Annotated in this window: 213 protein-coding genes and 1 pseudogene (2 of these 214 cut by a window edge); 108 read left to right on the forward strand and 106 right to left on the reverse strand. The window is 57.7% G+C overall.

Features of this window, described 5'->3' with window-relative positions; all coding sequences use genetic code 11:
* A protein-coding gene (locus tag ABIB18_RS04305) for a YcjX family GTP-binding protein (RefSeq protein WP_069728375.1) crosses the window boundary here: on the forward strand, positions 1-461 show its final stretch. It extends 937 nt beyond the left edge of the window; the window shows 461 of its 1,398 coding nt (coding positions 938-1,398); its start codon lies off the left edge, out of view; it ends in the stop codon at positions 459-461.
* Entirely contained in the window at positions 458-1,519 is a 1,062-nt protein-coding gene (locus ABIB18_RS04310) for a YcjF family protein (protein WP_089561490.1), read from the forward strand. The genes ABIB18_RS04305 and ABIB18_RS04310 overlap by 4 nt, the downstream gene beginning before the upstream one ends.
* Positions 1,520-1,575: 56 nt before the next feature.
* Here ABIB18_RS04310 and ABIB18_RS04315 read toward each other — a convergent pair whose 3' ends face one another.
* The 3 genes from ABIB18_RS04315 to ABIB18_RS04325 are packed head-to-tail and all read right to left on the reverse strand — an operon-like array spanning position 1,576 to position 4,348.
* Positions 1,576-2,994 (reverse strand): glucosyltransferase domain-containing protein, encoded by a 1,419-nt coding sequence (locus ABIB18_RS04315; RefSeq protein ID WP_354473710.1) that lies wholly within the window; start codon positions 2,992-2,994, stop codon positions 1,576-1,578.
* Positions 2,995-3,047: 53 nt separating this feature from the next.
* On the reverse strand, positions 3,048-3,992 hold the full coding sequence (locus ABIB18_RS04320; RefSeq protein ID WP_354473711.1) for a glycosyltransferase family 2 protein: 945 nt from the start codon (positions 3,990-3,992) through the stop codon (positions 3,048-3,050).
* On the reverse strand, positions 3,989-4,348 hold the full coding sequence (locus ABIB18_RS04325) for a GtrA family protein (protein ID WP_031376977.1): 360 nt from the start codon (positions 4,346-4,348) through the stop codon (positions 3,989-3,991). The genes ABIB18_RS04320 and ABIB18_RS04325 overlap by 4 nt, the downstream gene beginning before the upstream one ends.
* 229 nt (positions 4,349-4,577) lie before the next feature.
* Between ABIB18_RS04325 and tyrR the strand changes: the two genes are divergently transcribed.
* Positions 4,578-6,143 carry a transcriptional regulator TyrR gene (gene tyrR, locus ABIB18_RS04330; protein WP_031376976.1) on the forward strand — a complete coding sequence of 522 codons (1,566 nt, stop codon included), beginning with the start codon at positions 4,578-4,580 and terminating at the stop codon, positions 6,141-6,143.
* A 52-nt stretch (positions 6,144-6,195) separates the two neighbouring features.
* Here tyrR and tpx read toward each other — a convergent pair whose 3' ends face one another.
* The gene (tpx, locus tag ABIB18_RS04335) at positions 6,196-6,699 is read right to left on the reverse strand and encodes a thiol peroxidase (protein ID WP_031376975.1); all 504 of its coding nucleotides are present in this window, start codon (positions 6,697-6,699) and stop codon (positions 6,196-6,198) included.
* 155 nt (positions 6,700-6,854) lie between these two features.
* Here tpx and ycjG point away from each other — a divergent pair, with 155 nt between their 5' ends.
* Entirely contained in the window at positions 6,855-7,838 is a 984-nt protein-coding gene (gene ycjG, locus ABIB18_RS04340; protein WP_159222940.1) for an L-Ala-D/L-Glu epimerase, read from the forward strand.
* On the opposite strand, the gene mpaA is transcribed toward ycjG, so the two are convergent.
* On the reverse strand, positions 7,813-8,520 hold the full coding sequence (gene mpaA, locus ABIB18_RS04345) for a murein tripeptide amidase MpaA (RefSeq protein ID WP_069728370.1): 708 nt from the start codon (positions 8,518-8,520) through the stop codon (positions 7,813-7,815). The two genes, ycjG and mpaA, sit on opposite strands and share 26 nt — an antisense overlap.
* Positions 8,521-8,675: 155 nt before the next feature.
* Between mpaA and ABIB18_RS04350 the strand changes: the two genes are divergently transcribed.
* The 3 genes from ABIB18_RS04350 (at position 8,676) to ynaL (ending at position 11,858) form a co-directional block, all read left to right on the forward strand.
* Entirely contained in the window at positions 8,676-10,295 is a 1,620-nt protein-coding gene (locus ABIB18_RS04350; RefSeq protein WP_069728369.1) for a peptide ABC transporter substrate-binding protein, read from the forward strand.
* A gap of 117 nt (positions 10,296-10,412) precedes the next feature.
* A complete protein-coding gene (gene zntB, locus ABIB18_RS04355; protein WP_031376786.1) occupies positions 10,413-11,396 on the forward strand; it encodes a zinc transporter ZntB in 984 nt (327 codons plus the stop codon).
* Positions 11,397-11,711: 315 nt separating this feature from the next.
* Positions 11,712-11,858 carry a proline-rich small protein YnaL gene (ynaL, locus tag ABIB18_RS04360; RefSeq protein WP_162836816.1) on the forward strand — a complete coding sequence of 49 codons (147 nt, stop codon included), beginning with the start codon at positions 11,712-11,714 and terminating at the stop codon, positions 11,856-11,858.
* 47 nt (positions 11,859-11,905) lie between these two features.
* On the opposite strand, the gene ttcA is transcribed toward ynaL, so the two are convergent.
* Positions 11,906-12,826 carry a tRNA 2-thiocytidine(32) synthetase TtcA gene (gene ttcA / locus ABIB18_RS04365; protein WP_031376785.1) on the reverse strand — a complete coding sequence of 307 codons (921 nt, stop codon included), beginning with the start codon at positions 12,824-12,826 and terminating at the stop codon, positions 11,906-11,908.
* Positions 12,827-12,975: 149 nt separating this feature from the next.
* A complete protein-coding gene (locus tag ABIB18_RS04370; RefSeq protein ID WP_031376784.1) occupies positions 12,976-13,632 on the reverse strand; it encodes an MgtC/SapB family protein in 657 nt (218 codons plus the stop codon).
* Positions 13,633-13,816: 184 nt separating this feature from the next.
* Here ABIB18_RS04370 and ABIB18_RS04375 point away from each other — a divergent pair, with 184 nt between their 5' ends.
* On the forward strand, positions 13,817-14,092 hold the full coding sequence (locus ABIB18_RS04375) for a putative hemolysin (RefSeq protein ID WP_069728368.1): 276 nt from the start codon (positions 13,817-13,819) through the stop codon (positions 14,090-14,092).
* A 31-nt stretch (positions 14,093-14,123) separates the two neighbouring features.
* Here ABIB18_RS04375 and ABIB18_RS04380 read toward each other — a convergent pair whose 3' ends face one another.
* On the reverse strand, positions 14,124-15,116 hold the full coding sequence (locus ABIB18_RS04380; protein ID WP_069728367.1) for a 2-hydroxyacid dehydrogenase: 993 nt from the start codon (positions 15,114-15,116) through the stop codon (positions 14,124-14,126).
* A gap of 147 nt (positions 15,117-15,263) precedes the next feature.
* Between ABIB18_RS04380 and ABIB18_RS04385 the strand changes: the two genes are divergently transcribed.
* From ABIB18_RS04385 to ABIB18_RS04395, 3 genes are read left to right on the forward strand one after another with little or no spacing between them, the layout of a single operon-like run.
* Positions 15,264-17,894, forward strand: a complete 2,631-nt coding sequence (locus tag ABIB18_RS04385) for a YdbH family protein (protein WP_354473712.1) — start codon at positions 15,264-15,266, stop codon at positions 17,892-17,894.
* The gene (locus ABIB18_RS04390) at positions 17,891-18,079 is read left to right on the forward strand and encodes a YnbE family lipoprotein (RefSeq protein ID WP_031376780.1); all 189 of its coding nucleotides are present in this window, start codon (positions 17,891-17,893) and stop codon (positions 18,077-18,079) included. The genes ABIB18_RS04385 and ABIB18_RS04390 overlap by 4 nt, the downstream gene beginning before the upstream one ends.
* Before the next feature lie 11 nt (positions 18,080-18,090).
* Positions 18,091-18,414, forward strand: coding sequence for a YdbL family probable chaperone protein (locus tag ABIB18_RS04395; protein ID WP_069728365.1), 324 nt, complete (start codon positions 18,091-18,093; stop codon positions 18,412-18,414).
* Between the two features lie 56 nt (positions 18,415-18,470).
* Here the strand turns inward: ABIB18_RS04395 and azoR are convergent, their stop codons facing one another.
* Complete coding sequence (azoR, locus tag ABIB18_RS04400) at positions 18,471-19,070, reverse strand: FMN-dependent NADH-azoreductase (RefSeq protein ID WP_031376778.1); 600 nt, start codon at positions 19,068-19,070, stop codon at positions 18,471-18,473.
* Positions 19,071-19,326: 256 nt separating this feature from the next.
* On the opposite strand from azoR, the gene hrpA reads away from it, so the two are divergent.
* A complete protein-coding gene (hrpA, locus tag ABIB18_RS04405) occupies positions 19,327-23,229 on the forward strand; it encodes an ATP-dependent RNA helicase HrpA (RefSeq protein WP_069728364.1) in 3,903 nt (1,300 codons plus the stop codon).
* 61 nt (positions 23,230-23,290) lie between these two features.
* On the opposite strand, the gene ABIB18_RS04410 is transcribed toward hrpA, so the two are convergent.
* The 6 genes from ABIB18_RS04410 to rstA form a co-directional block, all read right to left on the reverse strand.
* A complete protein-coding gene (locus ABIB18_RS04410) occupies positions 23,291-24,100 on the reverse strand; it encodes a trypsin-like serine peptidase (protein WP_354473713.1) in 810 nt (269 codons plus the stop codon).
* A gap of 114 nt (positions 24,101-24,214) precedes the next feature.
* On the reverse strand, positions 24,215-24,295 hold the full coding sequence (gene ydgU, locus ABIB18_RS23770) for a small membrane protein YdgU (protein WP_456152378.1): 81 nt from the start codon (positions 24,293-24,295) through the stop codon (positions 24,215-24,217).
* Positions 24,296-24,377: 82 nt separating this feature from the next.
* Positions 24,378-24,857: an acid resistance repetitive basic protein Asr gene (gene asr / locus ABIB18_RS04415; protein WP_031376776.1), complete on the reverse strand. Its 480-nt coding sequence runs from the start codon at positions 24,855-24,857 to the stop codon at positions 24,378-24,380.
* A gap of 157 nt (positions 24,858-25,014) precedes the next feature.
* Entirely contained in the window at positions 25,015-26,502 is a 1,488-nt protein-coding gene (locus tag ABIB18_RS04420) for a carboxypeptidase M32 (RefSeq protein WP_354473714.1), read from the reverse strand.
* A 19-nt stretch (positions 26,503-26,521) separates the two neighbouring features.
* Complete coding sequence (gene rstB / locus ABIB18_RS04425) at positions 26,522-27,823, reverse strand: two-component system sensor histidine kinase RstB (protein WP_031376774.1); 1,302 nt, start codon at positions 27,821-27,823, stop codon at positions 26,522-26,524.
* On the reverse strand, positions 27,820-28,545 hold the full coding sequence (rstA, locus tag ABIB18_RS04430) for a two-component system response regulator RstA (RefSeq protein ID WP_031376773.1): 726 nt from the start codon (positions 28,543-28,545) through the stop codon (positions 27,820-27,822). The genes rstB and rstA overlap by 4 nt, the downstream gene beginning before the upstream one ends.
* A 177-nt stretch (positions 28,546-28,722) precedes the next feature.
* On the opposite strand from rstA, the gene ABIB18_RS04435 reads away from it, so the two are divergent.
* Positions 28,723-29,136, forward strand: a complete 414-nt coding sequence (locus ABIB18_RS04435; protein WP_031376772.1) for a hypothetical protein — start codon at positions 28,723-28,725, stop codon at positions 29,134-29,136.
* Here ABIB18_RS04435 and ABIB18_RS04440 read toward each other — a convergent pair.
* Both ABIB18_RS04440 and ydgH read right to left on the reverse strand, forming a co-directional pair.
* Positions 29,133-30,524, reverse strand: a complete 1,392-nt coding sequence (locus tag ABIB18_RS04440; protein WP_031376771.1) for a basic amino acid/polyamine antiporter — start codon at positions 30,522-30,524, stop codon at positions 29,133-29,135. The genes ABIB18_RS04435 and ABIB18_RS04440 overlap by 4 nt on opposite strands.
* A gap of 205 nt (positions 30,525-30,729) precedes the next feature.
* A complete protein-coding gene (ydgH, locus tag ABIB18_RS04445; RefSeq protein ID WP_031376770.1) occupies positions 30,730-31,683 on the reverse strand; it encodes a DUF1471 family protein YdgH in 954 nt (317 codons plus the stop codon).
* 542 nt (positions 31,684-32,225) lie between these two features.
* On the opposite strand from ydgH, the gene pntA reads away from it, so the two are divergent.
* Together pntA and pntB are read left to right on the forward strand one after the other, a co-directional pair.
* Positions 32,226-33,758 carry a Re/Si-specific NAD(P)(+) transhydrogenase subunit alpha gene (gene pntA, locus ABIB18_RS04450; RefSeq protein WP_069728360.1) on the forward strand — a complete coding sequence of 511 codons (1,533 nt, stop codon included), beginning with the start codon at positions 32,226-32,228 and terminating at the stop codon, positions 33,756-33,758.
* Positions 33,759-33,761: 3 nt separating this feature from the next.
* On the forward strand, positions 33,762-35,150 hold the full coding sequence (gene pntB / locus ABIB18_RS04455) for a Re/Si-specific NAD(P)(+) transhydrogenase subunit beta (RefSeq protein ID WP_354473715.1): 1,389 nt from the start codon (positions 33,762-33,764) through the stop codon (positions 35,148-35,150).
* A 42-nt stretch (positions 35,151-35,192) separates the two neighbouring features.
* On the opposite strand, the gene uspE is transcribed toward pntB, so the two are convergent.
* Together uspE and fnr are read right to left on the reverse strand one after the other, a co-directional pair.
* A complete protein-coding gene (uspE, locus tag ABIB18_RS04460) occupies positions 35,193-36,149 on the reverse strand; it encodes a universal stress protein UspE (RefSeq protein WP_031376767.1) in 957 nt (318 codons plus the stop codon).
* 117 nt (positions 36,150-36,266) lie between these two features.
* Entirely contained in the window at positions 36,267-37,019 is a 753-nt protein-coding gene (gene fnr / locus ABIB18_RS04465; RefSeq protein ID WP_009090088.1) for a fumarate/nitrate reduction transcriptional regulator Fnr, read from the reverse strand.
* Positions 37,020-37,332: 313 nt separating this feature from the next.
* Between fnr and smrA the strand changes: the two genes are divergently transcribed.
* On the forward strand, positions 37,333-37,899 hold the full coding sequence (gene smrA, locus ABIB18_RS04470; protein ID WP_031376766.1) for a DNA endonuclease SmrA: 567 nt from the start codon (positions 37,333-37,335) through the stop codon (positions 37,897-37,899).
* Here smrA and ABIB18_RS04475 read toward each other — a convergent pair.
* A complete protein-coding gene (locus ABIB18_RS04475) occupies positions 37,896-38,816 on the reverse strand; it encodes a LysR substrate-binding domain-containing protein (protein WP_031376765.1) in 921 nt (306 codons plus the stop codon). The two genes, smrA and ABIB18_RS04475, sit on opposite strands and share 4 nt — an antisense overlap.
* A 323-nt stretch (positions 38,817-39,139) precedes the next feature.
* Here ABIB18_RS04475 and ABIB18_RS04480 point away from each other — a divergent pair, with 323 nt between their 5' ends.
* The 4 genes from ABIB18_RS04480 to ABIB18_RS04495 all read left to right on the forward strand — a co-directional run bounded on the left by ABIB18_RS04480 (position 39,140) and on the right by ABIB18_RS04495 (position 45,784).
* Positions 39,140-40,474, forward strand: a complete 1,335-nt coding sequence (locus ABIB18_RS04480) for an MFS transporter (protein ID WP_354473716.1) — start codon at positions 39,140-39,142, stop codon at positions 40,472-40,474.
* A gap of 67 nt (positions 40,475-40,541) precedes the next feature.
* Complete coding sequence (gene hglS / locus ABIB18_RS04485; RefSeq protein WP_354473717.1) at positions 40,542-41,885, forward strand: 2-oxoadipate dioxygenase/decarboxylase HglS; 1,344 nt, start codon at positions 40,542-40,544, stop codon at positions 41,883-41,885.
* A gap of 507 nt (positions 41,886-42,392) precedes the next feature.
* Positions 42,393-43,913 (forward strand): carboxylesterase/lipase family protein, encoded by a 1,521-nt coding sequence (locus ABIB18_RS04490; protein ID WP_354473718.1) that lies wholly within the window; start codon positions 42,393-42,395, stop codon positions 43,911-43,913.
* Positions 43,914-44,116: 203 nt separating this feature from the next.
* Complete coding sequence (locus ABIB18_RS04495) at positions 44,117-45,784, forward strand: methyl-accepting chemotaxis protein (RefSeq protein ID WP_354473719.1); 1,668 nt, start codon at positions 44,117-44,119, stop codon at positions 45,782-45,784.
* Here ABIB18_RS04495 and ABIB18_RS04500 read toward each other — a convergent pair.
* Positions 45,742-46,623, reverse strand: coding sequence for a LysR substrate-binding domain-containing protein (locus tag ABIB18_RS04500; RefSeq protein ID WP_354473720.1), 882 nt, complete (start codon positions 46,621-46,623; stop codon positions 45,742-45,744). The genes ABIB18_RS04495 and ABIB18_RS04500 overlap by 43 nt on opposite strands.
* A gap of 125 nt (positions 46,624-46,748) precedes the next feature.
* Here ABIB18_RS04500 and ABIB18_RS04505 point away from each other — a divergent pair, with 125 nt between their 5' ends.
* On the forward strand, positions 46,749-47,915 hold the full coding sequence (locus tag ABIB18_RS04505) for a methionine aminotransferase (protein WP_159222949.1): 1,167 nt from the start codon (positions 46,749-46,751) through the stop codon (positions 47,913-47,915).
* An 85-nt stretch (positions 47,916-48,000) separates the two neighbouring features.
* Positions 48,001-48,777 (forward strand): transporter substrate-binding domain-containing protein, encoded by a 777-nt coding sequence (locus ABIB18_RS04510; protein ID WP_031376758.1) that lies wholly within the window; start codon positions 48,001-48,003, stop codon positions 48,775-48,777.
* 36 nt (positions 48,778-48,813) lie between these two features.
* On the opposite strand, the gene pepT is transcribed toward ABIB18_RS04510, so the two are convergent.
* Positions 48,814-50,040, reverse strand: coding sequence for a peptidase T (pepT, locus tag ABIB18_RS04515; RefSeq protein ID WP_031376757.1), 1,227 nt, complete (start codon positions 50,038-50,040; stop codon positions 48,814-48,816).
* A gap of 127 nt (positions 50,041-50,167) precedes the next feature.
* Between pepT and ABIB18_RS04520 the strand changes: the two genes are divergently transcribed.
* Entirely contained in the window at positions 50,168-51,763 is a 1,596-nt protein-coding gene (locus tag ABIB18_RS04520; RefSeq protein WP_089561583.1) for an ABC transporter substrate-binding protein, read from the forward strand.
* 54 nt (positions 51,764-51,817) lie between these two features.
* On the opposite strand, the gene ABIB18_RS04525 is transcribed toward ABIB18_RS04520, so the two are convergent.
* A complete protein-coding gene (locus ABIB18_RS04525) occupies positions 51,818-52,738 on the reverse strand; it encodes a LysR family transcriptional regulator (protein WP_046288305.1) in 921 nt (306 codons plus the stop codon).
* A 164-nt stretch (positions 52,739-52,902) separates the two neighbouring features.
* On the opposite strand from ABIB18_RS04525, the gene ABIB18_RS04530 reads away from it, so the two are divergent.
* The gene (locus tag ABIB18_RS04530; protein ID WP_354473721.1) at positions 52,903-54,324 is read left to right on the forward strand and encodes a M20 family metallopeptidase; all 1,422 of its coding nucleotides are present in this window, start codon (positions 52,903-52,905) and stop codon (positions 54,322-54,324) included.
* Positions 54,321-55,589, forward strand: a complete 1,269-nt coding sequence (locus ABIB18_RS04535) for an MFS transporter (protein ID WP_069728350.1) — start codon at positions 54,321-54,323, stop codon at positions 55,587-55,589. The genes ABIB18_RS04530 and ABIB18_RS04535 overlap by 4 nt, the downstream gene beginning before the upstream one ends.
* A gap of 35 nt (positions 55,590-55,624) precedes the next feature.
* On the opposite strand, the gene aldA is transcribed toward ABIB18_RS04535, so the two are convergent.
* The gene (gene aldA, locus ABIB18_RS04540; RefSeq protein WP_279809833.1) at positions 55,625-57,061 is read right to left on the reverse strand and encodes an aldehyde dehydrogenase; all 1,437 of its coding nucleotides are present in this window, start codon (positions 57,059-57,061) and stop codon (positions 55,625-55,627) included.
* A gap of 196 nt (positions 57,062-57,257) precedes the next feature.
* On the opposite strand from aldA, the gene ABIB18_RS04545 reads away from it, so the two are divergent.
* On the forward strand, positions 57,258-57,524 hold the full coding sequence (locus ABIB18_RS04545) for a DksA/TraR family C4-type zinc finger protein (protein WP_354473722.1): 267 nt from the start codon (positions 57,258-57,260) through the stop codon (positions 57,522-57,524).
* A 3-nt stretch (positions 57,525-57,527) separates the two neighbouring features.
* Here the strand turns inward: ABIB18_RS04545 and ABIB18_RS04550 are convergent, their stop codons facing one another.
* Entirely contained in the window at positions 57,528-57,626 is a 99-nt protein-coding gene (locus ABIB18_RS04550; protein WP_008925225.1) for a YoaK family small membrane protein, read from the reverse strand.
* 46 nt (positions 57,627-57,672) lie between these two features.
* A complete protein-coding gene (locus ABIB18_RS04555) occupies positions 57,673-57,996 on the reverse strand; it encodes a hypothetical protein (protein ID WP_031376753.1) in 324 nt (107 codons plus the stop codon).
* A 360-nt stretch (positions 57,997-58,356) separates the two neighbouring features.
* On the opposite strand from ABIB18_RS04555, the gene rhaT reads away from it, so the two are divergent.
* The gene (rhaT, locus tag ABIB18_RS04560; RefSeq protein ID WP_046288307.1) at positions 58,357-59,391 is read left to right on the forward strand and encodes an L-rhamnose/proton symporter RhaT; all 1,035 of its coding nucleotides are present in this window, start codon (positions 58,357-58,359) and stop codon (positions 59,389-59,391) included.
* A 49-nt stretch (positions 59,392-59,440) separates the two neighbouring features.
* On the opposite strand, the gene rhaR is transcribed toward rhaT, so the two are convergent.
* Together rhaR and rhaS are read right to left on the reverse strand one after the other, a co-directional pair.
* Positions 59,441-60,313, reverse strand: coding sequence for an HTH-type transcriptional activator RhaR (gene rhaR, locus ABIB18_RS04565; RefSeq protein WP_031376751.1), 873 nt, complete (start codon positions 60,311-60,313; stop codon positions 59,441-59,443).
* 11 nt (positions 60,314-60,324) lie between these two features.
* The gene (rhaS, locus tag ABIB18_RS04570) at positions 60,325-61,146 is read right to left on the reverse strand and encodes an HTH-type transcriptional activator RhaS (RefSeq protein ID WP_069728346.1); all 822 of its coding nucleotides are present in this window, start codon (positions 61,144-61,146) and stop codon (positions 60,325-60,327) included.
* 295 nt (positions 61,147-61,441) lie between these two features.
* Between rhaS and rhaB the strand changes: the two genes are divergently transcribed.
* The 4 genes from rhaB to rhaM are packed head-to-tail and all read left to right on the forward strand — an operon-like array spanning position 61,442 to position 65,320.
* The gene (gene rhaB / locus ABIB18_RS04575; protein ID WP_354473723.1) at positions 61,442-62,914 is read left to right on the forward strand and encodes a rhamnulokinase; all 1,473 of its coding nucleotides are present in this window, start codon (positions 61,442-61,444) and stop codon (positions 62,912-62,914) included.
* Entirely contained in the window at positions 62,907-64,163 is a 1,257-nt protein-coding gene (locus ABIB18_RS04580; protein WP_354473724.1) for an L-rhamnose isomerase, read from the forward strand. Before rhaB ends, ABIB18_RS04580 begins: the two co-directional genes overlap by 8 nt.
* Positions 64,164-64,173: 10 nt before the next feature.
* Complete coding sequence (rhaD, locus tag ABIB18_RS04585) at positions 64,174-65,016, forward strand: rhamnulose-1-phosphate aldolase (RefSeq protein WP_031376747.1); 843 nt, start codon at positions 64,174-64,176, stop codon at positions 65,014-65,016.
* Positions 65,006-65,320: an L-rhamnose mutarotase gene (rhaM, locus tag ABIB18_RS04590; RefSeq protein WP_354473725.1), complete on the forward strand. Its 315-nt coding sequence runs from the start codon at positions 65,006-65,008 to the stop codon at positions 65,318-65,320. The genes rhaD and rhaM overlap by 11 nt, the downstream gene beginning before the upstream one ends.
* Positions 65,321-65,368: 48 nt before the next feature.
* On the opposite strand, the gene ABIB18_RS04595 is transcribed toward rhaM, so the two are convergent.
* Complete coding sequence (locus tag ABIB18_RS04595; protein ID WP_069728344.1) at positions 65,369-66,019, reverse strand: TetR/AcrR family transcriptional regulator; 651 nt, start codon at positions 66,017-66,019, stop codon at positions 65,369-65,371.
* A gap of 298 nt (positions 66,020-66,317) precedes the next feature.
* Between ABIB18_RS04595 and bhsA (ABIB18_RS04600) the strand changes: the two genes are divergently transcribed.
* Together bhsA (ABIB18_RS04600) and bhsA (ABIB18_RS04605) are read left to right on the forward strand one after the other, a co-directional pair.
* Positions 66,318-66,575, forward strand: a complete 258-nt coding sequence (gene bhsA, locus ABIB18_RS04600; protein WP_031376744.1) for a multiple stress resistance protein BhsA — start codon at positions 66,318-66,320, stop codon at positions 66,573-66,575.
* A gap of 24 nt (positions 66,576-66,599) precedes the next feature.
* Positions 66,600-66,857 carry a multiple stress resistance protein BhsA gene (gene bhsA, locus ABIB18_RS04605; RefSeq protein WP_031376743.1) on the forward strand — a complete coding sequence of 86 codons (258 nt, stop codon included), beginning with the start codon at positions 66,600-66,602 and terminating at the stop codon, positions 66,855-66,857.
* A gap of 106 nt (positions 66,858-66,963) precedes the next feature.
* Here bhsA (ABIB18_RS04605) and ABIB18_RS04610 read toward each other — a convergent pair whose 3' ends face one another.
* The 4 genes from ABIB18_RS04610 to ynfM form a co-directional block, all read right to left on the reverse strand.
* A complete protein-coding gene (locus tag ABIB18_RS04610) occupies positions 66,964-68,148 on the reverse strand; it encodes a sugar transporter (protein ID WP_031376742.1) in 1,185 nt (394 codons plus the stop codon).
* Positions 68,149-68,323: 175 nt separating this feature from the next.
* The gene (cybB, locus tag ABIB18_RS04615; protein ID WP_354473726.1) at positions 68,324-68,866 is read right to left on the reverse strand and encodes a cytochrome b561; all 543 of its coding nucleotides are present in this window, start codon (positions 68,864-68,866) and stop codon (positions 68,324-68,326) included.
* Positions 68,867-68,968: 102 nt separating this feature from the next.
* Positions 68,969-69,229, reverse strand: coding sequence for a hypothetical protein (locus tag ABIB18_RS04620; protein ID WP_089561575.1), 261 nt, complete (start codon positions 69,227-69,229; stop codon positions 68,969-68,971).
* Positions 69,230-69,400: 171 nt separating this feature from the next.
* Positions 69,401-70,654, reverse strand: a complete 1,254-nt coding sequence (ynfM, locus tag ABIB18_RS04625) for a multidrug efflux MFS transporter YnfM/SxtP(Kp) (protein ID WP_031376739.1) — start codon at positions 70,652-70,654, stop codon at positions 69,401-69,403.
* 95 nt (positions 70,655-70,749) lie between these two features.
* Between ynfM and ABIB18_RS04630 the strand changes: the two genes are divergently transcribed.
* The 4 genes from ABIB18_RS04630 to ABIB18_RS04645 all read left to right on the forward strand — a co-directional run bounded on the left by ABIB18_RS04630 (position 70,750) and on the right by ABIB18_RS04645 (position 75,374).
* On the forward strand, positions 70,750-71,643 hold the full coding sequence (locus tag ABIB18_RS04630; protein ID WP_031376738.1) for a LysR family transcriptional regulator: 894 nt from the start codon (positions 70,750-70,752) through the stop codon (positions 71,641-71,643).
* A gap of 130 nt (positions 71,644-71,773) precedes the next feature.
* Positions 71,774-72,991: a sugar metabolism global transcriptional regulator Mlc gene (gene mlc / locus ABIB18_RS04635; protein ID WP_354473728.1), complete on the forward strand. Its 1,218-nt coding sequence runs from the start codon at positions 71,774-71,776 to the stop codon at positions 72,989-72,991.
* A gap of 114 nt (positions 72,992-73,105) precedes the next feature.
* Positions 73,106-73,804, forward strand: a complete 699-nt coding sequence (gene bioD / locus ABIB18_RS04640; protein WP_089561573.1) for a dethiobiotin synthase — start codon at positions 73,106-73,108, stop codon at positions 73,802-73,804.
* Positions 73,805-73,985: 181 nt separating this feature from the next.
* Complete coding sequence (locus ABIB18_RS04645) at positions 73,986-75,374, forward strand: nucleobase:cation symporter-2 family protein (RefSeq protein ID WP_354473729.1); 1,389 nt, start codon at positions 73,986-73,988, stop codon at positions 75,372-75,374.
* A gap of 44 nt (positions 75,375-75,418) precedes the next feature.
* On the opposite strand, the gene osmV is transcribed toward ABIB18_RS04645, so the two are convergent.
* From osmV to ABIB18_RS04665, 4 genes are read right to left on the reverse strand one after another with little or no spacing between them, the layout of a single operon-like run.
* Positions 75,419-76,555: an osmoprotectant ABC transporter ATP-binding protein OsmV gene (osmV, locus tag ABIB18_RS04650; RefSeq protein WP_031376735.1), complete on the reverse strand. Its 1,137-nt coding sequence runs from the start codon at positions 76,553-76,555 to the stop codon at positions 75,419-75,421.
* A complete protein-coding gene (osmW, locus tag ABIB18_RS04655; protein ID WP_069728335.1) occupies positions 76,555-77,202 on the reverse strand; it encodes an osmoprotectant ABC transporter permease OsmW in 648 nt (215 codons plus the stop codon). Before osmW ends, osmV begins: the two co-directional genes overlap by 1 nt.
* A 9-nt stretch (positions 77,203-77,211) precedes the next feature.
* The gene (locus ABIB18_RS04660; RefSeq protein ID WP_502922708.1) at positions 77,212-78,123 is read right to left on the reverse strand and encodes a glycine betaine ABC transporter substrate-binding protein; all 912 of its coding nucleotides are present in this window, start codon (positions 78,121-78,123) and stop codon (positions 77,212-77,214) included.
* 17 nt (positions 78,124-78,140) lie between these two features.
* Positions 78,141-78,857, reverse strand: coding sequence for an ABC transporter permease (locus ABIB18_RS04665; protein ID WP_031376732.1), 717 nt, complete (start codon positions 78,855-78,857; stop codon positions 78,141-78,143).
* 391 nt (positions 78,858-79,248) lie between these two features.
* Between ABIB18_RS04665 and ABIB18_RS04670 the strand changes: the two genes are divergently transcribed.
* On the forward strand, positions 79,249-80,715 hold the full coding sequence (locus ABIB18_RS04670) for an MDR family MFS transporter (RefSeq protein WP_069728333.1): 1,467 nt from the start codon (positions 79,249-79,251) through the stop codon (positions 80,713-80,715).
* 34 nt (positions 80,716-80,749) lie between these two features.
* Here the strand turns inward: ABIB18_RS04670 and ABIB18_RS04675 are convergent, their stop codons facing one another.
* Both ABIB18_RS04675 and ABIB18_RS04680 read right to left on the reverse strand, forming a co-directional pair.
* Positions 80,750-81,046 carry a DUF1161 domain-containing protein gene (locus tag ABIB18_RS04675; RefSeq protein WP_031376731.1) on the reverse strand — a complete coding sequence of 99 codons (297 nt, stop codon included), beginning with the start codon at positions 81,044-81,046 and terminating at the stop codon, positions 80,750-80,752.
* Positions 81,047-81,091: 45 nt separating this feature from the next.
* A complete protein-coding gene (locus ABIB18_RS04680; RefSeq protein WP_031376730.1) occupies positions 81,092-81,415 on the reverse strand; it encodes a DUF1283 family protein in 324 nt (107 codons plus the stop codon).
* Between the two features lie 133 nt (positions 81,416-81,548).
* Between ABIB18_RS04680 and ABIB18_RS04685 the strand changes: the two genes are divergently transcribed.
* Positions 81,549-81,875: a YnfA family protein gene (locus ABIB18_RS04685; protein ID WP_354473838.1), complete on the forward strand. Its 327-nt coding sequence runs from the start codon at positions 81,549-81,551 to the stop codon at positions 81,873-81,875.
* Positions 81,876-81,903: 28 nt separating this feature from the next.
* Here ABIB18_RS04685 and ydfG read toward each other — a convergent pair whose 3' ends face one another.
* Positions 81,904-82,650 (reverse strand): bifunctional NADP-dependent 3-hydroxy acid dehydrogenase/3-hydroxypropionate dehydrogenase YdfG, encoded by a 747-nt coding sequence (gene ydfG / locus ABIB18_RS04690; RefSeq protein ID WP_031376728.1) that lies wholly within the window; start codon positions 82,648-82,650, stop codon positions 81,904-81,906.
* Between the two features lie 410 nt (positions 82,651-83,060).
* On the opposite strand from ydfG, the gene guaD reads away from it, so the two are divergent.
* The 5 genes from guaD (at position 83,061) to dcp (ending at position 91,051) form a co-directional block, all read left to right on the forward strand.
* On the forward strand, positions 83,061-84,389 hold the full coding sequence (gene guaD, locus ABIB18_RS04695; RefSeq protein WP_031376727.1) for a guanine deaminase: 1,329 nt from the start codon (positions 83,061-83,063) through the stop codon (positions 84,387-84,389).
* Complete coding sequence (gene xdhA / locus ABIB18_RS04700) at positions 84,386-85,828, forward strand: xanthine dehydrogenase small subunit (protein WP_354473730.1); 1,443 nt, start codon at positions 84,386-84,388, stop codon at positions 85,826-85,828. Before guaD ends, xdhA begins: the two co-directional genes overlap by 4 nt.
* On the forward strand, positions 85,818-88,184 hold the full coding sequence (gene xdhB / locus ABIB18_RS04705) for a xanthine dehydrogenase molybdopterin binding subunit (RefSeq protein WP_354473731.1): 2,367 nt from the start codon (positions 85,818-85,820) through the stop codon (positions 88,182-88,184). Before xdhA ends, xdhB begins: the two co-directional genes overlap by 11 nt.
* On the forward strand, positions 88,171-88,947 hold the full coding sequence (xdhC, locus tag ABIB18_RS04710; RefSeq protein WP_069728330.1) for a xanthine dehydrogenase accessory protein XdhC: 777 nt from the start codon (positions 88,171-88,173) through the stop codon (positions 88,945-88,947). The genes xdhB and xdhC overlap by 14 nt, the downstream gene beginning before the upstream one ends.
* Before the next feature lie 61 nt (positions 88,948-89,008).
* Positions 89,009-91,051 carry a peptidyl-dipeptidase Dcp gene (gene dcp / locus ABIB18_RS04715; protein ID WP_354473732.1) on the forward strand — a complete coding sequence of 681 codons (2,043 nt, stop codon included), beginning with the start codon at positions 89,009-89,011 and terminating at the stop codon, positions 91,049-91,051.
* Between the two features lie 52 nt (positions 91,052-91,103).
* On the opposite strand, the gene hpxO is transcribed toward dcp, so the two are convergent.
* Together hpxO and ABIB18_RS04725 are read right to left on the reverse strand one after the other, a co-directional pair.
* The gene (gene hpxO, locus ABIB18_RS04720) at positions 91,104-92,261 is read right to left on the reverse strand and encodes an FAD-dependent urate hydroxylase HpxO (RefSeq protein WP_354473733.1); all 1,158 of its coding nucleotides are present in this window, start codon (positions 92,259-92,261) and stop codon (positions 91,104-91,106) included.
* A 413-nt stretch (positions 92,262-92,674) separates the two neighbouring features.
* A complete protein-coding gene (locus tag ABIB18_RS04725; RefSeq protein ID WP_279809845.1) occupies positions 92,675-92,863 on the reverse strand; it encodes a hypothetical protein in 189 nt (62 codons plus the stop codon).
* Between the two features lie 41 nt (positions 92,864-92,904).
* Between ABIB18_RS04725 and ABIB18_RS04730 the strand changes: the two genes are divergently transcribed.
* From ABIB18_RS04730 to ABIB18_RS04750, 5 genes are all read left to right on the forward strand, one after another.
* The gene (locus tag ABIB18_RS04730; protein ID WP_069728327.1) at positions 92,905-94,092 is read left to right on the forward strand and encodes a glycosyltransferase family 4 protein; all 1,188 of its coding nucleotides are present in this window, start codon (positions 92,905-92,907) and stop codon (positions 94,090-94,092) included.
* A gap of 67 nt (positions 94,093-94,159) precedes the next feature.
* Positions 94,160-94,405 carry a hypothetical protein gene (locus tag ABIB18_RS04735; RefSeq protein WP_031376720.1) on the forward strand — a complete coding sequence of 82 codons (246 nt, stop codon included), beginning with the start codon at positions 94,160-94,162 and terminating at the stop codon, positions 94,403-94,405.
* 31 nt (positions 94,406-94,436) lie between these two features.
* Positions 94,437-95,576 (forward strand): class C beta-lactamase, encoded by a 1,140-nt coding sequence (gene ampC, locus ABIB18_RS04740; protein WP_354473734.1) that lies wholly within the window; start codon positions 94,437-94,439, stop codon positions 95,574-95,576.
* A gap of 207 nt (positions 95,577-95,783) precedes the next feature.
* Positions 95,784-96,236: an Xre family toxin-antitoxin system antitoxin gene (locus tag ABIB18_RS04745; protein WP_031376718.1), complete on the forward strand. Its 453-nt coding sequence runs from the start codon at positions 95,784-95,786 to the stop codon at positions 96,234-96,236.
* A complete protein-coding gene (locus ABIB18_RS04750; RefSeq protein WP_031376717.1) occupies positions 96,236-96,709 on the forward strand; it encodes an RES family NAD+ phosphorylase in 474 nt (157 codons plus the stop codon). The genes ABIB18_RS04745 and ABIB18_RS04750 overlap by 1 nt, the downstream gene beginning before the upstream one ends.
* A 24-nt stretch (positions 96,710-96,733) precedes the next feature.
* Here the strand turns inward: ABIB18_RS04750 and ABIB18_RS04755 are convergent, their stop codons facing one another.
* From ABIB18_RS04755 to ABIB18_RS04765, 3 genes are all read right to left on the reverse strand, one after another.
* Entirely contained in the window at positions 96,734-98,557 is a 1,824-nt protein-coding gene (locus tag ABIB18_RS04755) for a glycoside hydrolase family 15 protein (protein WP_069728325.1), read from the reverse strand.
* 92 nt (positions 98,558-98,649) lie between these two features.
* A complete protein-coding gene (locus ABIB18_RS04760; protein ID WP_031376715.1) occupies positions 98,650-99,543 on the reverse strand; it encodes an SDR family oxidoreductase in 894 nt (297 codons plus the stop codon).
* A gap of 265 nt (positions 99,544-99,808) precedes the next feature.
* Positions 99,809-100,843 (reverse strand): LacI family DNA-binding transcriptional regulator, encoded by a 1,035-nt coding sequence (locus ABIB18_RS04765; protein WP_046288311.1) that lies wholly within the window; start codon positions 100,841-100,843, stop codon positions 99,809-99,811.
* Between the two features lie 213 nt (positions 100,844-101,056).
* Here ABIB18_RS04765 and ABIB18_RS04770 point away from each other — a divergent pair, with 213 nt between their 5' ends.
* The 4 genes from ABIB18_RS04770 (at position 101,057) to ABIB18_RS04785 (ending at position 106,270) form a co-directional block, all read left to right on the forward strand.
* Complete coding sequence (locus tag ABIB18_RS04770; protein ID WP_069728324.1) at positions 101,057-102,085, forward strand: ABC transporter substrate-binding protein; 1,029 nt, start codon at positions 101,057-101,059, stop codon at positions 102,083-102,085.
* 88 nt (positions 102,086-102,173) lie between these two features.
* Positions 102,174-104,393, forward strand: coding sequence for an ABC transporter permease (locus tag ABIB18_RS04775; RefSeq protein ID WP_069728323.1), 2,220 nt, complete (start codon positions 102,174-102,176; stop codon positions 104,391-104,393).
* Positions 104,390-105,451: an ABC transporter ATP-binding protein gene (locus ABIB18_RS04780; protein ID WP_354473735.1), complete on the forward strand. Its 1,062-nt coding sequence runs from the start codon at positions 104,390-104,392 to the stop codon at positions 105,449-105,451. The genes ABIB18_RS04775 and ABIB18_RS04780 overlap by 4 nt, the downstream gene beginning before the upstream one ends.
* 24 nt (positions 105,452-105,475) lie before the next feature.
* Positions 105,476-106,270, forward strand: coding sequence for an inositol monophosphatase family protein (locus ABIB18_RS04785; protein WP_031376880.1), 795 nt, complete (start codon positions 105,476-105,478; stop codon positions 106,268-106,270).
* A gap of 48 nt (positions 106,271-106,318) precedes the next feature.
* Here ABIB18_RS04785 and ABIB18_RS04790 read toward each other — a convergent pair whose 3' ends face one another.
* Positions 106,319-106,753 carry a GNAT family N-acetyltransferase gene (locus ABIB18_RS04790; RefSeq protein WP_046288313.1) on the reverse strand — a complete coding sequence of 145 codons (435 nt, stop codon included), beginning with the start codon at positions 106,751-106,753 and terminating at the stop codon, positions 106,319-106,321.
* Positions 106,754-106,941: 188 nt separating this feature from the next.
* Between ABIB18_RS04790 and hipB the strand changes: the two genes are divergently transcribed.
* From hipB to ABIB18_RS04820, 6 genes are all read left to right on the forward strand, one after another.
* On the forward strand, positions 106,942-107,190 hold the full coding sequence (gene hipB / locus ABIB18_RS04795) for a type II toxin-antitoxin system antitoxin HipB (protein WP_031376882.1): 249 nt from the start codon (positions 106,942-106,944) through the stop codon (positions 107,188-107,190).
* Positions 107,190-108,503, forward strand: a complete 1,314-nt coding sequence (locus tag ABIB18_RS04800) for a type II toxin-antitoxin system HipA family toxin (protein WP_089561565.1) — start codon at positions 107,190-107,192, stop codon at positions 108,501-108,503. Before hipB ends, ABIB18_RS04800 begins: the two co-directional genes overlap by 1 nt.
* Before the next feature lie 67 nt (positions 108,504-108,570).
* Positions 108,571-109,971 (forward strand): M24 family metallopeptidase, encoded by a 1,401-nt coding sequence (locus ABIB18_RS04805; RefSeq protein WP_354473736.1) that lies wholly within the window; start codon positions 108,571-108,573, stop codon positions 109,969-109,971.
* Positions 109,972-110,033: 62 nt separating this feature from the next.
* Positions 110,034-110,675 (forward strand): LysE family translocator, encoded by a 642-nt coding sequence (locus ABIB18_RS04810; RefSeq protein ID WP_069728317.1) that lies wholly within the window; start codon positions 110,034-110,036, stop codon positions 110,673-110,675.
* 146 nt (positions 110,676-110,821) lie between these two features.
* On the forward strand, positions 110,822-112,867 hold the full coding sequence (locus ABIB18_RS04815) for an FUSC family protein (protein ID WP_354473737.1): 2,046 nt from the start codon (positions 110,822-110,824) through the stop codon (positions 112,865-112,867).
* Positions 112,868-112,912: 45 nt separating this feature from the next.
* Positions 112,913-113,362: a MarR family winged helix-turn-helix transcriptional regulator gene (locus ABIB18_RS04820; protein ID WP_094106345.1), complete on the forward strand. Its 450-nt coding sequence runs from the start codon at positions 112,913-112,915 to the stop codon at positions 113,360-113,362.
* 8 nt (positions 113,363-113,370) lie between these two features.
* Here the strand turns inward: ABIB18_RS04820 and ABIB18_RS04825 are convergent, their stop codons facing one another.
* From ABIB18_RS04825 to ABIB18_RS04835, 3 genes are all read right to left on the reverse strand, one after another.
* Positions 113,371-113,781: an ester cyclase gene (locus ABIB18_RS04825; RefSeq protein WP_312054648.1), complete on the reverse strand. Its 411-nt coding sequence runs from the start codon at positions 113,779-113,781 to the stop codon at positions 113,371-113,373.
* A gap of 62 nt (positions 113,782-113,843) precedes the next feature.
* Complete coding sequence (locus ABIB18_RS04830) at positions 113,844-115,223, reverse strand: MFS transporter (RefSeq protein WP_354473738.1); 1,380 nt, start codon at positions 115,221-115,223, stop codon at positions 113,844-113,846.
* A 240-nt stretch (positions 115,224-115,463) separates the two neighbouring features.
* Positions 115,464-116,690 (reverse strand): LysR family transcriptional regulator, encoded by a 1,227-nt coding sequence (locus ABIB18_RS04835; RefSeq protein ID WP_031376888.1) that lies wholly within the window; start codon positions 116,688-116,690, stop codon positions 115,464-115,466.
* A 129-nt stretch (positions 116,691-116,819) separates the two neighbouring features.
* Between ABIB18_RS04835 and ABIB18_RS04840 the strand changes: the two genes are divergently transcribed.
* The 5 genes from ABIB18_RS04840 (at position 116,820) to ABIB18_RS04860 (ending at position 121,383) form a co-directional block, all read left to right on the forward strand.
* Positions 116,820-117,557, forward strand: coding sequence for a PIG-L deacetylase family protein (locus ABIB18_RS04840; RefSeq protein WP_046288314.1), 738 nt, complete (start codon positions 116,820-116,822; stop codon positions 117,555-117,557).
* Positions 117,554-118,276: a 4-carboxy-4-hydroxy-2-oxoadipate aldolase/oxaloacetate decarboxylase gene (locus tag ABIB18_RS04845; protein ID WP_069728314.1), complete on the forward strand. Its 723-nt coding sequence runs from the start codon at positions 117,554-117,556 to the stop codon at positions 118,274-118,276. Before ABIB18_RS04840 ends, ABIB18_RS04845 begins: the two co-directional genes overlap by 4 nt.
* Entirely contained in the window at positions 118,273-119,361 is a 1,089-nt protein-coding gene (locus ABIB18_RS04850; RefSeq protein ID WP_159222970.1) for a 4-oxalomesaconate tautomerase, read from the forward strand. Before ABIB18_RS04845 ends, ABIB18_RS04850 begins: the two co-directional genes overlap by 4 nt.
* Before the next feature lie 7 nt (positions 119,362-119,368).
* Positions 119,369-120,238, forward strand: coding sequence for an NAD(P)-dependent oxidoreductase (locus ABIB18_RS04855; protein WP_046288315.1), 870 nt, complete (start codon positions 119,369-119,371; stop codon positions 120,236-120,238).
* Between the two features lie 176 nt (positions 120,239-120,414).
* Complete coding sequence (locus tag ABIB18_RS04860) at positions 120,415-121,383, forward strand: VOC family protein (protein ID WP_354473740.1); 969 nt, start codon at positions 120,415-120,417, stop codon at positions 121,381-121,383.
* Between the two features lie 341 nt (positions 121,384-121,724).
* Here ABIB18_RS04860 and ABIB18_RS04865 read toward each other — a convergent pair whose 3' ends face one another.
* From ABIB18_RS04865 to ABIB18_RS04880, 4 genes are all read right to left on the reverse strand, one after another.
* Positions 121,725-122,060, reverse strand: coding sequence for a gamma-glutamylcyclotransferase family protein (locus ABIB18_RS04865; RefSeq protein ID WP_031376892.1), 336 nt, complete (start codon positions 122,058-122,060; stop codon positions 121,725-121,727).
* 911 nt (positions 122,061-122,971) lie between these two features.
* Complete coding sequence (locus ABIB18_RS04870) at positions 122,972-123,985, reverse strand: hypothetical protein (protein ID WP_354473742.1); 1,014 nt, start codon at positions 123,983-123,985, stop codon at positions 122,972-122,974.
* A 24-nt stretch (positions 123,986-124,009) separates the two neighbouring features.
* Positions 124,010-124,180, reverse strand: coding sequence for a hypothetical protein (locus tag ABIB18_RS04875; RefSeq protein WP_158087049.1), 171 nt, complete (start codon positions 124,178-124,180; stop codon positions 124,010-124,012).
* A gap of 407 nt (positions 124,181-124,587) precedes the next feature.
* On the reverse strand, positions 124,588-125,607 hold the full coding sequence (locus ABIB18_RS04880; protein ID WP_354473743.1) for an alpha/beta hydrolase: 1,020 nt from the start codon (positions 125,605-125,607) through the stop codon (positions 124,588-124,590).
* Between the two features lie 445 nt (positions 125,608-126,052).
* Between ABIB18_RS04880 and uraH the strand changes: the two genes are divergently transcribed.
* Positions 126,053-126,481 carry a hydroxyisourate hydrolase gene (uraH, locus tag ABIB18_RS04885; protein WP_031376896.1) on the forward strand — a complete coding sequence of 143 codons (429 nt, stop codon included), beginning with the start codon at positions 126,053-126,055 and terminating at the stop codon, positions 126,479-126,481.
* 37 nt (positions 126,482-126,518) lie between these two features.
* Here uraH and ABIB18_RS04890 read toward each other — a convergent pair whose 3' ends face one another.
* Positions 126,519-127,430 (reverse strand): LysR family transcriptional regulator, encoded by a 912-nt coding sequence (locus ABIB18_RS04890; protein WP_354473744.1) that lies wholly within the window; start codon positions 127,428-127,430, stop codon positions 126,519-126,521.
* Between the two features lie 153 nt (positions 127,431-127,583).
* Here ABIB18_RS04890 and ABIB18_RS04895 point away from each other — a divergent pair, with 153 nt between their 5' ends.
* Both ABIB18_RS04895 and ABIB18_RS04900 read left to right on the forward strand, forming a co-directional pair.
* Complete coding sequence (locus tag ABIB18_RS04895; protein ID WP_089561556.1) at positions 127,584-128,333, forward strand: glucose 1-dehydrogenase; 750 nt, start codon at positions 127,584-127,586, stop codon at positions 128,331-128,333.
* A gap of 255 nt (positions 128,334-128,588) precedes the next feature.
* Positions 128,589-129,692 carry an NADH:flavin oxidoreductase/NADH oxidase gene (locus ABIB18_RS04900; RefSeq protein WP_046288317.1) on the forward strand — a complete coding sequence of 368 codons (1,104 nt, stop codon included), beginning with the start codon at positions 128,589-128,591 and terminating at the stop codon, positions 129,690-129,692.
* A 43-nt stretch (positions 129,693-129,735) separates the two neighbouring features.
* Here the strand turns inward: ABIB18_RS04900 and ABIB18_RS04905 are convergent, their stop codons facing one another.
* Positions 129,736-130,320 carry an NUDIX domain-containing protein gene (locus ABIB18_RS04905; RefSeq protein ID WP_031376899.1) on the reverse strand — a complete coding sequence of 195 codons (585 nt, stop codon included), beginning with the start codon at positions 130,318-130,320 and terminating at the stop codon, positions 129,736-129,738.
* 82 nt (positions 130,321-130,402) lie between these two features.
* Here ABIB18_RS04905 and ABIB18_RS04910 point away from each other — a divergent pair, with 82 nt between their 5' ends.
* Entirely contained in the window at positions 130,403-131,152 is a 750-nt protein-coding gene (locus ABIB18_RS04910) for a DeoR/GlpR family DNA-binding transcription regulator (protein WP_354473745.1), read from the forward strand.
* Here ABIB18_RS04910 and ABIB18_RS04915 read toward each other — a convergent pair.
* Both ABIB18_RS04915 and ABIB18_RS04920 read right to left on the reverse strand, forming a co-directional pair.
* Positions 131,145-131,774 (reverse strand): glutamate racemase, encoded by a 630-nt coding sequence (locus tag ABIB18_RS04915; protein WP_371316225.1) that lies wholly within the window; start codon positions 131,772-131,774, stop codon positions 131,145-131,147. The two genes, ABIB18_RS04910 and ABIB18_RS04915, sit on opposite strands and share 8 nt — an antisense overlap.
* Before the next feature lie 57 nt (positions 131,775-131,831).
* The gene (locus tag ABIB18_RS04920; protein WP_354473746.1) at positions 131,832-132,740 is read right to left on the reverse strand and encodes a LysR family transcriptional regulator; all 909 of its coding nucleotides are present in this window, start codon (positions 132,738-132,740) and stop codon (positions 131,832-131,834) included.
* Positions 132,741-132,850: 110 nt separating this feature from the next.
* Here ABIB18_RS04920 and ABIB18_RS04925 point away from each other — a divergent pair, with 110 nt between their 5' ends.
* Both ABIB18_RS04925 and ABIB18_RS04930 read left to right on the forward strand, forming a co-directional pair.
* Entirely contained in the window at positions 132,851-134,227 is a 1,377-nt protein-coding gene (locus ABIB18_RS04925) for an MFS transporter (RefSeq protein WP_354473747.1), read from the forward strand.
* A complete protein-coding gene (locus ABIB18_RS04930) occupies positions 134,224-134,598 on the forward strand; it encodes a DUF4440 domain-containing protein (RefSeq protein WP_031376904.1) in 375 nt (124 codons plus the stop codon). The genes ABIB18_RS04925 and ABIB18_RS04930 overlap by 4 nt, the downstream gene beginning before the upstream one ends.
* On the opposite strand, the gene ABIB18_RS04935 is transcribed toward ABIB18_RS04930, so the two are convergent.
* Complete coding sequence (locus ABIB18_RS04935; RefSeq protein WP_069728305.1) at positions 134,599-134,991, reverse strand: prolyl endopeptidase; 393 nt, start codon at positions 134,989-134,991, stop codon at positions 134,599-134,601.
* A 95-nt stretch (positions 134,992-135,086) separates the two neighbouring features.
* On the opposite strand from ABIB18_RS04935, the gene ABIB18_RS04940 reads away from it, so the two are divergent.
* Positions 135,087-135,620, forward strand: a complete 534-nt coding sequence (locus ABIB18_RS04940) for a GNAT family N-acetyltransferase (protein WP_069728304.1) — start codon at positions 135,087-135,089, stop codon at positions 135,618-135,620.
* Between the two features lie 138 nt (positions 135,621-135,758).
* Positions 135,759-136,397, forward strand: coding sequence for a LysE family translocator (locus tag ABIB18_RS04945; protein ID WP_031376907.1), 639 nt, complete (start codon positions 135,759-135,761; stop codon positions 136,395-136,397).
* Here ABIB18_RS04945 and ABIB18_RS04950 read toward each other — a convergent pair.
* Entirely contained in the window at positions 136,373-137,185 is an 813-nt protein-coding gene (locus ABIB18_RS04950) for an AraC family transcriptional regulator (protein WP_031376908.1), read from the reverse strand. The genes ABIB18_RS04945 and ABIB18_RS04950 overlap by 25 nt on opposite strands.
* 249 nt (positions 137,186-137,434) lie before the next feature.
* Here ABIB18_RS04950 and curA point away from each other — a divergent pair, with 249 nt between their 5' ends.
* Positions 137,435-138,466, forward strand: coding sequence for an NADPH-dependent curcumin/dihydrocurcumin reductase (curA, locus tag ABIB18_RS04955; RefSeq protein ID WP_089561552.1), 1,032 nt, complete (start codon positions 137,435-137,437; stop codon positions 138,464-138,466).
* A gap of 40 nt (positions 138,467-138,506) precedes the next feature.
* Here the strand turns inward: curA and ABIB18_RS04960 are convergent.
* From ABIB18_RS04960 to ABIB18_RS04990, 7 genes and pseudogenes are all read right to left on the reverse strand, one after another.
* A pseudogene (locus tag ABIB18_RS04960) lies at positions 138,507-139,366 on the reverse strand (PfkB family carbohydrate kinase).
* Between the two features lie 2 nt (positions 139,367-139,368).
* On the reverse strand, positions 139,369-140,226 hold the full coding sequence (locus ABIB18_RS04965) for a MurR/RpiR family transcriptional regulator (protein ID WP_031376910.1): 858 nt from the start codon (positions 140,224-140,226) through the stop codon (positions 139,369-139,371).
* Positions 140,226-141,197: an ABC transporter permease gene (locus tag ABIB18_RS04970; RefSeq protein ID WP_046288319.1), complete on the reverse strand. Its 972-nt coding sequence runs from the start codon at positions 141,195-141,197 to the stop codon at positions 140,226-140,228. Before ABIB18_RS04970 ends, ABIB18_RS04965 begins: the two co-directional genes overlap by 1 nt.
* Before the next feature lie 44 nt (positions 141,198-141,241).
* Positions 141,242-142,732, reverse strand: a complete 1,491-nt coding sequence (locus ABIB18_RS04975; protein ID WP_031377398.1) for a sugar ABC transporter ATP-binding protein — start codon at positions 142,730-142,732, stop codon at positions 141,242-141,244.
* 16 nt (positions 142,733-142,748) lie between these two features.
* Positions 142,749-143,789, reverse strand: coding sequence for a sugar ABC transporter substrate-binding protein (locus ABIB18_RS04980; protein ID WP_069728299.1), 1,041 nt, complete (start codon positions 143,787-143,789; stop codon positions 142,749-142,751).
* 62 nt (positions 143,790-143,851) lie between these two features.
* A complete protein-coding gene (locus tag ABIB18_RS04985) occupies positions 143,852-144,832 on the reverse strand; it encodes a TIM barrel protein (RefSeq protein ID WP_046288320.1) in 981 nt (326 codons plus the stop codon).
* A 313-nt stretch (positions 144,833-145,145) separates the two neighbouring features.
* Entirely contained in the window at positions 145,146-147,503 is a 2,358-nt protein-coding gene (locus tag ABIB18_RS04990) for a membrane-bound PQQ-dependent dehydrogenase, glucose/quinate/shikimate family (RefSeq protein WP_354473748.1), read from the reverse strand.
* Positions 147,504-148,192: 689 nt separating this feature from the next.
* Between ABIB18_RS04990 and ABIB18_RS04995 the strand changes: the two genes are divergently transcribed.
* The gene (locus ABIB18_RS04995) at positions 148,193-149,173 is read left to right on the forward strand and encodes a GT-D fold domain-containing glycosyltransferase (RefSeq protein WP_354473749.1); all 981 of its coding nucleotides are present in this window, start codon (positions 148,193-148,195) and stop codon (positions 149,171-149,173) included.
* 207 nt (positions 149,174-149,380) lie between these two features.
* Complete coding sequence (locus ABIB18_RS05000; protein WP_031377395.1) at positions 149,381-150,706, forward strand: MFS transporter; 1,326 nt, start codon at positions 149,381-149,383, stop codon at positions 150,704-150,706.
* 33 nt (positions 150,707-150,739) lie between these two features.
* On the opposite strand, the gene ABIB18_RS05005 is transcribed toward ABIB18_RS05000, so the two are convergent.
* The 4 genes from ABIB18_RS05005 to ABIB18_RS05020 all read right to left on the reverse strand — a co-directional run bounded on the left by ABIB18_RS05005 (position 150,740) and on the right by ABIB18_RS05020 (position 154,996).
* Positions 150,740-151,381 (reverse strand): DapH/DapD/GlmU-related protein, encoded by a 642-nt coding sequence (locus tag ABIB18_RS05005; protein WP_354473750.1) that lies wholly within the window; start codon positions 151,379-151,381, stop codon positions 150,740-150,742.
* Positions 151,382-151,993: 612 nt separating this feature from the next.
* Positions 151,994-153,295: a PQQ-dependent sugar dehydrogenase gene (locus tag ABIB18_RS05010; RefSeq protein ID WP_031377393.1), complete on the reverse strand. Its 1,302-nt coding sequence runs from the start codon at positions 153,293-153,295 to the stop codon at positions 151,994-151,996.
* Between the two features lie 12 nt (positions 153,296-153,307).
* Positions 153,308-153,715 carry a DUF2231 domain-containing protein gene (locus ABIB18_RS05015; RefSeq protein ID WP_031377392.1) on the reverse strand — a complete coding sequence of 136 codons (408 nt, stop codon included), beginning with the start codon at positions 153,713-153,715 and terminating at the stop codon, positions 153,308-153,310.
* A gap of 165 nt (positions 153,716-153,880) precedes the next feature.
* Entirely contained in the window at positions 153,881-154,996 is a 1,116-nt protein-coding gene (locus tag ABIB18_RS05020) for an ABC transporter substrate-binding protein (RefSeq protein ID WP_031377391.1), read from the reverse strand.
* 518 nt (positions 154,997-155,514) lie between these two features.
* Between ABIB18_RS05020 and ABIB18_RS05025 the strand changes: the two genes are divergently transcribed.
* The 6 genes from ABIB18_RS05025 (at position 155,515) to ABIB18_RS05050 (ending at position 161,979) form a co-directional block, all read left to right on the forward strand.
* Positions 155,515-156,669 (forward strand): mandelate racemase family protein, encoded by a 1,155-nt coding sequence (locus ABIB18_RS05025; RefSeq protein ID WP_031377389.1) that lies wholly within the window; start codon positions 155,515-155,517, stop codon positions 156,667-156,669.
* Between the two features lie 136 nt (positions 156,670-156,805).
* Positions 156,806-158,437 carry an ABC transporter substrate-binding protein gene (locus tag ABIB18_RS05030; RefSeq protein ID WP_046288323.1) on the forward strand — a complete coding sequence of 544 codons (1,632 nt, stop codon included), beginning with the start codon at positions 156,806-156,808 and terminating at the stop codon, positions 158,435-158,437.
* Entirely contained in the window at positions 158,434-159,465 is a 1,032-nt protein-coding gene (locus tag ABIB18_RS05035; protein ID WP_031377993.1) for an ABC transporter permease, read from the forward strand. The genes ABIB18_RS05030 and ABIB18_RS05035 overlap by 4 nt, the downstream gene beginning before the upstream one ends.
* Positions 159,462-160,367 (forward strand): ABC transporter permease, encoded by a 906-nt coding sequence (locus ABIB18_RS05040; protein ID WP_046288324.1) that lies wholly within the window; start codon positions 159,462-159,464, stop codon positions 160,365-160,367. The genes ABIB18_RS05035 and ABIB18_RS05040 overlap by 4 nt, the downstream gene beginning before the upstream one ends.
* On the forward strand, positions 160,339-161,205 hold the full coding sequence (locus ABIB18_RS05045; RefSeq protein WP_354473839.1) for an ABC transporter ATP-binding protein: 867 nt from the start codon (positions 160,339-160,341) through the stop codon (positions 161,203-161,205). The genes ABIB18_RS05040 and ABIB18_RS05045 overlap by 29 nt, the downstream gene beginning before the upstream one ends.
* Before the next feature lie 9 nt (positions 161,206-161,214).
* Entirely contained in the window at positions 161,215-161,979 is a 765-nt protein-coding gene (locus ABIB18_RS05050; protein WP_354473751.1) for an ABC transporter ATP-binding protein, read from the forward strand.
* Between the two features lie 246 nt (positions 161,980-162,225).
* On the opposite strand, the gene ABIB18_RS05055 is transcribed toward ABIB18_RS05050, so the two are convergent.
* Both ABIB18_RS05055 and ABIB18_RS05060 read right to left on the reverse strand, forming a co-directional pair.
* Entirely contained in the window at positions 162,226-164,166 is a 1,941-nt protein-coding gene (locus tag ABIB18_RS05055; RefSeq protein ID WP_354473752.1) for a methyl-accepting chemotaxis protein, read from the reverse strand.
* Between the two features lie 450 nt (positions 164,167-164,616).
* Positions 164,617-165,255 carry an RpiB/LacA/LacB family sugar-phosphate isomerase gene (locus ABIB18_RS05060; protein WP_031377996.1) on the reverse strand — a complete coding sequence of 213 codons (639 nt, stop codon included), beginning with the start codon at positions 165,253-165,255 and terminating at the stop codon, positions 164,617-164,619.
* A 139-nt stretch (positions 165,256-165,394) separates the two neighbouring features.
* On the opposite strand from ABIB18_RS05060, the gene ABIB18_RS05065 reads away from it, so the two are divergent.
* From ABIB18_RS05065 to ABIB18_RS05075, 3 genes are all read left to right on the forward strand, one after another.
* Positions 165,395-165,724, forward strand: coding sequence for a cupin domain-containing protein (locus ABIB18_RS05065; protein ID WP_031377997.1), 330 nt, complete (start codon positions 165,395-165,397; stop codon positions 165,722-165,724).
* Between the two features lie 390 nt (positions 165,725-166,114).
* A complete protein-coding gene (locus ABIB18_RS05070; RefSeq protein ID WP_031377998.1) occupies positions 166,115-166,348 on the forward strand; it encodes a hypothetical protein in 234 nt (77 codons plus the stop codon).
* A gap of 314 nt (positions 166,349-166,662) precedes the next feature.
* Positions 166,663-167,160 (forward strand): P-loop nucleotide/nucleoside kinase family protein, encoded by a 498-nt coding sequence (locus tag ABIB18_RS05075; RefSeq protein WP_031377999.1) that lies wholly within the window; start codon positions 166,663-166,665, stop codon positions 167,158-167,160.
* 122 nt (positions 167,161-167,282) lie between these two features.
* Here the strand turns inward: ABIB18_RS05075 and ABIB18_RS05080 are convergent, their stop codons facing one another.
* Positions 167,283-168,176, reverse strand: a complete 894-nt coding sequence (locus ABIB18_RS05080) for a dihydrodipicolinate synthase family protein (protein WP_159222985.1) — start codon at positions 168,174-168,176, stop codon at positions 167,283-167,285.
* Between the two features lie 127 nt (positions 168,177-168,303).
* Between ABIB18_RS05080 and ABIB18_RS05085 the strand changes: the two genes are divergently transcribed.
* The 5 genes from ABIB18_RS05085 (at position 168,304) to ABIB18_RS05105 (ending at position 172,130) form a co-directional block, all read left to right on the forward strand.
* The gene (locus tag ABIB18_RS05085; RefSeq protein WP_031378238.1) at positions 168,304-168,618 is read left to right on the forward strand and encodes an antibiotic biosynthesis monooxygenase family protein; all 315 of its coding nucleotides are present in this window, start codon (positions 168,304-168,306) and stop codon (positions 168,616-168,618) included.
* A gap of 1 nt (position 168,619) precedes the next feature.
* Entirely contained in the window at positions 168,620-169,030 is a 411-nt protein-coding gene (locus ABIB18_RS05090) for an amino acid-binding protein (RefSeq protein ID WP_089561545.1), read from the forward strand.
* A complete protein-coding gene (locus ABIB18_RS05095; RefSeq protein ID WP_354473754.1) occupies positions 169,008-169,718 on the forward strand; it encodes an ArsR/SmtB family transcription factor in 711 nt (236 codons plus the stop codon). The genes ABIB18_RS05090 and ABIB18_RS05095 overlap by 23 nt, the downstream gene beginning before the upstream one ends.
* Before the next feature lie 269 nt (positions 169,719-169,987).
* Positions 169,988-171,298, forward strand: coding sequence for an MFS transporter (locus ABIB18_RS05100; RefSeq protein ID WP_354473756.1), 1,311 nt, complete (start codon positions 169,988-169,990; stop codon positions 171,296-171,298).
* 10 nt (positions 171,299-171,308) lie between these two features.
* Complete coding sequence (locus tag ABIB18_RS05105) at positions 171,309-172,130, forward strand: molybdate ABC transporter substrate-binding protein (protein ID WP_354473758.1); 822 nt, start codon at positions 171,309-171,311, stop codon at positions 172,128-172,130.
* Here the strand turns inward: ABIB18_RS05105 and psrA are convergent.
* Positions 172,105-173,004 carry an L-proline-binding transcription factor PsrA gene (gene psrA, locus ABIB18_RS05110; protein ID WP_031377545.1) on the reverse strand — a complete coding sequence of 300 codons (900 nt, stop codon included), beginning with the start codon at positions 173,002-173,004 and terminating at the stop codon, positions 172,105-172,107. The genes ABIB18_RS05105 and psrA overlap by 26 nt on opposite strands.
* A gap of 24 nt (positions 173,005-173,028) precedes the next feature.
* Positions 173,029-173,514 (reverse strand): MarR family winged helix-turn-helix transcriptional regulator, encoded by a 486-nt coding sequence (locus tag ABIB18_RS05115; protein WP_046288327.1) that lies wholly within the window; start codon positions 173,512-173,514, stop codon positions 173,029-173,031.
* A 72-nt stretch (positions 173,515-173,586) separates the two neighbouring features.
* Between ABIB18_RS05115 and ABIB18_RS05120 the strand changes: the two genes are divergently transcribed.
* Positions 173,587-174,522, forward strand: coding sequence for a quinone oxidoreductase family protein (locus ABIB18_RS05120; protein WP_031377543.1), 936 nt, complete (start codon positions 173,587-173,589; stop codon positions 174,520-174,522).
* A 14-nt stretch (positions 174,523-174,536) separates the two neighbouring features.
* Here the strand turns inward: ABIB18_RS05120 and ABIB18_RS05125 are convergent, their stop codons facing one another.
* The 8 genes from ABIB18_RS05125 to ABIB18_RS05160 all read right to left on the reverse strand — a co-directional run bounded on the left by ABIB18_RS05125 (position 174,537) and on the right by ABIB18_RS05160 (position 179,893).
* A complete protein-coding gene (locus ABIB18_RS05125; RefSeq protein WP_089561540.1) occupies positions 174,537-174,977 on the reverse strand; it encodes a thiol-disulfide oxidoreductase DCC family protein in 441 nt (146 codons plus the stop codon).
* Positions 174,946-175,569, reverse strand: a complete 624-nt coding sequence (locus tag ABIB18_RS05130) for a P-loop nucleotide/nucleoside kinase family protein (protein ID WP_046288328.1) — start codon at positions 175,567-175,569, stop codon at positions 174,946-174,948. The genes ABIB18_RS05125 and ABIB18_RS05130 overlap by 32 nt, the downstream gene beginning before the upstream one ends.
* Positions 175,566-176,003 carry a PTS sugar transporter subunit IIA gene (locus ABIB18_RS05135; RefSeq protein WP_031377541.1) on the reverse strand — a complete coding sequence of 146 codons (438 nt, stop codon included), beginning with the start codon at positions 176,001-176,003 and terminating at the stop codon, positions 175,566-175,568. The genes ABIB18_RS05130 and ABIB18_RS05135 overlap by 4 nt, the downstream gene beginning before the upstream one ends.
* A 9-nt stretch (positions 176,004-176,012) precedes the next feature.
* Positions 176,013-176,282, reverse strand: coding sequence for a hypothetical protein (locus ABIB18_RS05140; protein ID WP_031377540.1), 270 nt, complete (start codon positions 176,280-176,282; stop codon positions 176,013-176,015).
* Between the two features lie 116 nt (positions 176,283-176,398).
* Entirely contained in the window at positions 176,399-177,241 is an 843-nt protein-coding gene (locus ABIB18_RS05145; RefSeq protein ID WP_354473759.1) for a class II fructose-bisphosphate aldolase, read from the reverse strand.
* Positions 177,228-178,595, reverse strand: a complete 1,368-nt coding sequence (locus tag ABIB18_RS05150; RefSeq protein ID WP_354473760.1) for a PTS sugar transporter subunit IIC — start codon at positions 178,593-178,595, stop codon at positions 177,228-177,230. Before ABIB18_RS05150 ends, ABIB18_RS05145 begins: the two co-directional genes overlap by 14 nt.
* Entirely contained in the window at positions 178,588-178,902 is a 315-nt protein-coding gene (locus ABIB18_RS05155) for a PTS sugar transporter subunit IIB (protein WP_031377537.1), read from the reverse strand. The genes ABIB18_RS05150 and ABIB18_RS05155 overlap by 8 nt, the downstream gene beginning before the upstream one ends.
* A 10-nt stretch (positions 178,903-178,912) precedes the next feature.
* The gene (locus ABIB18_RS05160) at positions 178,913-179,893 is read right to left on the reverse strand and encodes a 6-phosphofructokinase (protein ID WP_354473761.1); all 981 of its coding nucleotides are present in this window, start codon (positions 179,891-179,893) and stop codon (positions 178,913-178,915) included.
* Between the two features lie 458 nt (positions 179,894-180,351).
* On the opposite strand from ABIB18_RS05160, the gene dld reads away from it, so the two are divergent.
* On the forward strand, positions 180,352-182,049 hold the full coding sequence (dld, locus tag ABIB18_RS05165) for a D-lactate dehydrogenase (RefSeq protein WP_046288329.1): 1,698 nt from the start codon (positions 180,352-180,354) through the stop codon (positions 182,047-182,049).
* A gap of 44 nt (positions 182,050-182,093) precedes the next feature.
* Here the strand turns inward: dld and ABIB18_RS05170 are convergent, their stop codons facing one another.
* The 8 genes from ABIB18_RS05170 to ABIB18_RS05205 all read right to left on the reverse strand — a co-directional run bounded on the left by ABIB18_RS05170 (position 182,094) and on the right by ABIB18_RS05205 (position 189,540).
* The gene (locus tag ABIB18_RS05170) at positions 182,094-182,678 is read right to left on the reverse strand and encodes a YceI family protein (RefSeq protein WP_069728278.1); all 585 of its coding nucleotides are present in this window, start codon (positions 182,676-182,678) and stop codon (positions 182,094-182,096) included.
* Between the two features lie 119 nt (positions 182,679-182,797).
* Complete coding sequence (gene pqqF / locus ABIB18_RS05175) at positions 182,798-185,161, reverse strand: pyrroloquinoline quinone biosynthesis protein PqqF (RefSeq protein ID WP_354473762.1); 2,364 nt, start codon at positions 185,159-185,161, stop codon at positions 182,798-182,800.
* Positions 185,162-185,163: 2 nt separating this feature from the next.
* Positions 185,164-186,306 (reverse strand): pyrroloquinoline quinone biosynthesis protein PqqE, encoded by a 1,143-nt coding sequence (gene pqqE / locus ABIB18_RS05180; RefSeq protein WP_031377895.1) that lies wholly within the window; start codon positions 186,304-186,306, stop codon positions 185,164-185,166.
* Positions 186,293-186,571 (reverse strand): pyrroloquinoline quinone biosynthesis peptide chaperone PqqD, encoded by a 279-nt coding sequence (gene pqqD, locus ABIB18_RS05185; protein WP_031377894.1) that lies wholly within the window; start codon positions 186,569-186,571, stop codon positions 186,293-186,295. The genes pqqE and pqqD overlap by 14 nt, the downstream gene beginning before the upstream one ends.
* A gap of 3 nt (positions 186,572-186,574) precedes the next feature.
* Positions 186,575-187,330: a pyrroloquinoline-quinone synthase PqqC gene (pqqC, locus tag ABIB18_RS05190; RefSeq protein WP_031377893.1), complete on the reverse strand. Its 756-nt coding sequence runs from the start codon at positions 187,328-187,330 to the stop codon at positions 186,575-186,577.
* Positions 187,331-187,333: 3 nt separating this feature from the next.
* Positions 187,334-188,251, reverse strand: coding sequence for a pyrroloquinoline quinone biosynthesis protein PqqB (gene pqqB / locus ABIB18_RS05195; RefSeq protein ID WP_046288331.1), 918 nt, complete (start codon positions 188,249-188,251; stop codon positions 187,334-187,336).
* A gap of 54 nt (positions 188,252-188,305) precedes the next feature.
* Positions 188,306-188,377, reverse strand: coding sequence for a pyrroloquinoline quinone precursor peptide PqqA (pqqA, locus tag ABIB18_RS05200; protein WP_009090272.1), 72 nt, complete (start codon positions 188,375-188,377; stop codon positions 188,306-188,308).
* A gap of 146 nt (positions 188,378-188,523) precedes the next feature.
* Positions 188,524-189,540 carry a dipeptidase gene (locus tag ABIB18_RS05205; RefSeq protein WP_354473765.1) on the reverse strand — a complete coding sequence of 339 codons (1,017 nt, stop codon included), beginning with the start codon at positions 189,538-189,540 and terminating at the stop codon, positions 188,524-188,526.
* Between the two features lie 361 nt (positions 189,541-189,901).
* On the opposite strand from ABIB18_RS05205, the gene ABIB18_RS05210 reads away from it, so the two are divergent.
* From ABIB18_RS05210 to leuA, 3 genes are all read left to right on the forward strand, one after another.
* Complete coding sequence (locus ABIB18_RS05210; RefSeq protein ID WP_354473766.1) at positions 189,902-190,912, forward strand: hypothetical protein; 1,011 nt, start codon at positions 189,902-189,904, stop codon at positions 190,910-190,912.
* On the forward strand, positions 190,905-191,300 hold the full coding sequence (locus ABIB18_RS05215) for a hypothetical protein (RefSeq protein ID WP_089561535.1): 396 nt from the start codon (positions 190,905-190,907) through the stop codon (positions 191,298-191,300). The genes ABIB18_RS05210 and ABIB18_RS05215 overlap by 8 nt, the downstream gene beginning before the upstream one ends.
* Positions 191,301-191,569: 269 nt before the next feature.
* Complete coding sequence (gene leuA, locus ABIB18_RS05220; protein ID WP_354473841.1) at positions 191,570-193,285, forward strand: 2-isopropylmalate synthase; 1,716 nt, start codon at positions 191,570-191,572, stop codon at positions 193,283-193,285.
* Here the strand turns inward: leuA and ABIB18_RS05225 are convergent.
* Complete coding sequence (locus ABIB18_RS05225; RefSeq protein ID WP_354473767.1) at positions 193,206-193,988, reverse strand: AraC family transcriptional regulator; 783 nt, start codon at positions 193,986-193,988, stop codon at positions 193,206-193,208. The genes leuA and ABIB18_RS05225 overlap by 80 nt on opposite strands.
* On the reverse strand, positions 193,985-194,848 hold the full coding sequence (locus tag ABIB18_RS05230) for an NAD(P)-dependent oxidoreductase (RefSeq protein ID WP_031377889.1): 864 nt from the start codon (positions 194,846-194,848) through the stop codon (positions 193,985-193,987). The genes ABIB18_RS05225 and ABIB18_RS05230 overlap by 4 nt, the downstream gene beginning before the upstream one ends.
* A gap of 327 nt (positions 194,849-195,175) precedes the next feature.
* Between ABIB18_RS05230 and ABIB18_RS05235 the strand changes: the two genes are divergently transcribed.
* A complete protein-coding gene (locus ABIB18_RS05235; protein ID WP_069728274.1) occupies positions 195,176-195,754 on the forward strand; it encodes a diguanylate cyclase in 579 nt (192 codons plus the stop codon).
* A gap of 228 nt (positions 195,755-195,982) precedes the next feature.
* On the forward strand, positions 195,983-198,109 hold the full coding sequence (gene pqqU / locus ABIB18_RS05240; RefSeq protein WP_201306400.1) for a TonB-dependent receptor PqqU: 2,127 nt from the start codon (positions 195,983-195,985) through the stop codon (positions 198,107-198,109).
* A 51-nt stretch (positions 198,110-198,160) separates the two neighbouring features.
* Here pqqU and ABIB18_RS05245 read toward each other — a convergent pair whose 3' ends face one another.
* The 3 genes from ABIB18_RS05245 to ABIB18_RS05255 all read right to left on the reverse strand — a co-directional run bounded on the left by ABIB18_RS05245 (position 198,161) and on the right by ABIB18_RS05255 (position 199,786).
* Positions 198,161-198,721, reverse strand: a complete 561-nt coding sequence (locus ABIB18_RS05245; RefSeq protein WP_279810289.1) for an isochorismatase family protein — start codon at positions 198,719-198,721, stop codon at positions 198,161-198,163.
* Positions 198,722-198,732: 11 nt separating this feature from the next.
* Positions 198,733-199,164: a MarR family winged helix-turn-helix transcriptional regulator gene (locus ABIB18_RS05250; RefSeq protein WP_089561530.1), complete on the reverse strand. Its 432-nt coding sequence runs from the start codon at positions 199,162-199,164 to the stop codon at positions 198,733-198,735.
* 67 nt (positions 199,165-199,231) lie between these two features.
* Positions 199,232-199,786, reverse strand: a complete 555-nt coding sequence (locus ABIB18_RS05255; protein ID WP_031377885.1) for a helix-turn-helix domain-containing protein — start codon at positions 199,784-199,786, stop codon at positions 199,232-199,234.
* A 119-nt stretch (positions 199,787-199,905) separates the two neighbouring features.
* Here ABIB18_RS05255 and ABIB18_RS05260 point away from each other — a divergent pair, with 119 nt between their 5' ends.
* The 4 genes from ABIB18_RS05260 (at position 199,906) to ABIB18_RS05275 (ending at position 207,878) form a co-directional block, all read left to right on the forward strand.
* Positions 199,906-201,084 carry a benzoate/H(+) symporter BenE family transporter gene (locus ABIB18_RS05260; protein ID WP_354473768.1) on the forward strand — a complete coding sequence of 393 codons (1,179 nt, stop codon included), beginning with the start codon at positions 199,906-199,908 and terminating at the stop codon, positions 201,082-201,084.
* 157 nt (positions 201,085-201,241) lie between these two features.
* A complete protein-coding gene (locus tag ABIB18_RS05265) occupies positions 201,242-202,549 on the forward strand; it encodes an SrfA family protein (RefSeq protein WP_354473770.1) in 1,308 nt (435 codons plus the stop codon).
* Between the two features lie 2 nt (positions 202,550-202,551).
* On the forward strand, positions 202,552-205,515 hold the full coding sequence (locus ABIB18_RS05270) for a virulence factor SrfB (protein WP_089561528.1): 2,964 nt from the start codon (positions 202,552-202,554) through the stop codon (positions 205,513-205,515).
* The gene (locus ABIB18_RS05275) at positions 205,512-207,878 is read left to right on the forward strand and encodes a virulence factor SrfC family protein (RefSeq protein WP_354473772.1); all 2,367 of its coding nucleotides are present in this window, start codon (positions 205,512-205,514) and stop codon (positions 207,876-207,878) included. Before ABIB18_RS05270 ends, ABIB18_RS05275 begins: the two co-directional genes overlap by 4 nt.
* Here ABIB18_RS05275 and ABIB18_RS05280 read toward each other — a convergent pair.
* The 3 genes from ABIB18_RS05280 to ABIB18_RS05290 form a co-directional block, all read right to left on the reverse strand.
* Positions 207,875-208,141, reverse strand: coding sequence for a barstar family protein (locus ABIB18_RS05280; protein ID WP_031377981.1), 267 nt, complete (start codon positions 208,139-208,141; stop codon positions 207,875-207,877). The genes ABIB18_RS05275 and ABIB18_RS05280 overlap by 4 nt on opposite strands.
* 2 nt (positions 208,142-208,143) lie before the next feature.
* Positions 208,144-208,578, reverse strand: a complete 435-nt coding sequence (locus ABIB18_RS05285; protein ID WP_031377980.1) for a ribonuclease domain-containing protein — start codon at positions 208,576-208,578, stop codon at positions 208,144-208,146.
* A gap of 86 nt (positions 208,579-208,664) precedes the next feature.
* A complete protein-coding gene (locus ABIB18_RS05290; RefSeq protein WP_009090299.1) occupies positions 208,665-209,006 on the reverse strand; it encodes a helix-turn-helix domain-containing protein in 342 nt (113 codons plus the stop codon).
* Positions 209,007-209,305: 299 nt separating this feature from the next.
* Between ABIB18_RS05290 and ABIB18_RS05295 the strand changes: the two genes are divergently transcribed.
* Together ABIB18_RS05295 and oqxB are read left to right on the forward strand one after the other, a co-directional pair.
* Complete coding sequence (locus tag ABIB18_RS05295; protein ID WP_069728267.1) at positions 209,306-210,460, forward strand: efflux RND transporter periplasmic adaptor subunit; 1,155 nt, start codon at positions 209,306-209,308, stop codon at positions 210,458-210,460.
* 12 nt (positions 210,461-210,472) lie between these two features.
* Positions 210,473-213,625: a multidrug efflux RND transporter permease subunit OqxB gene (oqxB, locus tag ABIB18_RS05300; protein WP_031377624.1), complete on the forward strand. Its 3,153-nt coding sequence runs from the start codon at positions 210,473-210,475 to the stop codon at positions 213,623-213,625.
* 206 nt (positions 213,626-213,831) lie between these two features.
* Here oqxB and ABIB18_RS05305 read toward each other — a convergent pair whose 3' ends face one another.
* The 4 genes from ABIB18_RS05305 to ABIB18_RS05320 form a co-directional block, all read right to left on the reverse strand.
* Entirely contained in the window at positions 213,832-214,257 is a 426-nt protein-coding gene (locus tag ABIB18_RS05305; protein ID WP_354473773.1) for a type II toxin-antitoxin system HicB family antitoxin, read from the reverse strand.
* 41 nt (positions 214,258-214,298) lie between these two features.
* Positions 214,299-214,463 (reverse strand): mRNA interferase, encoded by a 165-nt coding sequence (locus tag ABIB18_RS05310; RefSeq protein ID WP_089561525.1) that lies wholly within the window; start codon positions 214,461-214,463, stop codon positions 214,299-214,301.
* A gap of 137 nt (positions 214,464-214,600) precedes the next feature.
* Entirely contained in the window at positions 214,601-215,095 is a 495-nt protein-coding gene (locus ABIB18_RS05315; protein WP_031377621.1) for an RrF2 family transcriptional regulator, read from the reverse strand.
* 207 nt (positions 215,096-215,302) lie between these two features.
* A complete protein-coding gene (locus ABIB18_RS05320; protein ID WP_354473774.1) occupies positions 215,303-216,487 on the reverse strand; it encodes an MFS transporter in 1,185 nt (394 codons plus the stop codon).
* 204 nt (positions 216,488-216,691) lie between these two features.
* Here ABIB18_RS05320 and tus point away from each other — a divergent pair, with 204 nt between their 5' ends.
* Positions 216,692-217,621: a DNA replication terminus site-binding protein gene (gene tus, locus ABIB18_RS05325; protein WP_069728263.1), complete on the forward strand. Its 930-nt coding sequence runs from the start codon at positions 216,692-216,694 to the stop codon at positions 217,619-217,621.
* 46 nt (positions 217,622-217,667) lie between these two features.
* Here the strand turns inward: tus and fumC are convergent, their stop codons facing one another.
* The gene (gene fumC, locus ABIB18_RS05330; RefSeq protein WP_046288337.1) at positions 217,668-219,065 is read right to left on the reverse strand and encodes a class II fumarate hydratase; all 1,398 of its coding nucleotides are present in this window, start codon (positions 219,063-219,065) and stop codon (positions 217,668-217,670) included.
* A gap of 200 nt (positions 219,066-219,265) precedes the next feature.
* Between fumC and manA the strand changes: the two genes are divergently transcribed.
* Positions 219,266-220,441, forward strand: coding sequence for a mannose-6-phosphate isomerase (gene manA / locus ABIB18_RS05335; protein ID WP_069728262.1), 1,176 nt, complete (start codon positions 219,266-219,268; stop codon positions 220,439-220,441).
* A gap of 134 nt (positions 220,442-220,575) precedes the next feature.
* Positions 220,576-222,075 (forward strand): YdgA family protein, encoded by a 1,500-nt coding sequence (locus ABIB18_RS05340; protein ID WP_031377618.1) that lies wholly within the window; start codon positions 220,576-220,578, stop codon positions 222,073-222,075.
* Between the two features lie 55 nt (positions 222,076-222,130).
* On the opposite strand, the gene malI is transcribed toward ABIB18_RS05340, so the two are convergent.
* Positions 222,131-223,156, reverse strand: a complete 1,026-nt coding sequence (malI, locus tag ABIB18_RS05345; RefSeq protein WP_031377617.1) for a Mal regulon transcriptional regulator MalI — start codon at positions 223,154-223,156, stop codon at positions 222,131-222,133.
* A 175-nt stretch (positions 223,157-223,331) separates the two neighbouring features.
* On the opposite strand from malI, the gene malX reads away from it, so the two are divergent.
* The 3 genes from malX to add all read left to right on the forward strand — a co-directional run bounded on the left by malX (position 223,332) and on the right by add (position 227,249).
* Positions 223,332-224,921, forward strand: coding sequence for a maltose/glucose-specific PTS transporter subunit IIBC (malX, locus tag ABIB18_RS05350; RefSeq protein WP_031377616.1), 1,590 nt, complete (start codon positions 223,332-223,334; stop codon positions 224,919-224,921).
* 16 nt (positions 224,922-224,937) lie between these two features.
* Positions 224,938-226,110, forward strand: coding sequence for a MalY/PatB family protein (locus ABIB18_RS05355; protein WP_354473775.1), 1,173 nt, complete (start codon positions 224,938-224,940; stop codon positions 226,108-226,110).
* A gap of 143 nt (positions 226,111-226,253) precedes the next feature.
* The gene (gene add, locus ABIB18_RS05360) at positions 226,254-227,249 is read left to right on the forward strand and encodes an adenosine deaminase (protein ID WP_031377615.1); all 996 of its coding nucleotides are present in this window, start codon (positions 226,254-226,256) and stop codon (positions 227,247-227,249) included.
* 374 nt (positions 227,250-227,623) lie between these two features.
* On the opposite strand, the gene ABIB18_RS05365 is transcribed toward add, so the two are convergent.
* Positions 227,624-228,177 carry the 3' portion of an oxidoreductase gene (locus ABIB18_RS05365; protein ID WP_031377614.1) on the reverse strand. The gene runs 493 nt beyond the window's last position, so 554 of the gene's 1,047 nt are visible here — the last part of the coding sequence; its start codon lies beyond the right edge, outside the window — the gene reads right to left on this strand; it ends in the stop codon at positions 227,624-227,626.

Below are 228,177 nucleotides of genomic sequence, written 5' to 3' on the forward strand. Positions count from 1 at the left end.
TTCATTATGGTCAACGGACGCTGTTCCGCCGGCTGTTTTCACCGGTTATCGATAAATTACTGTTTGCCGCTACCAAAGCGGACCATATCACCAGCGATCAGCACGGCAATATGGTGTCACTGTTGCAGCAGCTGGTGCAGGATGCCTGGCAGAACGCCGCATTTGAGGGGATCAGCATGGACTGCATCGGCCTGGCCTCGGTGCAGGCGACGCAGAGCGGGCTGGTGGATCACCGGGGTGAGAAGATCCCGGCGCTGCGCGGCAATCGGCTGAGTGATGGCGAACCGCTGACCGTCTATCCCGGTGAAGTGCCGCCGCGGCTGCCGGGCAATGCTTTCTGGCAGCAGCAGGGTTTCCAGTTTGAACAATTCCGCCCACAGCAGCTGGACGTTGATCGGCCGTTGCCGCATATCCGCATGGATGCTGCGCTGGAATTTTTGTTAGGAGATAAATTGCGATGAGTGATCCGCTGAAGCCCCGTATCGATTTTTCTCGTCCGCTGGATGAGGCGACAGAGGTGCCGTTACGACCCGCGCAGACTTTTGACGCCCAGGCGCAGGCGGCGTTTCTGGCGGTGCAGGATGACGAAGCCGTCGTCGAGGAGGAGGGCGCAGGTGAGCGCGCGGTGGAAGCGGCGCTGAAACCGAAGCGCAGCCTGTGGCGCAAACTGGTGATGGCTGGCGTGGCACTGTTCGGCATCAGCGTCGTCGCGCAGGGCGTGCAGTGGACCCATGATGCCTGGCTGGCCCGCGACTGGTTTTCGCTCGGCAGTGGCGTGGCGGGCGGCCTGATCGTGCTGGCTGGCGTCGGCGCGCTGGCCGGTGAATGGCGCCGCCTCTATCAGCTTCGTCAGCGTGCCGAAGAGCGCGACATCGGCCGCGAACTGCTGCACAGCCATGGCATAGGTAAAGGCCGGGCATTTTGCGAAAAGCTGGCCCAGCAGGCCGAGCTGGATCAGGCGCATCCGGCGTTACAGCGCTGGCATGCCGCGCTTCATGAAACTCATAACGACAGCGAAATAGTACGTTTATATGCCCAGCTGGTGCAGCCGGTGCTGGATCGCCAGGCGCGACGTGAAATCAGCCGTCACGCGGCAGAAGCCACGTTGATGATCGCCGTCAGTCCGCTGGCGCTGGTAGATATGGCTTTTATCGCCTGGCGTAACCTGCGGCTGGTCAATCGCATCGCCGCAATTTACGGTATCGAACTGGGTTACTTCAGTCGTATACGCCTGTTCCGGCTGGTGCTGCTCAACATGGCGTTTGCCGGTGCGTCGGAACTGGTGCGCGAAGTGGGGATGGACTGGATGTCGCAGGATATCGCCGCCCGACTCTCTACCCGCGCCGCGCAGGGTATTGGCGCCGGTTTGCTGACCGCGCGGCTGGGCATCAAAGCGATGGAACTGTGTCGCCCACTGCCGTGGCTGGAGCAGGATAAGCCACGACTGGGTGATTTCCGTCGCGAGCTGTTAGGACAGATGAAAGAGGCGTTGCAGAAGGGCGGCAATAAGTCTGCCTAGCCAGTGCTGTGACGCAATCAACAAGAGCGGCCTGGCTGGCCGCCTTTTCTTTGCGCTTAATGAGGCTGACGCAGCACCGCGCGCGAATCGATAACCAGACAGTCACCCGGACAACCGGCTTCGTCGGTAATAACCGGATTCGCCGGCAGCGTAAACGCCATGCCGTTTTGTTGCCGGATAAAGTGCGCCATGCCGGCAAAGGTCCATGACATGCTTAATCCCAGCCCGCCAAAATCATCATATTTACGCAATGTCGCCACTTTCGGCAGATATTCTCCGGTCAGACGGTAATAGAGCGCGCCATGGAAATCTTTTGGCACCTGAGAGGTGATGGCCTGATTAAGCAGCGCAAACTCTTTACGCGCCGGAACCGAATAGCCGTTGTTGAGATGACTGATTGCCAGTGAAGCCGCTGCCAGCACCAGCGCGGCATATAAGCACTTTTTCCATTTAAATTTTTGGCTGATCTCAAACAGACCGACAATAAAAATGCTGGTTGAAATCAGGGCGCCGGCAATCAGGGTACGATAGGCTGCCATGCTTTCACTGACAATCAGATTGGGCAGCGCGGCGATCAGCAATAAAAAAAAGATCAGGCAGAACTTATCAGTGCCAGCGGCTTTAATTTTCTTTAGCCCAAAGCCAATGACGATTAAAGAGAGAATCACCGAAACGGTTTTTGCCCCGAGATCAAAATGACAGATGATGTTTTTAAGGTACTCTGAAAAGAACCATTTCACCTTATTCAGCAGATCGTAGCTAAATGCCGAACGCGGCAGCGCATGGCCATAAAGCTGGACTGGCAACACCTTCGACGCAATCAAGGCGGCAAACATGCCCGCGCCCAATACCACCAGCGAAATCACGGCACGTTTTTTATCGATCCTGCGTGCTGAGAGGCACAAATCCAGCATGGCAAAAAAGGTAAAGCTCATCGCAGCTGGCTGATAAATACAGAAGGCGATGGTCAGCAGAAAGATCGCCAATAGTGGCCCAGCTACGCCTGGCTTCACGGACCATCGATAACTCGCGCCAGCCAGCAGAATCGCGGCGATATAGGGAAAGCAGGATGCCCAGGCGATATAAACCTGGAAAGAAGGCAGCAGGCAGAGCAACAGTGAAAAGGTTATGCGCTGCGCCTGGCTTTCCATCAGCGCGTATTTCTGAGTCAGGGTATAAAGATAATAGCCGGTAAAAATAAGCAGAATAATTGCCACTGCACGCAGCAGCGCCAGTTTTTCTACGCTATCAACAATAAAAGAGGCGGCATACTGGATGATTCCGTACACCGGCCGGCCTGATAACGTATCCCAGTTTAAAATACTCCGCTGATCGAAGATGGCCCAGTAGAGGTTGGTCCAGTCATCGGTATAGGCATAATGGGTTAAATAAGCCGGATAGTATGCAAAAAGAAACACCACTATAAAGAGCGCAAACACGTTGCCACGGCTCAGGCCCTGTTTACCGATCATCATCTTTCATCCTTTGTTATTGGCACGCTGCTGTTGCCACGCGGTGGCATAATTCATCATCTTTCAGTACTGTTTTTTTTTAACTTATCGCTGTTTCGTAAAATATAACGTGGCCGGTTTTTGGTCTCCATATAGATGCGACCGATATATTCGCCGAGCACGCCAATGCCGATAAGCTGAACGCCGCCCAGAAACAGCACTGAAACCAGGATCGAGGGATAGCCCGGCACCGGATTGCCAAACAGCAGTTTGTCGACAATCAGCCACAGGCCATAAAGAAAGGCTAATGAGGCGACCAGAAAACCAATGTACGACCAGATACGAAGCGGGAAGGTCGAGAATGAGGTCAGTCCCTCCAGCGCCAGATTCCAGAGCTTCCAGCCGCTGAATTTACTGTTGCCCGCTATCCGTTCTGTACGGATATATTCGACAATCTCTGTCTGCCCGCCAACCCAGCTAAGAATACCTTTCATGAATAAATTTTTTTCAGGCAGCAGCTTAATATTTTCCACCACTTCCCGTGACATCAGCCGGAAATCACCCACGTTCTCTTCTATCTGAGGATGGCTGATGCAATTATGCAGCTTATAAAACCAGTGCGCGGTTTTACGTTTCAGATGGCCATCGGCGCTTCTGTCAATTCGCTTGGCTAAGACGATATCAGCACCCGCCTGCCACTTGCTGACCATTTGTGGGATCAGCGAAATCGGGTCCTGCAAATCAACGTCAATCGGAATGATGGCATCACCCGTAGCAGCTTCCAGGCCGGCGAACAGCGCCGCCTCTTTGCCAAAATTGCGGATAAAGGAGAGGGTACTCACCAGCGGATCGCGCTGGCTAAGCTGGGCAATCAGTGCCCGGGTGGCGTCCGTACTGCCATCGTCAATAAAAACGATCTCGACCTGCCACTCGGCAAATGCGGCATATTTCCTGACGGCATCGTAAAAAAGAGGAATCACCTCTTCCTCATTGAAAACCGGCACCACCAGAGAAATCTTCATTTATTTCCTTTAAACACGATAAAGTGGGAAAAGATAAAGCCACAGGCCAGGCTCAGGGCCGAAGACGTTATCAGCGTAACGAGCGGGTAAAGGCCGATCCGGTCCGCCAGATAGCCAACACCAAAGGCCATCGCGCCCATAAATATCACGTACAAAATATAGCGAAAGGGTGTGGCTTGCTGATTAAAGGTCCAGCGTGCATTAACAAAGAATGAGAAGGTTACCGCCAGACCAAAGGCAATAACATTCGCAGTGGACTGCAGTAAACCCTGACTGATGCAGATAAAAAATGTGACCCAATGGATCAGAGTATTCACTACGCCAACGGTCAGATATTTAGCAAAGAAAGTAAGCATTTTATAATCATTATTAATGGGTTGAGTGAAATATACAGTAAGTCCGCACCGATCAACAGTTTCGTACTGACAAAGACTGACAATCAAGCCCGCCAGCCCCATCAGAAGCAGACAGTACAAAAGGCAGCCAAACGCCGCGTGGCTGTCAACTTTTCCTGACAGAGCCCTTTCTGCTGGCGCATCTCTTAGCGTATCATCGCCCCATCTGAACCTGATTAAGGCCATCGCAATGCGTCTGGAAGTGTTCTGTCAGGACCGAATCGGTCTGACGCGCGAACTGCTCGACCTGTTGGTTGCGCGCAATATCGATCTGCGCGGTATCGAAATCGCGGCGTTAGGCCGCATCTACCTCAACTTTTCCGCGCTGGAATTTGATGCTTTCAGCAGCCTGATGGCAGAAATCCGGCGTACACCGGGCGTAACAGATGTGCGTACCGTGGCGTACATGCCTTCGGAACGTGAGCATCGTGCGTTGAGTGCGCTGCTGGTGGCGATGCCGGAACCGGTCTTCTCCATCGATCTGAAAAGTAAAGTGGAACTGGCGAACCCGGCGGCGCAGAATCTGTTCAATCTCGACGAACAGAAGATGCGAAATTTCAGTGCCGGTAACCTGATTAACGGTTTTAATTTCATGCGCTGGCTGGAAAGCGAGCGGGTGGAAGCGCAGGCCCAGCATGTGGTGATTGAAGGACGGGATTTCCTGATGGAAGCGCGACCGATCTATCTTTCCGGTGAAGAGGGCCAGAACGATCAGCCGGTTGGTGCCATGGTGATGCTGAAATCCACCGCGCGCATGGGCCAGCAGTTACAGAACCTGGTGGTAACCGACGAATCGGAGTTTGACCATATTGTCGCGGTGACGCCAAAAATGCGTCAGGTTGTGGATCAGGCGCGCAAGCTGGCGATGCACGATGCGCCGTTGCTGATCATTGGTGACACTGGCACCGGTAAAGATATGCTGGCGCGCGCCTGTCATCTGCGCAGCGCGCGCGGTAAAAAGCCGTTCCTGGCGCTTAACTGCGCCTCGCTGCCGGATGATGTTGCCGAGAGCGAACTGTTTGGTCATGCCGCCGGGGCTTACCCGAATGCGCTGGAGGGTAAGAAAGGCTTCTTTGAACAGGCTAATGGCGGCTCTGTCTTGCTGGATGAGATCGGCGAGATGTCGCCAAGAATGCAGACCAAGCTGCTGCGTTTCCTCAATGATGGGACTTTCCGCCGGGTCGGCGAAGAGCATGAAGTGCATGTCAATGTGCGCGTCATCTGCGCCACCCAGAAGAACCTGATTGAGCTGGTGCAGCGCGGCGAATTCCGTGAGGATCTGTTTTACCGGCTGAACGTCCTGACCCTGCATCTGCCACCGCTACGCGACCGTCCGCAGGATATCCTGCCGCTGACCGAGATGTTTGTCGCCCGCTTCGCCGACGAACAGGGGATGCCTCGTCCGCGCCTGTCGCCGCAGCTTAATGCCTTTTTAACCCGCTATGCCTGGCCAGGTAACGTGCGTCAGTTGAAAAATGCGCTTTACCGCGCGCTGACCCAACTCGAAGGCTATGAACTGCGTCCTCAGGATATCGTGTTACCGGAGCAGGCGCTGGATGTGTCGTTGGGGGATGAGGCACTGGAAGGCACGCTCGATCAGATTACCAGCCGTTTTGAGCGTTCGATTCTGACCCGGCTCTATCTCTCCTATCCCAGCACCCGCAAGCTGGCTAAACGGCTCGGCGTATCGCACACCGCGATTGCCAATAAGCTGCGTGAATATGGATTGGGGCAGAAGCGAACTGAAAGTGAGTAGGTGACCTGCGAGGGTGATAAAAAAGCGGATAACCGGGTTATCCGCTTTTTTTTTACTTCAGCGCTGCCAGCGCCGCGTCATAGTCCGGCTCAGTGGTAATTTCATCCACCAGCTGGCTATAAATCACCTTGTCGTCTTCATCCAGCACAATGACCGCGCGTGCCGTCAGGCCTTCCAGCGCACCATCGGCAATTTCCACACCGTAGTCATACTTAAACTCTGAACCGCGCAGGGTCGACAGCGTTACTACGTTGCTGAGGTTCTCTGCGCCACAAAAGCGCGACTGGGCAAACGGCAAATCAGCAGAGATGCACAGCACAACCGTGTTATTCAGTTCACCCGCCGCCTGATTAAACTTGCGTACTGAAGAGGCACAGACGCCGGTATCAATGCTGGGGAAAATGTTCAGAATTTTACGTTTTCCTGCATACTCAGAGAGCGCAACGTTGACCAGGTTTTTTGCCACCAGCGTGAATGCTTTGGCTTTATCGCCAGCCTGAGGAAACTGACCCGCAACCGGTACTGCGTTACCCTGAAAATGAACAGTCTGAGACATACTGATTCCTTTTTGATGGTGAAGAGATCTGACTTATAAACGGCTAAAAACGCGCTATAGTCGTTGTTTATGACATAAAATTTAAGGGTTTACGAGTTCAATTATTGAGTTTAGCGCAGGCAGCCTGCCATTGCGTTGCAGATTCTGGAGAGTAAATGAGAACGGTAAAAAGTTATCCCGAAGCCTGGCCGCTACATACGCCGTTTGTCATTGCCCGTGGAACACGCACTGAAGTAAAAGTGGTGGTGGTTGAAATTGAAGAGGCGGGCATGAAAGGGGTCGGTGAAGCGACGCCTTATGCACGCTACGGTGAAACCGAAGCCTCGGTACTGGCACAAATCGCCTCGCTGCTGCCTGCCTTACAGCAGGGAATGACGCGCGAAGCGCTGCAACAGGCACTGCCCGCCGGCGCGGCGCGCAACGCTATCGATAGCGCGTTATGGGATCTGGCGGCCCGCCAGCAACAGAGCAGCCTGTGGCAGCTCAGCGGCGTGGCGGCACCCGAGGGTGTGGTCACTGCCCAGACCGTCAGCATTGATACGCCGGAAGCGATGGCCAGCAGCGCCCAGGCGCTGTGGCAGCACGGGGCGACACTGCTGAAAATTAAGCTGGATAACAATTTTATTACCGAACGACTGATGGCGATCCGCGCCGCAGTGCCACAGGCGACGTTAATCGTCGACGCTAACGAATCGTGGCATGCGGAGGGACTGGCGGCGCGCTGTCAGCTGCTGGCCGATATCGGGGTGGCGATGCTGGAGCAGCCGTTGCCAGCGGGAGAAGATGCGGCGCTGGAGAACTTTATTCATCCGTTGCCGATCTGCGCCGATGAAAGCTGCCACACCCGTGACAGCCTGGCCGCGCTGCGCGGTCGTTATGAGATGGTCAACATCAAGCTGGATAAAGCCGGTGGACTGACCGAGGCGCTGGCGCTGGCGGCGACGGCACAGCAGCAAGGCTTTGCGCTGATGCTTGGCTGCATGCTCTGTACCTCACGCGCCATTCGCGCCGCATTGCCGCTGGTGCCGCAAACCCGCTTTGCCGACTTAGACGGGCCGACCTGGCTGGCGGTCGACGCAGAACCAGCCATTAAAGTGCAGAACGGTCAGTTGATTATTGCTGCCAGCGCAGCAGATTAACCATCATCTCCAGATAGGTTTCTGTGGCTTCATCCACTGAAATCACCGGCATTTCTGCCGTGACGCACGTCAGACTGAGATCCTTACACCAGCTACCAAACGAGCCTGGCGTGTCATAACCCACGCTACTGACGCGCGGCAGGCCGGTCTGTTGCGCCAGCCAGCCGCCGATCTCCGCCTGATGCGGATCGTCTATGCAGCCGAGTGGCTCGTGCCAGGAGACAATCCAGCGCGGCTTGAGCTGATGAATCAGGGCACACAGCGCCTGAGTTTCCGGTTCAGATGCCGGATGGCTGCCGGTGGATAAGGCGACGTCACGCGCATCCGCCACGCTGTTCCAGCGATAGACCGTGTCGCCTGATTGCCAGTTCGCCGCCGGGAAATTGCGGTTAAGATCGACGCCGTTAGCATTAGCGCGCAATCCCAGTTGACAGCCATCCGGGTTGACCGCCAGCACCACGTGGTGACGGCGCAGCGCGTCCGGCAGCGTGCGAAGCGCAGCAGAGAGCGTGGCGATCGCCGCATTTTCGTCGCCGTGGGTGCCCGCCAGGATCAGTCCGCTGTCGGCATCGCCCAGCGGAGCCGGGAACCACAGCAGCGGCGCGCCCAGCACTGAACGGCCATATTGCTGGTACGGAACGTCCAGTTTGCCGCGCAGCGGTCGTGGGTGTAATGACGACATGGTGATTTCCTCTGAAAGGGTTTTCCTAAAAGTAGCGGAAAAGCGGCGCGCGGAAAATAGCTATTTATCAATCAGCAATTTGCGATAAAGTGCCGCAAGACAAGCTGCGTCGGCATCGGACCGGGGCAGCGCTTCTTTGGGGTAAAGGAGTGATGATGGTTAAGACCTTTTGCATGACGCTGGCGGCGCTCAGCCTGAGCAGCGTACTCACACCCGCCATGGCGGCGACGCTACCCGCCGGCGCACAACTCGCTGACCAGCAACAGATTGTCCGTCATATCAAAGATGAGCCCGCTTCGCTCGATCCGCTCAAAGCGGTGGGGCTGCCGGAAATTCAGGTTATCCGCGATCTGTTTGAAGGGCTGACCAATCAGGATGCGCACGGCAAAATCGTTCCTGGCGTGGCACAAAGCTGGAGCAGCAGCGATAACAAAACCTGGATCTTTACCCTGCGCAATAACGCCCGCTGGTCCAACGGCGAGCCGGTCACCGCTCAGGATTTCGTCTACAGCTGGCAACGTCTGGTCGATCCTAAAAACAGTTCGGCCTTTGCCTGGTTTGCCGGCTTAAGCGGTATTGAGAATGCAGCAGCGATCACCAAAGGCGAAATGACGCCCGACAAGCTGGGCGTGGTGGCTCAGGACAACAACCGGCTGAAAGTTACGCTCGACCGTCCGGTGCCGTGGTTCCCGGCGCTGGTCGCCAACGTGGCGCTGTTTCCGGTTCCGCAGCAGGTGATTGCCCGGCAGGGCGACAGCTGGACTGCGCCAGGCAAGCTGGTGGGTAACGGCGCCTATCAGCTGAGCGAGCGGGTGGTGAATGAGAAAATTGTGCTGACGCGTAACCCGCACTACTGGGATGATGCCCATTCGGTGCTGACCAAAGTGACCTTCGTACCGATCAACGAAGAGTCGAGCGCCACCAAACGCTACCGCTCAGACGATATCGACATTACCGAATCCTTTCCTAAAAACATGTATGCACTGCTGAAGAAAACGCTGCCGGGGCAGGTGTATACGCCGGACCAGCTCGGTACCTATTATTACGCGTTTAATACCCAAAAAGGCCCGACCGCGGATGTCCGGGTGCGTAAGGCGCTGTCATGGTCGATTGATCGCCAGGTTATTGCCGACAAGGTGCTGGGAACCGGCGAAAAGCCCGCGTGGCACTTTACGCCGGACGTCACCGCCGGCTTTAAGCCGTTGCCGTCATTCCAGCAGCAGCACGATCAAAACAGTCTCAATGCCCAGGCCAAAGCCCTGCTGGCCTCAGCCGGTTATGGACCGGACAAGCCGCTGCGCCTCAAGCTGCTGTACAACACCTCTGAAAGCCATCAGAAAATCGCGATTGCGGTGGCCTCGATGTGGAAAAAGAACCTTGGCGTTGATGTCACGCTGGAGAATCAGGAGTGGAAAACCTACATCGACAGCCGCAACAGCGGTAATTTCGACGTTATCCGCGCCTCATGGGTTGGCGATTACAATGAGCCCTCCACCTTCCTCAATCTGCTGACCTCGGGCAACAGCAGTAATATCGCGCGCTTCAGCAATGCGGAATACGACGCGGTACTCGCCAGGGCCAGCAAAGAGACCAGCGACCAGGCACGCAACAGTGATTACAACCGTGCCGAGCAGATTCTGGCTGCTCAGGCGCCGATCGCGCCGATCTACCAGTACACCAACGGCCGCCTGATTAAACCCTGGGTCAAAGGCTACCCGATCACCAACCCGGAAGATGTGGCCTACAGCCGCGAACTGTGGATTGAAAAGCACTAGCCGTTTGCGGCCTGTAGTCAGGCCGCAGACTGACATCTTTCTACACAGCCCGGTGATTGCAACTCAACGCCGCCACGCTAGACTGTATCGTATTGATTTTAGTAGTGAGGCAAGGTTGTGGATGTAATTGACGGAAAAGCATTGCAGGTTTCAGACGCCATTATTTCCTGCCAGCTGGATGGAAAGGGCGGGCTGATCCCGATTGCAGAAGATGAAGTGATCCACTGCGAGCGGCCCTGCTGGCTGCATCTGAATTATACCCATCGTCAGAGCGCGGAATGGCTGCAATCGACGCCGCAAATCCCCGATGCGGTGCGTGACGCGTTAGCCGGCGATAGCATGCGGCCGCGCGTCAGCCGGCTGGGCGACGGGTTTATGATAGTGCTGCGAAGCGTCAACCATAACAGCGATGCGCGTCCCGACCAGCTGGTGGCGATGCGGGTGTTTATCAACGATAAACTGATTGTTTCGACCCGGCGGCGCAAAGTGTTCGCGGTGGATGAGGTGCTGACCGATCTGCAAAACGGTAACGGGCCCATCGACTGTGGCAGCTGGCTGGTGGACGTTTGCGATGCGCTGACCGATCACACCAGCGAATTTATCGAAGAGCTGCACGACAAAATCATCGAAATGGAAGATGCGCTGCTGGACCAGCGGATGCCGGCGCGCGGCGAACTGGGCTTACTGCGCAAGCAGCTGATTGTGATGCGGCGTTATATGGCACCGCAGCGCGACGTGTATGCCCGGCTGGCCAGCGAGAAGCTGGCGTGGATGGACGACAGTGAACGGCGGCGGATGCAGGAGATTGCCGATCGCCTCGGACGCGGACTGGATGACCTCGACGCTGGCGTGGCGCGGACCGCTATTCTGGCCGATGAAGTCGCCTCGCAGATGGCGGAGTCGATGAATCGCCGCACCTACACTATGTCGCTGATGGCGATGATTTTCCTGCCCGCCACCTTTCTCACCGGTTTGTTCGGCGTCAATCTGGGTGGCATTCCGGGTGGGGAGTGGCGTTACGGCTTTTCGATCTTCTGCCTGCTGCTGGTGGTGCTGGCGCTCAGCGTGGCCGGCTACCTGCGCAAGCGGCGCTGGCTGTAGCGGTATCACCGGCGGATTGCGCTGACCGGCCTGAAAAACGCCACTCAACCAACGCTGGCAGCGCTAAGCGAAAAAAAGCTGATCGATATCAATAACCCTTAAGGGCGACTGACGCAAACTCTCTCCCGCAGGTGAATGCAACGTCAAGCGATGGGCGTTGCGCTCCATATTGTCTTACTTCCTGATTTAGAATTAATGCATAGCACATTTAATTCGAAACACGCCGGCCACTGTGCCGGCTTTTTTTTTGCCGCCTGGCTGTGATGCGTTTCCTTTCCTATGCTTAAACTTCATTCGCAAGAAAAGGAGCACGGCATGAACGCGATTCTTAACAGCGAGCCGATCCCCACGGATCCGACCCCGATTCCTGACCCGATTCCCCAGCCACAACCGCAACCCGATCCGCCACCGGACCCGGAGTTTCCGCCGGTAATGGATCCGCCACCGCACCGAAACATATAAAAAAGGGCGTGCTGTTAACAGCACGCCCTTAATCGTGGCGGAGTGGCTTATTTAATCTGCACCACGTCCAGACGCGCGCTGACATCCGGCGCATCCTCTTCTTCCGCCCGCCAGCCTGCGGGTTGCAGTGGCAGGGTCTCACGGTCAAACGCCAGATCGCCGCCATCCACTACGGCATCGCCGTGCTTAATCCCTTTAAAATCGAACAGGTTGATGTCCGCCATGTGCGAAGGAACTACATTCTGCATTGCGCTGAACATGGTTTCGATACGGCCCGGATAACGCTTGTCCCAGTCACGCAGCATATCGGCCACCACCTGACGCTGCAGGTTCGGCTGAGAGCCACACAGGTTGCACGGGATAATCGGGAACTGACGAGCTTCAGAGAAGCGGATGATATCTTTCTCGCGGCAGTAGGCCAGCGGGCGAATCACAATGTGTTTGCCATCATCGCTCATCAGCTTGGGTGGCATGCCTTTCATCTTGCCGCCGTAGAACATGTTCAGGAACAGGGTTTGCAGGATGTCATCACGATGGTGGCCCAGCGCAATTTTGGTGCAACCCAGATCGCTGGCGGCACGATAAAGAATACCGCGGCGCAGACGAGAGCAGAGCGAGCAGGTGGTTTTGCCTTCCGGGATCTTATCTTTAACGATCGAATAGGTATCTTCTTCGATTATCCGGTATTCGACACCCTGCGAAGCCAGATATTCCGGCAGGATGTGCTCCGGGAAACCCGGCTGCTTCTGATCGAGGTTAACCGCAATCAGGCTGAAATTGACCGGCGCACTCTTTTGCAGGCTGCGCAGAATTTCCAGCATGGTGTAGCTGTCTTTACCGCCTGACAGGCAGACCATGATGCGGTCGCCTTCTTCGATCATATTAAAATCAGCAATTGCTTCGCCGACATGGCGACGCAGGCGTTTCTGTAATTTGTTAAAATTATACTGTTCTTTTGAACTGGTCACGTGATTCCTGGCCTGTAAACAGAGACGTCAGCGTCATGGCTGACGATAGAAATAACTTTTGCTGCGTATGGTACTTAATGTGCGCTGAAATACCAGTGCCAATTGGCGGCGGGCAGGGGCAAAAACCGGCGTGCCCGCAGTAAAGCTGATTACATCATCTCCAGCGACTGCACACCTTTGATTTCCATCACCTTATCGTACAGATGCGCATCGTTTGATTTGCGTGACAACGTCACCTGAACGCTGAGTTCGCACAGGCCACTCTCTTCATCGCGATTGATCACCGTCACGTTGCCGTAGCGTATGCCTTCCCGCTGCATCACCAGCAGCACCAGCGGGACGCTTTTGGGTTTAAGAAATACCAGCAGCGTATGGTGTTTGCCAATCAGAAAATGGCTGAGGCGGCGAAACACTTCCAGCACCACCAGCGCCAGTACCGTGCCGTAAATGCCAATCTCGTACATCCCGCTGCCGATCACCAGGCCAATCGCTGCGGTGACCCACAGACCCGCGGCGGTAGTTAACCCTTTCACCACCTGTTTCTGAATCATGATAGTGCCCGCGCCGAGGAAGCCCATGCCGCTGACCACCTGGGCCGCCACGCGGCTCGGGTCCAGCGCGACGTGCTCATTACTCAGCATATCGGCAAAGCCATATTTCGACACCAGCATAAACATCGCACTGCCAATCCCCACCAGAATGTGGGTGCGCAGTCCCGCCTCTTTGGCCCGCATCTGACGTTCCATTCCGATCAGACCGCCCAGCACCCCCGCCAGCGCGATGCGAATTAACATGTCAATTAACATGGCATTACTCCGATTTAATAAACGCCGGGAAAGTCTGACGATTCCCTGATAGCAGGTAAACAAGATAATTCTGCTTGCAAATGTCGCTGGAGAATTTTGTAAAAAGCTGTTTCACCCCTCGACCCCTTGCGCTGCCTGACATATGCTGGCTCAGCCTTTAACCCCAACCCCCGGAGTCTGACTGATGAAAGCAGCCACCTTTTTGCTGGCCGGTGCCGCGCTGATCCTCTCTGCCTGTAGCAGCAACAGTGATGACAACGAGCCACCGCAACAGGCGACAGCCGCCCATATCCAGCCCAGGGTGATGATGTCCTCGCTGGCTGAAAGTACCTGTTCCAATGCAGGCGGCACGCTGGCTTTTTCCCATCAGCTGGACGGTTCCCGGGTCGGCATGTGTCAGTTAGTGAATGGTCGTCGCTGTGATGAACAGGCATTGATTGGCGGACGCTGCGCCCGTTAAGTGACAGGCCGGAGAGTTCCGGCCCGCATGTTCAGGCAGAGATACGATTCGGGCAATTTTCGCCGCGATCGAGCTGGCTGAGATTATTCAGGGTAGTTTCAGAGATGGCGGTCAGCGCTTCGGCGGTTAAGAACGCCTGATGACCGGTAAACAGCACGTTGTGGCAGGCAGAAAGCCGGCGGAACACATCGTCCTGAATCACATCATTCGACTTATCTTCAAAGAACAGATCGCGTTCATTCTCATACACGTCCATGCCAAGCGACCCAATCTTCTGCTGTTTCAGCGCATCAATCGCTGCCTGTGAATCAATCAGACTACCGCGGCTGGTGTTGATGATCATCACGCCATCACGCATCTGGCTGAACGCGTCGGCGTTAAGCAGATGATAGTTTTCCGGCGTCAGCGGGCAGTGCAGCGTAATCACGTGCGATTCTGCGAACAGCGTTTTCAGATCGACATATTCGGCCCCCAACGCCAGCGCCTCATCGCTGGGATAGGGATCAAACGCCAGCAGGCGCATGCCTAATCCCTTGAGGATCCGCATTGTCGCGATGCCAATTTTACCGGTGCCAATGACGCCCGCGGTTTTACCGTGCATATTAAATCCGGTCAGGCCGTCGAGTGAGAAGTTGGCGTCACGGGTACGTTGATAGGCGCGATGAATGCGGCGGTTCAGGGTAAGCATCAGACCGACCGTATGTTCCGCCACCGCTTCCGGCGAATAGGCCGGTACCCTGACGACCGGCAGACCCAGTTCCGCCGCCGCGTCCAGATCGACATTGTTGAAACCGGCACAGCGCAGAGCGATGTACTTGACGCCCAGCGACGCCAGCTCCTCCAGTACCGGGCGGCTGCCATCATCATTGACAAAGATACAGACGGCATCACAACCGACGGCGTTTTTCGCCGTGCTCTCGGTCAGCAAAAAGTCAAAAAAAACCAGCTCAAAACCGAATTGCTGATTAACCTGTTCGAAGTACTTCTGATCGTAATGTTTGGTGCTGTAAACCGCGATCTTCATCGTTGTGCTCCTGCATACGGGTGTGGATCAAGGATAACGTTTTCTGACTGACTTTGCTCTAACCGCTGATTTGCGCGCTGGCCAGACCTTCACCTTCGGGGCGTTACATGCCATCATCGTTGTCAGGATACTGTAAGGAAAAGGATTATGGCTGTGATGCCACGGATTTTCCGGCGACGGCTGGCGGCCATTCTGGCGCTGATTCTGCTGTTGCTGGGCTTACTGCTGACGATCACTCAATGGCTGCCACGGTTAGTCGGCATCTGGCTGCCGGCAGAGACCCGCATTGCGCTCTCCGGATCGCCGCGCTGGCGGGATGGCGGCCTGTGGTTTCCCGGCATTCGCTATCTGGCCCAGGATTGCCTGCTGGCGGAGATCCAGTCGGCCTCGCTCGACTGGCACGATTCACGCTGGAAGCTCAATGCCGCACAGCTGACGCTGAACAGCGAATGCCTGCAAAAATTACCCGCCAGTGACGGCCCGTCGCCAGCGCCCAAAACGCTGGCCGAGTGGCAGGCGATGCTGCCGGGGGCCGACATTCATCTGGCGAAGCTGGTCGTCACGCCGTGGCAGACCTACGCCGGCGCGCTGGATCTGACGCTGGAAAAACAGCGTCAGCAACTCCGTTATCAGGGTGAGAACCTGCAGCTGGCGGCGACGCTGACCGGCCAGCAGCTCGCCATCAGTCGCCTGACGCTTAATCATGCCGCTTTACCTGAGCCGATCACCCTGAGCGGCCACCTCGAACTTCCGACTTTCGCCAGCGGGCTGCCGGTCAACGGTGAAGTGGCCGGACAGCTGGCGCTGACCGCGCTGCCGCATCCGCTGCAACTGACCCTTAACTGGCAGCAGCAGCAGGGCGTACTGAGCGTGGCGATGCCGGATACCCTGCAGCCGCTGCTGCAACTGCCGTGGCAGGCGAGCCACGATCAGATTCGCATCCAGCAGGGTCAGTATTTCTGGCCGCTGGCGGGTCAGCCGCTGTCAGGTTTCATTAATCTGACGCTGGACAACTGGCAGGCGGGCCTCGACGCCAGCCAGATTAGCGGCCGGATTAACCTGTTGACGCAGGGACGCGGCGGCAAAGGCAACGTGGTGCTGGGTATCGGTCCGGGTCATCTGAGCCTGACCGACAGCCACCTGCCGTTTCAGCTGACGGGCGAAAGCAAGCTCTCTGACCTGCAGCTTTACGGCTCGATTCCGGGTCTGCTCAGCGGCTCACTGCTCGATCCACAACTTTTGCTGCAACCTAAATCGCTGCTGCGACTGCGCGGTCGTCTGCTCTCGACGCTGGAGGTGGATGAGGCGCGCTGGCCGCTGGCGGGCGTCCGGCTCTCCACGCAGGGGATTGATGGGCGGCTGCAGGCGATCCTCAATGCGCACGACGCCAGTTTTGGCCGTTTCCGGCTGCACCTGGACGGTCGCGCCAATGATTTCTGGCCGGATAAAGGCGAATGGAACTGGCGCTACTGGGGCGGGGGCGAGATGCGGCCGCTGCAGGCGCGCTGGGATGTTAAAGGCACCGGCGGCTGGCGGGATACGCTGATTCATCTCGATACGCTCTCCACCGGCTTCAATCACCTCGCTTATGGCAGCGTCCAGGTTGAAAAGCCCCGTCTGACGTTGACCGCGCCGGTCTACTGGCAGCGCGCTGAGGCGCATCCGGCGTTTAACGGCGGCTTCAGGCTGCAGGCGGGGCCAACCCGTTTCAGTTATGGCGGCAGGCTGGCGGACGCGACGCTCGACTTTGAGGCCACGGGCCGCGACCCGGGGAATTTCATCTGGCGTGGTGCGCTCAACGCCGGTGAGGTGGGGCCGCTGCGGGTCCACGGTCGCTGGGATGGTGAACGGCTGCGTGGCGAAGCCTGGTGGCCAAAGCAATCGTTAACCGTATTCCAGCCGTTACTCAGTCCGGATCTGAAAATGCAGATCCGCAGCGGCGAACTGCAGGCGCAGGTGGCATTTTCTGCGGCGCGCGATCAGGGATTTCAGGCCGGTGGGCACTGGACGGTCAAAGCGGGCAGTCTCTGGACTCCGGACAGCCAGATTAACGGCGTCGATTTCTCGCTGCCGTTCCGGCTGAAAGATCAGCAGTGGCAGTTTGGTCAGCACGGTCCGGTTTCGCTGCGCATCGCCGAGGTAAAAAATCAGTTTGCGATGCAGAACATTCGTGCCGATCTGCAGGGAGCCTGGCCGTGGAGCGAACAGGCACCGCTGACCCTGCAGGATGTCAGTCTCGATCTGCTGGGCGGGCAGATCAGCTTACCGGCGCTTCAGATGCCGCAGCATCAGCCGGCGCGGGTATCACTGCGCAATATCAGCCTGAGCGAGCTGGTGACGGCGATCAAACCAAAACAGTTTGCCATGTCCGGACGGGTAAACGGCGAGCTGCCGCTGTGGCTGAATAATCCGCGCTGGCTGATCGAGAAAGGGTGGATCGCCAACAGTGGTCCGCTGACCTTCCGGCTCGATAAAAATATGGCGGATGCGATCACCCGCAATAACGTGGCGACCGGCGCGGCGCTGGACTGGCTGCGCTACATGGAGATTTCCCGCTCGTGGGCCACCATCAACCTGAATAATCTCGGCGATCTCACCATGGAAGCGCAGGTGCAGGGCGTCAGCCGCTTCAGCAACCGTCGGCAGACCGTCAACCTCAACTATCATCATCAGGAAAATTTGTTTCAGCTGTGGCGCAGTCTGCGCTTTGGCGATAATTTGCAATCCTGGGTGGAGCAACATGCCACTCTGCCATCGAACAAGGACACCTCACCATGAGCCTCAGGGCATTACTGGTTCTGGCAGCCGGGCTGCCGCTGATCGGCTGTGTGCCACGCATTGAAGTGACGGCACCCAAAGATCCGATCACCATCAATATGAACGTGAAAATCGAGCATGAGATTCACATCAAAGTAGATAAAGACGTGGAAGCGTTATTGAAAAACCAGAGCGATCTGTTCTGAGGAGAGCGAGTATGAAACGCATCAGCGTAGCCCTGTTGCTCGCCCTGGTGATGGCCCAGCCTGCCTGGGCGCTGACGCTGGACGAGGCCCGCCAGTCGGGACGGGTGGGCGAAACCCTGTCGGGCTATCTGGCCGCCCGGGCGCAGGACAGCGAAACCCTGGCGCTGACAGAACGCATTAACGCGGGACGACAGCAGCAGTATCAGCGGGTGGCAGAGCAGAACAATTTAACCACCGCCGAGGTTGCCAGCATCGCCGGCCAGAAACTGGTCAGCCGCGCCGCGGCGGGCGAATATGTTCGCGGCATCAACGGTCAGTGGCTGAAGAAAGAGTAACGCCAGGCGAAAAAAAGCCGGGCACAGGGCCCGGCAAGTACAACGGCATCAAAAGATTATGCAGTGACGATCTGCTGGATAGTATCTTTAGCTTCAGCGGTCGCTTTGTTAGCCACTTCCGGACCGTAAGCGATACCTTCAGCGAATACGAACTCAACGTCGGTAATACCGATGAAGCCCAGGAACAGCTTCACGTATGGCGTCAGCAGATCGGACGCGGTGTCTTTGTGAATGCCGCCACGGCTGGAAATCACCACCGCACGCTTGCCTTTCACCAGACCTTCCGGGCCTGCTTCGGTGTAGCGGAAAGTCACGCCAGCACGAGCGATCAGGTCGAAGTAGTTCTTCAGCTGAGTCGGGATGTTGAAGTTGTACATTGGTGCAGCGATCACGATTTCATCATGCGCCTGCAGTTCTGCAATCAGCTCATCAGACAGCGCCAGCGCCTCCTGCTGACGTGGTGACAGTGGCGCATCAGACGGACGCAGCGCACCAACCAGCTCACCATCCAGTACCGGAATCGGGTTTGCTGCCAGATCGCGTACGGTCACTTCTTTGCCCTGAGACTTTGCCTGTTCAACGTAGAAGTCAGCCAGTTGGCTGGATTGTGAGTAGCCTGCGAGGATGCTTGATTTCAGAACTAAAACTTTGCTCATGGTGATTTCCTGTCTGTAACGCGGAAGGCTTTCCGCTCAATGGTTTACACTCTACGGTTATCAATGGCGCGGTGAAAGCGCAATATTTCGAGGTCAATGTTCGAATTTATTGAATAAGCGTAACGTGCGCCGCCCTCCGGCACAGGTCGAAATGTGCTATGATGCGCGCAATTATTTTATTGAATCAGCCGGTTATCCCGGCTTGCAGCGCGCTGCTATCGGCAGCGACAGCGTCTGAGTAAGGTACGTCATTATTATGTCATCTCCCGATACCTCCCCACTGGCTTCACTCTGGTCACGGCTTGACGGGTTAATGCTGCGCGACCGCCAGCGCCTGCAGCGTCGCTTACAGGGTGCCAGGAAAGTTAAAAATCCGGCGGCTCAACAGGGCATCGCCAGCGAGCTGGAGCAGGATTTTAGCGCCGCCGAGCAGAAGGTGGCCCAGCGTCGCGCGGCCACCCCGGCCATCACCTTCCCGGAAAATCTGCCGGTCAGCCAGAAGCAGCAGGATATTGCCGCGGCGATACGCGATCATCAGGTGGTGATTGTGGCTGGCGAAACCGGCTCCGGTAAAACCACCCAGCTGCCGAAGATCTGTCTGGCGCTGGGGCGTGGCGTGACCGGGCTGATTGGCCATACCCAGCCGCGTCGCCTGGCGGCGCGCACCGTGGCGAATCGCATCGCCGACGAGCTGGATACCTCGCTCGGCGGCTGCGTCGGTTACAAAGTGCGATTCAACGATCAGGTCAGCGATCTGACCCAGATCAAATTGATGACCGACGGGATTTTGCTGGCGGAAATTCAGCAGGACCGTCTGCTGATGCAGTACGACACCATCATCATCGATGAAGCGCATGAGCGCAGCCTGAACATCGACTTCCTGCTGGGTTACCTGCGTGAACTGCTGCCGCGTCGGCCCGATCTGAAAGTGATCATCACCTCAGCGACCATCGATCCGCAGCGTTTTTCGCGGCATTTCAATAATGCGCCGGTGATTGAAGTCTCTGGCCGCACCTATCCGGTGGAAGTGCGCTACCGGCCGGTAGTGGAAGAGGCGGATGACGGCGATCGCGATCAGCTGCAGGCGATCTTTGATGCGGTAGATGAACTGAGCCATGAGAGCCGCGGCGATATCCTGATATTCATGAGTGGTGAACGTGAGATCCGTGATACCGCAGACGCGCTGATTAAACGTGATTTGCCGCATACCGAGATTCTGCCTCTCTACGCCCGGCTGTCGAATGCCGAGCAGAATCGGGTATTCCAGTCACACAGCGGCCGGCGGATTGTGCTGGCCACCAACGTGGCGGAAACCTCGCTAACGGTGCCCGGCATCAAATATGTTATCGATCCCGGAACCGCGCGCATCAGCCGCTACAGCTTCCGCACCAAAGTGCAGCGACTGCCGATAGAGCCGATTTCACAGGCGTCGGCCAATCAGCGTAAAGGGCGCTGTGGTCGTGTGTCAGAAGGGATCTGTATCCGGCTCTATTCCGAAGATGACTTTCTCAGCCGCCCGGCGTTTACCGATCCTGAAATCCTGCGCACCAATCTGGCGTCGGTTATTCTGCAGATGACCGCGCTGGGACTGGGCGATATCGCCGCCTTCCCGTTTGTTGAAGCGCCGGATAAGCGCAATATTCAGGATGGGGTACGCCTGCTGGAAGAGCTGGGCGCGCTGACCCTGAACGAAGAGGACGGCCATTACCAGTTGACCGGTTCCGGCCGTCAGCTGGCGCAGTTGCCGGTCGATCCAAGACTGGCGCGGATGGTGCTGGAAGCGCAGAAATTTGGCTGTGTACGTGAAGTGATGATCATCACCGCCGGCTTATCGATTCAGGACCCACGCGAGCGTCCCGCCGAGAAAAAGCAGGCGTCTGACGAAAAACATCGGCGATTTGCTGATAAAGATTCCGACTTCCTCGCCTTCGTTAACCTGTGGAATTACCTGGCTGAGCAGCAAAAGGCGCTGTCGGGTAACCTGTTCCGCCGCCAGTGCAAAAGCGATTTCCTCAACTATTTGCGGGTGCGTGAATGGCAGGATATCTACACCCAGCTGCGGCAGGTGGTGCGCGAACTGGGCATTCCGGTCAATAGCGAGCCGGCAGGCATGCGCGAAGTTCACTGCGCACTGTTAAGCGGCCTGCTGTCGCATATCGGCCAGAAAGATGCCGATAAGCAGGAGTTCACCGGCGCGCGTAATACCCGCTTCGCCATCTTCCCCGGCTCCGGGCTGTTTAAGAAGCCGCCGAAATGGACCATGGTAGCGGAACTGGTGGAGACCAGCCGGCTGTGGGGCCGCACCGCCGGGCGCATCGAGCCGGAGTGGATTGAGCCGCTGGCCCAGCACCTGATCAAGCGCAGCTACAGCGAACCGCACTGGGAGAAATCGCAGGGTGCTGTGATGGCCACCGAGAAAGTGACGCTGTATGGCCTGCCGATAGTGGCGGCGCGCAAAGTCAATTATGGCCGCATTGATCCGACCCTGAGCCGTGAGCTGTTTATCCGTCATGCGCTGGTAGAGGGCGACTGGCAGACGCGTCACGCCTTCTTCCGCAACAATCAGAAGCTGCGCAGCGAAGTCGAAGATCTGGAGCATAAATCGCGTCGTCGCGACATTCTGGTCGATGACGAAACCCTGTTCGCCTTTTACGATCAGCGTATCGGTAAAGAGGTGGTGTCGGCGAAGCACTTTGATAGCTGGTGGAAACAGGCCAGCCGCGACAACCCGGAATTGCTTAACTTTGATAAGCAGATGCTGATCAAGGAGGGTGCGGACAAGGTCAGCCAGCTCGACTATCCCAACTTCTGGCATCAGGGCAACCTCAAGCTGAAGCTCAGCTACCAGTTTGAACCGGGTGCTGATGCCGACGGTGTGACGGTGCATATCCCGCTGCCACTGCTTAACCAGGTGGAAGAGAGTGGCTTTGAGTGGCAGATTCCGGGCGTGCGGCGCGAACTGATTATTGCGCTGATTAAGTCGCTGCCTAAGCCGCTGCGGCGCAATCTGGTGCCGGCACCGAACTACGCCGAAGCGTTTCTGGGTCGGGTCACGGCAATGGAGATGCCGCTGCTGGATGCGCTGTCACGGGAGTTTCGCCGCATGACCGGCGTCACGCTGGAGCGGGAAAACTGGCAGTGGGATCAGGTGCCCGATCATCTGAAAATGACCTTCCGGGTGGTGGATGAACACAACCGCAAACTGCTGGAAGGCAAAGATCTGACCGCCCTCAAGGCGCAGCTGAAAGGCAAAGTGCAGGAAACCCTGTCAAAAGTGGCGGACGACGGGCTGGAACAGAGTGGCTTGCATATCTGGAGCTTCGGCGACCTGCCGCGCAGCTACGAGCAGAAGCGCGGCAGCTATCAGGTGAAAGCCTGGCCGGCACTGGTTGATGAGAAAGAGAGCGTCGCTATCCGGCTGTTCGACAGCGAGCAGGAGCAGCAGAAGATGATGTGGCGCGGACAGCGCCGTCTGCTGCTGCTCAACGTGCCGTCGCCAGTGAAGTACCTGCACGAAAAACTGCCGAACAAAGCCAAACTCGGGCTCTACTTCAACCCGTATGGCAAAGTGCTGGAGTTGATCGATGACTGTATCGCCTGTGGTATTGATAAGCTGATTGCCGAAGCGGGCGGACCGGCCTGGGATCAGGCCGGGTTTGAGGCGCTGCGGGACAAGGTGCGCGCTGAACTGAACGAGACCGTGGTGACCATTGCTAAGCAGGTCGAGCAGATCCTGACGGCAGTGTTCAACATCAATAAGCGCCTGAAAGGACGGGTCGACATGACGATGGCGCTGGCGTTATCCGATATCAAAGCGCAGCTCAGTGGCCTGGTCTATCGCGGTTTTGTCACCGGCAACGGCTGGCAGCGGCTCGGCGACAGTCTGCGCTATCTGCATGGCATCGAACGGCGGCTGGAAAAACTGCCAGCCGATCCGCACAGCGATCGGGCGCGGATGCTGAAAGTGCAGGCGGTGGAGCAGGCGTATCAGGCGTGGCGCAATAAATTGCCGCCGCAGCGTCAGGATGATGAAGAAGTGCAGGCGATCCGCTGGATGATTGAAGAGCTGCGGATTAGCTACTTTGCCCAGCAGCTCGGCACGCCTTATCCCATCTCTGATAAGCGCATTCTGCAGACCATGGAGCAGATTGCAGGCTGATAAAAAACCGGGGCGCGTCAGTGATGACGCGCCCCGGCTTCTCTTTGCGGCACATAGCCGATTACTGCGCTAACGCTTCCAGCTCGTCTCTGAACGAGGTAACGGCAATCGCACGGTTGTCGGCCAGATAACGATCTTTCGCGGCGGGCGCTGAGCTTTGCACCGCAATCAACTGCCAGCCTTTATCACTGTTCAGCAGCAGCGGTGAACCACTGTCGCCGGGCAGCGTATCACACTGATGCGACAGCACGGCGCGTTGCGCCCAGCCGGTAACCAAACAGTCACTGTGAGAATAAAGCGTATCGAGATGATCGGCCGGATAACCCGCCTGGGTCACTTTGCGACCGGTCTGCTTCAGCGCCGCAGTTAACTCACTGCGTGAGCCATCAAACAGTGGAATCGGCGTAATGGCGGAAGGGGGATTGCGCAAAATCACGATGCCGTAGTCAAACGGCGCGGCGTTGCTCGGCACGATCCAGCCTTCACCGTCCGCTTTCAGCTTTGAGGCCAGCGACGGTTCGACGCGGGCATCAATGTCGTGGATTTCATATCGCCAGCCTTTATCGCTCGCCATAAAGCGCAGCGCAACCGGCTTATCGAAATTGCCCGGTGGCGCGAGTAAACAGTGTCCGGCCGTCAGGGCCAGATGCGGTGAGATCAGCGTGGCGGTGCAGAGGTTACCGCTTTCGGTTTCCAGCTGTCCAATAGCATCCCAGGGGGCCGCGGTAATATCGGTGATGGCTTTGCGATGATCTTTGCCGAAAAACAGCATTTTGATTTCGTCAGGCGTTGGCGTGTCGTCATCATCATCGGCATGAGCAAAGGAGGTAAAACTGAAAAGTCCAACCATTAACAAGATAGCCAGGCGCATAGAACTCTCAATGGCGAGAAAAAGTGACGTTATTGTTATCAAGCAACTGCGATAACTATAGTCTGTGAGCGCTAAAAAAGGGAGTTTTATTGGTTAATCAGTACGCTACAACTGTTAAATAAAAAAACTGGCTGCCACAATGCCACACAGGATCATAATCAGCAGAATAATTTCGAAGCGATAGCGACGCACCATTTCATCCACTCCAGTAAAGAAACACCCGGCATAACCGGGTGTTTTTAATCATTAACGCGTGGTCGGGCGCGCTACGGCGACCTTAGTTCTTAGCCGCTGGTTTAACGACTTTTTTGTGGTGAACTTTTTTAGCGGCCTGCGCTTTCTGCGCGGGTTTTACTGCTTTTTTGTGATGAACTTTTTTAGCTGCCTGGGCTTTCTGTGCCGCTGGCTTGGTTGCTTTTTTGTGGTGAACTTTTTTAGCTGCCTGGGCTTTCTGTGCCGCTGGCTTGGTTGCTTTCTTGTGGTGCACTTTCTTAGCAGCCTGCGCTTTCTGCGCAGCCGGTTTTACTGCTTTCTTGTGGTGAACTTTCTTAGCCGCTTGCGCTTTCTGTGCTGCGTCTTTCTTCACTGCTTTTTTGTGTTTCTTGTGTTCAGTTTTGTGTGCAGTTTTCGCTGGTGCTGCTGCGGTAGTTGAAGTCGCAGCCGGCGCAGCGGCAGGAGCAGCTGTGGTATCAGCAGCGAAGGCAACAGAAGACATACCCATAGCAGCGGCGACAACCAGTGCAAATAATTTTTTCATTGCAAATTCCTCGGACATTTTTTTCATGTGTAGCCCACTGCGGGGCCGGTGAAGAGACTATAGGGAAATCGCTGCAGGGTGTCCGTGGGTGTTTGGTATCGGCGTGTAACCGATTGTACAACGCGGGAAAAGGGCGGTCAGATGACCGCCGCGCAGTTTAGTTATTCAGATAGCGTTGTTCAAGATGCTGACGGAAAAAGGCCGGATTCAGCGATTCGCCGGTGGCATTGATCAGCAACTGGTCGGTAGAGAAACGGCTGCCATGCTGCCAGATATTCTGTTGCAGCCAGTCAAACACCGGTTGCAGTTCGCCATGCTGGATCAGATCGCTGAGCTGCGGAATCGCCTTCTTCACCGCCTGGAACAGCTGAGCCGCGTACATGGCACCGAGGGTGTAGGTCGGGAAGTAGCCGAAGGCACCGTCGGTCCAGTGAATATCCTGCATACAGCCGTCACGGTAGTTGCCACGCGTATCGAGACCCAGCGACTGCTGCATCTTCTCATCCCACAGCGCCGGAATATCGTCTACCTCAATCTCGCCTTCGATCAGCGCCTGTTCAATCTCATAACGCAGGATCACATGCGCCGGGTAGCTCAGTTCATCTGCATCGACCCGAATCAGTCCTGGTGTAACCTGCTGCGCCAGCCGGACAAAGTTGTCCGCCTGCAGCGCGGGCTGGTCGCCAAAGCGGGCGATGATTTGCGGCAGAATACGCTGCAGGAATTCGCGGCTGCGTCCCAGCTGCATCTCCATAAACAGGCTCTGCGACTCGTGAATCGCCGTTGAACGGGCCAGCGCCACCGGCTGTCCCCGCCACTGTTGCGGCAGATTTTGCTCATAGCGCGCATGGCCGGTTTCGTGGATCACACCCATCATGGCGCTGAGAAACTCCTGCTCATTGTAGCGCGTGGTGATCCGCACATCTTCCGGCACGCCGCCGCAGAACGGATGCGCACTGACATCCAGCCGGCCGTGGTTAAAATCGAAACCCAGCGTTTCCATAATGCTGAGGCCAAGCTGGCGCTGTGCGGGCAGGGCAAAGGGTCCCTGCGGCAGCGCAACCGGCTGCTGCGCCTGCTTTTCGACCACCTGCTGCAACAGCTGTGGCAGCCAGCTTTTCAGGTCGCCAAAGGTTTTATCCAGTCGGGCGCGGGTCATGCCTGGCTCATACAGGTCCAGCAACGCATCGTAGCGGGAGCTGCCGGTTGCCTCAGCGCGCAGTTGCGCTTCTTCACGACTCAGGCGCACTACCTCTTTCAGATTGGTGGCAAAGCCCCGCCAGTCATTGGCCGGACGCTGGCTGCGCCAGGCATGTTCACACACCGAACCGGCCAGCGATTTTGCCTCAACGAAGGCGTCAGGCAGCAGGCTGGCCTGTTGATAAGCGCGCTTCATTTCATTGAGGTTGGCGCGCTCGACATCGTTCAGGTCCTGCTGTTCTGCCTGTTGCAGCAGTTCGCCGATCTGCGGTGCGGTCAGAATCTGGTGCTGCAATACGCTCATCTCAGCCAGCGCCTCACCGCGTGCGCGGCTGCCGCCTGGCGGCATGGTGGTTTGCATATCGCAGCCGGCGATGGCGGTGACGTGATTAAAACGCGACAAGCGCTGGAAAGTCGCGCTAAGTTGTTGATACGCTGAGGTCACGCAAGACTCCTTGTAATAGTTAACGTAGCGGAATTTCCCGCAAGGGTAGATCAACCGGCCAGCAAAAGCGAACGCTGGCCCCGCCGAGCGGGCTGGACTCAATCGTCACCTGACCGCTGAGCGCCTGGGCAATAGAGTGGACAATGGCCAGCCCCAGTCCGCATCCGCCGGTTGCCCGATCGCGGCTGGGATCGAGCCGGACAAACGGTTCAAATACCCGCTGCCGCTCTTCCGCCGGAATACCCGGACCGTCATCTTCAACCTGCAGGCAGCCGATTGGGCCATCAAACCACAGGCTGATACGCAGCCGCTGATTCGCGTAGCGCAGCGCGTTATTCACCAGATTATCCAGCACCCGCTCCATCAGCCGGGTATCCGAAACGCCGGTATTTTCCCGCTGCGGCAGGTCAAGATCGAGCTGAACCTGCGGGTTGATGGCGCGAAAGTCGTCGAGCCGCTCACGCAGCCAGTTCGCCAGGTCGAGCGAGCGCAGATTAAGGTCAACGCGCGGCCGATCGAGCCGGGCATAGGTCAGCAGCTCTTCAATCAGGCTCTCCAGTTGGCCAATATCGCGGTTGAGCGCCACCCGTTCGCCATCGGTCAGGTTATCGCTCATCTCCAGCCGGTAACGCAGGCGAACCAGCGGCGTACGTAACTCATGGGCGATGCCATCAATTAACTGCTTCTTGCTGGCAACCAGCGTGTTGATATTCTCTGCCATCTGGTTAAAGGCGATGCCGAGCCGGAACAGGCTGGAGGTGCTGTCAAAGTGGGTACGCACGTCGAGTTCGCCACGGCCAAAGCGCTGCGCCGCTTTTTCCAGCCGCTGCATCTCTTTCCAGTGCGGGCGCATCCAGATAAACACCGGCAGCGCCAGCGACATGCCAATAAATACCAGCAGCGCAATATCCAGCAGCCGCATCTGATGCAGGTAGAACAGGTAGGGGATCGGTCCGACCGACAGCACATAATGACTGCGCGGAATATGCTGCAAAAAGGTGTATTGATCGTCGAGCGCCACGATTTCACCGGCGCGTAACCGGCGCATATTGCCGTCATCGAGCTGATACTTGCTCATTGGCTCAATGTGCAGATCAAACGACAGCCCGAGATCGAGGCTCTTGATGGTTTTATTCCAGTCGCGCGGCGGGATTTCGCGCAGTTCACTGCGAATCAGATAGAGCGAACTGGCCATCAGGTCGTTCATCGACTGGCGACCGGCCCGTTCAGCGGTGAACTTGTAGACCAGACCGACCAGCAGCGTCATCACCAGAAAGCAGACAAACAGCAGCAGGTAGAACTGTATAAAAAGCTTTCTCATAACACGCGGGTGTCCCAGGCCTGTGGCGCAAACAGATAGCCTTTGTTACGAATCGTTTTGATACGGAACGGCTCGGTGGCGCTGTCGTGCAGTTTTTTGCGCAGGCGGGAAATCGCCACGTCAATGCTGCGGTCGAGGCCGTCATAGCTGACGCCGCGCAGCGTTTTGAGCAGCGCATCGCGGTTAAGGATCTGTCCGGCGTGGCTGGCCAGCACCCACAGCAGATCGAAATCGGCGGTGGAGAGGGCGATCTGCTCGTCAAACAGCGTGACCTGACGGTTGAGCGCATCGATGGTCAGCGAGCCGAAACGCAGCATCCGGTTGGCCGCCGCTGCGGGCGCAGCATCTTCCGGCTGTCCCTGCTGCGACTGGCGCAGATGCAGGCGCAGACGCGCCAGCAGCACCGCCGGCGGCGTGGTTTTCAGGATGTAATCCTGCGCGCCCATCTCCAGCGCCAGAATATGGTTCATGTCGCTGTCGAGTGAGGTCAGCAACACAATCGGACCCTGCCAGTTGGCCCGCAGGTCACGGCAAATCGTCATGCCATCTTTGCCCGGCAACATGATATCCAGCATTACCAGGTCCGGCTGTTGTTCAGCAATTACCGCTTCGGCACGGTCACCGCGCGTCTCGACAATCACTTCAATATCGTGACGTCCCAGATAGGCGGCAATCAGCTCGCCCACTTCCGGTTCGTCTTCCACATAAACGATTTTGTTCATAGTTCACTGCGCAGAATAAGGATGAACGAAAGCATATCTTTTCCTGGTCCTGAGCTCTACGCTATCGCACGAAATATCCTTATCTCACTGGTATATAACCGGCAAAATGTGCCATCATAACCGCGGCCTTTTTGCGCCAGGTTCGGAACCGTAATGATTACTATGAGGAGCGTGAGTGTGTCTGATAAAGAGCTGGCATCAGCCATATACAGTGACCGCATCTGCTTCAATTACAGTGCTTTTCTTTCCGCTTCCTGTAAAAAACGCTGGAGCTTCGTCGATGCAATTTATGGTGTGATGCCGATTTTTGGCATGGTGACACGCAAATCTGCGCACAGCTTACAGGCCAGTGGCGACCCGCTTAAAGAATTAGCATTACAAATCATTTCTACCCAGGTCAGCGACGAAATTAACATCGCCCGTCTGATTACGCTTGCTGAACAGCAGCAGATCAGTCGCTTTGATATCCAGCTGCCTTATCCGCTTTCGCCGGAGCAGCTGGACGCCATTCATCAGGAATACCGCAAGCCGCTGAATCTGACACAGCAGGATGACCTGCTGTGCGTCTCCATCCCGCTGCAGTCACATTAAGTCGTCAGCTGCCATACCGCAGGCAGCGTCGCCGCAATCAGCATTCCCATCGCAATCCGCTCCAGTGAGGTCAGCGCTATATCCGCGCGGCCGCCGCGTCGGGCAAACATAAACAGCAGCAGCCCCGGCGCGTACAGCACCACCGAGGTCATCAGGTGTAACGGACCTGACGCGTAAAGCAGCCAGATACCGTACAGGCTGGCACCAATGCCTACCGCCATCGCCAGCGGTTTGCGCTGTCCGCGAACCACTTTGATCAGATAGAGGCCGACCAGCAGATAGGGCACCAGAATCATCTCTGAGGCGATAGTCAGCAGGTTGTTGTAGTTGGCTCCGGTAAGCGCAATCAGGATCAGACAGAGCTGAATGCTGCCGTTGGTCAGCCACAGTGAGGCGGCTGGCGCGTTGTGCACGTTCTGCCGGGCAATACTGCGCGGGAAGGCACCCAGCTGCGCGGCGATCAGCGGCACTTCAGCCGCCATAATGGTCCAGCTGAGATAGGCCCCACAGACCGAAATGATCAGGCCAACGGCGATCACCGCATCGCCCCAGTGACCCATCAGACGGGTCATTAAGCCGGCCATTGACGGATTGCGCATCTCTGCCAGTTCAGCACGCGGTACCACACCCAGCGACAGCAGCGTCACCAGCAGATAGACCAGCAGCGCCGCCAGCACCGCCAGCAGCGTGGCGCGACCGACATCCTTTTTCTGCCGGGCGCGCGCTGACACCACCACTGCGCCTTCGACCCCGATAAACACCCACAGGGTGATCAGCATGGTCTGCTTAATCTGCTCCCACAGCGGCTGTCCCAGCGTGACGCCGGAGAAATCGAAGCGGAACCGATCGTAATTAAACGCCAGCACTGCCAGCACCACAAACAGCAAAAGCGGCACCAGTTTGCCCAGCGTCGCCATCAGGTTAATGCTGGCGGCGGTTTGCACGCCTCGCAGCACCAGCCAGTGCACCAGCCACAGCAGTACCGATGCGCCAAGCATCGCCTGCCAGGTGTTGCCGTCGCCAAAAACGACGTGGCCCGGGCTGTCAGTGAAAAAACTGAGTGCGGAGAAGACGATCACCAGATAGGAGACATTAGCGATCACCGCGCACAGCCAGTAGCCCCACGCGGAACAGAAGCCCATCAGCTCGCCGAAGCCAGCGCGCGCGTAGGTAAAGATGCCGCCGTCCAGATCGGGTTTGAGACGGGTCAGCAGTAGCATTGCCAGCGACAGAAAGATAATCCCTACGCCGGTAATCAGCCAGCCAATCAGCAATGCGGCCGGTCCGGCCACGGCGGCCATATTTTGCGGCAAGCTGAAGACACCTGCGCCGAGCATTGAGCTCAACACCAGCGCTGTCAGGGCACCGAGACCTAATTTTTTCTCCAAAACAACCTTCCCGCTAGCATATATGGCTGGGTAAACCGGATTTCATCACAGGTATATGGTAGCCATCAGGCAAATAACGGTGAGAATGTCCGGTGAAACAGGCGCCAGATTTTACGGAGTGCGGCGGGGGATGGCAATGCGTGAATATGCAAAACAGCACAGGAATTATGCAAACAGCAGGGCGGCGGGCGCCGCCCTGAGAAGATTACTTAAAGATGTCTGCGGTTACGGTCAGGTTACCGCCGCTCTGGTTCTGCCACTGACGGGTCACGTGGTAGTACTTAGCCCCTTTATCCGCGGCACGCTTAGCCACTTCTTCAGAGATTTCGGTCGGAGTACCGAAGTGTCCGGTGAAGGTCACGGTGTCGAACGGCTGCATCTGTGCGGCAGTTATCGCGTTAACTTCCTGCACTGATTTGCCGTTTGGCAGATTGACCGTATAACGTTTGCCGGTTGAGCTTTGCGTTTCATAGAAACGGCCTACGCTTTTACTTGGGGTCTCAGAAGAGGCCACGCCCGGAATTTCAACGTTGGCTGCGGCTGCACCGCCTGCGGCGAGGGCCGCTTTACCCGCTTCTGAATCAGCCGGAATGGCGTTTGGCGTCTGCACCTTACGCTCTTTTGCGTCAGCCTTATAGACGTAAGCCGTCACGTACTGATTGCCGCCGTTGTTGGCATCAATCTGGCGAACAATAAAGAAGGAGGCTGCGCCTTTCTCTTTTGCCGCTTTAGAGATCGCATCGTTAACGTCTGGCTGGCTGGCGAAGAAGCCGCTCACTGATACCGTATCGAAAGGTTCGAGTTTATAGGCTTCAGCTTTAGGTAACTCGTTGATGCCGTTGAAGCGACGGTAGCTGGTGGAAGAGGCCGCTTCAGGCGCATCGGCTTTATAAAGGTCCGCGGTGACGCGCCAGTTGCCGCTGTTGCCGTTGGTGTCGTTAATGCCCTGGATGTAGTAAGAAGCGGCGCCCATTTCATCAGCACGCTTAGACACCGCATCGGCGGCATCGCCAATTGCGTTGAAACGGCCGGTGATATTAATACGTTCGAATGGCTTCAACGCGGCCGCTTTTTCTGGCGTCAACTCCTGCGCAGCGAATGCGTTAGCTGCCAGCAGGGATAACAAGGTGGACGCCAGAATAGTGTTCTTCAGCTTCATAAAAATAATCCTTCGCCTTACGCAAAAATGAGTACGAAAACGTGCTGGACTCTTGATGTATAACAGATTAGCCGCTGATTATTGCATGTTATAAACAGACTGTCGCAGCGATTTTTTGCGTCAACTCGCGTTATTCAACCGGACATTCTTCATCTGATTGTCATGAATCGCGTTTATAGCCCCTTTTTGGTGCGGGTTACCGTTAAAGCCGGTAAGCCTTAGTGCTATAACAGTTAATGCATTGTTAAATAAAGGTTTTTATTAACCGGATCTGCGCCCTGACACGATTAGGCATAGCAGATTATCTGCTGATGACTGGTTTTAGTAGTGCGATAATACGGGTTTTTATCTTTAACACTGAATAATTGGGTGAATGTCTCTACTCCGCCAGGCCGAACTGGATCGCCCGTCACATTTTCAGTAGGTTATAAACACTTTGAAATAAGTGCATTTCGTTCATAAGCAGCTGAAACACTGTTTCAGTTGCGCTGTTGTCGTGCAGACTTCTTGCCATCATCCTTTAACCGATGAAAGGAAACACTATGTTAATTGGAATACCCAAAGAACGATTGCCGGGCGAGTCACGTGTGGCCGCCACGCCGCAGACCGTTGGGCAACTGATCAAGCTGGGGTTTAGCGTCACGCTGGAACATGACGCGGGCCTCAGCGCCAGTTTCGATGACGACAGCTACCTTGCGGCAGGCGCCACTCTCAGTGACACCCAGCAGGTCTGGCAGTCCGATATCGTGCTGAAAGTGAATGCACCGCTCGATGATGAGATTGCGCTGACCCGGGCGGGCAGCACCCTGGTGAGTTTCATCTGGCCGGCACAGAATCCTGCGCTGCTGGAGAAACTGGCGGCGCGTCAGGTGACGGTGATGGCGATGGATTCCGTGCCGCGTATCTCGCGGGCGCAGTCGCTGGATGCCCTGAGTTCGATGGCTAACATTGCCGGTTATCGCGCGATTGTGGAAGCGGCCCACCAGTTTGGCCGTTTCTTTACCGGTCAGATTACCGCAGCCGGTAAAGTGCCACCGGCCAAAGTGATGGTTATTGGTGCCGGCGTAGCCGGGCTGGCAGCGATCGGCGCGGCGGGCAGCCTCGGCGCGATTGTCCGGGCATTTGATACCCGGCCGGAAGTGAAAGAGCAGGTGCAGAGTATGGGCGCCGAATTCCTCGAACTCGATTTTGAAGAGGAAGCGGGCAGCGGCGATGGCTACGCCAAAGTGATGTCTGAAGCCTTCATCAAAGCCGAAATGGCGCTGTTCGCCAGCCAGGCGCAGGAAGTGGACATTATCGTCACCACCGCGCTGATCCCCGGCAAACCGGCTCCGACGCTGATTACCGAAGAGATGGTTGCCAGCATGAAGCCGGGCAGCGTCATCGTCGATCTGGCGGCGCAAAACGGCGGCAACTGCGCTCTGACGGTCGCCGATCAGGTTACCGTTACCCCGAATGGCGTGAAGATTATCGGTTATACCGATTTGCCCAGCCGCTTACCGACCCAGTCATCGCAGCTCTACGGTACCAACCTGGTCAACCTGATGAAGCTGTTATGCAAAGAGAAAAACGGCGAAATCACCCTTGATTTCGACGATGTGGTGGTGCGCGGCGTTACGGTGATCCGTGAAGGCGAAGTGACCTGGCCAGCACCGCCGATTCAGGTCTCCGCTGCTCCGCAGGCCGCACCGGCTGCGGCAAAAGCGGTATCGACGGTCGAGAAAAAACCGGTTGCTGCCTGGCGTAAATATCTGCTGATCGCGCTGGCGATAGTGCTGTTTGCCTGCCTGGCCAACGTCGCGCCGAGTGATTTCCTGTCACACTTTACCGTCTTCGCGCTCTCCTGCGTGGTGGGCTACTACGTGGTGTGGAACGTCAGCCATGCGCTGCATACGCCGCTGATGTCGGTCACCAATGCCATCTCCGGCATTATCGTCATCGGCGCGGTGTTGCAGATGGGGCACGGTGGCTGGGTGACGTTTATCTCCTTTATTGCCGTGCTGATTGCCAGCATCAATATCTTTGGTGGCTTTACCGTCACCCAGCGCATGCTGAAAATGTTTCGTAAGGGGTAATTCATGTCTGGCGGATTAGTAACTGCAGCCTATATCGTCGCTGCCATTCTGTTTATTTGTAGCCTCGCCGGTCTCTCGCGACATGAGACCTCTAAGCAGGGCAATATTTTTGGTATCAGCGGCATGGCGATCGCACTGGTGGCCACCATTTTTGGGCCCGACAGCGGCAACGTGGTGTGGATCCTGGTGGCGATGGTGATCGGCGGGGCAATTGGCGTGCGTCTGGCGAAGAAGGTCGAAATGACCGAAATGCCGGAGCTGGTGGCAATTCTGCACAGCTTTGTCGGCCTGGCGGCGGTGCTGGTGGGCATCAACAGCTATATCGATCATGCGCCTGGCCTGCCGGCGGTGATGGAGAATATCCATCTGAGCGAAGTGTTTATCGGTATCTTTATTGGCGCGGTGACCTTTACCGGTTCGCTGGTGGCGTTTGGCAAGCTGTGCGGCAAGATCTCCTCGCGGCCGCTGGCGTTGCCGCATCGTCATAAGCTCAATCTGCTGGCGCTGGTGGTCTCGTTCTTGCTGCTGCTGTGGTTCGTTAACACCAGCAGTAGCGCGGCGCAGGTATTTGCACTGCTGTTGATGACCTTGATTGCGCTGGCGTTTGGCTGGCATCTGGTGGCGTCCATCGGCGGGGCAGATATGCCGGTGGTGGTGTCAATGCTCAACTCTTACTCCGGCTGGGCAGCTGCTGCAGCCGGCTTTATGCTGAGCAATGATCTGCTGATTGTCACCGGTGCGCTGGTCGGCTCCTCCGGTGCGATCCTCTCTTACATTATGTGTAAGGCGATGAACCGTTCGTTTATCAGCGTGATTGCCGGCGGTTTTGGCAGTGAGACCAGCAGCGGTGATGACAGCGACGCCGCGGGTGAACACCGTGAAATCAGCGCGGAAGAGACCGCAGAGATGCTGAAAGCCTCTTCTTCGGTCATTATCACCCCTGGCTACGGTATGGCGGTGGCCCAGGCACAATACCCGGTGGCGGAAATCACCGCCAGGCTGCGTGCACTCGGTATCAAAGTACGTTTTGGCATTCATCCGGTGGCCGGTCGCTTGCCCGGCCACATGAACGTACTGCTGGCCGAAGCTAAAGTGCCGTATGACGTGGTGCTGGAGATGGATGAAATCAACGATGACTTCAGCGAAACCGATACGGTGCTGGTGATTGGCGCTAACGATACCGTCAACCCGGCGGCGCAGGAAGATCCGCGCAGTCCGATTGCCGGAATGCCGGTACTGGAAGTGTGGAAAGCGCACAACGTCATCGTGTTTAAACGCTCAATGAATACCGGCTATGCCGGGGTGCAGAACCCGCTGTTCTTTAAGGAGAATACCCAGATGCTGTTTGGCGATGCCAAAGCCAGCGTGGAAGCGATTCTGAAAGCGCTATAAAAAAAAGGGCGGCTGATTAGCCGCCCTTATTACTGAGCAGGATTACTCCTCCTCATCCTCTTCATCATCCAGATCGATCGGCGATTTAAAATCATCAGGTTTAATTGCCAGCAGATCGCAACGCAGATGATCAATCACCTGTTCTGCCGTATTGCCGAGAAACGCGGCCGACAAACCGGTACGTCCGATCGTTCCCAGCACTACCACACCCGCGCCGAGGTGCACCGCCAGGTCAGGAATCACCTCTTCAGGCAAACCCTTAGCAACATGGGTGAACTCTTCACCAATGGAAAATTTCTGTCGCAGTGCTTTCATCGCCACCAGATGCTGGCCGCGAATGGCGTCGTTGTAGACGCTCGGATCAAAATCGGGCAGCTCGATAGCAATATTGATTGGGGTGATAGGGTAGGCGCCAACCAGATGGACTTCAGTATGATTCACGGTTTCGGCCAGCTTGACCGTTTCACGGATCAGCTTCTGATTCAGGCCATCATGATGCGGCTCTTCACTGGCGAGGTTCACCGCCACAATCGCTTTACCGCCTTCCGGCCACGGCTGATCTTTCACCATCCACACCGGGCACGGGCATTTACGCAGCAGATGCCAGTCTGTCGGGGTAAAAATCACCGACTCCAGCCGATCGTGCTGGTGCGCCATTTTCAGCACTAAATCATGCTGGTGGGCTAACACTTCCTGAATGATGGCTTCATAGGGACGGTTGTGCCAGATGACCTTGATTTCGATCTCGACACCGGCATCCAGGTAAGCGTGTGCCTGTTCGCGAATCCACTCGGTGCGCTGGCTGATTACGCCCTGACGCATTGAGGCGCGTTCATCAGGCGACAGCAGGGTGGTCATCTCATAGGAGAAATCATAGATAGGCAGAAAAGCTTTGATTTTGCCGCCGATGAATTGATTGAGATAGACCGCACGCCGCAGCGCAGGCTGGTCGTCTTGCTGGGCATCGATCGCGACCAGAATATTTTGGTACTGGGACATGAGGAACTCTCCTTAAACCAAAGCGACTGGATTAAAGATAGCCTATGTTGCACAGCGGAAGAAGTGAAAAAGTTGCTGCCGGATCAATAAAATAACAATTATTAATCCGGCCGGCGATCAGGCAGCCTGATGGCTCTGACCCGCTAACTCTTCCAGTAAGGCGTGGTTCTCAATAGTAATATATTTACCCTTCACCGCCAGCATGCCCGATTTCTGGAACCGGCCCAGCAGACGGCTGATGGTTTCGACCGTTAAGCCGAGATAATTACCGATATCGCCACGAGTCATGGTGAGACGGAATTCGCGCTGAGAGAATCCACGCTGACCAAAGCGGCGTGACAGATTCCAGATAAAGGCGGCCAGACGCTCTTCGGCATTTTTCTTCGACAGCAGTAAAATCATGTCCTGATCGCCTTTGATCTCACCACTCATCAGACGCATCATCTGCTGACGCAGGGCCGGCATTTTTCCTGACAGATCGTCCAGCGTTTCGAACGGAATTTCACAGACCATTGCGGTTTCCAGCGCCTGAGCAAAGCTTGGATGGCTGGCACCCATGATCGCATCAAAGCCGACCAGGTCGCCGGCCAGATGGAAACCGGTAATCTGCTCATCGCCCTGTTCGGTGATGGTATAGCTTTTAATGGTACCGGAACGGATGGCATAAAGTGACTTAAGCTCGTCACCCGCTTTGAAAAGGGTTTGCCCTTTCTGAATAGGTTTTTTACGCTCAATGATATTGTCGAGCTGGTCCAGCTCATGTTCATTTAGCGTAAACGGGATGCAGAGCTGACTGATGCTGCAATCCTGGCAGTGAATGGCACAACCGCCCGACTGAATACGACGAATGCTGCGTTTTTCAGGGATCATAATGGTTTGCTCGACGATAATTGACTGGTGTCAATTTTAACATTTTTTGTGCTGAAGGGAACTCATCCGAGCAGTTTTAGGCGCACAAAAAGTATGGACGTCAGACCGGGCACCAAACATAGCTGTGACGGGCTTCTCAGAATGCCAAAATGGCTACTGTCACGAAAAGTTGCCGCTTTTTGATCTAAAACCTGAATTGTCTGATACAAAAAATCACCAAAAACAGGGTTAGCGCAGTGCCGTTAGCTTTTGCTACGCTTTCACCCTAAGCCTGTTTTGCCCTCCATCAATTTTAATCAGGTGTGAGAAAACCATGAACCTTGATGATAACGATCTTTTTCGAGACGCCATGGGAGATGTCACTCCGTTAAAAGACACTACCAGCACCTTATGGCTCAAATCGCCCTCAACCAAAGCGCCGCGCCATCCACCGCGCGATCCTGAACAGGAGAATTTCCTGACCCGTGGCTATCTGGATATCGTGCCGCTGAACACGCCGCTGGAATACAAGGCTGATGGCATACAGCAGGGCGTGCTGGATAAACTGCGCAAAGGGGAGTACCGGCTGGATGCCAGCCTGAATCTGCTGCGGCAGCCGGTGGAAACCTGCCGCCAGGCGCTGTTCAATTTTATGGTGCAGGCGCACAAGCAGGGATTGCGCAATCTGCTGATCATTCATGGCAAAGGCCGCGACGATGAGTCGCATGCCAATATTGTGCGCAGTTATCTGGCGCGCTGGCTGACCCAGTTTGACGATGTACAGACCTTCTGCGCCGCCCAGGCGCAACATGGCGGCGCGGGGGCGCTGTATGTTGGCCTGCGTAAAACCGATAAAGCGCGGCTGGATAACCGTGAGCGGCATGCTAAACGCAGCCGCTAGCTGTGGAATTTGCGCATGGTTGACATCAGCACTTCGGCGCTCAGGCTGAGCTGACTGCCGGTGCGGGTAATAATCCCTACCGGCTCGCCCGGACCGGATGAGTTAATCGGCAGAGCGCAGACCGCATTGTGGCTAAGGTCTTCTTTAATTGCGCCGGAAGGCACAAACCAGATGTAGTCGTAACGCAACGCCAGTTGCCGCGCCAGCGAGGTCGAAGAGGTCTCAATACAGTGGGGCGGCAGCGAACAACCCTGTTCGTCGAGCATCTGCTGCGCTATACGGCGCGGTGCGGTGCCTTCAGGCGAAATCACCACCGGCCACTGCATGGCACGCGACAGGGTGACGTTGTCACTTAAGAGCGGGTGTTCCGGACGCACCACCAGCTTGAGCGATTCAAGAAACAGCAGTTCATAGGTCAGCCCGGTCATCATTTCACTGTCGGCCATCCGGCCAACGCCAATATCGAACTCACCGGCCCGTAATCCCGCCAGCAGCACATTATTATGTAAGGTCGCCACCTGAATGGTGGTATTGGGTTGCAGTTGATGAAACCGGTCCAGGATCTGCGGCAACATGCCCATTGCGGCGGTGGTCAGCGCGCCGAGCCGGATAATGGCCGGCTGATCGGCAGGCTGCTCATTAAAGCTTTGTCCGGCGTGGTTGAGCGCGTCAAGTACCCGCACCGCATGCGTCAGGAACTGTTCACCCATTGTGGTGAGTTGCGCGCCGAGCCGGCCACGCTCAAACAGCCTGACGCCGGTCAGCTCTTCCAGTTCATTAAGGGTTTTTGACAGGGCAGGCTGGCTCAGGCTAAGCGTTTCGGCCGCCCGGCCCAGCGTGCCTTGCTGCGCGACCGCAACAAAGGTATGTAAATGGCGCAAGCGAATGCGCTGATTGAAAAGGATATTTTTTTCCATCCCTTAAACTTAATGAGGATCACCGGTAACAGGCAACCATTTAAAATGGATTTTGTTAACTTAGCTGCAAAATTATATTAACAAATATCGCGGTGCAACCATCTCGCCAGGTAAGCCGCTGAAAAGAAACGTGTCATATGGGAATGCGGCCAGCAGGCCAGCCAGCAGGGCAACCGCAGATCAACGGGTTAGCGATTAAAAGTTGAATAATTCTCAATATCATATAAAAATCTGACGTCTTAACGTTAACGATCGGCTATCATTGGCGCCGTTTTTTTTACTAAATCTGATGTCCGATGGCGGGTGCCCGAGAGGAGTTTTCATTGACCAGCGTAGAGGCGGTAGATGTACGCCAGCTCATTAACCAGCAGGCGCTGAGTCGCTGGCAAAAGCGGTTAATCGCGCTCTGCTTTATTGTGGTGGCGCTTGATGGCATGGACATCGCTATTATGGGCTTTATTGCGCCGACCCTCAAAACCGCGTGGGGCGTCAGCAACCATCAGCTGGGGATGGTGATCAGTGCCGCACTGATTGGCCTGGCGCTCGGCGCGATGGTAGCCGGCCCGCTAGCCGACCGCTACGGCCGGCGGATGATGATTATTCTTAGCGTCTTCTTTTTTGGCCTCTGGACGCTGGCAACCGCGCTGTCGCAAAACATCGAACAGATGATGCTGTTCCGCTTCCTCACCGGGCTGGGGCTGGGCGCAGCGATGCCAAACGTCGGCACGCTGGTGGCTGAATACGCGCCAGAACGACGTCGGGCGTTCATTATCACCGTGGTATTTTGCGGCTTTACTTTTGGCGCGGCCAGCGGGGGATTTGCTGCCTCGTGGCTGTTACCGCGTTACAACTGGCACTCAGTGCTGCTGCTCGGCGGGATCCTGCCGCTGCTGGTCCTGCCGTGTTTGATCCGCGGGCTGCCGGAATCGGTGCGCTTCCTGATTAGCCGCGGCGCGCCTGCGGCACGAATTCACGCTATCGTTGACCGGATGATGCCGGGCGTCACGCAGCCGGATAGCGCGTTTCATGCGCCTGAAGCCAGCGTTGCCACGCGCGGGGCGATAGCGACCGTGCTGTCGCGTAGCTACCTGTTTGGCAGCACTATGCTGTGGGGCGGCTACTTCACGGGGCTGTTTCTGGTCTACCTGATTGGCAGCTGGCTGCCGTCGCTGGTCAATACGCTGGGGATGTCGGTTACTGAAGCCGCGATTATCACCGCGATGTATCAGGCTGGCGGGACGCTGGGTTCGCTGTTTGCCGGCTGGCTGATGGATCGCTTTAATGCCAACCTGGCACTGGCGGCGATCTACTTTTGTGGCGGGCTGTTTATCGTCGCGCTGGGGTACTCTCCGGCGGAAGTGGGCATCATGAGCGGCATCGCCTTCTGTAGCGGCTTCTGTTTCAACGGTGCCAATACCGGGATGAATGCGCTGTCGGCCAGCTATTATCCGACGCATGCCCGCGCCACCGGCTCTAGCTGGATGCATGGCGTCGGCCGCGTCGGCGCAATTCTTAGCGCATTTGTCGGAGCAGAAATGCTGTCACTCGGCTGGTCGTTCAGCTTTATTTTTCTGCTGCTGGCCATTCCGGCGGTGATCACTACCCTGATGCTGCTGCTAAAAAACCGCTACGGCTTTAAGCCGATCACAAATTCGTGATTTTTTCCGCTGGCGCCAATCCGTTGCATTACATTAGCAGCAACGCTCACGGTGTCAGGTGGAACAGATGGACAACTTTCTCACTGCGGATGCAATCCGCACCCGCTTCTCTCAGGCGATGTCCGCCATGTATCAGCAGGAAGTGCCGCAATACGGCACGCTGATGCAGTTGGTGATGGCGGTTAACGACCGCACGCTGGAATCAGAACCCGCACTGAAAGATCGTCTGGCAGCGGCAGATGAACTCAGCCGGCTCAATATTGAACGTCACGGTGCCATCCGGGTCGGCAGCGCCAGCGAACTCGCCACGCTGCGGCAGATGTTTGCGGTGATGGGGATGTATCCGGTCGGCTATTACGATCTCTCCCAGGCCGGCGTGCCGGTGCATTCCACCGCGTTCCGGCCGGTCGACGAAGCTGCCCTGCGGCGTAATCCTTTCCGCGTCTTTACCTCACTGTTACGACTGGAGCTGATAGAAGAGCCTGAGCTGCGTGAAAGGGCGGCGGCGATTCTTGCGGCGCGCGATATCTTCACGCCGCGCTGTCGGCAACTGCTGCAGCTACATCCGCAGCAGGGTGGATTCACCGCCCCGCAGGCGGCGGAGTTTGTCACCGAAGCACTGGAAACTTTCCGCTGGCACGCCCACAGCAGCGTCGATAGCCAGACCTATCAGGCATTGAATCAGCAGCACCGGCTGATTGCTGACGTGGTCTGTTTCTCCGGCTGTCACATTAACCATCTCACTCCCCGCACGCTGGATATCGATCGGGTGCAGCAACTGATGTCGTCGCGCGGAATCGAACCGAAAACCCTGATTGAAGGACCACCGCGTCGTCAGGTGCCAATTCTGTTACGCCAGACCAGTTTCAAGGCGCTGGAGGAAGCGATCACCTTTCGGGATGGTCATAAGGGCACCCACACCGCGCGCTTTGGTGAAATCGAGCAGCGCGGTGCAGCGCTGACGCCGAAGGGCCGGGCGCTGTATGACCGTTTGCTGCATCAGGCGGGCAGCGGTCAGGATAACCAGCAGCATCAGCAGCATCTGAGCGATGTGTTCCGGGATTTTCCAGACGATGAGCAGACGCTGCGTCAGCAGGAGCTGGCGTGGTTCCATTACCGGCTCAGCGAAAAGGGGATGGCGAGCCCGCCAGCCCGTGGTGAGACGCTCGACAGCCTGATTGCTGAGGGACGAATCATTGCAGAACCGATTATCTATGAGGATTTTTTGCCGGTCAGCGCCGCGGGCATCTTTCAGTCAAACCTTGGCGATCACGCACAGGTCCGGTCGGCAGGCCAGGCCAGCCGGGAAGCGTTTGAAACGGCGCTGGGCAGTGCGGTGGTGGACGAGATGGCACTGTATGCGGAGCGTCAGCAACGCTCGCTGGCACGCTGTGGCGTGGTGACTTTATAGCCCATGCCGTCGCAACAGGACAATTATCCCGCCAGGGTAGCAGCCTCCTTCAGCGGCGATTATATTATCGCCGCTGAAGGGTGTTAGTACGAAACGGGATAGAATTACGTGCGCGCCGGGCTTAATAAGCTGAGCCGGACTGGCGCGCAGTAATCGGAGAGGTGTTCCCTGATGCTGGTGCGAAACTAATAAAATAATATTAACGATACGGTCGATGAACAGCAGAAGAGGATCTGCGCTACGCCGTTATGATTTGTTGTAATTATCTGTGTGCAGTCTTCTTTTTTGCTGTCTTCCCGCAGGATAACCGAGCCGGCAGGTGCCGGTGCAGGCTGGAAAGCGTAAGCAAATATAATCAAAAATCCTTCTGTTGCCTATTCAAACCTTTTGATGAAGTTGTTCAGTCCTTTGCTACAACCTTCGGCATAATCTGCAAATCCGCCTCAGACATAGACATTGTCTCAAGGCCTGCAAATAATGGAGTGTCGTTAGAACAGGGATACAGGAATGAAAAACGAAACAGGTCTGCGGATTATGACAGCAGAGGGTGAGTTACGTGGATGCATGGATGATGACCTTTTCGTATTCAAAGGCATACCTTATGCCGCCGCCCCGGAAGGGGCACTACGCTGGCGTCCGCCGCAGCCGGTCACGCCGTGGAACGATCTGCGTGATGCCACACAATTTTCAGCATCAGCCTGGCAAAACCGCGATTATTGCCGGGCAGTTGGCGGTGGCGATCCCGGCGAATTTAGTGAAGATTGCCTTTACCTTAATGTCTGGACCCCGGATGTCGAACCGACAAAACCGCTGCCGGTGATGGTCTGGTTACACGGCGGCGGCTACACCATCGGCGCGGGCGGTCTGGCGCCCTACAGCGGTAAACCGCTGGCCTCGCGTGGCGCGGTGGTGGTCACCATCAACTACCGACTCGGCCATCTCGGTTTCTTCTCCCATCCGGCTTTAGATGCGCAATATCCTGTTGCCAGCACCATAAATAATTTTGGTCTGCTCGATCAAATTGCGGCCCTGCAGTGGGTACAGCGCAACATCCCGGCCTTTGGCGGAGACCGCCGCAATGTCACGCTGTTTGGCGAATCATCCGGCGCGCGCAGCGTGCTGTCGCTCTGCTGTTCGCCGCTGGCCGAAGGGCTGTTTCACAAGGGGATTGTGCAGAGCGCCTACAGCTTACCGGATACGCCGCTGAAAAAAGCGCGTCAGCAGGGCATGGCGGTTGCACAGCATCTGGGGCTGCCGCCCGACGCCAGTGCCGATGCGTTGCGTGCTTTACCCGCCGACGCCTTCTGGTCGCTGGATGGCCCGCTGGCGATCCAACCGGTGCCGATTTCCGGCGATGCGGTGCTGCCGGAACCGATGCTGAAAACCTTCCTCGCGGCCCGACAGCACCGTCTGCCACTAATGGCGGGCAGCAACAGTGATGAAGCCAGCGTGCTGGACTATTTTGGCGTTGATGCCACCGCGGTGCTGCATCAGTTGCGCGACAAAAATCGGGTGATCTATCGGATGCTAAAATGGATGTATGACATCCATGACGATCAGCGCCTCGGTCGTGCGGTGGCGCGCGACATTGCGTTCAGCGTGGTGCCGTGGCTGGTGATGCGCGCCCAGCATAATGTTGGCATGCCGGGCTGGCGCTACTGGTTTGATTATGTCTCTGAGAATGCGCGCGATCTCTATCCTGACGGGACCTGGCATGGCAATGAAGTGCCATATGTCCTTAACACCCTGAGCCAGATGCCGGATCCGAATGAAAACCGGCCTTTCAGCGACGCCGATCGGGCATTTGCCTCGCGCGTCAGCGACTACTGGTTCAGATTCGCCTGCGATGCCAGCGAATACAAGCAGCAGCTGGAAGGCGAAGTGGTATGGCCCGCGTGGCATCCAGGCGACGATGTGACAATGTCACTCGGTGATCATCGCCAGAGTGGTTTAGTCCTGAAACGGAACTTTATGCGCGCCCGAATGCGCCTGTTCCGCCTGCTGATGAGTAAAATGGTGCGTCTTTAATTAGTCCGCTAATCATCAAATTGCGCGAATGGAATTACTGGAGCCATTCGCGCATACTCCATTGAATATACAACTAATTCCCACCGGCTCCCACTAATGACGCTGTAAAACTATAGCTAACAAAAGTGTTACATCTTCACTATTCGCTGCCGATAGATCTCCTATGCCCGATACTTACGGGTCAACGTGTATAGGATTTTTGTATGGGAATGCTCAAAAATTTCACCATTCGCGCTGTGATGCTCACTATTCTGGGCCTGTTCTGCTTACTCTGGAGCGGAGTCGGGCTATTCAGCATTCATTCTCTTGGCGCGCTGAGCGAAGGGAATGATGTTGACCGCCATCTGGTAGAGCAAATGACGGTGCTGAGTAAAGGCAACGACCAATATTTCCGGGTTATTACCCGGCTGTCGCGTGTGATGGACAGCAAAGCCGGTGGCAAAACGCTAACCGACGACGCTTATGCGCCGGTTCAGCAGGCGCTGGATAACATGACCCAGCAGCTGGCGGCTTTTAAACAGCTGGCTCCGGGTCCGATGAATCCGGACATGGTCGACAGCGTGATTCAGAGCTGGCAGAAATTGCTGGATGAAGGTGTGACGCCGCAGCTGCGGCTGGCCCGACAGGATTCAGCGGACGCCTATCGTCAGCAGGCCAACAATGTGACGCCGCAGCTCAGTCGGGCATTTGGTGCCAGCGCCGAAAAATTCAATCAGGGGGCCGCGCTGATCCTCGATCATACCCGGGTTGAAGTTGACCGCTTAACCGCACTGACCAGGATGATTATCACCGTGACGGTAATTATCGGCCTGCTTATTCTGCTGTTTACCGATCGCTACCTGGTGGCGATGCTGGTGCGGCCGCTGGAAACCATCCGCAACCATTTCGCCACTATCGCTACCGGCGATCTGAGTCAGCCGGTGGCGGACTTTGGCCGCAACTGCGTCGGTAAACTGGTACCGTTGCTGAGCGCGATGCAGGAGAGTTTGCGTGAAGCGGTGAGCGCGATCCGCAGCGGTACCGAGAATATCTCGCGCGGTGCCGCAGAGATTTCGGCCGGTAACAACGATCTCTCTTCGCGTACTGAAGAGCAGGCGGCCGCGCTGGAGCAGACCGCTGCCAGTATGGAGCAGCTGACCGCCACGGTGAAATTTAACGCCGACAATGCGCGTCAGGCCAGCCTGCTGGCTGAAACCGCCACCACCACCGCGCAACAGGGCGGCCAGCTGGTGAGTGAAGTGGTCAGCACCATGAACGGGATTTCCGGAAGTTCGAAGAAAATTGCTGAGATCACTAATGTGATTAATGGTATCGCCTTCCAGACCAACATCCTGGCGCTGAACGCGGCGGTTGAAGCCGCTCGCGCCGGTGAACAGGGACGCGGTTTTGCTGTGGTGGCCTCTGAAGTGCGTAATCTGGCCCAGCGCAGCGCCAACGCCGCCAAAGAGATTGCCACCCTGATTGAAGATTCCGTTCAGCGGGTCGGAAAAGGAGCGGAGCTGGTGGGCACCACCGGCGGCACTATGAATAATATTCTGAAATCGGTGCAGGATGTCGACGCGATCATGAAGCAGATTGCTGCCGCATCGGAAGAGCAGAGTAAAGGCATCTCCCAGGTCGGCGCAGCGGTGACCGAAATGGATAGCGTGACCCAGCAAAACGCCTCACTGGTCGAAGAAGTCTCTGCCGCCGCCAACGCGCTGGCGTTGCAGACCGAAGCGTTACAGGCCTCAGTGGCGAAGTTCCGCCTCTCCGGCAAGGGGACAGCAATCTCGCCGGCTGCACCTGTCAAGCCGAACGCGCCAAAAGCACCAGGCCAGGCGGGTGGTCAGGCTACGCCAGCTGACAACGGTGACTGGGTAACGTTCTGATCCTGACTCAGCCACGCCACCAGCGCCGCCAGCAACGGTGGCGCATCGGGGGGCGATCGCTGCAGTAAGCTGTAGGTCGCCCCGGTTTTTACCTCGCCAGCGAACGGTTTAATCAGCCTGCCGCTGGCAATATCACTCTCCACCAGATTGCTGTCAGCAATCGCCACGCCAAAACCCTGAATCGCTGCGCTAATCGCCAGGTCCATGGTGGCAAAGTGCTGGTTGCGTTGCATCGTAACCGCCACGCCTTGCCCTTTCAGCCAGCATTGCCAGTCGCGCATATCGTCGGTGGGATGCAGAAAAGTCATGCCCGCCAGCTTTTGCGGCGACGCGGGGATCGGCTGCCCGGTAGCCATTACCGGCGTCAGCGACTCTTCAAACAGCGTCAGTGCGTCAGTACGCGGTTTGCCATAGACGATGGCAGCATCAAAATTGTCGAGCTGTGTGGCGTGATCCAGCGTGGTAGTGAGCGCCACGTGCAGTTCTGGCCGCAGCTGCTCCAGTGTCACCAGGCGCGGCACCAGCCAGCGCATCGCACAGGTCGGCGCTTTCAGGCGGATACTGGCCTGAGTGCGACGCGCTTTTTCGCTGGCCTGCGCCATCAGTTCATAGCCCTGACGCAGTTCTGGCAGCAGCGCCGCGCCCTGCGGTGTCAGACGCAAACCACGGGCGTGTCGATCAAACAGCGTCAGGCCGAGCCAGTGCTCCAGCGCAGCAATTTTGCGGCTGACTGCGCCCTGGGTAATGCACAGTTCCCGGGCCGCATGGGTCAGATTAAGGTGACGGGCCGTCACCAGAAAAGCGTGAATCGCATTGAGCGGCAGGGTTGTACGTGACACAGAGCACCTCAGCTATGCATTTTAATCATGGCTATTATGACGACATTTCGCTTGCCGACTCAAGTCACAGCCCGTTGAATAGCCCTTAATTGCATTCAGCACGCTATGTCACTGACGGAGAGAACATGTCCCTGAAAACGCCTGTCGCAGTCACCTCGAAGTTGCCCGATGTCGGCACCACCATTTTCAGCGTTATCGGACAGCTTTCGGCGCAGCATCAGGCGATCAATCTGTCGCAGGGCGCACCGAATTTCCCCTGCGATCCGTTGCTGGTTGAAAGTGTCAGCCAGGCGATGCGCGACGGCCATAACCAGTACGCGTCGATGACCGGCTTGCCGGCACTACGGGAAGTTTTAGCCAGTAAGGTCGAATCGCTCTACGGCCAGAAATACGATCCGGCCAGTGAAGTGCTGATCACCGGCAGCGCCAGTCAGGGCATTTACATGGCAATTTCCGCGCTGGTGCATCCGGGGGATGAGGTCATTTTCTTTGAACCGGCATTCGACAGCTACGCACCGGTGGTCCGGTTACAGGGCGGCAAGCCGATTGGCCTGAAGCTGCAGGTGCCGGCTTTCGCCATCGACTGGCAGCAGTTGCGCGCCGCCATTACGCCGCGTACCCGGATGATCATCATCAATACGCCGCATAACCCCAGTGCCCAGGTGCTGACGCCGGACGATCTCAATCAGCTGGCGGCCCTGACCCGCAACACTGACATCGTGGTGTTATCCGACGAGGTGTATGAACATATTCTGTTTGATGGCCGTCCGCACTGCGGCATGGCGACCCATCCGGAGCTGGCGGCGCGCAGCGTCATCGTCTCTTCGTTTGGCAAAACCTTCCACGTCACCGGCTGGCGGGTGGGTTACTGCCTGGCACCGGCGGAACTGATGACCGAGCTGGTGAAAGTGCATCAGTTTATGATGTACGCCGCAGATACGCCGATGCAGGTGGGATTCGCCCATTATCTGCAGACGCCGCAACACTATCTGTCACTGTCATCTTTCTACCAGCAAAAGCGCGATCGGCTGATTGCGCTGATGCAGGATTCACCGTTTAAGCTGCTGCCGTGCGCCGGCTCGTTCTTTATGCTGGCCAGCTACGGACATTTCAGTGACGAACCGGACAGCGAGATGGTAAAACGTCTTATCGTCGATCACGGGGTGGCGACCATCCCGCTGTCGGCGTTTTATATGGATGGCACCGACAACAAACTGATCCGTCTTTCCTTTGCCAAAGACGAGGCAACATTAGAGGCTGGCGCCGCTGCGCTGTCGGCGTTCCGGCAGTAAGCGGCTGGCGGACGCAAGGTTGCCCGACTGACGCACGGTAAAGCAGGGCAGCGATCGGTTAAAAACAATAATTTCGGGGTAAATGATGAAAAAACGCAACGCACTGTTTCTGGCACTCGGCATGATGACGTCGGTATCGGCGCTGGCGCAGGATTTACGTTATGGCCTGGAGTCACAGTATCCGCCGTTTGAAAGCCGCAACGCTCAGGGGGAACTGGAAGGTTTTGATATCGAACTGGGTAACGCGATCTGCCAGGCCGGTAAGTTTAACTGCCACTGGGTGGAGAGCAGCTTCGACGCGCTGATCCCGGCGCTGCAGGCGAAGAAGTTCGATGCGATCAACTCGGCGATGAACATCACCGAAGCGCGGGCGAAAAGCATCGGCTTCACCCAGCCGATCTACCGTATTCCGACCATGCTGGTGGCGAAAACCGGCCAGAAACTGGCACCCACGGCCGACGCGCTGAAGGGCAAAAATATCGGGGTATTGCAGGGATCGATTCAGGAAACCTACGCCAAAAAACACTGGGAGTCGCAGGGCGTTACCGTGACCTCGTATCAGGATCAGAACCAGGTCTATAACGACATGGTCGCCGGGCGTCTGGACGGTACATTGGTGATGTCAGCCGCCGGTCAGTCGGGCTTCCTCGACAAACCACAGGGTAAAGGCTTCGGCTTTATCGGTAAGCCGGTCGAGGATGATGCGATTCTCGGGTCGGGTATCGGCTTTGGCCTGCGTAAAGATGATACGCAGCTCAAACAGTCGCTGGATACGGCGATCGCCAAAGTGCAGACCGATGGCACCGTGAAGAAGCTGGCTGAGAAATATTTCCCGGGCATTGATGTCAGCGTGAAGCCATAACTGACAATCGGGCGCGTGCTGCGCCCGATTTAATCGTTATTCCGCTGCCAGGTAGCAGAGTTTTTCCGCCACCTGATAGGATTTCACAAACGACGGCAGCGGTAAGAACTCAAAGCGAGAATGGAAGTTATGCGCACCGGTGAAAAAGTTCGGCGTCAGTAAGCCCTTAGCCGACAGCGCTGCACCGTCAGTGCCGCCCCGCATCGGAATCACCTTTGGTTCGATATCCAGCGCGCGGAACGCTTTGAAAATCAGGTCGATCGCCCGACGATCCTCGCCCAGCGCATTGCTGATATTGCTGTAGATATCGGTAATGGTGATCTCAACCTTGCCGGTCGGGTAGCGGGAAGCAATTGCCTGCGCCTGCTGCTGTAGTTGCTGCTTACGCTCGGCAAAACTGGCCAGATCAAAATCACGGATAGAAGCTTTCAGGATCGCCTGGCTGGCGTTGGCCTGGATCTCATTGAACCAGATATAGCCTTCACGGCCCTCGGTCTGTTCCGGGGTCTGCTGACGATCAAACTGGCTGATGTAGTCATGCGCCATCAGCAGCGGGTTAACCAGCACCCCTTTACCCGACATCGGATGCGCCGGTACGCCGGTAAAGCGGATTTCGGCGGCGGCACCATTGAAGTTCTCATACACCACTTCGCCCAGTTCGCAGCAGTCGATGGTCCAGGCGAAGTCCACATTAAATCGCGTTTCCAGATCGAGCGCTTTGGCTCCGCGCAGGCCAATCTCTTCATCGGGCACAAACGCCACCACGATATCGCCGTGGTCGCCGTTAAGGTTCTCCATCAGCGTCATTACCACCGTCACTGCCGCTTTGTTATCAGCGCCCAGTACGCTGGTACCGTCGCTGAAAATCACCTGCTGACCGATATAGGGAGCGATCTCCGGATGCTGATCGCGGCGTAGCCAGATATCCTGGTCGGCATTCAGGCAGAGATCCTGATCCTCCCAGCGCAGAATCTGCGGTTTGATATCGGGTGACAGACCGACGTCAACGGTATCGATATGGGTGATAAAGCCGATACGCGGCGCAGCGGGACGATTACCCGGTTTCACCGCCGTTACCGTCGCATGCTGGTCAATCACCACCTGTTCCAGCCCCAGCGCACGCAGCTCGGCCGCCAGCAGTTCCGCCATCGCGTGCTGGCTCGGGGTACTGGGCAGAGTGGTCGATTTCGCATCACTCTGACTGCTGACGGCGAGGTAACGGAAAAAGCGCTCGGTAAGTTGCGTCTCAAGTTTGTCGGTCATCACTATTCCTTATTAGTCAGCCACGGGCAGGGTTCGCTATGGTGCCGAATCGTGCTATCAATGAAGCATCTGAATGATTCATTTAGGTATTCTGATCACCGGAAGTCAATACAAAGCGAGGATGATAATGAAAATGAAGATAGCCACCTTAGCGCTTGTTACGGCTGGGATGACGCTGGCGGCCAGCGTGAACGCCAAAACGCTGGTCTACTGCTCAGAGGGATCGCCAGAGAATTTCAACCCGCAACTCTATACCTCGGGCACCAGCGTAGACGCCAGCGCGGTGCCGGTATTTAACCGCCTGGTGGACTTTAAGGCCGGTACTACTGAACTGGTCCCCAGCCTGGCGGAAAGCTGGGAGATCAGCCCCGACGGCACGGTTTATACCTTCCATCTGCGTAAAAACGTCAAATTCCAGAGCAACAAACAGTTTAAACCGACGCGCGACTTCAACGCAGACGATGTCATCTTCTCTTTTATGCGCCAGATGGACCCGAAAAATCCCTACCACAACGTCTCGGGCGGCACCTATTCCAACTTCGAAAGCCTGGAGCTGTCGACACTGATTAAACAGATTGAACGGGTGGATGACCATACGGTGCGCTTCACGCTGTCGCACCCGGAAGCGCCGTTTCTGGCCGATCTTGGCTGGTACTTTGCCTCGATTCATTCGGCTGAATATGCCGATAGCATGCTGAAAGCCGGTACGCCGGAGAAGGTCGACATGAACCCTATCGGCACCGGGCCGTTTGAGCTGGTGCAGTACCAGAAGGACTCACGCATTCTCTACAAGGCCTTTCCACAATACTGGCAGGGCAAGGCAAAGCTGGATCGGCTGGTGTTCAGCATCACTCCGGATGCCTCGGTGCGTTATGCCAAGCTGGAGAAGAACGAATGCCAGGTGATGCCGTTCCCCAATCCGGCCGATCTGGAAAAAATGCGCGCCAACCCGGATATCACCCTGGAACAGAAAGCCGGGCTGAATACCGGTTTCCTGGCGTTTAATACCACCAAAGCGCCAACCGACAAGGTGGAAGTCCGTCAGGCACTGGCGATGGCGATCAACAAACCGGCGATCATCGAGGCGATTTTTAAAGGTACCGGCACGGTAGCAAAAAACATTCTGCCGCCGGGCGTCTGGAGCGCCGACAAAGATCTGAAAGATTACGACTATGATCCGGAAAAAGCCAAAGCGTTACTGCAACAGGCCGGGGTCAAACCGGGTACCGAGATTGCGCTGTGGGCGATGCCGGTGCAGCGGCCCTACAATCCCAATGCCCGCCGCATGGCCGAGATGATCCAGTCAGACTGGGCGAAAGTCGGTATTAAAGCCAATATTGTCAGCTATGAGTGGGGCGAATACCTGAAACGGGTCCGCAGCGGTGAGCATCAGGCGGCATTAATGGGCTGGACCACCGCCACCGGCGACCCGGACAACTTCTTTGGCCCGCTCTACAGCTGCACCTCGGCGCAGGGCGGATCGAACTCGTCAAAATGGTGCTATCAGCCGTTTGAGAAGTTAATCACCGCCGCCCGCGCCGAACCGGATCAGGGCAAGCGCACCGCGATGTATCTGCAGGCGCAGCAGATAATGCACGATCAAATGCCGGCAGTGATGATTGCCCACTCGACCATTTTTGAGCCGGTGCGCAAATCGGTCAGCGGCTATCAGGTTGATCCGTTTGGCAAACACATTTTCTACCAGGTCGATATCAAACAGTAAGAAGCTACGGCCCGGCTCTGCAACGTAACGCCCGCCAGTGGGGGCGTTACGGCCTCAGCCGCCGATCCCACGCAGTTGCTGATCGATTTCAGTTAACCGCTGCTGTAAAAACTCCACAAACAGCGTCAGCGCAGCGGTGCGCTGACGACCCGACACCGTCTGCAGTTGCAGCGTCCGCTGGCTGAGCTGATCGACGCCCATCGACCGCAGCACCAGGTTCTGTGCCTGGTGTTCAAACAGCAGGGTAAAGGCGCTACAAATCGTCACCGCCTGCGGCGTGCGCAGCAAAAAATGATACAGCGTGGCGAAGTAATCGCAGGTCAGCACCGGCTCGACCACGCAACCGCTCATCTGACAGGAGAGATCAAACAGTTGCCGCACCGTGGTGTGCTGGCCCGGCAGTGCCAGCGGCCAGCGTGGCAGATCGGCCAGCGTAACCTGGCGTGACGCCAGCGGGTGACTCTGATGCATCGCCAGCAGCACCGGCGCGGGCCATGAGCCGAGCACTTCAACACTGCGCTCCGGATGCAGGCTGAACTGCAACGCAACGTCGCATTCACCAGCCCGCACCGCTTCGGCCACGCCCTGCGAGTGGGTCACATTCAGGGCAAACAGCACGCCAGGATTCGCCTGCCGAAAATCGGACAGCAGGCCCGGCAGCAGGCTGAACGCCATGCCATCGGTACAGGCGATACGGATCCGGGTGCGGCGCACCGCTTTCAGTCCCTTAATCTCCGCCAGCGCATATTCCATATCCAGCTGACTCTTGCGCACATGATGCGCAAAAATTTCACCAGCTTCATTCAGCACCATTCCGCGCGCATGCCGCTCAAACAGCGGCACGCCCACCTGCGCCTCCAGCCGCTGAATCTGACGGCTGATGGCCGATACCGCGACAAACAGCTGTTCACTGGCGGCGCTGAGCGATCCGCAATTCACCACCGCCAGAAAATAGCGGATTTCACTGCTCAACATGGAGACTCCTCCGCCACAGGGACGCATTAAAAAGGGGCATGCCTCAGGATCGGGCAGACCTTTGTTGCTTTAAAAGCAAAGCTAACTCGATAAATTGATAATTGTGGCAAAGGCCGAAGTTTGTCAAAGATAACTGACGATTAAAAAAAACAAACAGGGCAAACATGACAGAGCAACAGGTGGTAGACCAGGCGATGAACTATTTCGACAGCGGGGCGTTTCAGCAACTGCTGGCCCGACGCATCGCCTGTGTAACGGAGAGTCAGCATCCGCAGCGTCAGGCCGGGCTGCAACACTATCTGCAGGCTGAGATTGGACCGCAGCTTGAGGCGCTGGGTTTTACGCTGCATCCTTTCGATAATCCCCAGCCGGGCAGTCCGCCGTTTCTGATTGCGGTGCGTATCGAGGACCCGACGCAGCCGACGCTGCTCTGTTACGGGCATGGCGATGTGGTGTATGGCGATGAGGAGAACTGGCGTCCCGGACTGTCACCGTGGCAGCTGACTGCGGAAGGCGATCGCTGGTATGGCCGTGGCAGCGCAGACAACAAAGGCCAGCACTGTATCAACCTGGCGGCGCTGGAACAGGTGATGGCGGCGCGGGGCGGCAGGCTGGGCTTTAACTGCAAAATTCTGTTTGAGATGGGTGAAGAGATCAGCTCGCCGGGGCTGGCGCAGATTTGTCAGCAGCAGCAGGCGCTGCTGGCGGCCGATCTGTTTATCGCTTCAGACGGCCCGCGGCTCAACGCCGTGCGGCCGACACTGTTCCTCGGTTCACGCGGCGCGGCCAACTTTCGCCTGACCATTACCGCGCGCGATAACGCCTACCACTCAGGTAACTGGGGCGGGCTGTTAAGCAACCCCGGCACCCAGCTGGCGAATGCGCTGGCATGTCTGGTAAATGCGCAGGGCGTGTTGCAGGTGGCGGCGCTGAAACCCGACTCCCTGACCCCGGCAGTGCGCGACATCCTCAGCGATATCGACGTCGGCGGCATGCCTGGCGATCCGGCGCTGGCTGAAAACTGGGGTGAACCCGGTTTAACCGCGGCTGAACGGTTGTATGGCTGGAACACGCTGGAAGTCCTGGCGTTTGAAACCGGGAACCCAGCGCAGCCGATGAATGCGATTCCCGGTCGCGCCACGGCAGTCTGTCAGCTGCGCTTTGTGGTCGGCACCGACTGGCAGAACCTGGTGCAGCACGTTGACCAGCATCTGCGCCAGCACGGTTTCGACAATGTCAGCGTAGAGTTTCTGCGTGGCTCGCCGGCCACCCGGCTCAATCCGCAGGATCCGCTGGTGGAGTGGGCGCTCAACAGTCTGGCCCACAGCAGTGGCAAAAAACCGGCGCTGCTGCCTAACCTCGGCGGATCGCTGCCCAATGAGGTGTTTGCCGATATCCTTGGTCTGCCAACCCTGTGGGTGCCGCACTCCTATCCGGCCTGTGGCCAGCACGGCGTCAATGAACACATGCTGACCTCGATTGCCCGCGAAGGACTGGCGATCATGACCCGGCTGTTCTGGCAGCTGGGTGAAGAGGGCCAGCAACTGCTCGCCCGCCACCGCAACTGGCAGGAGAGTGGTCAATGAGCAGCATCGCGCAAAGCCGTCCACAGCTCAGGCCGAGCCTGCATAAAACGCTGTTTGCCACCTGTATCGGTAACGCGCTGGAGTGGTTTGATATCGCCGTCTATGGCTTTTTCGCCAGTTACATCGCCCACGCATTCTTTCCGGTCAGCGATCCGTCGGTTTCACTGCTGCTGACCTTTGGCAGCTTCGGCATCGCCTTTCTCATCCGTCCGCTGGGAGCGCTGGTGTTAGGAAACTACGCCGATCGTCATGGTCGTAAAAAGGCGCTGCTGCTGTCGATCAATCTGATGATGCTGGGTGGGGCGATCATTACCTTTATGCCGGGTTACGCCACGATCGGACTGGCCGCGCCGCTACTGATCATCCTGGCGCGGCTGATTCAGGGTTTCTCCGCCGGCGGCGAATTTGGCAGTTCCACCGCTTTTCTGGTGGAGCATTTCCCGGAGCGTAAGGCGTTTATTGCCAGCTGGCAGTTCGCCACGCAGGGAGCCAGCACGCTGATGGCGTCGGCGTTTGGCCTCGGCCTGACGCAGTGGCTCAGCGAAAGTGAAATTCAGGCGTGGGGCTGGCGCATCCCGTTCGCCTTTGGCTTGTTGATTGGTCCGCTGGGGGTCTATATTCGCCGCCACGTGCACGAGCCCGCCAGTTTCGTCGCACAGGAGAAACATGCCGCGCCGCTGAAGACTCTGTTTGGCCGCCAGAAGGCGCTGATCACCCTGGCGATTGGGCTGATGGTCATTTCGACCGCCATCAACTACATGCTGAACTACATCCCGACCTATGCCACCAAAACGCTGCATTTATCGGGCTCGGTGGCGTTTACCGCAACCCTGGTGGCCGGGATTATCCTGACGGTCGTCACCCCGATAATGGGATTGTGGGCCGAGCGTGTAGGGCGATTGCCCCTGATGTGGGGATCGCTGTTACTGCTGATGGTCACCATCTATCCGGCGTTTAAAGCGATGATCGATCACACCACACCGACCACGCTGATTTTGCTGGTGGCGTGGATGGCGCTGCTGAAGTCGGTTTACTTCTCGACGGTGCCGTCGGTGATGGCCGATCTGTTTCCTGCCACCACCCGGGCCAGCGGCATGGCGATCAGTTATAACGTGGCGGTGACGGTATTCGGCGGCTTTGCACCGTTGATTTGTAGCCTGCTGATCCAGGTCACTGGCAGCAGCCTGGCACCGGGCTATTACCTGATGGCCGTCGCGGTGCTGAGTGGAATTGCGCTGTTACGCAGCAGTAAGCGGCTGGGATAACAAAACGGGCCGTCACTGCGGCCCGTTTTACCGGCTTAGCTGAACTGCAGATAGGCAACGTGGGTCTGCAGGAACTCTTCCAGCCCATGTTTGCCGTCGGCCCCGCCAACGCCTGATTTACGCCAGCCAGCATGAAAGCCCTGCATCGCCTCGAAGTTTTCGCGGTTAACGTAGGTTTCGCCAAACTTCAGCTGACGCAGCGCCTTCATGGTGGTGTTGATATCCCGGGTATAGAGCGAAGAGGTCAGGCCATACTGGCAGTCGTTAGCCAGCGCGATCGCCTCGTCCAGCGTTTTGAAGCGCATCACCGGCAACACCGGACCAAAAATCTCCTCCTGCATGATCTCCATCTCCTGACGTACCCCGGTGATCAGCGTCGGCTCAAAAAAGAAGCCCTGATCGCCGACCCGTTTGCCGCCCAGTACCACCGTTGCGCCAGCCGCAACCGCATTGGCCACTTTCTGTTCGACACGCTGCAGGGCCGCGGCGTTAATCAGCGGTCCCATATCAATATCGCTGTGCTGAGCCGGATCGCCCAGTTTCACCTGCCGGAAGGCGGCGGTCAGCGCGGCGATAAAGCGATCGTAAATGCCGTCCTGCACATAGACGCGCTCCGCACAGTTACACACCTGGCCGCTGTTGATCATCCTTGAGCTGACGATTGCCCGCACCGCCAGGTCGATATCAGCATCATCCATCACAATCGCCGGGGCTTTCCCTCCCAGCTCCAGCGACACTTTGGTCACATTTTTCGCTGCAGCCTGCATGGTGGCAACGCCAGCACCGACGCTGCCGGTCAGGCTGACCAGGCCGACCTTAGGATTCGCCGCCAGCTCCTGTCCGACTTCCGGACCGTAGCCATAAACGAAATTGATCACCCCGGCTGGCAGGCCCAGGGTGTGTAAAATATCGGCGAATATCGCGGCGTTATTTGGCGTCAGTTCGCTGGGTTTGATCACAATAGTATTGCCGGTAATCAGTGCCGGTGCCGCTTTGCGTGCAATCAGGAAGAACGGGAAGTTCCACGGTAAAATGCCGGTGGTGACGCCGATGGCCTTTTTAAACAGGAAGATATTTTCGTTTGGCCGATCGCTGTTGATGATTTCACCCTCATAGCGTCGCGCCCACTCAGCCATATAGTCGAGGTAATCCGCGGTAAACAGCACTTCGGTCTGCGCCAGCCCCTGGGTTTTGCCACCTTCAGCCACAATGGTGGCCGTCAGTTGCGGTTCACGTGCGCGGATCGCCGTGGCGATTTTGTGCAGCCAGACGCCACGTTCAACCGCAGGCAACGCTTCCCACTGCGGCTGCGCCGCTTCGGCGGCGAGGATCGCGCGTTGTGCATCTGCGGCGCTGCCCTGCGGAATACGCGACAGCAGCGCTTCGGTGGCCGGATTAATCACCTCAATCCACTTATCGTTGTGATCGGCGACAAACTCGCCATTAATGTAATGTTGATGATGTGTTGTCATTCGCAGGTCTCTCCGCTATCGGTGCGTTGCAATAATGTAATTAAAGAGTGAGGCAGATCCGGCGGAGCGACCTTTAGCTGATTGCCAGCAGCGTAAGGCGGCTGGCAACCAATCACAGATATCGGCGCGTTTTACGGCAAAAACGGCAAATTGTTGTAGATTTAACAGAGCGAAGAGGTAAAAAGAGGGGGACATCATGGCAAACGGATGGGCGTCTGAAGGCGCCGTGCAGGAGCAGATCGACAGCACCGTTAACGACGGCATCGAACGTGTCCGGCAATCAATCGGCCACGGCGAAAGCGCCACCGAATGTGAACTCTGTGGCGAACCGATTCCCGAGGCGCGCCGTAAGGCGCTGAAAGGCGTGCGCTACTGCGTTTCCTGTCAGGAGAAAATCGACAAACAGCAGCAGAGCAGCAGTTTATATAACCGTCGTGGCAGTAAAGATAGCCAGTTACGTTAGATGTCAGGACCCTGGCATCGCCAGACCGCTGCCAATAAACCACGCCAGAAAGCCGACGCCCGCCACGATGATGGCGATAGGAAAGAGGATTCCAATTCTCATGATTTTCCTGCTGCAAACAGAGGGGAGTGTAAGGCGGGCGATCTTATCACGACAGGTGCAAGACTGCGCGGTGGGTTTTCAGCAGGGTAAAGAGCTGGAACTGGGTCGCGTCATTCACCTCACGCAGCAGTTCACCCTTGTTGAACACGATGTGGTGAATGTGACCCAGCTGACGCCACACCACAATCGCTGAGGCGATCAACGCGCAGTGCTGTTCCGCCTGAATACATTCAAGGGTCGCGTACTGCGCATCCTCCAGCCCATTCACAAATACCTTTATCGCCTCGGCCGGCAGAATCGCCCGCAGGTCATCCAGCATCACCTGACTGACTGAACGTGAAAGAAACAGTGTTAACCACTTAGTCGTCATCCCAATCCCTGAATTCGATCAATTTTCCCCAGTTTATACGACCCTGGCCGCCGTAAGGAAAGGCTTCTTTGTTGTTTTGCCAAAATGATCGTGCGCATGGCAGCCAGATCGATAATGTGCTGCGCCACACAGCAAAAACACAAAAAACATAGAATAATAAACCACTTAAGCGGAAAGCCATCCGGCACTCTGACAAAGGTGAATTTGTGATCCTTAACGGGAATAACGCGGAGATTTTGCCAACAGGCGGCGGCATCCGGCATTCATTCAAAGGCTGAGGAATTCCTGCAAACCGTAGACTGCCTGCTAAGCGGAAATCGTTGGGTTTCCGTCAGGCCTCAACCTAACCAGGAAAAAACAATGAACAGTGCCATTATTGCCGGCATCTTCTGGCATTTTGTCGGAGCTGCCAGTGCCGCGTGTTTCTACGCGCCGTTTAAACAGGTGAAAAGATGGTCATGGGAAACCATGTGGTCGGTCGGTGGCCTGATGTCGTGGCTGATCCTGCCGTGGGTGGTGAGTGCGATTTTGCTGCCCGACTTCCGCGCTTATTACAGCAGCTTTAGTCTGGCGCAGCTGCTGCCGGTGTTTCTGTTCGGCGCCATGTGGGGCGTGGGCAACATCAACTACGGCCTGACCATGCGCTATCTCGGCATGTCGATGGGGATTGGCATCGCCATTGGCATCACGCTGGTGGTCGGCACCCTGATGACGCCGCTGCTGCAGGGCCGCTTTGGTGAGCTGTTTGCCTCTGCCGGTGGACGTTTAACTCTGCTGGGCGTGCTGGTGGCGCTGGTTGGCGTGGCGATCGTCTCGCGTGCTGGCCTGCTGAAAGAGCGGGCGCTGGGGATTAACGCGCAGGAATTTAATCTGAAGAAAGGGCTGGTGCTGGCGGTGATGTGCGGTATTTTCTCTGCCGGGATGTCATTCGCTATGGATGCGGCGAAACCGATGCACCAGGCGGCGGCGCAGCTGGGTATCGATCCGCTGTATGTCGCGCTACCGAGCTACGTGGTGATTATGGGCGGCGGGGCGCTGGTCAACCTGGCCTTCTGTTTCTACCGGCTGGCAACCCGGCCAGAGCTGTCAGTGCGCAAGGATCTCTCGGTGGCGAAACCGCTGCTGCTGGCGAACGTCGCCTTTGCCGTGCTCGGCGGCACCATGTGGTATCTGCAATTCTTCTTCTACGCCTGGGGCCATGCGCGTATTCCGGCGCAGTATGATTACGTCAGCTGGATGCTGCACATGAGTCTTTACGTGCTGTGCGGCGGGCTGGTCGGCTTACTGATGAAAGAGTGGAAGTCAGTGGGACGTCGGCCGGTCGGGGTGTTATCGATTGGTTGTGTGGTGATCATTATCGCAGCCAACATCGTTGGGCTCGGCATGGCCGCCTGATCGGATCAGCGGAAAACTGCGCAATGCGAGCCTGCATCCCAGGCTCGCATTATTGCGATTCGGTGTCGGTGTTTTTCAGCGTCTGCCCGGATGAGATAAAACGCTGACGCCAGGCGCTGGGGGTCAGGCCGGTATCGCGGGTAAACACCACCGAAAAATAGTTACTGTCATCAAAGCCGCAGCGGGCGGCCACTTCACCAATCAGACAATCCTGGGTGCGCAGCAAATACTTCGCCTGACAGAGCTGGAGCTGACGCAGATAATGTCCGATCGTCATGCCGGTCTGCTGACGAAATAGCTGCCTGAGCGCCCGCTCGTTCAGCTGGTTATGCTGGCAAAATTCGGCCAGATCAAACGGACGGGCAATCGCGCCCTGTAATGCCGACATCAGCAAATCTAACTGTTCACCTTCCGGCAACGCCCACGGGCGATCGGCGGCATAGCCATGACGGCGCAGGATCAGCGCCAGCTGCAAAAACAGTGCTTCTGATAGCTGCACCGACAGCGGATCGCTTTTGCGGCTTTCACGCTCCAGCTGACCAATCACCCCGCGCGCCAGCGCCATGCCGCGCGTGGTCAGACGCCAGCAGCCGGGTGCATCAGCGCCTTGCGGCGGCAACAGCTGATTCCAGTCGAGCCCGAGGCTAAAGCGGTCACGGCAGTAGAGGATATTATCCAGCACCAGATCGTTGACGCTGTCATAGCTGTGGCAGTCACTGTCGCGGATATAAAAAACGTCGCCACAGGTAATCAGCCACGGGCGATCGTTGAGGACGTGCAGGCCGTTGCCGCGCCAGACAATCACGATTTCGCTGAATTCGTGTCGGTGCGGCGGGAAAGAAGGTTGGGGCATCCGTTCGGCTACCGCCACCGGTAAGCTGGTGGCAGGAAAATAATCATCCCGGCTGAGTATCAACGCCATACTGTGCTCCTTTACCCCATCTGCTGGCGCTCCGCTCGCGGCGCGCAACCAAATTCGCGCCTGAACAGGGTGGAGAAGTGGTTGCTGTCACCAAATCCACACTGAAAGGCGATATCCGTAATGCGTATATCACTGTGACGCAGTAAATGCCGCGCCTGCAACAACCGCAACCGATTCAGATAACGCTGCGGTGTGCTGCCGGTTTGTTGCTTCATCTGCCGATGCAGCGTGCGCAGCGACAGGGAAAAACGGTCGGCCAGCTGATCCCAGACGATCTCATCACTGTAATGATCGTTCAGCCAGTCAAGCAAGCGATGCAGTCGCGCTTCCTGATCCTGGCTCTGCTCGTCACGACACGCTTCACGTAACAGCACCAGCAGTTGTAAAAACAGCTGCTCCTGGCGTGCCTGCTTCTCCAGCGACCAGGCATCATCCTGGCGCATCTGGCTTGCCACGCTCAGTGCCTGACTCATCACTTTATGATTGATGCGCCAGTGCGACGCATACTGTCCATCCTTGTCACAGGGCAGCAGCGCCTGTAGTCCGGAAAGAAAACGGAAAGCGCCGGGGCTGCGGTACAGCACGTTAGTCAGGCAGAGATTCTCGGTCTGCTCATACAGATGACGGTCGTGGTCGCGGACAAAACAGACGCAGCCGGCGCACAGTGTTTGCGGCTGACCGTTAAACACATGAATGCCCGACCCGTGCTCAACCAGCACAATTTCATGAAAATCATGATGATGCTCCGGGAAGGCCTGCTGCGGGACGCGCGGCTCAATGGCTATCGCGTAATCGCCTTCAGGGAAAAAATCCGCACTGTGCAAAATGGTCATCGTCGCCTCTCGCTACTGTTAACAAAGCTGTAACGGAGTCTAAACAGGACGTGGCTACCTTACCTTGAATTTTCCGCTCATCTCAGCAGGAATCCTGCTGATTATTCAAGAAATCCTCAGCAGTTAATAAATTTGCGGCAGGGGTCACATCGCCCCGGCTGCCGTCTCTGTGATCTCTCTCACGAAGTTCTTTGCAAGTCTGCCAGCGGAGGGGGGCTGCTGGCACTGTCGGGAAGGTGGCAGTCCGCCAGGATTTCTACTCTGTGACCATCAAATCACAGGAAAAAATGCTGCCATGACCACGCGAAATACTGTTGCTATCGATCTCGGCGCATCCAGCGGACGGGTAATGCTCGCACACTGGGATGCCGCACAGCGCCACCTCAGTCTGCGGCAGGTCCGGCGTTTCGCAAATACCCGTCAGCGCCGTGCCGGCTATGACTGCTGGGATGTGGCGCTGCTGGAGCAGGAAATCCGTGCCGGTCTGGCGCAGCTGGATGCAGAAGGCGTGGTGCCGGACAGCATCGGGATTGATACCTGGGGCGTGGATATGGTGCTGCTGGATGCCTGTGGCGAGCAGGTCGGCGAAGCCGTCAGCTACCGTGATGCCCGTACCCACGGCCTGATGGAGCAGGCGCAGCGCGATCTGAGCCACAGCGCGATCTATGCCCGCACCGGCATTCAGTTCCTGCCGTTTAATACGCTGTATCAGATGCGCGCACTGCATCAGCAGCAGCCCGACTGGCAGGCCCGCGTCGCACACGCACTGATGATCCCGGACTATCTGCACTATCGCCTGACCGGTAATCTCAACTGGGAATATACCAACGCCACTACCACGCAGATGCTGAATATCGACAGCGGCGAATGGGATCGCGAGCTGCTGGGCTGGGCCGGTGTTGATGCGGCCTGGTTCGGCCAGCCACGGGCACCCGGCAACACGGTCGGCCACTGGCATAACGCCCACGGCGCGGCGATTCCGGTGATTGCCGTCGCCACCCACGACACCGCCAGCGCGGTGGTGGCGACGCCGCTGATGCAGGAAGATGCCGCCTATCTCAGTTCCGGCACCTGGTCGTTAATGGGCTTTGAAAGCCTGCAACCTTACGCGTCGGAGGCGGCGTTACGGGCCAACATTACCAATGAAGGCGGCGCTGAAGGCTACCGCGTGCTGAAGAACATCATGGGATTATGGTTGCTGCAGCGCGTCTGTGATGAGCTACATATCGACGATCTCAGCCAGCTGATCGACCAAACCGAACGGCAACCGGCCTGCGTGTCGCTGATCAGCCCGAACGATGCGCGCTTCATCAATCCGGACAGCATGGTCAATGAAATCCAGAACGCCTGTGCAGAGCAGGGCATGCCGGTGCCGCAATCCGCCGCCGCGCTGGCACGCTGCATTTTTGACAGCCTGGCGCTGCTCTACCGTGAAGTGATCGCCGAACTGGCGCAGCTGCGCGGTAAACCTTTCCGGCAACTGCATGTGGTCGGCGGCGGCAGCCAGAACCACTTTCTCAATCAACTGTGCGCCGATGCCTGTCAGATTCCGGTGCTGGCCGGACCGATTGAAGCCTCAACCCTCGGCAACGTGGGATGTCAGCTGATCGCGCTCGGCGAACTGACCGATGTGGCCGATTTCCGCTGCTGCGTGGTCAACAATTTTCCGCTCACAACCTTTGAACCGCAAACAAATAGCGCCTTTGGTGCCAGTCAGGCACGTTTCACGGCGCTGAGCCAACCCGCTAAGGAACTCGCTTATGACTAAGCAGATTGAACAGGCTTTTGAACTGGCTAAACAACGCTACGCCGACATTGGGGTGGATGTTGAACAGGCCATCCGTCAGCTGGATGCGATTCCGGTCTCAATGCACTGCTGGCAGGGGGATGATGTGCGGGGCTTCGAAAACCCGCAGGGCGCATTAACCGGCGGTATTCAGGCGACCGGCAACTATCCGGGACGCGCCCGTAATGCCGGTGAACTGCGTAACGATATCGACAAAGCGATGTCGCTGATCCCCGGCGCGAAACGACTCAATCTGCACGCCATCTATCTGGAAAGTGACAAACCGGTGGCGCGTGATGAGATTGAGCCGGAACACTTTGCCAACTGGGTCAGCTGGGCCAAAGAGCATAAGCTGGGACTCGACTTCAATCCCAGCTGCTTTTCACATCCGCTGAGTGCCGACGGTTTCACCCTGTCACATGCTGATAAAACCATTCGTCAGTTCTGGATCGATCACTGTAAAGCCAGCCGCCGGGTTTCCGCCTCGTTTGGTGAGCAGCTGGGCACCCCGTCGGTGATGAATATCTGGGTGCCCGACGGCATGAAAGATATCACCATCGATCGGCTGGCACCGCGCCAGCGACTGATGAGCGCGCTGGATGAAATCATCGCCGAAAAACTGAATCCGCAAAATCACATCGATGCGGTGGAGAGCAAGCTGTTTGGTATCGGCGCTGAAAGCTACACCGTGGGCTCCAACGAGTTTTTCCTCGGTTACGCGGCCAGCCGTCAGACCGCGCTGACGCTGGATGCCGGCCACTTCCATCCGACTGAAGTGATCTCCGATAAAATCTCCGCCGCCATGCTCTACGTGCCGCGTCTGTTGCTGCACGTCAGCCGGCCGGTGCGCTGGGACAGCGATCACGTGGTGCTGCTCGATGATGAGACCCAGGCGATCGCCAGTGAGATTGTTCGCCATCAGCTGTTTGACAAAGTGCACATCGAGCTCGACTTCTTTGATGCCTCGATCAACCGCATTGCAGCCTGGGTCATCGGCACCCGCAACGCCAAAAAAGCGCTGCTGCGCGCCCTGCTGGAACCGACCGATCGCCTGCGCCAGGTCGAAGCGGCAGGCGATTACACCGCCCGACTGGCGCTGCTGGAAGAGCAGAAATCACTGCCGTGGCAGGCGATCTGGGAAGCGTGGTGCCTGCGCCACGACGTGCCAGCCGATGCCAGCTGGCTGAGCGATGTCCGTCACTACGAACAACACATCTTGAGCCAACGTTAAGGATTTCACTATGCAAAGCATTCTTTCTTCCTGGTTTGTTAAGGGAATGGTCAAAGCCACCAGTGATATGTGGCTGAAGGGCTGGGATGAGCGTAACGGTGGGAACGTCAGTCTGCGTCTGCTGGAGGAGGAGGTGAAACCTTTTGCGGCCGATTTCTATCCGGAGCCGCGCTGCATTGAACTGACACAGCCGGCGCCTGCGCTGGCAAACTGCTGGTTCCTGGTGACCGGATCGGGCAAGTTCTTCCGCAACGTGCAACTCGATCCCGCCGATTGCCTGGCGCTGCTGCAGGTCGATGACAAAGGACTCTCATTCAAAATTCACTGGGGGCTGTCGAATGGCGGCCTGCCAACCTCTGAACTCGCCTCACACTTCCAGTCGCACGGCGTGCGTAAAGCGGTCAGCAACGGCGCTGATCGGGTGATCATGCATTGCCACGCCACCCATTTTATGGCGTTAAGTTATGTGGTTGAACTGGATTCGGCGCGCTTTACCCGCTTGCTGTGGGAAGGCAGCACGGAATGTCTGGTGGTATTCCCGGATGGCGTCGGCATTCTGCCGTGGATGGTGCCCGGCACTGACGGTATCGGGGCCGCCACGGCGGAGCAGATGCAGTCGCATAGCCTGGTAATGTGGCCGTTCCACGGCATCTTTGGCAGCGGGCCGACCCTGGATGAAACCTTTGGCCTGATCGATACCGCCGAAAAATCCTCTGAAGTGATCGTCAAGGTGCTGTCGATGGGTGGCATCCGCCAGAGTATCACTACCGAACAACTGGTGGCGCTGGGTGAACGCTTCGGGGTCAATCCGTGGCAGGCTGCGCTGGATGTGGGGCCTGCCAATGCTTCGTAGAGCCTTTGTGATGCAGGTGAATGCGGATTGCCACGCCGAATATCAGCGACGCCACTCGCCGATCTGGCCGGAGCTGGCAGAAACGCTGAAGGCACACGGGGCGCACAACTATGCTATCTGGCTGGATGCGGAGCGTAATCTGCTGTTTGCCAGCGTTGAGATTGAGTCGGAAGCAAGCTGGGAGGCGGTTGCCCGCACCGAAGTGTGTCAGCGCTGGTGGGCATCAATGAAAGACCTGATGCCGTCAAATCAGGACAACAGTCCGATAAGTCAGCCGTTAAAGCCGGTTTTCTTCCTCGAATGAGGACGGCCTGAAAAGCAACAAGGGCGGCAATCGCCGCCCTGATTTTATTTACGCTTTATGCTGACAGAGTCCGGTCAGCGTCGGCCACATCGCCATCAGCGTATCAATGATGCTGTCGAGATCGTCCCGCTGCACCCCTTCACGCGCCCGCACCGACATGCCTTGCAGCATACAGCCCAGATAGCGCGCGAGCGCCGCGATATTCACTGATTCGCTCAGTTCACCACGCTGCTGGCGGGTCAGCAGAAAGTCGCTAAGCGTACTCTCCTGCGACTGATGCTGCTGCTGCAACATGCTGGCGATCTCGGCAGAAGCCGCTGACAGGGTGGTGGAGGTGCAGATAAAGAAACAGCCGCCGGGCGAATCGCGATCGGTAAAGCAGGCGGCGGTTGCACGGAAATAACCCTCGATCGCCTGATCGACCGGCAACGCATCATTGCCGAGCGCCGCGTCACGCCAGGCACTGAATTTCTCCACGTAGCGCTCCATCGCGGCCCGGAACAACCCCTCTTTATTGACAAACTCGGCGTAGAGCGTGGGCGCTTTCGCCCCGGTTGCCGCTACCAGATCGGCCAGCGAGGTCCCCTCATAACCGTGGGTCCAGAACAGGGTAAGCGCTTTATCGAGCGCAGCTTCACGGTCGAAAACTTTTGGCCGACCGCGGCACTTCTTCACATCGCAATCCTGAACCTGGCTCATATATCCTCACGGGTTGTGAAACACCCCATTAAATTACCGATCATTAATAAATTGTGCAAGGGCTGGCGCATTCTGCGCTGAAGGCGGTTGCCATTTTGTGCGACGGCGCGCGGATATCGCCCCTAAGGTTAAGTGAAAAAGGGGGCTGAAGCCCATAATCACGCCACTTCGCGAATAAAATAACGCTCATTAAATAAATATTGACGGCTGACCATAATCGGGCCTATCATTTAGTTAATGATCGTTAATTAAATAACGACACACATTTTTCCACTACCGAATATTGAGAGAGCAACCTATGAAAAGCATCAAACTGAGTCTGGCCGCACTGGCACTTTCTACCCTGACATTTGGCGCATTCGCCGCTGATCAGGTCAGCAGCGACCCAATCAACCAGCAGCCGGTTGGCACCATTTCTGTCCAGGGCGGCAGCAACCTCAATTCCCTTGAAGCGCAGCTAAATGCCAAAGCGGATGAAGCGGGTGCCAAATCATTCCGTATCACCTCAACCAGTGGTCAGAACAAATTGCACGGCACCGCCGTGATTTATCAGTAATTAACTGTTGAGAAGGGGTTCGTTATGAAAAGTATCAGTATGATGGTGGTGGCTGCGCTACTCGGCAGCCTCTCCTTTGCCAGCGTGGCGGCTCAGCAGGTCACTCAATCGCCGCTCGATCAGCAAAAAATTGGCGTGATCAGCGCGACAGGTAGCACCAACCTGACCTCGCTGGAACAGCAACTGTCAGACCGGGCCAGCGATGTCGGTGCAAAGTCTTTCCGCATCACTTCGACCTCTGGCAACAACAACCTGCATGGCACCGCAGTCATTTATAAGTAAACCGCAGTCATTTATAAGTAAACCGCAGTCATTTATAAATAAACCGCAGTCATTTATAAATAAGATGAAACAGGCTTCAGATAACCACTTATCTGAAGCCTTTTTTCTAGCCGTTACTGCGTAATTGCGGGTAGCGGCGGAAGATATAGACACACCACAACAGCGCGACCAGACCGATCATCCCACCGACATTGCCCACATCCGCCATCTGCAGATGCAGACTGACCTGATTACCCAACAGCGCACCTGCGCCAATGCCGATATTATAAATACCCGACATCAGCGACATCGCAACGTCTGTGGCATCAGGCGCCAGTGATAGCACCCGTACCTGCATGCCCAGGCCAATCATCATCATCGCCATTCCCCAGATCACACACAGGGTGGAGATTGCAGCAGGACGGACCGCAGCAAAAATCAGCAGTCCCATGCAAAGTGTAATCAGCGCGATGGCGGCGATCAGCAGACCAGAGGGGAATTTATTACCCAGCGAACTGAACAGTACGCTGCCGATAATGCCGGCCGATCCGAACAGCAGCAGCAATAGGGTGGTGAAGTTCTCACCCGAGTGGGCCACCGCCTGCATAAAGGGTTCGATATAGCTATAAGCGGTGTAGTGCGCGGTCACCACCAGCGTCACCAGCAGATACATACTGACTAACGCCGGACGACGGAACAGCATCGGCACGCTGCTCAGTGAACCGGTATGTTCACTCGGCAGACGCGGCAGGATCCGCACCAGCATAATCATCAGCACCAGCGCCGAGAGGCCAATGGCACCAAAGGTGGTACGCCAGCCGAGATACTGACCCACCACGCGGCCAATCGGCACGCCCAGCACCATCGCAAGCGCCGTACCGGTTGCCAGCATGCTCAGCGCCTGGGTTTTCTTGCCCGCCGGGGCGACGCGGATCGCCAGCGATGCGGTGATCGACCAGAACACCGCGTGCGACAGCGCGATACCGATACGCGAGACGATCAGCGAACGGAAGTCCCACGCCACGGTTGACAGCACATGGCTGATGATAAAAATCAGGAACAGCACGCCGAGCAGCATTCGTCGCTCAATATTGCGGGTCAGCAGCATCAGCGGCAGCGAGAGCAGCGCCACCACCCAGGCATAGATGGTGAGCATAATGCCGACATCAGCGGTCTGCATCGAGAAATCAGCTGCGATATCCGATAGCAGGCCAACCGGCACAAATTCGGTGGTGTTGAAAACAAAAGCGGCAATAGCCAGCAACACCACGCGAAGCCAGGCAGTTTTACGTGAAACAGTCGTTGATTGCATGAGGAGTCAAATCAGTCAGAACAGCGAATTCGGATGTGGCAGAAACATCCAGCGAAAGTGACCTGCGTCACAAATTACTGACTATTGTAGTGAATAAACCGGGAAGAGGAACCTTATAAACCGTTTTTAATCCTGAATATTTTTTATCGCCCTGTGGCAGGGCGATAGCCTGAGGTTATTGACCGCGTCGCCGTGCCGGCATCATGCGCATCAGGGTGTTGTCTTTCAGCAGATAATGATGAAACAGCGCCGCCGCCGCGTGCAGTCCGATTAACCAGTATCCAAGCGGAGCCAGCGTCTCATGCCAGTCAATCAGCATATCCGCCAGATCAAAATTGGGTTCCGCCGCCACCGGCATGCTGATGCCAAACAGCCACCATTCACGGCCTTTCAGATAGCGTGATGTCAGACCGAGTATCGGCAGGGTAATAAACAGCGCATAGATAAGGGTGTGAGTCAGATGTGCCAGCCCGGTCTGCCAGCGTCGGGCGGCAGGAACAATCGGCGGAGAACGATGCCAGGTACGCAGCACCAGACGAGCAATCATCAACACCAGCACCGACGCGCCCGCGCTGAAATGGGTGATGATCATCGCATAACCCTGCCATGAACCGCGCTGAGCAAAACCGCGCAGTTCAATGGTGGCGTAGGCCGTCGCCACCAGTAAAAAGGTCAGCCAGTGGAGGGCGATCTGAGAGCCCGCAAACTTTTCCCGCATGGTAAAACCCGTTAAAGAGAATCAGGAGTTCTAACATAACGGAAAATGGCGGAAAATCTTAACAAATTAGCGCAGCGCGAGCCTTGCTCAATCGCGGTCAGGCTAACGTGAGGTCAGGGTATGTTTCAGGGCCACGCCAGGCTGTGGATCAGCATCGGAATGGCGAGGGGATGGACAGCAGGTTTCACAGCCCATCGCGCCAGAATAATACTTTTTGGCCTGCAGGATAGCCGCATTGACGTGGTAAAAACTGCCGAGAAACAGCCGGTCAGCCGGCGCGGCCAGGAAGGGGCAGCCCGCAGCATGCACCACATGGTTATGGTTGTAACCTGATTGTTTGTTCACGTAATAGTAGAGAGCCACAGGCGGTCCTTTTTGCTGTGTTAAGCGACAGAAGTAAGCAAATGTCACAATCAGACCGATTATAGCGGGAAAAGCGCATTATGTTCCGGCTGGACCTGAAAGTTGTCTCAACAGCGCAGATAAAATCGCCCGGCGCAGTGGCCGGGCCAGCAATTCAGAGGGAACAGGGGATCAAAGCTTTTTACACTGCAACCGCCAGGCCACCAGCAGAGCCAGCAGCAGCAGGGCGCTGATAAACAGCGTGATACCCATCCAGCCATAGTTATGCCAGAACACCCCGCCCAGCGTCCCGGCCACGCTGGACCCGACGTAATAGCTGAACAGATAGAGTGAAGAAGCCTGACCGCGCGCACGGCGGGCTCGTGGGCCAATCCAGCTGCTGGCAACCGCATGGGCGGCAAAAAAACCGGCGGTGAACAGCATCATGCCGGGCAAAATCAGCCACAGCGAATTAAAGGCAGTGAACAACAGGCCAGCCAGCATAATCGCGGTAGCGCCGAGCATCACCGGCCCCCGTCCCAGCCGGCTGGTTAACGCACCCGCTTTCGGCGAACTCCATGAGCCGGTGAGGTAGACCACCGACAGCAGACCCACCACTGCCTGACTGAGATGCCAGGGCGCATCTAGTAAACGGTAGCCGATGTAGTTAAACAACGTGACAAAGGCTCCCATCAGCAGAAAGCCTTCTGCAAACAGCCACGGCAGCCCTTCATCGCGCCAGTGCAGACGAAAATTAATCAGCAGGTTACGGGGGCGCAGAGAGGTGGCGCGGAAATGGCGCGACGCCGGCAGGATTTTCCAGAACATCACCGCTGAAGCCAGGGAAAAGCAGCCGATAACCGCAATCGCCACCCGCCATGAGAAAAAGTCGGTCAGCACCCCGCTCAGCAGGCGGCCACTCATGCCGCCGATGGAATTACCGCTGATGTACAGCCCCATTGAGAACGCCACCACGCGCGGGTCCATCTCTTCACTCAGATAGGTCATGCCGACTGCGGCGACCCCGCTCAGCGCCAGGCCCATCAATGCGCGCATGATCAGAATGCCGTGCCAGCTGGTCATGGTGGCGGAGATCAGGGTACAGAGGGCGGCCAGCATCAGCGCGGTGACCATTACAGACTTGCGTCCGACCGCATCAGACAGCGGGCCGGTCACCAGCAGGCCCAGCGCCATCAGTCCGGTGGAGATGGAGAGCGACAGGCTGCTGGTCGCGGGCGACACGCCAAACTGCTGCGACAGCACCGGCAATATTGGCTGGACACAGTAGAGCAGGGCAAAGGTGGCGAGACCGGCTGAAAACAGGGCCAGCGTGACGCGCATAAACTGCGGCGTTCCGCGGGTAATCCAGCCCGATGCAGCCAGCGATTCTGGCGATCTGCATCCTGCGTCATCCGCAACGGTTCCTGCCTGAGTAGTGCGACCCACAATCTTTCCTTAGTGATAAAAAACCTGTCGTCAGCTTAGAAAAGGCTGATTATGATGTCTAATATATTAATAATCTCAAATAAGACGTTAAAGATATGAATATCGAGCTGCGCCATCTGCGCTATTTCATTGCGGTCGCCGAAGAATTGCATTTTGGCCGGGCGGCGCTGCGGCTGAATATTTCTCAGCCGCCGCTCAGTCAACAGATTATTCAGCTTGAGACTGAAACCGGTGCCCGGCTGTTTAATCGTACCAACCGCAGCGTGCAGCTCACGGCCGCCGGTCAGCAGTTACTGCAGGATGCGCGCGCCATTCTGTTGCAGGTGGAACAGGCGGCTGACCGGGCGGCGCGGCTGCATCGTGGCGAAGAGGGAGAGCTGCGTATCGGCTTTACCTCCTCAGCGCCGTTTACCGTGGTGGTGTCCGATGCGCTGTACCAGTTTCGCCAGCGCTGGCCGCAGGTGCATATTCAGATGCAGGAGATCAACACCCGCCAGCAGCTGGCCCCGCTGCATGACGGGCGGCTCGATCTCGGCGTGATGCGCAACACGCCGCTGCCGGCAGATTTGCGCCACCAGCTGCTGTTGAGTGAACCGCTGTATGCGGTGGTGCACTGGGCGCATCCGCTGGCCACGGCAGACAGGATTTCGGTCAGTGCGCTGGCGGCTGAGCCGTTTGTGTTTTTCGATCCGCAGGTCGGGACCGCACTCTACAGCGACATCCTGGCGCTGCTTCACCGCTACCAGATTAAGCCCTACATCACCCAGGAAGTGGGTGAGGCGATGACCATTCTCGGTCTGGTAGCGACCGGGCTGGGCGTGTCAATTTTGCCCGCCTCATTTCGCCGGGCGCAGCTGGCTGATGTCATCTGGCTGCCGCTGGCAGAAAGTGATGCTATTTCTGAACTGTGGTTAGTCTGGTCCGCAGAGCGCGAAATAAATGAGCAGATGCGCCATATGATGACGTTACTGCAGCAAAAAAAGGCGTAACTCTGGCCGGTCCCGACGACAATGTGTGCGATAAATCACATTTCTAATCAAATATTTGACGCTGCCGCCTGATCTGCCTCACCATGACGCATGTTTATTTAGAAGCGCGAAAATAACCGGGAGCAGGGTTGTGAATCTGGACAGTCAACCTGGCCATATTGACCAAATTAAGCAAACCAATGCAGGCGTCGTTTATCGATTAATTGATCAATTCGGTCCTATTTCGCGTATCGAACTTTCCCGACGCGCCCAGCTCGCGCCAGCCAGCATCACTAAAATCGTGCGTGAAATGCTGGATGCCCATCTGGTGCAGGAGACGGAGTTTCAGGAGCCAGGCAGCCGCGGCCGTCCGGCGATTGGGCTGATCCTCGACACTGACGCCTGGCACTATCTGGCGATTCGCCTGCACCGTGGCGCCATGACCTTTACCCTGCGCGACCTTAGCAGCCGGGAACTGGTGGAGGATAGCCTGCCGCTGCCGGATGAATCGGCTCAGCCGCTGCTGACCGCGCTAATCGACCAGGTTGACGCCTTCTTTATTCGTCACCAGCAGCAGCTGGAACGCCTGACCGCCATCGCCGTGACCCTGCCAGGATTGATTAATGCCGCTTCTGGCGTGGTGCACCGTTTGCCCGGATATCAGGTACGCGACATGCCGCTCGGCGATGCGCTGTCGGCCCGCACCGGGGTACCGGTATTTGTTCAGCATGATATTTCCGCCTGGACGCTGGCAGAATCGCTGTTTGGTGCCTCACGCGGCGCAGAAGATGTGATTCAGATTGTGATTGATGAAACGGTCGGGGCTGGCGTGATCAGCGGCGGGCAACTGCTGCATAAACGCGGCCGGGCGCTGGTGGAAATCGGCCATACCCAAATCGATCCCTACGGCCAGCAGTGCTATTGCGGCAACCACGGCTGCCTCGAGACGGTGGCCAGCATCGGCAGTCTGCTGGCGCTGGCCGCTCAGCGTCTGCCGACCCAGCCTGACAGCCTGCTGCACAATCAGCCGCTGACGCTGGCATCACTCTGTGCGGCGGCGCAGTCCGGCGATCGACTGGCGCGCGACACCATTGCCAGCGTTGGTCATCATGTGGGCCGCATCCTGGCGATGATGGTGAATATCTTTAATCCGCAACATATTCTTATCGGTTCACCGCTCAATGCCGCGGCAGACGTGCTGTTTCCGGCGGTCAGCAACACCATTCTGCAACAGTCGCTGCCCGCTTACAGTGCCAGTATTCAGCTGGCACCCACTGCGTTTAGCGAGCCGGGAACGCTGGGCGGCGCGGCGCTGATCAAAGATGCACTCTATAGCGGTTACCTGTTAGTGAAGCTATTGCAAGGTTAAGCCTGACTAATCTTGCGCTAACGCAATCTGTTCTCATCTTCCATTCCTTAAAATGCGGATTATTAGTAGGGTTAATCGCCGATTAGCCGTAACCGGTTTGAGAGGAGAAGTAGAGTGAAGAGACTATTTGTTACCGGCACCGACACCGCAGTCGGTAAAACCGTGGTATCGCGTGCGCTGCTACAAAGTTTTATCAAAGCAAACCTTAGCGCAGTCGGATACAAACCCGTGGCGCGCTGCGCAGTAAAAACCGCTGACGGCCTGCGCAATAAAGATGCGCAGGTGCTGCAAAGTGCCTCTTCTGTTGCGCTGCCGTATCAGGCCATCAATCCACTGCTGTTTGAGGAACAGGAGATCGCTACCCATAGCGGTCAGGCGATCCACTACGAATTACTGACGCAGGGGCTGAATAGCCTGACGGAGCAGGCAGATCGGGTGGTAGTGGAGGGCACCGGCGGCTGGCGCAGCCTGATGAATGATGCGCGTCCACTCTCTGGCTGGGTGATTGAGCAGCAGTTACCGGTAGTGCTGGTGGTGGGGATTCAGTCTGGCTGTATCAGCCATGCGTTGCTCACGGCTGAAGCTATCCGACAGGATGGATTACCGCTGGTTGGATGGGTTGCCAACCGCATCAATCCGGGTCTGGCGCAATACAGCGATATCATCGAAGTGCTGCGTGAAAAAATCCCGGCACCGCTGCTGGGTGAACTGCCGTACCTGCCGCGTGCCGAACAACGCGATCTGACCGCCTACATCGATATCTCACTGCTGGATCGGCCCAGCCTGCATCATGTGAGTGCAAAGATCGCCTGATCATGAAACAAAACAAGTCATCTTCCCCGGTGGTGAACGTAAAGTTGCAGGTTCGCCACCGGCCACATCAGGAAATTTTATCCCGATTTTTCAGTCACCTGGCCTGAGAGGCGAGATGACGCTGAGGTAATGGCGCAAAAAATGCATTAATCCGGCTAATCACTGTTGCCGGAGCACCGTCATGTCGCAATCACACGAGCAAGGTATGTTATATGGGCTGGATGCCCGTATTGGTCCCGTCCCGGCGTTTTTCGCCGCCCTGCAGCATCTGCTGGCCAGCGTGGTTGGCATCATCACTCCGCCGCTGATTATCGGTTCGGTATTGGGGCTACAGGCCTATATTCCCTACCTGATCAGCATGTCACTGTTGGTCTCGGGCCTTGGCACGTTTTTACAGGCCCGGCGCTTTTTCGGCGTCGGAGCCGGGATGATCTGCCTGCAGGGAACCAGCTTCGCCTTTCTGGGGGTGCTGCTGTCAGGCGGCCTGATGGTGAAGGCGCGCGGCGGATCGCCAGAAGAGATCATGGCGATGCTGTTCGGCTGCAATCTGGTGGCAGCGCTGATCCCAATTCTGATTAGCCGCTGCGTCGGTCCGTTACGCAAAGTGCTGACCCCGGTAGTGACCGGCACGGTCATTACCCTGATTGGTATCAGCCTGATCAAAGTCAGCATCACCGACTGGGCTGGCGGTCACAACGCCCGTGATTTTGGTGCTCCCGGCAATCTGGCGCTGGGCGCGCTGACGCTGCTGGTAATCGTGGCGCTCAATCGTGCGCGTAACCGCTGGACCAGACTGGTGGCGGTCGTGGCCGGAATTGTAGTGGGCTGCATCGCGGCAGCGTTAACCGGCCATCTGCAACTGAAAGCGCCGGACCACAGCGCGGCGCTGGTGCTGCCTGCGCTGTTTAAGTTCGGCTTTGCCTTTGACTGGACCATTTTCTTGCCAATTGCGCTGGTGTCGGTGATCGCGGTGATTGAAGCGGTGGGCGATCTCACCGCCAATTGCCTGATATCACAACAGTCGATCGGCGGCACAGCGTTCCAGCAGCGTCTGCAGGGCGGCATTATGGCTGACGGCGTCAGCTGTCTGCTGGCAGCCATTTTCTCGGCATTCCCGAACACCACCTTTGCGCAAAACAATGGGGTGATCCAGATGACCGGCGTGGCCAGCCGCTATGTCGGGATGGTGCTGGGGTTGATGCTGGTGCTGCTTGGTCTGTTCCCGGCGGTCGGCTCTCTGTTACAGCAAATTCCGCCGCCGGTGCTGGGCGGGGCCACCATCGTGATGTTCGGCAGCGTAGTTGCCGCCGGCATCCGGGTGATGACGCAAACGCCTTTAGGACGCCGTGAGATGCTGATCGTCGCGGTTTCTTTCGGCGTCGGCCTGGGCGTTGAAGCGGTGCCGGAAGTGCTGAAACAGTTACCACCGCTGATCAACACCCTGTTTGGTCATGCGGTCACTACCGGCGGTTTGCTGGCCATTCTGCTGAATATGGTATTGCCTGAGGAAGCGCGCGCCGTCTCTGTCGTACCGGCCAAAGCGCTGAGCGGCAGCGAAGAGCAGGCATAAAAAAAGGGCCATTACGGCCCTTTTTCACTTAGCGGTGAGAGCGATTACGGGTTCAGGCGGCGGCGGGTGCGGCCTGAGCTGAGGTAATCGGCGATGTAATCCTGTGAGATCTCACCGCTGTAGCGACCCTCTTCATCGACAATCGGCATCCAGACGGTGTTGTGCTCATACAGTTTTGACAGCACGACGCGCAGGTTCTCTTCCGCTTTGCCGGTCACCTTAAAGGTGTGCAGGCGCTCTTCACAGCGGCCGCTGGCGTTACGCGCCTCACGCCGTTTCACAAAGCCGAGCGGCTTGCCATCTTCATCCACCACGGTAATTGAGCGCATATCATAGTCATCCATGGTGCCGAAGGCTTCTTCCAGTGAGGTTGATCGCTGTACGGTGATGGTGGGCTGCTGATCGGTGACGTCACCCGCCTGCACCAGCAGCAGGCGTTTCAGCGTCCGGTCCTGACCGACAAACGATCCGACAAAGTCGTTGGCTGGCGTTGCCAGCAGCTCGTCCGGGCTGGCGCACTGCACAATTTTACCCTGACCAAACACCGCGATTCGGTCACCGAGCTTCAGTGCTTCATCGATGTCATGACTCACCAGCATCACGGTTTTCTTCAGCTGACGCTGCATATCAAGAAATTCGTTCTGGATGACTTCACGGTTGATCGGGTCGACCGCACCAAAAGGCTCATCCATCAGCAGCACCGGAGGATCAGCCGCCAGCGCGCGGATCACCCCAATACGCTGCTGCTGGCCACCCGACATTTCACGCGGGTAGCGATGCAGGAACTTGCTCGGGTCGAGCGCCACCATACTCATCAACTCGGTGGCGCGCTCCCGGCAGCGTTTCTTATCCCAGCCCAGCATGCGCGGCACCACGGTAATGTTCTCTTCGATGGTCATGTTGGGAAACAGGCCAATCTGCTGGATCACATAGCCGATGTTACGGCGCAGCGTGGTGGTGTCCTGAGTGCTGGTATCTTCGCCATTGATCAGGATGCGGCCGCTGGTGGCGGGGATCAGGCGGTTAATCATCTTCAGGGTCGTGGTTTTGCCGCAGCCCGATGGCCCCAGCAGCACGCACATCTCACCGGCTGGCACTTCCAGGCTAACGTTATCCACCGCTTTCATGGTGGTGCCGTTTTTCTGGGTAAAGGTTTTCGTCAGGTTTTCCAGTGTAATCATTATCGAATTCCCTTAGGAGTCAGCGCCTGCTGCAAACGGTGCAGCAGCCAGTCAAGAACAATCGCCAGCAGGCAAATCATTAACGCCCCGGCTATCAACATACGAATATCACTGCCGCTGATGCCGTCGAGCAACAGCTGACCCAGGCCACCGGCACCAATCACCGCGGCAATCGCCATGACGCCGACGTTCATCACTACCGCGGTGCGGATACCGCCGAAAATCACCGGCAGGGCCATCGGAATTTCCACCCAGCGTAATCGCTGCCAGAAGGTCATGCCGATGCCGCGACCGGCTTCGCGCAGGCCGTCGGGCAGGTTCTCCAGCGCGGTATGGGTATTACGCACAATCGGCAGCAGCGAGTAGAGAAACACCGCGGTAATCGCCGGCAGGGCGCCAATGCCCTGACCGATGATTGAAAACAGCGGGATCATCAGGCCAAACAGCGCGATGGTCGGAATGGTCAGCACCACGGTGGCGATACCGAGGATCGGCGTCGCCAGCCAGCGGACCCGGACAATCAGAATGCCAAGCGGCACGCCAATCACAATCGCCAGCCCAACCGCGACCAGCACCAGCCAGGTGTGCTGCCAGCTAAGCGTCAGCAGGCTGTTCCAGTTATCCATGATGTAGTGAAGGGTATCCACAGTGCCTCCTTACAGCATGTTTTTGGATTTAAGGAAATCACGCGCCACCTGTTCCGGTGACTGGTGATCGATATCGACCCGCTTATTCATTTCGGTGATCGACTCATCGGTAATCAGCGGTGAAAGCTCATTCAGCGCCGCTTCCAGTCCCGGATGGCTCTCCAGCACATCTTTGCGCACCACCGGCGTGACGTTATAGCTCGGGAAGAAGTGCTTATCATCCTCCAGCACTTTCAGGTCGAACCCTTTCACCCGGCCGTCGGTGGTATAGATCAGACCGGCATCGACGAAGCCATCACGAATAGCGTTATAGACCAGTCCGGGGTCCATCTGACGGATCTGCGGTCGATCCAGCGCCATGTTGTAGGTCTTCTGCAACGGCTTCATGCCGTCTGAGCGGCCGGAGAATTCCAGATCCAGCCCCAGTCGCCAGTTGTGTTCCGGGTCCTTTTTACGCACCTGCTCCAGCTTCGTCACCAGCTGCGACAGGGTGGTGATCCCCTCTTTTTCCGCCCGCTGCCGGGTCATGGCAAAGGCGTAGGTATTGTTCATCGGAGCCGGGTTCAGCCATACCAGCCCCAGCTTCGCATCAAGTTTCTTCACCGTTTCATACGCCTGCTCAGAAGACATCGGCTGGCTGATATGGTTAAAGATGATCAACGACGTACCGGTATATTCCCAGGTCATGTCGATCTGCTTGTTCAGCAGCGCATTACGGCCGATGGTGGTGGCGATATTGCGCTTCGGGATCACCTCAAAGCCCTTTTTCTCTAACCACATCACCGTCATTGCCGACAGGATATGCTGCTCGGTAAAGCTCTTGGTCGCCATCACCAGCGGGGCGGCGGCCTGTACAGTCTGGCTCAGGGCCAGCGTCGCCATCAGGGCAAGTGCACTCTGTTTAATCCAGCGCGTTAGCATCGCAAAGTTCCTTATCGTTATGCCGCAGCGTGCGGACTGAGAAAGCGGCCCAGTGCGGCCAGCAGCATATCCAGCACCAGTGCCACCAGTGCCGTTGCCACCGCGCCGAGAATCAGCGTCGGGAAGTCATTGAGGTAGATACCGGGAAAGATCAGCTCGCCGAAGCTGCTGGCACCAATCAGAAACGCCAGCGGCGCGGTGCCGACATTGATGGCAGTGGCGATGCGCACGCCGGTCAGGATAACCGGCAGTGCATTCGGGATTTCGACCTGGCGCAGACGCTGCATTTTGGTCATGCCGATGCCGTTGGCGGCTTCGATCAGCGAGGCGGGCACTGCGCTCAGACCGGAGAAGGTGTTACGCACGATAGGCAGCAGAGAAGCGAGAAACAGCGCGATCAGCGCCGGACGGTCGCCGATGCCGATAATCACCATCGCTAATGCCAGCACCGCCAGCGGTGGCAGGGTATTGCCGACGTTAAAAATCTGCATCACATATTCAGCCCAGCGACGGGCAAAAGGGCGGCTGAGGATGATGCCGCTGGGAATACCGACCAGCAGGGCGAACAGCATCGACCAGAAGACTAAAAACAGATGTTGTTGTCCGAGATAGAGCAGATCGACCTTTCTGGCGACCAGCTGGTCCCAGCCGAGGCCCCAGATTAGCGCGCCGATCACCGCAGCCACCGCCAGCAGTGCCAGACCGGCACGGCGGACCAGTGAAGCATTTTGCATAAGGGAGTCTCCCTGATAACGATCTCAATTGTTATAACAACCAATAACAGCCCGACAGAAGCAGCAAAAACGGCCACGGCTCCCAATACCGAAACTGCGATAAAATGTAGATAAAATGACTGTTTATCTACGCTTTTTCAGTGAATACTGAGAAAGAAGCCTTATTGCTATAGCAGCCTGAAGCGAAGCGCGCTAGCTTTTTAGCCTTAAATCAGGGGATTAAAAACTGGTTAAAATAGTGTTAAAGCCGCGTGGTGATTGGGCTGATGCATCAATGAAAAATTTTCATCGACTTTGGGTGACAACGTCACAGAAGCGACCAATGATGCGCACTGACGGGAAACTGCACTGGCGGATTTTCAGCTACGCTTGCAGCTAAAAAAGGAACCCTATGACTGAAAGCGCACAACTCCAGACCGGACACCGACACTGGATTTTAATTGCCTGTATGCTGGCGATGTTTATGGCGGCAATTGAAGTCACCATCGTTGCCACCGCTATGCCCACCATCATTGCCGAACTGGGCGGTTTTTCGCAGTTTGGCTGGGTATTTTCCATCTATCTGCTGACCCAGGCGGTCAGCGTGCCGCTCTATGGACGTCTGGCGGATCTGTACGGCCGTAAGATGATGTTTTTTATCGGCACCGCGATTTTTCTTATTGGCTCAGTGCTGTGCGGTTTCGCCCACAGCATGACCTGGCTGATCCTGTTCCGCGCCTTTCAGGGATTGGGGGCCGGTGCCATCATGCCGCTCAGCTCGACTATCGTGGCGGACATTTACTCACCGCGCGAGCGCGCCAGCGTACAGGGCTGGCTCTCCAGCGTCTGGGGCGTTGCGGCCATCGTCGGTCCGCTGACCGGTGCCTGGCTGGTGCAGCACTTTAGCTGGTCGGTAATTTTCTGGGTCAATCTGCCAATAGGGCTGATCAGCATGCTGATGCTGGCGCGCTGGTTGCCGGCTCATCAGCAGGAACAGCAGCGACAGTCGCTGAACCTGGCCGGCAGTGGCTGGCTGATGCTGTGCGTCAGCGCATTGCTGGTTGCGCTGCTGCAGGCAGAACAGCTCGGCTTATGGCTAATCCCGTTCCTGCTGTTTTCGCTGTTTGCCGGCTGGATGCTGAAACGTCATGAGCAGCGGGCCGACGCGCCGTTGTTTCCGCTGATTATCTGGCGCAGCCGACTGATTATTGCCGGTAACGCCGGCAACCTGATTATCGGGGCCGCCATGATGGGGATCAGCGCTTTCCTGCCGACCTGGATTCAGGGCATTGGTGGCGGCTCGCCGCTGCAGGCGGGCAGCGCCCTGGCAATGATGTCGATTGGCTGGCCGCTGGCCAGTACCCTGAGCGGAAGGCTGATGCTGCGCACCTCTTATCGCTTTACCGCCCAGTCAGGGGCGCTGTTGCTGATTAGCGGCAGCGCCTTATTGCTGCTGTTGCGGCCCGACAGTTCGCTGTATCAGGCTGGTTTTACCGCCTTTGTCATCGGGACCGGAATGGGAATGACCAGCACCACGTTTCTGGTTTCGGTGCAGAATCAGGCGGATTACGAAATTCGCGGCATCTGTACCGCCTCGATCATGTTCAGCCGGATGATCGGCTCAGCGATTGGCACCGCCATCATGGGCGCCGTGCTGAACCTTAATTTACACTGGCGGTTGCCGCAGGCGCAGGACCCGGTGCAGCAGATTATGGCCGATGAGAGTCGCCGTCAGCTGACGCCGGAGACGCTACAGCAGATGGTGCAGGCGATTGCTGCTTCACTGCATTGGGTATTTGTGGTGGCACTGGTGATTGCGCTGTTTGCGCTGGGAGTGGCATGGATGATGCCGCGTCAACGGCCGGAGCATGCGGAGTAGCGAGCAGGGCGACAGGACGTCGCCCTGCTGTTATTTACTGTGCGGGCGCGTCCTGTGAACTGCCGGCACTGTCTGGCACGCTGGCGTCATCGTCACGCCCCGTGCGCTTGTAAACAATCTTTTGTGTGTCGTTCTCACAATGTCCCACCACCTGACCGCCGGCCTGATCAACCTGATCGTTAGCGACGATGTCGAGACTAAAACCCGATTCGGGCACACCGTTCTGAATAATTTTCTGGCTGATCTCGGTTTTGACCGATTCACAGGATGCCTGTGCCAGCACGGGCAGCGCGAACAACGTCGCCGTTAACAAAACCCTCTGTAGCTTCATCACGTATTCCTTATGTTAGTCGTCCGTCATTACTATAGCTGAAAATCAGGGCGTAACAGGCCGGCCGGAGCGGCGATCCAGACAACGCAGGGTATTCGGCTCCCAGTAAGCATTAAGGTTCAGGCTCTGCTCACACTTGTCGCGAGTATCAAACGCGCGGTCGGTCTTATCAAACTCTTTCTCAACGCGGCTGTTCACCTTATTACGCAGCATCCGCGTGTCATTCCACTGCTCTTTATCCTGACGCGCTGCTTCGTTACTGGCGGCGCTGCTGCCATCTTCAATAATCAGGCGATTAGTGGTAGCACTGGCATTAAAGGCTGCCGCTGACAGCAGGCTGACCAGCAGGACCGGGATCAATTTTTTCATTGCGCTTTCCTTCAGTTAACGCAGACATCGCCAATGGTAACGGCTGTTGCCGCGGGTAGGCTTAGTATATCATCGCCGTTTCTTTGCTCACCAGTGGTGAGTCGTTTGTTTACGTTTGTGAGAGAAAAGGATGCTGATTAAAACCGCCTTGCTGTTTTTTATCACCGCGCTGGCGGAAATTATCGGCTGCTTTTTGCCGTGGCTGTGGCTGAAAAAAGGCGGCTCCGTCTGGCTACTGTTGCCGGCAGCTGCCAGCCTGGCGCTGTTTGTCTGGCTGCTGACGCTGCATCCTGCCGCCAGCGGACGGGTGTATGCCGCTTATGGCGGAGGCTATGTGCTGACCGCACTGCTGTGGTTGCGGGTGGTCGACGGCGTGAAGCTCAGCGCCTGGGACTGGAGCGGGGCGATTGTCGCCTTTAGCGGCATGTTGATCATCGTGCTGGGCTGGGGACGGGGCTAGAGCCAGCCGGAAAGGCTGGCTCTGAGGCTTACGGCTTGTGCACCTTCAGACCGGCCACTGTCTGGCTGACAGGCATCATCTCAAGCGTGTTGATGTTGACATGCTTAGGCAGCGTGGCGACCCAGTAGACCGCTTCAGTCACATCGTCCGGGGTTAGTGCGGTGGCGCCTTCATACACCTGACCCGCTTTATCATCGTCACCTTTGAAACGGACGTTGGAGAACTCGGTACCGCCCACCAGGCCTGGTTCGATGTCGGTAACGCGCAGCGCGGTGCCGTGCAGATCGGTTCGCAGATTAAGGCTGAACTGACGGACAAAGGCTTTGGTCGCGCCATAGACGTTGCCGCCCGCATAGGGCCAGCTGCCGGCGATCGACCCGATATTTATCACGTGCCCGACGTTACGCTCCACCATCTGCGGCAGCAGGGCGCGCGTCATATAGACCAGACCCTTGGTGTTGGTGTCGATCATATTCTCCCAGTCTTCAACGTTGGCGCGGTGGGCTGGCTCAATCCCCAGCGCCAGACCGGCGTTATTGACCAGCACATCGATTTCGCGCCACTCCGCCGGCAACTGATTTACCGCCTCTTCAATGGCTGCCCGGTTACGCACATCAAGCTGCACGGTATACAGGTTATCGCCCAGCTCATCTTTCAGCGCTTTCAGGCGCTCGGCCCGGCGTCCGCTGGCGATCACTTTATGGCCGGTTGCGATAAAGCGACGGGTGATGCTTTCACCAAAACCGGCGGTCGCGCCGGTGACAAAAATAATCATCTCACTGTTCCTTATGCCATTTTCACAATCGATGGCTTCACCATAGCATTTCATTTCCGCTTGCGCCCGCCGAAAAAGCGATTGGGCTGTAAGGGGATTTTACCGCCCCGGCGGCTGCGCTGTTTTGGGGCGTGATGCACGCTAACGGGGCAGCGTAGCTGCGGATTCAGCCGGCAAAAATTATCCAATTTCAAAGCAGCGCCACAAGCAACCGATTGCTAACGGCAGGCAAACGGTTGCGGAGCAACGCTGCCTGCAGAAAGTTGCGCAACAGCCGGAATTTAATTTAATTAGCTGATAATTATAGAAAAATAGTCATTACCGATCTGGCACGGCAGTTGCAACGTGGCATTAAGGCAATCATCTGCATAATTAAAAGAAGGCCGCAGTGCTTTCAGAAAGGAAAAGCAATGTCATCAGCGACAGATACGGCGATACGCGCCAGTTTTTTTGACTTCAAATCGGTGGCAGACCAGCCCGACGCGCTGCTCTCTGCGGCGCGCTATCTGGAAGATGGGGTGCTACGGCTTCGCGACGGACGGGTGATCGGCTTAGCGCCGTGGGAGGAGTGCAGCGCCGAACTGGCTGGTCAGCCGGTGGTTGATCTGCGCGGAAAACTGATCGTACCGGGCTTCATCGATACCCACATTCACTATCCACAGACCGAAATGATCGGCGCGTTCGGCGAGCAACTGCTGGAATGGCTGAATCACTATACCTTCCCGGTCGAGGCGCAATATCACTGCCCGGACCACGCTGCGCGTATGTCAGCTTTCTTCCTGCATCAGCTGCTGTCGAACGGCACCACCAGCGCGCTGGTGTTTGGCACCGTGCATCCGCAGTCGGTCGAGGCGCTATTCAGCGCGGCGGAAGCGCTGAATATGCGACTGATTGCCGGCAAAGTGATGATGGATCGTAATGCGCCAGACAACCTGATCGAAACGCCGGAACAGAGTTACCAGCAGACCCGCGCACTGATTGAACGCTGGCACCAGCGCGGACGGCTGAGCTACGCGCTGACGCCGCGTTTCGCGCCAACCTCGTCACCGCAGCTGCTGGCAAAGGTGCAGCAGCTGCGTCAGGAGTTTCCCGATACCTGGCTGCATACTCACCTGAGCGAAAATCCGCAGGAGGTCGCCTGGGTGAAACAGCTGTTTCCTGAGCGCGCCGGCTATCTTGACGTTTACCACCACTATCAGCTGACCGGGCGTCGCAGCGTGTTTGCGCACTGCGTGCATCTCGACGACAGCGAATGGCAATGCCTGCACGACACCGATTCGACTATCGCCTTCTGTCCGACCTCAAACCTGTTTCTCGGCAGCGGACTGTTTAACCTGAAACGCAGCTGGCAGCAGGGCGTCAAAGTCGGCATTGGCACCGATGTCGGGGCCGGTACCACCTTCAGCATGCTGCAAACGCTGGGCGAAGCCTACAAAGTGGGTCAGCTGCAGCAGTATAAGCTGAGCGCCGCCGAAGCCTTTTACCACGCCACGCTGGGCGGCGCGCGGGCGCTGGATCTCGATCACGCCATCGGCAATTTTAATCCGGGCAAAGAGGCGGATTTTGTGGTGCTCGATCCGGCCGTCTCGGCCTTACAGACCTTACGCATCGGCAACAGCAAAGATATCTGGGAAAAATTGTTTGTCTTAATGACGCTGGGCGATGACCGCAATATTGCCCAGACCTGGGTAAACGGCCGTCCGGTATGGCAGCGCGACGCGGGAGAGCAAGCCGCATGATCCAGTTCCTGTTAAATAACCAACTGATTACCGAAGAGGCGTTAGATCCTAATCTGACGGTGCTCAACTATCTGCGTGGCCATCAGCACCGCACCGGCACCAAAGAGGGCTGCGCCTCGGGAGACTGCGGCGCCTGTAGCGTCACGCTGGGTAAAGCGGTCGATGGGGAAATGCAGTATGAAACGGTCAACAGCTGTCTGACGCTGGTATCGACGCTGCAGGGTAAGCAGCTGATTACCGTTGAGGATCTGCGTCACGGCCGTGCTCTGCATCCGGCGCAGCAGGCGATGGTTGACTGCCACGGTTCACAATGTGGTTTTTGTACGCCGGGCTTTGTGATGTCGCTGTTCAGCCTGCAAAAATCGGCCAGCGGCTGGGATCGCCATCAGGCGGAGAGTGCGCTGGCGGGCAATCTGTGTCGCTGCACCGGCTACCGGCCGATCATGGCGGCCGCGCAGCAGCTCTGTTCACAGCCGGTCAGCGACCAGTTCGATCACCATGCTGCCAGCGTGGTGCAGCGGCTGGAAGCGCTGGCGAATAATCAGATGCAGCAGCTGAGCGGAGATGGGCGGCGCTGTTATCTGCCCAAAACTCCGGCCCAGCTGGCGCAAATCTATCTGGCCCATCCAGAGGCCACGCTGATTGCCGGTGGCACCGATCTGAGCCTGACGATCACCCAGCAGCATAAGCGAATACCGCTGCTGATCGCGCTGGAGCAGGTTACTGCGCTCAGGGTATGCAGTGAATTTGACGATCACTATCTGCTGGGTGCCGCCGCCTCGCTGCAGCAGATTACCGATTTCCTCGCCGACCGTATTCCGGGCGTCAGTGAGATGCTGCACCGTTTTGCCTCGCTTCAAATCCGCCTGCAGGGCACGCTGGGCGGCAATATCGCCAATGCCTCGCCGATTGGTGATGCGTCACCGATGCTGCTGGCGCTGAATGCCAGCCTGCTGTTGCAGCACGGCGAGCAGCAGCACAGCCTGCCGCTCGATCGGTTTTTCACCGGCTATCGACAGACCTGTTTACAGCCGGGCGAGTTTATCCGCGCTATCCGCATCGATAAAGTGACGGTGTCACCAGATTTTGTCGCGTGGAAAGTCTCTAAGCGGCTTGATGATGACATTTCTGCGGTATTCGCCGCCTTTAATCTTGAGATTGAGCAGGGCCATGTCCGCGCAGTACGCATCGCGTTTGGCGGGATGGCCGCAACGCCGAAAAGGGCCACACACTGCGAACAGGCCCTGCTGGATCAACCGTTTAACGCCGTGACGGTGTCACGTGCTGCAGCGGCGCTGGCGGAAGATTTCCAGCCGCTGTCCGACTTCCGCGCCAGCGCCAGCTACCGTTTGCAGGTCGCGCGTAACCTGCTGCGGCGTTATTACCATCGCTACAACGGCGAATTACCCTGTGTTGAGGTGGCCCGCTATGTCTCATAACCGTCCTGAATTAAATGAACAGGTAATCAAGGCGCAGCATGCTGCCGCGATACAGAGCGGCGTTGGCCGCAGCAACAAACACGAAAGCGCGGAAAAGCACGTTTCCGGTGAGGCGCGCTTTATCGACGATAAGCCTGAACTGCCCGGTTTACTGCACCTCTGCCCGCGGCTGAGTGAGCACGCCCATGCACGCATCACCCGGATTGATGTCGGGCCGTGTTACGCCATTCCCGGCGTGGTCAGCGTGCTGACCTGGCAGGATGTGCCCGGTATCAATGATGTCGGTCCGCTGGAGCCAGGCGATCCGCTGCTGGCGCACGACAAGGTGGAGTATCTCGGTCAGATTGTGATTGTGGTGGCGGCCGGGTCACCGGATGCTGCGCGAGCCGGCGCTGCTGCTGCCGTAATTGAATATGAGGTGCTGGGGCCGTTACTCGACGTCGAACAGGCACTGGCGCAGAACAGTTTTGTTCAGGAGCCGCATGTTCATCAGCGCGGCGACGTCGAGGCTGCGCTGGCACGGGCACCACACCGCATCACCGGTTCCTTTCACATTGGCGGACAGGAGCACTTTTATCTGGAAACCCAGACCGCGCTGGTGATCCCCGGCGAAGATCAGCAGCTACAGGTCTTTTCCTCGACCCAGAATCCCACCGAAGTACAGAAACTGGTGGCCGAGGTGATGGGTATCAGCATGAATCAGGTCACCATTGATATGCGGCGTATGGGCGGCGGATTTGGCGGCAAAGAGACCCAGGCTGCGGGCGTCGCCTGCCTGTGCGCCATCGTCGCCCGCCAGACCGGCCGGGCAGCGAAGATGCGGCTTTCACGCCGTGACGACATGCGCATTACCGGCAAACGGCATCCGTTCTTTGTCCGCTACGAGGTTGGCGTTGAGGATGATGGGCTGCTGTGCGGGGTAAAGATCGATCTGGCAGGCAACTGCGGTTATTCACTGGATCTCAGCGGGTCTATCGTCGATCGGGCGATGTTCCATGCGGATAACGCCTATTACCTTGGCGATGCGCGCATTACCGGTTACCGCTGTCGCACCAATACGGCCTCAAATACCGCTTATCGCGGCTTTGGCGGCCCGCAGGGCATGGTGGCAATTGAGCAGATCATGGACCACATCGCGCGTGAACGCGGCCTTGATCCGCTGGCGCTGCGTAAACGCAACTATTACGGCAAGCAGGATCGCAACATTACCCATTATCATCAGCAGGTTGAAGACAATCTGCTGGACGAGATCACCGAACAGCTGGAGCAGAGCAGCGATTATCAGGCCCGCCGGGCGGAGATCCGCGCGTTTAATGCCCGCAGCCCGCTGCTGAAGCGCGGTCTGGCGCTGACGCCGGTTAAATTCGGCATCTCGTTTACCTCCAGCTTTCTCAACCAGGCGGGCGCACTGATTCTGATTTACACCGACGGCACGGTGCAACTCAACCACGGCGGCACCGAGATGGGCCAGGGACTCAATACCAAAATCATCCAGATCGTTGCCGAAGTGCTGCAGATTGAAGTTGATAAGATTCAGATCACCGCCACTGATACCGGCAAAGTGCCGAACACCTCGCCGACGGCGGCTTCCAGCGGGGCCGATCTGAACGGCAAGGCGGCGCAGAACGCAGCGGAGATCCTGCGCGATCGTATGACGCAGATGCTGTGTCAGCTCCATCAGTGCGATGCCTCCGAGGTCAGTTTTCGCAACGGCATCGTGCGCGCCGGTGAAAAACATTACACCTTCGCGGACGTGGCCCAGCTGGCGTGGCTTAACCAGGTGCCGCTGTCTGCCAACGGTTACTACCGCGTGCCGGGCATTCATTACGACCGGCTGGCGGGGCGCGGCCAGCCTTTTTACTACTTCGCCTACGGCGCGGCCTGCTGTGAAGTGGTGATCGATACCTTAACCGGTGAGTATCGCCTGCTGCGCGCAGACATTCTGCACGACGTGGGTGCCTCGCTGAATCCGGCAATCGACATCGGCCAGGTTGAGGGCGGATTTGTCCAGGGCGTTGGCTGGCTGACCTGTGAAGAACTGGTGTGGAGCGAAAAAGGGCAATTTCTGACCGACGGCCCGGCCAGCTACAAAATCCCGGCCATCAGTGACGTTCCAGCCGATCTGCGGGTGACGCTGGTGGAGAACCGTAAAAATCCGCAGGATACGGTCTTTCACTCGAAAGCCGTCGGGGAGCCGCCGTTTATGCTGGGCATCGCCGCCTGGTGCGCGCTGCAGGATGCGGTGGCCAGCGTTGGCGGTTATGCCCGGCATCCGCAGCTGGATGCGCCCGCCACGCCAGAGCGGGTATTGAATGGTGTGCTGCAACTGGCAGGAGCCTGTGATGATCTACCATGACTGGATAACCGTGCTGCACCAGCTGCGTGAAAAGCGCCAGAGCTGCGTATTAATTACCGTGCTCAGTGAACACGGTTCGGTGCCACGCGACAGCGGCAGTAAAATGGTGGTAACACCGCAGCAGAGCTATCTGACCATCGGCGGTGGCCAGCTGGAATTTCAGTGCATTGCTCAGGCACGCGCCATGTTGCAGAGCGGGGCCAGCGCGCCGCACACCGAGGATTACAGTCTCGGCGCGCGGCTGGGACAGTGCTGCGGCGGTAAAACCACGCTGCTGTTTGAGCCGCTGTTGCAGAACCAGCCGGAAATTCTGCTATTCGGTGCCGGTCACGTTGGCCAGGCGCTGGTTAACCTGCTGTCAACGTTACCCTGTCACATTCGCTGGATCGACAGTCGCCCGGATCAGTTTACGCAGGTCCCGCCCGGCGTGGTCACTCTGCAACCGGAGGACCCGCTGGACTGTGTGGCGCAGGCTGCACCGGACAGCTATTTCATCATAATGACCCATCATCATCCGCTCGATTTCGACCTGTGCGAGGCGGTGCTGAAGCGCGGAGATTTTCGCTATGCAGGCGTGATTGGCTCGCAGACCAAAAGCCAGCGTTTCCGCTACCGGCTGGCGGGCAAGGGGGCGCAGGCCGATCGGCTGGCGCGGCTGCGTTGTCCGATCGGCCTGCCGGATGTAAAAGGCAAGCTGCCGGCAGAGATTGCGGTGGCGATTGCCGGTGAAATAATCAGCGTTTATCAGCAGCATCTGACCTGAGTTGTTCAACCGCCGGCAACCTGCCAGGATAAGACTTTGCGATGCCCATCAGGAGCGAATCATGAACGCCCGTCAGAATCCTTTCTTTAGCGTCAGCACCTTGCCTTATCAGGCACCGCCGTTCGATCAGATCGAGGAGCAGGATTTCCTGCCCGCGTTACAGGCGGGCATTGAAGAGAAACGCCGCGAAGTCGAGGCGATTGCCACCAGCAGCGATGCGCCAACCTTTCTGAATACCTATGAGGCGCTGGAGAAGAGTGGGCAGTTGCTGAACCGGGTGAATCTGGTGTTCAGCGCTATGACGTCGGCGCACACCAGCCCGTATCTGCAGCAGGTCGATGAAGAGATCGCCCCGCAGCTTACCGCACTCAACGACGATATTATGCTCAACCGGCCGCTGTTCTCGCGGCTGGATGCGGTGTATCTGCAGCGCGCCCAGCTCGACGCTGAATCAAAACGGCTGGTCGAGGTGATCTGGCAGCGCTTTCAGCTGGCGGGTGCCAATCTGCCGGAAACGCAGAAACACCAGCTCAAAGCTCTGAATCAGGAGGCGGCGCGCCTCAGCACCCGCTTCACCAATAGGCTGCTGGCGGCCACCAAGGCGGGCGGTCTGGTGGTGGATGAGGCTCAGAAACTGGCGGGCCTCGCGGCGGCCGATTTAGCGGTCGCTCAGGCAGAAGCCCGCGCGCGCGGACTGGAAAATGCCTGGCTGCTGGTGCTGCAAAACACCACTCAGCAACCGGCGCTGCAGAGTCTGAGCGATCGCCAGACCCGCGAAGCGCTGTTCGATGCTGGCATGACCCGCACCGAAAAAGGCGATGAGAATGACACCCGCGAGCTGGTGCTGCGTCTGGCGCAGGTGCGGGCGGAGCAGGCCCGGCTGCTGGGCTTTACGAGTTATGCCGACTGGAAGCTGCAGGATCAGATGGCAAAAACCCCGGATGCTGCTTTTGCTTTTATGCGCAATATCGTGCCTGCTGCACGGGCGCGGGCTGAACGGGAAGCGGCGGCCATCCAGCAGACCATCGATCGCCAGCAGGGCAATTTCACCCTGCGCGCCTGGGACTGGAACTTCTATGCCGAACAGGTGCGCCATGCGCAGTACGATCTGGATGAGAGTCAGATCAAACCTTACTTTGAACTGAACAGCGTGCTGCAGAATGGGGTGTTCTGGGCGGCGACTCAGCTCTACGGCATTCAATTTACGCCACGCCAGGATCTACCGGTTTACCATCCCGACGTGCAGGTATATGAGATTTTTGATGCCGACCAGACGCCGCTGGCGCTGTTCTACACCGACTTCTTTAAGCGCGACAGCAAAGGCGGTGGGGCGTGGATGAGCAACTTCGTCAACCAGTCGACGCTGCTTGAGAGTAAGCCGGTGATCTATAACGTCTGCAACTTCACCAAACCGCCGGCCGGTGAGCCTGCCTTGCTGAGCTGGGATGAGGTCATCACCGTGTTTCACGAGTTTGGTCACGCACTGCACGGCCTGTTTGCCAGCCAGCGCTATCCGAGCCTGTCAGGCACCGAAACTCCGCGTGATTTTGTGGAGTTTCCGTCGCAGATCAACGAGCACTGGGCCAGTGAGCCGCAGGTGTTCCGCCAGTTCGCCCGCCATTATCAGAGCGGAGAGCCGATGCCCGCCGCGCTGCATGAAAAGATTGTCCGCGCCGGTAAATTCAACAAAGGCTATGAGATGAGTGAGCTGCTGGCTGCGGCGTTACTGGATCTGCACTGGCACAGCCTGACCGGCGATCAGGCTCCGCAAAGCGTCGACGGCTTTGAACAGCAGGCCCTGCAGAGCGACAACCTGGCGTTAGCGGCGGTGCCGCCGCGCTATCGCTCCAGCTATTTCCAGCACATCTGGGGCGGAGGCTATGCCGCCGGTTACTACGCCTATATCTGGACCCAGATGCTGGCCGATGATGGCTACCAGTGGTTTGTCGAACAGGGCGGCCTGACGCGGGAGAATGGCGATATTTTCCGTCAGAAAATTCTGTCGCGCGGTAACAGCAGCGATCTGAAAACCCTGTATGAAAGCTGGCGCGGCGGTCCGCCGCAGCTGGAGCCGATGCTGAAGAATCGCGGGCTGGCGGAGTAATGCACTCAGCGGGCGGCCATGTCGCCCGCTGGATGCAGAGGGGGCGGCCGGACTAACCCAGCGGGCCGCCTTCAATGGTTTCACACATTCCGGCCAGCACCCGCTCGCCGGTTTCACTTTTCAGCGAACGATACCATTCCTCGGTCACCGCCGGATCTTTGGCGTGGGTGACATCACAACGCTTACGCGCTTTCAGCACCAGATCCCTGACCCGCTCAACCCGGCGCGCCTGATAGCGCAGCAGGGCATCCTCAATACCCAGCGAATGCGATGCCAGCGTCGAAGCCAGCACAATAGCGTCTTCCATTGCCGCGCAGCCGCCCTGGCCGATATCCGGTGTGGTGCTGTGGGCCGCATCACCGAGCAACGCAACGCGCCCTTTAACAAAGCGGCTGAAGGGTTCAATATCGTGTATCTCAACCCGATTGGTGGTCTCGGGATTGATCGCCGCAATCAGCTGCTGCACCGGTGCGGCCCAGCCAGCAAAATAGCCGCTCAGATCGGCTTTGACCGTGGTGCGATCCTGCGGCAATCCTTTCGGCAGCGGCACGTCGAAGAAGAAGTAGAAGCGGTTGTCGCTTACCGGCATCAGCGATACGCGCTTGCCGTCACCAACGAACGTGGTCCACTGATCGGCGGGCGCGATGCTCTCATCAATCTCCACCAGACCGTTCCAGTTGACGTAACCGGCATAACGCCGCTCCAGCGCCTGTTCCAGCACATATTCACGGATAACCGAATGGGTGCCGTCAGCCGCAATCAGAAAGTCACCGCTCGCCTGGCTGTTATCGGCAAAGGTGGCAATCACGCCGTTATCACTCTGTTCAACCTGAATGACCCGCTTACCGAAATTGACCCGCTGGCGGCCAAAAGTATCAATCAGCATCGCCTGCAGTTCGGCGCGCGCCACCGGATAGGGAAACTCACCGACCTGCTGCACCAGCGGCGCCATACTGAAACGGGTTAGCGCGGCACCGGTCACTGCATCGTGATAAGCCATATAGGCCATGTTGCCACCCAGTGCACGCAGCGCTGACTTCATGCCGAGGGCATTCAGGCATTTAACGCCGTTCGGCCAGATTGAAATCGCCGCTCCGACCGGCTTCATCTCCTTCACCGCTTCGAACACCTCAACCTCAATACCCGCTTTTTCCAGCGCAATGGCGCTGCTCATCCCGCCAATGCCGCCACCAATAACGATCGCTTTCATGTTTATCTCCTGTCTGTCTGATGCTGTTGTTGCAACTTTTGTACCAGTGCGCAGTTCAGCGGGTGATGCGTTGCTGTTTACAGTGGAATCAGTTAGTTATGAAGCTAACAGGCGCGGCGGGGCGAACGGGAGACGGCGTAGACGCACGGTTATGTTGCAGACTGGCGCGCTAAAACAGTGCATTACCGGCGCTAAAAATCCGCCGCTGTATCATTAGTTTCACCAGCAGGCCTGGCTGTTGAACGCCCGGATTAAGATTATCTACACGCTTCTCAGTACGTCAGCCTTCAGGTCAGTGTAATAAAACTGATTAGTTGAATTGTTATCAACTAATTGCTGACAGGCTGGCATGGTTTATTTTTAACAAATATTTAAACTTACACATAATTATTGGCGCGCCGGTTGTTGTCAGATCATTCTTCATGGGGAATCAGTGGGTTATCGCCGGAAGAAAAGACACGGATGTAAATAATCTGCATTAATTTTTTAGCTGGTCGGGCAAACCAGGAATAAACCGCCCTGGGCAATGATAAATATTTCTGCCAGTGGGCGGTGAAAACGGTTTTTAGGATATTACGCAGGCGCAGCTTGTCAGATCGCATGATATAGATTATCCGGGACTCAAGGACTCTGGAATACGATCATGAAAATCGGAATCACTAATAACCACTATCCGGAGCAGCGCAATATTTTGGTTAATCCGGAAAACGAATATATTAATCTCAAAAAGTACAATCTGTTTTACTTTATTAACCCATTACGGACGCGCTTACTCAAAAAAAATAAAGCTTTTGTTTTTCTGCCCGTGCCATTTTCACCCGCATCGCGGCCCGACATCCTGCATCTGTTTAATGAAGTCGCCATAACCCGTCAGAAATGGGTTGCCTCGTTTGAAACTGAATTACCCCGGGTGTTGCCGGTGCCGGGCGTGGCGAAGCAGGATAATCCCGAACTGCAGCGGCTGATCCCCCATCTGCTGAAAGATAACTGCCTGGGGCTGATTGCCATTTCAGACGCGACGCTGAATATTCAGATGAAACTGTTCCCGTCCGGGGGCGGCGTTGCGCAGCAAATCAGACGTAAAACGGTGGTATTGCATCCGCCACAGACCCTGTTCACAGCGCATAAAGCGCCACGTCAGCCGGGCGTGTTCCGCCTGGTGTTCGCCGGCAATGAGTTCTACCGTAAAGGCGGCGCCGAAGTGGTGCTGGCAGTGAGCGAGCTGATTGAAGAACGAAAGCTGGATGAGTCGCAGCTGGAGGTGCAGTTAATTGGCGATCTCACCAAACGTCACAACGTGGCACACCGGCAACATCAGGATGACGAGGCGTTCTATCGGTCAATTGAGAGCCGCATTGGCCGCTATCGCTGCTTCACGCATTTGGCGCGGCTGGAAAACGCGGCGCTGCTGCAGCTGTTCCGCCGCAGCGATGTCGGCTTACTGCCGACCTGGCAGGAGACGTACGGCTTTTCAGTACTGGAAATGCAGGCCAGCGGCTGCCCGGTGATTACCAGCAACGTGCGCGCCTTACCGGAAATTAATCCGGCCAGCGCTGGCTGGGTGATTGGCGGTACGTTGAATGGCGATCGTGAATACAGCATCACTACGCCACAGCAGAAAGCGCAGCTGCGCCAGGCGCTGGTGGACGGGCTGAAGCAGACGCTGCTCGCCATCTTCGAACGGCCAGAAATGCTGCAGGAGAAAGGGGAGGCGGCGATCCTGCGCATTAAAGATCAGCACGATCCGCAGCGCTATATTGTCCGGCTGCATGATATTTATCGCCGCGGCGTGATCAACGTCACTCAACACCCACCTGTCCTGCCAATTTGATAAGATTTCTCAGACGACGCGTGCCAGAGTAGTCATACTTAGGGCAGCGTTCATCTGGAGATCAATCATGAAAATACTCATCAGCCTGCTGCTGTCCGGACTGTTGGGCAGCAGCGCCTTCGCTCAACCGGCACCCCAGTTTCCGGCGCGTGCGCCGCTGCCTCAGCTGACGCCTGCCGCCGCGCGATGCGACGTCTCCGCCTGTCAGACCAACTGTTATGTCGAACGATCCCATTGTAATACCCGTGATACCGGGGCGTGCAGCTCACAAGCGCAGATCTGTGTGCAAGCCTGCGCCGATCAGTGCAAATAAATCGATTCAGTGAAGAAACCGTTAATTGCCAATGAAAAAGTCTTTGTCTTACCTTGTTTTGTGGTCCCTTTCTGCCAGCTGTGTTGCCGCCGATCTTAGCTCACAGCAGGTCACTTCTCTGGTTAAAGCCGCTATCGAACCGCTGATGGAGCAGCAGGAAATTCCCGGTATGTCGGTGGCGATACTCTATAAAGGCCGGGCCCAGTTCATTAACGCCGGTGTGGCTGATCTGGCGTCCGGCCGCCGCGTCACCGAAAACACCCTGTTTGAACTCGGCTCGGTCAGTAAAACCTTCACCGGCGTGCTGGCCGGGGTGATGATCCGTAACGGTGACATCGCCCTCAACGATCCGGTGCAGAAGTACTGGCCGCAGCTGACCGGCACGCAGTGGCATCACATCCGGATGCTGCATCTGGCGACCTACACCGCAGGTGGCCTGCCGCTGCAGTTGCCGGATGAGGTGACCGATCAGGCTTCGCTGCTCAACTATTATCAGCAGTGGCAACCGCAGGCTGCGCCGGGCACGCTGCGTCAGTACTCCAATGCCAGTATCGGTCTGTTTGGCGCGCTGATGGTGAAGGGCGATTACCAGCAGGCGATGGAGAAAAACGTGTTTCAGCCGCTGCGTCTGACGCGCACTTACATCACCGTGCCGCCCTCAATGATGCTGGACTACGCCTGGGGTTATAAAAACGGGCAGCCGGTGCGGGTGTCGCCCGGCATGCTGGATGCGGAAGCGTATGGGGTGAAATCTACCGCCCGCGATATGCTGACCTTTATGCAGGCCAATGCCGATCCTAACCGCTTATCGTCAGGCAATACCGTGCTGCGCAATGCGATTCGTACCGCCCAGTCACGCTATTTCAAAGTGCGTGATTTCTATCAGGGGCTGGGCTGGGAGATTTACGACTGGCCGGCCAGTGCCGCCGCGATAATCGCTGACAGCGAAAGCAGCGTCGCGCTTAAACCTCAGCCGGCGACGCTACTGAATCCCGCCGTGCCATCGCAACGCGCCAGTTGGGTGCATAAAACCGGTGCCACCAACGGCTTTGGTGCCTACGTTGCGTTTATTCCCGAGCAGAACACCGGCATTGTGATGCTTGCGAACAAGAACTACCCCAATCCGCTACGGATAAAAATCGCCTGGAAAATCCTGGAAGCGTTGCAGTAATCCGGGACGCCACCGCCCGCTGGCCTTGCCATCTCAGGGTCAGCGGAAAGGGCGGATCACCTCGCAGCCGTTGAGCGGCGCAAAGTCGGGCTGTTGCTCTTTGATCGCCTCACCGGGCTGACGCCAGCGCGCAATCGCCAGGGGTAAAGCTGGCGCACCATGTTCATTTGCGCTAAAATAAAAATCAAATGAACAGAGGGCCGTGCTATGTCAATTGCCATTTATACGCCCGCCAGCAGTCGCCGCAACAGCTCGCTGTTGCATGCGCTGAACCTGCCGGAAACCCTGCCGGATGCGCATCAGCGGATTGCCGTCGGCTTCAGCAGCGGGGTGCTGAAACGCACCGCGTCGTTATCCGCCTTCGATGAAATCTGGCTCTGCCGCCTGGCAGGCATCGATCGCAGTACCTACAACCGCAAAGTCAAAGATCCTCAGCAGACCTTTTCGCCCGATCAGAGCGGACGGATTTACATGCTGATCCGCGTCCTGTCCGCTGCCAGCACGCTGCTGCGTGACGATCCGGCGCGACTGGTGCAGTGGCTGGAGACCCCAGCCAAGGCGCTGGGTGGCAGGAAACCGGCAGAGATGACCACCACCGTTGCCGGGGCGGAAGCGGTGCTCAACCTGATTGGTCAGCTTGAACATGGCGTGATCACCTGATGGCGGCGGTGCGCTTTTTCCGGCTGGTGAAAAGCGAATATGCGATGACCGCCTTTGACGGTTTTGGCGCCCGCACCTACGGCGGCCGCTGGAATTCAGTCGGTATCGGCTGTGTCTATCTCGGATCAAGCCGGGCGCTGTGCGTGCTGGAGGCGCTGGTGCATCTCAGCATTCAGGATCTGGCGCACGACTATTCGATGCTGTCGATCAGCGTACCTGAAACGCTGATCACCGAGCTGTCGCTGGCGGCGCTCCCCGCCGACTGGCAGACCGATCCCGCACCGCCATCGACCCGGGAGATTGGGGATGGCTGGCTCGCCAGCGCCGATCACGGCCTGATCCTCAAGGTTCCGAGTACCCTGACCGGAGAGTGGAACGCGCTATTTAATCCCGCGCATCCGGCCGCCGCTGCGATTATCAGCAACGTGGTGGTCGAGCCTTTTTTCTTTGATCCACGCTTCAGGCTGCAATAGCTGCTGGCCCGACAGCGGCCCAGGTCAGCCGGCAGCCTTCGATTCTGAAATAGCCTGTGCCGCACAAATCAGTGCCAGATGACTGAGGCCCTGCGGCATATTCCCGCGCCAGCTCTGACTGCGGACATCAAACATTTCGTTAAAAATATCCACGTTGCCGTGCTGATCGAGCGTCGCGAGGATCTGCTGCATCGTCTGTTCCGCCTGGTCGACGTCGCCCATTTCCGCCCAGGCTTCTGCCAGCCAGAACGCGCAGGCGAGGAAGGTACTCTCTTCAACCTCGACGCCACTGTAGCGATAGAGCATGGCGCTGCCGTTGCCCAGCGCCTGATGAATAGCGCGATAGGTTGACAGCATCCGCTGTGGATTGACCGCGTTGCCGTAGCTGTGGACCAGCGCCAGCGAGGCGTCGAGACGGTCCTCACTGCCGACATAAAACAGATAAGCCTGTTTCTGTTCGGACCAGCAGTGCGTCTCAATCCAGTCACGAATGCGGTCACGTTCCCGTTGCCAGCGGCCGAGCCAGGTAGGTTCGATGTGCTGGTTTTCGGCCAGCGCGACCGCCCGGTCCAGCGCCACCCAGCAGGCCATTTTAGAATGGGTATAGTGCTGCAGGTCCGGCAACTCCCAGATACCGCAATCCTTTTGCCGCCAGTGATCGGCACAGCAGTTAGCCAGCTCACCCAGCATGCGCGAGGTGGTGATATCCAGCACGTGGCCGGCCTCGATAAACAGCTGCGCGGTGGCCAGCATATCGCCATACATGCTGAGCTGTATCTGATCACGGGCATTATTGCCGACCCGCACCGGCTGGGAATCCTGATAGCCGCTTAACGGCGGAAAACGTTCTTCCGGCACTTCATCGCCATTCAGCGCATAGCAGGCGCGCAGCCTGACGCCGTGCCGCAGGATGGTCTGCGACAACCACGAAAAGGCCGCTTTACAATCTTCCAGTGCCCCGAGATAGACGAAGGCTTTAATGATCAGGCAGGCGTCCCGCACCCAGGCGTAGCGATAATCATAATTCTTCTCGCCGCCGATCCCTTCCGGCAGCGAGGTGGTGGCTGCGGCCGCCAGCGCACCGGTCGGTGAGTACCAGAGAAACTTCAGTGACAGGGCAGAGCGCTTTACCAGCGCCGGATAGCTGCCGTCATAGCTCAGGCTCTCCACCCAGCTGGTCCAGCCGGTGTGGCTGGTTTCGATTCGCTGATCGATGGCGGACAGCTCAGGGACAGCCAGCGGCTCGTTCTCGGTGATCAGCAGTGCGCAGAGTGAGCGCGAACCGGCCGAAGTCCGCAGCGTGGCGCAGACCTGCTCATCATCCAGCAGCGTGATGTGGATATCGTCGCTGGTACGGAACATCGCCATCACGTCGGCGATGTGGAACACCTTGCCTTTTTCGGTGTCGGCAATCCACGGCGAACGGGTTTCAGCGGCGGTGCCGAATCGCAGGATAATCTGCAACTCCACTTCGCCGCTGACTCCTTCAATCCGGCGCGCCAGTTCGCCCCACGGCAATCTTCCCGCCAGCGTACTGTTGATCGATTCGGTCAGCAGCACGCTGCCGCTGTCGGTGTCAAAACGGGTTTCCAGCACGTTGCTGTTATCGCGATAGCGCCGCGTCACCCGATAGGGATCGCGCGGCACGATTTGAAAGAAGCCGCCGATACCGGCATCCAGCAGGCGGTCAAACAGCGGTTTAGCATCCAGGTTCGGGGCGCACCACCAGTCGATCGCGCCATCCGGCGCAATCAGCGCCACTGAACGCCCCTCGCCAATGGCGGCATAATCACCCAGACCCGCAAAGCCATTGTCTCGGGCAGGCTGATGGAAGATCTGGTTTTCCATGGTTTTCTTCCTTGTTTCACTGTGACGACTGACAAATCGGGCGCAGGCAGGACAAAAAAGTGGCCGCATTATGCGGCCACCGGGGAAGGTGATTACAGGGTGCCGGTGCCGCCATCGGAGCACCAGACCTGACCGGAGGAGTAACTGCTCTCCGTCGAGGCCAGCGTGACGTAGAGCGGAGCGATTTCGACCGGCTGGCCAGGGCGGCCCATCGGTGAATCGGCACCAAACTGCTTCACTTTTTCCTGTGGCTGGCCGCCGCTGGATTGCAGCACGGTCCAGTATGGGCCAGGCGCGACCGCGTTAACCCGGATGCCTTCGCCGCCCAGCTGTTTCGCCAGTGACTTGGTAAAGGCAACAATCGCCGCTTTGGTCTGGGCATAATCCAGCAGAATATCGCTGGGTTTAAAGGCCTGCACCGACGAGGTATTAATAATCGACGCGCCGCGTGGCAGATATTCCAGCGCCGCTTTGGTGATCCAGAACATGGCATAAACGTTGGTTTTAAACGTCGCGTCAAAATCTTCGGTACTCAGGGTACGGATGGACTCATTAAACTGCTGGCGTCCGGCGTTATTAACCAGAATATCCAGGCCGCCTAATTTATCCACCGCCTGTTTCACCAGCTGCTGACAAAATTCTTCAGAACGAATATCACCCGGAATAGCGAAGACTTTACGGCCTTCCGCTTCGATTAATTTAATCACTTCATCGGCGTCGGGCTGTTCTTCTGGCAGATAGTTGATCACTACATCCGCACCTTCGCGGGCATAAGCGATGGCCACCGCACGGCCAATACCGGAATCGCCGCCGGTAATCAGCGCTTTACGTCCGGTCAGCCGGCCGGTACCGCGGTAGCTGGTTTCACCGTGATCGGGAACCGGGATCATTTTGCTGGCTAAGCCAGGTGCCTGTTGCGGTTGTTCCTCAAAAGGAGGCTTAGGAAATTGATCGAGATCGAGCGTCTTGTTCGTTGGTGTCGTCATTGTAAGCTCCTTGAACGTCATTATCTGAGTGATTAAGCCTGGCACAAATGTGATATTTGTCACATCTGACTGCTTATTCATTGAGCAGTGAAGCGCCGGGCAAATTAATAATGCTGATCAAGGATAGACAGAAAATCGGGATGCTGCGCCGCCGCAGGGTGATAATTTGCGGCAATCAGTCGGCTTATTTAAAGCGAAGCGTAAAGCAGGGAAAGGTCTATTTTAGTGGCACAAACGCAGCGGCGATAAAATTAAATCGGGCGGTTTACCCGCCGCGTACTGAACCCCGCCAGACCACATCAGCCTGATATATCCGCCGATCGCTTTGCTGTTCGGCGGCGGGCTGTAATTCATCCTGCTGCGCCTCGGTTTCGGTCAGCCAGCGTATCGCGTCACGGGCAAACTGTTCCACCGGCTGGGCAAAAGTGGTGAGGTTGTAGGAGGACCAGCCCGATTGCGGAATATTGTCGTGGCCGACGATGCACAGATCCTCCGGAATGCGCAGCGCAAAGCGGTGGCGTGCCTCATCCATAAAGCCACACGCCAGTAAATCGGTGGCGCAGAACACCGCGTCAGGCCGGATTTTGCGGGTCAGCAGCCGCTGCGCCAGGATCTGACCGCTTTCATAGGAGGTCGAGCCAAAGTGCTCAACCTGAACGCTGACTCCGGCTCTCTCCGCCGCCGCCAGAAAATCCCGCTCGCGTTTCAGCAGGCTCGGGGTGCCGGCCAGTGAATTAACAAACGCGATGCGCTGACAGCCGGCACGGACAAAGGCATTGACCGCCATCTCGGCTGCCGGACGCGAGTCGAGATTAATGCTGAGGGAGCCGGGCAGGGACTCATCACGGTTAATCAGCACCAGATGCTGGCCGTGTTTGTAACAGAGCCGGGTTATCGCGCTGTCAGGCATACCGGAGAGGATGATTGACGCATCGGCGCGGAAGTTAATCGCCTGCTGTAAGGCGGCAGAGACCCGTTCATCTGAGCGGTCGGTATTAATCAGCATCGCTACTTTTCCCGCTTCCTGCAGATACTGTGTCATCCAGCGAACCAGGCTGGCGCGGTAAGGCGTATCCACTTCAGAGGCGATCAGGCAGACAATGCCGCTGCGGTTGCGTACCAGCCCGCGCGCCAGATGATTAACGTGATAGCCCAGCTCTTCGGCGGCTTTCATCACCCGCGCCCGCGTGGCATCCGACACGCTGGCACCCGGCGTAAAGGTGCGCGACACCGCAGAGCGGGAGACGCCCGCCCGGTCAGCGACATCCTGCGCACTGACGACTGCCTTAAGTTGATGCACGGTTTTCTCCGCTGCTGCCGTTATCCGCTTTGAGTCTGCCTGAAGTTGCAAGGCTGTGCAAAAGGTATTGGCGATAAAATGTACCAAATTTGTGACAGCACCTTACAATTGCTTAACATGCTGATTGACACGTCCTGAGGGTCGCCTTACTACTTTGCACAGCAGTGCAAAAAAGCGCGATCAGGCGCAATCCCCGCCTTCAAGGAGAACACCATGCGTTACTCATCTCTGCTCGCTGCGGTTATCGTCAGTTGTCCGGCCTTACCGTTTGCGGCGGCTGCGGCCGGTAATCTCAACATGATCTGCTCTGCGGATGTGGTGGTCTGTGAACAGATGACCCGCCAGTTCAGCACGTCTCATCCCGACATCAATCTCAGCATGGTGCGGCTGTCAGCCGGGGAGGCCTATGCACGTATCCGCAGCGAGGCGCGCAATCCGCGGACCGATATCTGGTGGGCCGGCACCGGTGATCCGCATATGCAGGCCGCCGAAGAGGGCTTAACTCAGGTATATAAATCGCCGCTGCTCGACCAGCAGCAGCCGTGGTCGCAAAAAGTGGCGGAGATCTCCGGTTACCGTACCGTGGGCGTTTATGCCGGTGCGCTGGGCTGGGGTTACAACACCCGACTGCTGGCGGAGAAAAAGCTGAAGGTACCGGCCTGCTGGGCCGATCTGCTCGATCCGGGCTTTAAAGGTGAAATCCAGATTGCCAATCCGAACTCCTCCGGCACCGCCTATAACACCCTGGCGACGCTGGTGCAGATCATGGGTGAAGACCAGGCTTTTGATTACCTGAAAAAACTCAACGCCAACGTTTCGCAATACACCAAGTCGGGTTCAGCGCCGGTGAAAGCCGCTGCCCGCGGCGAAACCACCCTCGGCATCGTCTTTATGCACGATGCGGTTGCGATGGAGGTCGATGGCTTCCCGATCAAACCGGTCGCCCCCTGTGAAGGCACCGGCTATGAGATTGGTTCCATGTCGATCATTAAAGGGGCGCGTAACCTGGCGAATGCCAAAAGCTGGTACGACTGGGCGCTGAGTGCCGACGCGCAGTCGCACATGAAAGAGGCGAAATCGTTCCAGCTGCCGTCGAACCGCAAGGCGGAGATCTCCGAATACGCGCCACGCTTTGAGAATATCAAGCTGATCGATTACGACTTCAAAACCTACGGTGACGCGGCGAAACGCAAAGCGCTGCTCGGACGCTGGGATAAAGAGATCGGCGCCAGCGCACAATAAAACTGATTTCCGTCCGGCGCAGTGATGCCGGGTCCATGCTGAAACGCGGTGGCGCAAGCCTGGTGTCCGCAGCAGATCGAGGTGATTCATGAATGCGCACAATCGCCGCTTAACCGGCGCGTTAGTTGCCGGCGCGCTGGCCCTGATGGTGTTGCCCTGGTACAGCCTGGAGCAGGGGTTCTTCTCTGGCCACTGGCTGATCAGCTTATGGCAGGATGAGAATAGCGCGCCAGCACTGTGGCAACTGATGCAGCATGGCTGGCTGACTGTCGCCGTAGCGCTGTGGCTCGCTTCTGCCGCCTGCCTCTTCCTGCCGCCGGGGCGTATCCGTAGCGGCCTGCTGCTGCTGCTCAGCGTCTGCGGCATTCTGTTCCTGGTGCTGGAAGGGCATGCCATCGGGTTTAGCGGCTGGAACTGGCGGTGGCTGGAGAACCTGGCCGGCCCGCTCGCGCTGGGCCAGCCGGCGATGGGCGCGGGCGCGTTACTGCTGCTGACGGTTTTCCTGCTGATTTTTTCCTTTGCGCTGGCCGAACGCGGCGTGCTGAAAGGCGATGCGTTTGTGGTGTCGGCGATCGTACTGCTGGTAGCGCTGGTGACCACTTTTGTGCTCTATCCGGTACTGAGCCTGTTTGTCGCCTCGGTGCAGGACATCGATGGCAGCTTTAAGCCGGATGGCCTGATCGCCAATCTGCAGGACCCGGCTATCTGGAGCGTCGCCTGTGTGACCGGCGGCACCTGCGGGACGGCGTGGCGCACGCTGGGACTGGCGCTGATGACCGCCAGCGGCTCGACGCTGCTGGGACTGGCGTTTGCGCTGGCGGCGACCCGCACCTCGCTGCCGTGCAAAAAAGCGCTGCGGATGCTGACTATCCTGCCAATCATTACGCCGCCGTTTGTTATCGGGCTGGCGCTGATTCTGCTGTTTGGTCGTTCTGGCGTGATCACCACCTCGCTGGCGACGCTGTTTGGCGTCGAGCCGGGCCGCTGGCTGTATGGCCTGACCGGCATCTGGATCGCCCAGGTGCTCTCTTTTACGCCGATTGCATTTCTGGTGCTGATTGGGGTGGTTGAAGGCGTCAGCCCGTCGCTGGAAGAGGCGTCTCAGACCCTGCGCGCCAGCCGCTGGCGTACTTTCTCGCGTATCTCCCTGCCGCTGATGGCACCCGGACTGGCTAACGCCTTTCTGATCAGCTTTATCGAAAGCATGGCGGACTTCGGCAACCCGATGGTGCTGGGCGGCAGTCACGGCGTGCTGTCGACCGAAATCTTCTTCTCGGTGGTCGGCGCGCAGAACGATCCAAGCCGTGCGGCGGTGCTGGCGATGATCCTGCTGGGCTTCACGCTGGCGGCGTTTCTGCTGCAGCGGGTCTGGCTGTCGGGCAAAAGCTTCGCCACGGTAACCGGCAAAGGCGACGGCGGTCGTCACGTGCAGCTGCCGCGTCCGGTGCGCTACAGCGTTTATGGCCTGGTGATCCCGTGGGGACTGTTTACCCTGGTGATCTACGGCATGATCATGATTGGCGGCTTTGTGCAGTCGTGGGGGCTGAATAACGCGCTGACGCTCGACCACTATATCCGCGCCTTTAGCGTCAGCCTGAATCAGGGACAGCTGGTGTGGAGCGGCGTCGCCTGGAACTCTTTCTGGACCACGCTGGAGATCGCCCTGATTGCCGCGCCGCTGACTGCGGTGGTTGGCCTGCTGACCGCCTGGCTGATTGTGCGGCAGAAATTTGCCGGACGGCAGACCTTTGAGTTCATGCTGATGCTGAGTTTCGCCATTCCGGGCACCGTGATCGGCGTGAGCTACGTGATGGCGTATAACCTGCCGCCGCTGGAGATCACCGGCACCGCGATGATCCTGATCGCCTGCTTTGTGTTCCGCAATATGCCGGTCGGAGTGCGTGGCGGTATTGCGGCGATGAGCCAGCTTGATAAGAGTCTGGATGAAGCCTCACTGACCCTCGGTGCCAACAGTTTCCGCACCTTACGTAAAGTGGTGCTGCCGCTGCTCAAACCGGCGATCAGCGCCGCGCTGGTCTACGCCTTTGTGCGCGCTATTACCTCAATCAGTGCGGTGATTTTTCTGGTCAGCGCGCAATACAACATGGCGACGTCTTACATCGTCGGGCTGGTGGAGAACGGTGAGTATGGCGTAGCGATTGCCTACTCGTCGGTACTGATCGTGGTGATGTTAGCCATTATCGGTCTGTTCCAGCTGCTGGTGGGTGAACGCCGCCTGCGCCGTGTTACTCAACCAGCGGCCGCGGCCGCTGCTGTCGCCACTCTGACTCAGGAGAGAGCCGTATGACCCCCATCAACGCGGGATCGGTCGTGTTTGAACATGTTGCTAAACGCTTTGCCGGTTTTACGGCGCTGCCGGATCTGTCGTTAACCGTCGAGCCTGGCACGCTGGTGACGCTGCTCGGTCCCTCCGGCTGCGGCAAAACCACCACGCTGCGCCTGCTGGCCGGGCTGGAGCATCCTACTGCTGGCCGCATTCTGATCGGCGGTAAAGATGTCACTCATCTGCCGGCCAATGAGCGCGACGTGGCGATGGTGTTTCAGTCATACGCGCTGTTTCCCCATATGAATGCTCTCGACAATATCCTGTATGGGCTGCTGTCGTCGGGGATGAACAAACGGGAGGCGCTGGATCGGGCGCGGGAAGGGCTGAGGCTGGTCGGGCTGGAAAGCCAGGGCGAGCGGCTGCCGTCTGAACTTTCCGGTGGACAGCAGCAGCGTATTGCGGTCGCCCGCGCGCTGGTGCTGGAACCGCAGGTGTTGCTGCTGGATGAGCCGTTGTCGAATCTGGACGAACGTTTACGGCGACGGGTGCGGACGGATATTCGCGATCTGCAACAGCGGCTGGGTTTTACCGCAGTCTATGTGACGCACGACCAGGAAGAGGCGCTGGCGGTCTCCGATAAAATTATTGTCATGAAAGAGGGGGATATTGCGCAGCAGGGCGCGCCGGAAACGCTTTACCATGCGCCCAATTCGGTGTTTATCGCCGACTTTATGGGCGAAGCCAATATTCTGCCGTGCGACGTTGAGCAGGCCGAAGGCGGTGAGGCGCTGATCCGCGTCGGTAACCAGCGCTTCCGGGTGCGTGGCGATGGAGCGAAAACCGGCAGCGGTCAGCTGGCGGTGCGGCCGCAGTTTATCACCCTGTCTGGCGACGGTCAGGGTGCCCTGCAGGGTGAGATTATTCACAGCACCTGGCTGGGTGACCATATCGAATATGAAGTGACTACCGAACTGGGATCGCTGTTCATCATCGATCCCCACATGGAACAGCGTCTGCCGCTGGCCGCCCGGGTCGGCGTTAACTTCAAGCCGCAGGGTCTGGCCCTGATTGCCCGCTAAACTGCTTAACCGCAAGGAGTCTCAATGGAACTGCACGATGAAATGATGTCGCGTCTGGCGCTGGCTGAAGCTGTCGCCCGCGCTGGCGGTGCCACGGCCTTATCTTACTTTTCCCGCCGCGACACGCTGGTGGTGGAAACCAAATATGATCTGCAGGATGTGGTGTCGATTGCCGATCGCGAAGTAGAACAGACGATCGCCGACCGCATCCGTGAAGCGTTCCCTGATGATGGCTTTCTCGGTGAGGAGAGCGGCCTGCAGCCGGGCCGGAGCGCCTACACCTGGGTGGTCGATCCGATTGATGGCACCAGTCCGTTTCTCAACGGCATGCCAAACTGGTGCGTATCGGTTGCCGTACTGCGCGGCGACGTGCCGGTCATCGGGGTAATTTTTGCGCCAACCTTTGAGGAGTGCTATGTGGCAGCGCTGGGTGAGGGCGCTACCCTTAATGGCCGACGCTTGCAGGTCGATCCGGCGCGCACTCTGCAGAATCACGTGACCGGCTTTGGTGCCAACAGCTACGTCAGTCCGCAGCAGGTTGGCGAGATTGTGGCGGCCTTGCTGGCAGCCGGCGGTAACTTTATCCGCATCGGCTCAGGCGCACTGATGCTGGCGTGGGTGGCGGCCGGCCGGGTCGTCGGTTACTACGAACCTTATATGCACGCCTGGGATTGTCTGGCCGGTTACTGTCTGGTGAAGGAGGCGGGCGGTTGGGTACATCCGTTTAACACCGACGGCGATCGCATCACCAAAGGGGCGCAGGTGCTGGCGGTGGCTCCTGGTGCCGAAGCAGATTTGCGTCGCATCGCCGGTCTGTGACCCTGTCACGACACGCAGGTCCGTACAGCCACCTCAGCGTCGTGACCTTTAGCCCTTCAGCGTTTTGGTCAGGTAGTAACGCTGCATACCGGTTTGCGGAAAGTCGGGCAGGGACATCTGCTGTTGATAACCCTGTTTCAGATAAAACGGCAGCGCCTGAAAACTGAAGGTATCCACCAGCGCCTGCTGACAGCCGTAAGCTATCGCCTGCTGTTCTGCTGCCAGCAGTAAGGCACTGCCCAGACCGGTGCCGCGCAGCGTACCGTCCACCCACAGATAATCGATACAGAGCCAGTTCCCCTTACGCGAGGCCATTACGCCACCCCGCAACTTACCGTCTGCGTCATGATCAAATACCGCCAGCGGTCCCCGGTTTTCACTGCCGATAAACTGCCGGTTGTAACTGCCGAGCCCGGCAAATAACGCCTCCCGGTCTTTGTCCTCTGGCTGCTCCGTCACGGTAAAACCCGCGCTTAATCTCATGATTTTTCTCCTGTTATGCGACGCCACAAGGTTGAATATCCGCGTAAAGGGATAATAGATCATTTATCCCTTTAAAGGTATAAATAGTTATTTATCCCCGGCAGGGTATAATGCATCGATTATCCTCTTTCGGGGATAATCGGAATGCGCTATGCTGATCGTCTGCCGACCCCGGAGGAACAGAGACCATGATATACAGTCCGCTGCAGCTGGCTAACCGGCTGAAACTTATCCGTCAGCGTAATGGCTGGACCCAGAGCGAGCTGGCCAAAAAGGTTGGCCTGAAACAGGCGACCATTTCGCATTTTGAAAATGCGCCGGACAACACCTCGCTGGCGACGCTGTTTAAGCTGTTACAGTCGCTGGAGCTGAGTCTTGAGGTGCAGGAGAAAACGGCCGCCGCACCGCCACCGATCAATGACGAGGATGACTGGTAATGCAGAAGCTGATTGCGTGGATGAACGGCGAGCGGGTCGGCGTGCTGACCCGTCAGCGCAACGGTGCGCACGAATTTCAGTACGACAAAGCGTGGCTGAGCAATCCGCTCGCCAGGCCGCTGTCACTCTCGATGCCGTTGCAGGTTCCGGCCATCACCTCCCACGCGGTAATTAACTTTTTCGATAATCTGTTGCCGGATAGCCCGTTGATTCGTGACCGGATTGTGGCGCGCTACCAGATAAAATCCCGTCAGCCGTTTGATCTGTTGCAGGAAGTGGGACGTGACAGCGTCGGTGCGACCATGCTGTTGCCGCCTGAGATGCCGCTGCCGCCGTTACAGGTGCGCTATGAGCTGCTGGACGAGGCGCGTCTGGAAAGCGTGCTGTCAGCCTATCAGTCCGACATTCCGCTCGGGATGCTGCGTGAAGAGACCGACTTTCGTATTTCGGTGGCGGGCGCGCAGGAGAAAACGGCGCTGCTGCACACTGAGCAGGGCTGGAGCATTCCTGCGGGAGCCACGCCAACATCACACATTATCAAACTGCCGATCGGGGAAATTAAGCAGCCGACGGCGACGCTGGACATGCGGGAAAGCGTTGAAAATGAGTATCTCTGTCTGGCGCTGGCCAGAGCGCTGGGAATGAAGGTGCCTGAAGCAACCCTTATCCGCGCCGGCGCGATGCGTGCGCTGGCCGTCGAGCGCTTCGACCGGCGCTGGTCACGCGACAGAAGCCGGCTTATTCGTCTGCCACAGGAGGATTTCTGTCAGGCGCTGGGGCTGCCGTCATCGACGAAATATGAGTCTGACGGCGGGCCGGGCATTGCGGAGATTATGCAGTTGCTGATGGGATCGAGTAACGCAATAGAGGATCGTTATCACTTCATGATGTTCCAGGTGTTTCAGTGGCTGATTGGGGCGACTGACGGCCACGCCAAGAACTTCTCGCTGTTTATTGAGCGCGGCGGCAGCTACCGGCTGACCCCCTTCTACGATGTGATTTCCGCCTATCCGGTACTGGGCGGCACCGGCCTGAATAAGCGGGCGCTGAAGCTGGCGATGGGGCTGCGGGCCAGTAAAGGCAAAAAAACCGAAATCGATAAGATATTCCCGCGTCATTTCTTCGCCACTGCAAAAAGCGTCAATTTTGATAGCGGTAGCCTGCAACAGATCTTCGACTTCTTTATCCGCGCTTTTCCACCAGCGGTTATCGCGGTGCGTGATGCGTTGCCCGCTGGATTTCCGCAGCACATTGCCGATGCCATTTTCAGTCATTCACTGATTATGCTGGAGCGGTTACGGCAGAAAGATTGAGGCAGGCAGCAACAGACTGGCCCGGCAACGGCCAGACTGCTGTTTTCCTGTTTAACCGGAGTCTGTTATGAATCGCGCTCGCTACGCACTGGAATCGATCCCGTCGCCACCCACTTTTCCCGGCGTGGCCAGTCACGTGATGGCGGATGAAACCCTGCATCACCGGCTGGCGGCGATTGTTCAGCGCATGAAACAGCATCAGATTGCGCAGCTGATCATCTATGCGGATAAAGAGCACGGCAGTAACTTTGAGTATCTGGCGGGCTTTATTCCGCGCTTCGAAGAGGCGCTGCTGGTGGTTAATCAGCAGGGCGAACTGGCCTACATCATGGGCAACGAAAACCTCAAGCTGGTGCCCTTTGCCCGTAATCCCGGCAGATGTCTGCACGCGGCACTCTTTTCGCTGCCTAATCAGCCGATGAGTGGTGAGACATCGCTGTCCCGGCTGCTGAGCCAGGCGGGGATCGTCGCGGGGACGCGCACCGGGCTGGTGGGCTGGAAGTTGTTCAGCCGCGCACAGCAGACCCTGTTTGATCTGCCGCAGTTTATCTGCGCGGCGGCGGCCGACGCGGCAGGTGGCGTCTCGCAGCTGGTGAATGCCACCGGGCTGTTTATCTCACCCGATGAGGGAGCTCGCTGCATTAACAGCGCCGATGAGGTGGCATTTTACGAGGCGGGAGCGAATCGTGCCTCAACCGCCATGCTGGCGGCGCTGAACAGCGTGACGGCAGGCGTAAGCGAGAAGCACATGGGCGCACGTCTTAATGCCGACGGCCAGCCAAATAGCGTGATGACCATTGCCGCCACCGGCGATCGCTTTGCTAAGGCACAGCTTTATCCCAGCGACAAAACAATTAAGGTCGGCGATAAGCTGTCATTAACCGTTGGCTATAAAGGCGGGTTAAGCAGCCGCGCTGCTTATGTAGTCAGTCAGGCGTCTGAGTTACCCTGTCACGTTTCAGACTGGCTGCCCCGGCTGGCGATCCCGTATTATCACGCGGTGGTCAGCTGGCTGGAGCAGTTACGCATCGGCATCACCGGTGGCGAACTGTATGCGTTAATCGAAGCGGCATTACCCAAAGCGCAGTATGGCTGGCACCTTAATCCGGGGCATCTGGTGGCTGACGAAGAGTGGCTAAGTTCGCCGATCTGGCCCGATTCAGCCATCCCCCTGAAGAGCGGCATGCTGTTGCAGATCGACATTATTCCTTCGGTAGCCGGCTACGGCGGATGCAGTATTGAGGACACCGTCGGTCTGGCGGATGCGGCGTTGCGTGCCCAGCTGGCGGCTGAATTCCCGGCGGTCTGGCAGCGGATGACCGAGCGCAAAGCCTGGCTGAGCGACGTCCTGCGGCTGAAACTGGCCGATGAGGTGATCCTGCTGTCGAACACCGTAGGCTACCTGCGTCCGTTTTTACTGGATCAACAGCGGGCACTGGTGCGGCAACCGCTGAGCGACGGGGTTTAAAAAAACGCGGTCGGCTGTTAGGTTAATCACTCATTAACCCCGAATAAAGGTCAGGAGCCGTGATGTCCGATATCGTGCATTTCCCGCTGTTTGTTGCTTCCGTTGTGCTGCTTTGTATTACGCCGGGTCCCGATCTGGCCTATGTGGTGGGACAAAGCGTTGCCAGGGGACGACGTGCCGGTATCCTGTCAGCCGCCGGGGTTGCGCTGGGCAGCTGTACCCATGCCGTTGCCAGTGCGCTCGGGCTGACTGCGCTGATTGCCGCCTCGCCGCTGCTGTTCACGCTGATTAAGTATCTCGGGGCGGCATACCTGATCTACCTTGGAGCCAGAATGATCGGGTCAACCTTTATCGCATCCGCAGCAGCGGAGACCGCGCCGCCGCCGCGCGCACTGACCGGCACCCGCTTACTGCTGCTGCGCGGTTTCATCACCTCAATCACCAATCCCAAAGTGCTGCTGTTTTTTATCGCCTTCTTCCCGCAGTTTGTGGTGATCGGCAGTCAGTATCACGCCAGCGCCTTCCTGCTGCTGGGGATGACCTATGCGCTGATCGGCCTGATGACCGACGTGATGTTTGCGCTGCTGGCGGGTGGGGCCGCAGGCGCGGTGGCGAACAATAAGAGGTTACAGAAAGTGCTGGATCGGCTGGTCGGCGCCACCTTTATCGGCCTGGGGATCCGTCTGGCGCTGACCCGTCGCTGAGCCAAATCTGACGCTGCCGGCCCGGTCAGCCGCAGCCTGAACCGGTCAGGGATGGCCGGTAATAATTTGTATAATTTAACTGAGAGTAAAACGCTGACGCTTCTGTCAGGATACGCGCCACAGAAGTATTTCGGTCCTCTCATTCGATGAAATGGTTTACCAAAAACGCGGTTTTGTTTGCCTGCAAAACCTCCCTGGCCGCGTTTATCGCGTTATCAGTTGCTCTGATCCTTAACTTTGAAAAACCTGCCTGGGCGCTGACCACCGTTTTTGTCACTTCCCAACTTTATGCCGCCTCAACCGTCTCGAAATCGCTGTTCCGTCTGATCGGAACCGTGCTGGGAGGGGTGTTTATCCTGCTGATCTATCCGGAAACGGTGCAGTCGCCACTGCTGTTCAGCCTGTGCGTCTCGCTGTGGGTGACGTTTTGCCTCTATCTGTCGCTGCATGACCGCACGCCCAAAAGCTACGTCTTCATGCTGGCAGGCTATAGCGCGGCGATCATGGGTTTTCCGGAGGTGAACACGCCGTCGGCGATTACCAATACGGTGATTTCGCGTATCGAGGAGATCACCCTTGGCATTTTGTGCAGCACGCTGGTACACCGGCTGGTTTTTCCGGTATCGATGCACCATCTGCTCGGGCAGAGCGTCGACCGCTGGTTTCAGAATGCGCGTAAATTGTGTAATGAGCTGGTCAACGGCATGGCGAACAACAAGTCCCTCGAGCCGGAAGATATTCTGATCCAGATGGCGGGCTATCCGCTGAATGTCGAAACGCTGCTGACGCACTGTGTTTATGAAGGGGAAGCGGCGCGCAATGTGATCCGTCTGGTCAGCGTGCAGTATCAGCATCTGACCTACCTGCTGCCGACGCTGACGGCGATTGAATCGCGGCTTGGGGTGCTGGCAGAACTGAATATACGCTTTCCGCTGTGTGTCACCTCGGTGTTCCAGCAATTTCTGCTGTGGCTCAATCATGATCGGGTTAACGATATCGAAGGATTGCGTAACGCCATCGCTGCGGGTCAGGCGACGCTGGAAGCGGACTGGCAGGCGGGAAAGCTGGCTACTGAAGAGAGCCTGCTGCTGATTGGCTTACTGGAGCGGCTGGCTAACTTTGTCCGTATCGCCGATGCGTATCAGAACGTCAGCGCCCGAGCCGGCGATCTCTACAGTCATGGCGACGGGGCGGCGATCAGGAACATCCGCGAGCATCGCCACATTGATAACGGACTGCTGAGCCTGTCGGTGCTGACGGCCTTTCTGGCGACCTTTCTTTCCAGTCTGTTCTGGATTGGCAGCGGCTGGGCCGATGGGGCCAATGCACCGCTGATGGCGGCGATTATCAGTTCGTTTTTTGCCGGGGTGGATTCGCCGGTTACGCCGATGAAGCTGTTCGTTAAAGGGGTGATGATTGCGCTGGTGGTCAGCCTGTTTTATATCGCGTTTCTGATCCCGCAGGCCAATACCCTGCAGGCGTTAATGATCTGCCTGCTGCCGGGGCTGATGCTGCTGAGCCTGGTGATTGCCAATCCGACCACCAATCTGATAGGTCTGAGTGTGGCGATCCAGATTCCAGGCTTTATCGGGCTGAGTCACCACTATGTGCCCGATCTGATCGTCACCCTGAACGCCGCAATCTCGTCGCTGGTGGGGATCATGTTTGCGGTGGTGCTGACGGCGCTGATCCGCAATAAGCGTCCCTCGTGGATTGCCCGCAGGGCGGTGCTGCGGGGGCTGCGCGACCTGCTGAGCTTTATTAAAAAGGTCGAACGCAATTCCGCCACGCTGTTATCACGCCAGCAGTTTATTGCGCGCATGCTGGACCGGGTGAACATTATTCTGCCGCGTAAACGGCTCGATCCGGTGCCGGATATCGTGGTCGGTGGCTATCTGATCAGTGAAACCTGGCTCGGCGCTAACTGCTATGACTTTTATGCCCGCTATCGGGAGGTGCTGGAGGCGCACCGCATCGACAGCGGCCAGATGTTCCACGAACTGGGTCTCTATCTGAAGCGTAAAATGAAGTCGCTTCAGCTGCTGCCGCATCAGGATCTGCTGGAGGAGCTGGATCAGCTGCTGCTCCGGCTGGAGAAGATTGCGCTGCAGGAGAGTGCGGCGGTAGCTCCGCTGGTTCACCTGTTTAACATTCGCGTCTCGCTGTTCCCGCAACAGCGCTGGCCGGGCTGAGTGTGCTATAAAGGTTGCCGCGCTATTTCAGGGGGAGAAAAACCGATGTCAGCACAGCAAAAAACGCCGCCAGAGACGCCCGATTCCGCCGCGCTGGGCGAGGAAGTGAGAAGGGTGATCAGCCAGTTTGTCCGGCGGGTTCGTCAGGAGACCGGCACGCTGCGTCATTCGCAACACGAAACCCTGGAGCTGCTGGAGCGTCAGGGGCCGCTGTCGGTAGCCGAACTGGCCAGCCTGCGCGGCGTAAAACATCAGAGTATGCGGCTGGTGGTGGCTGAACTGGAAACTCAGCGGCAGGTCTATCGCAGCAAAGATCCTGATGATGGCCGCGCGCAGCGGGTTGCGCTAACTCCACAGGCGGAAGCGCTGCTGCAGTCGGCGCGGGCAGAGCGCTCCGCCTGGGTTGCCAAAGCGATTGATCATCAGCTTAACCCGGCCGATCGCGCTGACCTGATTAAAGGCTTACAGGCGTTAAGCAAACTCCTCAATCCGTAAGGTCTGTTTCAGGCCTGTTTTAACTGCGCTACCACAGCGGCCAGATTGTTCATTCCCCAATGCGCCGCATACTGCCCATCAATAATTTCCACAATATCAATCACCGCTATTTCTATCCTGCTGTGGGTTGCCGGCACGCTGAGCAGCGTGCCGCTGTGAAGGCCGCTAATGCGTTTGCGGCTGGTAACCTTATTGCCTTCCGCCAGCTGATCGTCAATCACTACCTGCAGAGATGAAATAGCCGGGCGCAGCATCAGCGCAAAGGTCTGCCATAGGCTCTCTTTATCATTCGGCGCGCCGGGTGGCGCGGAGTGATTAATAAAGCCGGGCGAAACCAGCTGATCAAAGGCGACACGATCGCCTGCGACGATCACCTGCTGATTAAAACGACGGACGATCTGCTTGTTGGCGGCTGACATAGATCTCTCCTGCTGAGTTAAACCTGAGTTATATACAGTTTAACTGTATATATCAGGCACCGCTATCGGTTGTTCAGATTTTGCGATAAGGCAGGAATATCGCCGAGTTCCGCTCCTTTAACCTTCAGGGTAAGTTCGACATTGCGGTGTAAAATAATACTGACCGCCGCCAGCAGCGCCGGCAGGGCAAGAATGTAGAAAATAGCCGACTGTGCCGGGAACACGCCCATCAGCACGCCACCTAAAGACGAACTCAGAATGGCGCCCATCCGGCCGATGCCATGCATCCAGCTGACGCCGGTTGCGCGGATCTCGGTCGGATAGTAGGCCGGTGAATAGACCTGAAGCCCGTTCTGCGCACCGTTGATGCACATGCCGGTGATAAAAATAATCACACCCAACCACACGCCGCTCAGCCCAAGCAAACCCTGGGTGATCAAACAGGCACAGCCGATTAAATAGACCACGCCAATCACCCATCTGGCGTGCAGCTTATCCATTAAGCCGCCAACGATGATGCCGCCGACCGGTCCGCCCAGCTGGAACAGTCCAGCGACAATCGCCGCCTGCTCAAGAGAAATGCCGCCTGAACGCATAATGGTAGGCAGCCAGCCGTTCAGCAGATAAATAACGAACAGCCCCATGAAATAGGTCAGCCAGAGGATTACGGTACCGCGGGCGAAGCCGTGGCGAAACAGCTCTGCAATGGTGCTGTTGCGCTTTACGCAAGGCGAACTCAGGATAAACGCCGTATCCGGGCTAAAATCACCGCCCATTTTATTCAGCAGCGAGGCGATGATTGCGCGTGGCGCTTTACGCACCACCAGGTTAAGCACCGATTCCGGTAACAGCCAGGCAATCACCGGCAGCAGCAGCAGGGGAAGCGCGCCACCAAACACCAGGACCGCAGGCCAGTTAAAGCGTGCCAGCAGCCCGGCGGCAATGAATCCACCCAGTCCCGAGCCGATATTAAATCCGCTGAACATCAGGGTAATCATGATGCCTTTGCGGCGCTCGGGCATGTATTCAGACAGCAGCGTCACGCAGTTTGGCATTACCGCGCCCAGCCCCAGACCGGCGATAAAGCGTAATAATGCCATTTGTGTCGGCGAAGCGGCGAAAGCACAGGCGAGGCTGAAGGCTGAGAAGATCAGTACTGACACCAGAATGACCCGCTTGCGGCCAATCCGATCGGACATCGGACCGGCGATCAGCGCGCCGAGCGCCACGCCCGCCATGGCCGCGCCGAGGATCGGGCCCATCGCTGAGCGGCTGATGCCCCAGTGTTCGATCAGCGCCGGCGCGATAAAGCCCATTACGGCTGCATCGTAACCATCAAACATAATGATGATCAGACACAGCACCAGTACGCGCCATTGGAAAGAAGAGACCGGGCGTGCATCAATCCACTGTTTTACATTAATCAGGTTATTCGCTGTCATCGGGTACGCTCTCTGCTTTGCTACCAGCGGCAGCCGTCGTTGTGGTGAGAGAAAGGTAACAATCCGATAACACGGTAAGCGGGGCACCTGACGGTGTCTGTCAAAAAAGGCTTTTAGCGATATGAGTTAGCTTTATAGTGTGATGCGTCTGGCATTGTCATTGCGGGACCAAACGGCTGTGGTAAGGCAGGCCGGGCCTGCACGGGTAACGGGTGACATCCTTATCGCTATGAGTTTCATTTAGGCTGTCCGGGTCAGCGTCTCATCAATGCAGCGCAGCAGCGCCTGAGTAGCAGGCGAATGCAGCGCCCCCAGACGAAAGGTCAGTCCTATCTCACGGCGGGTATCGGGCAGGTTCAGCGCCAGCGGCGTCAGGATTCCGGCCTGCAACTCATATTCAAGCTGATGCGAAGAGACCACCGCCACCATATCCGAATTCAGCAGCAGTCCGCGCACTATCGCCAGATCGCCACTTTCTACCACCGGCTGAGGCGCAGTCAGCGCTGCGGCCTGAAACGCGCGGTCCAGCAGATGACGGGCAGGAGAGTTCTCACGCGGCAGGATCCATTGCACCTGCTGCAGATCTTCCGGTTTGACGGCACGCCCGCTCAGTGGGTGCTGCGGACGCGTCAGCAGAATCAGTTCTTCATCGAACAGCAGCTGGTTCTGGATATCGGACGCGCTGTGATGCTGACGCAGCGCACCGAGAATAAAATCAATATCTCCGGCGCGCAGTTCTTTAATCAGCGCATCAAAGGCGCTCTCGTTGGTCACCACTTTTATTCCGGGATAGCGCGCCACCAGACGGGTGATCGCCAGCGGTAACAGGCTACTGCGGCACAGCGGGAGCGCACCGACATGCACCGTCCCGGTCAGAATGCCGCGCTGTGCGGCGAGGTCTTCCGGGATATGCCGTATCTCATTGAGGGCACGGCTGATAAACGGGGCGATCTCCTGTCCCGCTGACGTTGGCATCATGCCTTTTGGCGTGCGCTGAAACAGCGGCAGCCCGGCCCCTTTTTCCAGCACCTTCAACGCCGCGCTCACCGCTGGCTGACTGATACCCAGCAACGTCGCCACGCTTTGAGTGTGATGAAGCCGGTCCAGCGCTAAAAAAATTTGCAGCCGTCGCAGGTTAAATAACCAGATCGGTTCCGCCTCTTCACGGCCGTTATCCCGCCGCCGCATTTTGCTGAGGATCGGCGGGATCGCGTGCAGTTCGGTAATGGCTCGCCGGGCGCGCGGCAGGGCACATTTGCCCATCTCGGTCAGCAGCATCCCGCTGGCATGCCGTTCAAACAGCGGCGTCTGTAAACTGTGTTCCAGATCACGCAGCGAACGGGTGATCGCCGACTGGGTACGAAATAAATTTATCGACGCTTCGGAAATCGTGCCGCAGTCCGCAATCATACAAAAAGCGCGTATTTGCATGATTTTAATGTCAAATTCCTGTCTGCCGTTTTCCATTTTTCTTACGCCAGCGATGAGCCCTGAATCACAACATAAATAAAAGTCATAACGCATGCAATGAAAGACATTATCCAGCCGCAGTGCTGCATGCCAGGATGAAAAAAACGGCAAAGGCAGGATGAGATAATGGAAAAGATGAGTAAAAAGAGTGCGTTAGTTGTCAGCGCCCATTCAGCTGATTTTGTCTGGCGTGCGGGGGGTGCCATTGCGCTGCATGCATCGCGGGGTTATGAGGTGCATGTGGTATGCCTCTCTTATGGCGAGCGGGGCGAATCGGCGAAGCTGTGGCGCAGCGGCAACATGACCGAGGCGAAGGTAAAGCAGAGTCGTCAGGAAGAGGCCGAGGCGGCTGCCCGCATTCTCGGGGCAACTATTAGCTTTATGGATCTGGGTGATTATCCGCTGCGCGCTGATAAAGAGACGCTATTCCGGCTGGCGGACATATTCCGTCAGGTGCAGCCGCACTTCGTCCTGACGCATTCGGTTAACGATCCCTATAACTACGATCATCCGCTGGCTGCGCATCTGACGCAGGAAGCGCGGATCATTGCGCAGGCCGAAGGTTATCGTCCTGGTGAAACCATTATCGGCGCGCCGCCGGTCTATAGCTTTGAGCCGCATCAGCCTGAGCAGTGCAACTGGAAACCTGACGTGCTGCTTGATATCAGCGCGGTCTGGGACAAGAAATATGCGGCCATCCAGTGCATGGCGGGTCAGGAACACCTGTGGGAATACTATACGCGGGTAGCTTTGCAGCGGGGCGTTCAGGCCAAACGTAACGTCGGGATCGGCTCATCGAAAGTGATCAGCCACGCTGAAGGTTATCAGAGCCTGTTGCCACGGGTGACGGAGGATCTGTCATGAGTCTGGTGAATAAAAAAGGTATCGTTGTGCGCAACATTGCGCGTGCTGATGCCGCGCTGGTGGCCGGTTTTGCCCGTTACGGCGTGGCGACTACCCATGAAGCTCAGGGACGCAGTGGTCTGCTCGACGCTGGTATTCGTCCCATCCAGCAAAACTGCGCGGTAGCCGGCAGCGCGGTGACCGTGCTGGTTTCGCCCGGCGATAACTGGATGTTTCATGTGGCGGTTGAGCAGTGCCAGCCCGGTGACATCCTGCTGGTGGCCCCGACTTCAGCCTGTCACGATGGTTATTTTGGCGATTTGCTGGCGACCTCTTTACAGGCGCACGGCGTGGTGGCGCTGGTGGGGGATATCGGGATTCGTGACAGCCAGACGCTGAGAGATATGCAGTTTCCGGTCTGGTCACGGGCGGTTTACGCGCAGGGCACGGTGAAAGAGACGCTGGGTTCAGTTAACGTGCCGGTCATCTGTGCCGGGCAGCTGATCCATCCGGGAGACATCGTGGTCGCGGATGATGATGGCGTGGTGATTGTGCCGCGTCTGCAGGCCGAATCGGTCGCGGTCGCTGCACAGAAACGTGAAGCACTGGAACAGAGCAAACGTCAGCGGCTGGCTGCCGGTGAGTATGGCCTCGATATTTATCAGATGCGTTCGCAGCTGGCTGAAAAGGGGCTGCGCTACGTTGACTCACTTGATCAACTGCAGCAGAGCGGTGTATGAAACAGACCCTGATCCCCTGCATGCTGATGCGCGGCGGAACGTCAAAAGCCGCCTGCTTTCTGGCCACGGATCTGCCTGCGGACAGCGCCACGCGCGATCGCGTCCTGCTGGCGGCGATGGGTTCGCCTGATGCCCGACAGATTGACGGTATCGGTGGTGCCGATTCACTGACCAGTAAAGTGGCGATTATCTCTCCTTCATCGCGTCCGGATGCCGACGTAGACTACCTGTTCGCTCAGGTTAGCGTGGAACAAGCCGTGGTTGATTACGGACAGAACTGCGGAAATATTCTTGCCGCGGTCGGGCCGTTTGCGATTGAAAAAGGGCTGGTAACGGTAACCGGTGCGCTGACAACAGTGCGCATTTATATGGTCAATACCGGCCAGCTTGCTGAAGCGGCCATCGCTACGCCGGAGGGCTGCGTTGAGTATCAGGGCGATACCCGCATTGACGGCGTGCCGGGTTACGCCGCGCAACAAATCCTGAATTTCCAGGACATCGCCGGATCAAGCTGCGGCGCACTGCTGCCGACCGGTAATGCGCGCGACAGCATTGACGGCATTGAGGTGACCTGCATCGATAATGGTATGCCGGTTGTGGTAATCCGTGCCGCCGATTTGCAGCGCAGCGGACGCGAAACGCCGGATCAGCTGAATAAAGATGAGGCGCTGAAAGCACGGCTGGAGTCGATTCGCTTACAGGCGGGACGGTTGATGCATCTGGGCGATGTAGCGCAGCGCAGCGTGCCGAAAATGACGCTGATCTCCGCACCGGTCGACAACGGTTCGATCACCACCCGGACCTTTATTCCTCACCGCTGTCACGCCGCGATTGGCGTGTTAGGCGCGGTCAGTGTCGCCACGGCCTGTCTGGTTGCCGGTTCGGTGGCGGAAGGGCTGGCAAAAATCAGCGCGGCTGCTGAACAACGTCTGATTGTCGAACATCCCAGCGGCGAGTTTAGCGTGATGCTGACGCGTGATGCGGCGGGACATGTGATTAACAGTGGATTGATCCGCACTGCGCGCCTGCTGTTTGACGGGCGCGTGGCCATTCCGGGTTCAGTCTGGTCACGGCAGGAGGGATAAGACAGTTATGCAGATAGCCATTATCGGATTTGGCGAGGCGGGACAAATTTATGCTCACGATCTGGCGAGTGTGGCGCAGGTTCGGGTCTGGGATAAAAAATTCTGCGGGCAGCAGGCTTCTGGCCTGCGGGATGTGGCTCAGCAGTCTGGCGTGCAGCCGGCGGATTCCGTTGCTGAAGCACTGGATGGCGCAGACTGGGTGATATCGCTGGTTACCGCATCAAACGCACTCTGCGTTGCGCGCGAGGTTGCTCCGCTGCTGGCGAACGGCCAGCAACTGCTGGACTTTAATTCGGTTTCACCCGAGACAAAACGTGCCGCCTCGCAAGCAATCGCTGGCGGCGCGGGGACGTATCTGGATGTGGCGGTCATGGCACCGGTGCCGCCCAAACGGCTGGGCACACCGCTGTTAATCGGCGGACCGGCAGCAGACAACGTCGCGGCCCGGTTGAATCATCTGGGCATTAACGCCACGGCGGCCAGCGATCGTATTGGCGATGTCTCAGCCATTAAAATGTGTCGCAGCGTAATGATTAAAGGACTGGAAGCGCTGACCACTGAATGCCTCAGCGCGGCGCAGCAATACGGGGTGGAAGAGGCGGTACTCGCCTCGCTGCACGCCAGTTTTCCTGCGCTGGGTTGGAACCACCACTTGCCGCATTATCTGATCAGTCGGGTGGCCGAGCATGGCGTCCGGCGGGCAGAGGAGATGGCTGAAGTGGTCAAAACCTTGCATGATGTGGCTGTGGCGGGCGTCATGAGCCAGGCGACTCAGCAGGTACAGGCCGATTTACCGGCCCGGATGGCGGCGCTGGGGATTGCTTACCGCGATCTCAGTCCCTTTATCTGGCAGGAGGCCCTGCAACGATTGAGATAACGTTTTCCGGCTCACCGGCTGAGATTTGCTGGCCGCAACCGGCTGGTAACGTCATCACAGAAACAAGGAAACTCATCGCTTAGCGGCTAAAACTCCCTGATTTTCAGCCAGAAAGATCGGTAACGTCTGACCCTTAAATAAAAAATTAGTACGCCTACACCAATAAGGAGGTCTTCATGACCACAGCGCATTCTGAGCCCTGTCATGATATTGCACATCTTGCACATGTTGAGATTTATACCGACAAATTCGAGGAGAGTCTTGCCTTTTTCGTCGACGTTTATGGTCTTACGGTCTCGGCCAGGGACCATGATCACGCGTGGTTACGTGCCTGGGACGATTATGAATTTCACACCTTAAAACTGACGCGTCATACCACCACCGGAGTCGGACATATCGCTTACCGGGCCAGTTCGCAGGCGGCATTGATGCGGCGCGTCGCGGCCATTGAGGCAAGTGGATATGAAGTGATTGGCTGGAGAGAGGACGATCAGGGTCACGGCCGCGCATTCCGTTTTGCCGATCCCTTTGGACATGTGTTTGAGATTTACTACGATACCGTTCGCTATCAGGCTGAAGCCAATGAGCGGCCTTCGTTAAAAAATATGGCTCAACGCTATCACGGACGTGGCGCGTCTCCCCGTCGTCTCGATCACCTTAATCTGCTGGCGGAGGATGTCAGAGAGTTCAAACGCTTCATGGAACTCTGCCTCGGTTCACGGGTCACCGAGATGATCGCGCTGGATAATGGCCGGATTGGCGGCTGCTGGTTCACCATCAATAACAAAACCTACGATCTGGCCTGCACTGAAGAGCAGGGAGGCGGCAGGGGCCGTTTGCATCACATCACCTATGCCACCGACACCCGGGAAGATATCCTGCGCGCCGCCGATATTTTTCTGGAAAACGGGGTACACATCGAAACCGGCCCGCATAAACACGCGATTCAGGGCACTTTTTTCCTCTATGTCTGGGAGCCGGCCGGCAATCGAGTGGAGCTGGCTAACTCAGGCGCGCGGCTGATTCTGGCACCAGACTGGCAGCCAATTATCTGGACCGAAGCGGAGCGCAAAAAAGGCCAGGCGTGGGGCCTGAAGACGATTGAAACCTTCCACACGCACGGTACGCCACCCGTCGCGAAGTGAACATCGGCAGTCAGATGACGAAATCGTCAAACCGGTCATCTGGCTGTTGTTAAAGCAGAAAAAAGTCGGATCGATAACGGCTATTAGTTACATCATACATTGGTTGTTCCGTTAATTACTCATCAAACATTGTGCCTGTTTGTTTTTGCGAATCAGCATGAGAGGTCGATATAAAGGGGGCTTCGGGGTAACCGATTAATCAAAGCGGCTGGCATTACCGCGCTGCACGCTGGCCCGATACACGATCGGCATCATCCACAGGATCGGCATCAATACCGGTGATAAAAACGCTAAAAGAGCAGGGCGTGCGCAGGGCAAACTGGCCGGGGATGGCTGCGCCGTCAGGCTGATAATGGCGGCTGCAGCTGGTAAATCCAGGCGGTTAACTGCTGATTGTTGCCGGTGTTAACCGTCACTTCAACCCGATCGTAGCCATCTTCAAATTCATCCAGCATCGGCCAGTGCTCGTCGAGCCGATCGGAGATAAACAGATAACCCGGCACCGGTGACGCCTGGTCATCCAGAATGATGCCGGGGAAATCAGCCGCCGCACCCCAGCCACGCGGGTAGAAAATGCCGGTCACCGAACCGGGCAGCCATTCACCGCCAATCTGTTCCAGGATATGGGCATTCTCACGGCCAGGGCAAAGCGTGCCATAAACAAATAAGCGTTTCATTTTTCCTCATCAGGATCACAGCCGAAGCCGGCAACTTTAACCTGCCTGAAAGCCATTGTCATGTCAGCCGGGCGGATTTCGGCTTTTATCATCGGACGGTAATTCAGCCAGCGATAAAATGACGCGCTGTGATAAATTCTGCGGCCCAGTAGTCACGCGGCAGGTGCAGAATTCACGTAGCGTTGTCAAAATCGCGGGTTGTTTCAGCCGTTTTATCCCGATTGGCCGGTAAAGGAAGCAGACAATCCTCATCGGGCAATGCCAGTGACTTAGCGTGTTTGCAGTAGCAGTAGCAAAGGCCGGTTTAGTAGGCAATAGCTGGCAGGAAGACAGCAACGACAAAGCCCGGTACAGTGCGGTTTATCTGGCAGCGCGACAATCAGTAACGACGTCGAGCCGTTTAATAACAATGGTGCAGGAGATTGTTTGCCGCTGCTTCTGGTGTGGCCAACCGAACGTGCCGTTGCAGAAGTACGGTTGCCGCAAAGCATGTTGAGCGAGAACGATGTCGCACGGGAAAGTTGTCGCAAAGAGGATTGCAGAATGATTGCTGGAGTTCCGGCGTTCCTGACACAGAGGAAAGCGGTTTATGCCAGCGAACGCAGAAAGAGAATCCGGGGAATGATCTATAGGTTGGTCTGAGAGTAAAGAAGTTATTGAGCCAGTCAGGATCATGGGGCGAACGAGAGTAAACGGCAGAATCAAGCGATGTCCGGCCATCATAATCAGGCGGTTATCTAAAGGCGCATAATGTATATTATGTTAAATAAGGTATTAACACGGCAATATCTGACTCAGCCACAGCGATCATATTATCCCCTTTCCTCTGCCTTCCCGATTTTATCCCTCGTCTATGAGGTCCGCTTCTGTGCGTCGACAGTAAGCCATTTCAACGCTCCCCGTTACGCGTTTCACTTCTTATTGCCACGCATCTCTTTTTGCCGTTGTTGTTCAGCACGGCGCTGCTTATCCCGACCAATTCTGGCTACATTATTTTTCAGAGCGGCGGCTTTGATCGGCAGCTCTTTAGTCCATAAAGCTTGCGGCACGAAGTAACTTTCTGGCTCAGCTTCAAATACCGCAGCAAGCTGCTCCAGAATTAGATGCAGGCTTATGTTGTGCTCGACCTGAACACGTATATTTGTTTCCTGCATGGATATCCGGAAGAACTCGTCGAGGTAGGCTTTCATCTCACGAAACCTGACTGGACACCTTTCCGCTTCATCAGCGGGATCGGTGACTGCATCAAATTTCTCCAGTAAAAAGTAGACAACAGGAAGCATCATCGCTTTGATACGAGCGACTTCTATTGCCGGATTACGTTTCAAATCGCTAAGATTGCTTAACCTTGCACGGATACAAGCGATCGGATTGATGACCCTGATAAGTTCGTGTGATTCTGCAGATGTGGCGCTATCTTGCTCAATCATAAACCTCTCAGTGTTTAACTGCAGTCTATCGCCGGAAAAGTCTTTGTAGCTGAATCCTGATGGAAAATCGATAACATCCACCGTGTTTGGACGTTCAGGACTATCCGGGTCTGCAAAGAATCGGCCATCAACGTTTTTAATCTGTTGTGTTTTAAGGTCAACCAGGGCAAATCGTGCCAGTGATGGTGGCTGTCCTTGTCCATTCATATTCGGATCCACACCGAGAGCTGCAGCTATTGCAGCGACATCATGGCGTCGGGCGGCGTAATCGACATCTACGGAGGTAACAAGACGGGCATCTGGCAGAGCATCTCTGTAAAGCTCCCGGTAATAAGCAACCCAGTACTGAATGGCTTGTCCGCCCACGGTTATTACGGGATCAGATAAAGTATTAGCCTTATCAATCAATTTCTTATTGAGAATATAGGCTTGTTCAAAAGGCGGGATGACAGGATCAGGTGACATAAAAAAACCATCTGCTGGAAGATGGTTCATTTTGCTTTGCCATATCAGACAGCATCAGGAAAAGCTGACGATATGCTTAGATGAAAGTTTACAGGATTTACTGTAGCGCGATTTCTCGGCAGGTTTATATCCGTCTTCACCCCGGACAATGGCTGCCGCTTTTTCATCATAACGCTTGTGTTGTGCTTCTTTGATTTCAGACGGAGTCATTTTAAGAAACCACATTACCTTTCAGTAAACAATACTACAAATTTATACCCTTTCGTCTGACCATTCCAGTGTTTCGAACGACAAAACTCGTCTGCCGGCTGATTTAGCCTCGGCCAGCCCATGATGCTTAAACAGAGAAGATGACTACACTGACAAACTGCCGATGTAATTTCAAAAATGAAAATCAATTAATCTGATTGAGATTTTATCATTGTAAATCAATAAGTAACCACCCTTTCCTCTCGGCTTCATTTGCTCGCAGAAACCTCCGGGAAACATTATCTCAACAGCTTGCGCTGGCCTGAAGTCCACCGGTATAAGGTTAGTGTTGCGATGTTAACGGTTGCTGAAGCACTCATGCGGTGAAAATGCCGTATTGGTGAAACACAATTCGGGCGGCATCATGATACCGCCCGGCCTGCTTATTTCAGATGTGACCGCAGCTCTTCACCGGCCTGGCTGATAGCCGTTCTGACCGTTGGTTCCTGGCTTAATGCGTTCAGCAAACCGTAATCATGAATCATGCCGTTATAACGCGTCACGGTAACCGGTACGCCCGCTGCATCCAGCTTACGACCAAACGCTTCACCTTCATCACGTAACACGTCCAGTTCTGCGGTCTGAATCAGCGTCGGTGGCAACCCTTTCAGCTGTGCGGTCGTTGCCCGCAACGGCGACGCCAGGATGTTATTACGATCTTTTTCTGATGTGGTGTAGTTATCCCAGAACCACTTCATCATGTTCTTCGTCAGGAAATGTCCGTCAGCAAACTGATCATAGGACGCGGTATCAAACCGCGCATCGGTAACCGGCCACAGCATCACGTCATAACGAATGGCTGGGGTTTTAAACTGTTTCGCCTGCAAAGCAACCGCAGCCACCATGTTACCGCCAACGCTGTTGCCAACCAGCGCCAGACGTTTACCGTCAACGCCAATTTCAGCGCCATGTTCGGCAACCCATTTAGTGGCTTCATAAGCCTGAGTAATCGCCACCGGGAAATGCGCTTCTGGCGACGGCTGATAATTGACAAATACCGCAGCCGCGCCGGAAGCATTCACTATGTCACGTACCAGCCGCTCATGGGTCGGAAAATCACCCAGCACCCAGCCGCCTCCGTGAAAGAACATGAACACCGGCAATGTACCGCTGGCGTGCTCAGGCTTAACGATGGTCAGCGTCAGTGGCTGGCCCAGTACAGTAATGGTCTTTTGTGAAACCTGTGCCGGCGGCAGTTCTGCGCCCTTCTGCGCGCCAGTCAACACCGCTCGGGCGTCTTTAACCGACAGCTGCTCAATCGGTTTGCCACCGCCGCTGTTCAGCGCTGTCAGAAAAGCGGCAACGCCGGCGGTCGGTTGTGGGCTGTTTTCAGTCGGTGCAGCAAACGCGGTACTCATCTGGCTGGCTAACAATAATGCACTGGCGGTCAGTTTCATTTTCATCACAGGATCCCCATTAATTTGCTATTAAGTAGTGTGCTATCTGGTTGGCATGACAATGACACGCCAGAACTGAATTGTAAACTATCAAATAGTGCGCTATTTAAATGATGCATTCACCCTGTCATGCATTCTTCGCCTTTAACCGCTAACCTTGCGGCTATCTGCATCAATTATCTGCCACTAAGCCCCCTTTCTGAGAAGTTTAAAAAAATCAAAACTTAGGTAAAGACCCTGCTTTTCTGACTGTTCAGCCATTGCAATCTGCATACTGCCTGATGACTGTAAGTTGAAAGAGTAACTGTATGATGTAACTAAGTGGAGTTCTGGCTCATGGCTTCTGACGGCTGCGCCTCGGAAATTTCACATTTTCCGCCGCAAATTGTCGCTCTGTCGCCAACCGCTCTACTATTGCTGCAAATAAACCCCGTCAATAAAGGAAACATTGATGAAAACCTCACATGCTTTGATCGCAACTGTACTTCTGGCCACTGGCGTTTCTGCTTCTGCTGTTGCTGCACAACCGGCTGCGGCAAAAAATCCGTTAAGCGTCCACGTCCTCAACCTGCAAACCGGCCAGCCGACCGCCGGTATTGAAGTTGAACTGGATCAGAAACAGCAGGACAACTGGGTGAAGCTGGCTTCAGGCGTGACCGACAATAATGGCCGTATCAGCGCCCTGTTCCCGCAGGATAAAACCGCCAGCGCGGGCAGCTACCGCGTAGTGTTCAAAACCGGTGACTTCTATAAAAAGAACAACCAGAAAACCTTCTTCCCGGAAATCCCGGTTGAGTTCAACATGGAGGCCAGTGGCGAGCATTACCACATTCCGCTGTTGCTGAGCCCGTTCGGTTACTCAACCTATCGCGGTAACTAAGCCTGTTGAAAGCATCCGGCACGCTGACCGTGCCGGATTAACCCTCTCCCGCCACCCGCGCCGGAAAACACTCCGCCAGCCAGTCGATAAACACCCGCAACCGATGCGTGACGTGACGATTCTGCGGATAGACCAGATGAAACGGATAGCCCGCTGGCCGCCAGTCGCGCAGTATTTCCACCAGTTCCCCCTGTTGCAGAAATGCCCCAAGGCTGTAGCTGAAGGTCTGGATAATTCCCAGCCCGGCCAGTCCCGCCGCCAGATGCGCATTACTTTCATTTACGCCAATCCGATGCGCACTCTTGATCTCGATTTTCTCGCCGTTGCGTTCAAAACGCAGTGGAAACGGCCTGCCGCTCTGCGGTGACAGATAGCTGACCAGCCGGTGACCATTGCGCAATTCATCCGGATACGCCGGCACGCCAAAGGCTTTCAGATAGGCAGGCGTGGCGCAGGTAATCAGCGTGGCGTACCCCATATTACGGGCAATAAGTGAAGAATCGACCAGCGGTCCGCCGCGTATCACACAGTCAACGTTATCGCTGACCAGGTCGATCGGTCGATCGGCCACCCCGAGATCCAGCGTGATGTCGGGATAACGAGCAAAGAAATCAGGCAGCAGCGGGATCAGTACCTCCCGGGCGGTGGAACCGCCGATATCGATGCGTAAATGCCCGCGCGGTTTACTGCGCAGCACGTTAAACGAAGCATCGATATCGTCGAGATCGTGCAGGATACGCAGCGATTTTTCATAATATTCCCGTCCTTCTGAGGTTACCGTCACCCGCCGGGTGGTGCGCTGGAGCAGCCTGACCGACAGATGGGTTTCCAGCTGCTGGACCAGCTTGCTGAGGGTCGCTTTCGGCATATTCAGCAAGTCAGCCGCACGGGTAAAACTGCCGCTCTCCACCACCCGAGCGAAGGCTTTGATAGCCAGTAACTGATCCATTTTCTCCCCCTTATTATCCATCCCCGTGGATAGTTATTTTCATTTTACCCGATTTATCTGCCAATCCTGCCGCTCTACAGTAGCCATCAGTCGGGCAACGTAACGGCCCGGGACACATCGGCTTTATAACCTACCTTATCCGGAGAGCAACAGATGAACCCATCACTGGCAGGAAAGATTGCACTGATCACCGGCGGCACCAGCGGAATTGGTCTGGCGACGGCTATCGAACTGGCATCACAGGGCGCGCAGGTCTTTATCACCGGCCGACGCCAGGCTGAACTGGATGCCGCCGTCGCGGAAATCGGCAGCGCCGCCACCGGCATCCGCGCCGATGCTTCGCAATTGCATGACCTTGATACGGTTTACGCCCGCATCGCCAGTCAGGCTGGACGGCTTGATATTCTGTTCGCCAACGCCGGCGGCGGTGACATGATGCCATTGGGGGCAATCACCGAAGAGCATGTCGATCGCATCTTCAGCACCAACGTGCGTGGCGTGCTGTTTACCGTGCAGAAAGCGTTGCCACTGCTGGTCGATGGCGCATCTATTATTCTGACCGGCTCCACCACCTCGATTCAGGGCACCGCGGCCTTTAGCGTTTACAGCGCCAGCAAAGCCGCCGTGCGTAACTTCGCCCGTTCGTGGGCACTGGATCTGAAAGAGCGTGGCATTCGCGTCAACGTCGTCAGCCCCGGCCCGGTCCGCACGCCTGGCCTTGGCGGGTTGGTGAGTGAAGATCAGCAACAGGGACTGTTTGATGCGCTGGCGGCTCAGATCCCGCTCGGTCGGCTGGGCAAACCCGAAGAGGTTGCCAAAACGGTGGCGTTTCTCGCCTCGGATGCAGCCAGCTTTATCAACGGCACCGAACTGTTTGTTGATGGCGGCATGGCGCAGGTCTGACTTTCATCCCGCGACGGATCAGCAAGAACGGTGCAGTCAGGCCGTTCTCTTTGCGGATAACCGGTGCGGAAAATCATCGCCACACCGGATAGATACACTCAGCGTCTGACTCCCTGGCAAGCCCCTTAAGCGCGGCGGCAATCCGCAGCAACCCTGCCCGCTGTCATAAAATGTCACGTTGCGCTGCCCCCAATCCGCCTAATCCCCCGCTATAGTTATTCCCTGTCACGTTAGTCATAAAACCATGGAGATAACATGAGCCAACTTTTTTCACCTGTCTCACTGGGCGAACTTGCGCTGGAAAACCGCATTGTGATTGCGCCGATGTGCCAGTATTCAGCCGAAGCCGGCAATGCCTCCGCCTGGCACCGAATCCACCTTGGCCAGCTGGCTTTTTCCGGCGCCGGTTTGCTGATTATTGAAGCCACCGCCGTCGAAGATATCGGCCGTATCTCTCCCGGTGATTTAGGGCTGTGGAATGATGACAATGAAGCAGCACTGAAGTCAGTGCTGGAGGATGTCCGTCGCTACTCGTCGATTCCGATTGGCATTCAGCTGGGACACGCCGGACGCAAAGCGTCATGCGCAGTGCCGTGGGAAGGCGGCAAACAGATTGCGCCTGATGCAGCAGAGGGCTGGCAAACCGTGGCACCTTCGGCACTGAGCTACAGCGAAGATGAAGCCAAACCGCTGGCGATGGACGCCGACGCGCTGGCGCGGGTAAAACAGGCGTTTGTCGACAGCGCCCGCCGGGCAGTAAAGCTTGGCATTGAGCTGATTGAGGTGCACGCCGCACACGGCTATCTGCTGCACCAGTTCCTCTCGCCGCTGTCGAACCAGCGCAGCGATGAGTACGGTGGCTCGCTGGAAAACCGGATGCGCTTCCCGCTGGAGGTGTTCCAGGCGGTGCGTGATGCGGTGCCAGCGTCAGTACCGGTTGGCGTGCGCATTTCGGCAACGGATTGGGTTGAGGGTGGCTGGGAAGTGAATCAGTCGATCGCCTTCTCCCGCGAGCTGGAAGCGCGCAACTGTGCCTATATTCACGTCTCCAGCGGTGGTTTGTCTGACAAGCAAAAAATCAGCGTCGGCCCGAATTACCAGGTACCGTTTGCCCGCGATATTCGTGAGCAGGTATCCATTCCGGTGATTGCGGTTGGTCTGATCACCGAGCCACAGCAGGCAGAAGATCTGTTGCAGCAGGGTGAAGCCGATCTGGTGGCACTGGCACGCGGTATTCTCTACGATCCGCGCTGGCCGTGGCACGCAGCGGCCGCGCTGGACGGTAAAGTCCGGGTTCCGCCGCAGTATCTGCGATCAGAACCGCACGACGTCAAAGGCATCCTGACCCGCGACGAATAAGCACACTGGCAGGCCGCCTCACGACGGCCTGCCAGCCAGATTACTAAAGAATGCCCTTCAGACGCAGATGTTGCAGCAGCATGATGGTTTTCGCATCCATGATGTCACCGTCCGTAATCGCCTGCAGCGCCTGGTCAAAATCCATCTCCAGTACCTCGATATCTTCCCCCTCCTCAGCGATACCGCCGCCCTCACCGTTGCGCTGCTGATCGGCATATTCAGCGATAAAGAAGTAGAGCTTTTCGGTAACCGATCCGGGACTCATAAAGGCTTCAAACACCTTCTCGACCCGCGTGACGCGAAAACCGGTCTCCTCTTCGGCTTCGGCAACAATGCGCGTCTCCGGCGAGGCGTTATCCAGTAGTCCCGCCGCCGCTTCAATCAGGAAGCCGTCGTGCCCGTTAAGGTAGATTGGAAAACGGAACTGGCGCGTCAGCACCACGCTTTTTTTGTCACGGTTATACAGCAGGACCACCGCACCGTTGCCGCGGTCATAGGCTTCCCGGCTTTGCTCCTGCCATTGCCCATCACGCCGTAACAGCGAAAAGGTGTATTTCTTCAGGGTGTACCAGTTATCCGACAGCAACTGCTCGCTGATGATGCGCACACGGTCACGGTTCTGCTGCATAGTGATCTCCTCGATGAGTGGACAGCGGTCACGCTATCATGCACAATCGTGCACTATCAAGAAAAAACAGGCAGAAAAACTGATGTTATCAGGACAACGTAAACAGGCGATCCTCGCCCTGCTCGCCAGCGAAAAGCAGGTGCAGTCGCGCGACCTCAGCCAGCGATTTGGTGTCTCAGAGGACTCTGTACGACGGGATTTGCGTGAAATGGCGGCCGAAGGACTGTTGCAGCGGGTCCATGGGGGTGCCCTGCCGGTTTCCGCTGCGCTGGCGGGATTTGAAACACGCAAAAGCGTGCAAACCGCCTCAAAACGGGCAATTGCGCAAAAAGCCGTTGCGCTGATTCAGCCCGGACAGATCGTTCTGATCGATGGCGGGACCACCAGCGCTGAACTGGTGCGACTGTTGCCCGCGACGCTGGATTTTACCGCAGTGACTCACAGTCCGAGCGTGGCGCTGGCGCTGGCCGATCATCCGCGCGTCGAGGTGATCCTGATTGGCGGCCAGCTTTATAAACACTCAGTAGTGGCGGTCGGCGCGGCGATGCTGGAATCGATCAACCGCATCAATGCCGATCTGTTTTTCATGGGGGTTACCGGTGTGCATCCGGCCGCAGGCTTTACCACCGGTAATTTTGAAGAGGCTACGGTAAAACGCGCGCTGGCCGGTCGGGCGGCGGAAACCGTGGTTATGGCCTCAGCCGAGAAACTCAATTCCGCTTCAGCCTTTGCGATTGGCGATCTCTCGCTGGCCAGTACGCTGGTGATCGATACGCCGCCGGGCGAGCCGCTGCGTCAGGCACTGACCGCCCACGGCGTCACCCTTATCTGAGGGCGTAACAGGCCTGTAAAGCCAGATGCGGCGCGGTCAGCGGCCGCTGGCTGACAGCAAACTGCTGCGCCACTGGTGTCATCGAGCTTTGCGCCAGTGCCACCTGACCTGCGCCCTGCTGATAAGCCTGCTGCGCCGCTTCTGCAATCAGGGCAAAATAACCCGCACTATCACCGGCTTTAAAGGCTGCCCAGGCGCCCTCCACCAGCCGGACCTCAACCTCGCTCCCTGCCCGGCAAAACAATGATCGGGTCGCTTCCAGCGTCGATTCCGCAGCACAAAGCGCAACCGAGGGTCCCTGATGACGCTGCAGCGCTTCGGCCAGCATTTTATCGCTACGCAGCACCCAGCCATGCTGACCGGCCGCGACAAAATCATCGGCGACCGGAGCCAGGGTTGAGCAGGTAATCACAATCGCATCCATCTGCGGCAGCAAGGCATCAATCAGCCGGGCGATCCGGGCGCGTAATTCCGCCGTCATGCCGCCACTGCGCTCCGCCTCTGCCAGCCAGTCGGGCATCACCAGGTGGTTAAGCGGCGGTGTAGTGGTAGACAGCGAGGCGGCAGCGTCGTCAAAAATGGCGATATTACTGGCCGCAGTATGAAGGCAGAGCAGGTTCATGGTTCTCTCCGGGCTGGGTGATGTGAGATGAGTGAGCAGCTAACAGACTTTACCCGTTTAGCTGCCCTGTCCAGCGCTTAAGGCGATCCGCTGACGTAAAAAGTCGATAAAGCCGCGCACCTTTTCCGCAACGTGTCGGGTATCCGGATAGACGGCATAAATGCCCTGCATCGGAAAAGCGTAATCCGGCAGCAGATGACACAGACTGCCGCGTTCAATCGCCTCACTCACCAGCCACTCCGGCAGCAGCGCGACCCCATTACCCTGCAGCGCAAATGCCATCAGTGCCGCCGCGCTGTCCGCTGAAAACCTGACCGGCCGGGTTATCTCAAACGGTACCCGCTGACCGTCCGGACCGCTAAGCTGCCAGCGCAGCGGGTCGGTAAGCCGGTTATGCACAATCCAGTCGGCCTGCGCCAGCGCGCTCAGCGAGTCAACCGGATGGTGGTTCAGCCATTCAGGTGAGGCCACCGGCAGTATCGCAAATCGATCCAGTAGCGCCGCCCGATGAGTGGAATCCGCTAACCGGCCCAACCGGATAGCCACATCAAAACGGCCGGAAATCAGATCGTCGGTCGCGGTCGAAGCGACGTGCCGGATACGCAAATCGGGATGTCGCCGCTGAAAGGCAGTGAGCGCCGGAATAATCATCTGCACCCCATATTCCGGCGTACTGGTGATATGCAGCTCGCCGGTTAATCCACGGTGATCGCGCTGCACGTCGTCAAGCATTCCCTGCGCATCCTGCAACAGCGTTACGCTGCGCCGGTAAAAGGTGTCGCCTGCCGCGGTCAGCGCCAGCCGCCGGGTGGTACGCAGCAGCAGGCTCACGCCCAGTTCTGCTTCAAGCTGCCGCAGGCTGAAACTTACTGCCGCTTTAGTCTGGCCAAGCGAGGCCGCGGCGGCGGTAAAACTGCCGCTCTCCACCACCGCCACAAACATCGCCACCCGCTGTAGATTGAGCATCGGCATCATCCTTATTGTCAAAAAAGCGTTGACAGTATATCGCTGAATCCGGGGTTTATCTGACATTCTGCCGCGCCTAAAGTGTGCTCATCGTTCCGGAGAGCCCACTTATGACCTATCGCAGTAAAGTCGCCACGGTATTCCTGCTCGGCTTTTTTATCGACCTGATCACCCTGTTTATCGGCAGCGTCGCCTATCCGACTATCGGTCACAGCCTGCATGCCTCGGTGGCAGAGCTGGCCTGGGTGAGCAACGGCTATATTCTTGGCCTGACCTTAGTCATCCCTGTTAGCGCCTGGTTAAGCCAGCGTATCGGCGCGCGACGGGTATTTCTGAGCTCCTTACTGTTGTTCAGCGTAGCAACCGCTGGCGCAGGACTGGCACCCAGCCTGGCGGCATTGATCGGCTGGCGGGTCGTTCAGGGCATCGGCGGCGGCCTGATTATCCCGGTCGGCCAGGCGCTGACCTGGCGTCTCTATCCGCCACAGCAACGCGCCAGACTGTCAGCGGCGGTGATGCTGGTCGGCCTGTTAGCGCCGGCGTTATCACCCTCGCTGGGCGGCCTGCTGGTGACAACGCTTAGCTGGCGCGGCATCTTCATGGTCAGCCTGCCCGTCTCACTGCTGACGCTGTTACTGGCCGCCTGCTGGATCAAACGCGAGCCACTGCCCGCCATCCGGCCGCCGCTGCATGTGACTGGCCTGCTCAGCGGCTGTGGCGCGCTGGCCGCACTGTTACTGGGATTAACCTGGATCAGCGAGCCGGCCCGACGGCCGCAGGCAGTGGCGCTGCTGCTGACCGGCGGGCTGCTGGCTGCCCTGTTTATCCGCAGTAGCCGTCGCCATGCCCATCCGCTGCTGCCGATGCATCCCGGTCAGCTGATGCGCTTCGCCATGACGGTCTATCAGTGCGTTCCGGGCATGTTTATCGGTATCAGCCTGATCGCCATGTTCTATCTGCAGGCGCAGCTCGGGTTGACGCCGGTGGCGTGCGGCATGCTGATGCTACCGTGGTCACTGGCGTCGGGACTGGCGATCGTGCTGACCGGTAAACGATTCAATCACATCGGCCCGCGCCCGCTGATCGTCACCGGCTGTCTGCTTCAGGCGCTGGGAATAGGCGTACTGGCGCAGGTCACCGCCCCGGTTCCGCTGCCCGGACTGATGCTGGCCTTTGCCCTGATGGGGGCTGGCGGCAGCCTGTGCAGCAGCACCGCTCAGAGCAGCGCATTTCTTGAGACCGACGACGACGCGCTGCCGCACGCCAGCGCCCTGTGGACGGTTAACCGCCAGCTGAGCTTTTGCTTTGGCGTGGCGCTGCTGAGCCTGTTGCTTGATTTGCTCTCCGCCCATCTGGCGTTATCTCTGGCTTACCAGCTGACCTTTTACAGCGCCGCGCTGATCAGCCTGTTGCCAATTCTGGCCAGCTTTGGCCTTGATAACCGTGCCATCGTCCGGCGTTTATCCCCCCACAAGGAGTCTGTATGAACCGTTATTTTCGTGAAGTCATCGACGCGCATCAGGCGATTGAAGCCTGGCTGAGTGAAGGCAGCGGCGACGCGCTGCTGAGCCGTTTTGATGCTGAATTCTCTATGATTACCCTAGGCGGCACCGCCATTGATTACGCCGCGCTGAGCGCGATGTTCAGCAGCCAGCGCGGCGCCCGGCCAGGCTTGCAGATTACGCTCGATCGGCTGACCTTACTGGCGGAATGGCCGCAGGGCGCGGTGGTGTTATACCGTGAGCATCACCACCAGCCGGGCCAGACGCCCATTGTCCGCTGGTCCAGCGTGCTGTTTACGCTCCAGGGTGAGCGGCTGCTGTGGCGGCACCTGCACGAGACGCGCCAGCCAGAGTAGTCAGGGTTGCCAGGCGGCGTGCTGCAACACCACCCGATAGCCATCGGCATCCAGGAAGGTTACTCCCTGCCGATCCCAGTACGGATTAAAGGCCGGCCGCCGCTGGAATCCCGCCTGATCCATCCGCTGACAGTGGGTCAGCCACTGTTCTCGGGCCGGAATATAGAGCACCAGCAGGTCGTCGTCGGAAACCTGCGGCGTCAGCGGATGCGCATCACAGCGGGTAAATTCCAGATGCCAGTTTAAATCGACCCGACCCAGCATCACGCCGCTGAATCCCTGATGCTGTTCAAACGCGCCAATCGGGCTGAGCGCCAGGCCGTGACAATACATCCTGCTGCTTCGGTTCAGATCGGCCACCGGCCGCGCGATACGCAGTTGTTGAATATTCATCGCTTTCTCTCCTTCGGGTTTACTGTTATTTATCACAGCATCCTGATCTCCCCGTTACGCCGGGTGCGCAACCGCATCCCGCCGAGGCTGATAACATGCTGCACACTGAACGTTTACTGCTACGGCCGGTCCGGCCAGAAGATGAAGCCGACCTGTGGCGAATCTATGGCGATCCGGCCACCAACACCTTTAATCCGGCCGGTCCGTTGCGCGATCGCCAGCAGGCCCATGACGTACTACAGGCATGGCTACAGGGCTGGCAGGATGACGGCTTCGGCCGCTGGGCGATTGCCCGTCAGGCGCATCCCGATAAGCCGATTGGTTTTGGCGGCCTGAGCGTGCACCTGCAGGATGAACGGCGGATGAATAATCTCGGATACCGCTTTGAAACCGCCGCCTGGGGCCAGGGATACGCCACGGAATTCGCCTGCTTCACCGTCGGTTATGGCTTTACGGCGCTGGCGTTAAGTACCATTGAAGCGCGGGTCAGAAAACACCATCAGGCGTCGATTAAGGTGCTGGAGAAAGCCGGACTGCGCTATGTCAGTGAGATTCAGGACGTCGCCGATGCTGCACCGAGCCAGCTTTATGCGCTGTCGCGCGCAGCGTGGCTGGCCCGGCCGGAGTGAATCCGCCATTTTTTCCGCAATTTTTTCCAATATGCCTCTCGCCCGCCGGTGATGAAATCGGGTTTCCTTTTTACTGCTAACAGGAAGCCTGATGCCAGCCTTACTCCTCACCCTATTCACCCTGCCGGGCGGTGCCGCATGATGCCGTTTTCTAATGGCTTTCTGCTGAGCCTGTCGCTGTGCCTCGATATCGGTATCGCGAACATCGCGATGATTACCCTGGCGATGCAGCGCGGCTATTTCCAGGGTTTCTGGCTGGGCATCGGGACCTGCGTCGGCGATCTGGTGTATGCGCTGCTGGCGCTCTCCGGCATGGCGGTGCTGTTGCAGTTCAGTGCGGTACGCTGGGTGTTGTGGATTGGCGGCAGCGCTATGCTGCTGTGGTTCGCGGTCAAAATGGCGATTGCCGCCGCACGTCCCGCAGCGCCAGTCGGTCTGGAGACGGCCGCGCCGCCGCGTCCGCTGAAGCGTGAATTTTCCCGTGGCGTGCTGCTGGCGCTCTCCTCGCCGAGTGCAATTCTGTGGTTCGCCACCGTTGGCGGTGCGCTGATTTCCCGCATCGGTCAGCAGAGCGCGGCCACCTCATCCGCTTTTCTCGGCGGCTTCTTCATCGCTGGCGTACTCTGGACCTGCGCGTTGTGCCTGGTCGGGCATCTGGGCGGCCGGGCACTGGGTCAGCGCTTACTGAAATATTGCGCCATCGCCTCGGCCATCATCTTCAGCTATTTCGCTGTCTACGTGATCGTCTCTGGCTATCGGGAATTTATGCTGCCGTAAGCGGTGTGCCGGGCGTAGTCGTGCGGCGTCACGCCCATCACTTTCCGGAAGGCATTGATGAAATGGCTCTGATCGTAAAAGCCCAGCGCCAGCGCCGCCTCCAGCGGATGGACCCGGTTACGCAGCAGCTGACGGGCCCGGTGCAGACGTAGCTGCATATGATATTGCAACGGCGGCAGACCGGTATGGCGGCTAAAGCAGCGTACCAGGTGATACTTGCTCACACCCGCCTGGCGGGCCAGATGGTCGAGCGAAGGTTTGCTATCCAGCGCCGCATTCAGTTGCGCTTTGACCGCGGCCACCAGCCGATGCTCCGCCGGATCAGCGGGCTGTTCGGGTTGCAGCAGTTCACCACACAGCGACAGCAGCCGCTGTTGCTGATCCGCCAGGTCATCTTCCCGGCTCGCCCCGGCGAAGGCACATAAGGCGTTAAACAGACGCGGTTCATCCAGCACCCCTTCACGTAACGCCGGAGCCTGCTGGTGACTGTTGAGGTTGTGCGCGCGGGCAAGGCTCTGAAGCAGCGACTGTGGCAGATGCACACTGATGAAGCTCACTCCGTGGCGATCAAAGCGCGAGGCCTGCAGCGTGGCCGGATTGTATACGGTGACCTGCCCGGCCTTCACCTCGGCGGTTTTGCCTGCCAGCCAGATCTGTTCAACGCCGGTCAGGTTGGCGCTGATCACATACTCATCATGCAGATGACGTGGAAAAACCGCGTCGCGGGCGCTGACCTGCGAGCATTCAATGCCGTTAAAACTGAACCACGCTGAGGAATGTAGCGCCATTCTGCCGTCCCTTTTTTGCCAGCGGCTGTCTCTGTCACGATGATTCATCACACCATTTTGCCGTCGCTAATGCAATCGGTCCGCCGCCGTTCGCGCCGCGCCGGGCAAGCATCAGCGGGCATTCTGCTGCCGAAGCCAGCGCCCTTACCGCCCACAGCGCTAAACGCAGCCCGTCAGATGTCATCTACACTTGGTCGACGTTCACCCGGCAATGCAACGCGCATTGCCCAGCCATAAAAGGATGACAGCATGACTGAACACGCGAATCAGAATCACGCCTGGTTACTGGCTTCTCGCCCCCACGGCGAGCCGACCAAAGAGAATTTCCGCTATGTGGCGCAGCCAATCCCGCAGCTGAAAGACGGTGAAGTGCTGCTGCGCACCGTTTACCTGTCGCTCGACCCTTACATGCGGGGCCGCATGGATGACGGTAAATCCTACGCCGCGCCGGCCGAGCTGGATCAGCCGATGGTCGGCGGGACCGTTTGTCAGGTCGCCGAATCAAAAAACAGTGATTTCCAGACCGGTGACTGGGTGCTGGCACAAAGCGGCTGGCAGGAATATGCGGTCTCGGATGGCAAAGAGATTGCGAAGCTGGGCAACGATCTGCCGCACCCGTCATGGGCGCTGGGCATTCTCGGGATGCCAGGCTTCACCGCCTACATGGGCCTGATGGATATCGGTCAGCCGAAAGCCGGTGAAACCCTGGTCGTCGCAGCGGCGACCGGACCGGTCGGGGCGACGGTTGGCCAGTTAGGCAAACAGCAAGGCTGCCGGGTAGTTGGGGTTGCCGGTGGCGAAGAGAAGTGCCGTTACGCCGTGGAAACGCTGGGCTTTGACGCCTGTCTCGATCACCACAGCGCCGATTTTGAACAGCAGCTGAAAAATGCCTGTCCGGACGGCATTGATATCTACTTTGAGAACGTGGGTGGCAAAGTGTTCGATGCGGTGTTCCCGCTGCTGAATACGGCGGCGCGCGTGCCGGTCTGTGGTCTGGTCTCTGCCTACAGCCAGCGTGAGCTGCCGCCCGGCCCGGACCGCACTTCGCTGATCATGGCAGGCATTCTTAAACGCCGGATCCGCATGCAGGGCTTTATCATCTTCCAGGATTACGGCGATCGTTATCCGGAATTCCTTGAGGCGATGCGTCCGCTGGTGGAAAGCAAAAAAATCCACTATCGCGAGCATCTGATTGAGGGACTGGAGAAGGCGCCACAGGCGTTTATCGATATGCTGAACGGCAAAAACTTCGGTAAAACGGTGGTAAAAGTCGCGTCGTAAGGTAAAGCGTGCAGCGTCACTGACGTTGCACGCTGGCTAATCAGTGCGGCAGTCGCGAAACGTGCTCTGCCGCCGCCTGGTTCGCCTCATGAACCGCCGCCGACAGCGTTGCCCCGTCGCTTAAGCGCTGACACAACACCCCGACAAAGCAATCGCCCGCGCCATGCGTGCTGACCAGCGTCACTTTCTGCGCCGCCAGACTCGCGCTGTGGCCCGCCTCGCTATACGCCACGCCATGTTCACCAGCGGTGACCACCACCCGCGCAAAACGTCTGCCCAGCGCCTCGGCTGCGGCCCGCGCCGAAGCCAGATCCTGCACGCCGATCTGACACATATCGCGCGCTTCAATCGCATTCACCACCAGCAGATCGATACAGCGTTCAAACTCCGCCGACAGCGTTCTGGCCGGCGCAGCATTGACGCACACCGCAATGCCACGCGATCGGGCCGCCTGCGCCGCCCGCAGATTGACCGATTCCGGCACTTCATTTTGCAGCACCAGCATCGTCACATCCTGCCAGAAGTCCGGCTGGTCAAACGCCGACAGGGCAATGTGCTGATTGGCGTTAGAGACCACCACCGCGCCATAGTCACCTTCGGCATCGGTAATCGCCACGCTCATGCCCGACGGCAGATGATCGAGGGTGGTAACCGCGGCGCAATCCACGCCCGCCTGAAGCAGCTGCTCAAGCAGAAAGCGGCCCTGCGGACGCTGCCTACCGCTCCGGCAAAGCGCACCGCTGCGCCAGCGCGGGCTGCCGCTACCGCCTGATTCCCGCCCTTGCCGCCAAACTTATAGTGACAGGCGCTGCCCATCACCGTTTCGCCTTTCTCCGGACGATGTGGCGCGTCCAGCATAATGTCGTAATGAAGACTGCCGGTGACTGCAATTTTGCTCATAGCTAGAATTCCCGCAGATCCTGAACCGCATGCTGGGTTTTCATCAGGTTTTTCTCCGCCCGCTTTAAATCTTTTTTCGCGATAGCGACAAACAGCGCATCCAGAATATTCAGCTGGGCGATGCGTGACGCGGCGTTTTCACCTAACAGATGCGATCCCTGAGACGTTGAATTGAGGACCACGTGCGCGCTGCGGGCAATCGGTGATTCGGCATAATTGGTAATGGCGATCACCTTCGCGCCATTCCGTCCCGCCAGTTTCACCGGATCGTTCACGGCACGCGTGGCACCCGAATGACTGATGGCGATAACCACATCGTCATCAGATAACACCGCGGCGGACATCAGCATAATGTGGGCGTCATCATAGGCGGTCGACTTAATGCCTATCTTCAGCATCTTGTGTGAGAGATCGCGCGCAACCGCCGCCGATCCTCCCACCGCATACAGATCGATATGACGCGCTTTAAAGATAATGTCTGCCGCGCGATTAAATTCAGAGACATCCAGAATCGACAGCGTTTCTTCGATTGCCTGAATAGAGGTTCTGAATACTTTTGCCAGCAATTGTTCCGACGAGTCATCCGGCTCAATTTCCGCATGCAGTCCCGCCACCTCAGACTGATTGTAATAAATCAGGCTGCTTCTGAAATGCCGGAAGCCGGTGAAGTTAAGCTTTTTAGTGATCTTAACGATCATCGCCTCAGAGACATTATTCTCACCGGCAATCTCTTTTAATGACGACTGCTCGGTAATATCAGTTCTGGCGATAATCGCTTCAGCAACACGGCGTTCTAGCGGCGTCAGCTGGGGCAAACGCATACGAATCTGAGCACCAATGGCTCGCGGATCTTGCTTCATTACTTGCCTCGGGTCGCCCGGTCAATCAACATCGCTATGATAATAATAAGGCCGGTAGCGAGCAATTGATAAAAGGCCTGAATGTTCAGTAAGGTCAAGCCATTACGTAACACGCCGAGGATAATCACGCCAATCAGGGTACCAAACACGCTGCCTTTACCGCCCATTAGCGAGGCACCGCCAATCGCCGCCGCCGCGATAGCATCCAGCTCCCACAGGTTACCGATGGTGGGCTCCGCCGCGCCCAGTCGGCCAATCAGGATCAGCGACGCCAGTGAGGCCAGCAGACCAGAGAAGATATAGACCGTGACTTTGGTGCGCTTCACCGGCACCCCGGCGACCCGCGCCGCCTCTTCGTTGCCACCGATGGCCAGAATGTATTCGCCCAGCGGAGTTTTGTTCATCACCGTCCACAGCAGCAGCGCAATCACCGCCACCACCACAATCGGCATCGGAACCCCGAACAGGGTGCTGTTAACCACGCTGCGAAACGACAGTGGAATCCCGAAGATCGGATTGCCGCCGGTGTAAATCAGCGCGATGGCCCGGAACAGCGACAGTCCGCCAAGCGTGACGATAAAGGGTTGCAGACCGGCATAGGCAATCAGCGTGCCGCTGAACAGGCCACACAGCGCCCCGACGCCCAGCGTAGCGAGGATCGCCAGCGGCACCGGCACACCCGCCACCATCAGGGTCGCGCCCAGCACCGCCGACAGCGCCGCGGTCGGACCGACCGAGAGGTCTATACCGCCGGAGATAATCACCAGCGTCATCCCCAGCGCGATTAAGGCGTTAATCGAGGACTGCTGCAAAATATTCAGCAGGTTAGGCAGGGTAAAAAATACCGGCGACAGAAATGAAAATGTCACCACGATAATTAATAATCCAATTAAGGTACCGGCGTCACGCAGATTAAATTTCAGCAGTGCGGGCATGCGCACACCCGCCTGGGGAGTCGTCTGAGTCATCATAGTTATAACCTTCAATAGGGTCCGATAAGAGGTCAGGCAGTCGGTTAAATCTGTTTAATGGCAAAGCGGGCAATATTCTCTTCGGTGATCGCGCTGCCGGTTAATTGCTGGGTAATCCGCCCTTCACGCATCACCAGCACCCGGTCGGCGATCCGCATGATTTCGGTCATTTCAGACGAGACCACCACAATGGCTTTGCCCGCCTGAGCCAGTTTTTCAATTAAATGGTAAATTTCGGACTTGGCACCGATATCAATACCGCGGGTCGGTTCATCAAATAAAAACACGCTGGCATCCGCCGCCACCCAGCGACCAATAATCACTTTTTGCTGATTACCGCCGCTCAGCGTGCCGATGCTTTTCCCGATATCCAGCGGTCGCAGTTTCAGATCGCCCATCACCGTCTGCGCTTTGCGGTTCAGCCGCGCCTGGCTGAGCAAGCCGCCGACGGTGAAATGGTGCATCGAGGGCAGCGCCATATTCATCTTCACCGCCCGCTCTTTAATGATGCCCTCTTTTTTGCGGTCTTCCGGCACCAGACCGATGCCGGCTTTGATGGCGGCACGCACGTTATGGTTCTTTACCGGATTGCCGTTCACGCTCACCGTACCACTGGTGCGTTTGTCGATGCCGGCAATCAGCTTCAGCAGCTCAGTACGGCCAGCGCCGACCAGCCCGGCAATGCCCAGTACTTCACCGGCCCGCACGCTGAAGTTCGCCGCCACTACCTGATTGCCGCGTCCGAGGTTCTCCACCCGCAGCACTTCGCGGTCGCTGACGAACGCCTGGTGATCGAGCTTGTCGATCTTACGCCCGACCATTTTGGCAACGATGCTCTCTTCATCCTCATCACAGATATTGACCACCCCAACCTGCCTGCCATCACGCATGATGGTGGCCCGATCGCAGACCCGGAAAATCTCATTCATCTTGTGTGACACGTAGATCAGGGAGACGCCGGTCGACTTGAGGTCGGCAATCAGCTCGGCCAGCCGGTCAAACTCGGTCGGCGTCAGGCTGGAGGTCGGCTCATCCATGGCGATGATTTTGGCGTCATCGAGCAGCGCGCGGGCAATTTCAACGATCTGCTGCTGCGACACCTTGAGATTCTTAATCGGCGTGCTGGGATCGATGCTCGGGTCCAGCGTTTTCAGGATCAGCGTCGCTCGTGCCAGCTGGGCGCTTTTATCCACCCAGCAGCCGCCGGCTCGGGTCAGCGGACGACCGAGAAACATATTCTGCGCCACCGAAAGTTCCGGAACGTGCTGCAGCTCCTGATGAATCATCGCGATACCGGCGTGGCGGGCGCTGAGCGGATTCTTCATCTGCACCGCCTGCCCGTTGACGCTGATTTCGCCACTGTCCGCCGCCCGCACGCCGGAGAGAATGTTGAGCAGCGTTGATTTGCCGGCCCCGTTCTCACCAATCAGGGCATGCACTTCGCCGGGCCGCACTGAAAAATCAACGTTCTGCAGTGCGGCGGCGTTGCCGTAGGTTTTACTGATGCCACGCATCATTAAACGATTCTGTTCCATGGGCGCTCCGCCTGGCTTACTGCTGAGTCAGCAGCTGACGTAACCGGGTGTTGTCTTTGGTCGAAAAGGCCTCGACGTTCTCTTTAGTGATCAGCGCCTGCGGAGTTGAAATCACCCGTGAAAGTTTCTGGCCGTTGATCAGGCGAATCATCACATCCATCGCCACTTCGCCGGTCAGCACCGGGAAACTGTCCACCGTGCCGGTCAGTTCGCCGCGCTTGATCGAGGCGTAGGCGTCAGAGATACCGTCGGTACCAAAAATCGCTACCTGCGCCGCTTTGTTCTGCGCCCGTACCGCTTCCACCACGCCAAGCGCCATGGTGTCGTTGTTGGCGTAGAACCCGATCAGATCCGGGTGCTGTTGCAGAATGGTCGAGGCGGCGTTAAACGCCTGCTCGCGACTCCAGTTGGCCGGTACGCTGGCGGCAAGGGTGAATTTGCCGTTGGCCTGCAACGTCTCTTTGAAACCACGGGTACGCTGTCCGGCGGCGTAGACGCCCGGCTGCCCTTCAATCACCGCCACTTTGCCGCCCTGCGGATGATGCTCAATAAACCATTTGGCTACCCGCACGCCGTTGTCTTTCTGCACGTTACCCACGTAATACTGCGCATTGGGCATCACCGCATCGTTAACGTTAACCACCGGGATATGTTTGCTGTTGGCGGTCTCCAGTGCCGGTTCGAGGTTGATGTCGGTCTGCGGCGAGACCAGCAGGCCGTTAAAACCCTGCGAGATCAGGGTCTCGGCGATCGACAGCTGGCCGAGCTGATCGTCTTCATTGGCTGCCGCCTGATAGGCAACGGTGAAGCCATATTTTTTCGCCACGTTCTGATAACCCTGGCCGAGCGAGCGCCAGTATTCATTGGTCAGGGTTTTCGATACCCCACCAATTTTCAGCGATTTGTCCGCTTTGGGCAGAGCGCCATATTTGGTATCGAGCTGGGTCCAGTCAGTGCGATCCGGTTCAGTGTCGGACTGCAGCGGAGCCAGTTCCGCCGCATAGACGGTGCTGCACAGCAGTGAGGAAGCGATGACGGCGAGCAGGAGTTTCTTCATACAATGGCCTTTTCTTCTCGGGTGTTGGGTAGAGGTTTTTTGTTTTATCGGCGCTGAAGCCGTTAGCGCGCCAGCATGATGTCATTGACGATCTGCTGTGACGCGACTGCATCCTGGCGATCGATTGCCGCCTGTAATGCCGCGTTATCATCCAGCTGCTGACACAATCTCAGTAAGCGGGTGACGGTGGCGATATTGCTTTCCGCTTCACGAATCGGGTCAAGGCCGCTGGCATCCGGGAAGGTATCGAAGTAGTAGGCTCCGCTGTATCCGTCACGCTGCATCTGCCAGAGAAATTCCAGCGTGGCGCGTGGATTGACCGAACCCACCATCAGTCCGTCATCGCGTTTGCCCCAGCCGTCGTTCAGGTCGAGCCCCAGCAGGCGGGAACGGCGTGCCACCATTGCCGCAGCGTAAGCCGGGATCTCATTGGCAAACAGCACGTGGGCGAAATCGAGCGTAATGCCAAGGTTCGGGCAGCCCGCCTCTTCCACCGCCAGCAGGCAGGTGGTGGCGTTAGGGAAAATGCTGTACGCCCGAGGCTCGTTGGGTTTGTATTCAATGCTGACGTCAACGTCCGGCGCATATTCCGCCACTTCACGTACCGCGCTGACCGCGTCTTCCCAGATCTTCTTGTAATCCGCCTGGAAGCAGTAATCGAAACCATCCTGCCCCATCCACAGCGTCATCAGCCGTGAGCCAAACTCCCGGCCGGTATCAATGCCGCGCTTGGTCAGCTCAATCGCTTCACGGCGTATCTTCGCATCCGGATGGGTAAAGGCGCCGATTTTGAACTGCGGCGCATCCCAGCGCATCTGCATGCCGTTAACGGCCAGACCGGCGTCGGCAATCGCCTGACGCAGCGTCGGGATGTCACTGGTGAGGTGCTGTGGGTAATTGAGATCGAGATGGGTTAAGCCCTTCACCTTACCCGCACGGGCAATCATCTGCAGCACCGACGGCTTGCCCGGTAAATCGGGCCAGTAGAGATGAGCGCCCGAGGCGAAGGAGTTAAGACGGGTGGCGAATTTCAGTTCGGACATGGGGATCAATCCTTCAGATAGCGACTTGTGATGTACTTTCCATATTCACGGTTATTTGTGAAGTTATGCATTAATCTACTCTCTGTGCCCGGCTGCGCAAGCGTCGCAGCGGTGCTGAATCTCTGAACTGAGAGAGCCATCACGAAATAGTTTCACGAGGTGATTAGATAACGCGCCGGAACAGGTAGCGGAAAAAACAAACACAACAAGGGCTTACATCAGAAAAGGGTCAGGCGGGATGAAGATGAAAAAAACGGTGCGGGTCTGGAAGGAAAAAAGCTGAGCGCCAGCCAGCAGCGCTCAGCCTGTCAGGTTACTTCAGACGGAAAGCGACGACGCTGTCGCCCGCCGTGGTGCCGAGCGAACCGTGTCCGCCGGCTGCAATGACCACGTACTGCTTACCATCTTTACCCATAAAGGTGGATGGCGTGGCCTGCGCGCCAGCGCTCAGTTCGGTCTGCCACAGCAGCTCGCCGGTGGTGCTGTCATAGGCACGGAAGAAGTTATCCGCCGTCGCACCGTGGAACACCAGATCGCCAGCGGTCAGTAACGGACCACCGTGTGCCACCATCCCCATCGGGAAGCCGATTGGGAAACGGCCCGGCAGGAAGCTGGTTTTCAGGTTTTTGGTGTTACCAACCCGACGCAGCCATTCGGTTTTGCCGGTTTTCAGATCGACACCGACCATACGTCCCCACGGTGGCGCGATGCACGGAATGCCGAGGCCAGAGGCCAGCTGCTGGATGTGAATCGCATAGTCGCCGTGGAAGTTTTCATTCCAGTACGGCGCACCATCTTTGGTGAAGGTACGCTGGGTTTCGGTTTCCGGCGTGCGCTTGATCAGATTGTATTTGTAGGCCAGACGGACTGGCGCAGCAATCAGCATCTGACGCTGCGGGTCAACGGCCACCGAGCCCCAGTTGAACACCCCGATGTTGCCCGGGAAGATCAGCGAGCCTTTCTCAGTTGGCGGCGTCCACGGATTACCGTCGTAACGCAGCTCACGGAAATCGGCCCGGCAGCTCATCTGGTCAAACGGCGTGATGCCCCACATCGACTTTTCAGTCAGCGGCTGTGGAATGAAGTTAAGGCTGGAAACCGGCTGAGTGGCGGCATACTGTTCGCCTTTGATGCCTTCAGTCGAGACCTTAACCTGCTCCACCGGATACACCGGTTCGCCGGTCAGACGGTTCAGCACAAACAGGTTGCCGGTTTTGGTCGGCAGGATCACCGCCGGTTGTGACTTGCCCTGATAGTCGATATCAATCAGCGAAGGCTGTGACGGATTGTCACGGTCCCACAGATCGTGGTTTGAACTCTGATAACGCCATTTGAAGGCGCCGGTTTTCAGATCCAGTGCCACCAGCGCATCGCGGAACTTCTCGGTGTTGCTGTTTGGGTCACGCTCAATGCCAACTTCATCCGGCGAGGCGTTGCCAAACGGCACGTACACCAGGCCATTTTTCAGGTCAGCGCTCAGGGTCGCCCAGGCAACCGGGGTATCCTGCGGATAGGTGGCGGCGGCTTCTACCGGCGCGGTCTTATCCGGATTGGCCGGATCGAAGTTCCACACCAGACGACCGGTGATCGCATCGTAAGCACGGATCACGCCAGACGGGTTACCGGTGTTGAAACCGTTATCCATCACGGAGCCACCGACAATCACCAGATTGCCAGCAACCAGTGGCGCAGCGGTCTGCATCAGCGCATGAGGACGTACATCGCCCATGTTAGCGCGCAGGTTCACCACACCGTTATCACCGAAGTCGGCGCAGGCTTTACCGGTATCGGCATCCAGCGCAATCAGGCGGGCATCGGTGGTGGCGTTGAAGATACGCTTGCGGCACAGGGCCGGCTGTGCGCTGCTCTGCGGCTGCGCTGACTGGCCCGCGTCGAAGTAGCTGACGCCGCGACAGGTCTGGTGCTGCTGCAGATAAGAGCGGTTTTTATCCGGCGCAGTCTTCCACTTCACCGCACCGGTTTCCGGGTCGAGCGCGTGGACTTCGTTATGCGGAGTACAGAAGTAAAGCATGCCGTTGGCTTTCAGCGGCGTCGCTTCAAAAGTGTACTCGGTGGCATCATCACCCTGACGCAGATCGCCGGTATGATAGGTCCACGCGACCTCCAGATCTTTCACGTTGTCTTTAGTGATCTGATTCAGCGCCGAGAAGCGCTGGCCGTCAGTGGTCCCGCCGTAGGCACTCCACTCATCGGCAGCACCGTTAGTGGCTGATGGCGTGCGTGCGTTGCTGATAGTGCCGTGCTGCGGAACCGGATCGTAGAAGCACAGACCGAGCACCAGCAGCACCATCAGGATAACCGTACCACCCAAAAACGGATGGAAACGGCGCTGTCCCTGATAGAGCGAACGGACCACCCACGGCAGTGCCAGCCAGACGCCCAGCACGCCAAACAGGTCGCCGCGCGGGATCCACTGCCACTTATCGAAGCCCACTTCCCAGATAATCCAGAACAGGGTGATCCACATCAGCAGCGCATAGAGCGTCAGCGCGCTGCGCTTGTTCATAAACAGCAGGATAGCGCTGAGCAGAACGCCCACGCCGATTAGCGCATAGAATGCACTGCCTCCCACCAGCAGGAGTTGTCCTCCCATGTAAATCAGGGCGATAGCAAATATCGCCATGATTACACTGGTAATTTTGTTAATCATGATCCATCCTCGGGTCATTAGCGGCGGTAGAAAATCAAATTAGAAAACATAAAATCAACGGGATTTTAACTAACGTAAGAAATATGTAAAAACATGTCGAAAGGTAAGACATTAGTCGGACTTATTAATATCCCTCCCCTCAATAGCCTAATCGCCGGTTTTTTTACTTTCCGAAGCGGTAAAACCGCGACATTCATCACAAAAAATTAACCAATCGGCTGAATGAATCGCACCTTTTGTTCAAAGCTGTGGATTTAATAGACAAGTTACGCTTCAGCAATACGGCGCGGCAAAGTCGCTTAAGCCTTTTTCAACTGACAAAATATCGTAATCAGAAATCACGGGGCTGACTGCAATAAATCTTAACCCAGCCACAGAATAAGCAGCGCTTATTTTCATATTTAGCTCAGGCGGTTTGAAATAGAGCCTCTGAACAACAGGTTAACTCTGCCCGACCCGCCAACCTTTAATTGAACGCCATTTTTCTGTTTAAAACGTTTGTTTATCCCGCACCCGATAAACCTGATTAAATATTAACAATGCTGTTAACTCATCGCGCTAAATAGCTTTAAGATATTCCTCATCCTGGCAACTTTTAGGCGATGTGATATAGATCAGGCACAGCTTTAATTCCGTTAATGCCGGCGCAGCTCATTTATCGCCGGCAAAATAAAACAGGCAGGCTAATCATGTCGGCAGTAAATGCGATTTATCGTAAGATTCGTTTTCCCTTTAAATTTATCAATGCAGCGCTTCGCTATCCGGCCGCCCAGGCCAGAGTTAAATCTTATTCAGTCATGTCGATAGAAGAGACTATTGATCGGCTATTAAGCGATCCGCAGTTATCGCTGGCCCGCTACGGCGATGGTGAGCTGGAGATGACCTATTATAAGAACATCGGTTTTCAGCCCTTTGATCCGCGCCTCTCGGCCAGGCTTAAGGAGCTATTGCAGCAGGGCCCGCAGGCCAATCCGCACTGCCTGCTCTGCCTGCCGGACGCCTTTCGCACTACGCGAAATATGCGCAATGGATCGGCCCTGTTCTGGTTCTTTCACAAGTCGTTTTATTTTAAATATTATCACTCTCTGCTGAATAAGCAGTACCAGTACGGTAATACCTCGGTAACCCGACCTTATCACGATTATAAAACCAAGCAGTTATCCCGCACCATTTTTGATAAATTTAAACTGCTGTATAAAGACCGGCGGGTATTAATTGTCGAGGGCAGCGGAACGCGGCTGGGATTAGGCAATGATTTACTGGCGGGCGCGCGTGAGGTTAAACGGATCACCACGTTAAACCGTAACGCCTTTTCAATTTATGACCGCCTGTATGCCGCCGTTTTATCCCACGCGGCTGATTTTGATCTGGTCTTAATTTCACTCGGTCCAACCGCAACGGTACTGGCTTACGATCTCAGCCAGCAGGGCATTCGCTGTATTGATAGTGGTCACGTTGATATTGAATATGAATGGATGCTGGCCAGTGCCACCGATAAAATTAAAGTGGCGGGCAAAAACGTTAATGAAGCTGGCGTGCTGTTGAGCGAACAGAGTGCGGTGGCCGATGCCGGTTATCAGCTACAGGTACTGCAACATGTCGGCGAACTGGCCGAGCCGCCGCAAATGCCGCTGCCTCACGCCAGTCGGGCGCAGCACAACGCGGCCTGAGCCAGAGCGCTCCCTGTTATCAGGCATTCGCTGCACCGGATTGATGCGCAGGCGAATAATTAGCCGGGTAATTCTTCATCACGGCTCGCCAGTCAGGCGGGCCGCAGCGCCTGCTCCCGCGGCTCCCTCCGCCTTTTCAGCCCTGTCCGCGTTTCCGGCACTCATTTTGCTTCATCGATCCTGTTAACCCCATTCAGGAGAAGTGAGATGAAGGCCAGCCGTTACCGTTACACCATATTTTCACTGTTGTTCCTGATCGCCCTGATCAACTACATCGACCGCGGCGCGCTGTCGTTTGCCGCCAACGCGATTGCCACCGAGTACCACTTCAGTAAAGTTCAGCTGGGTGCTGTGCTGGGCTACTTTGGCTTCGGCTATCTGTTTGGTTCACTGTGCGGCGGCTTTCTTGCCGATCGTATCGGCACCAAAAAGGTCTGGTTACTGGCGGGCGTACTCTGGTCGCTGCTGGAAATCGCTACCGCCTGGGCCGGTGAACTGGGTATGGCGCTGTTTGGCGGTTCCGCCATTATGGGCTTTGCCGCCCTGCGCATCCTGTTTGGCTTCTCGGAAGGTCCCGCCTACGCGCTGATGAACAAGGCGATTGCGCACTGGGCGCCGGATAACGAACGCGGCTTTGCGCTCGGCATTGGCCTGCTCTCGACCCAGGTTGGCGCGTTGCTGACCGCGCCAATTGCGGTCGGGCTGCTGCTGCTGACCGGTGACTGGCGGATGATGTTTATTCTGCTGGGCGTGTTTTCGCTGCTGGCGATGGCGCTGTTTGCCCGCACCTTCAGTGACGGTCCGGAGAGCAGTCCCGCCACCAGCGCCGCAGAACGCAAGCTGATCCTTGACGGCCAGCGTCAGCGTGCGGCCGATGGCGTGGCGCTGCCGTGGTGGCGCTTCTTCACCAGCCGCACTCTGGTATGCAACGCGCTGGGCTACTTCTCCTTCCTCTACATCACCTTTACCCTGGTGACGTGGATGCCAAAATACCTGCAGGATAATTTCCATTACGACCTGCATTCGCTGTGGTACGTGGCGATGATCCCGTGGAGTGGTGCCTGCCTGACCGTGCTGCTGGGCGGGCGCATCGCCGATACCCTGCTGGCCCGTTTCAATAACCTGCGGCTGGCGCGCAACCTGTTCGCCGCGGTCACGCTGTGCGGCACCGCCTGTTGCTTTATGGCGATCCCTTACGTGTCATCAGCCGCCGGGATTATTGCCCTGATGACGCTGGGTAATGCGCTCAACGCGCTGGTGAATAACGTCTACTGGTCAGTGGTGATTGACGTCACCCCGAAAGCCTCGGTCGGCACCTACAGCGGCATGACGCTGGCGATTGCCAATCTGGCCGCGATTATCTCGCCGATGTTATGCGGCTGGCTGGCGGAATATTACGGCTACAACGCGATGTTTACCGTCACCGCGCTGATTGCGTTTGGCAGTATGCTGGCGATGACTCTGCTGCAACCGGAAAAACCGCTGGTCGCTGATACCGCGTCGTCTGAGGTGGCGGAGACGTCGGTGGCGTGATCGTCGTCGCCCCGGTTCGCGCCGGGGCGATCGTTATGCGCTCCGCAAATCGTGACGATCGCAGAACAGTTCAATATCGCCCTGCTGAAAATCCGCCAGGTTAGCCAGCAGTTTCTCCAGTGGCCAGTCCCACCAGGCAATACGCTGCAGCCGGGCGGCAATCGCCGGGGTAAACCGCAGCCGCAGCGGCCTGGCCGGTACGCCGCCGACCACGCTGTAAGCCGCCACATCCCTGGTCACTACCGCACCTGCCGCCAGTACCGCCCCATCGCCAATGGTGACACCGGGCAGCACGATAACCCCGTGGCCAATCCAGACATCGTGACCGATGGTCACCCGATCGGCACGCCGCGCGGCAAAGAAACCGCCATCGCGCTGGGCGTCAGGGTGGTAATACTCCGGGCAGTAGGTGAAGCGATGCTGAGAAGCGCGATCCATCGGATGATTGGGCGCGCCGATGCGCACCTGATTAGCGATGGCGCAGAAGCGGCCAATCTGGCTATCGGCGATGCTGCAATGTTCTCCGACGTATGAGAAGTCCCCCAGCTCGCAATATTCCAGCGTGCTGTCGGCCAGAATTTCACACTGCTGGCCGATGCGGGTTTCACGCAGGCGCACACTCTCATCAATCCGGGTGTGCTGGAGTCTGGCGGGTATAAGGGTGGCAACTGACATAACACTCCCAATCGCGAAAGGTAACGCCAGGCTGGCGTCACGCTGTCGCGCCACTCTACCCGGCCAGCATGACAGGCAATTGACAGCGAAAAAAGGCGGAGTGGTTAGCTCCGCCTTGATTCAAGTTCCGGTTAACCTGCGTGACCGGTCAGTTGCATAAGGGCAACGATGATCTGCAAGATGACCCGGATGAGATCCAGAATCAGCTTAGTCAGTTCCATCACTTTCCTTCTCCTTTAACAGGAGCGCGCTGTTCGGCAACCGAGGCTTTGACTCTACCCGCCGGGCGCCTAAGCACATCTTTGTGGAGAGGGCTGAGCGGCACTCATGGTTAAAGCCACAGGCCAGCACCACCTGATGCCTGCCGGGATTTTGGAAACCGTGCCCCTGGGAGCGGCCAGTCGACAATGAGGCTTCGCTCAACACCCAACACATGTATAAACATACAGTATTTTGGCGAAACTTGAAATCCTTAGCCGCACATTTTACAATCTGCTGTGTGGAGAGTGCTGAGCACCTCGTTCGCAGCGCGGTTACCAGCCGGGTAGCGAACAAAAAAATAAAGGATTTGGCATTACGCCAAATCCTTTTTTTATGCCCGTCATAAACCGGTTAGTTGGCGGCGCTGATCCGCCAGACGGTATTGCCGGCATCATCGGCGATTAATACGCCGCCCTGCTGATCGCTGGCCAGGCCAACCGGCAGACCCCGCACCTGCTTCTCATCCTCCGTCAGAAAACCTGATACCACCGTCTGTGGCTGCCCGACCGGCTTGCCGTTTTCAAACTTCACCCAGACCACTTTGTAGCCGTTGAGCGGCGTGCGGTTCCAGCTGCCGTGCTCACTGATAAAGGCACCCCCGCGATACTGCGGCATGTTATCGGCGCTGTAAAACAGCAGTCCGAGCGGCGCGACGTGCGAGCTGAGCGCGTAATCCGGTTTTATCGCCTGCTCAACCAGGTCAGGACGCTGCGGTTCGGCACGGGTATCGACATGCTGACCATAGTAGCTGTAGGGCCAGCCGTAGAAGCCTTTATCCTGCACCGAGGTCAGATAGTCTGGCACCAGATCGGAACCGATTTCGTCACGTTCGTTGACAATGGCCCACAGTTTGCCGCTTTGCGGCTCCCACTGTAAGCCGGTCGGATTGCGCAGCCCGCTGGCGTAGATACGACTGGCACCGCTGGCAGCGTCCACTTCCAGCACCGCTGCCCGCCGGTATTCGGCCCCGATGCCGTTTTCAGTAACGTTACTGTTGGAGCCGACGCCGACGTACAGTTTGCTGCCGTCCGGGCTGGCTAACAGCGATTTAGTCCAGTGGTGGTTAATCGGCCCGCCCGGCAGTTCGGTCACCTCTTCCGGCGCGGTGCGGATTTCGGTTTCCCCTTCGCGATACGGGAATTTCACCAGGCTATCAGCATTGGCGACGTAGAGCGTGTTACCAATCAGCTGCATACCAAACGGCGAATGCAGGTTTTCGATAAAGCGATGCTGCTCCCATTTACCGTTGACGTTACGCAGCAGCGTGATGCGGTTGCCACCGGCACCGCCTTTGCCTGAGGCTTTCTGCACGATGCCCATAATCAGCTGTTTAGGTCGGGTGGTCGGCTTTGCCGGCCCGTTTGATTCCGCTACCAGCACATCGTTATTCGGTAACACATAGACCTGGCGCGGATGCTGCAGATTCTCAGCGATTTTCTCGATTTTCAGCCCCTGCGCCACTTTTGGCATTTCGCCCGCTTTCCACGGCGTGCCTTCCGGCACCTGCATTGGCGGCATAAAGAAGTTCTGCGCCTGCGGCAGTTCCGGGTTGGGTCCAATCTGCTTCTGCGGATCGACCAGCGCGCCATCATCACAGCCCACCAGCAGGGCTGTCAGGGTGAGCGCCAGGATAGATTTATGCTGCATTTTCATGGTGGCTCCTCCTTAAGCGCTACGCTGACGTAACGCAAGTTGCACATTCGCCAGCAGCAGCAGCGCCACCACCAGCGTGGAAAGCGTTACGCCAAGCGGGATCACAGCGGCAGCGTCGCGACTGTGGATAAACGCATTGACGATAGCGATGACAATCGCCACCAGCCACAGCCAGAAATGGCTCTTTTCTGCACTGTCGCTGCCGCGGAACAGATAAACCAGCGCGATGAGTCGCGGCACAATAGCCAGCACCAGCCCCAGCGCGATCAGCCAGCCGGCGGCGTCGGTCCAGAACTGGACAAAGGTCTGGCTATAGAGGATATCGAACAGCCAGGCCGCGACAAAAAAGCCCAGCGGCACCGGCTCCAGCAGAGCGTACAGCGTCACGGCGAATGCCGATCTTCCCGAGGTATTGCGCATGTTTCTCTCCATTTCAACGATGAATGTGGATCAGGCCAGACGTCAGGCTGCCAGTAGCAACCGATCTCGCGCCTGTAAAAGATTAGTAAACATGAAGAAAAGCGAAGGGTTAATTCGGCAGGAAGTGAAAATCAGGGCGGTGACCGCCGGGTCACCGCCTGGGGATCAGGATTTATCGGCGGGCAGCGTCACCCAGTAGCCGGGCTGATACGGCAGCGGCAGGAACTGCTGATGAAACTCACGGAATGTCGCGTCCGGATCGAGATCGGCAAACAGATCGGGATGCAGCCATTTGGCCAGCGCCTGAATCGCAACAAACTGATACGGGCTGTCATAGAACTGATGCCAGATGGCGTGCGCGTTGCCGTTGTGCGCCACCGGCAGGGTTTTGAACGCGTCCCGCATCATCAGGGCTTTCAGCCGTGCGCTGGCGTCTGTCAGGTTGGCACCCGGACCGACGCCGACCCACTTACCGACGGTGTTGTAGTTCTTCCAGTTGGCACCGGTCACCACCACCACATCCGGCTGGCTGGCAATGATCTGCTCCGGGTTAACCGTGCCAAACGTGCCGGGGATCAGATCCTTCGCGATGTTGCGTCCGCCGGCCATCTCCACCATCTGACCAAAGTTTTCATTACCAAAGGACATGCAGCACTCATCGCTGTAGCCGCCGGCCCGATCAATCATCACTTTTGGCCGGTAGCCGCTAAAGTTCGCCAGCTTCGAGGTCACCCGGTCAATCTGCTGCTGACGAAAACGGATAATCGCCTGCGCCCGCTCCGGCTTGTTCAGCAGTTCGCCCATGATGTGGATGCTTTTCTCTGCGTTAACAAACGGCGATTCACGGAAATCGATAAACACCACCGGGACGCCAACAGCCTGAAGCTTCTCGATCAGCTTGCCTTCGTCAGTTGCCGCTTTCGATTCGAGGTTCATCAGCACCAGATCGGGCTTCAGGGTGAGCGCCTGCTCAACGTTGAAAGTGCCATCTTTTGCGCCGCCAAAGGTCGGCAACTGTTTAATCTGCGGATAGCGCTGCTCATAAGCCTGGTAACCGTCCCAGTCCGCTTTAGGAAAATCATCGCGCCAGCCGATCACCCGCTTAAACGGCGCATCGGTATCAAACGCTGCCAGCAGGTAAATCTGCCGTCCCTCACCCAGAATGATGCGTTTTGCCTCCTGCGGCACCTCGACCTGGCGTCCGGCCACATCGGTAATGGTTTTGGCCGAAGCCATCCCTGTCAGCGTGATTAGCCCCAGCGCTAAAAGCCATTTTTTCATAGTCAAAGTCCACAGTAATGATAATGAGAATTATTAATATAAAGCGGCGTTACTATCACCTAAAAACAGAATCGGGGGAAGTGATGGCGCGAAATGTTTTTCCGCTGGGTCGCAGCGCAGCAGAGCCTGCGCAATCGCCGGGTTTGAGGTTTGAGGTTTGAGGTTTGAGGTTTGAGGTTTGAGGTTTGAGGTTTGAGGTTTGAGGTTTGAGGTTTGAGGTTTGAGGTTTGAGGTTTGTGGTTTGAGGTTTGAGGTTTGGGTCTGGGGCTTGGGCTTGGGTTTGGGCTTCGCACAAAGCTATCGACAAGCACGCTACGACCTGCGGCAAGCGGCTGTGTTACTGCTCACAAAATGGTCAACATTCGTGAATATGCTCACAACGCCCTGGGCGATTGCACACATATTAGCCAGCAAGATGCGCCCTTTGGCTAATGCGTTAATAAAATGTTACGGCTAGATTGAAAAATGAAACGACGTTTTAATATTTTGTCAGGATAGTCAGCCACAGGAGCTTAGCCGTGAAGATTAGCGCGATTGATGTCACTCTCTTTACCTATCCGACCCAACGCTGTAGCGACAGCGCCGGGCATTCCCATCCCGGTCCGGAAAATGAGGCGCAGATGGCGCTGCTCACCCTGACCAGCGAGGACGGTGACTGCGGTTACGCCTTTGCCCCGCCCGAAGTCATCCGTTCGCACGTGGTTAATGCCTTCTTCCGTAAAGTGCTGATCGGCCAGAACGCCTTTGATCGTGAGCGTTTATGGCAGGATCTGGTGCACTGGCAGCGCGGCAGCGCCCATCAGCTTACCGAACGGGCGCTCTCAGCGGTGGAACAGGCGCTGTGGGACCTGATTGGCCGCAAACTTAACCAGCCGGTACATAAGCTGCTGGGCGGCTATCGCGAAAAGATCCCGGCCTACGGCAGCACCATGTGCGGCGATGAGCTGCATGGCGGACTCTCAACCCCGGATGAATATGCGCAGTTCGCTGAAAAACTGGTGGCGCGCGGTTATCAGGCGATAAAGCTGCACACCTGGATGCCGCCAGTGTCGTTTGCGCCCAGCCCGGCGATGGATATCAAAGCCTGCGCCGCAGTGCGCGAAGCGGTGGGTCCGGATATCGCGCTGATGCTGGATGGCTATCACTGGTACAGCCGCAGCGATGCGCTGACCATTGGCAAGGCGCTGGAGAAGCTCAACTTCGCCTGGTTTGAAGAGCCGATGGAGGAGGAAAGCATGGCCTCTTACGCCTGGCTGGCGGACAACCTGTCGATTGACGTGCTCGGCCCGGAGAGTCTCGGCGGCAAGCATCACAGCCGCGCTGACTGGGTGCGAGCCGGAGCCTGCGACATTCTGCGTGCCGGGGCCAACGGCGTCGGCGGCATCTCAGCCACCCTCAAAGTGGCTAACCTCGCCGAGGCGTTCGGCATGGACTGTGAAGTTCACGGCAACGGCGCTGCCAGCCTGGCGGTGGTCGGGGCGATCCGTAACTGCCGCTGGTATGAGCGCGGTCTGCTGCATCCGTTCCTCGATTACGACACGCCGCCAGCCTATCTCAACAGCCTGGTCGACCCAATGGACCCACAGGGTTTTGTCACCCTGCCGACCCGCGCCGGACTTGGCGAGGACATTAACTTTAGCTGGATTGAGACCCATACGCTGAATCGCTGGTAAGTCGCGATCGTCCCCTACAGCAAACGATAATAATTCCGAATCGCCACCGGCTTAACGCCACCCTGACCGCCCTGCGGTCAGCGGGCAGACAGGCTGAAAGACGATCGGGCAACCTCTGACCTGCCGGACCCGACTTATGAAACTGTTTCAATCGTGTGGCAGCTGGCTGATCGCGCTGCTGCTGCTGACGGGCAGCCCCGCGCTGCAGGCACAAACCCCTGACGATCAGCTGATCGTCGGTATGAACATGAATAATCTGCTCACCCTTGATCCGGCCGCCATGACCGGCAATGAGGTAGTGGGCATCGTGGTCAACCTGTATGACGGACTGGTTGAACTCAACCCGAAAAAGCTGACCGAGGTACGTCCGGCGCTGGCTGAACGCTGGGCAGTCAGTGCGGATAACAGCACCCTGACCTTTCATCTGCGTGACAATGTCACCTTCCATTCCGGCAATCCGCTGACCAGCGAGGATGTGATCTGGTCAATGCGGCGGGTGCTGCACCTCAACCTGGCGCAGGCCTCGGTGTGGAAATCCTACGGTTTCAGCCGCGACAACGTTGACCGGATGATCACCGCTCCCGACGCCCGCACTGTCGTGATCACTCTGCCAAAACCCAACGATCCACAGCTGGTGATCTACTCGCTGGCGGCGCTTGGCAGCATGGTGGTGCTGGATCGCAAAACGGTGCAGCAGCATGAGGTCAACGGTGACTGGGGCAACCGCTGGCTCAGCACCCACGAAGCCGGTTCAGGCCCGTTCCGGCTGGATATCTGGCAGGCCAAAGATGTGCTGCGCATGAGCCGCTCGGCCGGTTACTGGCGCGGTGAAGCGAAAATGTCGCGGGTGGTGTTCCGCCATCTGCAGGAGTCGCAGACCCTGCGCCTGATGATGGAGAAAGGCGACCTCGATATCGCCAGCAACATGTCGATTCCCGACGTGCGCGCGCTGCGCCACGATCCCGACCTCACCATTGATGCAGTGCGGCGAGGCACGATCTACTACCTGGCGATGAGCATGAAGGACCCGCATTTTAACGACAGCCGGGTACGTGAAGCGGTGCGCTATCTGGTCGATTATCAGGGGATCAATAAGAGCCTGATGACCGGCTATGGCGAACTGCATCAGCGGCCAATTCAGGCGGGGATGCCCGCCACGCTGCCTGATCCCGGTTACCGGCTGGACGTGCCACGCGCCCGGGCGCTGCTGGCCGAGGCGGGCTATCCGGACGGCTTCGACACCTCGCTGCGGGTGCTGGCCGATCAGCCGTTCCTGAATATCGCCATCGCCATTCAGTCGACGCTGCTGCAGGCCGGCATTCGCGCCCGTATCATCACCGGCACCGGTAACCAGATCTACGGTGCGATGCGTGACCGTCAGTTCAGCCTGCTGGTCGGACGCGGCGGTAGCGGCGTGGAGCCCCATCCTCATTCCAGCCTGCGCTCGCTGGTCTATAACCCGAACAATGCCGACAGCGCCCGTCTGACTAATTTCCAGGGCTGGCGCACCGGTTTTTACGATGCGCAGCTCAACAGCATGATCGATCGCGCGCTGGTGGAACGCGACAGCGCCAGACAACAGCAGGCTTACTTCGCTATTCAGCAACGCTACGACCAGCTGGTACCGGCGCTGATGCCGATCTCCCAGATGCTTGATTCGGTGGTGGTTAACAACCGGGTGCAGGATTATCAGCCACACCCTTCGGCAACCACCTTTCTGCGCGACGTCTGGAAAACGCCGGATAGCCTGGCAGGAGGACCCCAATGACCCTGACGTTTACCCGCAGCCACTGTCGCCGCATCAGCAAACGCGGTCTGCAGGTGCTGATCACCCTCGCAGGTCTGCTGATGCTGACCTTCTTTATCGGGCGGGTTATGCCGCTCGATCCGGTGCTGGCGATTGTCGGGCCAGATGCCGATCAGGCCACCTATCAGCAGGTTTACCACCAGCTCGGTTTTGATAAGCCGCTGTGGGTGCAGTTTGGCCTCTACCTTAATGCGCTGCTGCACGGCGATCTCGGCCATGCACTGCTGACCGGCCAGCCGGTGGTCAACGATATCCTGCGCGTCTTCCCGGCGACGGTGGAACTGGCAACGCTGGCAATTGTGATCGGAGCCGGTCTCGGCGTGCCGCTCGGGGTGCTGGCTGCTGCCCGCCGCAACAGCGTGATCGATTATCTGGTGCGGATGATCAGCCTGGCCGGTTATTCAACGCCGATTTTCTGGGTCGGGATGATGGGTCTGCTGCTGTTTTATGCCCATCTCGGCTGGGTCGGCGGCGCGGGCCGGGTGGATTTCAGCCTTGATGGCATCGTGCCACGCCGCAGCGGCTTTATGCTGATCGACGCGCTGCTGGCCGGTAACAGTCAGGTGTTCTGGAATGCGCTGAATCACCTGGTGTTGCCCGCTTCCCTGCTGGGCTTTCATTCGCTGGCCTACATCAGCCGCATGACGCGCAGCTTTATGCTGGCGCAGCTGTCACAGGAGTTCATCCTCACCGCCCGGGTAAAAGGTTTAACCGAGTGGCAGGTGATCTGGCAGCACGCCTTCCGCAATATTCTGGTGCAGCTGCTCACCGTGGTGGCGCTGGCCTACGGTTCGCTGCTGGAGGGCGCGGTGCTGATTGAAACCGTCTTCTCGTGGCCGGGCTTTGGTTCCTATCTTACCGGCAGCCTGATGCTGGGCGATATGAACGCGGTGATGGGCTGCGTACTGGTGGTTGGCCTGATTTTCGTGCTGCTTAACCTGCTCTCCGACCTGCTCTATCAGGTGTTCGATCCGAGGACCAAAGTATGACCCTTTCCTTTGATGCACCGGCTGCCAGCCCCACCCGTGAGCGACTGGCGCGCTGTCGCCGTTTCGCTGCCCGCAGCGGTCACTTTATCTGGCGCATGGCCCGTAATCCGCTGACCGCCATCGGCGGCGGCATTGTGTTGCTGCTCTGCATTGTGGCGCTGTTTGCCCCGTGGATCGCACCGTATCATCCGCTGATTCAGGATCTGAATAATGCGCTCTCGCCGCCGGGTGCCGCCCACTGGTTCGGTACCGATGAGTTTGGCCGCGACATCTTCAGCCGTCTGGTGTGGGGCGCTCGCATCACTCTGTATATCGTGCTGCTGGTGTCGGTGACCGTCGGACCGCTCGGCCTGCTGCTCGGCGTCACCGCCGGCTATTTTGGCGGCTGGGTCGACAGCGTGCTGATGCGGGTCACCGACATTTTTATCTCGTTTCCCAGCCTGGTACTGGCGCTGGCGTTTGTCGCCGCGCTGGGGCCGGGACTGGAACATGTGGTGATCGCCATTACCCTCACCGCCTGGCCGCCGATTGCCCGTCTGGCGCGGGCAGAAACCCTGTCGCTGCGTCAGGCTGATTTTATCTCTGCGGTGCGTTTACAGGGCGCCTCGCCGCTGCGGGTGCTGTGGAAGCACATCATCCCGCTCTGCCTGCCGTCGGTGATTATCCGCATCACCATGAACATGGCGGGCATTATCCTCACCGCCGCCGGACTCGGCTTTCTCGGGCTGGGCGCGCAGCCGCCCGATCCGGAATGGGGCGCGATGATTGCCAGCGGCCGCACCTACATGCTGGAGTGCTGGTGGGTGGTTACCGTACCTGGTCTGGCGATTCTGATTAACAGTCTGGCATTCAACTTTTTAGGAGATGGCCTACGTGACCTGCTCGATCCCCGCAGTGAGTAACGCCACGCCGTTGCTCGACGTGCGCGATTTGCACGTAAATTTTGTTAACGGACGCCAGAGCACCCCGGCGGTACGCGGCGTCTCGTTTCAGCTTGGTCAGGAGAAGCTGGCGATAGTCGGTGAATCCGGCTCCGGTAAATCTACCGTCGGTCGGGCGCTGCTGCAGTTACTGCCGTCGAAGGCGCGAATTGAGGCCAGCCGGATGCAGTTTGGCACTGTCGATTTGTTACACGCCAGCCCGGCCCGGATGCGTGAAATCCGCGGTAAACGGATATCGATGATCATGCAGGACCCGAAATATTCGCTTAATCCGGTGGTGCGGGTCGGTGAACAGATCGCCGAGGCGTGGCGCAGCCACCATCGCGGCCAGCATGCCGCCGCCCGTCAGCGGGTGCTGGCGATGCTGGAGGAGGTGCAGATCCGCGATCCTGAGCGGGTTTATCAGCTCTATCCGCATGAAATTTCCGGTGGTCAGGGGCAGCGCGTGATGATTGCCATGATGCTGATTACCGAGCCGGAACTGGTGATAGCCGATGAACCGACCTCGGCACTGGATGTTTCGGTGCGGCTGCAGGTGCTGACGCTGCTGGATGAGCTGGTGAAGGCGCGCGGGCTGGGGCTGATTTTTATCAGCCACGATATCAACCTGGTGCGCAGTTTTTGCGACCGGGTGCTGGTGATGTATGCCGGTCGGGTGGTGGAGTCGCTGGCCGCCAGTGAACTGGATCGTGCGCAGCATCCCTACACCCAGGGCCTGATGGCCGCGCTGCCCGACATCGATCACCGTCGCAGTCGCCTGCCGGTGTTACAACGTCACGCAAGCTGGTTAACCGAATAAGGAGTGACGATGATTGAAGTGAACAACCTTAACCTCAGTTTTGGCGACGAGAACGCCCGTAGTCAGGTGCTGTTCGACGTTAATCTGCGGGTCAACCCGGGCGAAATTTTTGGCCTGGTCGGCGAGTCAGGTTCGGGCAAAACCACGGTGCTGAAGTGCCTGGCCGGCCTGTTTAATCACTGGCAGGGTACGCTGTCGATTGATGGCGAGCCGCTGGCGCATCGCATCAACCGGGCGCGCTGCCGACGGGTGCAGATGGTCTTTCAGGACCCTTACGGGTCGCTGCATCCGCGTCACACCATCGGCGACATTCTGGAAGAACCGCTACAGATTCAGGGCATCGGTCAGCGCCAGCAGCGGGTGATTGCCATGCTGGAAAAGGTTGGCCTGAACCGTGCCTGGCTGACCCGCTATCCCCACCAGCTGTCAGGCGGACAGCGTCAACGGGTGGCCATCGCCAGGGCGCTGATACTGCAGCCGACGGTGCTGCTGCTGGATGAACCGACCTCGGCGCTCGACGTTTCGGTGCAGGCGGAGATCCTCAACCTGCTGAGCGATCTGCAGCAGCAGGACAACCTGACCTATCTGATGGTGACGCACGACCTGGGCGTAGTGGCACATCTATGCCATCGCGTTGCGGTGATGCAACAGGGAAAAGTGCTGGAGACGCTGGATGTGCCAACGCTGGTGGGCAATCAGGCGAGCGTGGCCTATACCCGGATGCTGGTGGAGGCCAGCCGACACGCAGCGCCAGCGCGGGTGCAGACGCACTAAATGGGTGTTAACGCCGGATACGCCGCAGCGTTTCCAGACCGCACAACCGATCACGACCTAAACGCTAGCGCGGCAAAATTAACACGCCGCGTTGCGTTGCGTTAAGTAGACGATGTTGCGGGCAGGCCCTGCACCTGAGGCGCGTTGCCGGGACGATCGCGGGCAGTAATTATGCCTGCACCACTTAACGCGCCTGGCCCGGACAGAAGCCGGGACATTTATCCGGGCCAGACGCTATTCCGCCGCTTATTCAACGATAAACTTGTCCACCAGACTGCTCATCGCTTCGGATTGGTCATGCAGCCGATGACTGCTGGTCGCGGCCTCGGCAACCATACTCACATTCTGATCGGTCACCTGGCCCATCTGGTTTAGCGCCAGATGAATTTGCGCAATGCCAGACGACTGTTCAGCTGAAGCATTCGCAATATCATCAATAAACTGCTTCATCTGCTCCGCATTTCCCACCACGCTACGCAGAATCTGCTCAGAGGAAAGTACCCTTTCCGCACCCTCTTCAATCTTATTGATATTCTGGGCAATCAGTTTCTGAATCATATCGGCTTCATTTGCGCACAGCCGCGATAAGTTGCGGACTTCGGCGGCAACCACGGTAAACCCCTTCCCTAAGTCACCCGCCCGGGCTGCTTCGACGGCGGCGTTTAACGCCAGCAGGTTGGTCTGGGAAGAGATGTTGTTGATGGACGACACAATCCCGGCAATCTGCTCACTGAAGGTCCGAATCTCCTGCATAGAAAGGTTAGCCTCGCCCACACTCTTACTGGCCGACTCAACATGGTCGACCATATTCCTGGCTAACGTTTCTACACGTCGGGCGTTATCCGAGTTTTGCTCTATGGCGGTAGAAATCTGCTCGATACTGGCCGCCGTCTCTGTCAGAGAAGCCGCCTGCTCTTCGGTTCGCTTGGCCAGCTCATCATTTCCTGAGGCTATTTCTGAACTGACCTGGCGCACAACCGCTGCATTATTTTTAATTTCCAGCACCATCGACTGAATATTTTCAATCGAATGATTATAAAACTTATTTAATAGCGATATTTCATCGGTTCCCCGGACTGCCAGACGCTGGGTCAAATCGCCGTCCATATTCTCAATAATATTAATGGCAGAGCGCAGTTGTGAATTGATGGTCCGAATAACCAGCCATGCCACCAGCGCCGACGTGAGAAAAGCCGTCAGGCAGATAAATAAAAATACCATCTCCTCACGACTGGCCTGTTTATAGTTGTCGCGCGCCGCGTATTTAATATCCCTGTTAATGCTTTTTTCAATATCGTGCAGTGCTTCAATACGCTGTGATTGCGCCTCGTACCACTCTCTTGGGCTAATCTGCCAATCGCCACTCTCCGCCTGATTCAGCGCGGTGTTGCGCAGCGATAACGCCTGAGTGAAATTCGGGGAAAGCGAGGTCTGGGTAAACAGTGCTGCCTGTTCCGGGGTGGCTTTCATCAGAAAATAGTGCTGCCAGACCGCCTGGCCCGCTACCAGCGCGTTCAGCGCCGCTAACTGCCCGGGCTGAAAGCGGTTCAGCACAAAGACGCCGGACATAAACGCCCGCTCGCTGCCCATCATCTCTTTTAAATTCAACAGAGCGTAATAAGCGCCAAGCTGGCGGGCAATTCCGCCGTTCTGAACCAGCCTGTCGCTTTTACCAATAACGTCAAGCAGCGTGCTGATAGAGTCAGTGTAAAATTTTATGCCGGCGGCAGCGGAGACGCGGAAATTAAGCACATCCTCACGCACCGTTTTCAGCTGCTGCGATTGTTGCTCATTATAATCAAGTAACGCAAGTTTTTGCCGGGCCAGGTCCGTGCGCTTTTTTTGCTCCTCCAGGTCGGCGGAAAACTCTTTTCCTTTACTCACCAGAAATCCCGAGGTTAATCCCCGCTCTTTTTGCAATTCATTAATTAATCCGCCGACCGCCTGTGCTAGCTGTACCTGTTGTTCAACCGCCCACATCTGCTTTTTTAGTTGATATTTCCCATAAACACTGCTGTAACTCAGCCATATTGTCGTGACGACCAGCGGTAATAATAACAGCAGCAACTTCTGTTTAAGCGAGGTCCGATATAACAAGCACATATGGGTTATCCCTTTGTTTAGTATATTAAATAATATAATCGGTCGGAACCGCGTTCGCTTAATACCTCTAAAGAGGTATGCCACATGAGAGCTTTTCCCATTTATCAATCAGTTACTGCTCACTAAAAACTCTCAGCCCGGTGATGGCGGGCATCACAGCCATAACGCCGCAATCACCGTTAGTCGAAACCGGTTAACACTCTTTTGAGATTTTTTTATATCGGTTGCGGTAAAAAGCCGCGATCAGCGGGGAAACAGGCAGTGAAGCATTGGTGGGATAACGGGCGCAGTCAGGGCCAGACAGAGGCAACAGAGGCAACAGAGGCAACAGAGGCAAGGCTAACGCTAAGCCGGGGATAATTTGCGCGGGGTTATTAATTCTCCTCACCTACGCGATGTAAAGAGGGTCGTGAGTCTGGCATCGCCCGCGCAGCGGGTTGTTATTTTCGGGGCTGTTATTTCGGGGAAATAATTCTGCGCAGCATGGGCAATAAAAAGGCCAGGTTTCCCTGGCCTCGCGTCACGCTTGCGTGATTACTGCGTCAGCTGGCGTACAAAGGAGACGATCTCCTGGTTCTGCCCGTGCTCAAACAAACATTGCTGGAAGCGCGGGCCACTGACCGCGGTTTGCACCAGCTCAGGATCGATGGCGCGCAGCGTGTCGAGATAGTTCTCTTTAATCACGGCGGCTTTAACCTGATTCAGCAGGCCGGCATTACGCACCTGCGGCTCTTTACGCTCTGGCGGATAGCCCATGCCTTTTTCGCCGGTAAAGGCTTTTTCAAAGATAAAGCGCAGGTTGAGTTCAGCACCCCAGCCGAAGCCTTTAGCAAACGGCAGCGCCAGGGCATTACCGTTGTTGATCTGGGCGAACAGGTAAGCATCGGCGGGATCGATACAGTAACCGCAGTTGACGCCAGGATGAATGTTGAGCGACATCAGCGCGCCCTGCCCGGTGCCACAACCGGCCACCACGAAATCAACCGCCTTGCTGTTCAGCAGCAGGCTGGCCTGAATACCGAGGTGAATATAGGTCAGATGGTGATCCTGTTCGTCGCTCATTCCGACGTTGAAGACCTGATGGCCCAGCGGCTGCGCCACGCCTTCCAGTTCTTTCAATACGATAGCGTTTTTAGCCGCCTGGCTGTTTTCCATCATTAACGCGATTTTCATGATCTGCCCTTAGAATTTAATTGAAACACCGTTTCATTTTAATGAAAAACCACTAAAGTGCATGGACTAATTCACCTTTGCGCTGTGAGTAGCGTCACAAAACGACTACCCTGGCGTCCAACCACACACCGGAGATGAGATGTTTATCTATAAAAAAGAGCGTCCACTGGAGGATTTAGGTCAGGGTGTCACCCGTCGGGTTCTGGCTTACGGCGGCACGATGATGGCGGTCGAAGTCAGCTTCGAAAAAGGCGCCATCGGCCCGTTACATCACCATCCACATGAACAGTTAACCTACGTGCTAAGCGGCCGTTTCGCCTTCACCATCGGGGACGAGACGCGTGAGGTCGGCGCTGGCGATACCCTCTATAAAGCGCCCGATGTGGTACACGGCTGCGTCTGCCTTGAAGCCGGTATGCTGCTGGATACCTTCACCCCGCAGCGCGAAGATTTTTTGCCTGCCCGCTAACCCCCGATCCTGACGCCGCCGTGTTGCCGATCAGCACGGCGGCCGTTCGATCGCCGCGCACGTCAGCCAGAAATAGCCGACCTCAGCACCACTCTGGCTATCGCTGGCTGGCAGGCCGGCTATTTTTTCAAAAAATTTTCACCTGCCGGTAGTTCGCTAACCAAATGATTAGCAGGCTTTTAGTCAATAGCGGCTACCTGTTAACTGGCTGGCACCGCGCTGCAACCCGCGCCAACCGGGCCTGGCTCAACTATTCTTAATTTGTTCACTCATCCCCTTACGCCCGACTCAGCGAAAAAAGAAGCCCGCCAAAACTGTACAAAATCCACTTTCGTGTATAAGTTTAAACCATCTACCAGGTCATTTTTTAACCCAACACAGGATAATTCTATGAATCACTCAGAGAGCGCCACCCTGGCCGTGAAGGAAAATGTCCACCTGATCAATCCGGCGTTTCACGCCACCGAGCGGGAAAAAATGAATTTTCTGGTTGAGGAGCTGATGGAAGCGGGCAAAGAGCACAGTTGCATGGCGCTGCTGCGTCATCTGGCGGCCGCAGACAGTGCTGAAGAAGAGGCGTGCTGCCGGGAACTGCTGACGTTACTGATGGCGAAACAGGCATAATGGCGACACCCTGCGGCGAGGTGGTGGTCCGGTGAGCTGGCACCTTACTGACAACTGACACCACCGCGCCCGCACATCCCGCATTGTGCTGCACCCGGGCTTATTTCGCCGCCAGCCCAGCCACAGATTTGCGGATAGCACGACAATATTCTGCTGGATAATCCCGCCCACTTTGCTAGTCTCACCGGATGAACCGATACGCAGCTTGCCAGCCAGAGATGATTATTAACACCGTCTGTTTCGCGGTGGGATAAGCTGTCTCTTTTCCCGCCGGTAAGGCGGGCCTTACCGGTGTTAAATCGTTAAGGACGCCTATGCATCATCACACCGTTACCCCTGCTACCCTGCATCTGCTGTGCGGTAAAATCGCCTCCGGCAAATCCACCCTTGCTGCCCGGCTGGGCGCCGAACCGGGCTGCATCATCCTGAGTGAAGATCAGTGGCTGGCGGCACTCTATCCGGATCAGCTGCACTCGGTCGCCGACTATGTGCGCTGTGCCGCGCTGCTGAAAAATGCCGTCACTCCGCACCTGCTGGCGCTGCTCACGGCGGGCGTTTCGGTGGTGCTCGATTTTCCTGCCAATACCCAGGCGAATCGCGGCTGGATGATGTCGTTGATCACACGCTCGGCGGCACAGCATCAGCTGCATTATCTCGACCTGCCGGATGATTGCTGTAAAGCCCGCCTGCATGCCCGCAATCAGTCGGGTGAACACCTCTTCGCCGCCACCGAACAACAGTTCGATTTAATTACCCGCTACTTTGAGCCACCGCAGGCAAGCGAAGGCTTTAACCTGGTCTACCACCGCTGAGGCTGTTGACGGCAGAGAAACGCCGGCACGGCACGGGGGTCAATGCCGGGCGGAGCCGATGGCCACCGCAGCAGGCCACCGGCGTTGCAGCAGGCAGGTTATGACCCGCCTGCCCGCGCCGGCTACGCCAGCTCCAGCGCGGTCACAACCTCAGCGATCTGCTGATAATCGGCCCCGGAGAGCGATAACAGCGGGCGCGGCAGATTGTCTGCTGCTGTCAGGCCCAGGATGGCGGCCGCCGCCGCCATCACCCGCAGGCTGCCGCCATGCTGACGGAACAGCGCCCACAAGGGTTGCAGTTGCGCATCCAGCATCGTGACGCGCCGATCATCGCCCGCCTGCGCCGCCTCAGCGATCGCCTTCGCTACCCGCGGAAACAGCCCGCCACAGACCGAGTACCAGCCATCACAGCCCGCCAGCAGGCCGGTTGCGGCAAACGCATCGCCGCTGACGCCGATTGAGACAGTTTCAGGCAGCAAGGCCCGCAGTTGGGCGATGCGCTGAACAGCCGCCGGCAATTCTGCCGGTACACCGGGAATTTTTATTGAGGCGATGCCAGGCAGCGCGGCGATGCGGCCGATCAGCGCATCGGAAAAGGTAAAATGGGTGGTGCCCGGATTGTCGTAGACGCAGATCGGCACCGAAGCGTGACGCGCAACCGTCTGGTAGAGGGTGAACACCTCTTCATCCCGCAGCGCCTGATAGCCAAGCGGCGGCAATAGCAGCGCCGATGCGCCCGCCTGCTGGGCATCTTCCGCCAGATGCAGCACCTCAGCACTGCTGACCGCACCGATACCGATCATCACCGGGACAGCGCCAGCATGGGCGACCGCCAGTTCGGCGATACGCCTGCGCTGCGTGCGGGTCAGGTAAGCGTAACTGCCGGTAGAGCCCAGCACGCCAAGCGAGTCCACTCCGGCCTCAGTCAGCCGCTGCAACAGCCGTAAAAATGCCGCTTCATCCGGCTTGTCAGCCGTAAACGGGGTAAGGGGAAACGCACTCAGTCCGGTGAACATATTACCTGCTCCATGATAGTGAAATGATGGTCTGGTTGATTAGCCGTACAGGCATATTTCGTAGCAGGCCGAAGCATCACGCCGCCCCGCCCGCTACTGTGCTGCTGACACCCTAAGGAGACAACCGATGATCGCTGTACTGTTTGAAGCCCAGGCCCGACCCGAACACCAGGCTCGCTACCTGCATCTGGCCGCAGAACTCAAACCGCTGCTGGCGCAGGTCGACGGTTTTATCGCGATTGAGCGCTTTCAAAGCCTGACCGATGAGAAAAAGATCCTCTCGCTGTCCTGGTGGCGCGATGAAGCGGCAGTGCTGGCCTGGAAAAACAATCCACAGCATCAGGCTGCCCAACGCGAAGGCCGTGAGACCCTTTTCGCCGGTTACTCGCTGCGCATTGCGACGCTGGTCAGAGAGTATGCATCGAAACCGGAGACAAATTAAGATGTTCGATATTCATGTGATCCTGCAAAATAGTGCTGGCACCCTTTCCCGTCTCACCGGCCTGCTGGGCCAGCACGGCATTGGACTGGAAGGCGGCGGCCTGTTCTCGGCTGGCGCGCAGAGCCACGCGCATTTTCTGGTGGTGGAGGGCGAGCGGGCGCGGGCCGTGCTGGAGGCGGAAGGAATCGCAGTACAGGCGGTGACCGCTCCGCTGATCCGCAAATTACCCCAGCAGCGCCCCGGTGAACTGGCTGAGATAACGGCGCGGCTGGCCAGCGCCGGCATTAATATTCTGGTGCAATACAGCGACCACGCTAACCAGCTGATCCTGATCACCGACGACAATCACTCAGCCGCGAGGCTGACAACCGCATGGGCAGTCCCGGCAGATGACAAAATCACAACCGCTTGAACGCCCCGACGACAGCGTCGCTCTTGAGGCGGCGATTGTCGCGGTCGCCGCCGCCATGGCCGACACCTCGCGCGTGAGGATGCTGTCAGCGCTGATGGATGGCCGCGCCTGGACCGCCACGGAACTCAGCGCCGTCACCGACGTTGCGCCTTCGACTGCCAGCGCGCACCTCAATCGTTTAATTAACAGCGGGCTGATCGTCTGCCTGGCGCAGGGCCGCCACCGTTATTACCGGCTGACCGGCAGTGACATCGCCGATCTGATTGAAAGCATGATGGGCGTGTCGTGGCGGCGGGTTGCTGCCCCGGACAGTCGCACGCCGGCAGCGCTGCGTACTGCCCGCACCTGTTACGATCATCTGGCGGGCGAAATTGCAGTGCAGATCTATGCTGCAATGCAGCAGCAGGGATGGATAACGGCGGACGGCAGCGCCATCACCCGTTCTGGCCAGCAGCAGTTTGCGGCGTTACAGATCGATCTCTCTCAGCCGGGACGGCGCAAAGCCTGCTGCGGCTGTCTGGACTGGAGCGAGCGCCGCTTTCACCTCGGCGGGTATGCCGGTGCGGCGCTGCTGAGCGCCTTCGAACAGCAGGGCTGGCTTACGCGCAACCCCGGCTACCGTGAAGTGCAGTTCAGCGCGGCCGGTTTACAGCGGCTGCAACAGACGTTTGGCGTGACGCGCTCCTGACCTGCCGGCCAGCGCCGCAGCGGCGCTGTTACAAAGTTATGAATTCTGTCACATTTCCGCAAACTCGTGGCGCGGGTTAGCCGCAACGCCGCCGCCCGCACCTTTACGCTAACGCGCTGATATTAATCGACTTAACCCACAAGCTTCGCCGAGTCATGCAGGCCACGCATCAATCCATGCCCTTTTTGCACTTATTAACCGCCGGTCGCTGATCCACTCTTCAGTCACAGGCGCGGCAAAAAGCGTCAATCACCGACTGGAGCTCACTGATGCAGACCCCCTCACCTACTACGCTTTCCACCCGCGCCCGGATCGGCGCGATATTCCGTGTGACCTCAGGCAATTTTCTCGAGCAGTTTGATTTTTTCCTGTTTGGATTTTATGCCACCTACATCGCTCACACCTTCTTTCCGGCCAGCAGCGAGTTCGCCTCGCTGATGATGACCTTTGCGGTATTCGGTGCCGGTTTCCTGATGCGCCCGATCGGCGCGGTGGTGCTCGGCGCTTACATTGACAAAGTGGGCCGCCGCAAAGGCTTAATTGTGACGCTGTCGATCATGGCGGCAGGCACCTTCATGATTGTGCTGATCCCTTCTTATCAGAGCATTGGCCTGTGGGCACCGCTGCTGGTGCTGACCGGACGCTTGCTGCAGGGCTTTTCGGCGGGAGCCGAACTGGGCGGCGTGTCGGTTTATCTGGCCGAAATCGCCACCCCAGGCCGCAAAGGTTTTTATACCAGCTGGCAGTCAGGTAGCCAGCAGGTGGCGATCATGGTGGCCGCAGCGATGGGCTTTATCCTGAATGCGCTGCTGGCCGAGAGCGCTATCCGCGAATGGGGCTGGCGGATTCCGTTCCTGTTCGGCTGCATGATCGTGCCGTTTATCTTCGTGCTGCGCCGCAAACTGGAAGAGACGGCGGAATTCAGCGCCCGACGCAACCCACCCGCGCTGAAACAGGTATTTAAAATTTTGCTGGCTAACTGGCAGGTGGTGATCGCCGGAATGCTGATGGTGGCGATGACCACGACCGCCTTCTACCTGATCACCGTTTATGCCCCGACCTTTGGCAAAAAAGTGCTGATGCTCAGCGCCTCTGACAGCCTGCTGGTGACCCTGCTGGTGGCGGTGTCGAATTTCATCTGGCTGCCGATTGGCGGCGCACTGTCGGATCGCTTCGGCCGCAAGCCGCTGCTGATCGCCATGACGCTGCTGGCGCTGACCACCAGCTACCCGGCGCTGAGCCTGCTGGCGGCGGCCCCCAGCTTTTCGATGATGCTCGGGGTCCTGCTGTGGCTGTCACTGATTTACGGCCTGTATAACGGCGCGATGATCCCGGCGCTGACCGAAATTATGCCGGGTGAAGTGCGGGTTGCGGGCTTCTCGCTGGCCTACAGCCTGGCCACCGCGCTGTTCGGCAGTTTCACGCCGGTGATGTCGACCGGACTGATTGAACTGACCGGCGATAAAGCGTCGCCCGGTTACTGGATGAGTTTTGCTGCCGTCTGCGCCCTGCTGGCGACGCTCTACCTCTACCGCCGGACCGGCAATCCGTTGCCTGTCGCCAATAATGCCGTGAGCTAAGGAGATTGATATGAAACGCTATTCTCTGTTGGTCGCTCTGCTTATCAGCGTGGCGGGCAGCGCCAGCGCCCAGGCCCGGGAGCTGACCGTGATGATCTCGGGCGGCTTTAAAGCGGCGTGGGACCAGTTATCTCCTCGCTATGCGGCGCGGGAAGGGATCCGCATCAATACGGTGGCCGGTCCGTCGATGGGCAAAACGCCGCAGGCGATCCCGGCCCGGCTGGCGCGGGGCGAACGCGCCGATCTGCTGATTATGGTGGGCGATGCGCTGGACAATCTGGAACAACAGGGCCGCACGCTGCCGGGTTCGCGGGTTGAACTGGCCGATTCACGCATCGGAGCGGTGATCAAACAAGGCGCAACGCCGGTCGCCATCGACAGCGAAAGTGCCCTGCGCGCCACCCTGCTCAGCGCCCGCTCGATAGCCTACTCCGACAGTGCCAGCGGTCAGTACATCAGCAGCCAGTTGTTCACCCGGCTGGGCATCGCGGATCGGGTCAACGCAAAGGCGTTTAAAGTAGAGCGGATTCCGGTCGCCTCACAAGTCGCGGCCGGCAAATATGCGATCGGGTTCCAGCAGGTCAGTGAACTGTTGCCGGTGCCCGGCGTTACCTTTGTTGGCGAGTTACCTGACAGCCTGCAATACACCACCCGCTTTGCCGGCGCGGTGGTACGGCAGTCAGCACAGCCCGATGAAGCGCGCCGGCTACTGCGCTGGCTCGCCTCGTCCGAGGTCCAACAGGTGGTACGTCAAACCGGGCTGCACCCGATCGGCCAGCCTCAACCGGCTGGCGCGTCACAGCCAATCAGACAGCCTGATACTGTTCAATAATCAGCGCTTCCAGCTCACCGGCGACGTGTGACAGCGTGCGGCCGTTTTTTCGCAGCAGACCCACCGTGCGTTTCACCGCCGGGTCGGTCAGCGGCACTGCCGTCAGCGCGGAGTGACCGGCGGTCGGCATCGACATAGCGGGCACGGCAGCAATGCCGAGGCCCGCTTCAACCATGCCGAGCATCGTGGTGACATGCCGGGTTTCACAGATGCAGGCTTTCTCCGGCACGATATGCTCCAGCGCCTGATCGAGCAGATTGCGGTTGCCGGAGGTCTTGTCCAGCCCCACCCACTCCTGCTGATAAAACTCCCGCCAGCTCAGGCTCTGTTTTGCCGCGATCGGATGTTCATGCCGACAGGCCGCCACGTAGGGATCGTCGATCAGCGGCAGAAAATGGACATCGGGCTGCGCCCGGCCGGAAAAGCTAAGGCCGAAATCGGCCTGACCGCCAATCACCGCGTCATAGACATTGGCGGCGCTGCTGTCGATTAACTTGACCCGCACCCGTGGATAGCGCGCCTGAAACAGCCGGATGATGTTGGGCATAAAATAATAGGCGGCGGAGGGCACACAGGCGACGGTGATCAGCCCGGTCCGCGCCAGACTGACCTCACTCAGATCGGCCATCACCTCTTCAAAATCCACCAGCAGCTTGTCTGACCGTTCGGCAAAGGCGTGGCCTTTTAGCGTCAGGGTGACCCGGCGGGTGGTGCGCTCAAACAAACGGATCCCCAGCGCCGTCTCCAGCTTGTCTATTCTGCGGCTCAGCGCCGACTGTGACAGGCAGATTGAGTCCGCCGCGAGACGAAAATTGCCATACTCCACCAGCGCGCGAAACGCATAGAGATCGTTGAGATCGATATTAACTGGCATGGTTGCGTCCTCCTGTCACCTGCATCACGCGTCGTCCCTCTCATCGCCCTGCAAAGCGCTAAAGTCGCTCACAAATTGCTGCAACAACTGTTCCAGTGTGGCACGGTCGCTCTGCGGCCAGTGGTCGAACACCCGCTGGTAGATCTGCGCCCGTTGCGCATCGATTTTATCGGTCATCGCTTTACCGGCCTGGGTAATTGCCGCCTCGTTGATCCGCTTATCCGCGGCATTTTTTTGTCGCTGCACCAGGCCAGTCTCTTCCAGCTTCGCCACCTGTCGGCTGACGGTGGTGTAATCACGCCCGACCCGATCGGCGAGCTCCCCGACCCCGATCGGTCCGAACCGGCCAACCTGCACCAGCAGCGGGAACAGGGCGCGATCAAGCTCAATGCCCGCGCCTCTGATCATCGCCAGATCGCGCTGTGGCCGGTTAAAGGCAGCCACAATAGTGAGTAAGCTGTTATGCAGCGCATCGAACGATGAATTATGTGTATTTTGCACTTTTTTCATTGACGCCATCCAGAGGCAGGAATAATGTGTGTACTCTACACCTATTTAACCGCAGACAGAAGGCCGCAATCCATGAAAGCAGCAATAATCGATCGGGCAGGCGCAACACCCTACTACGGTGATTTTCCCGAACCGCAGGCAGCAGCAGGCCAGCAGCGGGTGACGGTGAAAGCCGCCGCCATCAGCCAGCTGGCAAAATCACGCGCGGCTGGCACCCATTACAGTGGCGCGGCAGGCTATCCGTTGATTCCCGGTATTGATGGCACCGGCTACCTCGATAACGGCGATGCGGTCTATTTTCTGGCGTTCGACCCAGGCTGGGGCAGCATGGCGCAGCGCACCCTGGTGCGAAGCGAGTGCCTGATTGCGCTGCCGCCAACGCTTGATCCGGTGGTCGCTGCGGCTATCGCCAATCCGGGGATGTCATCCTGGACCGCACTGACCCGTCGGGCGGCGCTGCGGCCCGGTGAAACGGTGCTGATTAACGGCGCGACCGGCACCTCTGGCCGGCTGGCGATCCGCATTGCCCGCAGTCTGGGCGCGGGAAAAATCATTGCCACCGGCCGCAACAGTGAAACGCTGCAACAGCTGCAGCAGGAAGGAGCCGATATCACCCTGACGCTGGCGGCGCTGGCGACCGACCTGCCCGCCCTGATGGCAGAAGGCATTGATGTGGTGCTGGATTACCTGTGGGGAGAGAGCGCGCTGGCGATCATGACGGCCGCAGTCAGCGGCGGCGACAAGGTGGTGCGTTTTGTGCAGATTGGGTCGCTGAGCGGTCAGGAGATTCCGCTGCACAGCAAATTGCTGCGCGCCTCCGGGCTGACGCTGATGGGCAGCGGCCTTGGCAGCGTCGCCGACAGCGAGCTGATCGCCTCAATCGGCGAAATGCTGCAGGCCGCCGGGCCTCACCACTTTTCGGTGCCCTTCCGGGCGCGTCCGTTAAGCGAGGTTGCGCAGGCGTGGGATGAAGACGACAGCCGCTGCCGGACGGTGTTTACCCTGTAATGTGCCTGGCCGCTTCAGCGCGACGGGTCCAGCGGATGCAAAAAGCGCTCTGGATAATCGGGGGTAATTGCCTGCTGACTGTCGTAGCGGCCAAACAGCTTGTAGCGATTCAGGGCGATACGATCGTAGGCAAAATTACTGATGGCATCCGGAAAATGGCGCAACACGCTGAGGCCGCGCCACGGTGCCGGCATATGCTGCATCACGCGGAATACCGCCTGCGCCCGCAGCCAGTGCTGATTATCGGCGATATAGACAATGGTGCTGACGTTCTCCTGCGGTAATCCGGCCCAGCACAGCAGCGCCTTGCCCTGCTCGCTCTGTACCGCCGCAAAACGAACCTGCCGCGCCAGTCGATGGCGCAGCAGGAACCGGACCCAGCCATTGCACAGCTTACAGACGCCGTCATACAGCACGGCGCTCTCACCGGTTTGCAGATAAGGGGGTGATGACATGCTGCAACTCCTCACTCGTCGGACATTGAGGTGAAGTGTAGCTGTTTCTCTCCAGCTGTTGCTGTAACCAGCGGGCCACCGCCAGCTCATCCTGCGCGCTGGCGTTGACCCGCAGCACCGGCCCCAGCGCCATTGGCTCTGCCTGTTGCGCCAGCTGGCGCAGTTCGGGCAGATATTCCGCGCCGGGATGGCCGGGCAGCCGCTGCGATAGCCGTGCCTGATAACGCGCCACTGCCGCCTCCGGGGCGATCTGCATCCACAGCTCCAGCACCGCGCCGACGCCAGCCTGCTGCAGGCCCTGTTCCAGCACCGCGCGTGACTGAAAGCCAAACCAGGCGTCAATCAGCCAGATCTGACTGGCCGGTGCCTGACCGACAATGTTCCAGATCGCCTGATAGGCAGCGCAGCCGAGCTGCCGGTTACGCTGCCGGTCGACCGGCGCAAAGCAGGCCATAAAGGGTTCCTTCAGGCTGTCGAGCGTCAGCACTGGCCAGCCGAAGCGGTGCGACAGCGCACGTGTCAGGGTACTTTTTCCCGAGGCCGGGATTCCGTTTACCAGCACCACGCGTTTTAACGGGGTTGTTGTCGTCATAAGATATCAATGACCTCCGCGGCGCTGCGGGCCTGACGTAATCTGACCAGCGTCTCTTCATCTTCCAGCAGCGAGACAATGGCGCGGATGCCCTCTTCGATATGCGCATTACTGTCGCGCGCGCCGAACATAATCACGATGTCCGCTTTTTCACTGCCGGCAAACGAGATCGGCTGCGCCAGTACAATCAGGCTGAAGCAGTCGCGGATCACACCGGCTTCCGGCCGGGCATGCGGCATGGCGATGCCTTCGTCAAACACGTAATACGCGCCGTGAGTCAGCGTATTGGCGATCACCTCTGCCGGATAGCGCGCCTCAAGGTAGCCGCCGCTGACCAGCGGTTCGGCGGCCAGCGCGATCACCTGACGCCAGTCCGTGGCGTCAATTCCGACCTGAATCGCGTTAGCTTGTTGCAACAGCTGCTTAATGCTCATCCACTCTCCTTAAATCGACTGGCGAACCACATTGCGTAATTCATCGATTTTGACAAACAGCGCATCAATTTCATTTCGGTAGCGACGGCTTTTGGCAAATAAGCTTAATGCCCGGTTATATTCCAGCATTAATTGCTTCTGCGTCTCGCCATCACGCGGATTGGCAGCCAGTTTATTTTCCAGTTCGGTAATTTTCTCGCGGCTGGCTTGCGCCTGCTGGTCCTGCTGTTCCGCATCCGGCTGTTCAGCTGGCGGCGACTTTTTTAAGAATCCAAACATAGCGTCTCCTGCCCCGACCGGCGCCGGGGCACCTCAGGTTAATACTTAATAAAGAACCAGATTCAACAGATCGACTGACCGCTGATTCAGGTCGGCCGCGCCCTCAGACCGGGCGATTAACGGAACAACTGCATCTTCTCAACCAGCACGCTGGTCACCGCATCATTGGCCGGTACCAGAAAATTACGCACGCTGTCGTTGACCTTGCCTTTTTCAAAGCTGGTTTTGCATTGTGCGACCCACTGCACATTCATTTCCGTGCCGACGTTGACCTTTTCAATGCCGCTGCGCACCGCTAAACGCATATCTTCGTCACTGACGCCGGTCCCGCCGTGCAGTACCAGCGGCGTGTGGGTGGCGGCGGTAATGTCCGCCAGCCGCTGATGCTGAATATGCGCTTTACCGGTATACAGGCCATGCACCGTGCCGACCGAAATCGCCAGCATATCGACGCCGGTCTCCTCCACGAAGCGTCTGGCATCCTCTACCGGGGTGAAGGCAATTGCCTCCATTTCGACGCATTTGCCATCTTCTGAACCGCCAATCGCCCCGAGTTCCGCCTCTACCGAGACGTTGTGCGGCCGCGCCATGTCGATGACCCGACGGGTGTTGGCGATATTCTCCTCAATCGGCAGATGCGATCCGTCATACATCACCGAGCTAAAACCGGCGTCGATGGCGGTCTGAATCGCCGCCAGGTCGGAACAGTGATCAAGGTGCAGACAGGTCGGGACGCCGGTGCTTTCTGACAATGATTTAATCGCATCGACCAGCAGTTTATGACCCAGGTATTTCGCCGTACCGGTGGAGATCTGAATCATTAACGGGCTGTTGGTTTTTTCCGCCGCTTTAAAATAGGCCGGCAGCATCTCCAGGCAGTGCAGGTTAAACGAGCCGACCGCTTTAAAATCGCGTTGCTTAGCCAGCTGTAACAGATCGGCGAAATTATAAAGTTTCATGGATTTTTTCCTCTTGTGGCTTAGTGGATTTCCCGTTAACAAACCAGGCGAGTGCAGTAACGAAAGCGATAAACAGGGCGACAAACAGCCAGTTGTTCTGGAAGGCGTGGCCGAGTACCAGACCGGTGCTGATCACGTCGGAATCGCTGAAGGTCACGCCGGTGAAGCCGTAGCTCTCCAGCATCGGAACCAGAATTGCCGGCAGCAGCGTGATGAACAGGCCGTGGACAAAGCCGCCAATCATCGCCCCGCGCCGTCCGCCGATGGCGTTACCAAACACCCCGGCGGTGCCGCCCGCGAAGAAGTTGGTCAGCAGCCCGGGCAGGATCATCGCCAGGCCAAACATCGGGAAGACCAGCATGCCGACGATGGAGCCGAGCGTGGTGGCAAGGAAGCCGACAATCACCGCGTTTGGCGCGTAGGGAAACATCACCGGGCAGTCGAGCGCCGGTTTAGCGTCCGGTACCACCCGCATCGCAATCCCACGGAAAGCCGGCACCAGCTCGTTAAGCAGCAGACGCACCCCGCTGTAGAGCACGAACACCCCGGCGACGAACTGAATCGCCTGCATAAAGGCGTACATCAGGTAGTTCATGCCGTTGCTGTACTGGGCAATAAACGCCGGGCCGGCCGCCAGCGCCGGGATCAGGTACATCGGTACCATCACCAGCGCCATCGACAGATAGGTGTCTTGCAGGAACTTGAAGTTATCCGGCAGCTTCAGGTCTTCGGTTGAGCGCGACCCTTTACCGACCACCTTCGCCACCGCTGCCGTCACCAGATACCCGATGGTGCAGAAGTGGCCCAGCGCGACGTCATCAGAGTCGGTAATCCGCCGCACCACCGGCTGCGCCAGTGCAGGCATCACCACCGCCATAATCCCGCCGAAAATGCCGCCGGTCAGGATCAGCGGCAGACCGCTCAGCCCCGCCTTGTAGCCAATCACCGCACCAATCGTTGCCATCCACAGCAGCGCCTGGCCGGTGAGGAAGATGTACTTAAACGGCGTCAGGCGAGCGATGATGATGTTGACGATAAAAATCACCAGCAGGGTCAACGCCACCTCCGATCCCAGTTCACGGTTGGCCAGCCCGGCAATCGCCGCCACATCGGTGATATAGCCCTGCATCCCGAAGCCGTGGGTAAATATGGTGTTAAGGAAGGTCAGCGTGCCGACAATAATATTGATACCGGCCATCATAATTAAAAAGCCCAGCAGGGTTTTAAAGGTGCCTTCCACCACCTTGCCGGCCGATTTTTTCTGCAGCAGCAGACCAATCAGGGCAATAAAGGCGATCAGAATTGACGCCTGCCCTAATAAGTCTTTTACCAGGAAGCCGATCACACTATTCATGGGCAGCGACCTTCATGTTGCGTTCTTTTAAAAAGGCCACGATCTTTTGCTCAATTTCCGCTTTATCGGTAAGCTTGTTGAGAATAATGACCCGTTTAATCTGTTCCGGACTGGCATCGGCATTTAATACATCGGCAAACGCTTTTTGCGTCAGGATCATGTCTGATTTAAACGCGTTGGCTTCAGAAATGGTGGTGTGGTCAATATCCGCGTCAATTTCCAGTTTCTTTAATACCGCTTTTGCGCTCATCTCAATCGCAAAACTGGATCCTAATCCGCAGCCACAGACACATAAAATTTTCAGCATGGTTTTCTCCTCACAGAATTTGCAGTTGTTTAGCGAGCTTGTAATGATGCCCGTCGGTATCGACCAGGCGTTTTTGCATGCTTATTAAATCAATCGGAATCGGTTTATTACTGCCATTAATAATCACCGCTTTATTGCGCATTCCTGACTGAATACAACGCACCACTTCACTGGCCATAATGGTGCCCTGATAAATTTCCTCGCAGGTGGGTTCACCATTACGCAGCCCGTAACCGAGAATGGTCTTGCGGATGCGGACGCCAATTAACGGTTCCAGCTGTTTGATTAAGGTATCGATCGCCCCCTGAAAACCGGGTGAATATTCACGGGTGTAGCCCTCTGAGCAGAGGATCACCACGCTGTTCTGCTGCGCCAGCCGCTGAGTGATGCGTTGTGCCAGCTGCGGCAGTGGGATCTGACACTCCGGGATCAGCGCAAAATCGGCATTGGATTTTAACGCCGACTGCAGGGTTAACTCGCCGCAATAGCCACCGAGCAACTCCAGCATAAAGACCCGTCCGGGTAATGCCCGGCCGGTATTACGCAGCTTCGCCACCTCTTTTAATACCTGCTCGCAGGCGGTGGAAAAACCGAGCGTATAATCACTGCCAAATACATCGTTATCAATCGTCATGCCGACGCCAAAACAATTGACGCCAGATTCCGACAGAGTATGCAGAAATTGCAGCGACCCGTCACCGCCCGCCATGATTAATACTTCAATCCGTGCGCTCTTTAGCTGGCGGGCAATCATTTCATATTCACTGCGCAGCAATTTTTTTTGCGTCCGTCCCGATTGCATCACCGGGATCGGGGCGATAGAAAAGTCGAGCAGATCACGCTGACTAATATCCCGATAGCAATGGTTTAATAAACCGGGTATGCCGCCGTCAAATATCACGATCTCTGCCTGGGTCAGTCGGCCGACCTGAAAAACAAAATTATTAATGCCGCTGACATCGCCACCGCTGATCACTATTCCGATTCGCATTATTCCCCCCCGCTGGCTTAATTGGTGCCGGATTTCATTGTTCCGGGATAAGGCGTTGTTATTTGCAACGGAGATCACAGTTACGAGCGGTATTTTCCAGGTGTGATGATTGACAGCGCTTTATTACTGAGCTTATTTGTGATCGTTATCACAATTAACATCGCTGGCAGGCTCGACGTGAATCCTGATATATCAGCGGGTTAGCTAACGGAGCCGGGGAATATTGTGGTCGGCAATCGATCTGCCGATCGACTGGCGATCTGTCATAACAAATCTGTGATTTTCACCTCATTTTTTACGGTTCGGCGGCTATTTCCGTCGGGTCTCCGGGGTGAATAGCCGATTAAAAACGCCGCAACCGCCGCTATTTTTGTTATTTCGATGGCGATCAATGATTGACAGTGGAATGTCGCTAGCTGTCCAATGAGACCCCTTGTTAACCAAAATAATGAGATGAAATGACCTCCTCGCAGCTCATGCTCCGCCAGCTTGGCGAACGGGTCGGTGTGAAAAATCTGCTCACCGAACGGGATGATAAAGCCTGGTACACCAAAGGATTTCGGGTCGGTCGGGGTGAAGCGCTGGCCGTGGTGCTGCCGCAGACGCTGCTGCAGCTGTGGCAGGTCCTGCAAATCTGCTGCGCCAGCAACGCCATTGTGCTGATGCAGGCAGCCAATACCGGAGTGACCGGTGGCTCGACGCCGGATGGCAATGATTACGATCGCGAGGTGGTGATTGTCAGTACCCGTCGGTTGAAAGGCGTACAGGTGATCGACCAGGCGCGTCAGGTGATCGCCTTTCCGGGTGCCACCCTGACCGAGCTGGAGAACATTCTCGCCCCGCTGGGCCGGGAACCCCATTCGGTGATCGGCTCCTCCTGTATCGGCGCATCGGTGATTGGCGGTATCTGTAATAACTCCGGCGGATCGCTGATCCGGCGCGGTCCGGCCTTTACCGAAAAGTCGCTGTTTGCCCGTTTGCATGACGATGGGCGGCTGGAGATGGTGAATCATCTGGGTATCGATCTGGGAGAGAGCCCGGAAGAGATGTTACAGCGGCTGGAGCAACAGAACTACACCACCGGCGACCGGCCTGACTGGGCGGGGAAGATCTGGGCTGACGACTACGCCAGCCAGCTGCGGGACACGGCGGCGGACAGCCCGTCGCGCTTTAATGGCGATCGGCGTTATCTGCATGAAAGCGCTGGCAGCGCCGGTAAGGTGGTGGTGTTTGCGGTGCGTCTGCCGACTTTTGAAGCCAGTCCGCAGACCCGGACCTTCTATATTGGCAGCGACGATGAGCAGCAGCTGGTGGCGCTGCGGCGGGTGCTGCTGGCAGAGATGCAGGCGCTGCCGATTCAGGCTGAATATATCCATCGTAACGCCTTTGATCTCACGGTGCGCTACAGCAAGCATATGATGCTGGCGATTGGCAAACTCGGTCCGCAGGCGCTGCCTGGACTGATGGCGAAGAAAGCTCGCTGGGATGTGCGGGTCAGCCATCTGCCGTTTTTACCGCGTAACAGTGTCGATCGACTGCTGCAGTTCTTTAATCAGATCACCCCGCGCGGTGTGGCGCCGCGCATTATGGCCTACCGCGACCGGTTTGAGCATCATCTGATGATCAAAGTGGAAGCACAGCAGACCGCAGAGCTGGAGGGCCTGCTGACCCGCTTCTTCAGTCAGGGTCAGGGCGATTTTTTCCTGTGTAACCAGCGGGAAGCGCGCGATGCGTTTCTGGTGCGCTTCGGCGTTGGCGGCTGCACCATCTCTTACTGTGATTATCTCGGCTACGACCCCGATCAGCGGCTGGTAGCATTTGACGTGGCGTTACGGCGTAACGATCGGGCGTGGCGCATTGAACTGCCGCCCGAGCTGGCGGAACAGGTGCAGGTCGACTCCTGCTGTGGCCATTTTTTCTGTTACGTCAATCATCAGGATTATGTGCTGAAACCGGGCGTGGATGCGAAGGCGTTTAAGCAGGCGGTGATTGCGGTGCTGGAGCAGCGCGGTGCGAAGTATCCGGCGGAACACAATGTCGGCCATCTCTATCGCGCGTCAGACGAACACGCAGCGCACTGGCGGATGCTGGACCCGAGCAACAGTTTTAATCCGGGGATCGGTAAAACCAGTAAGAAGAAATTCTGGGCGCAGTAAGCGATACGCAATAAGGGCGGCGGCCCTTATTGCATGGCCCGCAGTTATTTAGCGTAGGCTTCAGTCGACAGGGTCAGCGCAACCTCATCACCTACCGCCGGAACATATTTATCCAGCTTAAAGTCGGAGCGCTTGATGGTGCCGGTGGCATCAAAACCAATCGCCTGCTTCTTCACCATCGGATGCTCACCCTGCTTGTTCAGCGTGGCGTGCAGCGTCACCGGTTTGGTGATGCCTTTCAGCGTCAGGTTACCTTCAACGTCAAAACGGTTATCGCCCTTCGCCACCACTTTGGTGCTGTGGAAGGTCGCGGTCGGGTATTTTGCGGTGTCGAAATAGTCTGCACCGTTAAATTCTTTGGTCAGCGCCGCAACGTGGCTGTCGATTTTGCTGACCGGCAGCGTTACATCAACACGTGACTGCTCAGGATGATCTTTATCGAACACCAGCGTGCCGCTGGCATCCGGGATATCGGCGGTCGGGTGTGAGAAACCGAAATGATTCCAGCTGACCACCACCGAGGTGTGCTCAGGATTGAGCTGGTAGTGCATCGCTTCTGCCTGAGAGACAGGAACATACAGGCTGGCAACGGCTAACAGGGGCAGCGCAATACGCTTGAGGTTCTTCACGATAAATTCCTTGTACAACTCAAAAATGTAAACTGAGTGTGGTGCAATTCGACCGGAATAAACAGTGAAGAGATTTGTCGGTAATTTTCAAATAAATTCAGCAACCTTGCTGCTGCAACTCAGGTCGCACCACCAGTGGTAAATAATACCCGCCAGCGGCGCCGCGCCTGAATCAGGTCGTGGTGCAGTTGCTGCAAGCTGACAACGTCCAGCGCCTCTATCGCCGCCGCATCCGGGTCGGTCAGGCCATTCAGCTGGCGTAACCGGGCCAGCGGTGTATCAAGCCGTTCGCGATGCAGACTGGCCTTCAGTGCCACCAGATCGCAGCCTGCCAGCGCCTCATTCAGTGAACGCAGAAAATTACGGCAGTAGCGCAGCAGCGACAGCGCGCTGTAATCGGGCGACTGCAGCGCGAACAGCACGCCATCCTGATCGGCGCAGCGCAGATAGCGGCTGCTGACCACATACCCTATCTGCTGTTCTACCCGGTAACGCTGGAAGAAACGCGGCTCATACAGCAGCGCCAGCGCCCGCAGCGCAGCCAGCTGTTGCGCCTGCTGGGGTGAAGCGCGTGACGCCTGGTGCAGCGGAATAAACAGCAGCAAGGCGTTATCGCGGCTGGCATGCGGTAGCGCGATCATGCCGCTCGGTGCGGTCATCCGCATCGGCGGTGCTGCCGGATTGACCGGCAGCGGCAGCGCGCTCAGTCGGCGGGCAATCAGCGTCTGCAGCGCCGGGCTGCCGCCGGTGAGCAGCGCCCGCCAGCAGGCTGGTGAAAAGGTTGATGACAGCTGATAAGGCAACTGCTGCAACAGTGCGCGGATGGCAATTGTGTCGGGCGGCGGTAGCGGTTCGTCGTTGACCGGCGGCGTCAGCGCCTGCACCAGCTGATGCAGCGCCCAGTCCGCCACCGCCAGGTCGTGGGGCAGTTGCAGCGTCAGTTGCCACACGCCCTCCACTTCCTGCCATTCGCCCTGGCCACCTGAGTGACGCAAGGCGGCGAACAACGGACGCAGCCGGCGACCATAAGCGTGACCCACGGCCGCGCTGAAGGTTGAAAAAAACTCCGGCCGCAGCAGCAGCGTGGCAGTTTTATCGCTGGCCGGGTCGGCGTCGCGGCCCGCCTCAGCGGTCGGACTGTCAGCCTCGCCGTGGCCGGTCGGTTCCGCAGCAGAATAATGCGGCAACGGCACCGCCTGCGACGGCAGCGGCTGATGGGTCAGCGGTGCCGCCAGCGGATAGAAAGCGAATTCTGCCGCGCTGCTGGCGGCAGGCAGCACCGGCTGCCACGGGTGCAGCGCCAGACTGAAGCCCTGAGTGTGGCAATTTACCTCAGCCGCCTGCGGGCTGCACACCAGCGTGGTGCCGGGCGCATCCGCCAGCGTGGCCAGCCATGACGCAAACCCGCCGACCCCGGCTTGCGGGGCAAAGCCAAAGGCGCGCTCACGCAGCTGATCGAGCGGCGTCAGCGCCGCAAAACGCTGTTGCGCCAGCTGAAGATAATGCTGTTGCTGCGGCTGACGGGTCTGCTTCAGTGCGGCTAACCAGCGCCCGAACAGTGCGTTAACCGCTTCAGGCTGATCGGTGTCGATGCTCAGCGCCAGCCACACCGCATTATCCGCCTGGTAGAGCCACTTCAGGCTCAGCCGATCGGCCAGTCGCTGCTGGCGCAGTGTGGCCAGCAGCGAGCCCGGCGCTTCATCCAGCAGAAATTCGCGCCATAACGTGACGCTGTCACTGCTGTCCAGCAGCCAGCTGCGCCACAGCGCAGCCGGTGTGCTGTTGGCAAGCCGCAATCCGGCACTGACCGACAGCGTGGGCCGCGGCGTCTCCTGCTGCCACTGCCCGTCCGGCAGCGCGGCGGCAAAGGTGCGCGCCAGCTGCTCAAGCTGGTCCAGCGACTGCGGTCCCTGTAGCCAGAGCTGCATATTAGCGGCATAAAAATGGCGCTGATGGAACTGACGCAGCGCCTGTTGCAGCGCGGTCATCTCTTCGCCAAAGCTGGCGCGACTGCCAATCTGAAAGCGCCGAAACGCCGGTGGTGAGGTGGCGGCATGCAGTAGCGCGGCTTCGGTACGGGAGGGTTGATGCTGCTGGATCAGCTGATATTCAGCCTCAATCACCGCGATTTCCTGACGGATTGCCTGATGGTCGAGCAGCGGATGGCACAGCATATCCTGCAGGCGCGCCAGTCCGTCAGCCAGCTGCGGCGGCGCAACCTCAAAAAACCAGGCGCTGCGCCGGGCCAGCGTGGTGGCGTTGACCCGACCACCCTGCGCGGCAATCCAGCTCATCAGTCGCCCGTCGTCCGGCCAGCCAGCGCTGCCGGTGAACAGCAGATGCTCCAGCAGGTGCGCCAGCCCCGGCCAGCGGTCCGGCTCATCATGGCTGCCGGCGCCGACCTGAATTAACGCTGCGGCCTGGCGCGCATCAGGCTGATGCACCAGTTCCACCCGCAGGCCGTTAATCTCCAGGCGGCGCACAGTTACAGGTTCCGGGTCTTGTAGATCAGCTGAGAATTGCTGCGATTGCGGAACTGCAGCTGTCCAATTTTGATGTCGCTGCAATCGGCTTCGCGGCGTGCGGCGAGGATCGTGTCGTGATGCGGCGATTTGCTGCAGACCGGATCGGCGTTGTCGGCATTGCCGGTCAGCATGTAAGCCTGACAGCGACAGCCGCCAAAGTCCTTCTCTTTCTCGTCACAGGAACGGCACGGCTCCGGCATCCAGTCGTAACCGCGATAACGGTTAAAACCAAACGAGTGATACCAGATGTCATCCAGCCGCTGATCCAGCACCGATGGAAACTCCACCGGCAGCTGGCGCGCACTGTGGCACGGCAGCGCGGTGCCTTCCGGCGTGACGCTGAGGAAAATCGCGCCCCAGCCGCCCATGCAGCCTTTCGGACGCTCTTCATAATAGTCAGGCGTGACGAACAGCAGGTTGGTCAGGTTACCGCTGGCGCTCATCCGCTCACGGTAACGGCTGACCACCGCTTCGGCGCGGGCAATCTGTTCGCGGGTCGGCAGCAGCCCTTCACGGTTGAGCTGCGCCCAGCCATAAAACTGGCAGGTCGCCAGCTCCACATCATCCGCTTCCAGCTCGATGCAGAGATCGATGATTTTATCGATCTGGTCGATGTTATGGCGGTGCAGCACGAAGTTCAGCACCATCGGATAGCCGTGCGCCTTAACCGCCTTCGCCATTTCCAGCTTCTGCTGGAAGGCTTTTTTCGATCCGGCCAGCGCGGCGTTCAGGGTTTCATCACTGGCCTGAAAGCTGATCTGAATATGATCCAGCCCGGCTTCGCTGAACGCATCCAGCTTTTTCTCGGTCAGGCCAATGCCGGAGGTGATCAGATTGGTGTAGAAGCCGAGGTCACGCGCCGCTTTGATCAGCTCCGGCAGATCCTTACGCACCAGCGGCTCACCGCCGGAAAAACCGAGCTGTACGCTGCCCATGGCGCGCGCCTGGCGAAACACCTCGATCCACTGCTCAGTGGTCAGCTCTTTTTCCTGCTGGGCAAAATCGAGCGGATTTGAGCAGTACGGGCACTGCAGCGGGCAGCGATAGGTCAGCTCCGCCAGCAGCCAGAGCGGCGGATTTACGCCAGGTTTACTCGGGGTCACGGAACTGTATCCACTTCTGTTCATAGGCTGATTGCAGGAACTCTTTCACATCGTCGCCGACGCCGCCGGCTTCCGGGAAGCGGCTGTCGAGCGTGGCAATAATGGCGGCGATATCCTGTTTGCCGTCCACCAGCGCAAGGATGGCCGCGGCGGTTTCGTTGAGCTTCGCCATCCCTTCCGGATAGAGCACCACGTGGCTATCCTGCGCGGCTTCCCACTGCATGCGGTAGCCGCGACGGAACGCGGCAATCAAGTTTTCATTCATCTGTTATACCAGTCGGGTGGTGTGCCACGCCGCCTTGTCGGTGACGGTGTGGTAAGGCGGACGCTTAAGCTCATAGGCCATGGTCATCGCGTCGAGCATGCTCCACAAAATATCGAGCTTAAACTGCAAAATTTCCAGCATCCGGTTCTGCTTTTCAGCGGTGGTGCAGAATTCCAGCGCCAGCGCCAGGCCATGTTCCACATCGCGGTTCGCCTGGCTCAGGCGGCTGCGGAAGTAGAAATAGCCCTCTTCTTTGATCCACGGATAGTGCTGTGGCCAGCTGTCGAGGCGCGACTGATGGATCTGCGGCGCAAACAGCTCGGTCAGCGAACTGCAGGCTGCTTCCTGCCAGTTGGCGCGACGGGCAAAGTTGACGTAGGCGTCAACCGCAAAACGCACGCCTGGCAGCACGTGCCGCTCGGAGATCAGTTCTTCACGCGTTAGCCCGACCGCTTCGCCGAGCTGCAGCCAGGCTTCAATTCCGCCTTCTGCGCCATTGCTGCCGTCGTGATCGAGGATACGCTGCACCCATTTACGCCGGGTCGCCGGATCGGGACAGTTAGCCATGATGGCAGCATCTTTCAGCGGAATGGTGGTCTGGTAGTAAAAGCGATTCGCCACCCATCCCTGAATCTGCTCGCGCGTCGCCTGACCGTTATGCATCGCGATGTGATACGGATGATGAATATGGTAGTAAGCGCCTTTGTCGCGCAGGGCCTGTTCAAAAGCCTGCGGCGACAGCGTGTCAGTGATCTGCATGATTTAGTCCTGAAGGTGGATCGCCATTCCGTCCCAGCTCACCTCAATCCCTTGCTGCGTCAGGAACTGACGCTGAGGGGACTGCTCGTTGAGAATCGGATTGGTGTTGTTAATGTGAATCAGAATTTTGCGTTTTGCCGGCAGCGAGGCCAGCAGCGCCATCAGCCCCTGCTCTTCGGCCAGCGCCAGGTGACCCATCGCTTTGCCGGTATTTTTACCGACGCCGGTGGTCAGCAGTTCATCATCCTGCCAGACCGTACCGTCGATCAGCAGGCAGTCTGCTTTTTGCAGCCACGGCAGGATCACCGCATCCGGTTCGCCGAGGCCCGGCGCATACAGCAGCGTCTTGCCGCTGGTGCGATTTTCGATAAACAGCGCCACGTTGTGGCCCGGCAGTGGCCGATCGCGGTAAGGCGAATAGGGCGGCGCGTTGCTGAGAATCGGAATCGCGGTGAACTGCAGATCGCGGCAGACATCGACGCTGAACGGCGTCAGCGGAGCGATCGGCCGGTGCTGCAAACCGCCGTTCCAGTGGGTCAGCATCGGAAAGATCGGGAAGCCGCTGCTGAGGTCGTGATGCACTTCCGGCGTACACCACACCTGATGTGGGCAGCCTTCACGCAGGCTGAGCAGCCCGGTGGTGTGGTCGATCTGGCTGTCGGTCAGAATAATCGCGCCGATCGCCGTGCCGCGCAGCACCCCGTGACGGGTTAATTCGGGCGTATGCAGAATCTGCTGACTGATGTCGGGCGAGGCGTTACATAACACCCAGTCTTCGCCATTATCGCTGAGGATAATCGACGATTGGGTACGTGCACTGGCCTGAATGGTGCCGGTACGCACGCCATGACAGTTAGCGCAGTTACAGTTCCACTGCGGAAATCCGCCACCAGCGGCTGAGCCGAGGACTTTAATAAACATGAAGGAAAACCAGAAGTTGAAACAAAATGCCCGCGCAGATGGCGGGCAGAATTATTAACGGTTGGAGATGTACAGAGTCACTTCCAGGCCGAGACGCAGATCAACGAAAGTTGGCTTTTTCCACATGATTTATTTCCTCTTGAGTAACAGTAAATTAGCGGCCAGAAAATCCGGCGACCGGGTGTGAAACGCGATCCCAGTCACAAATTTGCCGACAGATGTTGCGCCAATGGCGCGTCGAGATCAACCCGAAAGAAGTAAGGAAATTGTTATCACAGACCGGTTTGCGCTAAAACCCGCTGCCAGTTTCCCCACGCCAGCTTCTCTGTCAGTGTTTGATCATAGCCCGCTTCCCGCAAAGCGGCGAGCAGACGCGGTAATCCGCTGACATCGCCCAGCGCCTCCGGCGGGGTTATACCGTCGAAATCGGAGCCAAACGCCACATGGTCGCTGCCCATTATCCTCAACAGATGATCACAATGCTTAACAATTTCTGTCAACGGAGTGTTACTGTCGCGCTGACCATCGGCGCGCAAAAAGGCGTTGCCGAAATTAATCCCGACCAGTCCGCCGCTGTCGCGGATCGCCACCAGTTGGGCATCGGTCAGGTTACGCGGCTGGGGACAGAGCGCATGCGCATTGGAATGGCTGGCGACCAGCGGCGCATCAGAGAGTCGCGCGGTATCCCGGAACGCTTTTTCATTCATGTGCGATACGTCGATCATCATTCGCAGCGCATTAGCCTGCTTAATCAGCGCCTCGCCCGCCGCCGTCAGCCCCGGACCGGTATCGGGCGAGCCGGGAAAGCTGCCGCTAACCCCCTGACCAAACCGGTTAGGCAGATTCCAGAAGGGCCCGACGCTGCGCACCCCGGCCTGCCAGAACGCCTGTAATGCCTCGCCGTCGCCGTCCAGCGCATCGGCGCCCTCGATATGTGCCACCATCGCCAGCACGCCTGCGGCGCGGCAGGCCGCAATCTCGTCATGGCTGCGGCAGATGCGCGCCCGTCCACCTGACGCATCGGCCAGCTGCTGCAGAATTTCGAGCTGTTGCCACATAATCTGCAGTGGCTCATATGGCTCCTCGGCGCGTGCCGGAACGGTGCGGGCAATGTACTCCTGTGGGGGCACAAAGATCGCAAACAACCCGCCGCCGAGTCCGCCCTGCTGAATGCGAGGAAAATCGAGGTGGCCTCGTTCAATACCCTGATAAAACGCCTGCGCGGGCGCATCGCGATGATGCAGCCACAGATTAAGCAGCAGATCGTTGTGACCATCAAAAATCAACATAAGCGTCCACCCGAATAAACAGGCGACCATGCTACCCCTGCCCGGCGGATTCATCAAACCGCAGCGCACCCAGGGTGTTGTCCTGAAGTTAGCATGGTGCGGTACCGAGGGCTTTTATCATGAACCGGGCAGATTATCGGCGGAATCAAAGCAGCAGGCGCGTGTTGGCAGGCAGGTGTGCATCACTAAGTTTTACAGCCCGTATCCTGATTCTTAATGGGCAAATACCGGCTTTAAACTGTACCACAACACTTAATAATTATTTTTGCGTAACGCAGTAAATTTATTTATCTTTATTTCATTTTTTCAGGAATAGGGAGTGTTGTTCCTTTTAACACCAATACTGATGGAGAATGGAAGCATGGCGCATAACATAGCCCCCGGATATTGTGTTGTGGAAAGACCTGGCTCGCTGGAGTATCAGGCACGAGAACTCTTCAGGGATATTCGCTCCCCAGCTGCCAGTCTGTTTATGAAAATTAATGCGGATACGCAGTATCTGAAACCGGGCCAAATTTTAATTGTTGCTGACTCAGAGACGCCTGATCACCTGACAATGCAGATGATGACGACACTCAGACAGGCTAAAAATAAAACCAACGCAGCGCTTATAGGCTTAAGTAGCGACGATGCCGGATTCATGCAGACACATTACGGAATGATTGCTGCGCTGACAGGTGTCGGAGACAAGGTTTTCGGCACTGTGGGCGATGTCGGCGAAAAGTATTTTAATGCTATTGAGCAGACACTGAAAAAAATTGAAGCCAGCTACCAGAATCAATTTCGTACTCAGGGGACGTTAATCAGCCAGCAGTTCTTTGTGGAACGTAATCAGTTGCTGAACCAGCTAAAGGAACTGGTCAATAAACCCCTGTTAAAATCTCTCGCCCGGTATGTCGTGAAATTCCAACAGTATGACAATATGAAGCGAGCATTAAACCTTTCTGGTCGTTCGATTGTGCATGAGTGGTCCACCGTTGGGTTAAGTGGCATTCCAGGATATTCGTATTATGTCGGCAATGCAGCAAGAGCAGCGCGCTTCCTTAAGACCGGAGGATATATAGGTATCGGATTTGCTTTGGTCGGGACAACTAACGATGTGGTGAATGCTTGCTCAAAAGGGCGCGAAAGTGAATGCAGGAAAATTGCTGTCAGAGATTACACAAAGTTTGCTGTAGGCACCGGTGGTGCAATGTATGCTGGTGCATGGGGGGGTTCTGCTGCGTTAGCGGGTTGTGCGGCCATTGGGATAGTGACCGCGGGGGCGGGAGGTGTTGCTTGCGCGGCAGTGGGCTCCGTGGTCGGTGGTTATATCGGTAGTTCGGCAGGCGAAAAAGCAGTTGATTATTTACTGGGGTCAACCGGTGACTGAGTTTTATATATCAAGGGCGGGGTTGTTCTTTGGCCTGGCAGGCAGCTTTTTTATTTTCATATCTTTCTTCCTTTACGCTTTTAACAGAAAGGAATATGACAAACTCATTTCATTGTTCCTGGAAAAATATCAGTTCCCTCCCCCCTATTCGTTCTATCACATGGCCGGTTATTTTGGCGCATACCAGATGTGCAGATTTTTCATTAAGCTGAGCATGAATAAAAGAATATCCGCCTTTAACAAAGATAGTCCTGCTTATTCCTTTTTCAGCGAAAACAGACTGACAGTAAGTCGCTGGATGATATATTTATCACGTTTGTGGCTGTTTGCAGGAATCTGCTATCTCGCAACAGCGCTGGCTGTTCTGATTTTGAGTATTCTCAGATGAAAGCTAAGCTGATCACCACGTAACCTTACCAGCCCACTATGTGGGCTTAGTACGCTACTACAGCGCTTCTCCAGCCCCACATCTGCCATCGCCTTAAAGCCCTTCAGTAACCTTTCAGCCATCTGAGCCTTCAGGCGGAACAGCCCTGTTACAGTTTGCGTATTCGCCTTAATGTGTTGTCACTTTTGCGCATCAGGTTGTCAGCATTGCGCGCGCGCCGCTGGCACTCTGCCGCCAGACTGGAAAAAAACCACCTGGAGAGAATGATGATGCTGACCGATCCCGCTGAGAAATACCGCCCATCCCCGCTGATTACCCTGCCCGATCGCCAGTGGCCTGCGCGCCAGCTCAGCCACGCACCGCGCTGGCTGTCAACCGATCTGCGTGACGGTAATCAGGCGCTGGCCGAACCGATGGATCGCGATCGCAAAATGGAATTCTGGGCGCTGTTGCTGCGCTGCGGCTTTAAAGAAATTGAGGTCGCCTTTCCCTCCGCCTCGCAGACCGACTTCGACTTTGTGCGCGATCTGATAGAGCAGCACCGCATTCCTGATGACGTGACGCTGCAGGTGCTGACCCAGGCGCGCCACGATCTGATTGAGCGCGCCTTCATCGCCTTGCAGGGCGCACCGCGGGCGATTGTGCATCTGTATAACGCCACCGCCCCGCTGTTCCGCGAGCGGGTTTTCAAACAGAGCAAAGCGGAGATCGTGGCGCTGGCAACGGCCGCTGCGCAGCAGATCCGCACCGCCTGTGAGGCGCAGCCCGAAACGGCGTGGACCTTTGAGTACTCGCCGGAAACCTTCTGTTTTACCGAAATGGCGTTTGTGCTGGAGATTTGTGAAGCGGTCGCCGACGTCTGGCAGCCTGACGCCAGCCGTCCGATGATCATCAACCTGCCCGCCACGGTGGAGGTCAACACGCCCAACGTCTATGCCGATCAGATTGAGCTGTTCTGCCGCCAGTTCAGCCGCCGGCAGGCAGTCTGCATCAGCGTCCATCCACATAACGATCGCGGCACCGGTGTCGCCTGCGCTGAACTGGCGCTGCTGGCGGGGGCGGATCGGGTCGAAGGCTGTCTGTTTGGCAACGGCGAGCGCACCGGCAATGTCGACCTGGTCACCCTGGCGCTGAATCTCTACACCCAGGGTGTCGCCCCGCAGCTGGATTTCAGCCAGATGAGCGAAGTGCTTGAGGTGGTGACCCGTTGTAATCAACTGCCGGTCCACCCGCGCCATCCTTATGCCGGTGAGCTGGTGTTTACCGCCTTCTCCGGCTCGCATCAGGATGCGATTCGCAAGGGTTTTGCCTGGCGCACCAGCCAGCAGGAAACGCACTGGCAGATGCCCTATCTGCCGCTCGATCCGGCCGATATTGGCTGCAGCTATGAAGCGGTGATTCGGGTGAACAGCCAGTCAGGCAAAAGCGGTGCCGCATGGCTGCTGGAGCAAAACCACGGCTTGCAGCTGCCGCGCGCGCTGCAGCAGGATTTCAGCCGCTGCGTACAGCAGCACACTGACCATCATGGCGGCGAGATGACCCATTACGCGCTGTGGCAGCTGTTTTGTCGTCAGTATGGCGTGGACCAGCCAACGCTGCAGTTGCTGAAGGCCAGCAGCCAGAGCGATAACCACGGCCAGACCACGCTTAACGCCAGCGTCAGCTATCAGTCGCGCACCCTCAGCTTACAGGGCAGCGGCAACGGCTGGTTGTCGGCCGGGGTGAATGCCCTGCGCCACGCGTTCGACCTGGCGCTGACCATTGAGGATTACCATGAACACACGCTGGGGAAACGCAGTGAGAGTCGCTCGGTCGCCTATATCAGCTGTCTGGATGCCAGTGGCAACCGCTACTGGGGCGTGAGTATCGATAATGATACGGCGCGCGCCGCGCTGCAGGCGCTGTTTAACGCGGCGAGTCGCTTTCCTGCGCGGGAAAATAATCCGTCGGCGCCACGCCCAGCAAGCGACGAAACATCGCGCTGAAGGCGCTGGGACTTTCATAGCCGAGATCCAGCGCTACCCGCAGCACCGAATCGCCCTGCGCCAGTCGCGTCAGGGCGATGGCGAGGCGGGCGCGACGGACCCAGTCGCTGAATTGTAAGCCGGTTTCACGGCTGAAGTGACGCGCCAGCGTGCGCCCCGAGACGTTGAGGCTGGCGCTGGCACGCAGCAGGGTCCAGCTTTCGCCCGGCGTCTGCTGAATACGCTGGCAAAGCGCCTGTAACCGGGCGCTGTGCGGTGCGGGCAGCGCAAACGGCAACACGTCCATGCCGCGGATTTCATCCAGAATCAGTTCCACGATCCGTTCGGCACGGCTGTCAGCCAGATAGGCGGCCGGCAACGTCAGCGCGCTGACAATCAGCTCACGCAGCAGCGGCGTAATCTGCACCATCTGACAACTGGCTGGCAGATCGGCGCGCGCCAGCGGATGGATAAACAGCGTTCGTGCCGCCACCGTGCCGGTGATCTGTAGCGCATGCCGGGTAAACGCCGGTAACCAGACACCGCGACTCGGCGGCACCGTCCAGCTGCCAAATTCGGTCTCCACCCGCACCACGCCACTCAGCGTGTGGATCAGCTGCGCGCAGTCATGCTGATGCCACGGCTCGCTGGCACCGTGGGCGTAATCATGCGCCAGCGGCACCAGCGGCCGGTGGCTGAAGTCAAAGCCGGCCGGACAACTCATTGCGCGTTCAGATAGCGGTAGACCACTGCCAGATCCTGTTCACCCAGGCCGTCATCAACCGCCTGCTGCCAGAAATCAGCAATATTTGCCAGCGCCGGCAGCGGAATATCAGACGCCTCAAGGGCCAGTCGGGCATCTTTCAGCGCCCAGACCAGATTCATCTGCGGGGTGTAGTCGTCGCTGGCAATCATCCCCAGCTTCATTTTTGCGTACGGGGCCGCCAGTGGGCCGCCCTCCAGCACCTGCCAGAGATCGTCGGTCGAAAAACCAAACTGCGCCGCCAGCTGGGTGCTCTCCGCCAGGCTCTGCATCATGCCAATCAGCCAGCTGTTGATCACCAGCTTCATGCGTGAACTTTTGCCCGCCTCGCCCAGCCACTGCGTGCCCTTGCCAATCGCGGCAAATACCGTTTCGGCCGCGGCGGCGCGGCTGCGATCGCCGCTGGCTAATACCAGAATCTGGCCATTTTCTGCTGGCGCTTTGGTGCCGGAGACCGGCGCGTCAATAAACAGCACGTCGCTGCGCGCGCCGGCGAACAGGGCGATCAGCGTGTCGGTTTTTTCCACGCCGATGGTGCCCATCTGACATAAAATGGCGCCCGGTTTAAATGCCTCCTGACTCTGCTGCAGCACCTGCTCAGTGGTCTCGCCGTCCGACAGCATCGCAATCACCACATCTGCCTGACGCACCGCCTCGGCGGGCGAATCGGCCAGTTGCAAACCGGCATCCAGCAGATCCTCGCCGCGTGCGCGGGTCCGGTTCCAGCCGTGGACCTTAAAGCCTTTCTTCAGCAGGTTAGCGGCAAACGCGTGGCCCATTGCACCCAATCCCAGAACCGCCACTTCAGGTTGTTGACTCATGCTGACTCCCTTTGATCAATGTGGAAATGATGCGCCGCGACCCGACTGGCCCCGACGCATAAGGCTTAAAAAAGGCTCTCTTCAGCCTGACGGCAAACGGCCAAAAAATCCAGCCCAACGCGATGAGGCAGCCGGCAATGTCCTGTCCCGGCACGCTCGCTGTCGGCGCGCTAATATTCCGGCCGCCCGCGCCAGTTAGCAATCCTGCGGCGCTAATCCCCTCTCTGCCTGATCCAACAATAAACAGTACGCCTGCCGCTGCCGCATTTTGCGTCTCTTCCTGCCAGGTCTATGCTTTATTCACTTTCATTCCGCAGAGGCTGTGTAATGCATCAATTTGATCCGCAAATGCTGCTGTTACTTTATTTCGTTTTACCGGTCTGGCTTATTGCTGGTTTCGCTGACTGGATCTGTCATCGGGCGACCGATATTGAAAACACCACCGGCCTGAAAGAAACCTGGATCCATATTCTGATGTTTTTAGAGATGGGACTGCCGTTATTGTCGGCCCTGTTTTTAGAGGTGAATGCGCTGGTGATCGCCTTTATGATTGTGCTTTTTTTCTGTCACGAAGCCACCGCACTGTGGGATGTCAGCTACGCGGTGACGGCGCGTGAGGTCAAGCCGATCGAGCAGCATGTTCACAGTTTTCTTGAGATGGTGCCGCTGATGGCGCTGCTGCTGGTTATTTCACGGCACTGGCCGCAGTTCCAGGCGTTATTTGGTTTCGGCGATGAGCCGCCCCGTTTTGAGCTGATGTGGCGCGCCGATCCCCTGCCGACCGGTTATATCATTTTTGTTCTGTCGGCTATATTCCTGCTGGAGATGCTGCCCTATCTGGAAGAGTACTGGCGCGGCAAAAAAGCGCGTAAGCGTGCCGCGAATAAAGCCGCAGCCGGCGATTAATTCTGCAGCCTGCTGACGGTGGTTATTTGCGCACGGCAGACGAACAGAAAATAAAATAACCGCTGTCGGCCGCAGAACCGATAAAACAGAGGCAGCGACTGCGCGGCGTCGGGTGAACGGAATAAGCCTGACGACACGTAAAGATCTATACCAGAACCCGGCAAAGCATTACCATACGCGCCAATTGTTCCAGCTGGTTCATTATTCATCTTTTTCAGGCCGCTAAAAATGAAAATAACGTTACTGCGTCAGGCGACGCTGCCGCTGTTGATCCTGCCCACCCTGTTTCCGCTGTCGCTGCTGGCAGAAGAGAATGACAACACCCTGGTGGTCAGCGCGACCCCGTCCGAGAGCGGCCTGAATGTGCTCGACACGCCCGCCGCGGTCAGTGTGGTCAGCGGTGATGAGATGCGTCAGGCCGCACCACGCGTCAATCTGTCGGAAAATCTCAGCAGCGTGCCGGGCTTACAAATCCAGAACCGGCAAAACTACGCTCAGGACCTGCAGCTGTCGATCCGTGGCTTTGGCTCACGCTCGACCTATGGCGTGCGCGGTTTACGCATCTACGTCGACGGCATTCCGGCCACCATGCCGGACGGCCAGGCGCAAACCTCAAATATCGATATCGGTTCAATCGATCACGTTGAAGTCCTGCGCGGGCCGTTTTCCGCGCTGTACGGCAATTCCTCTGGCGGAGTGGTGAATGTCACTACTCAGGCCGGGCAACAGCCGCCCACGCTGGAGGCCAGCAGCTGGTACGGCAGCTATGGTAGCTGGCGCAACAGCGTCAAAGCCAGCGGCGCGACCGGTGATGGCAGCCACGCCGGGGACGTGAACTACACCGTTTCCGCCTCACGCTTTACCACTCACGGCTATCGTGATCACAGTTCGGCGCAGAAAAACCTCGGCAATGCGCGGCTTGGGGTGCGCATTGATGATGTCAGCACCTTAACCCTGCTGTTTAACAGCGTGCATATTGATGCGCAGGACCCGGGCGGGCTGACGCCGTCCCAGTGGCGCGACAATCCGCGTCAGGTAGTAAGCAACGTTTCGCTCTACAATACCCGTAAAACTGTCGATCAGACCCAGGGCGGCCTGCACTACCAGCGCCAGATGAGCGACAACGACGATCTCAGCGTGATGGTCTACGCCGGGGTACGGGAAACCACCCAGTTTCAGTCGATTCCCGCCAGCGTACAGACCAATCCCAGCCATCCCGGCGGGGTGATCGACCTGACCCGCCATTATCAGGGGATCGATACCCGCTGGACGCACCGCGACACGCTGCTGTCGATTCCGGTGACCCTGACCGGCGGTCTCGACTACGAGACCATGACCGAACGGCGTAAAGGCTATGAGAACTTCACCGTCAGCAACGGCGTGACGCATTACGGCGATCAGGGCAACCTGCGCCGCAATGAGCGTAATCTGATGTGGAACCTCGACCCCTATCTGCAGACGGCCTGGCAGCTGACCGATAAGCTGTCGCTGGATGCGGGCGTGCGCTTCAGCACCGTCAACTTCGACTCCAATGACTTCTACGTTGTCAACGGCAACGGTGACGACAGCGGCAATGCCCGTTATCACAAATGGCTGCCAGCGGCGTCGCTGAAATATGCGTTTGATCCGAGCTGGAACGCCTATCTTTCGGCCGGTCGCGGCTTTGAAACCCCGACCATCAATGAGCTTTCTTACCGTTCTGATGGTCAGTCGGGCCTGAATCTCGGCCTGAAACCGGCCACCAGCGACACGCTGGAGATCGGCAGCAAAAAACGGATTGGCAATGGGCTGGTCAGTGCGGCGCTGTTCCAGACCGATACCCAGGATGAAATTGTCGCTGACGCCAGCAGTGGCGGACGCACCACCTATAAAAATGCCGGGGAGACCCGCCGCCGCGGACTGGAGCTGGCGTTAGATCAGCAGTTTGGCTGGGACTGGCAGCTTAAAATGGCCTACACCCTGCTGGATGCGCGCTATCGCAGCAACGCCTGTGGCAGCGACAGCTGTGACGGCAACCGCATTCCGGGCATCGCCCGCAATATGCTGTACGCCGGACTGGGCTATGTGCCGGAACAGGGATTCTATGCCGGGGCTGAAATGCGTTATCTGAGTCAGATCGCCGCTGACGATCAGAATGATGTCAAAACGCCGTCCTACACCGTGGTTGGCCTGAACAGTGGTTATAAGTGGCAGGTCAGCGACTGGACGCTGGATCTGTTTGGACGGGTCGACAACCTGTTTGACCGCGAGTACGTCGGATCGGTGATCGTCAATGAGAGCAATGGTCGCTACTTTGAATCAGCACCCGGCCGCAATTACAGCGTCGGGTTAACCCTCGGCTACGCCTTCCGCTAAAACAAGTCGGGCCACCATCGCGGTGGCCCGACTGTTAAGATCACACGCTAATCAGGCGCGCGAACTCAGCTGCGCCAGAATATCCTCACAGCTGCCGGTTTCGCCTAACCGTGGGAAGATCAGGTTGACGCTGTTGTTGTGAGTATTGATGTCTAAATCGGTCATTGCGTCAGTGGCCAGCGTGACATTGTAACCTAATTCATACGCCTGGCGTGCGGTCGATTCGACCCCAATGCTGGTGGCGATGCCGCAAATCACCACCTGAGTAATGCCGCGCTGCTGCAGCTGCTGGTGCAGTGGCGTAGCGTGAAAAGCACCCCAGGTCTTTTTAGTGATGGTCAGGTCGTCCTGCTGCGGCGTCATTTCCGGCACCAGGGTGGCCCAGTCGGCCGGCAGTTCGCCGCTATGCCGTGCCTGTTCAGTACGTCCCGGCGCACCGCCCGCCACGTTAACCAGTACCACTGGCAGATCGCTGGCACGAAACGCCTGTGCCAGGCGCGCGCACTGCTCAATCACCGGCTGCGGCTGATGGACCAGCGGCAGCGCAACGATGCCGTGCTGCAGGTCGATGACAATCAGCGCCGTTTTCGCATCAAGTGTGGTTACAGCCATCTTTAGTCCTCTCAGGGTTCATGTTCAGTCAGTCGTTGAAGTAAAGGGATGGCGTCAATCAGCTGCTGTCGCTCGGCCGGGGTAAGTCGCGCCTCAAATGCCTCAATCAGCCAGTCGTCACGCCGGGCACGGCTGGCGGCGATCACCGCCAGGCAAGCGTCCGTGGGACGGTAACGGGTTTTGCGTCCGTCATGCGGATCGGGTTCACCGGTCACCATGCCAGCCTCCAGCAGGGTCGCCACGGTGGCCCCCATCGACTGGCTGCGCACACCTTCCGCCGCCGCCAGTTCGGTTACCGTCATCGCTCCGTCGCGCACCAGGTAGCCCAGCACCGCCACCTGCGACCAGGTAAGTTCACCCGGTGGCGCAGACTCACGCAGTTTGCGGCCCAGCTTGCCCACCAGCATACGCAGCGTGGCAGCAGGTTCGCTTAAATCGCACATCGCCCTCTCCTCAGGTTTGACGGTCAGTATAGAGATACGAAGGTAAACTGTGTAGTTTGTCCTGGTATCAATTTGTAATTTCCGGCCGTTGCAGATAGTGGATCAGGCTGTGAAAGCGCAGCGGCGTGCTGAGCGGGTTGCGGTAGCTGTGCGTGACATCGGCGCGAAACTGAAACGCCGCGCCGCGCGGCAGACGCCGCCACAGATCGCCGACCCCGAGCAGCAACTCCCCCTCAATCACCACCACCTGCTCGATGCAGCCCGCCTCATGCGGCGAAGAGATGCTCTGCGCACCGGCGGCCAGCTCAACCGCCAGCAGGTCGAAGCGCAGCTGCGGATCGTAGGGTAACAGCGGCTGGACCGACATCTCGGCGTTGGGCTGGCTGAAGGCGGCGGGACTGCCTGGTGCGGGCCCGCCCTCAATGAAAAACGAAAACGGCACGTTAAAGCCGGTGGCGATTTTCCACAGTGTCGCCACCGTCGGGCTGGATTCGCCGCGCTCGATCTGGCCGAGCATCGCTTTACTGACGCCGGTGCGTTCGGCGGTCAGCGTCAGGCTCCAGCCGTTGGCCTGACGTAACTGTCTGAGTGCGCTGCTCAGATGGTGTTGAAGATTCCCCATTGCTACTCCCGATGCTGTCGTCAGCCTGTTCGCTGACCTGATGGCGGCAGTGTAGCACTTGTGCGTTATAGCGCATCATGCGACCATGTGCGTTATAACGCACAATTGTGGATAATCAGATGTCTAAAGTCGCCGTACAACCCCGGTTTACCCTGCCGATGCTGGTGTCGGGCTTTGTCGCCGTGCTGGTGGGATACAGCAGCACCGGTGCAATTGTTTACCAGGCTTTTCAGGCAGCTGGCGCGTCGCCCGGTCAAATTGGCGGCTGGCTGGCGGTACTGGGAATTGCGCTGGGCATTGCCTCGCTGGGGCTGTCGCTGCGCTATCGCATGCCGGTGCTGGCCGCATGGTCAACGCCGGGCGCGGCGCTGCTGGCGACCAGCTTTCATGGCATCTCCATCAATGAAGCGGTCGGGGTGTTCGTTTTCGCTAACCTGCTGATTGTGCTCTCTGGCGTGACCGGCCTGTTTGCCCGCCTGATGAATTACATTCCCTCCTCGCTGGCAGCGGCAATGCTGGCCGGTATTTTGCTGCGCTTTGGCCTGCAGACCTTTGCCGATTTACAGACCAACTTTGTTCTGTGCGGCAGCATGTGTCTGACCTGGCTGCTGGCCCGTCGCTGGCTGGCGCGTTACGCCATCCTGCTGACCCTGCTGATCGGCGTGGCGGTGGCGCTGGCACAGCGGGCGATCCACTTTCCGCCGCAGCCGATTATGCTGGTGCTGCCGCAGCCGGTGATGCCGCACTTTAGCCTGACCACGCTGATCGGCATCGGGCTGCCCTATTTTCTGGTCACCATGGCGTCGCAGAATGCGCCCGGCATCGCCACGCTGCAGGCACACGGTTATCGTCCGCCGGTTTCAGCGCTGATTGGCTGGACCGGTTTTATCGCGCTGTTACTGGCGCCTTTTGGCGGTTTTTCGGTCTGTGTCGCCGCGATAACCGCAGCGATCTGCATGAGTGACGAGGTGGATGCCGATCCGCAGCGACGCTGGCGGGCGGCGGCGCTGGCCGGCCTGTTTTATCTGCTGGCGGGCGCGTCTGGCGCGCTGATCGCGGTGTTATTCAGTGCGCTGCCTGCGGTACTGATCCAGGCGCTGGCCGGGCTGGCGTTGCTGGCCACGCTGGGCGGCAGCCTGCAGCGTGCGCTGGAGCAGCCGGCCGAGCGCGACAGTGCGTTAATCACCTTTCTGATGACCGCCTCCGGCGTCTCGCTGCTCGGCATCGGACCGGCCTTCTGGGGACTGGTCGGCGGCGTTATCGCCCACCTGCTGCTGGTGCGTAAGCGCGCCAGTTAGCACTCAGTGCGGTTGTTTTTGCAGCAGCCGGTGAAAAAACCGCTGCATTTGCCCCCTTTTCCGCCGTTTGATTTGTCATTGTCCCGCGTAAAATCAACCCAATCGTCGATAACACGCGATTTTCTGCCTCAGACAACGACCGATAAGGGCCCAACAGGTGGCAAAAACTTTTCTGCGCAGCGGTAATTTAGATGCGGTTCTGGCGTTAGGTGAAAATGGCCAGCCGGTCTATGCCTCAGCGTTACAAATTCGCGAGACCCTGCGTCTGCGCCGTCAGGGCGCACTGGCAGATTGTCTGGCCATTCCGCAGGCCAATGACCGGGGCGATCGCCTCGACTGGTATGCGCCCTTCAGCGGCCGGATGAAATCCTGGCTGGCGGCCAGCGATCATGAACGTCGTGCCGCGCTGCAACATCTCACCGCCTGCCAGCAGGATATGCAGGCGCTCAGTACGCGCGCGCGCGCGGCAGAGAATCCAGCCATGCGCCTGTTCGGCGCGCTGCTCAGCAAAAGCCTGCAGTTTCCCGATCAGCAGTATGTTTACCTGGTCGATGGCAAACCGGTGATTACCTTCTGGGGCTTTGTCGATGCGCAGGCACGCAGCCGCGATGACGCCCTGGCCTGCCTGCGCGATACGCTGGAAGAGAGCCTGCCGCCCCTGCTGGTCGAGCCACCGCCTGCGCCGGTCGCCGAGCCGGTCAGCATCGAACCGGTGCCGGCCGAGCCGCTGCCGGTCGAGCCGGAACCGGAAGCCGAACCGGTTATCGTGCCTGCTGCACCGGCTGCCGTTACGCCCGCCGCGCCCGCTGCGGCTGGTCGTTTTCGCGTCTGGATGATTGTGCCGCCGCTGGCGATTGCCGCCGCCGTGGTAGTGGCGGTACTGCTGCACCGTCCGCAACCCGTCAGCATTCCGGCCGCGACGCTGGCTGCCGTGCCAGCCGTCAGACCGCCAGCCGTGGTCAACGCCGCTGAGAAACTGGCGGCCACACTGCCGCAAAAACCGGCCACGGTTAGCGCCGCCGCCGCTGCACCTGCCGCCGCGTCTGCTACCCTTGCCAGTGTGGTGACCCCGGCAGTGCCGGCCCGGCCAGACGATCTGATTGTTACCCCGGATGCGGTGCGCGACGGCCAGGTTGAGGTGATTGATGGCCGCTGGCGCGTCACGCTCGGTTCAATGCCGACCGCAACCGGCAAGCCGGCAGTGATGCATTTTCAGTTTAAAAATGGCAAAGGCAGCGTACAGATCGCCCAGGACCATACCCGCTGTAAGGCGGACGTCAGCGCGGCGATGACCAGCGCCGGCAATCTGGTGATCGAAAGCCGCTACACCGCTAAATGCGAGAATAAATCCCGCTATCGCATGCCGCTGCTGATTTGCCATGCCAGCATCGGTGCGGCGGTGTGCGAAGCGCAATATGCTGATGACCGGGTCTTCCCGATGACGATTAAGCGTGAGAGTAAATAAACATGCTGGCTCCCCTGATCGATGACAAACAAAAAATCTCGCTGATTGAAAACAGCGGTGTGCAATTTCTGGATTTTGGTCTGCAACTCTCTGCGACCCAGGCGCGCCGTCAGTTCGTGCGCCAGACTGCCAACGGCCCGCTGCTGCGGCTGAATGTTGATGGCAACAGCGGTAAGTTTCTGCTCTACCCGGAAGATGGTGGCGCACCGGAAGTGGTGCGTCCGGAGTCGGACATCGCGCTGGCTGATTCGCTGACCCTGCTCTCCGCCTGCTGGCTGCCGCTGCCGATGCTGCGTTGCGCCAGCGGACGGCGGTTTATTGGCGGACCGGAAAACTGGGCGCGGATGCGTCTGGTGGCGCTGGAGACGCCTGACGCGGCGGGCAATACCCATCGCGTCAGCCTGGCCTTTGATACCCGCTGCGTGGCGGAACAGGATGGCGGAGAGAAGCTGGGCCTGTCGGCAGCCGATGCGCAGAATGGCGTGACCTTTACGCTGGCCTGGCACAACTACGAGCTGGGTGAGTTTCTCGACCACACCTGGGTCGATGGCTGGCTGCGTGAAACCTTTACCGATCGGGTCTCTGACCGCCGCGAGCAGGCGATAAACCAGGCGCTGCGTGAGTTTGAATATCAGGCACACTACCTCAATCTGCTGGAGCTGCTGGGCGAACAGCTGAACCTCAGCGAGATCCACATTCAGGCCGCCACGCTGCAAACCCCCGCGGTTAACGTCGATATCATTCTGGACGTCGGCAATTCGCATACCTGCGGCATTCTGGTGGAAGATCATCCGGAAGAGAGCAACGGACTGAAGCAGACCTATGAGCTGCAGCTGCGTGATTTATCTCAGCCGCATCAGGTCTATAACGAACTGTTTGACAGCCGGCTGGAGTTTGCCGAAACCCGTTTCGGCAAAGAGAACTTCTCGCTGGAAAGCGGCCGCGAACAGGCCTTTATGTGGCCGTCGCTGACCCGCGTTGGTCGCGAAGCGAGCCGTCTGGCCCTGCAGCGCGTCGGCCTGGAAGGCAGTACCGGCCTCTCCAGCCCACGCCGCTATTTATGGGACGAAGCGCGCTACCAGCCAGGCTGGCGCTTTAATAATCCTGGTGCGCAGTCTGAACCGCTGGCCTGTGCCGCGCCCTTTACCACCCTGCTGAACGATGAAGGCCAGCCGCTCTATACGCTGCCGCTGGACGATCGTCTGCCGGTGTTTTCACCGCACTACAGCCGCAGTTCACTGATGACCTTTATGCTGTGCGAGCTGCTGGCCCAGGCCCTGATGCAGATGAACAGCGCTGCCCAGCGTCAGCGGATGCCGCAAAGCCACGCGCCGCGTCAGCTGCGCCATGTGATCCTGACGCTGCCTTCAGCGATGCCAAAACCGGAACGTGAAATTTTCCGCCGCCGGATGCAGGAGGCGATTGCGCTGGTGTGGAAAGCCGAAGGCTGGCTGAGCGACGATGAAGATGTCGCCCCGGCAGGCCCGCGCCACAGCCCGAAACCGCTGCCGGATGTGCAGATGGAGTGGGATGAAGCGACCTGCGGTCAGATGGTCTGGCTGTTTAATGAAACCCAGGTGAACTTTGCCGGTCGCGCCGAAGACTTTTTCAGCAGCATGGCCCGACCGGATCGCCCGCGTGAAGTGGATGAGCTGCCGGGTAAAAGTCTGCGTATCGCCTCAATTGATATCGGTGGCGGCACCACCGATCTGGCTATCACCCAGTACCGGCTGGATGATGGGCTCGGCAATAACGTGAAAATCACCCCGCGTCTGCTGTTCCGTGAAGGCTTCAAAGTGGCCGGTGACGATATCCTGCTGGATGTGATCCAGCTGTGGATCCTGCCGGCGCTGCAACAGCATCTGCATAAAGCCGGACTAACGCTGGCTGAGCCGCTGATGAACAAGCTGTTCGGTCACGACAGCCGGATGGACGGTCAGGCCACCTTACGCCAGCAGGTTACGCTGCAGCTGTTTATTCCCCTGGCGCAGGCGGTGCTGGAGCGCTACGAAAACTGGGATCCGCTGGAGAGTCACGCCGAGATCAACGCGCTGTTTGGCGAACTGGTAGAGCAGTCCCCTGGCGAGGCGGTGCTGGCGTTCGTTAACGGTGAAATTCAGCGTGAACTGGGCGTCAACAGCCGCTTCGACCTGTTGCAGGTGCCGCTGGTGGTCAGCCTGACGCAGCTGCACGGCGAGTTCATGCAGCACCGGATGGCGATTATTCCGGCGCTGCGCTCAATGTGCGAAGTGGTGTCGCTCTATCAGTGCGATGTGCTGCTGCTGACCGGCCGGCCGTCGCGCTTCCCCGGCATTCAGGCGCTGGTCCGCCATCTGCAACCGCTGCCGGGCAGCCGTATTCTGTCGCTGGAAGGCTATCACACCAGCGACTGGTATCCGTTTAACAAGCATGGCCGCATTGATAACCCGAAATCGACCGCCGCCGTCGGCGCGATGCTCTGCCTGCTGGCACTGGACCTGCGCCTCAGCAGTTTCTGGTTCCGCGCCGGTGATTTTGAACCCTATTCCACCATCCGTTACCTCGGTATGCTGGATGAAAACCAGGCCCTGACCGACGAAAACCTCTGCTACAGCGAGATCGACCTCGACGACGCCGGCTTTGCGCTGGATAAAAAAAGCAGCTTCCGCATTCGCGGCAACGTCTGTCTCGGCTTCCGCCAGCTGGATAACGATCGCTGGCCTGCCTCACCGCTCTACAGCCTGACGCTGAACGATGCGACTTTAGCGCGTAAAGTGGCCGGTGAAAGCGTGTTGCGCATCAAGCTGGCGGTGAAAGATGGCCCGGATGCGCCCGGTCCGGAAACGCTGGTGCTGAGCGATGCGCGGCTGGATGATGGCACCCGCGTGCCGCTGGAGCAGCTGAGTCTGAAACTGAATACCCTGTCAGCCACCGGCAACGCTAATGCGCAGTACTGGATTGACAGCGGGAGCGTATGTAAACGATGAAAGTCCTGAAACCCCGCCAGCCGCAGACGCTGGCTAAACGCCTTAACCTGCTGCAGGACGCGCTGAGCAACAGTCTGGCCTGGATTGAAACCACCCGCGAACAGTCGCCACGACTGGCGCTGGAAGCGGAAACCCTGTCCCTGCAACTGCGTCAGGCGCGGGTGCAGACCCAGGCGCTGGCACAGCAGGTGGTGCGGCCGGTGACGCTGGCGCTGTTTGGTCAGTCGCAGGCCGGTAAAGCCTGGCTGCTGAACGAGATGGTGGCCGATGCGCAGGGCCAGCTGGTAACCCGGCTGGGCGACAAATCGCTCAACTATTTTCAGCACATTAACCCCGGCAACCTCGATTTTGCGACCGCGACCCGCTTCTGTCATCAGCGTGAGCCGCTGTCGGGCGAATGGCCGGTCGAACTGACGCTGCTGACGGAAGCGGAAATCATCCGGCTGGTGATCGCCAGCGCACCCGATAGCGTGCCGCCGGATGTGGCGCTGATAGACAGTGGCTTACAGCGTTTGCAACGTCACTGCCTGACCAGCCCGCTGCCCGGTCTGGAGAGCGATGCGCTGGTGACGCTGTGGTCATGGTGCCGCCGCCGTCAGCACTATGACGCGCGCCTCGATCGTCACTTCTGGCCGCAGGCGGTTGAACTGGCACCGTGGCTGAGCGTCGACGATCGGGTACAGCTGTTTTCGCTGCTGTGGCCGAATCAACCGGCGCTCAACGATACCCTGCGCAGCCTGCTGCATTTACGCCACCAGCTGCGCAACAGCAGCCGGGTGCTGGCTCCGCTCAGCCTGCTGACTGACGCCGCTCTGCTGCCGGCCGAGCAGCTGATTGTGCCAGCCAGCGAGCAGGATCTGCAGCAGCCAATCGACGTCTGCCCGACCAACGGCAACCGCATCGGCAAGCCGCAAAGCGTGGCGCTGGGGTTACTGGCGTTGCTGACGCTGGAGGTGGTGATCCCGCTGAGTTCGACGCCGCGCACCGCGCTGTATGATGAGGCCGATATGCTGGAGCTGCCCGCACCGGGCCAGCCGAATGATGAGGCCACTGCGGAAGATCGCCTGCGCCTGCAACAGCGCGATCCGCTGCGCGCAGCGCTGCTGGAACAGAAACGCGCCCTGCTGCCCGGCCTGTATGCCGCGCGTCAGGCCATCGACTTGCTGCTGGTCTGTACCGCCGCCAGCCAGCGTCAGGATGCCGATCGCGTCAGCCAGTCGCTGCGTGAATGGCAGCGTCTGCAACCGACGCTGGAAGCGGTGGAAAAACCCCGGCTGATCTGGGCTATCACGCCGCATGACGCCCGTCATCAGCAGATTAACGTCGATGAAGCGGTGCAACGTCAGATGGGACAACCGGGACGACACTGGGGATCGATGCTGGCGCTGGATCGGGCGGGCGTCGATCGCATGGCGAGCTGGTTACAGGATGAGATGCAGCCGGAAGCCCGTCGCGATCTGCTGCTGAGCCAGCTGGTACAGATTCAGCACACCGTGGTTGAGCGGCGTTTACTGCCGTGGACCGAGGCGGGTGCCAGCCCGGAGCAGGCAGCGCGCAAACAGAATATCGCCGATATCCTGCTGAAATGTTTACAGCACCGTACCGGCCTGCATGGCGAACTGCTGGAACGTCTGCAGCCGCCGCGTGAAGCGCTGCGCCAGCTGTGGCTCAATCAGTCGAGCCTGAGCAGCAGCACGCCGCATCCGCAGGCACCGGAAAATCAGTTCGGCATTGGTTTTGAATTTGATCTGTTCAGCCAGTCAGAGCCGGAGGTGCCGGTTCAGCCGCGTCAGAGCGGGCACGGCGCACAACATTTTCCGCGCCAGGTGCTGCTGTTGTGGCTCGACCACCTGCGTCAGCTGCCGGAAAATCGCAGCCTGCTGGCGTTGCTGAATATTGATAAGGCGACCATGGAGTGGCTGGTGGAAGAGCTGATTACCGCCAGTTTCCGCATCGACATGACGCAAAAACTGCAGCAGGCGCTGCATGAGCCTGACAGCCACAGCATCACACATGAGTCGCGTGCCGATCGTCAGGTAACCCGGGCCATGACGGTGCTGGGTGACTTTGTTGCCTGGCTCGGGTTTTTGCAGCGTCCGGAGGCGGAGCGTCCGGCCAGCCGCGTTAATCGCGGTCAGGCGATCTTTACCCGTCCGCCGGCCCCGAGCGTCAACTTCAGCGCCGGTCAGCGGCTGACTAAACTGTCAGCAGCCCCGGCCAACCACACCGCCTATTACATCTACGACTGGCTGGTGGGCCTGAATCAGGTGATTATCGAAAACAACGGCTATACCGGCGGCGGCGATTTACCGCTGGCGGCGCGCGAGGCGCTGATCGCCCTGCTTAAACCGCTGCGCGTTTAATCCTTCACCAGGCGCAGTTCGCCGTTCAGCGACTGCGCCGCCTCTTCCAGTAACGCCAGCACCGGAGCCAGATCGGCATGATGTTCGGCGTAATGCTGCAGCCGCACTTCCGCCGGCAAGGCAATACCGCCGGTCAGCCAGTCCCACAGCGCATCCAGGTTGTTGCCAAAATAAGCAGGCGTACCGCCGCTCTGTGCGGCAAACTGCTGGTAGAATGCCGCGCGGCTGGTCAGCTGGCGCAGATCAAATTGCAGGATCAGCATTATCAGGGTACCTGTCGGAAGCTGCGATAGTGATCGGTGGAGAGCAGCACCAGCCCGTCGGAAGAGTAAACCAGCCGGTCGGCGTCGCGGCGTCCGCAGCGATAGTTGACGTCCGCTTCATACCACTGGCGGCCCGCCCGTTGCGGCAGGCGTTTCTCACGGTTGGCGAAGCGATCGCCGCCGATGGCTTTGCCGGGCAGCACCTCGCACAGATTGCCTTTGGCCGGATTCCAGCCGCGCTTGCGGGCTTCGCTTTTGGTCAGGTAGTAGTCCGGCAGCTGCTGATGTTGCAGCACCCAGCGCGCCACCGTATGGGCGTCGGTCAGCGTGGCGATGTCTGCCTGAGCAGGTGCCACAGAGGAGTTCAGATAAGGTTTAAGGCCGTAGAAAGCGGCCGCGAGGACCAGGAAAAGTCCAATCCAGAGTTTTTTTGACATGATGGCATCCGTGACGACAGGATGCAGATGATACCAGTTTTGCGCGCCGAAAAAAGCGCGGGCCAGACAGGCTGGCCCTGGCGAGGTTATGCAGCGTGCGAGTCACCGCTGTGTCGACGCCATGCACCCGGTGCGACACCGTACTGACGTTTGAAGCTGCGATTAAACGACTGCTGCGAATCGAAACCTAATGAAATCGCCACGTTAAGGATCGGTTCATCGGTACTGGTCAGGCGATCGGCTGATTTTTTCAGCTTCTTCACCCGGATATATTCACCCAATGGATAACCGGTGTGCTCTTTGAACATCCGTTGCAGGTGCCATTTAGAATAGCCCGCGCGCTCTGAGACGGTGTCCAGATCCAGCCGTGCTTCGATGTTGTTATCAATCCAGTCGATTAAATCGTGAATAAAGGCGTCACTCATCATTCCAGTCTCTCCCGTCGCCGTGGCGAACAGTATCAGTATCAGTTGCAGTTACACTTAAAGGGTGACTGACTATGTCATTTAATGCAAGTTTTATTAGTACATTAAATGCCGCACATTTCTTAGGGTCTTTTGCCAGCCGCTTAGCTTTTAACCTGGCGACAACAAACCGCACATAAAGTGTATCTGTTATTCTTGCAGTTGCCAGCGACGCAAGCCTACACTCCTCGCGATTAATTGCAATCTTAAAAGTTGCAAATATTGGCCTGCGGGTCGTTTTCACTTATCGCGGAATAACAACAATGATTACCAACTGGGTTCGTCAGGGTTTTACCCTTTTAGGGATGGTACTGCTCATCAGCCAGCTAAGCGGTTGCGATGACGGTGTGGCACAAAACGCCCCGCCGCCGCCGCCCGAGGTCAGTGCCGCACCGGTGCTGATCAAGCCGGTCAGCCAGTGGGACAGTTTCAATGGCCGGGTTGAGGCGGTGCAGAGCGTGCAACTGCGTCCGCGCGTCTCAGGCTACATTGAGTCGGTTAATTATCGCGAAGGCGATGAGGTGAAGAAAGGTCAGGTGCTGTTTACCATCGACGACCGCAGCTATCGCGCGGCGCTGGAGCAGGCCAAAGCGGAATTAGCCCGCGCCCGCAGCCAGGCAAGCCTGGCCCGCAGCGAGTCGGGACGCAGCGAAAAGCTGATTGGCAGCCAGGCGATTTCGCGTGAAGCGTGGGAGCAGCGCCGTTCGGCCGCCAGCCAGGCGCAGGCGGATGTACTGGCCGCTGAAGCCGCCGTCGATATGGCGCAGCTGAATCTCGATTTTACCCGCGTTACCGCGCCGATTGATGGCCGCGCCAGCCGGGCGATGATCACCGCCGGCAATCTGGTGACCGCCGGCGATAGCGCCAGCGTACTGACCACGCTGGTCTCGCAGCAGAGCATGTATGTCTATTTCGACGTCGATGAAAACACCTTCCTGCACTATCAGGCGATGGCGCGTCAGGGCCAGCAGCGCCATGCGTTGCCGGTTGAAATCGCGCTGGTCGGCGAACAGGGCTATCCGCATCAGGGCAAAGTGGACTTCCTGGATAACCAGCTGACCGCCAGCACCGGCACCATTCGTATGCGCGCCCTGCTCGACAATCAGCAGCGTCAGTTTACGCCTGGCCTGTTTGCCCGGGTCCGTCTGCCCGGCAGCGCGCAGTTTGAGGCGGTGCTGATTGATGACAAAGCGGTGTTAACCGACCAGGACCGTAAGTATGTCTACGTGGTAGACAGCGCAGGCAAAGCTCAGCGCCGTGATATCGATCCTGGCGCGATGGTGGACGGTCTGCGCATCGTCAAGTCGGGCCTGAAATCGGGCGATCGGGTGATCATCGCCGGTCTGCAAAAAGTGTTTATGCCCGGCATGCCGGTCACTGCTCAGCAGGTCGCCATGCGTGCGGCAACCGCTCAATAATCTGAGGCCGTTATGGACTTTTCCCGCTTTTTTATCGACCGGCCGATCTTTGCGGCGGTGTTATCGATTCTGATCTTTGTCACCGGGCTAATCTCTATTCCGCTGCTGCCGATCAGTGAATATCCCGATGTGGTGCCGCCCAGCGTGCAGGTGCGTGCCGAATATCCGGGCGCGAACCCGAAAGTGATTGCTGATTCGGTGGCGACGCCACTGGAAGAGGCGATCAACGGGGTCGAAAACATGATGTACATGAAATCGGTGGCCGGTTCTGACGGCGTGCTGGTGACCACCGTCACCTTCCGTCCTGGCACCGATCCCGACCAGGCTCAGGTTCAGGTGCAGAACCGCGTGGCGCAGGCGGAAGCGCGGCTGCCGGAAGATGTGCGTCGGCTGGGTATCACTACCCAGAAGATGTCACCGACCCTGACGCTGGTGGTGCACATGTTCTCGCCCAACAACACTTACGATTCGCTCTATCTGCGTAACTACGCCACGTTGAAGGTGAAAGATGAGCTGGCGCGTCTGCCGGGTGTCGGCCAGATTCAGATTTTCGGTGCCGGTGAGTATGCGATGCGCGTCTGGCTCGATCCGAATAAAGTGGCGGCGCGTGGCCTGACCGCCTCTGATGTCGTCACCGCGATGCAGGAGCAGAACGTGCAGGTTTCTGCCGGTCAGCTGGGTGCCGAGCCGCTGAAAAAGCAGAGCGATTTTCTGCTGTCGATCAATACGCAGGGGCGGCTGGAGAGCGAACAGCAGTTTGGCGACATCATCTTAAAGACTTCTGAAGATGGTTCACTGGTGCGGCTGCGCGACGTGGCACGTATCGAAATGGGCTCCGGCAGCTATGCCCTGCGCTCGCAGCTGAATAACAAAGATGCGGTCGGTATCGGCATCTTCCAGGCACCCGGCGCTAACGCCATTGACCTCTCCAATGCGGTGCGCGCCAAAATGGATGAGCTGGCGACCCGCTTCCCCAATGACGTGAAATGGGCCGCACCTTACGATCCGACCGTCTTCGTGCGTGATTCGATTAAAGCGGTGGTGCAGACCCTGCTGGAAGCGGTGGTGCTGGTCGTACTGGTGGTGATCCTGTTCCTGCAAACCTGGCGCGCCTCGATTATCCCATTGCTGGCAGTGCCGGTTTCGGTGGTTGGTACCTTTAGCGTGCTCTATCTGCTCGGCTTCTCGCTGAATACCCTGAGCCTGTTTGGCCTGGTGCTGGCCATCGGGATTGTGGTGGATGACGCCATCGTGGTGGTGGAAAACGTCGAGCGTAACATTGAGATGGGGCTGACGCCGCGGGCGGCGGCGCATCAGGCGATGCGAGAGGTCTCCGGACCGATCATTGCCATCGCACTGGTGCTGTGTGCGGTGTTTGTGCCGATGGCGTTTTTGTCAGGCGTGACCGGTCAGTTCTACAAGCAGTTCGCCACGACCATCGCCATTTCAACCGTGATCTCAGCGATTAACTCGCTGACGCTCTCTCCGGCGCTGGCGGCGATGCTGCTGAAAGATCATCATGCGGCCAAAGATATGCCGACCCGGATTATCGACCGGCTGTTTGGCTGGCTGTTCCGGCCGTTTAACCGCTTCTTCCAGCGCAGCGCCCACGGCTATGAAACCATGGTTGGTAAAACTCTGCGTCGGCGTGGTGCGGTATTTGGCGTCTATGTGCTGCTGCTGGCGGGTGCCGGTTTCATGTTCCACAGCGTGCCGGGCGGCTTTATTCCGACCCAGGATAAGCTCTACCTGATCGGCGGCGTTAAGATGCCGGAAGGCTCGTCACTGGCGCGCACCGATGAAGTGATTCGTAAGATGAGCGAAATCGGCATGCAGACCGAAGGCGTGGCGTATGCGGTGGCGTTTCCTGGCCTGAATGCGTTGCAGTTTACCAATACCCCGAATAGCGGCACGGTGTTCTTCGGCCTGAAACCGTTCAATCAACGCACCCACACCGCGGCGGAGATCAACGCCGAGATTAACGCCAAAATCGCCCGGATTCAGCAGGGCTTCGGCTTCTCGATTATGCCGCCGCCGATTCTGGGGCTGGGCCAGGGTTCGGGCTATTCGCTCTATGTGCAGGACCGCGCGGGTCTGGGTTATGGTGCGCTGCAGACCGCCATCAACACCATGTCGGGTGCCATTATGCAGACGCCGGGTATGCACTTCCCTATCTCCTCGTATCAGGCGAACGTTCCGCAGCTGGATGTGCAGGTTGACCGGGATAAAGCCAAAGCCCAGGGCGTGTCGCTGACCGATCTGTTCAGCACTTTGCAGACCTATCTCGGTTCGTCTTACGTCAATGACTTCAACCGTTTTGGCCGCACCTGGCGCGTGATGGCCCAGGCTGACGGTGATTTCCGCGACAGCGTGGAAGATATCGCCAACCTGCGGACCCGTAACGATCGCGGCGAGATGGTGCCGATTGGCAGCATGGTGACCATTTCGACCACCTACGGTCCCGACCCGGTGATTCGCTACAATGGCTATCCGGCCGCCGACCTGATTGGCGATGCCGATCCCCGGGTGCTCTCATCAGCCCAGGCGATGGCTCAGCTGGAAACGATGTCCGGTCAGCTGTTACCCAACGGCATGAACATCGAATGGACCGATCTGAGTTATCAGCAATCGACCCAGGGCAATACGGCGCTGATTGTATTCCCGATGGCGGTGTTGCTGGCTTTCCTGGTGCTGGCCGCGCTGTATGAGAGCTGGACCCTGCCGCTGGCGGTGATCCTGATTGTGCCAATGACCATGCTCTCTGCGCTGGTAGGCGTCTGGCTGACCGGCGGCGATAACAATGTGTTTGTGCAGGTCGGACTGGTGGTGCTGATGGGGCTGGCCTGTAAGAACGCGATTCTGATCGTTGAGTTCGCCCGCGAACTGGAAATGCAGGGCAAAGGGATTGTCGAGGCGGCGCTGGAAGCCTGTCGCCTGCGTCTGCGTCCGATCGTGATGACCTCCATTGCCTTTATCGCCGGAACAATTCCGCTGATTCTTGGCGAAGGTGCAGGTGCGGAAGTCCGCGGCGTGACCGGTATTACGGTGTTCTCCGGCATGCTCGGCGTTACGCTGTTCGGGCTGTTCCTGACGCCGGTGTTCTACGTCACCTTACGTAAGCTGGTGACGCGGAAAGCGAGCAAAACCGCGTTACAGACGGTATAAACTGCAAAAGGGCGACCGCAGGGTCGCCCTTTTTTTGGCTGTCGTTGCGAGCCACTGAATCTGCTCTCGCGGCTGCTGAAGATGGCAGGCAAGATAATTCGCCGTTATTCATCGCCGTGTTGAGCCGGAGATTGACACTAAAAAGCCCGCCAGGGCGGGCTTCAGACACCGGTTCACTGCCATGCGCTTTGCGGGCAACAACGGCGTTAAGTATGGATTTCGATTTGCGCTTTGCGTCCCAGTTGGGCCAGCGCCAGTTCCACTTTTTCGACTTTTGACGAGTGTTCAACATCCAGCAGGCGATCAACCTGAGGGCCATTCACGCCCAGTCGACGTGCCAGATCGGCTTTTCGGGTTCCTGTTTCGATCATGGCGTTATATAAGGCGGCTTTCATCGCCACCAACACCGGCAGATAAACCACATATTCGCCCGGCCGCGGTTCGCTGGCTGACGGGATGGGACGGCGCATATCCATTTCAAGCGAGATTGCGGTGACAATTCCATCTTCCGCTTCTAACAGCGCGCCATCAATCGTGTCGCCTACCGAATGCATTAACGGTAAATCCCGGCATGACACTTCATAACAGCCACTTTGTGCATCATGGTTTAATCTGACTGCGTAATTAAACATACCCTTACCTCATCAATCTCAGGATTACAGCCCCAGATCCTTTAAAATTTTTTGCGGGTTCCCTCGGGCATTTCCTTTGCACCGTGATCGGGAAAAACAGACTGCCTCGCGCCCAAAAACACTTTGAAATGGCTGCTTCCGCTACGGTGCTTTATTAAAATGGCGCCCTGTTGTAACAGCCAGCGCCGAAATTCACTGTATTTCATCGCGATCCCTCGCTTCAGTTCAACCGTCACTCATCATAACAACAGTGATGCCTTACACAACACTTATGTTTATTTTGTCTGTTTTTCAATCATAACTGACCGGAATAAATGATTTTGCAGGCATAAAAAAAGCCGCATCAGCGGCCTTTTTTACACAGATCATCAATCTCATCGGGCTCCGGTTCCGGAACCGCCGTGCAGTTGCTGGTGTCGCGTTTCTTCAACTCATTAAGCGCATCTGCGACGGTGCGTTTCGCCAGCACGTCCAGCGACGCCTGCTCGGCTTCATCGGCAATCGATTTGAAGTACCAGCAGAGATTGGCGCTGACCAGGCAACGTGGCGCGACATCGGGACGCGCCGCCCAGATTTTTTTGTCTTCAATGACCGAGACGTAGATGTCCCGCAGGGTAATCTCTGCTGCGGGGCGACCCAGATGGATCGAACCGGTACGACCCAGCGTCGAGACGATAATGCCGTCACGGGTCAGCGGGACCATTAATTTTCGAATGAAACTGGGATTCGCTTCCAACCCGTAGGCCAGAATCGCGCTGGTAGAGCGTTTTCCCATTTGCTCCGCCATCGCTACGCTCAGAACCATTTGCAAAGCTGTCGGGAAGCGGTAATCAAGCATTTCTTTATCCTGAGTTGCGGTGCATCTTATTGTTTTATTGCCGCATAAGTGAACAATCAATGAGCAATAAATATAACAAACACTGTTGCTTTTTAGAAGCAAGCCAGCGGTGACAAGGCACGTATTCACCAAAGCCGGCAGCCTGATAGCACAAGGTGCTTAGCCTGCTAACAGCCCGCGTCATCGGCGTTCCGCGCAGTCAGCATGCTACGCGATGTCGGCTGGCGCGGCGGGTAACCGGTGTTTCAGTATCATCACCAACACCACGTTAAAGATTGCTAACGCGCAAAGCAACCACAGTGTTGCTGAACCCCCCATCCTTTCAAATACATAGCCGCCGATCAACGGCGTCAGCGCCTGTCCCATCAACGCCGGGCGGGCCATCCGGCCCACCACAATCGCATAAGACTCTGGTTTGACCATCGCCAGCGGTAAAGTTCCGCGCACAATGGCACGTAAACCATTTCCTGCGCCGTAAAGCACCATGCTCAGCAGCGCCATCTGCGGTGCCAGTGCCAGCAACAGCAAGCCAAGCGCCACCAGGCCGACCGAGAAAAAAGTGGTGCGAATCGGATGGCTGCGCTTAAAGGCGACATCGACAATCCGCGCCCCCACCTGACACGGTCCCAGCACCGCGCTGATCGCCAGCGCCGAGGTCAGCGTGTGGCCACTGGCCTGCAACAGGGTAATCAGCTGCACGGAAATGGCGGTCATGATTACCGATGCCAGGGTGAAGATGGCGCACAGCAGCCAGAACAGGCCTGGGGCAATGTCAGCGGAGGACGATTGCGGGCTACGGGTGTTAACCGGCCTTACCGCCCGCGTTGCCGGTAAAGCATACAGATACGCTGGCAGCACGCAGAGCGTTAACAGCCCGGCAATCGCCAGACAGGCGCCCCGCCAGCCGAGGGCGTGAATCAACAGCGCCGTGCCCGGCCATACCAGGGTGGTACAGAAGCCGGAAATCAGGGTAATGCCGGTAATCGCTGCACGCGCCTGAGCGCCATAACAGGTGCCGAGGGTAGCAAACAGCGCATCATACAGCCCCATCGCCATCCCGACGCCGATAATCACCCAGGCGAACAGCAACAGCGGCAGATGATAGCTGAAAGCCATGATCACCAGCCCCAGCGCCATCACCGCCCCACTCATTGCCAGCAGCAGGCGGCCACCGGTGCGGGCAATAATCCGGCCGCTGAGCGGCGCCAGCAGTCCTGACACCAGAATGCCGGTCGACAGTGCGCCATAAATCCACTGCTGCGACCAGCCGGTTTCCATGGCGATCGGGTTCGCCATCACCGCCATCAGATAGAACGATCCACCCCACGACAGTATCTGTATCGCGCCGAGCGTAATAATGGCGGCGACGCCGGGTTTGTTGGTCTGGTTCACATCAGCTATCCGTTAGCGGGCAAACCATTTTTATAACATGTTCTGAGATAAGGAAAAATGCATGCCGCCTTTTGCGCCTGCTTACGCCCGGATGGCGGCACGGTTGTTAACGGTATTACTAACAGTATGTTGTAACTAGTGTCGCTATTGCGCCCAGTCACCGCTTCTGCCACATTATGTACGTTGTAACTATGGAGGCTCAACATGGCGCGCTACGACTTAGTGTCAGATATGCATCAATGCGTAAACGATTTAGAACAGGCGCTGGGCGAGCTGCGCCAGCAGATTGAGGCCCAGCCGTTGCTGATTGCCCGGGTATTCAGCCTGCCGCCGATAGTGAAAGGCCGTGAGCATGAGGCGATTACTCAAATCACGGTGGAGCAGCATCTGGGGCAGCACGCCTTAACGCTGGCGCTGAACCACTACTGCCGTCTGTTCATGCAGCATCAGTCGGAGCAGCTCAGCACCAAGGCGGCGGTCCGTCTGCCGGGTGCGCTGTGCATTGAGTGCGATGAGCAGCGTGAGGCGGAAATCAGCGCGCTGGTCGACAGCATCAATCAGCTTAAAGCGCGACTGGAGCAGCTGATTACGGTTGAGTCCGGCTTGCCAAGCGAGGCACGCTTCGAATTTGTCCACCAGCATCTGCGCGGGCTGATTACCCTGAATGCCTATCGCACTATCACCCTGCTCAGCGCACCGGACAGCCTGCGTTTTGGCTGGGCGAATAAGCACATCATCAAAAATATGCAGCGTGAAGAGGTGATCGCTCAGCTGGAAAAAAGCCTGAAGGCCGGACGGGCGCAGGCGCCGTGGTCACGCGAACAGTGGGCAGAAAAAGTGCAGGAGGAGTTAGCCAGCGTGCGCGCCCTGCCCGCCTCGGCCCGGCTGAAAATTAAGCGACCGGTGAAAGTCCAGCCGGTGGCGCGGGTCTGGCGTGCCGAACAGAAAAAGCAGACGCAGCTGGCCTGTCCATCGCCGATTCTGGTGATCTGCCGCGACCGCAGCCAGGTGCCGGTGCTGGGTGAACTGCTTAATTACGATGCCGATAACATTACCTATCGCCATAAGCCAGCCGCCGAGCCGCTTAACCTGCTGATCCCGCGGCTGCATCTGTGGGTCGACTGCCCGATTTAAGCCATAAAAAAGGCCAGCACGCGCTGGCCTTTGTACAGCAGACGGCTTACGACTTCATGCTGCCAACCATCTCTTCCGGGCGCACCCAGGCATCAAACTGCTCTTCGGTCAGATAGCCCAGCTTCAGCGCCGCGCCTTTCAGCGTCAGCCCCTCTTTATGGGCTTTCTTGGCGATTTCGGCCGCTTTGTCATAACCGATATGGGTATTCAGCGCCGTCACCAGCATCAGTGACTCATTCAGCAGCTGTTCGATACGCTCGCGAACCGGTTCAATGCCAATCGCGCAGTGATGATTGAAGCTATCCATACCGTCCGCCAGCAGACGAATCGACTGCAGGAAGTTATGGATCACCATCGGACGGAACACGTTCAGCTCAAAGTTGCCGGACGCGCCGCCCATATTGATTGCCACGTCATTGCCCATCACCTGACAGCAGAGCATGGTCATCGCTTCGCACTGGGTCGGGTTGACTTTACCTGGCATGATCGAGCTGCCTGGTTCGTTTTCCGGAATGGCGATTTCACCAATGCCGCAGCGCGGACCGGAGGAGAGCCAGCGCACGTCGTTGGCGATTTTCATCAGCGAGGCCGCCAGCCCTTTCAGTGCACCGTGAGCATGAACCAGCGCATCACAGGTTGCCAGCGCTTCAAACTTATTCGGCGCGGTGACAAACGGTTGCTGAGTCAGATCGGCCAGCGCTTTCGCCACCCGGACAGCATACTCCGGATGGGTGTTCAGGCCGGTGCCGACGGCGGTGCCGCCCAGCGCCAGTTCCGCCACGTGTGGAATGCTCTGCTCGATGTGCTTCAGGTTATGTTCGAGCATCGCCACCCAGCCGGAAATCTCCTGGCCGAGCGTCAGCGGCGTGGCGTCCTGCAGGTGAGTACGGCCAATTTTGACGATATCTTTGAACGCCTCTGACTTCTCGCTCAGGGTCTTTTTTAATACCTGAATCTGCGGGATCAGCTGCTCACGCAGGGCGATGACCGCGGCCACGTGCATCGCGGTCGGGAAGACGTCATTCGAACTCTGACTCTTGTTAACATCATCATTCGGATGGACCAGGCGCGACATGCCACGCTCTCCGCCCAGAATCTCGCTGGCGCGGTTGGCCAGCACTTCATTCATGTTCATGTTGGTCTGGGTGCCGGACCCGGTCTGCCAGATGGCTAACGGGAACTCGTCGCTGTGCTTATCGGCCAGCACCTCGTCCGCCGCGTTAATGATCGCTTCGGCGCGCTCGGCCGGCAGCAGCCCCAGGTCGCGGTTAACGGCGGCAGCGGCGCGTTTGGTCAGCGCCAGCGCGTGAACCAGCGCGGTCGGCATTTTTTCTGTTGAGATGCGGAAGTGTTCCAGCGAGCGCTGCGTTTGCGCGCCCCACAGTTTATCAGCCGGTACATCAATGGGGCCCATTGAATCTTTCTCAATGCGGTTGGCTGCCATGAATACGTCTCCTTCGCTCTGTTTGAAGTGAATGCCCGCCCAACGCATCGTCCTGTGGGCGACATTCGGGCGGGCAAGATAATGACATACAATAATTTAACATTATGAGAGCTTAGCGTCCTTTTGCACTTGATATGTATTTTCCCTGGCACTTTCTGCTTTAATAGCGCCAATAACATCCCGTGATGAAGGGTTATATAATGCAAAAAATGAACAATTCGCTGCAGAATTACGCGTGGGGTAGCAAAACAGCCTTAACCGAACTGTATGGCATTGCGAATCCGCAAGGGTTACCGATGGCCGAGCTGTGGATGGGGGCGCACCCGAAGAGTCCGTCTACCGTTGACGACCAGGGGAGTTCGCGCTCGCTGCGCGAGGTGATTGACGCCAACCCGACCGCCACCCTGGGCGATGCGGTGGCACAACGCTTCGGTGAACTGCCTTTCCTGTTTAAAGTGCTGTGCGCCGATCAGCCGCTGTCGATTCAGGTACATCCCAGCAAAAGCGCCGCTGAAGCCGGTTTTGCGCGTGAGAATGCCGCCGGCATTCCGCTGGGTGCCGCCGAACGCAACTATAAAGATGCCAACCATAAACCCGAGCTGGTCTATGCCCTGACGCCCTTCCAGGCGATGAACGGTTTCCGCCCGCTGACCGAAATGGTTTCGCTGCTTGAGCCGGTTGCCGGTGCGCATCCGCAGATTGCCCATTTCCTGCAGCATCCCGATCGGGATAATCTGGCGACCCTGTTTTCTACCCTGCTGTCGCTCGACGGCGAGGCCAAATCGCTGGCGCTTGGGGTACTGAAATCGGTGCTCGGTCACCAGCAGGGCGAACCCTGGCAGACCATTAGCGTAATCGCTGCCGACTACCCGGACGACAGCGGCCTGTTTTCACCGCTGCTGCTCAACGTGATTACCCTGCAGCCGGGCGAAGCGATGTTCCTCTATGCTGAAACGCCGCACGCCTACCTGAAAGGCGTGGCGCTGGAAGTGATGGCGAACTCCGATAACGTGCTGCGGGCCGGCTTAACGCCGAAATATATCGATATCCCGGAACTGATGGCCAACCTCAAATTTGACGAGAAGCCCGCCAGCGCGCTGCTGACGCAGCCGGAGCAGCATGGCAGCACCCTGCTTTTTCCGATTCCGGTCGACGATTTCGCCTTTGCTATCCATACCCTGAGTGCGCAACCGCAGGCGCTGGATCAGCAGAGCGCGGCGCTGTTGTTCTGCATCGAAGGACAGGCGGTGGTGGCAAAAGACCAGCAGCAGCTGACGCTGCAACCGGGCGAATCCTGTTTTGTTGCCGCCAGCGAAGCCCCGGTGACGGTGGCCGGAACCGGCCGGCTGGCGCGGGTATTTAACGAGTTAGGGTGATGCGGCTGACGGACCTGCGGTTAACTGCTATTATTTCAACCTATTAGCTTTTAAAACGCCTGCGGGCGTTTTTTCTTCAGTCGTCGGGTCAAACCTGCGGCGTAAGCGGACTCAAGGATAAGGACGAATCAGCAATGAAAAAGACCAACGTTGCCGTGGGCGTGATTATCGCGCTGGGCGTAATCTGGACCGGCGCGGCATGGTTCACCGGCAAGCAGCTCGAAAAACACATGGACCAGCTGGTGCAGAACGCCAATACCCAGCTGAATGCTTACGCCCCGAACAGCCGACTGAAGATCAGCTACCAGGACTATCAGCGCGGCGTCTTCAGCAGCAAAGCCAACCTGGTGATTCAGGCCAGCTCGCAGACGGAAGATAACGCCCTGCTGAAGCCGGGTCAGAGCGTGATCCTGAACGAAACCATCGATCACGGCCCGTTCCCGTTTGCGCAGCTGAAGCACTTCAATCTGATCCCGAGCATGGCCTCGGTGCACAGCGAACTGGCCAACACCGATGCGGTGAAGAAGCTGTTTGAACTGACGCAAAATAAATCGCTGATCAATGCCGATACCCGCATTGGCTACAGCGGCGCGACCGATACCGCGCTGCGTATTCTGCCGATCGACTATCAGAATGCACAAACCGGCGAGCGTCTGGCGACCAATGGCGGCACGCTTAACGTCAGCGCCGACAATAAAGGCGATAAAGTCTCGCTGGAAAGTGACGTTGATAGCCTGGCGCTGACCAGCAAAAATGAGATGGGTCAGCCGGTGCTGTTCACCGTCAATGGCCTGAAGCTCAACGGCAATACCCATCTGAGTCCGGAAGGCGTGCGGGTCGGCGATCAGTCGATCGATGTTGAGAAGGTCAACGCCAGCATTAACGGTCAGGATGCCCTGACGCTGCACAAGATGAAGGGCTCCTCTTCGTTCGATAACAGTGCCGGTAAGATCGGCGGCAACATTGATTACAAAGTCGACAGCGTTCAGCTGCAGAAACAGGACTTTGGTCAGGCGGCACTGAAGATGAAGCTGTCGCAGTTCGATGCGCAAGCGGTAAAAGCCTTCTCCGATCGCTACAACGCCCAGATGCAGGATCTCACCAGCCAGAAAGGCCTGGCGGACGATCCGATTCGCTACCAGGCGGGCGTCAACGCTATCCTGATGAGCAACCTGCCGGTTCTGCTGAAAGGATCGCCTTCGATCAGCATCGCCCCGCTGAGCTGGAAGAATGATAAAGGTGAAAGCACCTTTAATCTGACGGCGAATTTTAACGATCCCGCTACCGTGACCGGCGAACCGCAAACGCTAAACGCCATGGTTGACCGGGTGCTGAAAACGCTGGATGCGAAACTGATCATCAACATGCCGATGGCGACCGAAACCATGCACAAAGTGGGTCTGGCGGAAGGTTATCAGGCAGATGATGCACAGAAGCTGGCCGATCAGCAGGTTAAAGGTCTGGCGGCGATGGGACAGATGTTCCGTCTGACCCAGCAGCAGGATAACAACATCGTCACCAGCCTGCAGTACGCTAACGGCCAGGTGAATATGAACGGCGACAAGATGACGCTGGAGCAGTTTATGTCACGCTACATGCTGGGTATGCCGACCAGCGAAGGCATGCCGCAGTAACGGCTGAGCGGTGATAACAAGGCGACGCCAGGGTTAATGCTGGCGTCGCCTTTTTTTATGCTGAGCCGCGAATAATCAGCTGCGGCGGCATAATCACATTCTGCCGTGCGGCATCCGGTTGCGCCAGACGTTGCAGGATGCGTTCTGCCGCCACGCGGCCAATCTCGCGCGCCGAACTGGTGACAACCGTCAGCGGCGGATCGGTCAGCTCAGCCTGCGGTTCATCGCCAAACCCCATCAGCGCCAGCTGTTGCCCATAGTAGCTGTCGACCGCGCCGCGGGCGAACGTCCGGCCGGTGCGCAGCAGACCAAAATAGCAGCCCAGCGCCGTGCTGGCATTGTAGGCCAGTATCGCCGTCAGCCGGGGATGCTGTTGCAGCAGCTGGACCGCCGCCTCGGCTGCTTCTTTTTGCGTATTGCCGCACTCAATAATCCACTCGGGCCGGAACGGCAAACCATATTGCAGCAGCGTGGCGCAATAGCCGCCAAGACGTTCTGCCCGGGTTAACGATGCGCTATGGCCGCCCAGCCAGGCGATGCGCTGATGACCCTGGCGGATCAGATATTCGGTGGCTAGACGCGCGGCCTGGGCGTTATCCGGTCGGATCGCATCCACCTCTTCCAGGCTGCTGGCACGTGCGGCGCAGACCAGCGCAATGTTCAGCTCACGGGCGCGGGCCACTATTTTGTCGGCCTTATCCGCCCCGCCGCCCAGCACCACGCCATCAACCCCCTGCGCCACCAGCGACTCGAAGCAGCGCTCCAGCTGCTGGCCCTGGCGGCCGCTCTGGGTCAGAAACAACAATTTGCCCTGCTTTTCCAGCGCGTCACTGAGTCCGGCGGTCATTTCCGCGTAAAACGGCTGGCTGAGATCGCGGACGATCAGTCCTATCACTCCGCTTTCACCGCCGCGCAGCATGGTCGCCGAGCGGTTGCGCACAAAGCCCAGTTGCTCAATGGTCTGGTTAACCCGCGCCATGGTTTCAGCAGAAATCCGCCCTTTGCCGGAGAGCACCAGAGAGACGGTGGTGACCGAAACGCCTGCAGCGGCGGCCACATCATGGATGGTAATTCTGCTCATGCCGTTACTTGCCCGAATAAAAACGCCGGAAGAGAGGATAAAACGTTACACCTTAAAGCCGAAAAATAATATCAGCCCTGGCCGGAAGAGTGTGATTCAGCGCGCACATCACTCTGATAAAACGTTTTATCATCTGCTTACTTTATCACTGTGACTAACTGCCGCCGGAGTCATCATGCCCGCACCTCAACAAAAAATGTCTGTCTGGGAGTTTTTCCAGAGCCTGGGGAAAACCTTTATGCTGCCGGTTGCCCTGCTCTCATTCTGCGGCATCATGCTGGGTATCGGCAGTTCGCTGAGCAGCCATGATGTCCTGACGCTGTTACCGATGCTGGATCAGCCGTGGCTGCAGTATCTGTTTTTGTGGATGGCGAAACTCGGCTCCTTCGCCTTTAGTTATTTACCGGTGATGTTTGCCGTGGCGATCCCGCTCGGCATGGCGCGTGAAAACAAAGGCGTGGCGGCATTTGCCGGCTTTGTTGGCTATGCAGTGCTCAACCTCAGCATCAACTTCTGGCTCAATATCAATGGCATTCTGCCTACCACCGATGCCGCAGTGCTGAAAGCCAACAACGTCCAGTCGATACTCGGTATCCCGTCGATTGATACCGGCATTCTGGGTGCGGTGATTGTCGGCATTGTGGTGTTCTGGCTGCATGAGCGCTTTCATAACATCCGGCTGCCCGATGCACTGGCTTTCTTTGGTGGTACCCGCTTTGTGCCGATCATTACCACGCTGGTGATCGGCGTGCTGGGACTGGTGGTCCCGTTGATCTGGCCTTTCTTTGCTCGCGGCATTACCGGACTCGGCTGGATGATCAACAGCGCGGGCGATTTCGGTCCGATGATCTTTGGCACCGGTGAGCGTTTACTGCTGCCGTTTGGCCTGCAGCATATTCTGGTGGCGATCATGCGCTTTACCGATGCCGGCGGCACGCTTGAGGTGTGCGGCAAAAGCGTCAGCGGCGCCCTGACCATCTTCCAGGCACAGCTGGCCTGTCCGGAGACTCATGGTTTTGCCGAAAGCGCCACCCGCTTCCTGTCGCAGGGCAAAATGCCGGCCTTCCTGGGTGGCCTGCCTGGCGCTGCGCTGGCTATCTATCACTGCGCCCGCCCGGAAAACCGCCATAAAATTAAAGGATTACTGATTTCCGGCGTGGTGGCCTGTGTGGTTGGCGGCACCACCGAACCGATTGAGTTCCTGTTTTTATTCGTCGCGCCGTTCCTCTATCTGATCCATGCGCTGTTAACCGGCGTCGGCTTTAGCCTGATGGCGATACTGGGCGTGACCATCGGCAACACCGACGGTAACGTTATCGACTTCGTGGTGTTTGGCGTGCTGCACGGCCTGTCGACCAAATGGTATTGGGTACCGGTGGTGGCTGCGATCTGGTTTGCCGGTTACTACCTGATCTTTCGTTTCGCCATCCTGCACTTCAATATCAAAACGCCGGGCCGTGAAGTCGAAAGTGCCAGCGCACTGGCACAACAGGTCAGCAATGCCGGTAAAGGCAAGTCGGGCTACAACTCACCGGCCATTCTGGCGGCGCTGGGCGGGGTGGAAAATATCACCTCACTGGATAACTGCCTGACGCGTCTGCGTCTGACCATCGCCGATATGAGCAAGGTCAACGATGCGGCGCTGAAAGCCAACGGCGCGATTGGCGTGGTGCACCTTAATAAGAGCAGCCTGCAGGTGGTGATCGGGCCACAGGTGCAGTCGGTGAAAGACGAACTGTCGACGCTGATGAACGTCACCGCTTAACGTACCGGGAGCCGCAATGTTTAATTTTGATGAGGTTATCGATCGCCGTGGCAGCTGGTCTACCCAGTGGGATTTTGTGGCCGATCGCTTTGGCGTGCCCGATCTGCTGCCGTTCACTATCTCCGATATGGATTTCAAAACCGCGCCGGTAGTGCTTGAAGCGCTGCGTCAGCGCCTCGATCACGGCGTATTCGGCTACAGCCGCTGGCAGCATGATGCGTTTCTGTCGGCCTGCTGCCACTGGATGAACAGCCGGTTCGGCTATCAGCCGTCGCCCGATACGCTGGTATATGGGCCGTCGGTGATCTACATGGTGGCGCAGATGATCCGGCACTGGAGCGAGGTGGGCGATGAAGTGCTGATCCACACGCCGGCCTACGATGCGTTTTACAAAACCGTGTACGGCAACCAGCGGCAGGTGCTGGAAATGCCGTTGCAGCGGGTGGGCCTGGAGTGGCACTGTGATATGACGGCGCTGGCGGCGAAGCTGGCGCGCCCGCGCTGCAAAATCCTGCTGCTGTGCAGCCCGCACAATCCCACTGGTAAAGTCTGGACGGCAGCCGAACTGCAGCAGATGGCTGAACTCTGCGAGCGTCACCATGTTCGGGTGATCAGTGATGAGATCCATATGGATATGATGGTCGGCGATCGGCCACATACGCCGTGGGCCCGCGTGGCGCGTGGCGACTGGGCGCTGTTTACCTCAGCATCGAAAAGCTTCAACCTGCCGGGGCTGACCGGCGCCTGGGGCATTATTCCGCAGCCAGACGATCGGGCGGCCTGGTTTCAGGCGCTTAAAAACGCCGACGGACTCTCCTCACCGGCGGTGCTCGCGGTTGCCGCACACATTGCCGCTTACCGGCACGGTGCGCCGTGGCTTGACGCGCTGCGTGACTATCTGAGAGGTAACCTGACCCTGGTGGCCGACCGCCTTAACGCCGCCTTTCCGTCGCTTAACTGGCAGCCGCCTCAGGCGACCTATCTCGCCTGGATCGATCTTAATCCGCTCGGCATCGCCGAACAGACGCTGCAGCAGGCGCTGATCCAGCAACGCGTGGCGATCATGCCCGGCTCAACCTACGGCAGTGCTGGCCAGGGTTTCCTGCGCCTCAACGTAGGCTGTCCGCGCAGTAAGGTCGAAGATGGCGTCAGCCGGCTGATTGCCGCGATTCACGCCTCGTCCGCCTGAAGCCAGGCTATTTGTCGGCGATCACCGGCCGGTTATGGGTAATTAAACAGCATCCGGGCCGGTTGTTGCGCAAATAGCTGGCGCTGTTGCGCAAGATATTTTTATAATGTTATGCACTTTAGTCACCACTGAGCGAGTGCACCATGATCGATACCACCATTCCTCTTACCGATATTCATCGCCATCTCGACGGCAACATCCGTGCACAAACCATTCTTGATTTAGGTCGCCAGTTTAATCTTGCCCTGCCCGCCACCACGCTGGAGGCCCTGCGTCCGCATGTGCAGGTCGGCGACAATGAGCCTGACCTGGTGAGCTTCCTGCAAAAACTCGACTGGGGCGTGAAGGTGCTGGGCGACCTCGATGCCTGCCGCCGTATTGCGCTGGAAAACGTTGAAGATGCGGCCCGCGCTGGCATTCACTATGCGGAACTGCGCTTCTCACCTGGCTATATGGCGATGACCCATCATCTGCCGATTGCCGGCGTGGTCGAAGCGGTGATTGATGGCGTCAGAGCCGGTTGCCAGCAGCACAATATCGACGTGCGCCTGATTGGCATCATGAGCCGGACCTTCGGTGAAGAGGCCTGCCTGGCCGAGCTGGATGGCCTGCTGGCGCATCGCGATCACATCACCGCCGTCGATCTGGCCGGCGATGAGCTGGGCTTCCCCGGCAGCGAGTTCCTCAGCCACTTTACCCAGGCACGCGATGCCGGTTTCCGGGTGACGGTGCATGCCGGTGAAGCCGCCGGGCCGGAGAGCATCTGGCAGGCGATTCGTGAGCTGGGTGCCGAGCGTATCGGCCACGGCGTCAAGGCGATTGAAGATCGGGCGCTGATGGATTTCCTCGCAGAGCACCACATCGGGATTGAATCCTGCCTGACCTCCAACATTCAGACCAGCACCGTGGCGTCACTGGCGCAGCATCCGCTGAAGGCCTTCCTTGAGCACGGCATTCTGGCAACACTGAATACTGATGACCCGGCGGTTCAGGGCATTGAACTGGCGCATGAGTATCACCATGCCGCACCGGCAGCCGGCCTGAGCCCGGCGCAAATCCGTCAGGCGCAGCAAAATGGTCTGACCATCGCGTTTCTCAGCGACGCCGAGAAAGCCGCGGTCCGCGCCCGCGTGCAGTAAGGCGTAGCCTGAGAGCCAAAAAAACGGGCCGGTTATCCGGCCCGTTTTTTTGGTGACGCGCGAAAGGACAAGTGGCTTTAAGACCGAGCCTGCGCAGGGAACAGGGTCAGATCGGAAAGGCGCAAAAGCCGCCATCCCTGGCACGCTCGGCCCACGCCATTACGCACCTCAACCCTGAGGTGCGCCCGTAGCGGGCCAACGCTTTGCATTGTTCAAAAACGCTCCCGGTGTTGTTGTCCATGGCGTGGGACGCTTTCCTCTTCTGACCCCTGTTCCCTGAGCGTTGAGCAAATTTATTGCTGCCGGACTTACCCGTTTTTGAACTTGTCAGCTCTCTTACAGCAATATTAAGCAGCCAATATTGCTCTCACCGATCAGACGCGCTTCAGCGACAGCGTCTGGCGTTTCTCTGCCGATTGTAGTCCGAGCTCAATCAGCTCCATCACCTGAATCGCCTCTTCTGCCGTCACCGGGTTACTGCCGCGACCGGCAATCGCATCACGAATGCCCGCATAGTAAGCCGGATAGTTACCTGGCTGCGTCAGCTGGCTGGTTTCGGTCAGTGAATCGCCGTCGACCAGCGTCAGGGTGCCGTCACGCATGTCGTAACCCCAGTCTTCCTGCGGCGGGAAATCACCGGACTTCAGGCGATCTTCCTGCGGATCGAGACCATATTTAACGTAGCTGCCGCGGGTGCCGTGCACGGTGTAACGCGGCGACTCGGCGGCCACCAGCATGCTGGCGTGCAGCACCACGCGGCGCTGTGGATAGGTCAGGGTCGCGTGGAAGTAGTCGGTGGTTTGCGCGCCAGGCCGCATCTCGGCCAGATCGACGTTAATCGCCACCGGCGGGCCAAACAGCTGCAGGGCCTGATCCAGCAGATGCGGTCCCAGGTCATACCAGATACCGCTGCCGGCGCCTTTCATTT

The sequence above is a fragment of the Pantoea sp. UYEF8 genome (assembly GCF_040546285.1).
In the GTDB taxonomy this organism is placed as follows: Bacteria; Pseudomonadota; Gammaproteobacteria; order Enterobacterales; family Enterobacteriaceae; genus Pantoea; species Pantoea brenneri.

Bases quoted from the DNA above. Each gene is read 5' to 3' on its own strand.
- ABIB18_RS04815 (WP_354473737.1), top strand. From the start codon at position 110,822: ATGAAATGGTTTACCAAAAACGCGGTTTTGTTTGCCTGCAAAACCTCC.
- ABIB18_RS04995 (WP_354473749.1), top strand. From the start codon at position 148,193: ATGTCGGCAGTAAATGCGATTTATCGTAAGATTCGTTTTCCCTTTAAA.
- ABIB18_RS04835 (WP_031376888.1), bottom strand. From the start codon at position 116,690: ATGGAAAACGGCAGACAGGAATTTGACATTAAAATCATGCAAATACGC.
- ABIB18_RS04935 (WP_069728305.1), bottom strand. From the start codon at position 134,991: ATGAATATTCAACAACTGCGTATCGCGCGGCCGGTGGCCGATCTGAAC.
- ABIB18_RS05135 (WP_031377541.1), bottom strand. From the start codon at position 176,003: ATGAGCATTAAGCAGCTGTTGCAACAAGCTAACGCGATTCAGGTCGGA.
- ABIB18_RS04920 (WP_354473746.1), bottom strand. From the start codon at position 132,740: ATGCTCAATCTACAGCGGGTGGCGATGTTTGTGGCGGTGGTGGAGAGC.
- ABIB18_RS04900 (WP_046288317.1), top strand. From the start codon at position 128,589: ATGAGCCAACTTTTTTCACCTGTCTCACTGGGCGAACTTGCGCTGGAA.
- pqqB (WP_046288331.1), bottom strand. From the start codon at position 188,251: ATGTTTATTAAAGTCCTCGGCTCAGCCGCTGGTGGCGGATTTCCGCAG.
- ABIB18_RS05205 (WP_354473765.1), bottom strand. From the start codon at position 189,540: ATGTTGATTTTTGATGGTCACAACGATCTGCTGCTTAATCTGTGGCTG.
- ABIB18_RS05260 (WP_354473768.1), top strand. From the start codon at position 199,906: ATGTCTAAAGTCGCCGTACAACCCCGGTTTACCCTGCCGATGCTGGTG.
- hglS (WP_354473717.1), top strand. From the start codon at position 40,542: ATGGACAACTTTCTCACTGCGGATGCAATCCGCACCCGCTTCTCTCAG.
- ABIB18_RS05140 (WP_031377540.1), bottom strand. From the start codon at position 176,282: ATGTTTGGATTCTTAAAAAAGTCGCCGCCAGCTGAACAGCCGGATGCG.
- ABIB18_RS04370 (WP_031376784.1), bottom strand. From the start codon at position 13,632: ATGTTAATTGACATGTTAATTCGCATCGCGCTGGCGGGGGTGCTGGGC.
- ABIB18_RS04775 (WP_069728323.1), top strand. From the start codon at position 102,174: ATGAATGCGCACAATCGCCGCTTAACCGGCGCGTTAGTTGCCGGCGCG.
- ABIB18_RS05280 (WP_031377981.1), bottom strand. From the start codon at position 208,141: ATGCTGATCCTGCAATTTGATCTGCGCCAGCTGACCAGCCGCGCGGCA.
- ABIB18_RS05015 (WP_031377392.1), bottom strand. From the start codon at position 153,715: ATGCGCAATACCTCGGGAAGATCGGCATTCGCCGTGACGCTGTACGCT.
- smrA (WP_031376766.1), top strand. From the start codon at position 37,333: ATGAACCTTGATGATAACGATCTTTTTCGAGACGCCATGGGAGATGTC.
- ABIB18_RS05040 (WP_046288324.1), top strand. From the start codon at position 159,462: ATGACCCTTTCCTTTGATGCACCGGCTGCCAGCCCCACCCGTGAGCGA.
- pqqU (WP_201306400.1), top strand. From the start codon at position 195,983: ATGAAAATAACGTTACTGCGTCAGGCGACGCTGCCGCTGTTGATCCTG.
- rstB (WP_031376774.1), bottom strand. From the start codon at position 27,823: ATGAGAAAGCTTTTTATACAGTTCTACCTGCTGCTGTTTGTCTGCTTT.
- ABIB18_RS04930 (WP_031376904.1), top strand. From the start codon at position 134,224: ATGAACCGTTATTTTCGTGAAGTCATCGACGCGCATCAGGCGATTGAA.
- ABIB18_RS04915 (WP_371316225.1), bottom strand. From the start codon at position 131,774: ATGAACCTGCTCTGCCTTCATACTGCGGCCAGTAATATCGCCATTTTT.
- ABIB18_RS05250 (WP_089561530.1), bottom strand. From the start codon at position 199,164: ATGTGCGATTTAAGCGAACCTGCTGCCACGCTGCGTATGCTGGTGGGC.
- ABIB18_RS04595 (WP_069728344.1), bottom strand. From the start codon at position 66,019: ATGAGCCAGGTTCAGGATTGCGATGTGAAGAAGTGCCGCGGTCGGCCA.
- ABIB18_RS04510 (WP_031376758.1), top strand. From the start codon at position 48,001: ATGAAAAAACGCAACGCACTGTTTCTGGCACTCGGCATGATGACGTCG.
- ABIB18_RS04810 (WP_069728317.1), top strand. From the start codon at position 110,034: ATGTCCGATATCGTGCATTTCCCGCTGTTTGTTGCTTCCGTTGTGCTG.
- ABIB18_RS04890 (WP_354473744.1), bottom strand. From the start codon at position 127,430: ATGGATCAGTTACTGGCTATCAAAGCCTTCGCTCGGGTGGTGGAGAGC.
- ABIB18_RS05120 (WP_031377543.1), top strand. From the start codon at position 173,587: ATGAAAGCAGCAATAATCGATCGGGCAGGCGCAACACCCTACTACGGT.
- ABIB18_RS05155 (WP_031377537.1), bottom strand. From the start codon at position 178,902: ATGCTGAAAATTTTATGTGTCTGTGGCTGCGGATTAGGATCCAGTTTT.
- ABIB18_RS04985 (WP_046288320.1), bottom strand. From the start codon at position 144,832: ATGTCCGAACTGAAATTCGCCACCCGTCTTAACTCCTTCGCCTCGGGC.
- ABIB18_RS05225 (WP_354473767.1), bottom strand. From the start codon at position 193,988: ATGAGTTGTCCGGCCGGCTTTGACTTCAGCCACCGGCCGCTGGTGCCG.
- ABIB18_RS05020 (WP_031377391.1), bottom strand. From the start codon at position 154,996: ATGAAAAAATGGCTTTTAGCGCTGGGGCTAATCACGCTGACAGGGATG.
- bhsA (WP_031376743.1), top strand. From the start codon at position 66,600: ATGAAAAGTATCAGTATGATGGTGGTGGCTGCGCTACTCGGCAGCCTC.
- ABIB18_RS04925 (WP_354473747.1), top strand. From the start codon at position 132,851: ATGACCTATCGCAGTAAAGTCGCCACGGTATTCCTGCTCGGCTTTTTT.
- ABIB18_RS04505 (WP_159222949.1), top strand. From the start codon at position 46,749: ATGTCCCTGAAAACGCCTGTCGCAGTCACCTCGAAGTTGCCCGATGTC.
- xdhA (WP_354473730.1), top strand. From the start codon at position 84,386: ATGATCCAGTTCCTGTTAAATAACCAACTGATTACCGAAGAGGCGTTA.
- ynaL (WP_162836816.1), top strand. From the start codon at position 11,712: ATGAACGCGATTCTTAACAGCGAGCCGATCCCCACGGATCCGACCCCG.
- ABIB18_RS04865 (WP_031376892.1), bottom strand. From the start codon at position 122,060: ATGAAACGCTTATTTGTTTATGGCACGCTTTGCCCTGGCCGTGAGAAT.
- ABIB18_RS04850 (WP_159222970.1), top strand. From the start codon at position 118,273: ATGAAACAGACCCTGATCCCCTGCATGCTGATGCGCGGCGGAACGTCA.
- ydgU (WP_456152378.1), bottom strand. From the start codon at position 24,295: ATGGTGCGTCGCTATCGCTTCGAAATTATTCTGCTGATTATGATCCTG.
- ABIB18_RS04580 (WP_354473724.1), top strand. From the start codon at position 62,907: ATGACTAAGCAGATTGAACAGGCTTTTGAACTGGCTAAACAACGCTAC.
- ABIB18_RS04545 (WP_354473722.1), top strand. From the start codon at position 57,258: ATGGCAAACGGATGGGCGTCTGAAGGCGCCGTGCAGGAGCAGATCGAC.
- ABIB18_RS04895 (WP_089561556.1), top strand. From the start codon at position 127,584: ATGAACCCATCACTGGCAGGAAAGATTGCACTGATCACCGGCGGCACC.
- ABIB18_RS04870 (WP_354473742.1), bottom strand. From the start codon at position 123,985: ATGAACCATCTTCCAGCAGATGGTTTTTTTATGTCACCTGATCCTGTC.
- ABIB18_RS04520 (WP_089561583.1), top strand. From the start codon at position 50,168: ATGAAAATGAAGATAGCCACCTTAGCGCTTGTTACGGCTGGGATGACG.
- ABIB18_RS05080 (WP_159222985.1), bottom strand. From the start codon at position 168,176: ATGTTCACCGGACTGAGTGCGTTTCCCCTTACCCCGTTTACGGCTGAC.
- cybB (WP_354473726.1), bottom strand. From the start codon at position 68,866: ATGCGGGAAAAGTTTGCGGGCTCTCAGATCGCCCTCCACTGGCTGACC.
- ABIB18_RS04525 (WP_046288305.1), bottom strand. From the start codon at position 52,738: ATGTTGAGCAGTGAAATCCGCTATTTTCTGGCGGTGGTGAATTGCGGA.
- ABIB18_RS04965 (WP_031376910.1), bottom strand. From the start codon at position 140,226: ATGAAGCAAGATCCGCGAGCCATTGGTGCTCAGATTCGTATGCGTTTG.
- tyrR (WP_031376976.1), top strand. From the start codon at position 4,578: ATGCGTCTGGAAGTGTTCTGTCAGGACCGAATCGGTCTGACGCGCGAA.
- azoR (WP_031376778.1), bottom strand. From the start codon at position 19,070: ATGAGCAAAGTTTTAGTTCTGAAATCAAGCATCCTCGCAGGCTACTCA.
- ABIB18_RS04790 (WP_046288313.1), bottom strand. From the start codon at position 106,753: ATGAGATTAAGCGCGGGTTTTACCGTGACGGAGCAGCCAGAGGACAAA.
- rstA (WP_031376773.1), bottom strand. From the start codon at position 28,545: ATGAACAAAATCGTTTATGTGGAAGACGAACCGGAAGTGGGCGAGCTG.
- ABIB18_RS04970 (WP_046288319.1), bottom strand. From the start codon at position 141,197: ATGATGACTCAGACGACTCCCCAGGCGGGTGTGCGCATGCCCGCACTG.
- osmV (WP_031376735.1), bottom strand. From the start codon at position 76,555: ATGATTACACTGGAAAACCTGACGAAAACCTTTACCCAGAAAAACGGC.
- ydfG (WP_031376728.1), bottom strand. From the start codon at position 82,650: ATGATTATTTTTGTCACCGGCGCGACCGCCGGTTTTGGTGAAAGCATC.
- ABIB18_RS04880 (WP_354473743.1), bottom strand. From the start codon at position 125,607: ATGAAAATGAAACTGACCGCCAGTGCATTATTGTTAGCCAGCCAGATG.
- ABIB18_RS05085 (WP_031378238.1), top strand. From the start codon at position 168,304: ATGATCGCTGTACTGTTTGAAGCCCAGGCCCGACCCGAACACCAGGCT.
- ABIB18_RS04945 (WP_031376907.1), top strand. From the start codon at position 135,759: ATGATGCCGTTTTCTAATGGCTTTCTGCTGAGCCTGTCGCTGTGCCTC.
- ABIB18_RS05245 (WP_279810289.1), bottom strand. From the start codon at position 198,721: ATGGCTGTAACCACACTTGATGCGAAAACGGCGCTGATTGTCATCGAC.
- ABIB18_RS05000 (WP_031377395.1), top strand. From the start codon at position 149,381: ATGAAGGCCAGCCGTTACCGTTACACCATATTTTCACTGTTGTTCCTG.
- ABIB18_RS05125 (WP_089561540.1), bottom strand. From the start codon at position 174,977: ATGTCATCACCCCCTTATCTGCAAACCGGTGAGAGCGCCGTGCTGTAT.
- ABIB18_RS04940 (WP_069728304.1), top strand. From the start codon at position 135,087: ATGCTGCACACTGAACGTTTACTGCTACGGCCGGTCCGGCCAGAAGAT.
- ABIB18_RS05285 (WP_031377980.1), bottom strand. From the start codon at position 208,578: ATGTCAAAAAAACTCTGGATTGGACTTTTCCTGGTCCTCGCGGCCGCT.
- ABIB18_RS05145 (WP_354473759.1), bottom strand. From the start codon at position 177,241: ATGAAACTTTATAATTTCGCCGATCTGTTACAGCTGGCTAAGCAACGC.
- rhaB (WP_354473723.1), top strand. From the start codon at position 61,442: ATGACCACGCGAAATACTGTTGCTATCGATCTCGGCGCATCCAGCGGA.
- ABIB18_RS05255 (WP_031377885.1), bottom strand. From the start codon at position 199,786: ATGGGGAATCTTCAACACCATCTGAGCAGCGCACTCAGACAGTTACGT.
- rhaT (WP_046288307.1), top strand. From the start codon at position 58,357: ATGAACAGTGCCATTATTGCCGGCATCTTCTGGCATTTTGTCGGAGCT.
- xdhB (WP_354473731.1), top strand. From the start codon at position 85,818: ATGTCTCATAACCGTCCTGAATTAAATGAACAGGTAATCAAGGCGCAG.
- ABIB18_RS04780 (WP_354473735.1), top strand. From the start codon at position 104,390: ATGACCCCCATCAACGCGGGATCGGTCGTGTTTGAACATGTTGCTAAA.
- ABIB18_RS05275 (WP_354473772.1), top strand. From the start codon at position 205,512: ATGAAAGTCCTGAAACCCCGCCAGCCGCAGACGCTGGCTAAACGCCTT.
- tpx (WP_031376975.1), bottom strand. From the start codon at position 6,699: ATGTCTCAGACTGTTCATTTTCAGGGTAACGCAGTACCGGTTGCGGGT.
- ABIB18_RS04750 (WP_031376717.1), top strand. From the start codon at position 96,236: ATGGCGGCGGTGCGCTTTTTCCGGCTGGTGAAAAGCGAATATGCGATG.
- ABIB18_RS05010 (WP_031377393.1), bottom strand. From the start codon at position 153,295: ATGAAAATGCAGCATAAATCTATCCTGGCGCTCACCCTGACAGCCCTG.
- ABIB18_RS05160 (WP_354473761.1), bottom strand. From the start codon at position 179,893: ATGCGAATCGGAATAGTGATCAGCGGTGGCGATGTCAGCGGCATTAAT.
- ABIB18_RS04495 (WP_354473719.1), top strand. From the start codon at position 44,117: ATGGGAATGCTCAAAAATTTCACCATTCGCGCTGTGATGCTCACTATT.
- ABIB18_RS04760 (WP_031376715.1), bottom strand. From the start codon at position 99,543: ATGACGACACCAACGAACAAGACGCTCGATCTCGATCAATTTCCTAAG.
- ABIB18_RS04320 (WP_354473711.1), bottom strand. From the start codon at position 3,992: ATGAAGATTTCTCTGGTGGTGCCGGTTTTCAATGAGGAAGAGGTGATT.
- ABIB18_RS05030 (WP_046288323.1), top strand. From the start codon at position 156,806: ATGAAACTGTTTCAATCGTGTGGCAGCTGGCTGATCGCGCTGCTGCTG.
- ABIB18_RS04675 (WP_031376731.1), bottom strand. From the start codon at position 81,046: ATGAAGCTACAGAGGGTTTTGTTAACGGCGACGTTGTTCGCGCTGCCC.
- ABIB18_RS04680 (WP_031376730.1), bottom strand. From the start codon at position 81,415: ATGAAAAAATTGATCCCGGTCCTGCTGGTCAGCCTGCTGTCAGCGGCA.
- ABIB18_RS04375 (WP_069728368.1), top strand. From the start codon at position 13,817: ATGAAAGCAGCCACCTTTTTGCTGGCCGGTGCCGCGCTGATCCTCTCT.
- ABIB18_RS04475 (WP_031376765.1), bottom strand. From the start codon at position 38,816: ATGGAAAAAAATATCCTTTTCAATCAGCGCATTCGCTTGCGCCATTTA.
- ABIB18_RS05310 (WP_089561525.1), bottom strand. From the start codon at position 214,463: ATGAAATACAGTGAATTTCGGCGCTGGCTGTTACAACAGGGCGCCATT.
- rhaR (WP_031376751.1), bottom strand. From the start codon at position 60,313: ATGGCGTTGATACTCAGCCGGGATGATTATTTTCCTGCCACCAGCTTA.
- asr (WP_031376776.1), bottom strand. From the start codon at position 24,857: ATGAAAAAATTATTTGCACTGGTTGTCGCCGCTGCTATGGGTATGTCT.
- ABIB18_RS04755 (WP_069728325.1), bottom strand. From the start codon at position 98,557: ATGGAAAACCAGATCTTCCATCAGCCTGCCCGAGACAATGGCTTTGCG.
- curA (WP_089561552.1), top strand. From the start codon at position 137,435: ATGACTGAACACGCGAATCAGAATCACGCCTGGTTACTGGCTTCTCGC.
- ABIB18_RS04530 (WP_354473721.1), top strand. From the start codon at position 52,903: ATGACAGAGCAACAGGTGGTAGACCAGGCGATGAACTATTTCGACAGC.
- ABIB18_RS04725 (WP_279809845.1), bottom strand. From the start codon at position 92,863: ATGCGATCTGACAAGCTGCGCCTGCGTAATATCCTAAAAACCGTTTTC.
- aldA (WP_279809833.1), bottom strand. From the start codon at position 57,061: ATGACAACACATCATCAACATTACATTAATGGCGAGTTTGTCGCCGAT.
- mpaA (WP_069728370.1), bottom strand. From the start codon at position 8,520: ATGTCGTCATTACACCCACGACCGCTGCGCGGCAAACTGGACGTTCCG.
- ABIB18_RS05290 (WP_009090299.1), bottom strand. From the start codon at position 209,006: ATGATGAGTGACGCCTTTATTCACGATTTAATCGACTGGATTGATAAC.
- ABIB18_RS05315 (WP_031377621.1), bottom strand. From the start codon at position 215,095: ATGCTTGATTACCGCTTCCCGACAGCTTTGCAAATGGTTCTGAGCGTA.
- ABIB18_RS04980 (WP_069728299.1), bottom strand. From the start codon at position 143,789: ATGAAGAAACTCCTGCTCGCCGTCATCGCTTCCTCACTGCTGTGCAGC.
- malX (WP_031377616.1), top strand. From the start codon at position 223,332: ATGCCCGCACCTCAACAAAAAATGTCTGTCTGGGAGTTTTTCCAGAGC.
- ydgH (WP_031376770.1), bottom strand. From the start codon at position 31,683: ATGAAGCTGAAGAACACTATTCTGGCGTCCACCTTGTTATCCCTGCTG.
- ABIB18_RS04905 (WP_031376899.1), bottom strand. From the start codon at position 130,320: ATGCAGCAGAACCGTGACCGTGTGCGCATCATCAGCGAGCAGTTGCTG.
- ABIB18_RS04975 (WP_031377398.1), bottom strand. From the start codon at position 142,732: ATGGAACAGAATCGTTTAATGATGCGTGGCATCAGTAAAACCTACGGC.
- pqqD (WP_031377894.1), bottom strand. From the start codon at position 186,571: ATGAATGAAAACTTGATTGCCGCGTTCCGTCGCGGCTACCGCATGCAG.
- uspE (WP_031376767.1), bottom strand. From the start codon at position 36,149: ATGTCCCAGTACCAAAATATTCTGGTCGCGATCGATGCCCAGCAAGAC.
- ABIB18_RS05095 (WP_354473754.1), top strand. From the start codon at position 169,008: ATGACAAAATCACAACCGCTTGAACGCCCCGACGACAGCGTCGCTCTT.
- ABIB18_RS04555 (WP_031376753.1), bottom strand. From the start codon at position 57,996: ATGACGACTAAGTGGTTAACACTGTTTCTTTCACGTTCAGTCAGTCAG.
- ABIB18_RS04770 (WP_069728324.1), top strand. From the start codon at position 101,057: ATGCGTTACTCATCTCTGCTCGCTGCGGTTATCGTCAGTTGTCCGGCC.
- ABIB18_RS04325 (WP_031376977.1), bottom strand. From the start codon at position 4,348: ATGCTTACTTTCTTTGCTAAATATCTGACCGTTGGCGTAGTGAATACT.
- hrpA (WP_069728364.1), top strand. From the start codon at position 19,327: ATGTCATCTCCCGATACCTCCCCACTGGCTTCACTCTGGTCACGGCTT.
- ABIB18_RS05115 (WP_046288327.1), bottom strand. From the start codon at position 173,514: ATGAAAAAAGTGCAAAATACACATAATTCATCGTTCGATGCGCTGCAT.
- ABIB18_RS04830 (WP_354473738.1), bottom strand. From the start codon at position 115,223: ATGACAGCGAATAACCTGATTAATGTAAAACAGTGGATTGATGCACGC.
- fumC (WP_046288337.1), bottom strand. From the start codon at position 219,065: ATGGCAGCCAACCGCATTGAGAAAGATTCAATGGGCCCCATTGATGTA.
- ABIB18_RS05075 (WP_031377999.1), top strand. From the start codon at position 166,663: ATGCATCATCACACCGTTACCCCTGCTACCCTGCATCTGCTGTGCGGT.
- ABIB18_RS04735 (WP_031376720.1), top strand. From the start codon at position 94,160: ATGAAAATACTCATCAGCCTGCTGCTGTCCGGACTGTTGGGCAGCAGC.
- ABIB18_RS04380 (WP_069728367.1), bottom strand. From the start codon at position 15,116: ATGAAGATCGCGGTTTACAGCACCAAACATTACGATCAGAAGTACTTC.
- bhsA (WP_031376744.1), top strand. From the start codon at position 66,318: ATGAAAAGCATCAAACTGAGTCTGGCCGCACTGGCACTTTCTACCCTG.
- ABIB18_RS04395 (WP_069728365.1), top strand. From the start codon at position 18,091: ATGAAACGCATCAGCGTAGCCCTGTTGCTCGCCCTGGTGATGGCCCAG.
- ABIB18_RS04390 (WP_031376780.1), top strand. From the start codon at position 17,891: ATGAGCCTCAGGGCATTACTGGTTCTGGCAGCCGGGCTGCCGCTGATC.
- ABIB18_RS04385 (WP_354473712.1), top strand. From the start codon at position 15,264: ATGGCTGTGATGCCACGGATTTTCCGGCGACGGCTGGCGGCCATTCTG.
- ABIB18_RS04310 (WP_089561490.1), top strand. From the start codon at position 458: ATGAGTGATCCGCTGAAGCCCCGTATCGATTTTTCTCGTCCGCTGGAT.
- uraH (WP_031376896.1), top strand. From the start codon at position 126,053: ATGAAAACCTCACATGCTTTGATCGCAACTGTACTTCTGGCCACTGGC.
- ABIB18_RS04645 (WP_354473729.1), top strand. From the start codon at position 73,986: ATGTCGCAATCACACGAGCAAGGTATGTTATATGGGCTGGATGCCCGT.
- ABIB18_RS04660 (WP_502922708.1), bottom strand. From the start codon at position 78,123: ATGCTAACGCGCTGGATTAAACAGAGTGCACTTGCCCTGATGGCGACG.
- ABIB18_RS05295 (WP_069728267.1), top strand. From the start codon at position 209,306: ATGATTACCAACTGGGTTCGTCAGGGTTTTACCCTTTTAGGGATGGTA.
- ABIB18_RS05060 (WP_031377996.1), bottom strand. From the start codon at position 165,255: ATGAAAATCGCGTTAATGATGGAAAACAGCCAGGCGGCTAAAAACGCT.
- pntB (WP_354473715.1), top strand. From the start codon at position 33,762: ATGTCTGGCGGATTAGTAACTGCAGCCTATATCGTCGCTGCCATTCTG.
- guaD (WP_031376727.1), top strand. From the start codon at position 83,061: ATGTCATCAGCGACAGATACGGCGATACGCGCCAGTTTTTTTGACTTC.
- ABIB18_RS05105 (WP_354473758.1), top strand. From the start codon at position 171,309: ATGAAACGCTATTCTCTGTTGGTCGCTCTGCTTATCAGCGTGGCGGGC.
- oqxB (WP_031377624.1), top strand. From the start codon at position 210,473: ATGGACTTTTCCCGCTTTTTTATCGACCGGCCGATCTTTGCGGCGGTG.
- pqqC (WP_031377893.1), bottom strand. From the start codon at position 187,330: ATGCAGATCACTGACACGCTGTCGCCGCAGGCTTTTGAACAGGCCCTG.
- ABIB18_RS05100 (WP_354473756.1), top strand. From the start codon at position 169,988: ATGCAGACCCCCTCACCTACTACGCTTTCCACCCGCGCCCGGATCGGC.
- rhaS (WP_069728346.1), bottom strand. From the start codon at position 61,146: ATGACCATTTTGCACAGTGCGGATTTTTTCCCTGAAGGCGATTACGCG.
- ABIB18_RS05305 (WP_354473773.1), bottom strand. From the start codon at position 214,257: ATGTTTAATTACGCAGTCAGATTAAACCATGATGCACAAAGTGGCTGT.
- pepT (WP_031376757.1), bottom strand. From the start codon at position 50,040: ATGACCGACAAACTTGAGACGCAACTTACCGAGCGCTTTTTCCGTTAC.
- pntA (WP_069728360.1), top strand. From the start codon at position 32,226: ATGTTAATTGGAATACCCAAAGAACGATTGCCGGGCGAGTCACGTGTG.
- ABIB18_RS04805 (WP_354473736.1), top strand. From the start codon at position 108,571: ATGAATCGCGCTCGCTACGCACTGGAATCGATCCCGTCGCCACCCACT.
- dcp (WP_354473732.1), top strand. From the start codon at position 89,009: ATGAACGCCCGTCAGAATCCTTTCTTTAGCGTCAGCACCTTGCCTTAT.
- ABIB18_RS05270 (WP_089561528.1), top strand. From the start codon at position 202,552: ATGCTGGCTCCCCTGATCGATGACAAACAAAAAATCTCGCTGATTGAA.
- ABIB18_RS05210 (WP_354473766.1), top strand. From the start codon at position 189,902: ATGGCGCATAACATAGCCCCCGGATATTGTGTTGTGGAAAGACCTGGC.
- hipB (WP_031376882.1), top strand. From the start codon at position 106,942: ATGATATACAGTCCGCTGCAGCTGGCTAACCGGCTGAAACTTATCCGT.
- manA (WP_069728262.1), top strand. From the start codon at position 219,266: ATGCAAAAAATGAACAATTCGCTGCAGAATTACGCGTGGGGTAGCAAA.
- ABIB18_RS04730 (WP_069728327.1), top strand. From the start codon at position 92,905: ATGAAAATCGGAATCACTAATAACCACTATCCGGAGCAGCGCAATATT.
- ABIB18_RS04630 (WP_031376738.1), top strand. From the start codon at position 70,750: ATGAATATCGAGCTGCGCCATCTGCGCTATTTCATTGCGGTCGCCGAA.
- ampC (WP_354473734.1), top strand. From the start codon at position 94,437: ATGAAAAAGTCTTTGTCTTACCTTGTTTTGTGGTCCCTTTCTGCCAGC.
- ABIB18_RS04855 (WP_046288315.1), top strand. From the start codon at position 119,369: ATGCAGATAGCCATTATCGGATTTGGCGAGGCGGGACAAATTTATGCT.
- ABIB18_RS05235 (WP_069728274.1), top strand. From the start codon at position 195,176: ATGCATCAATTTGATCCGCAAATGCTGCTGTTACTTTATTTCGTTTTA.
- ABIB18_RS04670 (WP_069728333.1), top strand. From the start codon at position 79,249: ATGACTGAAAGCGCACAACTCCAGACCGGACACCGACACTGGATTTTA.
- xdhC (WP_069728330.1), top strand. From the start codon at position 88,171: ATGATCTACCATGACTGGATAACCGTGCTGCACCAGCTGCGTGAAAAG.
- ABIB18_RS05130 (WP_046288328.1), bottom strand. From the start codon at position 175,569: ATGACGACAACAACCCCGTTAAAACGCGTGGTGCTGGTAAACGGAATC.
- ABIB18_RS05050 (WP_354473751.1), top strand. From the start codon at position 161,215: ATGATTGAAGTGAACAACCTTAACCTCAGTTTTGGCGACGAGAACGCC.
- ABIB18_RS04410 (WP_354473713.1), bottom strand. From the start codon at position 24,100: ATGCGCCTGGCTATCTTGTTAATGGTTGGACTTTTCAGTTTTACCTCC.
- ycjG (WP_159222940.1), top strand. From the start codon at position 6,855: ATGAGAACGGTAAAAAGTTATCCCGAAGCCTGGCCGCTACATACGCCG.
- ABIB18_RS04845 (WP_069728314.1), top strand. From the start codon at position 117,554: ATGAGTCTGGTGAATAAAAAAGGTATCGTTGTGCGCAACATTGCGCGT.
- ABIB18_RS04950 (WP_031376908.1), bottom strand. From the start codon at position 137,185: ATGGCGCTACATTCCTCAGCGTGGTTCAGTTTTAACGGCATTGAATGC.
- ABIB18_RS05005 (WP_354473750.1), bottom strand. From the start codon at position 151,381: ATGTCAGTTGCCACCCTTATACCCGCCAGACTCCAGCACACCCGGATT.
- ABIB18_RS04785 (WP_031376880.1), top strand. From the start codon at position 105,476: ATGGAACTGCACGATGAAATGATGTCGCGTCTGGCGCTGGCTGAAGCT.
- ABIB18_RS05230 (WP_031377889.1), bottom strand. From the start codon at position 194,848: ATGAGTCAACAACCTGAAGTGGCGGTTCTGGGATTGGGTGCAATGGGC.
- ABIB18_RS04490 (WP_354473718.1), top strand. From the start codon at position 42,393: ATGAAAAACGAAACAGGTCTGCGGATTATGACAGCAGAGGGTGAGTTA.
- leuA (WP_354473841.1), top strand. From the start codon at position 191,570: ATGCTGACCGATCCCGCTGAGAAATACCGCCCATCCCCGCTGATTACC.
- ABIB18_RS05340 (WP_031377618.1), top strand. From the start codon at position 220,576: ATGAAAAAGACCAACGTTGCCGTGGGCGTGATTATCGCGCTGGGCGTA.
- ABIB18_RS04825 (WP_312054648.1), bottom strand. From the start codon at position 113,781: ATGTCAGCCGCCAACAAGCAGATCGTCCGTCGTTTTAATCAGCAGGTG.
- ABIB18_RS04550 (WP_008925225.1), bottom strand. From the start codon at position 57,626: ATGAGAATTGGAATCCTCTTTCCTATCGCCATCATCGTGGCGGGCGTC.
- ABIB18_RS05090 (WP_089561545.1), top strand. From the start codon at position 168,620: ATGTTCGATATTCATGTGATCCTGCAAAATAGTGCTGGCACCCTTTCC.
- ABIB18_RS05355 (WP_354473775.1), top strand. From the start codon at position 224,938: ATGTTTAATTTTGATGAGGTTATCGATCGCCGTGGCAGCTGGTCTACC.
- tus (WP_069728263.1), top strand. From the start codon at position 216,692: ATGGCGCGCTACGACTTAGTGTCAGATATGCATCAATGCGTAAACGAT.
- psrA (WP_031377545.1), bottom strand. From the start codon at position 173,004: ATGCCAGTTAATATCGATCTCAACGATCTCTATGCGTTTCGCGCGCTG.
- ABIB18_RS04665 (WP_031376732.1), bottom strand. From the start codon at position 78,857: ATGCAAAATGCTTCACTGGTCCGCCGTGCCGGTCTGGCACTGCTGGCG.
- hpxO (WP_354473733.1), bottom strand. From the start codon at position 92,261: ATGAAAGCGATCGTTATTGGTGGCGGCATTGGCGGGATGAGCAGCGCC.
- ABIB18_RS04910 (WP_354473745.1), top strand. From the start codon at position 130,403: ATGTTATCAGGACAACGTAAACAGGCGATCCTCGCCCTGCTCGCCAGC.
- ABIB18_RS04990 (WP_354473748.1), bottom strand. From the start codon at position 147,503: ATGATTAACAAAATTACCAGTGTAATCATGGCGATATTTGCTATCGCC.
- ABIB18_RS04840 (WP_046288314.1), top strand. From the start codon at position 116,820: ATGGAAAAGATGAGTAAAAAGAGTGCGTTAGTTGTCAGCGCCCATTCA.
- ABIB18_RS04745 (WP_031376718.1), top strand. From the start codon at position 95,784: ATGTCAATTGCCATTTATACGCCCGCCAGCAGTCGCCGCAACAGCTCG.
- ABIB18_RS04875 (WP_158087049.1), bottom strand. From the start codon at position 124,180: ATGTGGTTTCTTAAAATGACTCCGTCTGAAATCAAAGAAGCACAACAC.
- ABIB18_RS04315 (WP_354473710.1), bottom strand. From the start codon at position 2,994: ATGATGATCGGTAAACAGGGCCTGAGCCGTGGCAACGTGTTTGCGCTC.
- rhaM (WP_354473725.1), top strand. From the start codon at position 65,006: ATGCTTCGTAGAGCCTTTGTGATGCAGGTGAATGCGGATTGCCACGCC.
- ABIB18_RS05150 (WP_354473760.1), bottom strand. From the start codon at position 178,595: ATGAATAGTGTGATCGGCTTCCTGGTAAAAGACTTATTAGGGCAGGCG.
- ABIB18_RS04535 (WP_069728350.1), top strand. From the start codon at position 54,321: ATGAGCAGCATCGCGCAAAGCCGTCCACAGCTCAGGCCGAGCCTGCAT.
- fnr (WP_009090088.1), bottom strand. From the start codon at position 37,019: ATGATCCCTGAAAAACGCAGCATTCGTCGTATTCAGTCGGGCGGTTGT.
- dld (WP_046288329.1), top strand. From the start codon at position 180,352: ATGACCTCCTCGCAGCTCATGCTCCGCCAGCTTGGCGAACGGGTCGGT.
- add (WP_031377615.1), top strand. From the start codon at position 226,254: ATGATCGATACCACCATTCCTCTTACCGATATTCATCGCCATCTCGAC.
- ABIB18_RS05065 (WP_031377997.1), top strand. From the start codon at position 165,395: ATGTTTATCTATAAAAAAGAGCGTCCACTGGAGGATTTAGGTCAGGGT.
- ABIB18_RS04860 (WP_354473740.1), top strand. From the start codon at position 120,415: ATGACCACAGCGCATTCTGAGCCCTGTCATGATATTGCACATCTTGCA.
- ABIB18_RS04610 (WP_031376742.1), bottom strand. From the start codon at position 68,148: ATGCAATCAACGACTGTTTCACGTAAAACTGCCTGGCTTCGCGTGGTG.
- ABIB18_RS04350 (WP_069728369.1), top strand. From the start codon at position 8,676: ATGGTTAAGACCTTTTGCATGACGCTGGCGGCGCTCAGCCTGAGCAGC.
- ABIB18_RS05070 (WP_031377998.1), top strand. From the start codon at position 166,115: ATGAATCACTCAGAGAGCGCCACCCTGGCCGTGAAGGAAAATGTCCAC.
- ABIB18_RS05035 (WP_031377993.1), top strand. From the start codon at position 158,434: ATGACCCTGACGTTTACCCGCAGCCACTGTCGCCGCATCAGCAAACGC.
- rhaD (WP_031376747.1), top strand. From the start codon at position 64,174: ATGCAAAGCATTCTTTCTTCCTGGTTTGTTAAGGGAATGGTCAAAGCC.
- malI (WP_031377617.1), bottom strand. From the start codon at position 223,156: ATGAGCAGAATTACCATCCATGATGTGGCCGCCGCTGCAGGCGTTTCG.
- ABIB18_RS04800 (WP_089561565.1), top strand. From the start codon at position 107,190: ATGCAGAAGCTGATTGCGTGGATGAACGGCGAGCGGGTCGGCGTGCTG.
- ABIB18_RS04820 (WP_094106345.1), top strand. From the start codon at position 112,913: ATGTCAGCACAGCAAAAAACGCCGCCAGAGACGCCCGATTCCGCCGCG.